Origin of the sequence: Paenibacillus sp. FSL P4-0113, from assembly GCF_038009305.1 — a bacterium.
In the GTDB taxonomy this organism is placed as follows: domain Bacteria; phylum Bacillota; class Bacilli; order Paenibacillales; family Paenibacillaceae; genus Paenibacillus; species Paenibacillus polymyxa_D.
This window is the reverse complement of the sequence record NZ_JBBPAZ010000001.1, coordinates 1,961,957-2,170,000: the sequence shown is the minus strand read 5'-3', so window position 1 is coordinate 2,170,000 and position 208,044 is coordinate 1,961,957. Positions and strand designations below refer to the sequence as shown.

Genomic DNA, 208,044 nt, shown 5'->3' with positions numbered 1-208,044 from the left:
AGCTCAGTCAAACTCCGAATGCCATAGATTTAGTTCCGGGAGTCAGACAGTGAGTGCTAAGATCCATTGTCGAAAGGGAAACAGCCCAGACCATCAGCTAAGGTCCCCAAGTGTGTGTTAAGTGGGAAAGGATGTGGAGTTGCACAGACAACCAGGATGTTGGCTTAGAAGCAGCCACCATTGAAAGAGTGCGTAATAGCTCACTGGTCGAGTGACTCTGCGCCGAAAATGTAACGGGGCTAAACACACCACCGAAGCTATGGCTTGATGCTTGCATCAGGGGTAGGGGAGCGTTGAATGCGGGTTGAAGGTGTACCGTAAGGAGCGCTGGACTGCATTCAAGTGAGAATGCCGGTATGAGTAACGAAAAGATCTGTGAGAATCAGATCCGCCGAAAGCCTAAGGGTTCCTGAGGAAGGTTCGTCCGCTCAGGGTAAGTCGGGACCTAAGGCGAGGCCGATAGGCGTAGTCGAAGGACAACAGGTCGAAATTCCTGTACCACCGTAATCCGTTATGAGCGATGGGGTGACGCAGTAGGGTAGTGACGCGGACTGATGGATGTCCGTCTAAGCAGTGAGGCTGGTGTGTAGGCAAATCCGCACATCGTTAAGGCTGGGCTGTGATGGGGAGCGAAAATTGTAGTAGCGAAGGTCATGATCTCAGACTGCCAAGAAAAGCCTCTAGCCAGGAGAAGGTGCCCGTACCGCAAACCGACACAGGTAGGCGAGAAGAGAATTCTAAGGCGCGCGGAAGAACTCTCGTTAAGGAACTCGGCAAAATGACCCCGTAACTTCGGGAGAAGGGGTGCCTCGGTAGGGTGAATAGCCCGAGGGGGCCGCAGTGAAAAGGCCCAAGCGACTGTTTAGCAAAAACACAGGTCTGTGCGAAGCCGCAAGGCGAAGTATACGGGCTGACGCCTGCCCGGTGCTGGAAGGTTAAGGGGAGTGGTAAGCTCGCAAGAGCGAAGCTATGAACCGAAGCCCCAGTAAACGGCGGCCGTAACTATAACGGTCCTAAGGTAGCGAAATTCCTTGTCAGGTAAATTCTGACCCGCACGAATGGCGTAACGACTTGGGCGCTGTCTCAACGAGAGATCCGGTGAAATTTTAATACCTGTGAAGATGCAGGTTACCCGCGACAAGACGGAAAGACCCCATGGAGCTTTACTGCAGCTTGATATTGAATTTGGGTACGATCTGTACAGGATAGGTGGGAGCCGTAGAACTTTGAGCGCCAGCTTGAAGGGAGGCATCCTTGGGATACCACCCTGATCGTATCTAGGTTCTAACTTGGTACCGTGAACCGGTGCGAGGACAGTGTCAGGTGGGCAGTTTGACTGGGGCGGTCGCCTCCTAAAGAGTAACGGAGGCGCCCCAAGGTTCCCTCAGAATGGTTGGAAATCATTCGAAGAGTGCAAAGGCAGAAGGGAGCTTGACTGCGAGACCTACAAGTCGAGCAGGGACGAAAGTCGGGCTTAGTGATCCGGTGGTACCGCATGGAAGGGCCATCGCTCAACGGATAAAAGCTACCCTGGGGATAACAGGCTTATCTCCCCCAAGAGTCCACATCGACGGGGAGGTTTGGCACCTCGATGTCGGCTCATCGCATCCTGGGGCTGAAGTAGGTCCCAAGGGTTGGGCTGTTCGCCCATTAAAGCGGTACGCGAGCTGGGTTCAGAACGTCGTGAGACAGTTCGGTCCCTATCTGTCGTGGGCGTAGGAAATTTGAGAGGAGCTGTCCTTAGTACGAGAGGACCGGGATGGACGTACCGCTGGTGTACCAGTTGTTCCGCCAGGAGCACCGCTGGGTAGCTATGTACGGAAGGGATAAGCGCTGAAAGCATCTAAGCGTGAAGCCCCCCTCAAGATGAGATTTCCCAATTAGTAAGACCCCTTGAAGACGACGAGGTAGATAGGTTGGGGGTGGAAGTGCAGTAATGCATGGAGCTGACCAATACTAATCGGTCGAGGGCTTATCCTAAGATAAGACGCAATGAGTTTCGGATCCAGTTTTCAGGGTGTAACCTTGAAGGTATGTACAAGTGACATACAACAAGCGCATGGCTATTCATTCACACGATAAGTGATGAACTGAATAGCCGTACGGAAGAATTTGCGTAGCAAATTCATGTTTGGTGGCGATAGCGGAGGGGTTCCACACGTACCCATCCCGAACACGACCGTTAAGCCCTCCAGCGCCGATGGTACTTGGACCGCAGGGTCCTGGGAGAGTAGGACGTCGCCAAGCAGAGCTTTATGATTATTATTCCCTGATAGCTCAGTTGGTAGAGCACTCGACTGTTAATCGAGTTGTCACAGGTTCGAGTCCTGTTCGGGGAGCCATATGGAGAGGTGTCCGAGTTGGCCGAAGGAGCACGATTGGAAATCGTGTAGGCGCCAAAAGCGTCTCGAGGGTTCGAATCCCTCTCTCTCCGCCATAATTATTTTATTGTATGGCCCGTTGGTCAAGGGGTTAAGACACCTCCCTTTCACGGAGGTAACAGGGGTTCGAATCCCCTACGGGTCATAAGTAGTATGGAGGCTTAGCTCAGCTGGGAGAGCATCTGCCTTACAAGCAGAGGGTCGGGGGTTCGAGCCCCTCAGCCTCCACCATTTATTTAAATAGCAGTCCCTAATATTATCGCGGGGTGGAGCAGTTCGGTAGCTCGTCGGGCTCATAACCCGAAGGTCGCAGGTTCAAATCCTGCCCCCGCAACCAATTAACTTTTGAATGTAAACTGCTATGGAACTGTGGTGTAGAGGCCTAACATGCCTGCCTGTCACGCAGGAGATCGCGGGTTCGAATCCCGTCAGTTCCGCCATTTTCACAAAGTTATGTTACCCTGTTGGGAGCCATTAGCTCAGTTGGTAGAGCACCTGACTTTTAATCAGGGTGTCGAAGGTTCGAGTCCTTCATGGCTCACCATTCATGCACTTATATGTCATGGATATAATGATATTGCGGACGTGGCTCAGCGGTAGAGCATCGCCTTGCCAAGGCGAGGGTCGCGGGTTCGATTCCCGTCGTCCGCTCCATATTTGCGCCCTTAGCTCAGCTGGATAGAGCGTTTGACTACGAATCAAAAGGCCGGGAGTTCGAATCTCTCAGGGCGCGCCATTAACTTCATAAGCCGGTGTGGCGGAATTGGCAGACGCGCGCGACTCAAAATCGTGAGGGAAACCGTGGAGGTTCGAGTCCTCTCACCGGCATGTATTTCGGGATGTAGCTCAGCTTGGTAGAGCACCTGGTTTGGGACCAGGGGGTCGCATGTTCAAATCGTGTCATCCCGATTCAAAAGGAAAGTCGCTGGAAGCAGCGGCTTTTTTGTTATATTAATTATCTTTTTGTATAAATCAGTAATCGCCAGGTCACACTAACACAAAAAGTGGGACGGAAGGGATTACTGTGAAGCGATTAAGTTGGAAAAAGCAGATGAAACGGCGCTGGAAACAGTGGAGAAGAACAGTGTGGGCCTGTAGCATTTTGGGTGCGGCTTGTTTGCTGGCAGGGTTGGGTATTCTGTTATCGAATTATATGCAGGCTATGTTGTCACAGCCACTCGCTACTACCGTCATGGCAGAGGAGGGCATGGAGGAGGCTTCACATCTCGGTCCAACTGAAGATCACTCCTCACATATGCAACTATTACAAAGTATTCGTGCTTCCGGTATAAGCAGGAAGACCCGTCTGTTAACCACCTACGTATGTGGTACGGAAACACTTTCCTTGGGAACGCTAAGTTCACAGCAGCTAGAGACCTTACTGAAGCAACATCCCGATTGGAAGGGACGACTTAATACCAAAGGAGAGGTGTGGCTGGAACGCAGGGTGGAAGACTTGTCAGAGTCATGCAAAGAGCGTGGATACATGGGTTTGAGCACTGACGGCCAGCTTACATTGTATGAAGGACTGCCTAAAAGAGAAAAAGTTATCCGCACTTTTTTTCAATTGGATGTGGGTTCCATGGAGACGGCCTTGCCAGAAGGGGTGTATAAACAACTTCAGCAGGGAATCCGTGTACAGGATATAAATGAGTATAACAGTGTAATTTCCACTTTTAGTGACTTTGCCGTGGAGCGAACACAAAGGGTATTAAAACAGCACTATTGATTACAACTGCGAGACGTTAGGCTTTGCCCATGAGGTGAGGCTTGAAGCGTCTCTTTTTATGTTTTTACTCATGTTTAAATTTTTTCCTCTATTAGATACAAAGTTTTGTTATAATGAAAAGAACGACACATATGTTCGCTTTATATGGTATTTGGCTTTTGAGTATATTCAGGATAACGTTGACTATTGGTTAGTTACGCCATGATTGAGCGATAGAGGAGAGATTTTTTTGCGTTTTCTAGGAATTGATCCGGGTATTGCTATTGTGGGCTTCGGGTTTGTAGACAAGATTGGCAGTAAAGTGGTGCCTGTACAGTATGGCTGCATCCAGACGGAGGCTCATACACCGGAAGAAGAAAGGCTGCTTCATGTGTATGAAGGCATGTTGCAATTAATAGATAAATATAAGCCTGATGCAGTAGCACTGGAGAAGCTCTTTTTTAATCGCAACGTTACAACCGCTATGTCTGTAAGTCAGGCACGTGGGGTGCTGGTGCTGGCTGCAAAACAACGTAATTTGCCTATAGGTGAATACACGCCGATGCAGGTAAAGCAGGCTATTGTAGGGTATGGTAAGGCTGAGAAGAAACAGGTACAAGAAATGGTTAGAATGTTTCTAAAGCTTCAAACTGTGCCGAAACCGGACGATGTAGCGGATGCTTTGGCGGTGGCTATTTGTCATGCGCACTCCTATGGACTAAATTCAAAATTAAATGAGGTATTGCGAAAATGATAGATTTCTTGCGTGGTTCTGTGGCCCATTTGGAAAATGAATATGTCGTTTTAGATGTACAGGGTGTAGGGTACCGGGTATTTTGTCCGAATCCTTACGCGTTCGCCAAAACTGAAGGTCCAGTGGTTGTTTATATTCACCATCATGTAAGGGAAGATGCTATTTTACTGTTCGGTTTTGCGACCCGTGAGGAGCAGCAGCTATTCCGTAAACTGATTGATGTATCTGGTATTGGACCGCGTGTTGCGCTTGGTATTTTAGGAGGCGGTACGCCTGCTCATGTGGTAACGGCGATTTATCAGGAGAATATCACATTTCTCACCAAGTTACCGGGGATCGGTAAAAAGACGGCACAACGTATGATTCTGGATTTGAAAGACAAGCTGGACGGTATTGGCTCGTTGGGGATGGCAACCGGATTGTTTGCTGAGCCTGTCGTAGAAGAAGGCGAAGGTTCATATTGGGACGAGGCCCGTGAGGCGCTCAAGGCGCTCGGTTATACTGATACTGAGTTGGATAAGGTATGGAGCAGAATGAAGAAAGATGCGAAACCTGATGAATCTGCCGATATTTTGATGAAGCGGGCTTTGCAACTGTTGTTTGCCGGATAGGACGCGGATGTCCGTTAACAAGTGTCTGGTGAAAAGAGGAGCGATGGAATATGGATGACCGGATTATTTCCGCCAATTTGATGATGGAAGACCAGACGGCGGAGCTAAGCCTTCGCCCCCGTTATCTAAATGAATATATCGGGCAAAATCAGGTTAAGGAAAATCTGAAAGTATATATTGAAGCGGCCAAAATGCGTAAAGAAGCGTTGGACCATGTACTGTTGTACGGACCACCTGGGTTGGGTAAAACAACTCTTGCTAACATTATTGCCAATGAGTTGGGGGTTAATCTGCGTACGACTTCAGGTCCTGCAATTGAAAGACCGGGAGATTTGGCAGCATTGCTGACCAATCTTCAAGAGGGTGATGTTTTGTTCATTGATGAGATTCATCGCCTTCATCGTACGGTGGAAGAAGTCATGTATCCGGCGATGGAGGATTTTGCGCTGGATATTATGATTGGTAAAGGCCCGAGTGCACGCTCGGTCCGTCTGGATTTGCCGCCCTTTACTCTTATAGGGGCCACTACGCGCGCTGGGCTGCTCTCTGCGCCATTGCGTGATCGGTTTGGTGTTATTAGTCGATTAGAGTTTTATACGACAGACGAGCTGGCTTACATTGTGTCTAGGAACGCGGATATTATGGAGATTGAAATTGTCGGGGATGCGGCGGAGGAAATCGCATTGCGTTCACGGGGGACACCGCGTATTGCCAACCGACTATTAAAAAGGGTGCGTGATTTTGCCCAAGTTGCCGGAGACGGAATTATTCATTCTGAGTTGGCTGCAGAGGCGCTAAAGAGACTTCAAATAGATCCTCTCGGGCTGGATGAAATTGATCATAAAATGCTTAAGGCCATGATTCATTCATTCCGGGGCGGACCTGTAGGATTGGACACAATTGCTGCAACCATTGGTGAAGAGAGTCAGACTATTGAGGACGTGTATGAACCCTATTTGTTACAAATTGGTCTTTTACAAAGAACACCTCGGGGACGAACAGTGACTCCGGCGGCATATGCCCACCTTGGAATCCCCATGCCAACGGATCCACGGTGATTAGGAAACATGATGCAGTTTTTAAAAAAATTATTGCATGGTTACATGCAGTATGGTGAATACGGTATCGGCTGACGGATGACTGAGGGAATGAGAGTATAAGTAAGATTTTGGCGGGTTTATATTTTGGTTTATTCCGCCGATGTATTTAAAGGGACAGACAAGGATCGAGAGCCCGATAAATTACGCAAATATAAGTGCTAGGCAGCTAGATTGGGGGAGCCAGAAATGAGTGGAAAAGCATTTAACCGAGAAAGTATTTTCGGTGCATGGATGGGCCGGGCCAAACGAGCAGCAGCGATTATGGTATTAGCTACAGTGTGCATACCTTGGTCTTCGGGCGTTCACGCTGCCGCCGCCCAAGAGGATATTCGTGTAGTGATTTTTGCGGATCTAGGCAGCAAATATAAAGCGACAGTCCCCGCTGTAACCTTGAAATCATCAGGAGGTCTGAGTGTTGGACAGAACAGTGGAGGCAGCTTTCAAACTTGGATGGGACTGCCAGACAGTACAGCTCGTTTTAGTGTAGACAGCTATCGGGTGAAGGTACTTGAAGGAAATGAAGCAGCGGCGATAAAAGCGGCGCAAGCCCTGCAAAAGACTAATGATAAACCTACGGTTTTTATCGGTTCAAAAAATGGTAGCTCTGTGTATCAAGTGTACGCGGGAATATATGCTAGTGAACAGTCTGCGCAGGCTGCTGTACAGCGGATTTCCTCGGCAACCGGAGCGCAGGCCGAGGTGAAGGGAAACAAGCATTGGTCCACTGGAAGCTACGGAAGCGAGCAGGAAGCTAATCTCGTTCGAACGACAATTGCTGCGGCGGGCTTTGATGCTTTTACTGTGATTCAATCAAGAGGTCAGTATGCCGTGTGGGTTGGAGAAGAAAGTAATGACAGCAAGCTGTTGGCTTTGAAAACTGAGTTGGAGAGCAAGCAACCGAGACTCACGCTGTCTAAAGTTAATGGTACTCAAACTGGCCTCATTATAAGACAGGAAGCAGGAGTCACGACTGGCTCGCAGGTGATGTCTCATTACATGCTAAGTGGTTCTGATAATAGCAAGGTAATTGTCAGCGGTGGTAATGATGGAATACAAGTGATGGAAAGATCACAGCGTATATATCGCGGCGAGATGGAGATTGGCATGACGTCAGGTCAGCTGGCGCTTGTGAACGAAGTTCCTTTGGAGCAGTATTTGTATTCCGTGGTAGGAGCAGAGGTCTATTCCTCATGGCCAGATGAAGCGCTCAAGGCTCAAGCGGTAGCGGCTCGTAGCTACGCGCTTGCCCAAGGCAATCGGTTTCAGATCGGCAATGTGGTAGACGGCACGTTAAGCCAGGCTTACAACGGTAAGAGCTCGGAACATGCCAATGTCAATGAGGCTGTAGATGCAACAGCTGGTGAAGTCATTAAAAGTGGCGGCAAAGTGGTCGAAGCTGTATTTTCATCTAATGCGGGCGGTGTGACAGCAGATGCTTCTGAGGTGTGGAACAGTGGTGGCGAAGCCTTTGCCAGCGTAGACAGCTCGGGGGATACTTCGGCGCAAAAAGGAGCACAGGAATGGTATCATGTACTTCTCTCCAGTGGCAAGACAGGGTATATTCGTGAGGATAATGCTAAGGAACTGGAGGGTGTCACAGAAGCGGGGTTAGACAAAATCACCGTCACTGCGGAAAATACAAATGTGCGTCCTATTCCCCAAATTCAATCGACGGTTACACCAATAGCCAAGGCGCAGCCGGGTGAAGAGATCATTGTATTAGAAAAGGTGCCTCAGTCCGGAGACTATGCATGGGTGAGGGGGCCCTTTACGTCAGCTCAGCTTGCTAAATCCCTGCAAGGAAAAGTAACGGGTACAGTGCCTTCCTCTATTAATCACCTCGATGTCACCAAACGTGGTCCATCAGGGCGAGTGTTGGAGGTTGAAGCGAACGGATCCCCTTTGAAAGTGAAGTATCCGGATATGTTTCGCTCAGCAATGGGCGGACTCCCGAGCACACTGTTTGATATTGCGAGTACCGGAAGTTATACTGTATTAGGCGCTGATGGGGCTACTTCTCATGTAAGTGGTACACAAGGCACTCAAATCCTGTCCGCATCTGGCAGCAGTACTTCAAGTGGTAACGGGGTGATCGTCATGAATGAAGATCGTCATGCACGAGTCATTGACAAAACACAAAGCTTTATTTTTACAGGTAAAGGAAATGGTCATGGTTTGGGCTTATCCCAATGGGGTGCCAATGGTTTGGCCGAGCAGGGGTATGATTACAAGAAAATTTTGCAACACTATTATAAAAATGTGGATATAGTTAAGGACTGACCAATATATGAACGTAAACGACTACGATTTTGAACTGCCTGAAACATTAATTGCACAGACGCCTTTGCTTGATCGGAGCGCTTCCAGATTACTGACATTAAACAAAAATAACGGTGAAGTGGGCCATCATACGTTTTCGGATATTGTGCAGTATCTCCAACCAGGGGATACGTTGGTATTAAACGATACGAGAGTGATTCCTGCACGCTTGTTTGGCATCAAGGAAGACACGGGAGCTAAGGCTGAGGTTTTGTTGCTTAAGCAACTGCAAGGGGACCGATGGGAAGCATTGGTGAAACCTGGTAAAAAGCTGAAAAAGGGTGCTGTTATCGTTTTCGGTGATGAGCTGAAAGCAGTAATTGAGGAAGAAGGAGATATGGGCGGCAGGGTACTGTCATTTTCATATGACGGTATTTTCCAGGAGATATTGGACCGCTTGGGCCAAATGCCGCTTCCGCCGTATATCAAGGAACAACTGGATGACCGCGAGCGCTATCAGACCGTTTATGCTCGGCATGAAGGTTCGGCTGCGGCTCCAACGGCAGGGCTGCACTTTACAGAAGAATTGCTGGACCAGATTAAAAAGAAGGGCGTTACCGTTGCCTTTATCACACTTCATGTTGGCTTAGGGACGTTCAGACCGATGTCTGTGGATACGATTGAAGAGCATGTAATGCATGAAGAATACTATTCATTGTCACAGGAAACAGCCGATGTGCTCAATGAAACCAAGGCGCGCGGTGGAAGAGTCGTGGCGGTGGGGACGACCAGTTGCCGGACGCTGGAGACGGTGGGTAATAAATTTGGTGATGGAGTATTAGAGGCCAGTAGTGGCTGGACACAGATTTTTATTTATCCAGGCTATGAATTCCGTGTGGTGGATGCGATGATTACGAATTTTCATTTGCCCAAATCCACCTTGGTTATGCTGGTCAGCGCACTGGCGGGCAGGGAGAATATTATGCATGCTTACCAGGAGGCGATTGACCGACAATATCGGTTTTTCAGCTTCGGGGATGCAATGTTCATTTATTAATTAAGGATGGTAGAGAAAATATGGCACCAGCAATAAGATACGAACATATCAAAACCTGCAAGCAATCGGGAGCCCGTCTCGGGCGTGTACACACTCCTCACGGAGTTATTGAGACACCAACCTTTATGCCTGTGGGAACTCAAGCGACTGTTAAAACGATGAGTCCTGAGGAACTGAAAGCGATGGATGCTCAAATTATTTTGAGTAACACGTACCATTTGTTTCTTCGTCCTGGCCACGATATTATTCGTGAAGCGGGTGGACTGCACAAGTTTATGAATTGGGATCGCCCTATTTTAACGGACAGCGGCGGATTCCAGGTGTTTTCTTTAAGTGAAATGCGCAAGATTTCAGAGGAGGGTGTTCATTTTCGCTCTCATTTAAATGGAGATAAAAAGTTTCTTTCGCCTGAAGTGGCGATGGAAATTCAAAACTCACTTGGCTCAGATATTATGATGGCCTTCGATGAATGTCCGCCGTTTCCGGCTGAATATGAGTATGTGAAAAAGTCACTGGAACGCACCAGCCGTTGGGCTGAGCGTTGTCTAGAGGCACACGCGCGTCCTCATGATCAAGGTCTGTTTGCCATTGTTCAGGGAGGCATGCATGAAGATCTGCGCAGGCAAAGCGCTGCGGATTTGACTTCCATGGATTTCCCGGGGTATGCTATTGGTGGACTGAGCGTAGGTGAACCGAAACATTTGATGTATGAAGTGCTCGATTATACGGTTCCTCTGCTTCCCACCAACAAGCCACGTTATTTGATGGGCGTGGGTTCGCCTGATGCTTTGATTGAAGGCTCTATCCGTGGTGTGGATATGTTCGATTGTGTACTTCCAACCCGAATTGCTCGCAACGGGACAACGATGACCAGCCAAGGTCGTCTTGTCGTTCGCAATGCCCAATATGCAAGTGATTTTGGCCCGCTCGATCCTGCTTGTGATTGTTATACCTGTCGCAATTATTCACGTGCTTACTTGCGACATTTGATTAAAGCGGATGAAACCTTCGGGCTCCGACTGACAACGTATCATAACTTGCATTTCTTAATACAATTGATGCGTAATGTCAGACAAGCGATTATGGATGACAGGCTGCTTGATTTCCGAGATGAATTTTTTGAGCAGTACGGTCTTCATGATAATGATAAAGGATTTTAAGTTTTAGGGAGAGTATACGAAAGGGGGATTTAACATGTTTCATTTTGCTACAGCCGCTGCTACACCCGGTGGAACTGGCGGACTTTTTCAAATGATCTGGCCACTGGCTCTGATGTTTGTAATCTTCTATTTCTTGCTGATTCGCCCGAATCAGAAAAAACAAAAGCAACGTCAAACGATGCTTCAAGCTTTGAAAAAGGGAGATAAAGTCATTACAATCGGAGGTCTTCACGGTACAATTATGGAGATTACGGATGATGTAGTAGTTTTGCGTGTGAATGATGTCACGAAGCTGACCTTTGACCGCAGTGCAATCAGCAACGCGATTGCAAAAGACACGGCATCTGAGGAAGTTGTTTCCAAATCGTAAAATGCTGGTGACCGTTATACAAAAACCGAGCCTTTGAGGAGGCTCGGTTTTTTGTGTTGTTTTATTACATGGGTACAAACATTTTGATTACTTGTTGAGATTAATGCCAAACATCCCACCACCTGCGCCTATGACAAACGCGAAACCTAAGTGTAACAGGTCCTTGCCGACCATGCCCGCATCCAATGCCAGAAAACCGACCAGCAGAACGATTAGTCCATACAGGATACCTGTAATACCGCCTTGATACCAGCCTTTGTTTGCTGATCTTTTACCGGCGACGAAGCCACCAGATAGCATGGCGAATGCATGGACGATGTACGTATACAATGATAAGTCCTGTTCCTGCATCTGTGTCAGCCACAAGAGTAGTGAAAGAATCAATGCGCCAAGCAGCATCCATGCAAAAGCATAGAATAAGCCGGATAAAATAGGATGGGCCAGACGAAACGAACACCAGCGGCGAATGAGCTCCATTGATAATTCCTCCTGTACCAAGGTTTGAACTATTATCATTCTATGGCCAAGCCTCACGGCTTAGTACCAAGTCGCAAGCAGTCTTTCTCTTTATTTCAATAATTTAGCCTTTTGTTTTTTGTATGAGCCAAGTGAGGAACGGTCAGAATACGTGTACAATGAACGACTCATGTCTTATTGCAAGTACAGGGGAGGAGGCGAACATATTGAGTCACGATATTTTTGCTCATATTTTTCGGACGCTGCTCATGTATTTTATTGTATATCTGGTGATGCGCTTGATGGGTAAAAGGGAGATCGGTAAATTGTCTGTTTTCGATCTCGTCATATCCATTATGATTGCAGAAATTGCTGTATTCAGTCTGGAGGACATAAAACGTCCACTTTACGAAGGATTGATTCCTTTAGGAGTGCTGTTAATTTTGCAAATTGGGATTTCCTATTTCAGTCTGAAAAGTCGGCGACTGCGCTTACTATTTGATGGTAGGCCCAGTGTATTGTACTCTAATGGACAATTAAACAAGGACGAAATGGTGAAACAACGTTACAATTTGGATGACTTGCTGTTACAACTTCGTGAACAAAATATAGAAAGTCTGGACGAAGTTGAATATGTTATTTTGGAAACGACAGGTAAGCTAACGGTTATAGGTAAGGATGATAACGTCGGAGTGGAACACGAAAAAATGAAGCAGGAATTAAACGGAACAGATTTGGCAAACAAAGAGCTACAGGTGGATAAAGTCCATCCTTCTCCACAAATCGGTGGAAAGTTTAGATATGAGGGACTGCCTATTCCATTAATCATGGATGGTAAGGTGCTGGATCGAAATTTGGAACGAATGGATATGAACCGGTTTTGGCTTAAAAATCAAATTCAAGCGAAGGGACACAAAGATTTTAAGGATGTTTTTTTATGCTCGGTTAACCATAGAGGTGATGTGTACATTACACCACCGGCCTATGGAAAATCTTCGGATTAGATTTCTTATGCTTTAAACCATCTTCTCAGGATTGGAATGCGTGTAAGGTTGTCCCAATCAATCATTTTGATCAAGGTCATCAGGAAAAGGTACAGAATAATTCCCAAGCCTGCGGCAAAAATAAATTGGAGCCACATTTGGTCGAACATCGTTAAATGTCTGTAGGTATATAACACTGCTGCTGCCATGATGATCATGCCTATCCCGGTCTTCCAGAAATCGAGCAAACGTACGCGGAAGCGAAGTAGCCTGCTGACACTGAAGCCATGAAGGAGAGTAACAATGGCACTGTTAATACAAATGGCGATGACAGCTCCGTAGATACCGTACTGAGGTTGGGATGCAAGCCAGACGATCAGCACAATTTTGATAACGGCTCCGATAAAGGTATTTAATAAGGCACTTCCAGGACGGTCTAACGCCTGAAGTGCTGCCTGAAGCGGGGCCTGAATGTACATAAAAAGAGCAAAAGGTGCCATGAGCTTAAGCATTCCTGCAATATCGCCATTATTGTAGAGTAGCAGACACAGAGGTTCCGCCAATACATACATGATCACGGCAAATGGGGCTCCTGCAACCAAAGCGAGCCGAAGCGATTGATGTAGACGTTTGTGAATGGCTATAATATGCCCCTTAGCCGCTGCTTCGGATAACGAAGGAACGAGTGAAACAGCTAATGAACTGGTCAGAACCCCAGGTAGTAATAACACAGGAATGACCATGCCCTGCATGGCTCCATATTGTGCGGTTGCCACGCCAGTTGCAATGCCTGCTACGGCAAGGCTGCGCATGCACAAGATAGATTCGAGCAAATAGGATAAGGAACCGACAAGCCTTCCAGCAGTCACGGGAACGGATATAGACATAAGACGTGACAAAACAGATGATTGCTCGGGATAAACCTCAGAGGAGGGGCCAGGCGAATTCGGCTGAAGGATGCGATCTTTTCGCTGGTTACACACGTATTGCCATAGAAGCACAATCATGCCAATGAATTCGCCCGCCAGAGCACCGAGCATGGCACCTGCAGCAGCGTAGGCTACCCCATGGGGAAGTAACAAGTAAGCAAACCAAATGACACAAAAAATGCGCATAACGGTCTCGGCAATCGAGGAACTAGCGGAAGGAATCATATTTTGCTTTCCCTGAAAATAGCCCCTATAAGCTGAAGAAACAGCTACAATGACAATCATTGGGCTCATGCTCACGAATGTATAATACACGCGGCTGTCGGTCAGAAGATGGCTTGTGATCCAAGGCGCGAACACAAGACAGAGAACCATGGCGATCAGACTGAGTGTAATGGTTAAGCGCAGGCTGGTGTGCAAAATACGCCGCGACATTTCGGGCTGTCCCGCCGTTTCGGCTTCGGCTACTAGCTTGGCTACCGCAAGAGGGATTCCCCCTGTAATAAGCGTCACCAGAACGATAAAAAAGGGATACCCCTGTTGGTACAAGCCAACTCCTTCGGGGCCGATGATACGCGGGAGTGCGATTCGGGGAATAAAACCTAGTATCCGGTTGATAATTCCTGCTGCCAATAAAATAATTGCTCCATGGATGAATGTCTGCTTTTTCAATCGCAACTCCCTCTTCCCCAAAATGTAATTCTGCGTCTATACATTACTTTAGAAGATATGCTGGACCTGTCCATCTTCATGACAAGCTTTTCCGTTCAGAAACAAAGTGATTTAGACAACAAGAGGGAGAGTGGTGAATTCTGCTATTGACGAGCGAAATGATTGCATATATTGTTGATTTAAGGCTATTTTCAACGAGAAGAAGGGTTTTCCAGGATCAGGACAGAAATGTTCTACAAAGCAGTCAATAACCCCGCTAATTGCTGATCTGCGGAACCGGTAGTCGCTGGGAGGAGGAACGGCCATCGTGGGTATGGAAGAGCTGGATGAGCAGGATTGGGATGACGCAATTGAGATGCTTTGTCAAAGTAAGGCGGACGAGTTGATTCTCGTAGGCTATGAGCATGTCACAAGTAAGGACGTGTGGAATTGCGTCAGCCATAAATATGAAAAGGAGGGTATTCCTCCGCTGCACAAGCTCGTTAACGATATACTTTCCCTTAAAGCGACGAGCTTTATGAACTATTTGACTATGTCCGCATTACGGGGCTCCACTTTCGAATAGAAGGGGGTCTTTTTTTGCGTTCAAATTGACTGCTTTTTGAGGGGTAGCTATAATAGGAATATTGAGAATGAAAGGGGAACATGGGACGGAATGAAGAGAATTCTAAGTTTCATCGTGGTCGTGCTCATAACTACTGGTGTTATGATCGGGACAAGCCCGGGCCTACTGAACAGTTTAAAATTAGGCCTCGATTTAAAGGGAGGCTTTGAAATTTTATATGAAGCCCAGCCTTTGGAAGCCGGGCAGAGTGTAACCAGACAGTCTCTTATACAAACAGCTCAAAGTCTGGAGAGACGGATTAATGCGCTCGGTACGACTGAGCCGGAAGTAACAACAGAGGGGAGCAACCGTATTCGCGTGCGGCTTGCTGGTGTCACTAATGAGGCAGAAGTTCGCTCCATGCTGAAAAAGCCTGCAGAATTAACGTTTCGCAGTGCAACGGCAGCAGATGCTAAGAAGCCAGGTCAATACAGCAAAATTGAGCTCCGCGGTAATGATTTTGTGGAGAATGGCGCTGTTGTAGGCTATGATCAGCTGAATCAACCTGAGATTAGTATCAAAGTCAAGGACAAAGCTAAATTTGCAGAAATCACAAAGCGGCTTCTGAATAAAGAATTAGCTATTTTCCTTGATCAGGAATTGCTGTCTGCACCCACAGTGCGTGGGGAATTAACGGACGGTAGCGCGTCAATCACAGGTAGCTACACTCGTGATGAAGCGAATAAACTGGCGGATACGATTAATCTGGGTGCCCTTCCGCTCAAACTGACGGAAAAATATTCTCAGAGTGTAGGTGCTACGCTGGGTCAATTGTCACTGGATCAGACGATTCGTGCTGGATTGATCGGCTCGATCATTATTCTGGTATTTATGATTGCAATGTTCCGTGTACCGGGATTAGTGGCCAGTTTCTGTCTCATCGTTCATACCTGGGTAGTGCTTGCGATTTTCTACTTGGGTGGATTTGTACTCACACTCCCAGGTATCGCCGCCTTTGTGCTCGGGATCGGGATGGCGGTCGATGCCAACATCATTACGTATGAACGGATTAAAGAAGAAATCAAGTCAGGCAAAACGATTCGTTCTTCTGTCATTGCAGGTAGTAAGGCTTCGTTCCGTACCGTTATGGATGCCAATGTTACGACAATTATAGCGGCAGCGGTTATGTTTGGTCTGGGAACAGGCTCCGTTCGAGGATTCGCTTTGGTGCTCATCGTTGATATTGTCACCAGTATTTTGACGAATATCTTCTTCTCCCGCTTCTTACTCAATCTGCTGGTTAAAGCGGATGCTGTGAAGAAGGCCAAGTATTTTGGTGTGAAGGAGAGTGATATCAGTGCGCTTTAATTGGAACTTGAAATATATTAAGATGAGCAAGTGGTTTTACACGTTCTCGATTATTATCACACTGCTTGGTATTCTAAGCTTGTCAATATTCGGCTTGAATTACGGGGTAGACTTTCGTTCCGGTTCCAATGTGGATGTCAATTTGACTAAGGTTGTTACACAGGAACAGATCCAAACTTTGCTGGACAAGCAGAAAATCGGTAAAGAGGTAGATTATACACCGGGGAAAGAGCGTTTCGGCATTCGCTTCTCACAGGTGTTGACGGATCAGCAAGTGAATGATTTTAAGATTTCTTTTAATAAACAGCTGGATCCGAAGGCTTCGTTTGAGGTCAATACAGTGGATACGGAAATGGCACAAGAACTGGAGCAGAATGCAATATGGGCGATTTTGCTAGCATGTGTAGCCATAGCGGTCTATATTTCGATCCGGTTTGAATGGCGGTTTGCCATTGCAGCCATCGTTTCGTTGTTGCATGATGCCTTCCTCGTTATCAGTATTTTCTCGCTTTTCCGGCTTGAGGTGGATTTGACCTTTATTACGGCAATTCTGACGATTGTTGGTTTCTCCATTAATGACACCGTCGTTATTTTTGACCGTATTCGGGAAAATCTACGATTTGCGAAGAAGAAGTCCAGGGACGACTTAGAGCAGGTAGTTGATCACAGTATTGCGCAGACAATGACTCGGTCACTTGCAACCGTGTTTACGGTGTTTATTGCCTCCGTATGTTTGTTCATATTTGGCGGCGAATCGATCCGTATGTTCTCACTTGCAATGGTCATTGGTTTGTTGTTTGGTGCTTATTCCTCCATTTTCATTGCCAGCCCGCTGTGGGTGGCATTGAAAGGAAAACAAAAATCTCCGACAGCTGGCGGGGGCGCGGCCAAAACTGCAAAGTCTTAAGTTACGCAAATACCAGTAGTATAAATTAAAGAGAAAGCCGCGTCTGCTTGGGCGCGGTTTTCTAAGGTTTTAAGATTTACCTTAAGTAAGGCTCAGTAGTGGCACTTAAATGTGAATGGTTTTTGATTTTGAGAAATTCGGTTATTTTAGATTGAGCTTTATTGGGAAAGGGTTAGTTCAGGATTGAGGGGGAAACGTTGTGAATAGCGAACGCAGCCGATCATTGGAAACTGCGGCGTTGAGCGGGATTGTAGGTAATCTCGCGCTGGCTGTTCTAAAGGGAGCCGTCGGTTATGCGGCAAACAGCAAGGCGTTGTTGGGAGATGCACTGCACACGGCTGCAGATAGTGCTTCCCGTTTGCAGGAGCTTCTGTGTTCCAAGGGTGCTACAGGGCACGGAATGCTGGCACGGTTGCGAAACGGTGAAAAGGTTCGAACGGTCATATCTGTGGTACTGGCTATTTTAGTGCTGATGAGCGGTCTTCAGCTAGCTATCTCGGCTGTTCGTTCATTAAGCAGTTCGGAACCGCAGGCACCCGGTCTGTATGCATTAATTACCGTATTTATTGCGTTGGTATTGAGAGAAGCGCTATTTCAGTTTCAATATCGCTACTCGATTAAACATGGTCATAAAGAGGAAGCAGATCGGTACGCAAACCATGAACGTTACTCGCTGTATGCATCGTTGATTGCATTGATTGGCATGATCGGCGCAATGACTGGCGAAGCAATGGAATGGCCTGCATTATTATATCTTGATCCAACCGCAGCTTTGCTCGTAGCCTGTCTGGTGCTGCGTAAAGGATATTTGATGGTAATGAATACCGCTTACCAGGTTCCTGCGCAGCCCTTGCAGGAGGAAGACTCCCGACGCTTTATGGAGACGATTCAACGGGTGTATGGTATTGTAACGGTTGAACACTTACATGCCCAGGAAACAGGGCATTTCATAACAGTGGATGTAACGATAAGTGTGAACCCGCGGATTACGGTACAGGAAGCGCAGGAAATCGCCGATCGAGCCAAAAATTTACTGTTAGCCCGTTTTCCACAGGTGACCCATGTACAAATGCAGTTCATTTCTTATCAAGCCGGATATCCATACAAATCCAATCATGAACTGCCAGATAATGATGTGTCGTCGTTGCTTCAATAGGGCAGGACGACTATGAAAGAAAGGTGAATAGGATTGCTTCATTCGCAGTACAGATGGAAGACCCCAGAGGCTAACCTGGAAGCGGCTCAGCTGTTGACAGGGGAACTGGGGATTTCACCATTGTTGTCCCGGCTTTTAGTGAACCGGGGCGTCACTACCGCCGGGGAAGCAAACCGCTTTTTGTACGGAAGTGTGGACGATGTACACGACCCTTTTTTGCTTCTTGGTATGGAAGAGGCTGTGCCGAGAATTCGTCAGGCTCTGGAACGTGGCGAGCATATATTAATCTATGGAGATTATGATGCGGACGGCGTATCCAGTACATCATTGATGATTCAGCTCATGCGTTTTCTAAAGGCTTCCTATGATATTTATATTCCTCATCGTTCTAACGAGGGATATGGTCTGCATAACCATGCCCTTGATTGGGCACATCAGCAGGGAGTTACACTGGTCATTACGGTAGATACGGGAATTAGTGCAGTAGAGCAAATTGCTTATGCAACTTCCTTGGGGATAGACGTTATTGTGACGGACCATCATGAGCCGCCTGCAGTACTTCCCGAGGCATATACTTTGATTAATCCGAAGCTCCCCGGTTGCCCATACCCATTTAAAGGTCTTGCTGGTGTTGGTGTTGCCCTGAAGCTCGCTCAGGCGCTGTTGGGTGAAGTGCCGGAGGAATGGTTTGAAATCGTCGCTATCGGCACGGTAGCCGATCTGATGCCACTACATGGTGAAAATCGGACGATGGTACGCAGAGGGATTCAATCCATGAGAAACTCTGCTTTTCCGGGGATTCGTGCGTTGCTCCATGTAGCGGGCGTAGATATATCTACAGTGACTTCAGTCAACATCGCATTTGCCTTGGCTCCGCGGATTAATGCCAGCGGGCGCCTGGATCATGCGGGACGAGCCGTTTCTCTGCTGACGACAGAAAAAGAGGAAGAAGCAGACCAACTTGCGCATGCGCTGGACCTGCTCAATCGTGAGCGTCAACAGGTGGTCGAACGTATTGTGGAGCAAGCCGAGCAACAATTGGCATCCAAACTGAACGGAGGCAAGCTACCGTCAGTTATTGTATTGGCTGGTGAAGGCTGGAATGTCGGCGTTGTCGGAATTGTGGCATCCAAGCTGTTGGATCGCTATTATCGACCGACCATTATTCTGGGTATAGATGCTGAGACAGGTATGTGCAAAGGTTCCGCCCGTTCTATTCCTGCATTGGATATTTACAGTGCTCTTACGGACAGCCATGAGCTTATGGAGCATTTTGGTGGTCATCCTTCGGCAGCGGGTATGACGCTGTCCTGTGATAATCTGGAATTGTTTGAAGAGCAGCTGAACCGCTATGCGGGTTCCATTTTGACACCAGACGATCTCATTCCTGTAGCTGAGGCTGATATGGTCTGTCGTTTGGACGAGGTATCTTTGCAAGTGGTTGAAGAACTGGAGTTGCTTCAGCCTTTTGGTATGGGGAATCCATCTCCACGATTCGTATTACAGGGTCTGCAATTGCGTGAGGCTCGTAAAATGGGACGTGAGAAAAATCATGTGAAGCTCCTGCTGGAGCAGAACGGTTTATCGCTGGACGCGATTGCCTTCCGTCGTGGCGATTTGGCTGATTTTTTACAGCAAGAAACGGAGATAGATCTGCTGGGTGAATTGTCAATTAACGAATGGAACGGTAAAAGGTCTCTCCAGCTCATGATGCAGGACATTCGAGTGCAGGCGCCGCAAATTTTTGATTATCGTGGAGTGTCGGACCCTTTTGCCGAATTAGAGCGGGGACTCAAGATCTTTCATCCACGCATAGAGGAAAGAAAGAAAGACGTTGCGGTGTTGGTCCACCCGTCATCTAGGCTTCGTACATCTAGCTCCGTGGACACTGAATCCTTATGGTTATACGATAAAGATGGCAGCGTTATTCCCAGTGATGGTCAAAGAGATGCACAGCACTCTGTGAAGTCGCTGTTCGTACTGGAGCCGCCGGATACACCGGATCAGTTCCAGGCATTATGGTCTACCTTTGAAAATGTAGAAAACGTATTTCTCCTTCATTCAGTCAGTGAACGTGGCGGTCGACTCGTAAGCCCAGACAGAGAGCTGTTCAAGCGCATTTACGTTGTGCTTTCCCGATTGGGAACACAGCCTATTGATGAAAAGGCAATGCTGCCTGCTCTTAGTCGACAGTGTTCCTGTTCAGTACGCATGTTATCCAAAGTATTGGACATCTTCGAAGAGCTTGAGTTTATGACGCGTACAGATGGTCAATTCCGTTTTGTATCCAATCCGCCCAAGCGGGATTTAACTGCTTCTCCGCGCTATCAGGAATTATATAATATGGCTGAAATGGAGCGGTATTTGCTGGATGCGGACACCACCCAGATGACGAGCTGGATTATGTCTCTTATGAAGGGTGCGTCTTGAGATACTATTTCGTAATTTATGTTGTAAAATGTATATACTAATTTGAAGTTTACAGTAGGAGGAACTAAGTTGGACTACAAAGAATATATTCGGGTGATTTCCGATTTTCCACAACCAGGGATTAGTTTTAAAGACATTACAACCCTAATGAAAAATGGTGAACTGTACCGCAAGGCTATCAACGATATGAAGGAATTGGTATCGGATTTAAAAATTGATTTGATTGCAGGTCCAGAAGCACGTGGATTCGTTATCGGTGCGCCTCTGGCTTATGCGCTTGGCGTTGGTTTTATTCCCATCCGTAAAAGTGGCAAGCTCCCTGGAGAAACCATTGAGGAAGCATACGGTTTGGAGTATGGTAAAGATACGCTGGCGATGCATAAGGATGCTATAGAGCCAGGCCAAAATGTTTTGATTGCTGATGACCTGCTTGCTACAGGTGGAACTATTGCTACATCCGTAAACTTGGTACGCCAGCTTGGTGGCAATGTGGCAGGGGCTGCTTTTCTTATCGAGCTGTCTGATCTAAACGGTCGGGCGAAGCTGCCTGACGTAGATGTATTCACCCTGATTACGTATTAAGTATTTCGAAACCTGGGTTTCCCGGGAAATAATTATGTATGGATTGCCTAAATAGTCCGATGGAACATCTCTTTATCTAAAGAGTTGCTCCATCGGGCTATTTTGTTTAGAAGCGTTTTAGGTGTGACTTTGTTTGACTGGTGCAAATTACCACTGTTTTTATTGGGAATAGTTATAAAAAATTTAAAATAAATGTCGATAAATAATTAAAAAGGAGCAGAGGTGGTCATATTGGGTTTATTTCGATTTAAGAGTTTACAGGCACGGACATTTTCTACCTTGATTCCGCTTGTACTTATAACGCTGATTTTAATCAGCTTTTTGTCTTATTTTTTTGCCAAGCAGAAGCTAGATACGGAAATAAGCCAAAATGCTGCTCATTCCTTATCGAGGGTTAAAGCAGATATTGCAGCTAACGTAGATCGTCATGCTTTACTTGTTTCGATGCTGACTAAGAGTGCGGAACAACTGGGAACAGGAATGAACATTGAGGGTTATGGACGATTCTTTGAACAAGAGCTGGCATTAAATGATATGACCTATGGGTTAGGGATTTATTTTGCTAAAGGTGCGTATGATCCGGGAGTGACTTACCGTTCCATATATGTGCATAGAGATGGCCAGCTAGTGAAGCAAACGATTGAATATGATGATCCACAGTATGACTACTTAACACAGCCATGGTATACAGAAGCCGTGGAACGTGGTAAGGAAATAAATTTTACGGAGCCTTTTTACGATAGCAGACTGAAAGTCAATATGATTACTGCAGGGAAAGCATTTTATGACAGGGAAGGGAAGCTGTTAGGTGTCATTACTGGCGACCTGAATATGACAAACATTCAAACGTTTATTGAAAAAATGAAGTTTGGTGCTAACGGTAGTGCGATCTTGATGGATAAGAATGGAGCCATTTTGTCATCCGGTCTTCCGTCCTTAAAAGCAGGCGAGCCGTTAACAAAAACGATGAATGCGGAAGCAGCACAATCTATTCAAAGTGGTACGTCCGGACAACTATCCGTACCCATTGATAGTGAGGACTACCGGATAATGTACGAAACACTCCCACAAACCGGATGGAAAATCGGCGTATTACTGCCAGAATCCGATTTGAACCGCTCTGCGAACGAAATGCTTAAACTTCTTCTTATTGTTAGTGTTATAGGCATCTTGCTAATTATGGGAGCGTTATTAATTAACAATTCAGGTATGATCAAAGAGATTAAAAAAATTATGCAGATAACCAATCGTATGGCTCATGGGGATTACAGCGTTGAACTAACACAACAACGTAAGGATGAATTTGGCCAAATGGCTGACGGGATCAATAAGGTGATTGCGGCAACCAGAGGAATGGCATCACGTTTGAGCGAAGAGTCAGATGTTATCTCAGGCGTATCTATAAAAATTTCCCAAGAGATTTCTGGGGCTACTAAAGATGCGCAGCATAATGCAGGAGAACTGGCACAGGTGAAGGAAGGAGCCGAGCTTCAATTGGTCGCAGCAGCAGAGAGTGCGACTGCGATGGAAGAAATGGCTGTTGGCATACAGCGTATTGCTGAATCTATCCAGCATGTATCCGAGGCTACCACTGAGATTGAACATAAGGCACAACAAGGAAATGAACGGTTGACCGTGGTCAACCAAGGAATGCATAAAGCGAAAATATCTATGGATGAGGCAGGCAGGGTAGTAAGCTCATTGAATGAGCGGTCCGCCCAAATTGGCAGCATAATTGGAATGATTCAGGAAATTAGTGGGCAGACCAAGTTGCTATCACTGAATGCTTCCATTGAAGCCGCACGTGCAGGGGAGCATGGCCGAGGGTTCGCTGTGGTGGCTTCAGAAATCGGCAAGCTGGCTGTAAACGTGAGCGAGTCTGCGGAACAAATTACGAGTCGAATCCGATCCATGCAGGAAGAAACCAAATTAGCTTTGGAAGGAATGCAGCAGGGTGCTCTGGAGATGGATGAAGGAGTATCTATTTTACTTGAGGTGGAAGAACGTTTTATTGCGATGAATCAAGATATTCAGCAGGTGGCGATAGAAGTGCAGGAGGTTTCATCTGCCTCAGAAGAAATGTCGGCAGGTTCAGAGGAAGTTGCAGCCTCTATTGGATATCTTGCAGACATTGCGAAAGCTTCAGCTAAACGTACAGAGCAAGCCTCGGAACGATCCGAACGGCAGCTTAAGGATCTGGAAGGTATGGACAGCTCTGTCAAGACACTTACAGGTGTCTCTGATACGCTTAATCAGGTCGTATCTCGCTTTCGTGTGTGATATCTTTAGAAAAAAAGGCCGTGCATAAAAAAACGCCGCTCCATTGAGATATGGATCTTTACACGCTTGTCTATACAGCCTGAGCGTGTTGATCCATAACTAACATGGAGCGGCCTTTTAAAGTTGAAAAAAAGATATCAATCTGGTGTTTTCTCGGTTAAAGGTTCCTGTGATTTATCGTTGGACCAGCCGAGCACGTCAATCAGCTTGAAGAACAAGCTGAGGATGATGCCGATGATTGTAGCCAATGCCATACCTTTCAAGGTTACAGCGCCCCAAGTGAGCGTAGTACCACTGATTCCGACAACAAGCACGATGGTCGCAAGCAGCATGTTAGTTGGCTTGGCGAAATCAACCTTTTGCTCAACGAAGATTCTTAGACCGGAGGCAGCAATGACACCGAATAATAGTAAGGATACGCCACCCATAACTGGAGCTGGAATATTAGAAACAATCGCTGAGAACGTGCCTGAAAAGGACAGCAGGATGGCAATGATAGCCGCTCCGCCAATAACCCATACAGAGTACACTTTAGTTAATGCCATGACACCAATATTTTCACCATAAGTCGTATTAGGCGTAGAACCGACAAAACCCGAAATGACGGTGGAAATACCGTTACCCAGCAGAGAGCGGTGGAGACCAGGATCTTTGGACAACTCACGCCCGACAATGTTGCTAGTCACAAGTAAGTGACCAATATGCTCTACGATGACGACCAGAGCAACAGGAAGAATCGTCAGCATAGCAGAGGTATTAAAAACTGGAGTGGTAATTGCAGGATGTCCGAAAAAAGGAGCGTCTGCGATGGCCTGTGTATTGACCATGCCCATAAAATAAGCAAGCACATAGCCCACTACGATACCGATCAGAATATGGATGATTTTGGCAAACCCGCGAAACAACACCGCACCCAGAACAGTAACCCCGAGTGTAACGAGCGAAAGAGTAATCGTTTTGGGATCTGGAGTCCATGCTTTAGTAGGATCGGCATTGATAATGCCTGCCATGCCTGCTGCAACCGGAACCAGCTCCAGACCGATTAAGGCTACGATGGAGCCCATAACAGCTGGAGGAAAAACGACGTCCAGCCAACGGGTTCCGGCATATTTGATCACCAGTGCGACGAGGCAGAAAATAATACCTGTAATGATGAAAGCACCGAGGGCCATAGCATAGCCGTTGCCGCCGGGATTGTTTTTAAGCACAAGACTGACGGGAGCGATAAAAGCGAAGCTGGAGCCGAGATAGGCGGGGATTTTGCCACGGCAGATCCAGATGTACAACAATGTGCCAATACCGTTCATTAGCAAAATCATGCCGGGATCGACGCCGAAAATATTCGGCACCAGCACGGTACTGCCAAACATGGCAAACAAATGCTGTACGCTGAGCAGGAACCCAGGTCCTGCCGGTAGCTTTTCATTAACTTGAATTTCGCGTTGCAACGCAGTTCACTCCTTAGTTCTTTCAATTATTCTTATATACATTAATTACTTTTCGTAATTTTTTCAATATAATTCGTTTCAATTCGTCAACATTCCTCATTTTACTTATCCATGTGTGACAGAATAATGCTACAATGCCAAACCTGTAATAGTTGACGTGTGACGTGCTAACCGTCATAATTGTAGGAAATCACTTTTAAAAGGGAACCTTTGCGCGACATTGATCGGCGGGTTCCATTTTGCATAGAAAGGACACGGAATAGAGCAGAATGGGGATAGAGCAATTACTTAAAAAGGCCGGGGCCTATACCAGAGAAGCAGATCTTATCCGCATCAGGGACGCCTATGATTTTGCCGAACAGGCCCATTCCGGCCAGACTCGTAAGTCCGGTGAACCTTATATTCTGCATCCGCTTGCGGTTGCTGATATCGTCGTTAATATGCAGATGGATACCATCTCCATTATCGCCGCTCTTTTACATGACGTTGTGGAGGATACGACGGTGTCTTTGGCGCAGATTCGCGAGCATTTTGGCGATACATGTGCGATGCTTGTCGATGGTCTGACGAAACTGGAGCGTATCCAGTTCCGTTCCAAGGAAGAACAACAGAACGAAAATTATCGAAAAATGTTTATTGCTATGGCGCAGGACATTCGTGTCATTGTCATTAAGTTAGCAGATCGTCTGCACAACATGCGTACCTTGAAATATCAGTCAGAGGAAAGCCAGCGTCGGATTGCTTATGAAACGTTAGAGATTTTCTGTCCGGTTGCAAACCGACTGGGTATTTCAGCCATTAAGTGGGAAATGGAAGATATTGCTCTGCGCTATCTGAATCCTCAGCAGTATTATCGCATTGCTAATTTGATGCATAAGAAGCGGGCAGAGCGGGAGCAGTTTATTGATAATGTCATACAGCGTATCAGAGAAAAGCTGGAAGAGATGGGCATTCAGGCTGATCTGTCCGGACGCCCTAAACATATTTACAGTGTGTTTAAAAAAATGACGACGAAGAACAAGCAGTTCAATGAAATATATGATTTGCTGGCGATTCGAATTATTGTGGATAACATTAAAGACTGTTACGCCACACTGGGGATTATCCATACGTTGTGGAAGCCGATGCCGGGGCGGTTTAAGGATTATATCGCTATGCCTAAGGCCAATATGTATCAGTCCCTTCATACGACAGTAGTAGGTCCTAACGGGGAGCCTACCGAGGTGCAAATTCGCACAGTGGATATGCATCGTACCGCTGAATTCGGGATTGCGGCCCATTGGGCCTATAAAGAAGGCAACGGAGCAAACAACACTAACTTTGAGGATAAAATCACCTTTTTTCGAGAAATCCTGGAGCTGCAAAATGAAGCGAAGGATGCGTCGGAATTTGTGGAATCGCTCAAAATGGACTTTTTCTCAGACCTTGTGTTTGTGTTTACTCCTAAGGGAGAGGTCATTGAGTTGCCAGCCGGATCCGTTCCGCTGGACTTTGCTTTCCGTATTCATACCGAAGTTGGCAATCGAACGATTGGCTCTAAGGTAAATGGAAGAATCGTACCTTTGGATTATCGGCTTAAAACTGGGGATATTGTCGAAATTATGACGTCCAAACATTCTTATGGACCTAGTCAGGACTGGCTCAAAATTGCTCAGTCCTCTCACGCGCGCAGTAAAATCAAACAATGGTTCAAGAAAGAAAAGCGTGAGGAGAATGTTGAAAAAGGCCGTGAAAATCTGGAACGTGAGCTAAGAAAACGCGATATCGAGCCATCGGTGTGGATGAGCGACGACAAGCTTCAGGAAGTGGCACAGAAGTTCTCTTTTAACGATTCCGAAGATATGCTGTCTGCGATTGGTTTTGGTGGTATAACCGCAGCGCAGGTCTGTACACGTTTGACAGAGAAGCTGCGTAAGGAACAAGAAGAGGCACGGTTGATCGAATTGACGACCGAGGTCAAGGAGTACAAGCCGCAGGGCGAACGGAAAAAAACACCTACCAACGGTGTCAGCGTCAGAGGCGTCGATAATTTACTCGTTCGTTTTGCACGATGTTGTAATCCCGTACCGGGAGATGACATCATTGGCTATGTAACACGTGGACGCGGCGTATCCGTTCACCGGACGGATTGCCCGAATATTCCTTCGGGTACGGGCGAAGACCAGGCGCGTGTGATTGAAGTAGAGTGGGAAGAAGCAGCGGAAGTCAATTACAGTGTCGATATTGAGATTACGGGCCATGATCGCAACGGTTTGCTGAATGAAGTGCTTCAGGCCATTTCTGAGAACAAAACCAGCTTCTCGGCCGTTACAGGTCGTACAGATAAAAATAAAATGGCGATGATTCACATCACGATTCTCATTCGCAACACGGATCATTTGCATTCTGTTGTCGAACGGATTAAACGGGTGAAGGATGTATACACCGTGCATCGGATTATGCAATAACCTTATGAAGCGTACAGATAGGTTTATAGCCTTTGTAACATATCTTGGGTAGAAAGACCCATAGGCTGCTAAAAGAGCCGTAGTACGGCTGTGAGCACCTTTTAAAAGGGAAGGTTAAAGGAGATATCGGATAGTCGATGAAGATCATTATTCAGCGCTGTAAAGACGCTCAGGTAACGGTGAATCAAAAGGTGGTTGGCAAGATTGGAACCGGATTAATGCTGCTGGTTGGTATTGGTCAGGGAGATACAGCAGCCGATGCCGTTTATTTGGCGGATAAAACGGCGGGATTACGTATATTTGATGATGCTGAAGGCAAAATGAATGACAGCGTTCTGGATGTCGGTGGAGCCATTTTGTCTGTCTCTCAATTTACGTTGTATGGTGACTGCCGTAAAGGAAGAAGGCCTAACTTTATGGGGGCGGCCAAACCTGAGGAAGCGGAGAAGCTGTATGATTTCTTCAACAGTCAGCTTCGAGCCAAGGGCCTGAAGGTAGAAACGGGAATTTTTGGGGCTATGATGGATGTTTCATTGACGAACTGGGGCCCAGTCACACTGATTTTGGATACCGAACGTTCGTAACTATACATTCACGGCGAGGTCTGAGTAGAATAAAATAGCTGTTCAGAGGGACCATAATGTCATCCCAATTGGTGATTAGCCAGGCGGATAGCCTAAGGGTGACAGGAGAGACGAAGCTATGCGTCAAACCCCAAAAATGGACGGGCATCGAAGCACTATGCTGCTTTTTCCCGGTAGTATGCAGGAGGCAATCAGCCTTACTCGTAATGCTGATACGTTATTACAGCATGTTGCAACAGCCATAGACAAGCCAGGACGCGGCGCTTTGCCGCGCAGGTAACATTGGGTTAAATGGAGCGTTAATAAGGTGCCACCCGAAAGTAGCATAAAGTGGCCAAAAATAAAATATGTAGCATTGAATTAGTGGAGGAGCCGAAAGGCTCCTTTTTCTTTTCCGCCGCTGCGAATTGTTATAAAAACAGATCAAGCGGGTAATAACAAATCGTGGTAGAAAAATAAGCTTAATTTTAAACTTGTATCAGGGATAACCGGAAAGGAGATCTGAACATTCATGAGTAAAATTGCATTTTTATTGGCTGACCAATTTGAAGATTCCGAAATGAAGGTACCTTATGATGAATTAAAAAAGGCTGGACATGAGGCGGATATTGTTGGGCTGAAGCAAGGTGAGAAAGTGAGCGGTAAGCAAGGTAAAGTAAGCTATACTATTGAAAAAGCCATTGCAGATGTGAAATCAAGTGATTATGATGCAGTTGTTATTCCTGGTGGATCATCTCCGGAAAATCTCCGTTTGGATGCAAATGTTCTGAAATTTGTAACTGAAATTAATGAGTCCAAAAAAACGATTGGCGCTATCTGTCACGGGCCACAAATTTTGGCGAGTGCCGATTTGTTACAAGGCCGGACGATTACAGCTTATCCTCCATTGAAAGATGACTTGATTAATGCGGGTGCTCATTTTGAGGATCAAGAGGCGGTTGTGGACGGTAACTTTATTACGTCTCGGACCCCTAAGGATGAGCCCGCTTTTGTGCGTGAGTTGTTAAAGGCATTGTAATTTCCGTGAATGCTTCCTAGATTTATGCCAGTACAATTCCCTAACGAGGAGGATTTGATATGGCTAAACAGATTCAGGCTTATTTTCGCACAGAAGATGAAGCTGAGGGCGCTAGAGCTTCGCTTCAGGCTTATAGAACTGAACATTTGGAAGTAGGTGCTCTGGATGAGACGCTCGGTCGGGAGACGAGGGTTTTAATTCCGTTGGTCCCTTATAACAATACTGGCTCTGTGAGCACAGGAGGCTCAGCGGGTGCGGCAATCCCTGCGGCGGGTGCTTATGGCGAGAATATTTTACCAGATGTGAAGGATGGCCAGATTAACTCTGGCTCAGCCCAAAGGGATCTGGATGAAGATCGGAGCGGAACAACGAATCATGACGGAGGGTTGCTCCGTGCAACAGATGTGTATATTAACGGTGATCAAGATGAATTACGGTATGTATTATCTGCAAAGGTGAATGATGCCGATTATGATGAGGTCATTTATAAGCTGCGTTCCAATCGTGGATATGTATCGCAGTTGGATTAAAGTTGAGAGCACGGCACAAGATTGTCGATACTTGAGAATTTAGCTACAAAAGAGTGACTGTAATACAATTGTAATATTCGAAACATCATTCCTTAATATTAGCAGTTTATAATAACAGCATGACCCCCTTTTGATATATCTTTTTGAGCCTGCGGACCGTTTCCGCAGGCTATTTTCTTTTTTAGGACTTATTTGTACAGTAAGTTGCTATGAGGCTAACGATACAGGATACAAAAAAAGTGAAAGATTATTTAATTTGACACTGACTGTCTTTTTGTATAAAGTGTAAAAAGATACTAAGTCCCGAAATAATAAAAATATAAACAATAAATATACCCATTTCCAATTACGGGACCGAAATATTACAACTGAAAAAGTTAGGAAGTGTCAAAATGGGTAATGAAATAGAATGGTTTGCAGAGATAACTCCTGAGCTGCGGAAATGGACCGGAGGCAAAGGAGGGATGCTTGCTAGGATGCTTCAAGCTGGTTATCCGATTCCTAATGGTTTTATTGTTTTTCCACAGGCCTTTCAAGGGGAAAAACTTAAGGAAAAGACATGGAAAGAAATGATCAGGTATTTGGAAAAGCTTCGTAAGGATTACCCTAATGTCTCATTTGCAGTAAGGTCTTCAGCCTTGAGCGAGGATTCAGCCTTAGCTTCTTTTGCAGGAGAGTTTGAAAGTGTCTTAGAAGTACAAACAAACGAGGACGTTCTGAAAGCCTTGTATGTGGTTCACCATTCTCAATACAGTGAGAGGGTGCGGGCATACAGTGCAGTTAAGGGTTTTGAAGAAGCACACCAAATGGCGATTGTAGTCCAAATCATGGTTCCTTCTGAAATCTCGGGTGTTCTTTTTACAGCAGACCCTATTACGGGCAATCGTTCAGTAATGTCTGGAAATTTTGTGTTCGGGTTAGGGGAGCAACTGGTATCTGGTAAAGGAAATGCTCGTGTTTTCTCCTTATTTAAACCCTCAGGTCGATATAAAGGGCCAAAAGAATTACTTCCTTATATCAAAAAGCTATATTGGTATGCTTCCCGTCTGGAAAAAGCGATGGGAGAACCACAGGATATTGAATGGGCCATTGCCAATGGCCAACTCTTTTTTTTACAAGCACGACCTGTTACTACTTTAAGCCCTGGAAATATGGATACATTTGAATGGAATGATTCTTTATCAGGTGATTTTCTTTGGACGAATACTAATGTAGGTGAATCCATTTCAGATGTTGTTACTCCCTTAAGCTGGTCTATTATTCGTGCTTTGGACGAAGAACATAATGTGATTCCTGGTCATTATTTAATGTCTGGTAATATCTGTGGAAGAGTATACTCCAATGTGAGTGTACCATTGTCCGTTTTTTTTGCATTTGGGTGGAATAAAAAGTCAATATTAAAAAAAATGAGCAATGTTTTTGGGGAAATTCCAGATGAAATCCAAATTCCTATATATCCGTTTTCTAGGAAAGAGCTCATTAAAATAATGCTCCCCAAGATGCTGTATGCTTTTAAACAGACCCGAAAAGCGATGAAATTATTACCACAGCACATAAAAGAAACAGCGGCCTGGTGCACTCAAACGGAAGAGTTAATTGGCAATGTCCAGTCCAAGGAAGAATTGATTACATTATGGCGTGAGCAGCTTTGGCCTAAAAATATTGAAGCGATGTGGATTGCACTGGAAGGACCTAGTAGCAAGATGCAAAATTTTGTTCGATTGAAGGAAAAGTTGGAGAAATGGCTTGGACGTGATGATGCTAGTGTACTTCTATCTAATCTGAGCGGAAGTACAGGTTTGGCCAGCTTGGGACCTGTTGTTGGTATATCTTCAGTCGTGAAAGGTGAAATGAGTCAGGAGGATTATCTATTGGAATATGGGCATCGAGGCCCACATGAGTTTGAGCTATCGATACCTGATCCAAGAGAAGAACCGAGTTGGCTGGAAAAGCAAATCCAAGAAACAAAGAAATCTGGAATAAATGTTGACGATTTATTGTATAAACAACGTGAACAAAATGAAGTGGTTTGGAGAAGATTGGAGCAGCGTTTTCCATACAAGATAAATAAGTTGAAACGTGTCATAGCAAAAATTTCTGAAGGACCGCATTTAAGGGAAGCTGTTCGTTCGGAATGGACGCGTGTCTTCAGATTAAATCGCTCTTTCGCGCTGAAAGCAGGCGAGTTGATTGGCATAGGAGAAGATGTATTTTTTTTATATGTAGATGAGATATTGGGCTGGCTTGCAGGAGGAAGTGTTATTGAGGAGAGAATCTCGACCAGAAAAGTGAACTATTTAAAATATAAGCAACTGCCTGCGTTCCCCTCGATTATACGTGGGCGATTTGAACCTTTACAATGGATGGAGGATCCCAATCGCAGAGTAGATTATTATGATCCATATATACCATTAGATAGCTCTATCCATTCCGAAATCATTGAAGGAGTTGCTGGAGCGGCAGGTAGAATTGAGGGGACTGTACGTGTACTGAGGAATCCTGAGGATGGACACCAGCTCCTTCCTGGTGAAATACTGGTGACCTCGACAACGAATGTAGGCTGGACTCCACTTTTTCCAAAAGCAGCTGCGATTGTAACAGATATAGGAGCACCACTCTCTCATGCTGCTATTGTAGCCAGAGAGCTAGGCATACCAGCTGTTGTAGGATGTGGAAATGCTACTACAAGAATGAAAACCGGCGACAGGGTTATTGTTGATGGTGGGCAGGGAATTGTACTAACGAGGTGAGGAGATAAATTTTTTGAATTTCTCAATAGAACCAACCTGATTCAACCTATCAGCTTCTGTACGCCGCATATTCGCCTATAAAAGCTGATATTGGAGTGGTTTCAAGTTTTGATGTATTGCTTTACAGTCAGGAATAATACAATCCTGGGTATCGTGAAGTACAAAGGATCATGATAAACTGAGTGTAAACGCAAAATCGGGCAATAGTGTGCATGTGGTCAAAAATATATGCTGAAGCAAATTGCTCGATGAGGAGTGAAACTTGAATGAGCAATCTATTGAGGAGTGAAACAAATGTCACTTGAACACCAGCAAAATCTTGGGCTGAGGGAGCGAAAAAAAGCAAAAACCATTGCATCGATTCAAATGCATGCGTTACGCCTATTCAGCGAACTGGGATATAACGAAACTACTGTGGAACAGATTGCAGAAGCAGCGGAGATTTCACCAAGCACCTTTTTTCGCTATTTTTCGAGCAAGGAGGATGTGATTGTTACAGATAACTATGATCCCCTGCTTATATCTGCATTTGAAGAACAGCCAGCTCATTTAACTCCACTTCAAGCTGTGCGTAATGCTATGTTAGCAACCATGTCTGACATGTCCGGCGACGAAATGTCTACTACACGTGAGCGTAACCAACTCGTGATGTCAGTACCGGAACTCCGGGCTGCAACCTTGAATAATTTGACTGATACAATGCATATGATTGCTGAGATGGTTTCCAAACGGGTGGGACGAGATCCTGGAGACTTGCAGATTCGAACTTTTGCAGGCGCCGTCATAGGTGTTAACATATCTGTTATGTTGCATTATGCGGAAAATCCAACTGAAAATTTTTCTGAATTATTATCTGAAGCATTAAATCTCTTGGAGACTGGCCTTCCACTATAAACAATTGAGCCTATGTTTAAGAAGAGGCTTCTGTTTGCCTCCTTAAATCTCATTTCATAATATTAAATAAACAAGCGGTAAGCTGTCTTCGGTATCTGGTCGGAGGCAGCTTGTTTGGGTTCACAATACATAAAATATACTGATTATATCAATTTATGATTTTTTCATGGTAGTGATGGACCATCCTGTTCGTATAATTTTTATGTATAGTAAAATTAAATGCATAAATTCAACAAATGATATTAGTGTAAAGCTGTTATATATTCATGATACCGTATGATATCAGGAAATGATTTAATTGGATAAAAAATAGATAGGTGTCGAAATTTGTATGAAATTAGTTGTTGATTAATGTTTTTCCTTTTGATAATATCTACTTCATAATATAACTATAAAAGGGAATAAATATAATATTTAAAATTGAAATATTTCTGCGTCTCTACTGAGAAGGGATTGACAGCGATTATGAGCTGGTATGTGCTGCATGTCGAAACCGGACAAGAAAATGTGGTTCGAGCGATGATACGTAAATTCTACAATCCGTCGTCAATGTATGCGATAGTTCCCAAACGTAGGCTGTTAGAGAAAAGACAGGGTCACATCTATGAAGTTTGTCGAACGATTTTTCCAGGTTATGTATTTGTAAATACGGAGATGAATGCAAAAACTTATAATGATCTTAGGCGGCTTCCTAAATGCTATCGACTTCTAAATAATTTTAACCATCGTTATCATCAAATAGAGTCTAAAGAAATAAGAGTGAATCCGGAAGATAGAATTGAGTCCTATTCGTTCTCAAAAATTGACGACGAAGAAATGAGACCTATTCTCCAACTTATTGATAAAGATGAAATTATAGGATATTCGTCTTTATATCTAAGAAATACAAGGGCCGTTGTATGTGACGGTCCGCTAACGGGTGAGGAAGAAAGAATAAAAAAGATTGATGCGCGGAAAAAAAGAGCGAGGATTATCTTGAGGCTGAATGGCGCAGAAAAATATATTGATGTGGGAATTAAGATTGTTTCAGTATCGGAAAATGCCCAAATGAACATTACCCCAAAAAATCAGAGTGAAGCCAACTGATGCTTCGGTACATTGGTGTAGCGATGAGGTCATATTGCAGTTGTGTGTGTAGTCTATTGAAAAATAGATGAGTGGGCGAAGCTATGTTCATTTCGAAATTAATACAGTTGATGTAGAGGGCTTCTCTAATTAGTTCTAAATATATAGGGTCATATTCAGAGGATGCTAAGCATCCTTTTTATTATGTTTATAGGTTGATCAGGAAGCGTATATTTTGAGTAAAAGGAGATGTTGAGGTGCATGTCGAGTTCTGAAAATCCTCATAGAAAACAAAATGATATCGCTATTATAGGGATATCTGGGATATTTGCCTCTGATGCTACAATTGATCAGCTCTGGGATCATCAAAAAGAGGGGAAAGCGTTTATCAATAATTTATCAGAAAAACGACAGCAGGATATGAATTCCTATTTAAACTGGATCATGGGGAAAGAGGAAAACAGAGCTATTTCATTTGCACGCCAAGCCTTTTTGTATAACGTTGATTATTTTGATTATCCTTTCTTTTCCATCTCTTTCGAAGAAGCATGTGTGATAGACCCTTCTCTTCGTTTGTTGTTGCAAGTAGTATGGCATACGCTGGAAGATGCGGGGTACGGTGGCGATTCATTGTATGGAACCAGAACAGGTGTGTTTTACGGAGAAAGTGATCTGCCGGAATATTCATATGCTCAGATGGTCGCCGATGTTAATCCTGTCCTAGGTGATCTATGTGTTACGGAGAATTTATCTTCGTTAATTCCTAGTCGGATCGCTTATATCATGGATTGGCATGGTCCCACTGTAGTAACCAACGCTTCAGATGCTTCATCATTAGTTGCAGTACATCAGGCTTGCCAATCGATACGGGCGGGAGAGTGTGAACAAGCACTAATAGGGACGTCCCGCATTAATTTGTTTCCAATACAATCAGGCGATACTCAAGTAGATTATGGAGAAGGAGTTATGGCAATCCTGATCAAGCCCTTAAACAAGGCGATGCTGGACGGAGATCACATTCATGCTGTTATAAAGGGCTCGTCGACGAATCATCATGGACGAGTACGAGATAGCAGTACATATAAGGATTTGCTTGTACAAGCATGGAATAATGCAAGTATCGATCCTTCAACTATTTCATTTATAGAAACACATAACATTGAAAATAACTTGGAATATGTCAGGGAAAGAGAGGGGATACAGTCTGCATTTTCACATTTGAGGGGAACACAGAGTCAGCTTTTCTTGGGATCTGTAAAATCCTCTATAGGACAGTTGTATCATGCTTCTGGTCTGGCAGGGCTATTGCAAGCTGTTATGGCCTTAAAATATAAGGAACTGCCGTCAGGAGCATACAAGCAATGGGGAGATGCTAATATCACTCCGGATGACTCTGCTGAATGTTATAGCGATGTTATCCAATTCTCGACAAAAAAAGAAGTTTTGCGGTGCGGGATCAGTTCCTTTTCTAGAGGAGGGGCCAACTGTCATGTCATTTTAGAAAATTTCTTGAAGACACCCTCAGAGGAAAAAGGCCAAGATTGGGAGATGTTGGCTCTTTCGGCTCAGAGCGAATCGAGTTTGCTAGAGTTAATAAACAGTTACAAAGAGTGGATGACTCAATCTGAAGGATATCGGTTAGGTGATTTATGCTATACCGCAAATGCTGGTCGCAAACACTTTGGATATCGATTGGCTATTATAGCTTCGAATAAAGAGGAAATGCTAGATAAACTGACAGCATTATGTACAACAAGTTTAGAACTGATGGATGTACCAGCGGTATATTATAGTGAGTTGGACAATCATCAACCTGTTATTGAGAAAGTAAGGGAAACATATTTGAAAAAAAATGAAGAGCGTGAAAAAGCGATGAACGAGCTTGGTCAGTTGTATGCACAAGGGGCAGAGTTCGTTTGGGATGAAATATACAAAAATAGTGATTATCAAAAGATCAGCCTGCCTGTATATCCATTTTCAAAGCTGCGTTGTTGGATAGATTCGTCGGCGCCAGTCATAAAAAGTATTGGCACTGAAAGGGAGAAAAGAGAGGTAATCATATTAGAATTATTTAAAAAATACCTTGGCTTCTCTCACATTAAATTGGCGGACAATTTTTATGAATTAGGTGGAGATTCTATTACAGCTATCAAGATTGTGAATGAATTGAATGCTATATTGCATACCGATCTAAAAGATGTGGATGTGCTTAAAAACCCGTCTGTTGCACAACTGACTGAATTGTTGAGGAATACAGAAGGGATGGTACCTGGTCCATTCAGCACTATAAAAAGGCACCCTGTTAAACCATATTATCCATTATCGTCAGACCAAAGCAGGATATTTGTAATGATGCAGTATAATCCTGATTTTACGATGTATAACAAGCCTTTGGCCCTTATTGTGGACGGAAATATGGACTTTAACAGACTACAAATAGCTATTGATCGAATTGTGAGAAGACATGAGGCGTTGCGGACGTCATTTGATGTTATGGATGGAGAGCCGATCCAAATTATTCATGATGATGCGAGAATAGAAATGGAAATGTATCCTTCAATATTAGAGGAAGACGAATTGAAAGTGATGATGAAAAAATTCACGAACCCGTTTAATTGGAGAACGGCGCCTTTGGCACGAGGAGCTCTAGTTCAATTAACAAATGGCAAACAAGCGCTGGTATTTGATTTCCATCATCTAATCTCTGATGGCACTTCGCTATTGATTTTTTTCAAAGAGCTAATCCACTTCTATAAATCAAATCAGGAGCTGGAGCCGCCTACAGTTCAATTTAGAGATTATGTGGTATGGCAAAATGAACGAAAACATTCTCCAGAGAAGGAACAGATGCGGCAATTTTGGATATCCAAATGCGCTGCACCAATCCCTCAATTGAATTTGCCTGTAGATTTTGAAAGACCAGCCCATAAAACCTATCAAGGTTCACAAATCTGTTTGCAAATGAATTCAGAGTTAGTAGAGAGCATATATCGTTTTTCTAAGGAAACAGACTCAACGATATATATTGTGCTGCTCGCCGCCTATCATTTACTGTTAGAGAAACAAACTGGACAAAACGACATTATCATCGGCTCTGTATCACAGGGAAGACCTCATAGAGATGTTGATCCTGTAATTGGCATGTTTGTTCATACCATAATCATGCGTAACTGTTCCAGCAAAGAGATTACGTTCCATGAATTTATCAATCAGGTTAGGACAAATACGTTGCAAAGTTTTGAGCATCAAGACTACCCATTTGAAGATTTGGTGGCAATGCTACAGCTGAACAGAGATAGAAGCCGTAACCCTTTATTTGATGTAGCATTTATTCTGCATAACATGTACACCTCTCTGAAAAGTCCAGAGTTTTATGATATATACAATTATCCGTATCACAACGGAGTTTCTCTGGTTGATCTTGCTTTGGAAGTACATGAGACTGTAGAGGGAATTTCATGTAACTGGGAGTATAGCACTTCGTTGTTCCAGCAAGAAACCGTGCAAACACTAGGGAAGGAATTCATGAAAATCTTGGCACAGCTTATCTGCCAACCGAATATTCCAATCGGTAAGCACCCTTGTCTTCACAAAAATGTGAATATAGTGGAAGATGTTGAATTCTTGTTTTAGATGGCTGATCTGGGATCGGCAAGTAGGAGGGTAAACAATGGAGACTATATCTAAAGAAGGAATAAACCAACCTGCAGATCGAGTTGGCTTGGAATTTTGGAGTCGTACTTTGGATAAAAAATTGGACATGACTGGCTTCCCTCATGACTATACTGGACAAGAGTTGAAGACGAATAAAGTTTTGAATACTCGTCTATTTTCTGGCGAAGTACAGACTGGATTATTTGAGATGACCCGGCACTCTCATTTGGGTGTTTTTATGATTTTGGTATCTGGCGTAAAATATCTGTTATCCCGCTATACTGGCCTGCGGGATATAGTTGTGGGGACACCTGCTTTAAAAATGAAAGAAAGTGAACCGGCAGGTAGCTCATGGGTTTTGCTTCGTAGCAAACTTATCCCAGATATGACGATCCGCGATTGGATCAACGGAATGAAGGAAACTATGACAGAAGCATTCCGGCATCAGGATGTATCGTTCCACGCTATAGCGCAGCGAGCTGGAATTGTATACTCGGATGACACCAGACCGCAGATAAAAACACTTGTGTTATTTAACCCCATTCAGTCAAGGGAAAGCATAGATGAAATTCATTCGGAGATCATTTTTGACTTTGATATGATTGAGGGAGTATTATCTTTGACAATTAAGTACTCTCCCCAATTGTTTTCTGCCGCTACGATAGAGCATCTAACAGATGCATTGTTTCTGTACTATGCCTGCATATTGAAAGATACGCAAACAATTCTGGAAGATATTAAACTTCTTTCTGAGAGCAATCGTCATCAGTTACTGTATCAATTTAACAAGCCGCAAGAATTGCAATCCGGTACTGCTTGCACATTTCAACAATTATTCAATGAGCAGGTTCGAGCACAGCCTGAGAAAACCGCTTTAATTTTTGAACATCAAGAATGGACGTATCAAAAGCTCAACGATCAGGCTGATCGTTTGGCTTTTGATCTCGTAAAAAACCATCAACTGCTCCCAGAAGAAGCAGTTGCCGTATACATGAATAGATCACCTTATGTATATATAGCCATGTTAGCGATTTGGAAGGCAAGTGGCGTGTTTGTTCCTATTGACCCGGCTGTTCCATTGGAACGTGTGACAGATATTCTTCGGGAAGGGAATGTACGCATTGCACTAACAACAGCTGCTAACAAGCAAGCTTTACGGGGAATTAAGCCAAAATGTGAATTGCTGGAAAGAGTTTTCTGCGTAGATACAGATGATCTTAGTGTCATGGCAGTAGAGCCCTTATTAATGATCAGCTCAGGTGGATCGCTGGCCTATATCATTTTTACATCTGGATCAACCGGGAAACCCAAGGGAGTTGAAATTGAGCATAATTCTGTCGTCCGATTCCTACATGCTATCGATGAAGTAATCGCTCCTGTTTCCCCTCAAGTTATTCTTAATGCTGCCAGTATAGCCTTTGATTTATTTATATCTGAGGCCTTGTATGGTCTTTTCAAGGGAATTCAAGTCGTTATTGCCAATGAACGAGAACATATAGATTCTGCTGAGTTGGGGCGTTTGGTAGAAGAACATCATATCGATGTCATGATGATTACACCTTCGCGACTGCAACTGATGATGCTTCACAAGGAGTCTGCGAAAGCACTGCAGCGTATCAAAATGTTTCTTATTGGCGGTCAAGAATTGAAGATAGGTTTTTTACGTGAGATTCAACAAATGACCAAAGCTTATATTGTGAATGTCTATGGACCAACGGAAGCGACGTGTTTGGCGACATCAGCTGTATTGAATCAGGCTTCCCAAGTCACGATTGGTCGCCCATTGGATCATTATAGATGCTACATTGTAGATGAAAAGAATCGGTTGCAACTGATCGGTGCAATTGGCGAATTGGTAATAGCCGGAACCGGGGTGGCGCGGGGCTATGTGAACAATCCAAGGTTGACCGAGGAGAAATTCATTGAAGACTTGTTGTATGAGGGACAAAGAATGTACAAGACAGGCGATCTGGCACGTTGGTTGCCCACTGGGGAGATTCAGTATCTGGGACGGATTGATAGTCAGGTCAAAATAAGAGGATACCGCATTGAAACCAGTGATGTTGAAACCGCTTTAATCTCTCACCCAGATATTCGTGAGGCGGTTGTGCTTGTCAATCCAGGACCCAATGGTGTTGGGGAACTGGTCGCTTATTTGATTAGCGATCATAAATTGAGCTTCAACGTCCTATACGACTTTTTGAAGCTGAAGGTACCTGAATATATGGTTCCGGTGCGCTATGCTCAGGTGTCTGCTCTACCTCTGACGGTAAATGGAAAAATTGATAAATCTGCTTTGGCAAGCATGGATCAACTGAAGTTGTCTGGAGCTACACTTTACCGGGCACCCATGAATAATATCCAGAGAGCTTTAGTTGAAGTATGGCAGCAATTGCTTGAAGTTGAACGGATAGGAATTGATGATAATTTTTTTCAAATTGGAGGAACTTCCTTGTCCGGGGTCAAAATGGTTGCACTGCTGAGTGACAGATACACTATCTCCATTAACGACTTATTTGATTATCCGACTATCGCTCAACTGTCTCTTCACGTGGTTGAACATGCAGGGTATTTTCATCATTTGCTTGAGGTGATGAAGCCTTCAGCTGTTCATACGGATGTGGATATGGTTGCGTCACTCGGATCAAGAGAGGAGGCACTACGGACATACCTAGCAAAAGTGGAGGCTTGGCGGGATCGAGATCTCACGCTGCAAAAGTCCTACAAGCATATTCTATTGACAGGTGGTACAGGTTTTTTGGGTACACATCTTCTACAGGAGCTTCTCAACAGATCGAATGCCCGAATTACCCTTCTAGTAAGAGGTGAGTCTCGAATAATATCAGAGGACTATCTCCAAGAGAGATTTCAATACTATTTTTTAGAAGGACATCATGAAGTAGGATGGGCAAGAGTATCTGTAGTTTGCGGTGATGTAACACTATCGAATCTGGGATTGGAATCTACAGAATATGAGAAATTGGCTGAGGACGTGGATTGTATCATTCATACGGCATCACTGACAAGACATTACGGCACAGCAGCGGAATTTGAAAAAGTGAACATCGATGGTACTCGACACATACTTCATTTTGCTGCTTTCAAGAATATCAAGGACATCCACTTTACGTCCAATATGAGCATCGGTACGGGAAGTAATATTCAGTTGTTTGACGAGTATATTGAAGAGGTAGGGCCTATTCGAGCGGATATTAATAATCACTTTCTAAGAAGTAAAATGGAAGCTGAAGCACTGTTGAGGACCGCTAGAGATAGGGGACTGAGTTGTACAATTTATCGCTTAAATTCTCTTAATAATAACACTCAAACAGGAAAGTTTATGGTTAACAAGGAGAGTAACGCATTTTATTCTTTTGTAAATGCAATGAATAACATCGGTCTGTTTCCAGATTTGCATGAACCAATATTGGATATGACAGGTGTGGATCAAGCTGCCAAAGCTATTGTTACTCTATTCGACCGGCCTGCTCTGCATAATCAAAACCATCATGTATTTAATCCTCATCGAATCAGTTGGGGACAGTTGGGGAGAGAACTACAATCTATCAATGAAAAAATAGAACTGGTCGACTATGAATTATTTATACGTATCATAACTCAAAAGTTTAATGACCCTTCTACTCGCAAAGAAGTCATAAATGTCATTCTCAATCTTTTTTTACTCCGCAATACTGAATGGTTGAATTATTTACGTGTATGTGACCGAACAGAACTCATACTTGACCGTCTTGGATTTAAGTGGGGAACTATCGGGAAGCAACAGACCGAATGCTACCTTAGCTGATAATTATCGACTCTTATATACATATGACACGAGGGTAGGGAGGTGCAGTGGTTGAAGCTGATAGACCATTGAAGGAGGAAACAGAAGATGAGAACAATTGGGTTAGTCGGTGGATTAAGCTATGAATCGACGTTATTTTACTATAAGTATATTAATGAGCGTGTTAATCAGCAGCTTGGAAAAACTCATTCGGCCAAGTTGATTCTAAACAGCTTGAATAATGAGGAAGTTTTGTCTCTTGTAAATGCTAATCGAATGCAGGATGTTACGGAAATATTAGTCAATGCTGCAATCGTAGTTGAGAGAGCCGGGGCTGATTGTCTGCTGATATGTTGCAATTCGGTTCATCAAGTAGCGGAAGAAGTACAACGTCATATTCGTATACCTCTTCTTCATATAACAGATGCAGTTACAAATAAAGTTTCCGAAACAGGCGTTAAGCGGGTTGGACTTATCGGAACCAACTTTACAATGAAAGAAACATTTTATAAACGCAAGTTGGAAGAAAGAGGGATTGATGTTATCCTTCCAGATCAGCCTGATCGCAATTATATACATCAAGTGATTTTCAGCGAATTGGTGCTGGGCCTGTTTACCACGGAAGCTAAGAGAAAGTTCCAACGCATTATCCTTAAATTAATCTCTGAAGGTGCTCAGGGAGTCATACTGGGCTGCACAGAGATTCCGTTGCTTATTAATCAAAAGGATGTCAGCGTTCCTGTTTTTGATACTACTGCATTGCATGCAGACAGTGGAATTGACTTTATGTTTGGAAGTGCGAATACTAGAGAGGAGTTATCGCTATGGAAACAACAAATGTGAACAAAGTTGAGGTTAAGCCGCAATCTATACCGCCACAGGCTAGTGTTATGGGGTATATTGGTAGTTACTTTTTCTCGTTTGTGATTAAGACTGCAACAGAGTTGGGTGTGTTTAAAGGTTTACAGCAAGGGAAAAAAACGAACGACGAGTTAGCGACTCATTTGGAGCTAGACTCAGTTTCTTTACGAAGATTGTTAAGAGCATTAGTCGCCATGGATCTTCTTAAGGTTGATGCATCTGGAAATTACGAGGTAACTGCGTATGGAGCTACATTGCAACCAGGGGAAACCCCTCAATCGATTGAGCCCATTGCAAATTATTTGCTAGGGGATTTTATTATTGAACCTATGATGAATTTGGGATACAGCATCCGGACCGGACGGCCTGCATTCGACAATTCCGCATGGTTTGAAGCTGGGAAAATAAATATTGAGCAGCAGCAAGTGGTCAACCGTGCGATGGAAGTATATTCAAAAGTAAGTTTACCAACAATACTGAATTCATATTCATTTGACGAGTTTGATGTCATTGTGGATGTTGCGGGTGGTCTAGGACAAATATTGGCTGGTATTCTAGAGGAAAATGTAAATAGTCGCGGGGTTTTATATGATTTGCCATCAACGATCGAGCGAGCAAAGGAATATATAGATTCTGTAGATATGACAGGACGTTGTGAGTTAATTGGTGGAGATATGTTTGAAACGATTCCGGCTGGTGGAAATCTCTATATTATCAGCAAAGCGTTAAACGATTGGGATGATGAGCACGTTCTGTCCGCACTCAGTAATATACGTTCAGCGATGTTAAATGACTCTAAATTAATTATTATAGAGATGCTTGTTGATGATAAGCATCCGACAAAAGAAGAGGTAATTCGGGATTTACTGTTTCTGGCCGTCACTCCGGGTGGAGGCGTTAGAACTCAGTCGGAATTCGAGGTGTTGATACATCGATCCGGTTTACAAATTACACGTGTTATTCCCACTTCAGATCAATTCTGCATTATTGAATGTGAGCGAAAACAATAATTATAGTTTTTATGATAATCTAAAGTCCGTTTTGTAAAGTTATGTTCATCAAAAGGTGAACATAACTTTTTTCATATGCATTGCAAGTGGAGGTGGTGTTGTGTATGAATCAGTCAGTTGTATTTATGTATCCGGGTCAGGGATCGCAGTATTATCACATGGGAATTCAGCTGTACAAACATAATGATGTGTTTCGAGTGTGTATGGACACATTAAATGACCAGGTATACGGACTTATCGGGGAGTCAGTACTGGATATCATTTATGACCCGGGCCGTAGGGTGGGAGAACGTTTTGACCGTACGTTATACACTCATATTGCGATTTTTATGGTCGAATGCTCACTCACCAAGATATTTCTGAGTCATGGAATTGAGCCGAATGCTGTCATTGGAACAAGCTTGGGAGAATACGCAGCAACGGTAACCGCAGGAGTATGGAGCATGGAAACGGCTATTCAAGCGGTCGTTCGACAAGCAGAGCTGCTTGAATCTACCTGTGCTGAAGGAGGAATGTTAGCCATTCTGCACAATTTGAATATATATTCGTCTGATCCGTTGTTGCGTGAGCTTTGTGAACTTGCAGCTGTAAATCATCAATCACATTTTATTGTATCAGGTAGTGCCCGAAATATTGATCGTGTAGAGCAATTGCTTAAGAGCAAGGAAGTTGTCTGCTTACGGCTCGCGGTTTCGCATGGGTTTCACTCGTCCTGTATTGATCCCGCGGAGAAGCCATACCTGAGCTATGTGCAGGAGCAGATCCTACATAAACCTGTGATTCCTTATGGATCAAGCGTATACGGTAAAATTATTGGACGACTGGAGCCAGATTACTTTTGGAAGGTTGCCCGTAAACCGATCCGATTCGCTGAGGCAGTAAGTTCTATAACACACGAACAAAAGAAAGGCATCTATATTGATATGGGGCCTTCGGGTACCTTGGTAAATATTGTGAAAAATCTGCCTATATATAATCAAAAACAAACGGCTTTGTCTATAATGACACCCTTTCATAAAGACTGTAATCAATTGGATGACATTATACGGCGTTATGCTGATTCAAAGGAGAATGGCGTATGTTAGCATTTGTTTTCCCTGGACAGGGCTCGCAGCGTAAAGGAATGGGTGAAGGATTATTTGAGGAATTTCCTGAGCTTACACGGCAGGCTAATGCCATTCTTGGTTATTCCATAGAGGAATTGTGTTTAGTGGATGCGTACAATCAGTTGCAACAAACGCAATTTACACAGCCTGCTTTATACACAGTTAATGCACTTATGTATCTAAAAACGTTGCAAGTAAGTGGTGTTTCTCCCGAAATTGTAGCAGGGCACAGTCTGGGGGAGTATAATGCATTATTTGCTGGAGGTGCCTTCGATTTTGCCACAGGTTTGAAGTTGGTGAAAAAAAGAGGAGAATTAATGAGTCTCGCCGCTGGTGGCAAAATGGCAGCCATTATAGGAATGGATATGAACAATATCCAACAAACTTTAACACAGAATAGACTGGACGGCATAGATATAGCTAATCTGAATTCTCCACAACAAGTAGTGATTTCTGGATTAGAAGAAGATATGGGGCGGGCAAAGTTGATTTTTGAGGCGACTTCTACCATTACTTATATCCCACTTACTGTGAGCGGAGCCTTTCATTCCAGATATATGGAGGAAGCAGGGAATAAATTTGCTGCTTATTTAGATGGGTTTGCATTTTCTAATTTAAAAATACCAGTTATATCGAATTTTAGTGCCAGACCCTACACTAAGTCAGAATTAAAATCAAATCTAGTTCGACAAATGACAAGTTCCGTAAAATGGTGTGAGACCGTGCAGATTCTCTTGGGGTTGGATCATGTGGAAATCAGAGAAATTGGCCCAGGTCATGTTTTGACAAGTTTGACGCAAAAAATCAAACAGGGAGCTGCTCCCATTACGTTATCTCGGGAAGAATGGAATTATAAAGAGTCTGAACAAATTCAACTAACCAATGACACTAGGACACCTACTAGTCCGCTAGTGTCTGGGATTACACCAGAGTTTCTCGGCTCTGAGGAGTTTAGAAAGGATTATGGCATCAGATATGCCTATCTGACCGGAGCTATGTTCAAAGGGATTTCATCCAAAGAGATGGTAGTTAAGATGGGCAAAGCAGGTATGATGGGCTTTTTGGGAACTGGAGGGTTGTCTATTCCTCAGATTGAATCTGATATTCAATATATTCAGCAGGAGTTGGATGAAGGACAAGCTTACGGAATGAATTTTTTACATACACCCGGCAAGCTTGATAGAGAAAGAGATCTTACGGAACTTTATCTCAAATATGAAATACGTAAAATAGAAGTTTCAGCATTTATTAATATAACAGAGTCACTAATCCGCTATCGTGCTAATGGTTTATACGATAAACCGGACGGAACGGTAGAGATTCGCAACCGCGTTCTCGCTAAGGTATCGAGACCGGAGGTTGCGGAAAACTTTCTGAGTCCGGCCCCTGTTTTATTAGTGGAGAAAATGGTCCAGGCTGGTCAAATTACGCAAGAACAAGCGAAAAGGCTGGCTCAGGTTGCAATGGCGGATGATCTATGTCTGGAAGCTGATTCGGGAGGACATACAGATGGCGGAGTAGCCTACGTATTAATGCCTGCTATCACGAGGTTACGTGACGACATGATGAAGAAGTATGAATACAAGAAAAAGGTGAGGGTCGGCGCAGCAGGTGGTATTGGTACTCCTGAAGCCGCAGCAGCTGCATTTATGTTGGGTGCCGATTTTATAGTTACCGGTTCTATTAATCAATGTACTGTGGAGGCAGGTACTAGCAATAATGCCAAAGATATGCTTGAACAAATCAATATTCAGGACACGACCTATGCTCCGGCAGGAGATATGTTTGAATTAGGGGCCAAAGTACAAGTTCTAAAAAAAGGTGTGTTCTTTCCAGCACGGGCTAACAAGCTCTATGATCTATATCGTCAATATAATTCATTGGAAGAGATTAGTGATAAGGATCAGAAGCAAATTCAGGAAAAATATTTCAAGCGAAGTTTTGATGAAGTATACGAGGAAGTTAGACGACATTATCCACAACAGGAGATTGAAAAAGCGGAACTAAACCCCAAGCGTAAAATGGCTTTAATTTTCAAGTGGTATTTTGCTTATTCGTCGTATTTAGCTTGCAGTGGGGAAGCAGACAATCGACTCGATTATCAGATCCAATGCGGCCCAGCACTGGGCTCATTTAATCAGTGGGTTAAAGGTACAAAATGGGAACGCTGGCAGCATCGTCATGTAGATGACATTGGCATCAAGATCATGACAGAAACAGCCCAAATACTGAATCGTAGATTTATTGCGTTTCATGGAGCAGTTTATGAGTAAAGTTCAATCGGGAAGAGTGAGGCGGATGAGATCCAAAAAGGCAGATATCGCGGTGGTAGGTATGTCATGCCGTTTTCCAGATGCTTATGATTATAACCAATTTTGGAATAACCTCGAAGAAGGTGTAGACTCTGTTCGGGAACTTCCTCCTGATCGCTGGGATGTGAAGACTTATTATGCAATGGATATGGACAAGTCTGGCCAAAGCATAAGTAAGTGGTGCGGTATATTGAACCATGTTTATGACTTTGATCATCAATTTTTCAAGATATCTCCTCGTGAAGCTATTCATATGGATCCTCAGCAAAGATTAATGCTAGAGGAAACTTGGCATTGTATTGAAGATTCGGGTATCTCTTTAGCCACACTTCAACATAAACAAACTGCCGTCTATGCAGGTGTTATGACAACGGATTATCGTCAAGAGATGATAGATACAGAGCATGGAATGGACAGTTATGCATGTTTAGGCAACTTTGAAAGCCTATTATCCAACCGCATTTCCTATACGTTTGACTTTCAGGGAGCCAGTCAAACTATCAATGCTGCTTGTGCTTCTTCACTTGTTGCAGTACATGAAGCGAAGCAAGCTCTAAGGCTTAGGAAATGCGACTATGCGTTGGTTGCTTGTGTGAATCTAAATCTTCATCCATGGAAATATGTCTCTTTTTCAAAATCTCGTATGCTAAGCCCTGATGGTATGTGCAGGGCTTTTGATCTCCATGCTAATGGTTATGTACCTGGGGACGGGGTAGCTGTTCTTTTGCTACAGCGTTTGGATGAAGCGGTTAAAGACCAAAATCATATCTATGGCATTATCAAAGGTTCGGACGTCAATCATTCCGGAAAAAGTCAGTCGATTACAGCTCCACGTATACAGGCACAGCAAGATGTCATCAAAGGTGCATATCAAGATGCAGATTTGCGTCCCGAAATGGTCAATTATGTGGAAGCTCATGGAACAGGCACTTCATTGGGAGACCCGATAGAACTGGAGGGTTTGACACGGGCGTTCCGAGAATTTACAGATAAGAAGCAATTTTGCAAGATTGGATCTGTCAAAACCAATATCGGCCATTTGGAGAGTGCTGCAGGGCTAGCAGGTATAATCAAAGTGTTAATGATGATGAAGCACAGAAAAATCCCCAAAACCCTCCATCTTAAGACTCTAAATCCGATCGTGAATTGGGCTAACTCTCCGTTTATCCCTGCAAATGGTTTATCATCTTGGGAATCCGTTGAGGAAGGCGGTCCATTGCGTGCCAGTGTCAGTTCTTTTGGTTTTGGTGGTGTTAATAGCCATGTATTGCTTGAGGAGTATCAGGGCGCCGAGACGGACGAGGTATTCAATACAAATAGAAGTGAATTTTTTGTTTTATCTGCAAAGACTCCTCAGGCATTGGAAAATTTACAAGAGGCATGGAGGACATTCGTTACCACTGAAGATTTTAAAGCTCACATTTTAAGCGATATAAGCAGTGTATTGCTAATGGGCAGAGAGGCATTCCAGTATCGTTGTGGCATACTGGTACACCATAAAGAAGAATTGAAAGAGAAACTGTTGGCTGACTATTTGCCTCAAATGAAAGCGACGAAATGCTCATGGGAACTGAACATTAGTAATCTCTCTTGGGAAAGTTATGCAGATATTGAGCCATTATATGTAGAATGTAGTTTATTCAAGCAGGTTATCGATGACGCCATGAAGACATTAAGAAGCTTGCATGTAGGCAGGAAAATAAGCAGTGGTTTCTTTCAGGAGTCCTGGATTGGGCTAGAAAAATCACTATACCAGTTAATTACAGGGTATGCATACGCCTTTTCATTTATATCTCTTGGGCTGACTCCGTCCGTCGTAACTGGACATAAAGATGGCTGGTGGGTTGCGATGGCTATAAGTGGCATTCTGACACTGGAGGATATACTAGCTGTAAAAACGGGGAAATGCGAGCTAAAAGACGTAATGTTTTCTTGTCCTGTTATTCCTATTCGGGAGCCAGTTATAGGTGAAATTTATGCTTCATTACAATGTAATGAAGCATATATCCATGATCTAATCAGTTTGACAGAACACGGAGTAAAAGAACAGTCAGGTTCTTCAGTATCCAAGTCACCAAATGATAATGGACTTCAAACATATATCCAAAAATCCAAGCTGCTATACCCTGTACAGTACACCTTTAAAGGGTACATTGACGATTGGGAATCGGTCATCCAAAAAGAGACAAGCTGCAGTATTGTCGGTATATTGTGTGATGAGCAGCTTTTAAATACAGGGAATGTAAACCACGATTTACTCTTGATTGTGCTTGCGAGTTCTCTGAGAAAGCTGTATCGAAAGTGGAATTTAGAGGAACAACAATTCATTATTGGATCACGATTGGAAGAGATAATGGACTTACTAGATGAGGGGATTTTGCCCAAGGAAACGCTTGTGCAAATAATGATACAAACCAATACAGTAGAACGAGCAGTTGAAATTATAAACAATAATTTGATGAAAATTCATCCTGAACGTAAATATCCATTAATGAAAAAATACTATCAGAATGAAATGAAAGTAGCTATGAATCCCGAATGGATCAGCAGGATAGAAAATGTAGATCATGATTTGTCACAACAAGCGGATGTGGAGGTTGTATATATAGACAGCTGCCATACGGTCGCTGACCCTGGCATACATTTTGGAGCAACAATCGATACAGTTACGCAGTTTTACCAAGGTGTTTTTCAGCTGTGGTTGAAAGGTGTACCTATTCGTTGGTACCGATTATTTCAAGACAAGCCATATCATAAAATTGGCTTGCCAGTGTACCCATTTGATCGGAATACGTTTCGGATCAATGGACGAAAAGAGCAGGTATTGGTAAACAATGCTTCCGAATTGGAGGACTTGAAGCTTAAGCAACTGCTGCAAAGTCTTGAAAAAGGTGAACTGGAAATTGATGACATCAAAAGGGAGATGGGGGATGCGTGGTGTCAGACGATCAATTCACAATAGATGAGATTTTACATTTGATCAAAGAAGGGAAGATGACTTCAGACAAAGGATTTGAGCAGATTCGTAAAATCAGAGATAGTTTGAAATCGACGGAACGAGCAACCACATACTATCAGCCATTGTGGAGAGAATGTCTTCCCAATTCCGACGGAGGAGTTCCCGAACAGGTCATCGTTTTCGGTACAGATACCGGCCTTTGGAATAGCTTGAAAAAACGCGGCATCAAGGCTGTACTTGTACAGCCAGGGGATGCCTATCGCTCTGTGCAAGGTGATATCTATGAAATAGACCCTTTGAATCCGAAGCACTATGAGATGTTGTTCAGCACCATAAAACAAAACCAGCAGACCGCCGAAGCCCTTATTTACGCTTGGTCGGACCAACGGTTTGTATCGGAAAAAGAAGAATTGCAAACCGAACTTGAGCGTGGAATCTATTCTTTGTTCTACCTCAGTAAAGCATTAATGAGGGAGTCTTTGCCCAAGAGATGTAAGTTGCTTTACGTTTATCAAGGAAGTGGTCAGCCGCAGAACGCGGCAGTATCAGGATTTGCTAGAACACTTCGAAAAGAAAATCCTGCATTGATATATGCTACTGTAGAACTTAGTGAGTCGGCTGAAACATCTCTTGATCAATTGTTAAGTGAATTTTCTGTGGATGATGAAGAGGTTGAAATTCGTTATCAGCAGCAAAAGCGGTTTGTACGTTATATGTCACTAATCAATGAATTAGGTACATCTAGCATTTCATTGAGGGAGAAAGGTACTTACATGATTACCGGAGGATTGGGAGGATTAGGCTCCATTTTCGCTGGATATTTGGCCAGTAAGTACAAAGCTCGTCTGGTTATCGCAGGACGTTCGCCTCTCACATCCGAACATGAGCAAAAGATCAAGCAATGGGAACGGTGTGGGGCAAGTGTTCTGTATGTGCAGGCAGATATTTCGTTGCGTGAACAATGCATTGCAATGATTGCCAAGGCGAAAGAGAGATTTGGTCATATTCATGGGGTGATACACGCGGCAGGCGTGCTGCGGGATGCGTATATTTTGAGGAAGTCTATTGATCAAATAGAGGAAGTACTGGCTGCTAAGCTGTATGGAACAGTGTGGCTGGATGAGGCGACCCGTCATGAAGAGCTGGACTTTTTCCTAATGTTCTCTTCCATTATGTCGGTCATAGGGAATGCAGGCCAGTGTGATTATGCATATGCAAACGCCTTTATGGATTATTATGCTCATCACCGTACAAGCATATTGCAGATGGAGGGACGCAGTGGAAAGTCTTTATTGATAAATTGGCCACTCTGGAAAGAAGGTGGAATGACAGTAGACGCCCCTACCCTTGCTTTCATGGAGAATACCATGGGAATTCTCCCCATCTCCACTGAAGAAGGGATAAGAGCATTTGAAGATGCGTTACATATGTCGGGAGATCAGATGATTGTTTTAAAAGAGAATCCGTCGAAAAAAATAAAATTGTTTAACTCCACTTCTAGTATTAAGGAGAAATTCTCGGCGAAGGGGCAACTTTCTGAATCGGATGAACAGATGATTTACCGTGGCTTGTGCGAGGATATCCGAATGATTACTTCGGACATTCTATTCGTTGATAAAGATACGATTGAAATGGATACCGACTACAGCGAATATGGATTTGATTCCATTTCTACCACTGATTTTATTAATCGGGTCAATCAAAAATTTCACTTGGAGTTGACTCCGCCTGTATTCTATGAATTTGTGAATATGGGCTCTTTTGTTTCTTATTTAAAAGATAACTATACAGAACGAGTGGCTTCTTTATATACTGTCAATTCTTCAACTTCTTCATTCCACTCGGATGAATCCGCGAAAGAAGCAGTAGTAGAACCAGCGGATATTCCATCGAATATTCCTGCTCAAGCCTTTGAGAACGCAAATGAACCGATTGCTATTATTGGTGTTGCTTGCAAGATGCCTCAGTCAGATAATCTTAACGAATTTTGGTTGAATCTGGAGGCAGAAAAAGATCTGATTACCGAAATTCCGCCAGATCGATGGAATTGGGAGGAATATGATGGCGATCCGACCAAGGAAATGGGGAAAACGAATATTAGATGGGGCGGTTTTATGAAAGACATAGATGCTTTTGATGCCTTTTTCTTTGGTATTTCCCCCCGCGAAGCAGAATTAATGGACCCGCGTCAGAGAATATTTTTAGAGACCGTTTGGAAAGTAATTGAAGATGCAGGTTACAAAGCTTCTGTATTGTCCGGCAGCAGAACGGGGATTTTTGTTGGTGCTGGAAGCTCTGATTATGACGATTTGTTAAAAGAGCACAAGATAGAAATGCAGGCGTACACACCGACAGGACTGTTTAACTCCATTCTAACCAATCGTATTTCATATTTACTGAATTTTCATGGCCCAAGCGAACCCATTGATACGGCTTGTTCAAGCTCTTTGGTTGCTATACACCGCGCTGTGGAAAGCTTGCGTAGTGGTGAATGTGAAGTTGCTATTGCTGGTGGCGTGAACGTATTGGCGAGTCCCAATCTATATATTGCTTTGGCCAAAGCCGGAATGTTGTCTGAAGATGGAAGATGCAAGACATTTGACAAGAAAGCGAATGGATATGTTCGGGGGGAAGGGAGTGCAGCGGTGATGCTAAAGCCCCTCTCACAAGCCAGACGGGATGGTGATCATATTTATGCGGTGATTAGAGGAACAGCGGTCAATCATGGAGGCCGTGCCAATTCACTTACTGCACCCAATCCAAATGCACAGGCAGATTTAATCGTAGATGCATGGACGAAATCAAGAGTGGACCCTTCCACTGTGAGCTATATAGAAGTACATGGTTCGGGAACATCTTTGGGCGATCCAATTGAAATTAACGGACTGAAAAAAGCTTTTGATGAATTATATACCGCTTGGGGACGGCAACCAACGGATAAAACCCATTGCGGGATAGGTACAGTAAAAACAAATATAGGTCATTTGGAATCAGCAGCGGGTATCGCAGGTCTAATCAAAATTGTACTTTGCTTGAAGCACAAAAAGCTACTTAAAACATTACATTATAAGGAACAAAACCCATATATCAAACTGGAAAATAGTCCGTTCTACATTGTAGAAAACACGAAAAAATGGGAAAAGACAGGATATGATATTCCTCGACGTGCAGGTGTAAGTTCCTTTGGTTTTGGTGGGGTAAATGCCCATATGGTTGTAGAAGAATATAAACAGAGCTATGGTCGTAAACCAAATGAACCACAAATTTTCTTGTTTTCAGCCAAGAACAAAGACACACTTTGTCACTATATTGAGGAAATTCGTACATTTTTATTAAAACCTGAAGCCAATATGGGTGACATCGCTTTTACGCTCCAGATCGGCAGAGAAGCTATGGAGGAAAGACTAGCTGTGGTTGCGTCAAGTATCGGGGAGTTGGTGGGGAAACTAGATCTGTATCTTCAAGCGAAAAGCAATATAGAAAATGTTCACACGGGAAATGTAAAGTTAAGTAATTCCTCTTTGCAGGTTTTGATAGAGGGAGAAGAGGGAGCTGCGTTTATGAACCTGCTCCTGAGCAAAAAGAAGTTGGAAAAGCTTGCCCAGTTATGGGTGAAAGGTCTGGATATTGAGTGGACATTGTTGCATTCTCATACCAGACCGCAGCGAGTATCGCTTCCTACGTACCCTTTTGAAAAACAACGATATTGGGTGCCAGTCACAAAAATAGAAGAAATCACAAAAGAAGAGCGTGTATCCCGTCTACATCCATTACTGCATGAAAATACTTCTATCTTATCGGAGCAGCGGTTTTGCACAGCTTTTACCGGGCAGGAATTTTTTGTGAAGGAAGAACAGGGGGCCGACTATAAGATTGTTCCTGCAGAGGTCTTGGTAGAAATGGCAAGAGCGGCAGTAAAGTGGTCAACCGAAACCCAAGCGGAAGAGCATAAATATATTCGATTGGAAAATATTGTTTGGGGAAGCCCCGTTTTAATTCAAACAGCAACTATTCAAGTAACCATCGCACTCTATGCCGAGGATCACGATGAAATCAGCTTTGAGATTTATCAGGCCGGAAAGCAAGAGCAAGAAATGGAAATATTTAGTCAAGGTTATGCCAGTCTGAAAGATAGCATGGACCTTAATTATGTTGATTTACAGGCCGCGCGTATGGATTGCAATCAACAGCTGTTATTGTCTGTTGATCACCTGCCGGAAATTGGGGATATTTACGCAGGTGCGGATATGATCCTAGTAAGGCTGTCATTACCACACAATATGTCTGAATCCATACAGTCATATGCGGTTCATCCTAATTTGATTCATGCAATTACCCAATTGTCTGCGATATGGCAGACTCACATGGAAAATAAACGTTCCCATGCTGACATATCCTATCATCCTGTGTCCATAAAAGAACTTGACATCTATCATTCCTGCACATCCAATATGTGGGCTAAGCTTCAATATGCTCCCAATAGGGGGAATGAGGATTGTATACCGTCACTGGATGTAGAAATGTGTGACGAGCAGGGGAAGGTATGCATACGTATCAGGGGGCTGGTAACGGTGTCAAATGAATATCCTGCTATTCAGATCGGATTCTGATTATGTTCTTGGAAGAATTCAATTATAGAAAGGGTTTTGGCCATGACAAGTACAATGATGCTTGAGCCGAGATGGAAAGAACAGGCTATCACAGAGAAGAGAACGCTGTCAGTACATTTTCGGCATGTTGTCATGCTTTGTGAGATGGATCCATCTATGTGTGAACTCATAGATGTTCAGCTTAACGGAACAACTTGTATTTCTCTACAGTCCGAACACACTTCCGTAGAAGAGCGGTATCAGGCTTACACCGTTCAGGTATTTGAAACTATCCAGCAGTTAATTCAAGACCGAACTTATCAGGATATCCTTGTTCAAATTATAGTTAGCCGTGAAGGTGAAGGCAGGCTTTTTACAGGGCTTGCCGGGATATTGAAAACGGCGCAGCTTGAATATCCAAAACTATCTGGGCAGCTGATTGAAGTGGATACGAATGAAGACGAGGGCCTTTTGATTCAAAAACTTGCAGAAAATAAGAATAGTCCGTCAGATAGTCATATTCGTTATATCAATGGGAAAAGGCAGGTTATGCATTGGGAATTTATATTAGAGGACGAAGGTATCCAAGATTGGTTGGAACAGGCTACACCATGGCGAGATGGTGGTCTGTATTTAGTGACAGGAGGTACTGGAGGGTTAGGAAAGATTTTTGCCAGAGAGATTGCGGAGAATACACAATCTTCCACTATCATTCTTATGGGTCGTTCTCCTCTGGATGAGCATAAGGAGAAGTGGATATGTGAGCTTCAGAAGTTAGGGGCACATGTTATTTATAAAAACCAGGATTTGAATGACAAAGAGGGAGTAGTTGAATTCATAAATACCATAGAGAGAGAGTATGGTCATGTTAACGGTATTATTCATAGTGCCGGGATCATTCAAGATCATTACATTGTCAATAAAAATTCAGAAGAGTTTAGAGCTGTCCTTGCGCCCAAAGTGTCAGGATTATTGTGTTTGGACGAGGCAACCAAAGGCATGCAATTGGACTTTATTATATTGTTTTCATCAGTGGCTGGTGCGCTTGGAAACCCCGGTCAGGTCGATTATGCTGCAGCAAATGCATTTCTGGACGCCTATGCAGGCTACCGGAATGATTTGCGGGAGCTTGGATCTCGGCATGGTCGGACGCAATCCATAAACTGGCCACTGTGGAGAGAAGGCGGCATGCAGATTGATGAATCCATTGCCAAAATATTGGAAGAGCGTACGGGGATGTCCCCCATTTCAACAGAGACAGGCATTCGAGCTTTCTATAAAGCATTCAGTCTGGGTCAGGAACAAATAATGTTGGTCAAAGGGAATCGGTTAAAAATAGGTGATTATTTGAAAAGGGGTATTGATGGGCAGTCTGCAGCTGCAATTATAAAACAGCCAGTGGAAGTAGACCATGAACGGCTAATGGAAGAAACAGTGTCTAAGCTCAAGTCGTTGCTTGCAGAGGAAATAAAATGGGATGAAGAACGTATTGATATCTTTGAACCATTAGAAAGTTACGGAATTGATTCTATACTCATCTTGCAGCTAAATCAGAAGCTGGAGCGTATTTTCGGGGAATGTTCAAAAACTATCTTTTATGAATGTAGGACTTTACAAGAATTAGCCCTTTATTTCATTTCTAATTTTCGGGAAGCTTGTATACTGTGGACAGGATTGACTTCCTCATATGCAGCTCCAGAGGAATCTTTGAAAACAGCAAAAGATGTCCGGCAGAGAGGACCGGTTCTGGTGCCGCGTCATGGAGCTAAGCGAAAATCCCGAATTGGAATTCCGTCGTCAACTGAAAAAGAGGTGGATCCAATTGCCATTATCGGTATAAGTGGTCATTATCCTCAAGCAGACCATCTACAAGAATTCTGGTCCAATTTAGTAAGTGGAAAAGATTGTATAACAGAACTGGATGAGGAACGATGGGAGCTGGACTCTTTTTATCATCCGGATCGTGAAGAAGCAATTCTTCAAAATAAAAGCTATAGCAAATGGGGGGGATTTGTCCGAGGATTTGCTGATTTTGATCCTTTGTTTTTTAATATCTCTCCTCGGGAAGCTATGAGCATGGACCCACAGGAGCGCTTGTTTATACAAGCTTGTTGGGAAGCACTGGAGGATGCAGCTTATACACGCGAGCAACTGAAGACACGTCACCAAGGAAGAGTGGGTGTATTTGCGGGAATTACCAAAACAGGATTTAATCTGTATGGGCCAGATATGTGGAGGCAGGGAGAGACTTTGTTTCCGCATACATCATTCAGTTCGTTAGCGAATCGGGTGTCTTATTTGTTGAATTTGAATGGACCTAGCATGCCGATTGATACAATGTGTTCATCATCTTTGACAGCTATACATGAAGCTTGTGAGCACCTTCGTCATGGTCAATGTGAAGTAGCCATTGCAGGAGCCGTTAATCTATACCTGCATCCTTCCAGCTATGTACAGCTATGCGGACAGCACATGCTGTCGGTGGATGGAAAATGTAAAAGCTTCGGGCAGGATGCCAACGGATTTGTCCCCGGAGAGGGAGTGGGCGTATTTATATTAAAGCCGTTGTCCAGAGCGACAGCAGATAAAGATCATATTTATGGCTGTATCCGTGGAACAAGTATAAATCACGGCGGTAAAACGAATGGATATACGGTCCCTAATCCATCTGCTCAAGCAGAGCTTATTCGGACTGCTATGGATAGAGCGGGTATAGATGCTCGAGCCATCAGTTATATCGAAGCTCATGGAACTGGAACTCTCCTGGGAGATCCTATTGAAGTTACCGGACTTACGCAAGCGTTTAGGGCATCTACGAAGCAATCACAATTTTGTGCAATTGGCTCAGTTAAAAGTAATATTGGACATTTGGAAGCGGCTGCTGGTATGGCAGGCATGACTAAAATAATTTTACAAATGAAATATCGAAAAATTGTACCCACTTTACATGTGAAACAATTGAATCCCAACATTCCTTTTTCAGACACTCCATTTGTGGTTCAAAGGCAATTATCGGATTGGAACCGTCCTGTGGTGGAGATGGATGGAGAGCGAAAGGAATATCCTAGAATCGCTGGCATCTCCTCTTTTGGAGCGGGTGGGGCCAATGCACATGTAATTATGGAGGAATTTACGGAACCTGTTGAATCCATAGCTTCATTTGATGTGAACTCAGGTGAAAAAGCCATCGTTGTATTATCCGCAAAAAATGAAGACAGGCTGTTTGCAAAGGTACATCAGCTGCTGGCTTTTATAGAAGAAGGGCAAATTCAAGATGATCATTTACGGAACGTGGCTTATACCCTTCAAGTAGGTAGAGAGGCTATGGAGGAACGTTTGGGTTTGATGGTGGGTTCTGTCAAGGAACTGGAAGAAAAACTCAAGTTGTTTTATGAGAAAAAAGGAGATTTTAAGGATATTTATAGGGGGAGAAGCAAGCGTAATAAAGAGTCGGTGATGTTGCTATTAGCAGATGAGGATATGAAGAAAGCCGTATCGGCATGGATTCAGAAGAAAAAGTACACAAAACTTCTGGATCTTTGGGTAAAGGGAGTAGATATCGATTGGACTCAAATATACGAAGCGGACATTCCTAAAAGAATGAGTCTTCCAGTATATCCGTTTGCCAAGGAACGGTACTGGATATCCGAACGGTCCCCAACTGACATAAAGGACAGCGTATATTCTTCAGCAGCAGGATCGGCCTATATTCATCCGTTGCTTCACCGCAATACATCAGATTTAACTGAGCAAAGATACAGCTCCACATTTACGGGTGAGGAATTCTTTTTGACTGATCACCAGATCAGAGGACATAAAGTCCTGCCAGGTGTGGCACATTTGGAAATGGCAAGAAAAGCCGCAGAGTTGGCGACAAACATGTCTTCAGCAGATCAACTTACCATCAAATTAAAAAATGTGGTATGGGCCAGTCCGGTGATGGTTGATACGCTGCCTGTTGAAGTACATATCGGATTATACATGGAGGATGGAGGAGAGATTGGTTATACCATCTACAGAAAGTCTGAGGATGGTTCGGATAATTTTGTAAACAGCCAGGGCCGAATCGAAATATGCACGAACATCAAAACACAAACACTGGATATCTCAAGTCTACAAGCAGCCTGTAATCAAACTAGCATGACGGGGGCAGCTTGTTATGAAGCTTTTGAAAAAATGGGTTATTCTTACGGTGAAGGACATCGAGGAATTGAAGTGCTCTATGCTGGGACAGATCAGGTTCTAGCGAAACTGCGTCTGCCACTGGTGACGAGTGGTTCAGGGAAGGCATATGTTCTGCATCCGGGTGTGGTCGATTCAGCATTGCAGGCAACCATCGGATTGCTTAGTCAGCGACAGACAGGGAACAATCCACTTTTGCCGTTTGCCTTACAAGAAATTCTTATCTTACAGTCCTGCACTTCTACCATGTGGGCGTGTATTCGTTACAGTGAAGGATATGATGCAGGAAGCTCATTGTTAAGAGTGGATGTCGATATCTGCGATGATGCGGGGAATATCTGTATTCGAATGAATGGACTTACTTCAAGAATTTTAAAGGAAGAAGTAACGGATAAGCCCGATATTTCTACATTAATGCTGTCACCTGTATGGAAACAGCAAACCATTGAACAGGCAGTCCTAACTACGGAATGCATCAAGCACGTAGTCTTGCTTTGTGAACCTGATGAAAGATGGATAGGACCAATACGAAAAGGACTTCGTGATGTGGTGTGTGTCTCCCTGCTTTCCAAGGCCATACATGCGGTAGATAGATATCAGGATTATGCATTACAGGCATTGGGAGAAGTACAAAAAATTATTCGAGATCAGGCCAATGGACAGGTGCTAGTGCAGATTGTAGCTTTCAATCCGCTAGAACGTTATATGTTCACTGGCCTATTAGGCTTGCTCAAAACCGCGCAAATTGAAAGCAGCAAAATTATAGGACAAATGCTGGAGATTAGTACAGTTGAAACGGCGGATCAACTTATTAGAATGATTACAGAAAACGCTCAATGCTCACCGGGTCTGCATGTTCGTTACCATGAGGAAAGACGTTGGGTCTCGGAGTGGGAGGAAATTAGTAGACAGTCCGAGGCCATGAAGCCTTGGAAGGATAATGGAATATATCTGATTACCGGTGGTGCAGGGGGATTGGGACTTATTTTTTGCGAAGAAATGGTAAGAAACTCTCGCTGTCCGACTGTGATTCTCGCTGGGAGATCTCCACTGAATGAACTTGTGAAGTCCAAACTAACTGATTTTGAAGCATCCGGGGCTAGAGTTTTATACAAAAGGACAGATATTACAGATCGTCAATCAGTCCGTGTGTTGATGGAAAGCATTAAAGAGGAGTTTGGGGCTTTAAATGGTATTATCCACAGTGCAGGTGCGATCTACGACAGTTTCATTTTGAACAAGCAGGCGGAAGAAGTAAAGAAGGTAATGGCTCCCAAGGTTGCTGGCACATTGTATTTGGATGAAGAAAGCCAAGAGTTTGATTTAGACTTTTTTGTTCTATTTTCATCTGCTGCCGGGATTTTGGGGAATGCTGGACAATCTGATTATGCGATGGCCAATTTGTTTATGGACAGCTACGCTGAATATCGGTCCGGATTGGAGACTTCTTGTCAGCGAAAAGGACAAACTCTGGTAATGGATTGGCCCCTTTGGAGGGACGGAGGTATGCGTATGGATACGGATACCGAGAAGTTCATGCTACAAAATACTGGCATGCAGTCAATTAGCATTCAAACCGGATTGGATATTTTTTATCAGGCCATGTCTTCAGGGAGAAAACAGGTTATGGGCATATATGGTCAGGTTTCGCGAATGAGGGATAAACTGCTTACCTTAAAAAAAGCGAAGACCAAGCCGATTCAACCACGTTCGACAGCTGCTGATAGTACGGAAAAACTGCTGCATAAGGTGCTTATGATTTTGGCGGAAGCAATATCCAATGTTTTGGATGTGAATGCTAAGGATATTGATGATGATGCTGAATGGGGAGAATATGGATTTGACTCTATTTCATTAACTCAACTGGCTAATCGTCTTAATCAGGCTTACGAATTGGATATAACGCCAGCTCTATTTTTTGAATATTCAGGAATTCGGGAATTTGCGAAGTATCTGTTACTAGAACACCGTGACTTTTTCAATTGGCAGGCGCCAGAGCAACTAGGGTATGGAGAAGCATTGCCAGAACCATCGGAAACGAAAAATGACTTAGGAGCTTGGAAATGGGAAGAAACAGCAAGCCTTCATTCCAGACGTATGAACCCCAGATTTGTTGCTCCTGTCCTACAAGAACATGCAGTTCTGGAACCAGTGGCTATCATCGGAATAAGTGGAATTTTCCCTATGGCCGAAAATGTAGATGAGTTATGGCAAAATCTTGTCCAAGGTAAAGACTGTATTACTAAGATTCCTCGTGAACGCCAGGAATGGGGCACCTGTGATCCAGGTGTGAATTCGGAGGTGCCGTGGGGAGGTTTTATAAGTGGAGTGGATGAATTTGATGCCCTGTTCTTTGGGATTACTCCTCGAGAAGCCGAACTGATGGATCCTCAGCAGCGTTTGCTAATGACCTATGTTTGGAAGGTTTTAGAAGATGCTGGGTATTCGGCTAAAGCAGTATCAGGAACCGGAATGGGATTGTTTGTAGGCACAGGAAGAACTGGCTACAGTGAGCTGCTTACCAAGTCTGGTACAGTCGTCGAGGGATATTCATCCACAGGGAAGGTGCCCTCCGTGGGACCGAACAGGATGAGCTACTTTCTTGATATTCACGGTCCTAGTGAGCCTATTGAAACTGCTTGTTCCAGTTCTTTGATTGCAGTTCACAGAGCAGTTCAGGCGATCAGAAATGGTGATTGCGAAACGGCTGTGGCAGGCGGCGTTAATACGCTGCTTAGTCCGGAAGATTATAAGAGCTTCCATAAAGCGGGGATGCTCAGCAAGGATGGAAGATGTAAGACCTTTTCGGACCAAGCGAATGGTTACGTCAGAAGTGAAGGAGTTGGTATGATACTCCTCAAAAAATTGAAGGATGCTGAACTGGACGGTGACCATATCTATGCAGTTATTAGAGCAACGGGAGAAAATCATGGAGGAAGAGCCAACTCTTTGACCGCGCCTAATCCGAAGTCACAGGCAGAATTATTAAAATCTGTGTACCAAAGGGCTGGGATCAGACCTGATACAGTAGGTTATATCGAAGCTCACGGTAGCGGTACGCCTCTAGGAGATCCTATTGAAATCAATGCACTGAAGCAGGCCTTCCAGGAATTAAAGAATCGGGATCATAACGGTAGTGACAAATCCGGCTATTGCGGATTGGGAACTGTGAAAACTAATATCGGACATTTGGAGATGGCGGCTGGCATCGTTGGTTTAATTAAAGTTGTGTTGCAAATGAAGAATCAAACGCTTGTGAAGAATCTGCACTTAGAGACAGTGAATCCGTATATTGAGCTGGAGGAAAGCCCCTTCTATATCGTTCAGGAGACCTGTAAGTGGGAGCCTCAGTTGGATAATGAGGGTAAGGAGCTGCCAAGACGAGCAGGAATAAGTTCCTTTGGTTTTGGAGGAGCGAATGCACATGTGCTGGTGGAGGAATATATTCCGCAGGAGAACCGTAAGGAGCATTTCGGAGCAACACCGCGCACACCCGTAATGGTTGTTCTGTCAGGTAAGGATGAGCAGCGGTTGCAAGAGCAAGTGCTTCAATTGCTTGAAGCGATGGAGCAGGGGGATTACGGCGACGACAGGTTGGAGTCCATCGCCTATACCCTACAGGTTGGACGGGAAGCCATGGAAGAACGATTGGGACTGATCGTGGAATCCGTCTCGGATTTAGCAGCACAGCTGAGGGAATATGCGGAGCATCAGAAAGCTGGCAGATGGTTTCGCGGAAATGTCAAACGCTATAAGGAAACGATATCCGCCCTGGAGACGGATGAGGATATGCAGGAGACGATCCGTCAGTGGATTTATAAAGGGAAATATGCCAAGCTGTTGGATTTATGGGTTAAGGGGTTGAGCATGAACTGGCAGGCGCTGTACGGAGAGAACCGGCCGTGCCGTATCAGCCTACCCACATATCCATTTGCGCGGGATCGGTACTGGGTTCCGCAGGCGGAAGGGAAGGAAGCGGCCGGGCGAAGCCGGGAGGATACGGATTCTCGATTGCATCCGTTGCTGCACCGGAATATTTCGGTATTGTCGGAGCAGCGGTATAGTTCCACTTTTAGCGGTGAGGAATTTTTCCTGACGGATCACAGAGTGCAGGGACGTAAGATGCTGCCAGGGGTAGCCTATCTGGAAATGGCACGAACAGCGGTGGAGCAGGCGCTGGAGGGGAAGCCGGGAGAGTGGATTACGTTGCAATTACAGCAAGTGACCTGGATGCAACCGATCACAGTCGAAGAGCAGCCGGTAGAGGTAAGGCTCCGTCTGATGGCGGGCGAGGAAGGTGACATTGGTTATGAAATCTACAAGGGATCAACGGGAGCCATGGAAGATGTGGTGTACAGCCAAGGAACTGCTCGTGTGGTGACAAACGTGGAAAGCGTGCGGGAGGATATAGCGAAGCGGATTGCGGAGCACCGGGCTGCGGGTGCACAAGAGGTGCCGATTACCGCCTGTTACGAAGCGTTTGCGGCGATGGGGATTGAATATGGAGCAGGCCAGCGCTCGCTGGAAAGCGTGCAGGCTGGAGCGGACCAGGTATGGGCAAGAGTGTCGTTACCTTCTGGTGTGTCGGTAACAGCCCACGATTACGTGCTTCATCCCAGCTTGATGGATGGGGCGTTGCAGGCAGCCATTGGGCTGACCCTACTGGGGCCGCAAGAAAACACAGCGGGCGCTCCAGCCCTGCCATTTAGCCTGCGGGAGCTGACCGTGTACGGTCCGTGTACGAGCCAGATGTGGGTACACATGAGCGAAGAAGGGGAGCGAGTACAGGAAGAGCGGGTGCAAAAACGGAGTGTGGATGTCTACGATGACACAGGCAGGCTATGCGTAAGTCTACGCGGATTTACCTCACGGTTGCAGGGAGGGGGTTCGCGTTCTTTAACGCAGCCTTTGACGTATCCTTTGGCACCGTCTGAAGTAGAAGTGGCAGCAGAGAACGTGATTGTAGCGCCCGTATGGGAGCCGTGTAGGATCACGGAAGAAGCGGACCCTTCCGGGTCTGCTCAGAGCGACATAGTTCTGATTGGCGGGAGCCGGGAGCGACGGGAAGCTGTGATGGCATACTACCCGCAGGCGCAGGTTGTGGCTCTCCATGCCGGAGAGCCGGTGGAGGACATTCAGGGGAAACTGGAGGATTGCGGAAGCATCCGCCATGTGATCTGGATCGGTCCGGAAGCGGAAATCCCGGCCCTAGAAGAGAAGCGGATTATTGAGGGCCAAGAAGATGGGGTAATCCAGTTATTCCGACTCGTCAAAAGTATGTTGCAGCTGGGGTATGGACATCGGACGTTGGAATGGACGGTGATTACGGTTCAGGCCCAACCGGTAAATAAGTACGACGAGGTCGATCCGACCCACGCGAGTGTACACGGTTTTATCGGTTCGATGGCAAAGGAATATAGCCATTGGAAGGTTCGGTTAGCGGATATGGAAGCGGGAGTGGAGTGGCCATGGTCTGAGCTGCTGTTCCTGCCGCCCAATGCAGAAGGAGACGGGCTTGTGAACCGGGAAGGAGAATGGTACCGCCAGGAACTTGTCCCTGTGACGATGGAAACGGGTTATCCAACGCGCTACCGCCATGGGGGCGTGTATGTAGTCATAGGTGGAGCGGGGGGATTGGGAACCGTCTGGAGTGAATATATGATCCGTACGTACCAGGCACAGATCGTTTGGATCGGGCGGCGGACAGAGGATGAAGCCATTCGAGGCAAGCGGGAACGGTTAGCGGAGATAGGACCCGAGCCGATGTATATCGCAGCGGATGCATCGGACGAGACCGCCTTGGGAGAAGCGTGTCGATTAGTACGTCAGGCGTATGGAGATATCCATGGTGTGGTACACTCGGCGATCGTGCTGTCAGACCGGAGTTTGGGACAGATGGAGGAGGAGGAATTCTGTAAATCGCTGCAGGCTAAGGTAGATGTGAGCGTACACCTGGCGAGAGCATTTCAAGGAGAAACATTGGATTTTGTATTGTTCTTCTCTTCCTTTAACGCATTCACCAAGGCAGCGGGACAAAGCAACTATGTGTCAGGCTGTACCTTTAAGGATGCATTCGCGCACCAGCTATCCGTAGAGTGGTCGTGTGAGGTGAAGGTGGTGAACTGGGGGTATTGGGGCCAGGTTGGTGTGGTATCAGGAGAACGATACCGCAAGCAGATGGAGCGGCTAGGGATCCAATCCATACGGACGGAAGAGGGGATGCGAATATTGGAGCAACTGGTATCGGGACAGCTGCACCAGTTGGGGGTCATGCGAACGACAGATCCGTTGGGAATCAAGGAAGTGAACTGGGGTGAGTTCATTACAATGTAGGTATGGTGCGCACAGATTTTTAAATTTCATGGATAATGCAACGCGGCGAAAGGGCGGTATATGTGAAGTCCGCTATGCCCCTAATGGTCTGGCGGAAATAAGCAGATGGAGAGATGGTCATGAAAATAACGAAGCGTCTGGATTTATTTAGCGAGTCGATGAACTTGATGAACACATTCCTTCTGAAATGGTTAGGTAGCCAGCTAAAACAATTAGGAGTGTACCCGGATTGTAATTTGGAAATCAACGAGATACGTGTGAACGGGAAAATTAACAGCATGTACATGAAGTGGCTAAACGAAAGTTTAGCCATACTGGCTAGAAACGAGGAGTCTAGTTTTATGCCATTAGATGAACTTGTGGAAGAATGGGACAAAAAAAAGAAGGAATGGATTTTGTACAATCCAGACTTACAATCCAGAATTCATCTGTTAGAGCCGATGTTGTTTCATTTGTCTGATATTCTGAGCGGGGCTTATCCTGCTACCGATATTATGTTTCCGAATGGATCTATGAAGCTGGTGGAGAATGTTTACCAGAACAATCCTGTTGCCGACTATTTTAACGATATTTTGTCCGATCAAGTTGTTGCATATGTTACGGGGTGTATCGATCGAAACTTGTCTGCACGTATTCGCATATTGGAAATCGGGGCGGGCACCGGGGGGACCAGCGAGGCGGTGTTAAGCAGACTGGAACCTTTTCAAGAATATATTGAAGAATATTGCTACACTGACGTATCTAGAGCTTTCCTCATCCATGCGCAGGAGAAATACAACTCACGAAAAATACCGATGACGTATAAGCTTTTGAATATTGAAGAGCCTGTTGCCGCACAGAACATTGATGAAGGTGGTTTTGATTTGATTATCGCCACTAATGTGCTGCACGCCACTCACAATATAAGACACACATTAAGGAATGTAAAAGCTTGTACGTCTCGGAATGGATGGCTTCTTTTAAATGAGGTTACCGCTAATACCCTATTTACGCATTTGACTTTTGGTTTGTTGGAAGGGTGGTGGATGTATGAGGATACGGCAGTACGTATCCCGGGGTGCCCGGGGCTTTATCCTGAAATGTGGGAGAAAGTGCTGCATCATGAAGGATTTCATTCAGTAACTTTTCCTGCGGCAGGGGAACATCGATTGGGACAACAAATTATTCAGGCTGAAAGTGATGGCGTCATTCGTCAAAAAAAGCAGCTAAATATATCGCTTAGGAGCGGGCAACACGAAGAGACAGAGACTTACACATGTCAGCGATGGAACCAGGTGCCAGTAGCGACACATATGTCTCAAATGAACGGAGGCCTGTTTCGTCAAAAAAGTGAACACTTCTTTAAAACGCTAATTGGCAAGGTGTTTAAAATTCCTCCAGAGCAGCTGGATAGTGAGAAGCCTTTAGCCGATTACGGTCTGGATTCTATTCTTGTGGTTCAAGTGACAAGTGAATTCAAAAAAATAATGAAGAATGTAAGTAGTACTTTATTTTTTGAGCACTCCACGATCCGTGAATTGGTGGATCATTTTATCCGTACTAGAGAAGCTGATTTAATAGCACTTGTCGGTATTGAAGAGGAACCGAAGGAGAATCAGGCTATACAGAATTATACAGCCCTAAAATTCCCCAATGTACGAATACGGGCTAACGCTTTTGAAAATCATCTATATCTGCCTGACGAGCCTGATTTTAAGCTAGAGGTGAGTTCTAATTTTGACCATGAAGTGGCTGTAATTGGTTTGTCCGGACGTTATGCGCAAGCCAAAAATATTAATGACTTTTGGAATAATATCCAGAAAGGGAAAAATTGTATTCAGGAGATTCCACAGGACAGGTGGAATTGGGCGGATTATTTCAAGGGAGCGAAAGGCACGAAAGGATCAATTTATACAAAATGGGGTGGATTTATTGACGATGCTGATAAATTCGACCCTTTATTTTTTCGTATATCCCCCCGTGAAGCAGAACTAATGGATCCGCAGGAACGCATTTTTTTGGAAACCGTTTATACCACAATTGAAGATGCAGGGTATACTCCTACTTCTCTCGGTGAACATCAAAGAGTGGGAGTGTTTGTGGGGATTATGAATGCGCATTATCCGACAGGTGCTTCATACTGGTCTGTCGCTAATCGAATCTCGTACACTCTTGATTTCCGAGGACCCAGTCTAGCGGTAGATACGGCCTGCTCCTCTTCGCTGACAGCTCTTCATTTGGCGATGGAAAGTTTGCGAAGTGGGACTAGTGACTGTGCTATTGCAGGTGGAGTCAATTTGATTGTGGATCCCGCCCACTACTTGAAACTAACAGACATGAATATGTTAAGTACAGGCAAACAATGCAAGTCTTTTGGTGATGAGGCAGATGGTTTTGTTGATGGTGAAGGTGTAGGAGCCGTCATTCTAAAGCCTCTCCGTAGAGCCGTAGCAGACGGTGATCATATTTATGGAATTATCCGTGGAAGCATGTTGAACTCTGGAGGAAAAACTAACGGCTATACGGTGCCTAGTCCCGCGGCACAGTCGCAAGTTGTTTCCGATGCACTGGAGCGTGCTGGAATTCATCCAAGGTCCGTTAGTTATGTGGAAGCGCATGGTACAGGAACAGCCCTAGGTGATCCCATTGAAATAGAAGGCTTGAAGCAGGCCTATGAAAAATCTACCCTTGACAAGCAATTTTGTTCTCTTGGCTCTGTTAAGTCCAATATCGGACATTGTGAAAGCGCGGCAGGCATTGCGGCTTTAACCAAAGTATTGATGCAAATGAAGCATGGTCAATTGGCTCCAACGCTGCATTCAAAGACGCAGAATCCGGAGATCCCATTTGAGGATACTCCTTTCGTACTCCAGCAGGAACTGGCAGAATGGAAACGACCTCAGATTGAAATGAACGGTACGGTAAAGGATTTTCCGCGTATTGCAGGCATTTCATCCTTTGGAGCCGGAGGAGCGAATGCACATGTGCTGGTGGAGGAATACATTCCGCAGGAGAACCGTATGGACCATTTCGGCGCTGCACCACGCACACCCGTGATGATTGTTCTGTCAGGCAAGGATGAGCAGCGGCTGCAAGAGCAAGTGCTTCAATTGCTTGAGGCGATGGAGCAGGGGGATTACGGCGACGACAGGCTGGAGTCCATCGCCTATACCCTACAGGTTGGACGGGAAGCCATGGAAGAACGATTGGGACTGATCGTGGAATCCGTCTCGGATTTAGCAGCACAGCTGAGGGAATATGCGGAGCATCAGAAAGCTGGCAGATGGTTTCGCGGAAATGTCAAACGCTATAAGGAAACGATATCCGCCCTGGAGACGGATGAGGATATGCAGGAGACGATCCGTCAGTGGATTTATAAAGGGAAATATGCCAAGCTGTTGGATTTATGGGTTAAGGGGTTGAGCATGAACTGGCAGGCGCTGTACGGAGAGAACCGGCCGTGCCGTATCAGCCTACCCACATATCCATTTGCGCGGGATCGGTACTGGGTTCCGCAGGCGGAAGGGAAGGAAGCGGCCGGGCGAAGCCGGGAGGATACGGATTCTCGATTGCATCCGTTGCTGCACCGGAATATTTCGGTATTGTCGGAGCAGCGGTATAGTTCCACTTTTAGCGGTGAGGAATTTTTCCTGACGGATCACAGAGTGCAGGGACGTAAGATGCTGCCAGGGGTAGCCTATCTGGAAATGGCACGAACAGCGGTGGAGCAGGCGCTGGAGGGGAAGCCGGGAGAGTGGATTACGTTGCAATTACAGCAAGTGACCTGGATGCAACCGATCACAGTCGAAGAGCAGCCGGTAGAGGTAAGGCTCCGTCTGATGGCGGGCGAGGAAGGTGACATTGGTTATGAAATCTACAAGGGATCAACGGGAGCCATGGAAGATGTGGTGTACAGCCAAGGAACTGCTCGTGTGGTGACAAACGTGGAAAGCGTGCGGGAGGATATAGCGAAGCGGATTGCGGAGCACCGGGCTGCGGGTGCACAAGAGGTGCCGATTACCGCCTGTTACGAAGCGTTTGCGGCGATGGGGATTGAATATGGAGCAGGCCAGCGCTCGCTGGAAAGCGTGCAGGCTGGAGCGGACCAGGTATGGGCAAGAGTGTCGTTACCTTCTGGTGTGTCGGTAACAGCCCACGATTACGTGCTTCATCCCAGCTTGATGGATGGGGCGTTGCAGGCAGCCATTGGGCTGACCCTACTGGGGCCGCAAGAAAACACAGCGGGCGCTCCAGCCCTGCCATTTAGCCTGCGGGAGCTGACCGTGTACGGTCCGTGTACGAGCCAGATGTGGGTACACATGAGCGAAGAAGGGGAGCGAGTACAGGAAGAGCGGGTGCAAAAACGGAGTGTGGATGTCTACGATGACACAGGCAGGCTATGCGTAAGTCTACGCGGATTTACCTCACGGTTGCAGGGAGGGGGTTCGCGTTCTTTAACGCAGCCTTTGACGTATCCTTTGGCACCGTCTGAAGTAGAAGTGGCAGCAGAGAACGTGATTGTAGCGCCCGTATGGGAGCCGTGTAGGATCACGGAAGAAGCGGACCCTTCCGGGTCTGCTCAGAGCGACATAGTTCTGATTGGCGGGAGCCGGGAGCGACGGGAAGCTGTGATGGCATACTACCCGCAGGCGCAGGTTGTGGCTCTCCATGCCGGAGAGCCGGTGGAGGACATTCAGGGGAAACTGGAGGATTGCGGAAGCATCCGCCATGTGATCTGGATCGGTCCGGAAGCGGAAATCCCGGCCCTAGAAGAGAAGCGGATTATTGAGGGCCAAGAAGATGGGGTAATCCAGTTATTCCGACTCGTCAAAAGTATGTTGCAGCTGGGGTATGGACATCGGACGTTGGAATGGACGGTGATTACGGTTCAGGCCCAACCGGTAAATAAGTACGACGAGGTCGATCCGACCCACGCGAGTGTACACGGTTTTATCGGTTCGATGGCAAAGGAATATAGCCATTGGAAGGTTCGGTTAGCGGATATGGAAGCGGGAGTGGAGTGGCCATGGTCTGAGCTGCTGTTCCTGCCGCCCAATGCAGAAGGAGACGGGCTTGTGAACCGGGAAGGAGAATGGTACCGCCAGGAACTTGTCCCTGTGACGATGGAAACGGGTTATCCAACGCGCTACCGCCATGGGGGCGTGTATGTAGTCATAGGTGGAGCGGGGGGATTGGGAACCGTCTGGAGTGAATATATGATCCGTACGTACCAGGCACAGATCGTTTGGATCGGGCGGCGGACAGAGGATGAAGCCATTCGAGGCAAGCGGGAACGGTTAGCGGAGATAGGACCCGAGCCGATGTATATCGCAGCGGATGCATCGGACGAGACCGCCTTGGGAGAAGCGTGTCGATTAGTACGTCAGGCGTATGGAGATATCCATGGTGTGGTACACTCGGCGATCGTGCTGTCAGACCGGAGTTTGGGACAGATGGAGGAGGAGGAATTCTGTAAATCGCTGCAGGCTAAGGTAGATGTGAGCGTACACCTGGCGAGAGCATTTCAAGGAGAAGCATTGGATTTTGTATTGTTCTTCTCTTCCTTTAACGCATTCACCAAGGCAGCGGGGCAAAGCAACTATGTGTCAGGCTGTACCTTTAAGGATGCATTCGCGCACCAGCTATCCGTAGAGTGGTCGTGTGAGGTGAAGGTGGTGAACTGGGGGTATTGGGGCCAGGTTGGGGTAGTATCAGGAGAACGATACCGCAAGCAGATGGAGCGGCTAGGGATCCAATCCATACGGACGGAAGAGGGGATGCGAATATTGGAGCAACTGGTATCGGGGCAGCTGCACCAGTTGGGGGTCATGCGAACGACAGATCCGTTGGGAATCAAGGAAGTGAACTGGGAGAAGCAAATTGTATGCACTCATTAAAACAAGGAGGACAACCATGAAGAATGGTGAGCAATTCGACATTTACAGAGAACAAATAAAAGCCGTAGATAGACTTTTAATTCAGATATTACAAGCTCAGTTGCGTACTATGGGGCTGCTGAACGCAAATCCAGAAGATGATCGTTTGTGGGCAAGCTATGGATTAAAGGAGATATATAGATTATGGATGAAAGAAAGTTTGGATATCTTTACACGTAATCCGGCCGTTGTCTCTACCGTATCCGATATTCATGAAGTTTGGGGGAAATGGGAACAAAGCAAACAGCATTGGACTAAAGATGCTAATTTGAGAGCCCAGGTTCTACTGGTTGAAGCTACGTTAAAAGCACTACCAGAAATCTTAACCGGAAAAGTTCCCGCAACTGATATTATGTTTCCCAAAGGTTCCATGCACCTTGTCGAAGGTATTTACAAGCATAACAAGGTTGCTGATTATTTTAATGAAATGCTCTCGGATCAGGTAACTGCTTTCTTGGAACATAGGCTAAAGCAACATAGAGAAACAAAAATACGTATTCTGGAAATTGGTGCGGGAACAGGAGGAACAACATCAATAGTTCTCGATAAACTAAAGCCATTCCAACAATATGTTGAGGAATATTGTTACACAGACATTTCCAAAGCTTTTCTAAAGCATGGGGAACGAGTTTATGGAGAACAGAATCCTTTTCTGAAATTCGAGGTTTTAAATATTGAAGAAGCCGTAACCGAGCAAGGGATTGAGGTAGGGAAATATGACATTGTCATTGCGGCTAACGTATTGCATGCTACCCGGAATATCCGGCGAACCCTACGCAACGCTAAGAGCTTGATCTCTAATAACGGTCTGATTCTCTTAAATGAAATTTCAGACAAATCCATCTTTACTCATCTGACCTTCGGTTTGTTGGAGGGATGGTGGATGTATGAAGATCCTGCCGTACGTATTCAGGGATGTCCAGGCTTATATCCAACTCAGTGGAAAAAACTATTGGAAATCGAAGGGTATCACCATGTTGGCTTTTTGGCAGCGGAAGAAACCCAGCTTGGGCAGCAGATTATTAGTGCGCAAAGTGATGGTATAGTTCAGGTCACTCGAGGTACGAAGCGGGACAGGGGAAGAACGTCGGTTTCAAGTCAACCATCATCTGGTGCCCCAACACAGACCAATCTTAAATCGAATGGAATGGACATCGAAACATATGTGAAAGAATGCATTGTCCATACATTATCAGAATCTTTAAAGGTAATGGCTCACCTAATTGACCATGATGATTCGTTCTCCGATTTCGGTGTCGATTCTATTACGGGAACACAATTGGTGCAGAGCATTAATCGCATATTGCACATCGAACTTGAAAGCACTGATCTGTTTGATTACAGCTCGGTTAATTTGCTTACAGCATACATCTTGTCACAGTATAAGGAAGTGTTTTCACCAGCAGTCCCTTCTCGGATATCGCCTTCTTCAAAACAGAATGTGCAGTATTTTGTAAAAGAAACTTTGCTTCAACATTTGTCCATTACTCTTAAAGTCGAAGTTAATATGATAGATTCTGAGGAGTCCTTTTCTGATTACGGTATTGACTCTATTACGGGAGTCCAATTTATTCAAGCGATTAACCATACGCTTGGCATTGAATTGGAAACTACTGATTTATTTGATTATAGTTCCATTCGTCAATTGTCCTCCTATATTTTGTCGCAGCATCAGGATGTAGTTGCACGGACATGGACCAACCGGTTTCAAACTGACGGCTTGTCTCGAAAAGGAATATCTGCCAACGAAAAAACAACAAAAGCAACCGACAATGCCCGTCCACTTGCCAGAAATGACTCTATTTTAAATAAAAAGACTTCTGAAGGAATTCCAATACAAGATAAAAAAGATGATATCGCCATTATTGGTATAAGCGGGCGCTTTGCCCAGTCGGCATCGGTTGAGGAATTGTGGGATCACTTGGTTCATGGAAATGACTTAATCCAGGAGGTATCCCGGTGGGATTTATCCCAGTATTACGATCAAGGGAAAGAGTATTGTAACTATGGTAGTTTTATAGAAGATATTGACCGATTTGATCCCAGATTTTTTAATATTACAGGACTGGAAGCTGCATACATGGACCCGCAGCAACGTATTTTTCTGGAAGAGTCTTGGAAAGCCTTGGAGGATGCTGGATATGCGGGTTCGGGGATACAAGGTAAGGACTGTGGCGTTTATGTAGGTTGTGGTCCTTCCGATTATGCAGAATGGCTCGACGATAACCCTCCAGCCCAAGCTTTTTGGGGAAACGCTAGTTCTATTCTCCCTGCCAGAATCTCCTACTACCTAGATTTGCATGGACCAGCGATTGCAGTAGATACGGCTTGTTCCAGTTCACTGGTAGCGATTCATATGGCCTGTCAGGGGCTCTGGACGAGAGAAATAGACATGGCCTTGGCGGGCGGCATATTTATTCAGACAACTCCCAATTTTTATGTGTATTCTAATCGTGCCAATATGTTGTCCCCAACTGGACGGTGCCATGCTTTTGATGATAGAGCAGATGGATTTGTGCCAGGCGAAGGAGCAGGTGTAGTTGTTCTGAAGCGTTTAGAGGAGGCCATTGCCGATGGTGACCACATATACGGTGTCATTAAAGGTACTGCGGTCAATCAGGATGGTTTTACTAATGGGATTACGGCACCAAGCGCGAAATCTCAGGAACGTTTGGAACAAACTGTATTCGATCGTTTTGGGATTCATCCAGAAAATATACAAATGGTTGAAGCGCATGGGACAGGCACACAGTTAGGTGATCCTATAGAATATAAGGCCTTGAATCGGGCATTTACTAGATACACCAATAAGAAGAGCTATTGTGCGTTAGGTACCATTAAATCGAATCTTGGTCATACCCAATATGCTTCTGGTATAGCTGGAGTGCTGAAAATATTACTTTCTTTACAGCATCGGCAAATGGTTCCTTCCCTCCATTATCAACATGGAAACATGAATATTAAAATGGACGATAGCCCCTTCTATGTAAATACAAGTTTCAAGGAATGGTCTGTTCCTTGGAATACAAAACGTTGCGCGGCCATAAGCTCTTTTGGATTCAGCGGTACCAATGCTCATATGGTGATTGAAGAAGCTCCTGAAATGAATCGGCATTATGCACCTGTCTCCAGTTATTTAATCGTTCTGTCTGCACGAACAGAAGAACAGTTGCAGCAGCAGGCCCATCAGTTGAGCGCTTATTGCAAGAAGGTGGAAGAGCCGGATTTAGGTAATATGAGTTACACCTTGTTACTGGGCCGTAAACACCTTGATTATCGGCTGGCATGCATTGTAAGTCATACGAGCGAGCTTGCTAATATACTGGATAACTGGCTGGAAACGGGAAGAACTGCGAATATGTATGTTTCCGCTCTGAATGGATCTGAGAATAGGGATGATCTGGAATTAAAACAGCATGGAAATGAATGTATTACGAAATGTATAAATGAAAATGATAAAACTCTTTTCGCTAGAAATTTGTCTACTATAGCTGAATTGTATGTGCAAGGATACGGGCTTAATTACCATCAATTATTTGCAAATGGGGGATATTCTAGAGTTTCATTGCCCACCTATCCTTTTGGCAAGGAAAAATTTTGGGTACCCCAAAAACAAACTATCTCAGATGCGGCCACCATTGCTCCAGACTCGCGAAAAGCTAGTATAGACGATCATCACAGATCAGAAACTCGAAAATTGTCTTATACAACGAAGCAATGGGCAGCAAGTCCGCTTGTCGGAAAAAGTGATATCGTTGGTACAGTTGCAATCTTGTCCACTCATGATACAGGAGAGCTTGCAGCCTGTCTGGCTTCTTATTTTTCAGATGTGCGAATATTAGGTAGAGATGAAATTAAAGATGATCTGTTGATGCAGGATCACATGTGGAATAAGTATACGGGCTGTATTGACCTGATTGGGTGCGGTTATGCTCAGGAGCCGGAAGTTGAATACATTTCCTGGCTGCAAAAGCTTATTGAGTATGGGAATAGAAACAATTTGATGTTGCTTTGTGTTACAAAAGACTTGGAATCTTATAAGAATGAAAAAATCAATTTATCAGGAGCTTTGAACGTTGGTTTGTATCGTATGCTGCAAAGCGAGTACAGCTATATCCGCTCACGTCATATGGATGGACAATCTGGAATGGCTGATAGATTGTTTGCAGAGCAAATTGCCTGCGAATACATGGACAACAATGAGGATACTGAAGTGTCTTACCGCGATGGACAGAGATATTGCGCGTTTTTGAATGAAGTCAATGTACAGCACAATCCAGTTCATGAACGGAAATTCCCCGAAAATCATGTTTTATGGGTGACAGGGGGAACGAAAGGACTAGGCCTACTCTGTGCGCGTCACTTTGTACAGCATTATGGTGTAAAGAAGCTGATGCTATCGGGTAGGGAACCACTGCCGCCGAAGGAGCAATGGAATTCACTTGAGGCTGTGGATAGCGCAACTGCTGCAAAGATACGGGCAATTCAAAGTATCGAACGCCTTGGAGTAGAGGTATTTGTCCTATCGGTTGAATTATCAGACGTGGAGGCCATGCGAATTACGGTGGAAACCGTCAAGCGTTTTATGGGTCCTATTGGTGGCGTCATTCATTGTGCGGGTCTGGCTGATTTGGAAAATCTGGCGTTTATAAGAAAATCTCCACAGGTGATTGGACAAGTATTGAATCCCAAAGTGCTGGGTCTAAATGTCATGTATCAAAGTTTCAGAAATGAGCCTCTGCGCTTCTTAGTGCTATTTTCTTCAGTGTCTGCCATTATTCCAGCACTTGGCGCAGGGATCAGCGACTACGCAATGGCCAATGCATATATGGATTATTTTGCTGAGTCGGTTACAGGACCTTGTTCGATAATGAGTATCCAGTGGCCTAGCTGGAGGGAAGTGGGGATGGGGGAGGTCACCAGTAAACCATACAAACAAGCAGGTTTGCTCAGTATGTCCAACGAAGAAGGATTGAATATGTTGGACAGCCTTCTGGCAGATTCCCGCTATCGAGTCATTCTTCCTGCATGGGTAAATCCGGTTATATGGGACCCTACTCAGTTAATGAAGCGGAGACTCTCGGTAACAGAGTTCGTGAAAGAGGAGAGAGGGCCAGTACAGGCTCCCATGCAAAATCTAGGAAGTGGATATCTGGATAAAATTGATCTTACGGAAAAGACACAATCATGGTTGGTTTCACTTTTTGCCAAAGAATTGAGAATTGACAAAGCCGAATTCAAACCGGATACTCCATTTCAACAATATGGAATGGATTCGATTTTGCTGGCTCAGGTCATCACCAGAATGGACTATGAATTAAAGGAAGTCTCACTTGATCCGTCCGTAATTTTGGAGTATCCAACCATGAAAAGTTTGACAGCCTATCTAACTGAGAACCACACGGATATACTTGAGACTTTTTTTAACATAGAAAGTCAAGCACAGGGAGTAACAAATACAGAATGTGAACAGAAGCCCGTTTCTCCCTTATTAGAAGAGAATATAGCGTTCCTAGACAGGGAAGAAAACGATTTATATAAAAATGATAAAATAGCTGTAATAGGAATTGATTGTCAATTTCCGGATGCTCATAATAAATATGAATTTTGGCTTAATCTAAAGAATGGTATGGATAGTATACGTGAAGCCCCCATCTCACGGGTGGGGCATATTAGACAAACGTTTGCCGGAAAAGCAATTGAGAGTGTGGGTGGGTTTATGGATCAAATTGAGGATTTTGATCCTGATTATTTTAACATCCCTCCATCCCTTGCCATACAAATTGATCCGTTACAGCGTAAAATTCTGGAGTGTGGCGCGGGTGCGATTGCAGATGCCGGATATACGAAAGAAGCTTTATGGAATAAGCAAGTGGGTGTATTTGTGGGCGCGAGAACCAATAAATATTATCAAAAGCTGAAAGAAAACGATAAAGATACCATTATCGGTGTTGGTCAAAATTTTATTGCTGCCCATTTGGCTCATGTCTATAATCTGAAAGGCCCTAATATGATAGTAGATACGGCTTGTTCCAGCTCATTAACCGCAATACATGTGGCGGCCAAAAGCGTATTGAACGGTGAGAGTGAGATTGCACTGGCTGGAGGGGTGGACATTATATTGGATGGGACCATATACCAACTTCTGGGAGCCGCTAATATCATATCTCCTGAAGGGCGCTCCAAGGCATTCAGTGCCGATGCTAATGGTATTGGTGTGGGCGAAGGATGTGGCGTAGTCGTTCTAAAGCGCCTGCAACAAGCCATCAAGGATAACAATAAAATCTATGGTGTCATTGACGGATCAGCGCTCAATAATGATGGAAATACCATGGGTATCACTACTCCAAACCCGGAGGCCCAGAAGGAACTTATTGAAAAAGCGATTGCAGATGCCCATATTCATCCTGAGACTATTAGCTATGTGGAAGCCCATGGAACGGGTACCCTTATCGGTGATCCTATTGAACTAAAAGCATTGACAACTGTGTTCTCAAAGTTTACAGGTAACAAACAGTTTTGCGGAATTGGTAGTGTTAAAAGTAATATTGGACACCTGATTAGTGCAGCAGGGATAGCAAGTTTCATCAAGGTTTTACTGTCCATGAGTAGTGGAGAGCTGCCAGCAACACTGCATTGCAGCAATCCCAACCCACGGTTTAATTTTGATGACTCTCCGTTTTATATTGTAAAGCGCCATTCGAAGTGGACAGGTATAGCGGGAATTTTACGTGCAGGTATCAGTTCATTTGGGCTTGGAGGGAATAATGCTCATATCATCGTAAGTAATGAAGGTGTTCCACATGCACTTCAGGCTGTATTGAGTTCAGATGATGAAGGGATTCGCTTTAACCGCCGACGCTATTGGCCAGAGCCAATGGATATTCCGGAGTCCATAAAACCGGTCACGCGGAAAGCGGAAGAATGGAAGCAGGGATTTTTTGAACCCATTGAGATTTATAGGGAGGGGAAACTGCAATGAGTAAAGGAACAACTCCCAAAACCTATGCACAGCGGCTAACTCATAACAATTTAATTGTACGGGATCATCAAGTGCATGAAATACGCACGTTGCCCGGGGTGGCTTTACTGGATATGATCTATAGACTGGCAGATTGCTATTTAGGAACCCAGGCCATCGAATTACGTCATGTCCTGTTCATGCAGCCTATCATCACATCCGAGTATTTTGACCAGCAGATTCTAGTTGCTTTCATTCCAAAGGAACGATATTGGGAGGTGAAAGTGACCAGTATAAAAGTAAAGAATGAGGAAGCTGTGGATACATCTGAGGTTATTAATATGAATTGTTTGATGTATAGAATAGAGCATATTTTCATAGAACCATGCCCCGATATTGCCGCCTTCGCGGATGATGCCACAGAGCAGTGGGACATGGAGGAGATGTATGAATTGGCCCGCAGATGTAAAATTCGGCATTTCACGTTTATGAAAACACTGGGAAACGTCTATCAACGGGGCAATCAGGAAGTAATGAAGCTCCAGCTAAGTGAGCTAGCGAAAAATGATGCCGATTATTTTTATGCGCATGCTGCATTGTTGGATGGGGCATCGATGGCAGGAATGTCTTTTTCCAAAAATGGAACGCAACATTGGGTGAACCAGGACGGTTCGCCCTATATGCCTATTTCAATAGAACGATTTTGTATTTATCAAAGGCTTCCGAGCACCATCTATACGTATACAGAGGAACGAGAAGTTGTAGACGGTCTACTGATCAATCCAGATCTCATATCCCGAGATATCACTGTATATAGTGAGACAGGTGAGGTGGCTGTTGAATTTCGCAATTTTTCAGTTAAACGTATCCGAGACGCCCAACTGATTCAAAAACTGATGGAACCTGTAGTTTCTCTGCCTGAGGAGAAGGATAAAGCGCAATCTGTTCAACAAATAAAACCTGTTTCGAAAGATAAATATGTGGGAATAGAAGAAAGTGAATACTCTTCTTTAACTACTAAAATCGCTATTGAGAATTTCCTGCGGCAAGAGATTGCCAAGGTACTCAAGGTAGATGCAGATACGATAGAAGTGTGTGCAGGATTTTACGAATTAGGATTGGATTCTATCGAACTGCTCCGATTGGTTAAAGTATTGGAGGAAAGAGTAGACACGATAATGTATCCCACTTTGCTATTTGAGTTTTCCACAATCGACAGCCTGACTGGATATTTACTTGAAAATCATGCTCAAGCGTTCAATGAAAATGTGGGGAGCGAGGACAATTATGATACGCCCACAGTACAGAACGAACGTACTCTTAAAACTGCTATTGAACGTTATTTGCAAGAGGAAATTTCAAGGGTTCTTCATGTATCTGCCAGTGAGATTGGAATACAACAAGGGTTTTATGAGCTTGGATTGGATTCCATTGAATTGTTGAAGCTGGTAAAGGTTTTAGAGGAGAAAGTGAGCGGAGCATTATACCCTACACTTTTGTTTGAGTACCCTAACATTACAGCATTAACTGAATTTTTATTTGAACATAGCGGAACTGCGTTCATAGAGGAAAAGGAGGAGCATACAGACCAGGGACCGCAAGTTGCTGTCGATCCACAGTCTAGTTTGCCTCAAGCATTACTCTTTGAACGTTTCTGGAGCCATGAATCGATACCGGCAACCCAAGTGCAGTATCCTGAATATCTCCATATCACGCTCATGTATAACGGAAGCAAAAAGCTGTTATCCTGGTTCGAACGGCAAAGTAACGATGCATGGAAAATATTAGACCTTAATTCTGTTAGTACACAGTCCATCCAGCAATTTGAGGATTGTTTTGAACAAGTTTTTCATCTTATTCAGACGCACATTAAGAAATCAGGAAGTTCCGAAATCCTGATTCAGCTTGTTGCTGATGTGGATAAAGACCATAAAGCTGTATATGCATTGGAGGGTTTACTGAAAACAGCTTCTTTAGAAAATCACAAAGTTCATGGTCAAATTATTATGATTAGACATATGGCTACAAGGCAGGCAGCGGAAATTAGGGATATTTTAATACAGGAAGCCCATCATCTCGAAGATGGTGCCCGGACAGTTTTGTATCCAACCGATTCTACTGAACGTTTTGTTAATAAACTGTATGAAAAAAAGTTTCAGGAAATGGCTTCTCCCTTTAAAGAGCAAGGTGTATATGTAATTACTGGTGGTTTTGGTGGATTAGGATTTCATGTTGCCAATCATTTAGCTAGATGTAAGGCTAAGATAGCATTGATTGGAAGATCCGGATTAACTGAGCCACAGAATAGGCAAATGCGCTCATTAGTTCAAATGGGAGCAGAAGTCCGGTATTATCAGGCTGATGTTGGTGATCTGGCTGCTATAGAAAAGATAATGACAAATATTCGTGATCATTGGGGTTTTGTAACGGGAGTGGTTCATGCTGCCGGTGTCGTAAAAGATCAGTTTATTATCAATAAACAAATGCATGATGCACATGAGGTGTTTCGACCCAAAGTCAGTGGTATCTGGAATCTGGATCAGGCAACAAAACATGATGCGCTGGAATACTTCGTCATTTTTTCATCTGCTTCAGCTATTACTGGAAATTTAGGACAGGCCGATTATGCAAGTGCAAATGGATGGATGGATGCATTTGCATGGGAACGACAGGGTCGAGTAGAACGGGGAGAGCGCTGTGGACAAACGATAACGGTGAATTGGCCATTGTGGTCTGAAGGCGGCATGCGGATCAGTGAAGATATGCAGGATTTGCTGTATAAAGCGGGAGGAAGCGAAGCACTGCCTACGTCCAATGGGCTTCATATACTGGATGCTGTATTGGCAAATGGGAGCACTCATACAGTGGTTCTCTATGGCAATGTTCAAGCAATCAAGGAGCAGATGAAATCTAATATAACGATAAATCCAGGTATCTCTATTAGGTTAACGGAAATGAACGCGGATCAGGAAGAGGAAGCTGAATCAAGTGTTAAGAAAAAGCGAAGTCAACATGACGACATTGCTATTGTGGGGCTATCTGGGAAATATCCTATGGCAGATAACATAGAGCAATTATATCTTAATTTAAAAGAGGGAAAGGATTGTATTTCCAATGTTCCTACCGAGCGTTGGCGGGACAATAAACTGTCTTATGATGTTAGAGAGATCTATAATCACGGCGGCTTCCTGGGCAGAATCGATGAGTTTGATCCGTTATTTTTTAATATATCAGCTGCGCAAGCGGAAATGATGGACCCCCAGGCAAGAATGTTTTTGCAGACAGCTTGGGAAGCTTGTGAAGACGCGGGGTTCTCGCTTGATAAAAGTCATCATCAATATCCCTCCACCAGTGATCAGAGTGTGGGGGTATTTGCAGGGGTATTTTGGAATAACTATGAACTGTTTAGTGCGGAGATGACGCAGCGTGGAACGCCATTAGCATTTGGGATTGCAGCTTCATCAATAGCTAATATGGTTTCGTATTGTCTGAATTTTCATGGGCCATCCATGGCTGTAGACTCAATGTGTTCTTCTTCTCTTACTGCTATTCACTTGGCATGTGAGAGCATTAGACAGGGAGAATGTGACTATGCTGTTGCAGGTGGTGTTAACCTAGTTACTCATCCCCACAAATACCTTTTTTTGAAGCAAGCTCAGTTTCTCTCGACTGACGGCAGATGCCGAAGCTTCGGCAAGGATGGAGACGGATACGTTCCCGGTGAAGGGGTTGGAGCAATTCTTTTAACCAGTCTAGCCGAGGCAAAAAAGCAAGGTTATTCCATCTACGGAATCATTAAAGGTTCTGCAGTAAATCATGCTGGGAAAACTTCGGGAGCTACGGTACCAGATCCTGTAGCCCAATCGGAAGTCATTTCAAACGCTATTAAGAAATCAGGGGTTGATCCTCAAACTATTGGTTATGTGGAAGCCCATGGCACAGGGACCTCATTAGGGGATCCGATAGAAATGCGTGGCCTTGAATTGGCTTTTAGTGAGTGCGGGCTTAACAAACAACAGTGTGTGATAGGGTCTATTAAATCGAATATCGGGCATTTAGAAGCTGCTTCGGGCATTGCAGGACTAACTAAGATTCTGCTTCAATTTAAATATAAGGAGCTATTTCCTTCATTGCATGCCAAGGAAATCAACCCCTATATTGATTTTAAAAATTCATTTTTTCAAATTCAGCAACAATATGAAGCATGGGTAGCACCAGAAATCGAAATGAACGGAGCATGCTCTTCTTTACCTAGACGGGCTGGTATAAGCTCATTCGGGGCAAGTGGAAGTAATACTCATCTTATTCTGGAAGAATATGTACCATCGGAAACGAAGGGAACAAGCTCACTTTCAGGCACGGAAACATTGGTTATTATTCCACTTTCAGCCAAGAAAGAGGAAAACCTTAAGCAGATCGTGCATAATCTGCTCCAATTTCTTAAGATTCATAGCTCATCAGAGCGGGGAGCAAGCTATGAAAGACTTAGGGAACTGGCCTACACGCTACAAGTTGGGCGGGAGTCTATGTCTGTGCGAGTTTCTTTTGTTGCTTCTTCTGTGGATGAGCTGCTTCATAAGATGGAGCAATTTATTCAGGGAGAAGAGACAGTGTCAGAGAGAGCATGGACTCATGATTCAGACGATTTGGATTTTTTATTGGAGACATACATCGGTTCAGCTGATATGGAAGGTATAGCTCGATTGTGGGTAGGAGGCTTACATGTTGATTGGAGCAGGTTATATGGTGAGGATAAGCCGCATCGCCTTCATCTACCGACATATCCTTTTACCAAAGAACGTTACTGGGTTCCACATGAGACGGCCCACCCAGCAACTGAAGGATCTATGTTCAATGTTGCTACAACCGCAGCAACATCATCGCACCCTCTACTTAGAACGCGTCCCATGGTTGCAAAACGTGAAAATAGACTTGAGAATTGCTGGAATTTCACTGAGCAAACAGAAGTATAGTTAGATAATAAAATAATAAACAAAAAAAGCAGACCTGGGCTTTAAAGCCTAGGACTGCTTTTTTTTGTATTTGTTGAAATTCTTCGTGTCCATTTGTGACAATGATAGAAAGTTGCAGAGAAGCTATAGAATGTCTTGACTTTGTCGAAGCGGTTCATTAAAATCATAAAATAATGAAAAATGATTTGATGACGGGACCAAGTACTCCGAACCCACAAGCGCAGAGAGGAATTTCCAGGCTGTAAAAATTCCCTTGATGAACGGATGAATGACCTCCCCGAGAACAGGCGGCGAACAATTGAGGAAACCCTACTGAAAGTACATTGTAATTGTGCCGACAGTGGATGGTCCTGCATAATAGCCGTACTGCGCGTTACGGGCGTTATACGTATGAGCGGAGTCAGTATATTGCTGACGGGCAATGAGTGATTTTATGCTGGTTGTCTGGACAAACTCCGGAATGTGGGTGGTACCACGGGTGATTTGTAAACGACAATCCCTCGTCCCTGTTAATGTTAACAGGACGAGGGATTTTTTGTTTTATATTGAAAGTGGAGCAAGAAGAAAGAGCACAATATGAAATACAACGATGGGGGGATACGTTAATGGCCTTTCAAAAACCGACGGGAACACAGGATTTGCTGCCGGGCAGTGTAGAAAAATGGCAAGTGGTCGAGGAAAAAGCCCGTGAGATTAGCCGCCGCTTTAATTATCGAGAGATTCGTACACCAATGTTCGAACAAACGAATTTGTTCGTTCGAGGTGTGGGTGAAACGACGGATGTAGTGGAAAAGGAAATGTATACTTTTGAGGATAAAGGGAAGCGCAGCATGACTTTGCGTCCGGAAGGAACAGCAGGGGTTGTCCGCTCCTATGTGGAGAACAAACTATACGGGGAGCCGGATGTAACTAAGCTGTATTATATCGGTCCGATGTTCCGTTATGAGCGTCCACAGGCTGGGCGTCAGCGCCAGTTTCACCAATTTGGAATTGAGGCATTTGGGGCGGTCGATCCGGCACTGGATGCAGAAGTTATTGCTTTCGGGTATCAATTCTGCCGTGAACTGGGTCTGAAAGGAGTACAGGTGGAGATTAACTCCGTCGGTAATGCAGCCAGTCGCGCAGCTTATCGGCAGCATCTGGTGGACTTCTTGATGCCAATTAAGGATACGTTGACCAAGGAGAGCCAAGCACGCATTGAGCGTAATCCGCTGCGAGTGCTGGATAGCAAAGATGACCAGGACAAATTTGGAGGTGCACCTTCGATTTTGGATAGCTTGGACGAGGAATCTCGCATACATTTTGAGAAAGTGAAGCAAAATTTGGATGCCATGGGTGTGGAATATACAGTTAACCCGCGTTTGGTACGGGGGTTGGATTATTATACGTTGACAGCGTTCGAATTCAAAGCTGAAGGAATTGGTGCCATAGACACGATCGGTGGAGGCGGCCGCTACAACGGATTGGTTGGAGATCTGGGCGGACCGGATCAGCCAGGGATTGGTTTTGGCATTGGACTAGAGCGAATCCAGCTGATTTTGGAGCATCAAGGTGTCAAACTGAACGAATCCAAGCCGTTAGATATCTATATGGTGGCGTTGGGTGAGGCGGCAGAAACGGAAGTAACCAAACAACTATTCAAATTGCGTCAAGCTGGATTTTCCGCAGAACGAGATTATCTGGGTCGTAAAATGAAGGCGCAGATGAAATCAGCCGATCGCTTTAAAGCAAGGTATACTGCGATTCTGGGTGAAGATGAGCTGGTTCAAGGTGAAATTGCACTGAAAAACATGGAAACGGGCGTGCAGCGCACTGTTAAGCTGGATCAGCTGGTGGAAGAACTAGGATAAAGAAGATGTGTAACATCAGTCAGGGGGAGTCTCCCTCTGGCTGTCATATAGCATTAACTACTAAATATAAACAGGAGTGTGTATTATGAAAAGGAGTCATCAATGCGGCGCATTGACTCATGCGCATATCGGAGAAACAGTTACATTGAACGGTTGGGTACAAACCCGTCGTGATTTGGGGGGCGTACTTTTTATAGACCTGCGTGACCGTAGCGGAATTGTACAAATCGTATTTAATCCGGCATATTCCGGTGACGCACTGCAAATTGCGGACCGTGTTCGTAGTGAGTATGTGCTTGAGGTTACTGGTACCATTGTCAAACGGGATGCAGAAACGATTAACCCGAACCTGCCTACAGGTGAAATTGAAGTGCGTGTCACTGAAATCGAAGTATTGAATGCATCCAAAACACCTCCGTTCTTCATTGAAGATGGCGTGGAAGTAGACGAGTCACTGCGTTTGAAATACCGTTATCTGGACTTGCGTCGTCCGGAAATGCATCAGACCTTGAAGCTGCGTTCCAAAGCAGCAAAAGTATTCCGTGATTTCCTGGACGGTGAGGATTTCATTGAGGTGGAAACACCGATTTTGACAAAAAGTTCCCCAGAGGGCGCCCGTGATTATCTGGTACCTAGCCGGGTACATGAAGGTGAGTTTTTCGCCTTGCCGCAATCTCCACAACTGTACAAGCAATTGCTGATGGTTGGTGGCGTGGAGCGCTACTACCAAATTGCACGTTGTTTCCGTGATGAAGATTTGCGTGCTGACCGTCAGCCTGAATTTACGCAGGTCGACATTGAGACCTCCTTCATGCAACAGGATGATTTGCTGCCTATGATGGAGCGTCTTATGGTGAAATTGTTCAAAGAAACCGTTGGAGTAGAACTGGAAACACCGTTCCAACGAATTACACATGCAGAAGCAATGGATAAATACGGATCAGACAAGCCTGACCTGCGTTTTGGTCTGGAGTTGATTAATGTCAATGATATCGTGGCAACCAGTGGTGTGAAAGTATTTGCTTCAGTAATTGAAAAGGGCGGGGAAGTTAAAGTTCTCAATGCCAAAGGATGTGGCACGTGGAGCCGTAAGGACATTGATGACCTGGGTCCTTTTGCAGCACGTTATGGAGCAAAGGGCTTGGCTTGGATCCAAGTGAAAGAAGGCGAATTCAAGGGGCCTATCGTTAAATTCTTCACACCGGAAGAAATCGAAGCCTTGAAAGAGCGTACGGGAGCTGAAGAAGGCGATCTGTTACTCTTCTCTGCGGATAATAAAAAAGTAGTTGCTGATGTATTGGGCGCACTTCGTCTGAAAATTGGCCGTCATTTGGGCCTCATCGACGATAACAAATTCAAATTTGCCTGGGTCGTAGACTTCCCGCTTCTGGGCTATGATGAAGAACAAAAACGTTATGTAGCGGAGCACCATCCGTTCACTCGTCCGAAGGAAGAAGACCTGGCCCTCTTGGACACAGATCCAGGTCAAGTTCGTGCTCAGGCCTACGATATCGTGCTGAACGGCTACGAAGTGGGTGGTGGCTCGATGCGTATTTTCAAGCGTGAAGTTCAGGAGAAAATGTTCAAAGCGCTCAACCTGCCGCCTGAGGAAGTGAAGGATAAATTCGGTTACCTGCTGGATGCATTTGAATATGGTACGCCTCCACATGGTGGTATTGCCTTCGGTTTTGACCGTCTTGTGATGCTGCTTGCAGGTCGTACAAACCTGCGTGAAACCATTGCATTCCCGAAAACAGCTAGCGCGACAGACCTGCTTATGGATGCGCCAAGCGAAGTGGATCAAGCTCAATTGGAACAGCTTCACATCCGTCTTGCCCCGAAACCTGTTACTCCTAAAGCTTAAGATGAACGTTTGTCTTTGCAAGTGCACCGAGTGGCTTGTGGATAGATTATAGAATGCCGTGAACCCGTTACCCTTTTATGGATAATGGGTTCGTGGTTTGTATGCTGGAGTTCAAGTATAGAGTTTAAATCAGTGAGGGAGGATATACCATATTGTTGCATCAATTTTCACGAACGGAACTGGCTATCGGAACTGAAGGTCTTGAGGTTATGAAAAATAGCACGGTGGCCGTGCTGGGTATCGGCGGTGTCGGTTCGATTGCAGTGGAAGCACTGGCGCGCACAGGTGTTGGACGTATCATTTTGATTGATAAAGATGTTGTAGATATCACCAATATTAATCGCCAAATACATGCGTTGACAACGACGGTAGGTCAAAAAAAGGCGGATCTGATGGTAGAGCGTGTGAAGCTGATTAATCCTGAATGTGAAGCGATTGCACTGAACATGTTTTATACGGAAGAAACGTATGAGGAGTTATTTAAGTACGAACTGGATTATGTGCTGGATGCTTCAGATACGATTATTTACAAAATTCATTTGATTAAGGAATGCCTGAAACGGGGGATTCCGCTGATCTCCAGTATGGGCGCTGCGAATAAAATGGATCCAAGTCGTTTTCAAGTAGCGGATATTTCCCAAACCAGAATGGACCCGATTGCCCGTGTCATCCGCACCAAGTTGCGTAAGGAAGGCATTACCAAAGGCGTCAAGGTTGTATTCTCCGATGAGGAACCAAAGAAGCCACGTGAAGAAATTACAAAAAAAATTGTACCTGCCAACGCACCTGAAATCCGGAAAGCGAAGCAGCCGCCTGCAAGCAATGCATTTGTACCTCCGGTAGCAGGACTGATCATGGTTAGTGTAGCCGTGAAGGATTTATTAGAACACGCTGGTGTGTAAGTTGTAAAAATAGCATGGCAGTGCATTCGTTAGATTTACAGCAGTATGTATTCACTTTAAGACCTGTAGTTCTGTGCATCACATCCTTTGTGTCACAGTTGCTACAGCTCTTTTTTGTTTTGAAAAAGTGCAGCTTACTGTAAACAGATTGAACAACTTGCTGGAGGGTTTTGGTATGAAGGATGGACTATGGTCCAGAAGTCTCGGTTACAAGCCCGAGCATCATTGGAAAAAGGAATTAGCCGCTGGGGCCATTTCTTATTTTTCCGTGGTATACATTGTTATGGTTAATGCGACTATTTTGTCAGATGCCGGGATTCCCCTCCAAGGGGCGATGCTCGGGACACTGCTGACATCGATGATCGGCTGTCTACTGATGGCTTTTGGTGGGAAATCTCCAATGGTCGTTGTACCGGGGATGGGAATTAATGCCTTTTTCACTTATACGCTGGTACATTCCATGAAGCTGAGCTGGCAGGAAGCGTTGATGGTAGTTGCCGTCACAGGGGTGATATTCGCCATTGTGGCCTTTACATCATTGTACAAGCTGATTAGCCAAGCGATTCCCCATAATTTGCAGCACGGAATTACGGTAGGCATTGGTTTGTTTTTAACCTTTATCGGTTTGCAAAAAAGCGGCATCGTGATTGCTCATCAGACGACTTTTGTGGCTATTGGCCATTTTAATGATCCCAAGGTAATTACGGCTTGTGTAACGTTGCTGCTCGCTATTGTATTGTTTGTGCGTAACGTTCAGGGAGGTTTACTAATTAGTATTTTGGCGGGAACTGGGCTTGCTTATATACTGGGAGCTGTAGAGCCTACAAGCACGGTACGAACCTCTGAAACGGTGCGACAGTATGGGCAATTGTTTGGAGAGCTTTCCTTTTCAGGCATTGTCTCGGTAGCTTTCTGGATCGCTGTCTTTTTGCTCCTACTCATTGTGCTATTCGAGAATATTGGTATGATTACTGCACAAACCAACATGATTGGTAGACCGGATTTATTTAAAAACAGCTTGCGTGTGTTGGCTGTGACCAATATCTTTGCCGGTATTTTGGGCAGCAGTCCGGCGGTAGCCGCTGCGGAATCGACGGCTGGTATTGCAGCAGGGGGACGCTCGGGAATGACACCGCTGGTAACTGCTATTTTATTCGGGGCGACGTTTTTCTTTATTCCACTGTTGGCTTATATTCCTGATAGTGCCATTGCACCCGTGTTGATCATCATTGGGGGGCTAATGGTGCAAAATGTGCGAGAGATGGATTTCAGTGATTTTACTGAAGCGTTTCCTGCATTTCTGATCATGGTGATGATGCCCTTTACTTATAGTATCGTAGACGGAATGGCATTTGGTTTTATTGCATACCCCGTAGCCAAGCTGGCAGCAGGACGGGGCAAGGAAGTACCTATCGCATTATATATCATATCTGTACTGTTTGTGGCAAATTTTGTGCTTCATTCTCTGGTGTAGTAAACTCGAAGATAGATTGTACTGTTCATACCCGCGCAGAGCGCGGGTGTTGTTGTTTGAACAAGAATGGTCAGACAGGAAGCGAGGTTGATGGTATATGGAAAAAGAACATCATATACACCAAGAAGAGCAGGAGGACCGGATGAAGGAAAAGCCGGGTAAAAGACCGGATAAGGCTGGCATGGGGCGGTTTATCAAATTGATTGCGAGTGCGCATCCGCCCAAAGCCATTCTGATCATCGCCCTGATTCTGACCCTGATTCAGACCATGGCTGGTTTAATCGTACCCATGATGACTAAAGGGTTGATTGATGGCTTGACCTTTTCTTCACTAAACCGTATGGTCATTGTTGGTCTGCTTGGCGCTTTTGTGATTCAAGCGGTGGCTTCGGCAGTTTCTATCTATATGTTGAACTATGCTGGGCATAAGATTGTGGCTAATTTGCGCAAACGCTTATGGCATAAAATCTTATCTCTACCTATACCTTACTTTGATAGAAATCGGTCAGGAGATACGATGAGTCGCGTCACTAATGATACAAGCCTGATTATGAACTTAATTACGGAGTATCTAGTCAATTTGATTTCTAATGTGATTGCAATTATTGGTGGTATTGCATTGTTATTTTATCTGGATTGGGTGATGACGCTCATTATTATGGCTATTGTTCCGCTAACAGCTCTAATTTTATTTCCGGTAGGCAGAAAAATGTACCGCATCTCCAAAAAACAGCAGGATGAGATGGCAGATCTGACCTCAGTGTTAAGTCAGGTTATCGGCGAAATCAGACTGGTGAAGGCCTACGGAACCGAAAGCAGAGAGGCTCAGGCTGGTGAGGATCGTATTTACCGGATGTTCCGCTTCGGTTTGCAAGAGTCACGTATCCTGGCCCTTGTAGGTCCAATTTCTACCTTCTTGTTGACTGCAGTACTGGTCATTATATTGGGGGTTGGTGGTGTTCGCGTTGCATCGGGTGTGCTGACCGCGGGGGATTTGGTGGCATTTATTTTGCTGCTATTTCAGGTGATCACACCGATGGCACAATTCACGACTCTGTATTCACGTCTGCAAAAGGTGGTTGGGGCTACTGAACGGATTCAGACGATTTTAGATCATGAAGAGGAACCGCTCGAGTTGAAGCAGGAAGCGGCAAAAGAGAGCAGAGATATTATACTTCGTGATGTTGTCTTTTCCTATACCGAAGGTGAAGAGGTTCTTCATAATGCAAACTTGGTCATTCCGGCTAACCGGACGACAGCATTCGTGGGTCCGAGCGGGAGTGGGAAATCCACCTTATTTTCATTGCTAGAGCGCTTTTATGTGCCAGATACAGGGGAAATTCGTTATGGAGACGAACCGATATCGTCATATACACTTTCCTCTTGGCGCTCCAAAATTGGTTATGTATCGCAGGAAAGCTCAATGATGACCGGAACGGTCAGAGATAACATTACATATGGCTTGGGGCGCGAAGCTGACTTGGAAGAAGTGAGACGAGCAGCTACGATGGCGTATGCGGATACATTTATTATGGATCTACCTCAAGGCTACAACACTGAGGTGGGAGAACGGGGAATGAAGCTGTCCGGAGGCCAGCGTCAACGGATCGCTATTGCGCGTGCGCTTCTTCGTAGCCCTGACATCCTCATGCTGGATGAGGCTACATCTAGTCTGGATAGCTCATCTGAGCATGAGGTACAGAAGGCCCTAGCGAACTTGATGGAAGGACGCACGACGATTGTCATTGCTCATCGTTTGTCTACGGTGGTTCACTCCGACCAGATTATCGTGTTGGACAAGGGCAAGGTGACCGGTGCAGGAACTCATACAGAGTTATTAGAGTCCCATCAGGTGTACCGTGAGCTGGCTCAAAAGCAGTTTGTGGAGATGGGGGAGAGAAGTATGGAGTATTAGAGGCCGCTTCGCGTGTGACTTGATCCTCCGATCGCTCCGCTTCTTCGGATTCAAATCACCCGCTTCGCTGGTGCCGAAAAGCTCCATACTTTTGTGAAAGAGTAGGGAAATAGGGGGATTAGAAATAAGGTTGGATTTTTATGGTTAAATGTGTTACGCTTACTTTCCTTTTTTTGTGTCGGAGCAAGTGGATGATGCAGAAATCGAGACTTGATATTCTTAGGAGGTAACTGAAATGGAGAATGAGTTTCAAAGTGCCTATCAAGAAGAACAGCACAGGCTGTCGCTTGCTATGGAGGAAATTGATCGGAGATTGGAACGGCTTCGCAATACGCCAGTATACACTGGGCATGATTTTACAGAGCAAGTGCTGGAATCTGCACGGGAGGAAAAACGTCAGGCTTTGGCTAAAAGCTCGCAGGAGCCTTATTTTGGGCGTATGGATTTTGACGAGCGTGGCAGAGGGCAGCGGAAGCCGCTTTATATCGGTAAAATTGGAGTAGAGCGTGAAGAAACGTCAGCGTATCCGCTGGTGATTGATTGGCGTGCACCGATTGCCAGCTTATTTTATTCATTTACAGGTGGTGAAGAAACCGCGTCCTATGAAGCTCCTGAGGGAACTATTGAGGGTTTGGTCTATCTGAAGCGCAACGTTGTCATTCGGAAAAGAATTCTGGAACGGGTAGCCGATACGTATAATCGTGAAAGCGACGAGCCGGCCGTTTCCGATGAGTTTCTCGTTTATCGTTTGGGTGAAAACAAGGATAACCGTTTACGGGATATCGTATCTACCATTCAGGCGGAGCAGGATCAGATCATCCGCGCGGCTAAAAATACTGCCCTCGTTATTCAGGGGGTAGCGGGTAGTGGCAAGACGACGGTAGCGCTGCATCGTCTCGCATTTTTACTGTATCAATACAAGGATCAGGTATCAGCGGACAAAATGGTCATTTTCGCACCGAACCATATGTTTCTCGACTATATTTCAGATGTACTTCCTGAGCTGGGGGTCGGAGATATTCAGCAAAGTACATTTGCAGACTGGGCGCTGGACTTGTTGGGTTTGGATTTACCTTTGGCTGATCCTGCCGAAACATTATCTTATTGGTTTGAGAGTGGCAGTCTGAGAGAGGAATCCATGGATGAGGCGCCGGGAAGATTCAAGGGTTCAGTTCACTTTATGGAGTTACTTCAAGCTTTTGTTGAACGACTGGAGCCCATTTCCGTTCCCGAGGAGGATTTTTCACCATGGGATGGAGCGATGCTGCCGCGAGCTGAGATTTTGAATTGGTTTAATGAGGAGTATAAGCCTTATCCGCTCGCGAAGCGGAAGGAGCGTGTGCTGGCAAGAGTGCACCGCTGGATTGAAATGGAGCTGAAAAAGTCGCCTTCGGCGGCAGCACTCAAGGAACGCAAAAAAAAGGCAGGGGCACGGGAAAAGGCATATGCTAAAAAATGGCCACAATACGACGCACTGACGCTCTACAAGCAGCTTTTTCAAGCAGCTAAAGGGTTACCCGCAGATACGGCTGCGGAGATGAAGGCTTCTCTGCCGACTGCTATTTTTAAGGCTACACAGTCGGATCTGCGAAAACAGATTATCCGTGAAGAAGATCTGACTGCGTTAGTGTATCTCCACGTGCTGATTCATGAGGTAGAATCATCTCAACGTTTTGACCATGTGGTCATTGATGAAGCGCAGGATTTTTCACCTTTTCATATCGCATTGCTGGATTTGTTCGTCAAAGGACATTCCTTTACTATACTGGGCGATTTATCGCAGGGCATTCATGAATACCGTGGCGTACATGCGTGGGAGGAAATGAGTTCTCTTTTTGCACCGGAACATACCGGGTATTTTGCGCTTACGCGAAGCTATAGATCAACCTTGGAAATTATAGAATTTGCAAACACGATTTTGGAGCAGGGAGTTCGCGGCGGTATTACGGCAGTTCCAGTATTTCGTAGTGGCGATCCGGTGCGCACTATATCTTACGACTCATCGGTGCGTGAGCAGAGTTTGCTCACCGCTCTAAAAGAGCTGTCCTCCAGGGAGTATCGTACTGTATCTGTGCTGACACGTACCTTAAAAGAGGCTGTGGAACTGCATGAGGTTTTCACAAGTGCGGGGATGGATGTGAATTTGATTGACGGTGGTAAAAAGCAATATGAAGGCGGTTTGTCAGTACTGCCTGTATACCTATCCAAAGGTCTGGAGTTCGATGCAGTTATTGTGGCGGATGCCGACCATGAGCATTATGGAGAACGGGCATGGGATGCCAAGCTGCTGTATGTAGGATGTACCCGTGCGCTGCATGAGTTGTGGCTATTGCATGATGGCTCACTTCCTAGTTACGTACAGGCACAGACGAAGTAAACAGAAAAAGCGTTGTAAAGTACCGCCTGAGTTGTTGTATTCCTTTTTGTTTACTGTTTATCTTAGTGATGAAATTATGAAATCATGCCAGTCGAAGAACAGCCACGAAATCATCTTTCGTCTAAGGCTGTTCTTTCTTTTTTATGGGCGACTGACTTGAAGACCTACAGCTGTGCCATGACCATGCTATCTGCAACTTGTTAACGGATATGGTAGAATAAGAGTCGGTTTACACCGTATCAGAATTATAGATGACTTGAATTTTCATGTTTTTCAACCGTATGAGCGAACCTAAATATAGTATGTTTTCAAAGATAAAAGAAAGTGTTCGTTCATAAATCATAAGGAAGTGAAAGAAATGGACTTATTTTCATATTCCCAAGAGTCAACGCCAAGCAATCGGTTGCTTGCGGATCGCTTGCGTCCGACTTCACTGGATGAATATATTGGACAGGAGCATGTTGTGGGTCCAGGTAAGCTGCTGCGAAGAGCCATAGAGGCAGATCAGGTTTCTTCAATTTTGTTGTACGGACCACCGGGATGCGGCAAAACAACGCTGGCACATATCATCTCGCAACACACGCAAGGCGATTTTGTACGTCTGAATGCTGTAGAAGCATCTGTGAAAGACGTAAGAGAAGTCATTGATCTTGCACAGACGAATAAATCGATGTATGGCAAAAAAACCATTCTGTTTCTCGATGAGGTACATCGTTTTAACAGTTCACGTCAGGATGCACTGCTGCCTGCGGTGGAAAAGGGCACGATCGTGTTTATTGGCGCCACGACTGAAAATCCCTTTCACTACGTCAACGGCGCTTTAATGAGCCGTTCTACGTTGTTCCAGCTTGAAGCGCTAACGCAGGAACATTCGCTGGCTGCTATGCGCCGCGCCTTAAGCGATGCGGACAAAGGGCTTGGCTACATGCAGCTCCAGGTCGATGAAGCTGCACTGGCTCACATCGCTTCCATGGCGAACGGCGATATCCGCCGCGCTTTAAACGCGCTGGAACTGGCGGCGCTCACAACGCCTCCGCTGGCAGACGGCACGATTCACGTGACACTGGAAGTCGCTGAGGAATCCATTCGCCGCCCGATTGTCAAAGCAGATGAATCCACGCAGTATGATGTGTTGTCGGCCTTCCACAAAAGCATTCGCGGCTCCAGCGATGCCGCGCTGTTCTGGTTCCTGTACGCCGTAGAAAAACTCGGTATGGACCCGATGACCTTTATCCGCCGCCTCATCGCGGCAAGCAGCGAGGACATTGGTCTGGCGAACCCGCAGGCAATGGTGCAAGCGGTGAGTGCGCTTGAAGCCTATCGCAATAACGGCTGGCCCGAGGCCAAGCTGAACATTGCACAGGCTATTTTGTTCGCTGTGGAAAGCCCCAAATCGAATGCTGTATATACGGCGATTTCACGGGCCATGTTGGCTATGGACGATATCAAATCGGCTGAGGTGCCACTCCATTTGCGTGACGCACACTACAAAGGCTCGGAAAAGCTCGGTCATGTAGGCTACCAATATCCACATAATTATCCGAATCATTATGTGAAGCAGCAATATTTGCCCGATGCGATAGCAGACCAAACCTTCTATCAGGCTACTGAGCAGGGGAATGAGTCAAAAATCAGGCAAAACCAGCGCTGGCGGGATTCACAGTCTTAATATATGTGCGACTTAATATACAGAGTGTGTACGATATCGTCACGTTACGCCATGATCGTGCAAGTGCGAAGAAGGGGATAAAAAAATGAAAGACATGTTATTCGTTGCCGCGGGCGGAGCGCTTGGAACCTCTACCCGTTATGGCCTGCAATCGCTGCTGCCTGCGGCGGGTGCGGATTTTCCACTTGGTGTGCTGCTAATTAATTGGATCGGCTGCCTGTTTCTTGGTTGGTTCTTTACGGTAACCTTGCGATCATGGCGGATCAAGCCGCGATTGCGACTTGCCATCGGAACAGGCTTTACAGGGGGCTTTACCACCTTTTCCACTTTTGCAGTGGATGCTGTACGCCTCACAGTTCACGATCGTATGCTGACGGCTGTGTTGTACCTCCTGCTAAGCGTAGGCGGAGGGCTATTTTTGACATGGACAGGTATCCGTCTAGGTACAAAAATGACGCAGGCTGCTCCGAAGGAGGAACGCTTATGATCTGGTGGGCGGCGGCAGGCGGGATTATGGGTACACTGGCGAGATACGGGCTTGGTATGTGGGCCGGCAAGAGGTTGGGTACCGTATTCCCGTGGGGGACGTGGATCATTAACGTCAGCGGTTCATTGCTGCTAGGCTGGCTCTATGGTGAGTTTACGCAACACCAGTTGTCTCCTGCACTCTGGATGCTGTTAGGAACAGGTTTTTGTGGCAGCTACACCACCTTTTCCACATTCGGCTATGAATCTCTTCAACTGATGGAGCGCAAAGAATACCGACGCATGGCTACGTATGTACTTTCCTCTGTCGTGGTAGGAGTTGTAGCTGCGGCTATCGGGTACAGAGTCAGTTAAGCTTTATACATTTTCGAAATAACACGTAAAAATGCAATAAAAAGCTTCCAATCCCGACTCAAGGCATTCTCAGCCGTGATACGGTTTTGGAAGCTTAGTGCTGTACCTATACAGCTATTTTTTATCTCGTTCTTTGTACAATTCAGGTAAAAGGGATTCGAGTTCAGGTCTTGGATCAGGATCAGACAACTTCATTTCCTCCAGCGTTTGGACGGCAATCCGCAGCACAGTATAATCCCTATACCAACGGTTGTCTGAAGGAACGACATACCAAGGAGCTTGTTTGGTTGCGCTTAGCTCTAATACATCCTCATAATACTGGGTATATTGCTTCCAAAATTTCCGTTCCTGCAAATCACTTGGATCGAGTTTCCAGTTTTTGTGAGGCTTTTCAATTCGGTCGATCAGCTTTTCTAACTGAAATTGCTTTGAAATATGTAAAAAGATTTTAACCACCTTTACACCATTATCCAGCAACAACTGTTCAAAATGCTTGATATGCTTAATATTCCGTTTGGCCTGCTTATCGGATATCTGTCCGTGAACACGTGTAATTAGCACATCCTCATAATAAGAACGGTTAAATGCTGCAATATATCCACGTCCTGGGGTAACGCTATGAGCACGCCACAAGAAATCATGACTTAATTCCTCAGCCGTAGGCGATTTGAAGCTGTGGACCGTCACCCCCGCCGGATTCAGATTAGAAAATACCTGTTTGATGACGCCATCTTTGCCGCTGCAATCCATGCCCTGAAATATAAATAAAACGGATTGTTTTTTCTCTGTAAATAATTTGCTTTGTAATTCCGTGAAGCGTTCCTTCAATTGATCTGTTTCCTGTCGGATTTCTTCTTTATTTTTGATATTATTTGTATCCTTAGGGTCCCATTCTTTCAAAGAAACTTTTTTACCTGGTGTCAGCATTCCTAATGAATCAGACATAAAGGCACGCTCCTTTTCAATTGAAGTATGATCTTGTTTACATCATATACCCAAATGAGGATGTTATCAAAAGTTACTTACCTTAAAGGAGGAATTCAATTGGCGACGATAGCTGAGATTTCTGAAGATTTAGAAAAATGAGCTACTTCGTAAACCCATAGTGGGTACATGGTCAATACAAGATATGATCAGTCATATTATGGGGTGGGACAAAAGCTTCACTAAGACACTCATACAGATTATCAATGAGGAACAAATTACGCTCCAAGAACATCCTGATGTACAAGCGTTTAACGATTCGTCCGTTGCATTCGGCAGAAATATGAAACCACATGATTTGTTAAATGAAGCTATTGCAGAGCGTAGGCGAATGATTGTGAAGCTCAAGATGGTTTCAGAATCAATGTTTATCCGTCAATTTCCTAATAGCTCATACACCATGGGAAATTTTTTGCGAGAAATGTTTGTCCAGCATGACAGACATCATAAAGAGCAGATTATGAATTCTTTACAAGCCATGAACTAAAATAAACTTTCATAAAAAAAAGTCGCCCCTTCCAAATCTGGAGAGACGACTTTTTTAATTCCTGCTATATCAATGCAAAATGGCTTTCATTTAAACCGTTTCAGGCTGAAGTTTTTCAACCTTATCAATGGTTCCTCCACCCAGACAGCGTTCCCCGTCGTAAAATACAACAGCTTGTCCAGGCGTAATGGCCTTTTGATGTACATCGAATATGACATGCACGGTCCCATCCGCAAGCCATTGTAAAGTTACTTGCTGATCAGGTTGGCGATAACGGAATTTGGCTGTGCAACGGAATTCGCCGGTCGGACGAGTATCTGCGCCTTCAATCCAGTTCACATCTGTTGCAATCAGGCTGGTAGAATACAGGCTGTGGTGACGATCACCCTGTACCACATACAGAATATTCTTCTCCAGATCCTTATCCGCTACGAACCACGGTTCGCCTGAACCTGAGCCGCCAATGCCCAAGCCTTGACGTTGACCCAGTGTATAGTACATCAGACCATCGTGGCGTCCTTTGACTTCACCAGTAGCGATATCCACCATGTCTCCACCTTTTGCAGGTAGATATCCACTCAGAAACTCCTTGAAATTACGCTCGCCGATAAAACATACGCCTGTGCTGTCTTTCTTCTTGGCCGTATACAGTCCCGCAGCTTCCGCAATTTTACGCACTTCTGGTTTCGGCAGATGACCGATAGGGAACATGGTTCGGGATAGCTGCTTTTGGCTTAACGCATTCAGGAAATAAGTTTGATCCTTGTTGCTGTCCACGCCTCGCAGCAAAGTAAAGTGGCCGTCTTCTTCCACAACCCGTGCATAATGTCCAGTAGCAACATAATCTGCTCCCAAATCCAGCGCTTTATTTAGAAACTCGCCGAATTTAATTTCACGGTTACACATGACATCCGGGTTGGGTGTGCGTCCAGCTTTATATTCATCAAGAAAATAAGAGAATACTTTATCGAAGTATTCTTTTTCAAAATTGACGGTATAGTAAGGAATGTCGATCTGTTCGCAGACACGGCGCACATCCTCCGCATCCTCCTCAGCCGTACAACGGCCAAATTCATCCGTGTCATCCCAGTTTTTCATGAAGATGCCGATTACGTCATAGCCCTGCTCCTTCAGCAGCAGCGCAGTAACGGATGAGTCGACGCCACCGGACATCCCGACGACGACACGGGTTTCATGATTGGCTTTAGCCATGGTCATCACCCAATTCTTTCAATATAGTTGTAGAACCCACCTATTGTAACATAAACGATAATAAGATACGATGTTTGGACGATCAAACGACACGGCGAACGATGGAAGAAAGCTACATAAAACGGGCTAAAGCTGTTCCAAATCGCCCGAAAGCAACTTTTTTTAAGATTGTTACCGTAATGTTTCCCTTTACCTGCCCTAATATGTTAACATAAGCTGAGGGTTAGGATCGGAATAGAGAGGTTTACAGCACCAGTTATTCCGCGTGTTTAACGGAATTGTTACTATAAGTGAGGTGGCACAATTGAAAATATCAACGAAAGGCCGTTACGGCCTGACCATTATGATGGAACTTGCAGCCAGGTTTGGCGAAGGTCCAACTTCTTTGAAAAGTATTGCCGAAAAAAATCAGCTGTCAGAGCATTATCTGGAACAGCTCATTGCGCCTTTGCGTAATGCAGGTTTGGTAAAAAGTATCCGTGGTGCTTACGGCGGTTATATTTTGGCGAATGAACCGGCAGGAGTAACAGCGGGAGACATCATTCGTGTACTGGAAGGTCCGATTTCTCCGGTCGATTTCACGGAAGAAGACGATCCGGCAAAACGTCAGCTGTGGCTGCGAATTCGTGACAGCATCGCTGAAGTGTTGGATTCTACTACACTTAAGGACTTGATCACATACCAAGAACATGATGAATTGGATAATTACATGTTCTACATTTGAGGTGGATAACATGAACAGAATTTATCTGGATCATGCCGCATCGACTCCTATGCATCCTGAGGTTGCGCAGACTATGATGGACATCATGACTGGCCAATTCGGCAACGCTTCGAGCGTTCATGCCTTTGGCCGCGATGCCAAGCGCACCGTCAGCGCTGCTCGGGATGCCGTTGCGGCCTCTTTGGGCTGCAAGCCTGAAGAAATTATTTTTACGAGCGGAGGAACAGAAAGTGATAATCTGGCCCTGTTTGGGACGGCTACGGCAGACGGCCGTACTTCAGGGCATATGATTACAACTGCGGTTGAACATCATGCAGTGCTTCATGCTTGTGATGAGCTGGAAAAAGCGGGGTATGAGGTAACTTATGTCCCGGTCAACGGGTTTGGACGCGTGAACCCTGCGGATATCGAGGCTGCCATTCGACCAGATACTTTTTTGATCAGCATGATGTATGCCAACAATGAGGTGGGCGTCATTCAGCCGATCTCAGAAGTAGGGCAGATTGCGAGAGAACATGGAGTTGTATTCCATGTAGATGCGGTTCAAGCTTTCGGTCATATATCCATCGACTGCCGGAACCTCCCGATTGACTTACTGAGTGTGTCTGGTCATAAGATTAACGGACCGCAAGGGGTTGGGGCATTGTATATCCGCCAAGGTACACGCCTTCAGCCGCTAATGCATGGGGGACTTCAGGAAAAGAAACGCCGTGCCGGAACAGAAAATATCGCCGGTATTACGGGGCTGGCTAAAGCCGCAACTCTTGCTAATGCTTCCATTGAGGAGCGTGGGGCGCACGATACGGTTCTTCGCCAGACGTTGCTTAAAGGGTTGGAAGACACTCTGGGTAGCCAAAATTTTGTGATTAACGGTGACCCTGATCATTCTTTACCTAATGTTCTCAATGTTAGCTTTCCGGCCATTGGTACAGAGACCATGCTGATGAACCTTGATATGGAAGGAATCGCAGCAGCAAGCGGATCAGCCTGCACTTCCGGATCTTTAGAGCTATCGCATGTATTGCAGGCGATGGATCTTCCTGAAGATGTTTTACATTCAGCGATTCGGTTTAGCTTCGGTTTGGGTAATACTACGGAAGAAATGGAATACACGGCCAAGAAAATTGAAACCATATGGAAGCGGCTGCGTACTAGGTACTAGGGATTTCTCCGCATTTTAATAAGAAGGGAGGGGCGGTTTTTCCATTTCATTGCATGAACGGAAGCAAGGTCTGACAGGCATGTAGGAAAAGGACCGCACCTTCGTTCAGATTGCAGAATGAGGAGGTACCCTATATATGAAGCTTCAAGATATGATCGGACTTGCCGTTTTCGATGTGGAGGACGGGAAGCAGATTGGTAAAATACATGACTTTATGGTGACAGCGGATTGGCGAATCTCAGGGATCGAGTTGGAAGGAAAGGGACTTTTTTCTTCTCACGTGAAAATGGTTGCTTGGGATGACATCGTTGCTTACGGTGAGGATGCGATCATGATTCGCAATCAGCAGGCTGTGCGTAAAATGGAGGCCCATGATATACAACATACGTACTTGCTTGGGCCTTGTAAACTGAAGGATCTATCCGTGCTAACAGAGGAAGGGCTTATGCTCGGGCACATCTCGGATGTTTATTTTGACCAGGAAATGGGCAATAACATAATAGGCTTGGAAATCAGCGATGGTTTTGTATCGGATATTATAGAGGGGCGGAAATGGCTGCCCTGCACCGAAGAGATGTCCATCGGGGAAAATGCTGTTATGGTTCCCCCATTAAGCGAGCAGCGTCTGGAAAAAGCCATATATTCTGTTAATGGATAGGGTGAGTTTATTGAGATGTCCGAATTGTAATTCCAAAGATATCGGAAAAATTGGCTCCCATCAATTTTATTGCTGGGGATGCTTTATCGAACTTCAGGTGAATGGTGAAAAAATGTCTGTCTACCAAGTGGAAGAGGATGGAACGCTCAGTTCGCTGGACGACCTATTCTTTGGAGATGAGATGGCACAACAGGACTTGCCGCAAATTCACGCTTCTTCCTAAGCTGGACACCAAAAGTGGACAGGCTGCTTACTAAGAAGTGTGATCTACATACGGCTTAGTAGGTTGTATAACGCTTGATAAAAAACAACGAAGAGGGTGCCCCGTACGGCCATAATGGCTGAGGGCACCCTCTTTTGTATACCGTTATTGTGAAGATTGTAAGTTCTACAATTTAAAGCGTTTGACCTCTTCCAATAGAAGATCTGCATGAGAATCGAGTTTGGCAGAAAGGTCAGCAATATTATTCATGGCATGACCTTGTTCTTGCACAGAGGAGGCCACTTCCTCTGTAGATGCTGCACTTTGCTCAGAAACAGCGACAACGCTGGAAATGACGTCGGAAATATGCCCGGCATTCACACGGAGATCATCTGCGGCGGCTGTAACGTCCTCAATTTGGGCAAGCATATGCTGAGAAGCGCCACGAATGGACTCAAACGCCTGTCTCGTTGCAATGGCAGCGTGCTCCTGTTCTACAGTTACAGCAAGAGCCCTCTTCATTTCCTCCGCGCTTTGTACTCCTGCAATCTTAATTTCTTCCAGCTTACTCATGATACTGTCACTGGAACTGCCCGCTTGCTCAGCCAGCTTTCTCACTTCTCCCGCGACGACGGCAAAACCTCGTCCGTGTTCCCCGGCCCGTGCTGCTTCGATAGATGCATTGAGGGCCAGTAGGTTTGTTTGTGCGGCGATATCATGGATGGCTCCGGCCAGCCGCTCAATATCCTGAGTTTTTAGCGTGAGTGAATCTACGGCTTCCCCTGCCGCAGTCGTCGTTTGTCTGGACTCGGCGGCCAGTTTCGCTTGACGTTCAGCTGTTTCATACCCTGCAAGCACGGCAGAATCTGTTTCGAATACGGCAGTTTGGGTCCGTTTGACACTTTCGCCAATCTGGTCGATGGAGCCTGTCATGTGAGTCAGCTTCTCAGAGCCGGAATATACAGCCTCAGCTTGGTCGCTCGCTCCTTGGGCAAGTTCCTGAACTGCGCTGGAGATTTGTGACGCGATGGTTCCAGTATCCTTAGCGTGCTGATGCATATCATGGGAAGCTGAGCTGACATCGCCTGCAGTATCTGATACCTTGCGCAACAGGTGAGATAGATTATCAGACATGATATTAAAATCTGTACCCAGGCTGGCAATTTCATCTTTACCCTTAATGTCCACACGAGCTGTCATATCGCCTTCAGCTATACGTTTGACGTTCACTTGAAGCTTCCGAATTGGCTTGATAAAGTTGTTTGCCGCCCAGATTGCCAGCAGCATAGCAACGACCAAGATGATAGCAACGGTAATAATCAACTGATTACGAGTGGAGTAATACTCCTGAAAAGCAATATCTTTTGAAATGGACAATCCTACAATCCAGCCCGTGCTAGGCATCTTTTTAAAATAAAGCTGACGGTCACTGCCATTATAGGTATAGTCTGTTTTTCCCGAAGCTGTGCTCAGCAGGGCCGCAGTTGATGAACCCAACTCGGGCGTATCCTTAAGGTTTTTACCGGCCAGCTTGCTGTCTGGGTGTGCGACCACAACTCCATTCTGGTCAATCAGAAATGCGTAGCCTAATCCGTTCAGGTTTATGTCTTTAATGATTTTTGTCATATCATTTAACATAATATCCTCGCTGACTACCCCGGTGATAGAGCCGTTGGAATCTTTGAGAGGTTTAGCAATAGAAATGGTGAAGTCATTGCTGCCTGCATCGGTGTAAGGTGAGGAATAATACATTTCTCCCTTGGTTTTGGCATCCTTGTACCACGGACGAGCGCGAGGATCATAACCAGCTTCAAACCAGCCAGATCCATCCCAGTAGGATCCATCTTCAAAGCCTGCGTAGATGTTGGAAATATTTTGATCTTTATAGTTTTCAAAAGCTGCTTTCAGAGATACGGTTTTGGCATCTGATGAAATATCACTCGATTCCAGGCCTGCAGCCAGTGTCTCGATAATTTTGGCATTGCCGCTGGTCCATCCGTCGAGCTGATTGACGGTTTCGGTGGCTTTACTAGTCATAAGCTCTTGTATGTCACGGTTAGCCTGATTTTTGATACTTGTCATGCTAATAACGGATAAAGGCCCGGCTGCAACGATAACAATGCAAGTGAAAAGGAGAATAAGCTTGATTTTTAAGTTCATGTAATGACCCCCGATGTTTCAGAAATATGAAATCCTAAAATAGTGCTTTGTACTTATATCGTCAGATGGAATGACTTTGTTAATTATTTTCATCCGTTTTCATCATTTTTTTACAATGGTAATCGATGGAGCATTCCAGACTCGCGGGAAGGATTAAAGTAGAGGTACAGGCATATACTTAAAGAAGGCTAGTCCGGTAAGGGGGCACGAAATGGAGCAATTAACGAAAAGTAGACTGTTCCGGTACGGAATATGGACGCTGCTGGGACTTGTCATTCTATATTTTATCTGGCTGCTGCGACCTTTGTTTTTTCATTTGTATGAATTTCTGAAAACAATCATTGCTCCGTTTGCGGTAGCGATGATCATCTCCTATGTACTTAATCCTGTTGTCAATATGCTGGGCGGTCGCAAGGTGCCTCGAAGCGTAGCTGTGCTGCTCATCTATGCTGTATTTTTGGCCAGTCTCGTTGTGATTCTGATGAACCTGATTCCGATGTTTATTGAACAACTGGATGAGCTGAATGAGCATCTGCCTGAGCTGACCATGCATGCACAGGGATTAATGACGAATATGGATAGCGGCATTTTGCCCCAAGGGGTGCGAACGGGTATGAATCAATGGTTTTTCCAACTAGAGAATCGGATGGCAACCGGAATTTCTACCTTTATGGATAACATCGGCGGGATGATCAACATGCTGTTCAATGTATTCATTGTACCGTTCCTCATTTTTTATATTTTGAAAGATTTTGATGTGTTCGAGCGGACGATTGTGTCTTACCTCCCGCGTTCTCGTCGTAAGGCGATTGTAACGGTACTTAAGGAAATTGATCAGGCGCTTGGCAACTATGTCAGGGGACAATTACTGGTATGCGTCATTATTGGCGTGCTGGCTTATCTCGGATATATGCTGATTGGCATGCCTTATGCGCTGTTGCTGGCAGGAGTGGTTGCGGTTTTTAACATCGTTCCATATTTGGGCCCCTTTTTGGGAGCCGCTCCGGCAGTAATCATGGCTTCTACAATCTCCTTCAAAATGGTGCTTTTGGTCGTGGTCGTTAACACTTGTATTCAAGTGTTGGAAAGCAATGTCATTTCTCCCCAGGTGGTAGGACGAACGCTGCATCTGCATCCGATAGCCATTATTTTCGCTCTGCTAGTGGGTGGTGAAATTGCGGGAATTACCGGCTTGATTTTAGCGGTTCCCGTGATGGCGGTATTAAAGGTAGGACTTCAACATTTTTTTGCTTATTACGTGAAGCGGAAAACGATCTGATTTTGTCCTTACACCGTATGTATCTTGTCTGATATCGCGTTGACACGGCTAAATGACACGGATATACTGAATTGAGTATGTTTAAATGTGTTTATCCAGTAGGGAAAGCTCATTTCGAAGTGCGGGCTGAACCCGCCGGGATGCTCCCGTTACCAGTGAAAACAAGGCGATCGATCGTCCGTTAAGCAAATGTTGGTGTGCAGCTTGCGCATGGGCATTTCGTACAGAGGGGACGGCGTTAACCAGGGTGGTACCGCGATACAATCGTCCCTGATCCGTTCAGGGGCGTTTTTCTGTTTTTTTATGGCCTGTGCCAGGAACCAGTGACACCATAATTAGGAGGCTACTTATATGAAAGCTAGTGAAATCCGCTCCAAATGGCTGGAGTTTTTTGAAAGCAAGGGACATGTGATTGAACCAAGCGCGCCGCTTGTTCCACATAAAGATCCTTCCCTGCTGTGGATTAATGCGGGTATGGCACCGCTTAAGCCTTATTTTGACGGACGTGTGAAGCCAGAAAATCCACGTATCGCCAATTCGCAAAAATGTATTCGGACGAACGATATTGAGAATGTCGGTAAAACGCGCCGCCATCACACCTTTTTCGAAATGCTCGGCAACTTTTCTATTGGCGACTATTTTAAGGAAGAAGTCATTACATGGGCATGGGAGTTTCTGACGGATCCAAAATGGATTGGTTTTGATCCGGAACGTCTGGCTGTAACTGTGTATCCTGAGGATGAGGAAGCGTACAAGCTGTGGAACGAAAAAGTTGGACTTCCTGCCGAACGTATCATCAAACTGGAAGATAACTTTTGGGATATCGGTGAAGGTCCTTGCGGACCTTGTACGGAAATCTTTTATGATCGTGGCGAAGCCTACGGTAGCGACATGACGGACCCTGAAATGTATCCGGGGGGAGAAAATGAGCGTTATCTGGAAGTGTGGAACCTCGTTTTCTCACAATTCAACCATAACAAAGACGGTAGCTATACGCCGCTTCCAAACAAAAATATTGATACAGGGGCTGGATTGGAGCGTTTTGCATCCATTCTGCAAAATGTGGATTCCAACTTTGATACGGATATCTTCCAGCCACTAATTCAAAAAACAGCGGCGATGGCAGGAGTGAAATATAACGAAAATGTGGACAGTGATGTGGCTCTTAAGGTTATTGCTGACCATGTTCGTACCGTAGCTTTTGCAATTGGTGACGGTGTGCTGCCTTCTAATGAAGGACGCGGTTACGTGATCCGCCGTTTGCTGCGCCGGGCTGTGCGCTATGGCAAAATGCTGGGCATGAACCGTCCATTTATGTTTGAGCTGGTGGAAACCGTTGGGGATGTCATGGGTGTGTATTACCCTGAGGTAGTGGACAAGCGTGATTTCATCATCAAAGTGATCAAAACGGAAGAGGAACGCTTCCATGAAACACTGACAGATGGATTGGCAATTTTGTCCGATATCAGTGCTCAGGCGAAGGCAGAAGGTCGCAATGTCATTAGTGGAGCAGATGCCTTCAAACTGTATGATACGTACGGGTTCCCATTCGATCTCACAGAGGATTATGCAGACGAGCAGGGCTTGAAAGTAGACCGTGAAGGCTTTGATGAAGCGATGCAGGAACAACGCAAACGCGCCCGTGATGCACATCAGGACAGCGCCAGCATGAAGATTCAGGGCGGAGCTTTGTCCGATCTGGCGGTTAAAAGTGAATTTGTTGGATATAATGACCTCGTAACTGAGTCTAAAATTGTGGCGATTGTATATGAAGATGTACTGGTGGACACTGTTAGTGAAGGGCAGTCTTGCCAGGTCGTGCTGGATGTGACTCCTTTCTATGCCGAAAGCGGAGGACAAGTCAGTGACCAAGGCTTGCTGCGTGGAGGTACGGTAACCGCGAAGGTCGAAGGATTGTTTAAGGCGCCACAAGGTCAGCATGTGCATCAGGTTGTTGTAGAAGCTGGTGAGCTGAACGTTGGCGATACGGTGAAAGCTGAAGTTGATCAAGCTTCACGTGGAGAAATTGAGAAAAACCATACGGCTACGCATTTGCTTCACAAAGCGCTTAAAGAAGTGCTGGGTGACCATGTCAATCAGGCGGGTTCTTTGGTAGAGCCTGGGCGTCTGCGTTTTGATTTCTCCCATTTTGGAAGCATTACACCAGAAGAACTGGCGGATATTGAACTGCGTGTAAACCGTGCCATCTGGAGCCAACTGGACGTTAATATTGAACTGAAACCGATTGATGAAGCCAAGGCTCTCGGAGCAATGGCGCTGTTCGGTGAAAAATATGGAGATATCGTGCGGGTCGTTAAAGTAGGCGATTACAGCATTGAACTATGCGGTGGCTGTCATGTCAGCAATACTTCGCAAATTGGCTTGTTCAAGCTTGTCAGCGAGAGCGGCATTGGATCAGGTGTACGTCGTATTGAAGCGGTGACCGGACGTTTTGGTTTTGAATATATGGAAGGTCAATTAGAGCTGTTGAAGGTATCGGCTGGACTTGTAAAATCCAAGCTGTCTGAGGTACCAAAGCGTATCGAATCATTGCAGCAACAAATTAAAGACCTTAGCCGTGAAAATGAATCGCTGCAGAGCAAGCTGAGCGTTATTGAGGCAGGCCAGCTGACCGATCAGGTCGTGCAAGCAGGCGGGGTGCAGCTGCTGGCTGCGCGCGTGCAGGCTTCCAGCATGGACGCGTTGCGTGCGATTGCTGATGAACTGAAAGGGAAACTTCCGGCTGCTGTGCTGGTGCTCGGCGCTGCAATGGACGATAAAGTTAATTTTGTCGTAGCAGTTCCGGCAGAGCATACCAAGGCCGGACTTCATGCAGGCAAGCTCGTGAAAGAAATTGCTGCCGTATGCGGTGGCGGCGGTGGCGGACGACCTGACATGGCGCAAGCCGGTGGTAAGGATGCCAGCAAGCTGGATGAAGCACTTCAACGTGCGCATGAACTGGTGGCGGCAGCCTCACAAGGATAAAGTTCGATATTTTTTGCAGATTTTTGGGAAAAAACGGGCTTAGATATTTCCTTGTAGGGCTTTGCTTATGGTATGATGTAAAAGAATAAGCTGGCATAAACATGTACACATGTTTTGTGGAAGCGAGGTGTCAACAATGGATTCCATGGACAAAACGGTCAAATTTAATGTCAAGGCAGATGAAAAGGAAGCTTCTGCTCAGGAGATTTTGTTGACCGTATATGATGCGTTGGTAGAAAAAGAATACAATCCGATCAATCAAATTGTCGGCTATTTGCTATCCGGTGATCCGGCTTATGTGCCACGGCATAATAATGCTAGAAGCCTGGTACGTAAAAAAGAACGCGATGAGTTGATTGAAGAGTTGGTTCGTTTCTATCTTGCTAAGCATCGTTAGGAGACAGGCATGAAAGTAATGGGATTGGATTACGGGGATCGCCGAATTGGGGTCGCCGTAAGTGATGCCTTCGGCTGGACCGCCCAAGGATTGGAAGTCATAGAACGACGCGGTGACGACAGCGAGTTCGGTAAAATTGCAAATTTGGTTCGTGAAAATGAGGTCGGCGAGGTTGTTGTTGGCTTGCCGAAAAACATGAACGGAACCGTGGGTCCACGCGGTGAGATTTGCATCGAGTTTGCGAACCGACTCAAGGAGTTACTGGGTTTACCCGTTCACCTTTGGGATGAACGGCTGACGACGCGTTCGGCGGAGCGTACGCTTCTGGAGGCCGACGTCAGCCGAAAAAAACGCAAGCAGGTGGTAGATAAACTGGCCGCAAGCCTGATCTTGCAAAACTATTTGGACGCACACAGTACAAGGTGAGGGGGATTTCGTAATGGCTGAAAATCAAGTGGGTATGGAAGAAGAGCCGGAAATTATTTATATTGCCGATGACGAGGGCAACGAGGAAGAGTTCGAGGTCATTATGAAGTTTGAGGTAGATGGTTCCGAAGCGAAGTACATGATGGTTGCGCCAGTGGACCCTGAAGCTGATGAGTCCGATGTGTACGCCTTCCGTTACGAGGAAGAAGGCGATGATATTAAATTGTTTGTGATCCAAGACGATGCCGAATGGGAAATCGTCGAAGAGACCTTTAATACATTCGTAGAAGAAGAGGAAGAGGAAGAGGAAGACGGGAAATGACGAGCTATTCACGTGAAGACCTGAGTTGGACCTCTGATTTGAAGGAAACGTTCGACGGCGATGTAGAGTTGCAGGATGAACAGGGCCATGCGATTCGCATGGAATTGGAAGCAGAGTTCAAGGTAGGGGAGCAACGGTACGCCGTATTGCGTAGACCCGGGGCTGCTGTTGGCGAACATGAACTTTACCATGTAAGCTCATCCACAGACGGCGAAATCTCTATCACCACCATTGAAGATGATGATGAGTGGGAAGATATTTCCGAACTGTACGATGAATGTACGTTGCCGGAAGAACTGTAAGTCTGGATAGCGATGAGATCAAACCTGAAAGGGCGGACCAGTCCGCCCTTTTTGGCTGTGAAGGAGTTGGGTGGATGTGAAGCGAAGGACGAGGATGTTTACGTTGTTGCTACTGCTTATCATTATAGCAGGAGGGGTAGCCCTCTATATTTGGAATGCCATGCAGCCTGTTCAGCCCCAAACACAACCCGTTGCTTTTACGGTGGTGCAGGGAACAGGAACATCGGCAATCGCAGATACGCTGGAGCAAAAGGGACTTATACGTAATGCGCTCGTGTTTAAGGCTTATGTAAAATTCAAACAGCAAGGAAGCGCATTTCAGGCCGGAAAATATGAGGCGCAGCCTGGCGCAACCTTTGATCAGTTGATTACTAAGTTATCGGCTGGAGATGTTGTCAAAGAGGAAATGATTCGTTTTACAATCCCGGAAGGTTTTACGATTAGACAGATGGCTGATAAGCTGCAAAAGGAAGGACTGGCAGACCGGCAGCAATTTTTGCAGCTGGCCAACGATCCGTCCGCTTTTGACGTCGCGCTGGTGCGGGACATTCCAAAGCAGGCGGGGCTTCGCTATGCGCTGGAGGGCTACCTTTTCCCGGAAACCTATGAGCTGAAAAAGGGCAGCACGGCCAAAGATATGATACAGGTGATGCTAGAACAGACACAAAAGCGGTTGGAGACTGTTTCCGATCTGGATGCCAAGCTGAAACAGCGGGGTGAAACGCTGCATCAACTGCTGACGGTTGCTTCTTTGGTAGAGCGCGAGGTGGTTGTGGAAGATGAGCGGTCTGTAGTAGCTGGCGTCATTTATAACCGGCTCAAACAGGGTAAGAAGCTGGAAATTGATGCTACGGTTCAATATATGCTGGACAAGCAAAAAGAACGGCTGTATTACAAGGATTTGGCTGTGGAAAGCCCTTATAATACGTATTTGCATCTGGGACTTCCACCAGGGCCGATTGCAAGTCCCAGTCTGAACTCAGTGATAGCGGCTTTACAGCCGAAAGCTACAGATTATTTATTTTATGTGACCAAAAAAGACGGGACACATGAACATTTGTTTGCCAAAACGTATAAAGAACATTTGCATAACATTCAGGTAAGTAACCGTAAGACAAATTAGGAGGTGAGCCTATGGCTTACAAACCCGAACTACTGGCAACTGCCAGCTCTCCGGAGGATGCCCGCCATATGCTGGGGGCTGGAGCTACTGCATTACTTATTGGAGATGACCGCTTTGGAATGCGACTGCCGGGACATTTTACACCGGACCAAATCCGTGAAGTGGTAGAAGAAGCACGCAAGCATGCGGCGCAGGTATATGTATCTATGACGAATTTGATGACGAACGAGCTATTGCCGCTCATTCCCGAATATGTGCAGACCCTAGCTGGATGCGGCATAGACGCCATTGAGTTTAATGATCCCGCAGTGCTTATGGCCGTGAAGGAGTATGCCCCGCATCTGAAGCTGTTCTGGAACGGTGAGATGATCTCTACCAACTTCGCAACCGCCAACTATTGGGGTGAAAAGGGGGCCTCCCGGGTCATTTTGGCTCGTGAGCTGAGTATGGATGAAATTACCGAAATGATACCAAAGTTGAACATAGAAGCACAGGTTCAGGTACATGGCATGACTAATATTTATCACTCCAAGCGTAAGCTTGTTCAAAGTTATATGCTGCACCAGGGACGTAATGTAGAAGGGGATTTGGGTAGAGGACGCGGCTTGTTTCTGATTGAAGCAGAGCGGAAAGAAGAGAAGTTCCCTATTTACGAGGATATAAATGGGACACATATTATGAGTTCAGATGATTTTTGCATCATGGAGGACCTGCATATTCTAATGGAGGCGGGCGTGCATAGCTTTAAGATCGAGGGCTTATTGAAGCCTACGGCTTACAATGAGGCGGTTGTTCGTGCTTATCGTAAAGCAATAGATAGTTATACAGCCGACCCAGATGCTTACGCTTATGATGAAAGCTGGCTGGATGAAGTTCGCCGTCTTCAAGATCCTGAACGGGAACTTTCCTTCGGATTTTTCTATAAAGAGCAGGTTTATTAATTTTAAAATGAATTTACAGAGGGGGGAACGTCATGGGGACGATAACCAAAGCGAGAAAATATATAGGTAAACGGAATCGTTTGGACAAGCCGGAGCTGTTGGCTCCTGCCGGAAATCTGGAAAAACTGAAGTTTGCCGTTCACTATGGCGCGGATGCTGTATATATTGGTGGACAAAAATATGGTCTGCGTTCTAACGCCGATAATTTCAGTTTTGAGGAAATGCGCGAAGGTGTAGAATTTGCGAACAAGTATGGTGCTAAAGTGCTTGTGGCCACCAATATCTATGCCCACAATGAAGATATTGCCGGAATTGAGGAGTACTTGCGCAATCTGTACGAGGCGGGAATTCATGCCGTTATCGTCGCTGATCCGGCTATTGTATCCGTGGCATTGCGCGCTGTTCCTGGATTGGAAGTGCATTTGAGCACACAGCAGTCCACGCTGAACTGGCAAGCGGTAAAGTTTTGGAAAAACGAGGGGTTACCGCGTGTGGTACTTGGACGTGAGACCAGTCTGGAGGAAATCGAAGAAATTAAAAAGCATGTGGACATCGAAATCGAGGCTTTTGTCCATGGTGCGATGTGCTCTTCATTTTCCGGCCGCTGCGTGTTGTCCAATCACTTTACAGACCGTGATTCCAATCGTGGGGGATGTTGTCAGTCTTGCCGCTGGAAATACGATCTGTTTGAGGATGCCCGCCCAGGTGAGGTTTGGATATCTGAAGAAGAGGCACAGGTTAGCAATGCACTGAAACAGTTCCAGCTCGGTGTTAACCAGCTTCCATTGTTTGAAGAGAGTGATAATGCTTTTTCTATGGGTTCCAAGGATCTATGTATGATTGAAAATGTCCCTGATCTGATTGATGTAGGTGTAGACAGTTTTAAAGTAGAGGGACGGATGAAGTCTATCCACTATGTGGCAACGGTTGTGAATGTCTATCGTCAAGCGATTGATTCCTATATGGCTGATCCTGAAAATTATGTGCTCAAACCAGAATGGATTGAAGAAATTAACAAGGCAGCTAATCGTCCGCTGAATACAGGGTTTTTCTACGATACACCGGATCATGAGGATCATATTTATGAGCCGGAAGAAAAAGCAGTCCCTTATGATTTTGCTGGACTAGTCATGGACTACGATGCCGCGAGTGGCATCGCAACTATTCAACAACGGAACCATTTTAAACCCGGTCATGAAATTGAATTTTTCGGTCCGAACGGAACATTCTTCAAACAAACGGTCGGAACGATCTGGGATGAGGAAGGCAACGAATTGGATGCTGCTCGTCACCCGCTTCAACGAATTAGAATGAAGGTAGATCAGCCCGTATCGTATTTTGATATGATGCGTAAAAAGAAATAAATAAGCCTTAAGTCACAGATGAAAGAATCAAAAGCCTCTCCTATCGGTTGGAGAGGCCTTTTTTTGAATAGTTTTCTAGGAAAAAAGTTTCACAAAATTTAGTCGATGCTCAAAGGAAAGCTACATTCCTTGTCGAATAGTTCCGATAGAAGTTATATAGATAATAGATACATAATGGATGACGTGGAATTAGAAACTAATTATATGGTGGTAGGTGAGAGAAATGGGTTTACGGAAAAAAGAGGGGAATACAGCAAAAAAGCAACCCAAAAAAACGGATCAAATGCAGGGTTTGAAAGGCAGTAAAGCAACGAATAAAGGGGAACAAATGGTTGCGGTGTCTTCGAAGGTTGCGCCCTGGTTAGCTAAGGCGATTCGTAAGGGTACACACAATTTAAAGCGTTTACTTAAGCCAGAAAGGTACAGTAAAGATTTCATGCATTTGGTCAAAAACTATAATCCGATACGTTCGGTTGGAATGAAGTTGTTTCTGATCTTTTTTGCGGCAATTATGTTATTTGTGGTCAGCTTGGGAATGCTCTCATACTACAAGGCTAAAAGTACGATTGAGCAAAATGCAGCTACGGCTTATCAGCAGACCGTTCAGCAAACTTCAGAAAAGCTTGACATTATTCTAGAGCGCTTTCAAGACACATCGACACAGGTATTTTTCGATACTGAATTAAGTGATCAGTTGCAAAAGGCTGTAAAGCAAGATAAAAATCCCTTTGCATCTTTTGTTGCTATGGGCGAAGTAAACAAGAAATTAACGAATATTGCTTTTACGAATAAAGCGATTGATTCATTGTACTTGTACCCGGAAGAAACCAAGTTTGCTGCTATGGGCACCGGAACACAAAAAGATGTACGGCAGGAAGCATGGTTTAAGGATATTTTGAAAAACAAGGGAATGGTTTGGTTACCTACGCAGGTGAATGACAATGGCAGCAAGACCTTTCGCCTAGCACGCTCCATGAACAGTATGTCTGGATTGGGAGGGACTTACGTTCTGGTTATGGATTTAAAGTCCAGTGCGGTGGAGGACGAGTTGAAAGGTGTTAATTTGGGCTCAGGCAGTATGATTAGCCTTGTGACAGACAAGGGTGAGTTTGTAGGTTCTAACAATGAGAGCTTGGCAGGAGGAAAGACAAAGCTGGATTACGTTTCCAAGCTTGAAGGAATTGAAGGAAATCAAATTATGGAGCAGGTTGCAGATGGCAAAGAGCAGAATGTGCTTACGGTTCATAATACGCTGGGAACTTCCAAATGGATTCTCGTGGGTGTAGTACCTGTATCTGAGCTGGTGAGAGACGCTAAGGGGATTCTAACCACGACCTGGATATTTGCTGCAGTGGCTGCACTCATTGCATTGTTCATTGGCCTGTGGATCGTGCGCCTCGTGGCTCGTCCGTTGACACACCTGAAGGATTTAATGGTCGAAGGCGCCAAAGGTAACTTGCAAATTCGAACGAACTATAAGGCTCAGGATGAAATTGGGCAGTTGTCAGAAAGCTTTGATATCATGATGGAGCAAATTACATTGCTGGTAGAGCAGACGAATGCCTCAGCTCAGGAGGTTCTGAAAACAGCGACGGAACTAGGCGATGCCTCGAAGAAGACGGCCATTTCAGCCAAAGAAATAGCAGCAGCAACGGAAGAAATTGCTCATGGCGCCGCCAGTTTGGCAACAGAGGCCGAACGTGGCAGCGGACTAACCGGGAATATATCTCAGCAAATGGATACGGTTATGGCTTCCAATCATGAAATGAGTCTGGTCGCACAAGAAGTTGAACAATCCAGTGAACAAGGGACAGTTCAACTGAAAACTCTATTGAGCAAGACTAAGGTTACGGAAGAAACTACGCATGCTCTGGTAGGCAAAGTAGATGAACTGAAGAAGACAACTTCCGATGTCTTTAAGGTGCTGGACGTATTACAGGATATTGCTAAACAAACGAATATTCTATCACTGAATGCGACGATTGAAGCAGCACGAGCGGGGACGGCTGGGCGTGGTTTTATGGTGGTAGCTAATGAGGTTCGGCAGTTGGCTGAACAATCACGTCAAGCTATTCGCACAGCTACGGGTATTACTAATAACATCGTCAATGAGATGAATGAAACGGTACAGGCATTATCTGAGGTGTACCCGCTGTTCCGGGAGCAGATGGGAGCCGTGCAGGAAACAACGGACATTTTCCAATCGGTGCAGCAGCAAATGGGAGAGTTCGCGCTTCGGTTGGGAACGGTCACCGCCTCCATTCATCATCTGAGTGAATCACAGACCACATTGTCCGAGGCAATGACCAATGTAAGCGCGGTAGCTGAGCAATCCTCGGCCACTTCACAGGAAGTCGCTTCACTCAGCACTGAACAGGCCAATATTGGTAATCAACTGGTAGGTTTGTCGGATAAGCTGGAAGGAGTATCAGTAAACTTGAAGGAACAGCTTTCGCGGTTTACGGTGTAGATATAACTAAACCATGGGAATCAGGATTGTCACTGATCTCCGTGGTTAACCCATTCAACGTTAAAAGTTGAGTGGGTTTTCTTTTTCAACTACAGGACATACTACTGGAAAAAAGATGAAAGAAGGATGGGTGTGCCGAGGCGTGGTAGCAGTTTCATACGAAAACGTCGAATTGCATATATGGCCTTGGGGGTGATGGCGCTACTGCTGATTTTATTATTCCGACTGGCTTGGCTTCAGGGGACAGCGGGCATTCATATGTCCGTTTATGGGGGGCATTCGCTTAAGGAAATGTCAGCACGTCAGCGACAGGAGGGCATTTCTATCGACTCTGGACGTGGACAGTTTACGGACCGGCATGGGCGACCCTTGACTGGCGGAGTAGTATGGACGCCAGTACTTTTTCCCGATGTAGATGGCAAAGCGGCTTTACATGGCGAAGAACTGGCCGAGCTACTGCGTACGAATAAGAAGCAACTACTGACACGATGGAAAGGGCTGCAATCCCCGCTCATATGGCGAGATGGGCGCGGAGAGCCCGTACAAATCAATCCGCACGAAGCAGGCAAGCTGCTGAAGTTAGCCCCTTCGCTTATCGAGCTTGTACCTTATGCGAAACGTTACAGGGATTTGCCCAATGGCAGGCAATGGCTTGGCTTTTTGTATGAACGTGCCGACCGAGCGAGTGAACTGCCTATGGGGGCCGCCGGGCTGGAAAGAACGCTGGAGCCGTTGCTGAGCGGCATCGGTGAAACGTTCGTCTCCCGATTTGTAGATGCACAGCGTCGTCCATTGACTCATGTACCGCTGCGTGTCAGTGCTCCATCCAATGGTCACTATCCTTTACAAGTGCAGACTACAATTGATCTACCTATACAGGAACAGATTGAAAAGCTGACGGAATCTAGTCATTTGGCAGAAGGGGCGGTGGTAGTGCTCGATGCAGGCAACGCGGACGTACTGGCGATGGTGTCTCGTCCTTTTTATAATCCCGGACATGTTGATCCGCAGCAAAAAACAGACTGGTCTAATCGTGCCCTCAAGGCGATAACGCCCGGTTCCATTTTTAAGCTGGTTACGGCTGCTGCTGCACTTGAATCAGGTGTTGTCCAATCACAGGAACAATTCCATTGTCATGGAACTTATGGCAAGTACGGTTTGGCTTGCTGGAAAAAAGAAGGACACGGTACCCTTAACCTGGAGGAAGGGCTTGCCGTGTCCTGTAATAGTGTGTTCGCTCATCTCGGCGAACGGCTTACTCCTGGGCAAATTCAGGCCACAGCCTCTGCACTGGGATTGAGCCGAACTGTGGGCTGGCAGGAGCAAAATCTTGCAGGGCTGCCTCAATTCAGACCGCTAGATCACGAAGAAAAGGGAGCCGTATTCGGCTCCCTTACGAATGCATCTGATCCGGGCGTACGTGTACAGACAGCTATCGGCCAACGTGATGTGCTGGTGACGCCTCTCCAAGCTGCCAATCTCATCGTCACCTTGCTGCATGATGGTCAAGTACATGCACCACGCCTCGTCAAACGCATCAGTTATGCAGATGGTAGCACCTTACTGGAACTACCTACTCACGCTGCACCTTCACCTGAGGGTAGCCGCTTGATTCATACATCGACGGCTCGCACGCTTCGTGAAGCAATGGAAAAGGTTGTGACACAGGGGACTGGTGCCTCGTTGCGTAATAAATCATGGAATCTGGCCGGCAAATCAGGTACGGCCCAAGCTTTGAAGAACGGTCAACCTATAAATCACCAGTGGTTTATAGGTTATGGTCCGATAGAGCGCCCTCGTTATGCGGTCGCCGTCCTTGTGCAAAATGCTTCAACAGATTCTACAAATCAAGCTACAGCACTGTTTGGTCAAGTGATGGATCTGTTAGCTCAATCCTCTTGAGTACCACGAGTAGCTTCACGATCCTCCTCCTGGATTTTTACGATAAACGGAGGCTCGTCAAATTCCTCTGTCGGAAACCGAATCCATTTCTGTAGATAGCCTTGCTGCCACAATTCCTTGAGCAAAATGATCAGAATGGGTGACAGGATTAAGCCGGCTAGTCCAAAGATGGACAACGATATAATGGCAAAGGAAAGCATCAGATAGGCAGATGAAACACCGATGGAATTACCAGTGATTTTAGGCTCTGCCAGCTGGCGGACGATCACCGTGACAGCCATGACAATAAGCAGGCCTACTGCCAGGCCGGTATTGCCTGTGATGAACAGATACACTGCCCACGGAATAAAAATAACAGGTACACCCAACAAGGGCAGGATATCAAACAAAGCTGCCACGAGCGCCAATGAGAGGGCATTATCCAGTTGCAAAATGAGTAAACCTATAAATACGAGAACAAAGGTAATCCCTACCAGTAAAGCTTGAGCCTTGAGGAATGCGGAGATGGCTTTAAGTACGTGATTTTTTAGAAAAAGGTAAGCCGTTTTTAGTGTCTTGGGTGTTTTACTACGGGCAATGCCCTTCCAAAGATTAATTTCCATACTTAAAAAGAACGCTAAAATGATTGCAATGGCAAAGTTGCCCATAAAAACAGTGAAAGAACTGAGGAACTGTATGAAAAAGGATAAGCCTAGCTGTGCCCATTTCGTAGCAATGGTGGTGGCAGTCGCAAAATATTCATTCACACGTTCGGTAACACCCGGAGGTAAAGCAGCGATTTTATCTTGAGAAAGATGAAGATACCGCGTGAATTCCGCTTGGATAATCTGAGTATACTGTGGGAGGTTTTGCGCGACTTTCGTAAATTGCGTAACCAGAATCAGACCCAATCCGAAAAAAATAGCAAGTAAAAGGATGATAAACAGCAATACGGAGAGTGCGGAGGCAAAAGGCTTTTTCATTCCTTTCCGATGAAAATAACGGGCAGCAGGTTCAATACACCAGAACACGACGAACGAAAGAAACACAGGTGCGGCTAGTTGATACAGTTTGCTGGATACGAACATAATTAAATACACGGTTAATACGATCAAACCGATATCAAAAACGGTACGCCAATATTTTTTGTACAATGGAAGCATATGTATACAACGACTCCTTTTAGATTTTTATTTATTGTACACTAAATTGGACCTCAATGCTGACCATATGCAATAGCGAAATCTCGGCATGTTTACGTCATTGTGATAACATATAAGTAAGTGAGTTTTTCTCAGGAAGCCTGCTTGGGGAGTTCAGAATAGAAAAGTGGGGATAAAACGTGCAGACTTTGCTGTTATGGATGTTTTACATTTCAACTTTTTATGCTTTTATTCCGGCGCTGGTTAGTCGTATATTTGGTTTCCGGGTGTTCAGGCGCGGCAAAAGTGAGCAAGAATATGCGCTCACCTTTGATGATGGCCCTGATCCAGTGTATACATCACAGCTGCTTGATTTACTGAAGCGTTTTGATGCCAAAGCTACTTTTTTTGTTGTTGGGATAAATGCAGAAAAACACCCTGAGCTTCTGAAACGCATGCATGATGAAGGTCATCTAATCGGTATTCATAATTATGTGCACAAATCGAATTGGCTTATGCGGCCTGTTACGGTCAGAAGACAAATTGCCCAGACAGAGTCAGTCATTCGTCGAGTAACTGGTGAGGGAACGACCTTTTATCGCCCACCTTGGGGGATAGTGAACTTTTTTGATATTTCCAACACCCATGGTCGTCGAATCGTATTATGGTCCTCCATGTTCGGGGACTGGAAGGCAAGCATTGGAGCGAAACAATTAGCGGAGAGAATGCTTAAAAAGCTGAGGGGTGGCGAGGTGATGCTGCTCCATGACTGTGGCACGACATTGGGGGCAGACGTGGAAGCGCCCCAGAATATGCTAATCGCACTGGAGAAGCTGCTGAGGGTCGCCCAAGAACGACAATTACGCAGCGTACGGGTAGATACATTGTTTTGCCGTCAGTCTGTCAATCAACCTACTGCCTCTGAGATGTCCAGTACGAGCTGGTCAAAAAGAACGCTGGTATGTGGATGGCTCCAGTATGAGCGGCTATTCCATGTTTTGTTTCGTCTTCGTCCCGTAAGCAAGGAGGATACGATCTTTTATTATCGTCGCCGTATCTATCATGGGCCAAATGTAAATATGGAGAACAGCAGGTGGCTAGAAAAAGGGGACCCGGTAATCGAGCTTCATTTTGATAATAAAAAGTTGTTTCAATTGGGTTCGACGGCAAAGTCGATGGTACATCTAGCTATTCAATTAATTCGGATTGTAAAAAAACAACTTCCTGATCTGGCCCAACGCATTGTACATGATTCTGAAATGAAGGGTGTAAAGGCGATCTATGCAGTTAGTATGATTCATCGGGGACCAGAGAAGTTAGGATTTCAAGTTCGGGAGCTTCCCAAAGGACTGTTCAAGCATGTATCCACTGTATATCTAAAGCTGTTATTTCGTATTATCCATCCTTCGGGTTCGGAGCAATTGAGTGAAAAAAAAGATGTAATGGTACCGAAACTGATTGTGATGCCAATGGATACCTTGTTTGACCGTTATCATCAGGCAGACTCACACTGCTCAGACGAAGCTCTTGAGCAAACAGCTCAGAGAGATGATGTCCATATACTCAACAGCGAAATGACTGAATAGGCTAACCTAATGACCTAATAAAAAAGGCCTCTCGATCCCTTGTTAGGGATCGAGAGGCCTTTTTAGCCGCTCATAAAGTACTATCTTGGCAAAGCATTTAGATTTTCATAATTCCGCCGTTACTTGCGTTCGTCACCAGCTTGGAATAACGCGCCAGGTAACCCGTTTTCACCTTCGGCTCAAAGCCTTTCCAGTTGGCGCGACGACGTTCGAATTCTTCGTCCGTAATCTGGAGCTCAATCTTACGATTGTTCAAGTCCAGCTCGATGATATCGCCGTCCTCAACAAAAGCGATAGGTCCGCCTTCTGCAGCTTCGGGGGAAATATGACCGATGGAGATACCACGGGAAGCACCTGAGAAGCGTCCGTCTGTAATCAGACCCACCTTGGCACCAAGCCCCATGCCCACGATTTGTGAAGTTGGAGCGAGCATTTCAGGCATACCGGGTCCGCCCTTTGGACCTTCATAACGAATAACAACCACGTGTCCTTCATTAATTTTACCGTTGGCGATACCTGCCAGTGCATCTTCCTGTGAATCAAAGCAGATAGCAGGACCTTTGTGATAACCACCAACCGAAGGATCAACTGCACCGACTTTAATGATGGAGCCTTGCGGTGCCAGATTACCGAATAATACAGCCAGACCGCCACGTTCGGAATAAGGGTTGTCCAGTTTGTGGATGACGTTAGTATCCAGAATTTCCTGACCCTCTACGTTTTCACGAATGGTTTTTCCGGTTACAGTAATACAGTCTCCATGTAGTGCGCCCGGTTTCTTCAACAATTCATTCAGTACTGCGCTTACGCCGCCTGCATTATGAACGTCCTCAATATGATAGTCGGAAGCAGGTGCCAATTTGGACAAATGAGGTACGCGGTTTGCGACTTCATTAATACGTTCGATAGGGTAGTCAACTTCTGCTTCATGAGCAAGTGCCAATGTATGCAATACTGTATTTGTGGAACCGCCCATTGCCATATCCAATGCAAATGCATTATCAATAGCTTCTTTAGTCACGATATCACGTGGTTTAAGATCCAGCTTAATCAGTTCCATCAATTGGCGTGCAGATTGTTTAACGAATTCTTTACGTTCTTCTGCTACTGCGAGAATGGTGCCGTTACCCGGCATAGCCAGACCCATTGCTTCTGCGAGACAGTTCATGGAATTCGCTGTGAACATCCCTGAACAGGAGCCACATGTCGGACAGCCATATTGTTCTAATTCAAGCAAGCTTTGATCGTCGATTTTACCAGCCTGATATGCACCTACGCCTTCGAAGACGGAGGTCAGGGAAATAGAGCGTCCGTTCTTGTCTTTACCAGCTTTCATAGGACCGCCGCTGACGAAAATAGTTGGAATGTTAACGCGCAATGCGCCCATCATCATGCCAGGGGTAATTTTATCACAGTTAGGAATACAAACCATGCCGTCAAACCAGTGAGCGGACACGACAGTTTCCAGAGAGTCAGCTATAATTTCGCGACTGGGCAGAGAATAACGCATACCGATGTGGCCCATGGCAATGCCGTCGTCTACACCGATGGTGTTAAACTCGAAAGGTACACCGCCTGCGTCACGAATGGCTTGCTTGACAATTTTGCCAAACTCCTGCAAATGGACGTGGCCCGGTACGATATCAATATACGAGTTACATACCGCAATAAACGGTTTGTCAAAATCTTCTTCCTTGACACCCGCTGCGCGCAGCAAGCTGCGGTGAGGAGCGCGATCAAAGCCTTTTTTAATCATATCGGAACGCATTTTCGTCTTAGCTGTCATGATGCTGGTTTCCCCCCAAAGTATAAAAATAGTATGGCGTTCAATGGACGCCGTGATAGCGCAGATGTTTTCTAAAGAGTCTATCATAGATGTGAGCTTTTTTCTACATATATGAAGATATTGAAAAAATACAAGAAGTGTTCTGTAATCAACAATATATAGACATGAGCAGTTTTATTTCTCTATATATTGCATTTAGAAGAGGTTTTAATTTGAATCTATTAGAAATATCTATACTGATAGGTTTGTGTACCAGGGAAAATATGAAAGAGCCCATACCGCAATAAAGCAGATGGGCTCAGCTTGTTAATATGTTAAAGGAGGGCGGAAGAGGACATTACACCTTAATTTCTGCCACCTTTACGACCGATGTCTCTGTAGAAATTTTTGTCGTGCGACTCAGCTGTAGCATCGCCGCCCTTTTTGCCGATTTCCTGATAAAATTCTTTATCGTGAGAGTTTGCGGTTGCTTCCCCGCCTTTTTTACCAATCTCCTGATAAAATTCCTTATTGTGCTTCTTGGAAGTAGCTTCTCCACCCATACGACCTGCCTCTTCGCGACTCATTTTCCCCTGATTTTGATTACGTGCCATTACAAATCACTCCTTAATAAAAAAGTTGTTTTTTGTTGCGCGCATCCTTTACTTACCACGTCACGCCTGTATGAAACAGGCTCCAAGTGGAGTAAAGAGGGGGTAGACTCGCTTACATGTTGGTCTGTAAGTGGGTTGTGGCGTGTTCAATGTTAAATAAAAAATGGATAAAAAAATTACGCGGACCGTCTAAAGGGATAAGGAGCTGGCTTTAGCATCCACTCTACCTGTGGCTCAATCAGAGGTCGTGTTGCAGTTCGAACCCAAGGCATGGTCAACATACAGCACAGACCAGCAGCACACACTACAATCAACATGACTTCCACTGGAGTGTCTATATATTCGTAGACTCCCTTCGCAACGACGGTACGGACGATCAAGCCATGCAGTAAAAAGACATATAGTGTCCGTCTTCCCATCTCGGTTATACGTCCTGTGACAGCTGGAACAAAGCTTAGGAACGCCATGGATGCTATCCATTGAACTCCATAAATGCCGATGCGGTAAATTCCTGCGTACCATTCGGTATGGCCCAATTCACCGTAAGTCATATTGCCATACAGCCAGCCTGCCGGGATGTCGAAATACGACGTTCCCGCCAGTACCATAAGCAGAAGAGATATAAAGCCAGCGATTATGCGGACTGGAGCTGTGAAAAACCGCCGAACGTCCGCATAATTCAAATGATAACCTGCTATAAAGTAAGGCAAATAAACAAAGGTTCTGCATACGCTCAGCCATATACCATCCACAGGGAGATACCCGACGAGGATACCGAGCAGCACGGATATACCCAATTGGAGGACAGGTGGTATTTTTTGAAAAGACAGCATTAGCAGTCTCCAACAGATATGGCTGGCAAGGAACCAGAGTAGCAAATAAGGAGCAAAGAACGAATGATGGATATGGGGAACGTGGAAGAGCGCAACATCCAAGATCGAATAGAGCGATTGAAAAATAAGATATTGCATACCAATCTGAAGCAGAACTTTTCGGCCTGCAGATCCGGTCAAAGATGTTTGGGCAAAGTAGCCTGTAACGAGTACAAACAACGGCATATGAAACATGAATATCCAGCTGAACCATTGTTGAGCAATATGAAATGAACCGACTAGAGGCTCCAGAGCATTTCCTGCAAATACGCATATGATCAACAGAAATCGCAAATTGAGAAAGAAGCTTTCCCCTTGTACATCATGGCTTGTCGTCATGTGTTTCCCTCCGAGCGGCTTCTGCCGAATAAACTATTTAAAAAATAATTCTTTACAAGGAACAAGGTACGATACTCTGGACTTTACCATTGTGATTTTATTCACAATGGTAAGCGTTATCATAACCTTATTGTGTGGCGAAAGCTTGAACACCGGACAAAGACGGGCTAATATCTGGAAATGTATGCTGATTTGACCCTGTGTGTGCAACGATGTTACCCTAACAAGGCTATAGTTACGCTGAGAATACAGCGGCACATTTTATATTCAAATTACGAATTACGAGGTACGAAAGACGAAAGGAACTTTTACAATGAGAAGAAGAACAAGAAGATCATACAATTCATATGGGACACGTGGTCCTCGGAGAATATGGAAAGTTCTCTTAGGCATCCTGATTATTATTGCACTGATAGCAGGGTGGGGAGCATGGAAGGTATTTACGCCTTATCAGCCTGACGAGACGGCGGCGGCTGCATTAGCCGAAGTAGCGGATGCTGTGAAAGTAAATGAACAAGAACATTGGGTTGGTTTTGAGCCTGTAAAAAGAAGCGGAGCTGGAGTCATTTTGTATCCAGGGGCGTTGGTGAAGCCCGAAAGCTATGCGCCTTTGGCACGCCGTCTGGCGGAAAAGGGTCATCATGTGATTATTGCAAAAATGCCACTCAACCTTGCATTGATCTCCCCGGATCTAGCGAATGAAGTGCTAAAGGCATATCCGAAAGAAGCGTTTGTTATTGGAGGTCATTCGTTAGGTGGAGTAATGGCGGCCCGATATGCAGCTGCGCATCCTGATCAGGTCAAAGGTGTATTTTTCCTTGCCTCCTACCCGGATAACAAAGGAAATTTAAAGGATAAAAATCTGCCTGTTATTTCTCTACTGGGAAGTGATGATGGAGTCGTCCAGATGGAAAATGTCCAAAGTGGTAGAACTTATTTACCAGCCAACACGCTGTATTTTACAGTCGAAGGGGGTAATCATGCTCAATTCGGCAGTTATGGTGCCCAAAAAGGGGATAATCCTGCAAAAATTAGCGCTGTCGAGCAATGGAATCAGACGGTAACGGCTTTACAGGACTGGATGAAAGAAAGTGTGGATGTGGCTCCTAAGAATCAGTAAAGGAGGTATGCTGCATGTCTGAGCTGATCGTGCAGGGGGAGCGGTACCCATGCCGTGGTATTCTATTGGATAAAGATGGAACGTTGCTGGATTTTATTCAGTTGTGGGGCCCCTGGGCTCGTTCTATACTGGATATGATGGAGCAGCATCTTGCCGTGGCGGGTGCCGGTTTTACGGTGGAAAAAGGTACCGTTCTAGGTACTGTTCACGATCAGGAGGGGCGTGTGATCGGTTACGATCCTTCTGGCCCGCTGGCCATGGGGACGGTGGACGAAAGTACAGGGGTACTGGCTTGGCAGCTTTATACTGCTGGTGTACCGTGGAATGAGGCTGTGCGGCTTGTCCGCGACTTTAATAAAACGGCGATGGCTGATATTCGGCGACATCGGGCAGCGAAGGTGTTTCCAGGATTGCGGACGTTGCTTGAGCAAAGCCGCCATGCCGGGTTGAAGCTGGCAGTTGTGACCTCTGACAGTACCGAGGCTGCACAGGAGCATTTGGAGTGGATGGGGCTGACATCTTATTTTGACGAGATTATCGGACATGATAGGGTTACATACGGTAAGCCTGACCCGGAAATGGCTGAAAAAGCCTGCGCGTTACTAGGACTGTCGCCGGCGGACGTGGTAGTCATCGGAGACAGCAATGGGGATATGCAGATGGGCAAACGTGCCGGAGTGCGGCTCGCTATTGGATTTGCGCCAGAAGCAGAACGTTCTGGTCATTTACTGGATGCGGATAAGGTTGTTCGTGGATATGAAGAACTGGAGGTGCGTAGAGTATGAAAGTGAATACGTTGGCGGAATGGATACAGCAATCGCAGAATGTTGTTTTTTTCGGCGGAGCAGGCACATCGACGGAAAGCGGTATTCCGGATTTTCGTTCGGCAGCAGGCCTGTATCAAAGTGAGGAGAAATTGCCTTATTCCCCTGAGGTTATGCTGAGCCGTTCATTTTTTGTGAAGCATCCTGAGGTGTTCTTCGACTTCTATCGCAGCAAAATGCTGCATCCCGATGCTGAGCCGAACGGTTGTCATCATTTCCTCGCGTCATTGGAAAAACAAGGCCGTCTAAAAGCGGTTGTGACCCAAAATATTGACGGTTTACATCAGGCTGCAGGTAGTGTGAATGTACTAGAACTTCATGGCTCGGTACATCGCAACCACTGTATGGAATGTGGACGCTTTTACAGTCTAGATGAAGTGATGAACAGCTCTGAGGTTGTACCCAAATGTCCGATAGATGGAGGAATTATCAAACCGGATGTCGTTTTATATGAGGAGGAGCTGAATCAGGATACCATTATTCAATCCGTTCAGGCTATTTCGCAGGCTGATCTGCTGTTAATTGGAGGAACGTCGCTGACAGTACATCCCGCTGCGGGCTTGATTACTTATTTTCGTGGTAAACATACGGCGCTGTTGAATACAGATCCGACCTCGTATGATCATAAGGCGGATCTTTTAATCACTGATCCAATCGGTAAAGTTATGGAAAAACTTGCTCATCAATTAGGTTTGTAATCGTTTTCTTGTCAACGCCTGGATAAAAGCGCTATGATGATGTTGTGATGGACATTACAATGTTTCGAGAGAGGCTGGGATAGCATGGTTTATTTAGCTGGCGAAGATCGTTATGAAAGTATGAAATATAACCGTACAGGGAGATCAGGTCTAAAACTGCCCGCTATTTCGCTGGGCTTGTGGCACAATTTTGGCGGGATTAACAACGCGGAGAATGGCCGTAGCATGATTACCCGCTCCTTTGATCTGGGAATTACGCATTTTGATTTAGCTAATAACTATGGCCCTCCTGCGGGATCAGCTGAGGAATTTTTTGGACAAGTTTTAGCCAGTGATATGAAACCGTACCGGGATGAGTTGGTCATCTCCACCAAAGCGGGCTACAATATGTGGGCAGGGCCTTATGGAGACTGGGGATCTCGCAAGTATATGATATCTAGTCTGGATCAGAGCCTGAAGCGGATGGGGCTGGACTATGTCGATATATTCTACTCTCACCGATTTGATCCTGATACGCCGCTGGAAGAAACGATGGGAGCACTGGATCATATCGTACGTTCTGGCAAAGCGCTGTATGTGGGTGTGTCCAATTATAGTGCGGAGCAAACAGCGGAAGCAGCTCGCATTCTGAAGGAACTGGGAACACCGCTTCTGATTCATCAGCCGAAATACTCCTTGCTTGACCGCTGGATTGAAAATGGATTACAAGATGTACTGGACGAAAACGGGGTAGGCAGCATTGCCTTTTGCCCGCTGGCGCAGGGATTGCTGACCAATAAATATTTGAACGGAATTCCTGAGGATTCACGTGCAGCGAGTACATCGGTTTTCCTGAATGAGAACCATGTGACGCCAGAGACACTTCGCAAGGTACGCGCCCTGAATCAGATGGCTGCTGCACGCGGACAAAGTTTGGCTCAATTCTCGCTGGCCTGGGCTCTGCGCGGCGAACGTCTGACCTCTGTCTTGATTGGGGCAAGCCGTGTAAGCCAAATTGAAGAAAATGTTGCTACCTTATCCAATCTGGACTTTTCTCAGGAGGAACTGGATCGGATTGATTCGATTCTGAATGCCGGGAACTGACAGGACGGCGGCACAGCCTAATGGCGAAAGTTAATTTGTAGTCATCGGCCTAATTTCGTGTTCTCTTATACAATATAAATTAACAGCCCGTATCCGTTTGAAGGATGCGGGCTGTTTAAGTCTGTTTTACGACTGTGGATACTGCTTAACCTTGCTTCGGTACTCGGTTGGAGACTGACCACAGAAGCGCTTGAATTGACGTGAGAAATATAAGGCATCAGTTAGTCCGACCGAAGCGGCCACTTGCTCTACCGATAGTTCAGGACGCTCACGCAGCAGTTGACGTGATTTGTCAATTCTTAGCTTAAGCAGATAGGTGACGGGGGAGATGCCCGTTTCCTTTTTGAATATCCGTGACAAATACGCACGATTATAGCCAAGTCCTTCAGACATTTGCTCAATGGAAACGGGATGTGCGTACTGAGTGGACATATATTGCACCATCTGCTTGACTGTACGTTGAATTTGCGAATCCGCCCCGGACGGATCAGTCCAGTCGCTCAGGTAATTGCCTGCTTCCCCCATAATCAGATACAAATAGCCCAAGGCTGATAAATGAGAACTAGATTTTCTGCTATAAAAGGCCAATTGCATTTGTTTCAAATAACCGGGGATGGGACTTTGACCGGAAGCATGGAAGACAGGCTGGTGAACACGCAACCCTGCCCCTTGCACCACCTGCTCAGTATGGTGTCCGGTAAACGCAGACCAACGATAACGCCACGGTTCCTCTTCATCAGAGATATAGCTCACCAGCTGACCAGGATGGATAAGGAAAAAATCGTTTTCTTCAAGCTGATATGTGTGCTGTTCCGTTCGGAAGATGCCTTTGCCCGATTCTACAAAGTGGAGCAGATAGTAATCATAGATTTTCGGCCCTACGGCATGACCGGATTTGGTTTGGCTCTCTCCTGCAAAAAGCACATGCAGTGGGCTATTTTCATAAAACACTGGATTAGAGGCGACAGCATAACTATATGAATGCGCTTGCAAAATAGGGTCATCCTTCCTGCATTTGTGAATAGTTTAGCGTATGCGGTATACTTACATTGTACATATCCAAGTCACATTTATCCATAGCTTAAACACATGGATGCATTACATTGTGTGACGCTTTCATTTATACTGAAATCATAAGAGATGTCAACCTGATTAAGATGTTACAGGGAAATCAGGTGGCCTTTACTAACGGTATACGAGGTGGATGCGGATATGAACTCTACTGAATTAAAGAAACATTTTATTAAAAAATATGGCGAAAGCAGCAATGAACTGCGGATATTTCATGCACCTGGACGTGTCAATCTGATTGGAGAGCATATCGACTATAATGGTGGTTATGTACTCCCGGCTGCGCTGGAATTTGGAACGACGCTGATCCTTCGTGCGCGTAATGATGATAAGATTCATTTTGCTTCGACAAACCTGTCGTATGAAGTATCTATCTCCCGCGGAGAAATAGGTAAAAACAAAACGGATGAGTGGGTGGACTATCCGGTGGGCGTGTTGGTAGAGCTAGCTGATAAGGGAGTTTATCCGTCTAAGGGATATGACCTGCTCTATCACGGAGAAATACCGAACGGTGCTGGATTATCCTCTTCAGCCTCCATTGAGGTTGTTACAGGATACGCGTTCCTCACTATTGAAAAACAGAAAACAGATACGGTCGAAATCGCTTTGTTGTCCCAGCGAGCAGAAAACAATTACGTTGGTGTCAATTGCGGCATTATGGACCAGTTCGCTGTAGCGAACGGAGCAGCTGATCATGCAATTCTACTGATGTGCGATACGTTGGATTACCGCAAAGTTCCATTCCGTACGGGAGATTATAAGTTGGTGATCGGCAATACAAATAAGCGTCGCGGTTTGGTGGACTCGGCCTATAACGAGCGTCGTAGCCAATGTGCCGAAGCACTGTCCATTTTGCAGCAGCAGGAGCCGTCACTGGAATACCTCGCTCAGCTGGATGAGACGCGTTTCGGAGAGCTTCAGCACCACATCACGGACGAAACAGTGCGTCGGCGGGCACAGCATGTGGTGGAGGAAAACGCTCGTGTATTGGCCTCTGTCGATGCTCTCGCGGCGAATGAACTTGCAGCTTTTGGTCAGTTAATGAATGCTTCTCATGATTCATTACGCGATTTGTATGAGGTCAGCTGCACGGAGCTGGACGTCATGGTTGAAGAAGCCCGACGCATTCCTGGCACGTTGGGTGCTCGTATGACGGGAGCTGGATTTGGAGGGTGTACGGTTTCGTTGGTTCATGAGGACGATGTTGAACGTTTTGTGAAGGAAGTCGGCGAAGCTTATCAGACCCGCACAGGGCTGGAAGCCAGCTTTTATGTATGCAAGGCAGGAGACGGAGTTAAAGAACTGAAGGAGGACGAATAACATGGCCATTTTAGTAACAGGTGGAGCTGGATATATCGGTTCACATACCGTAGCAGAATTGTTGAATCTGGGAGAAGAAGTTGTGGTGCTGGATAATTTGCAAACAGGGCACAAAGCAGCGTTGCTTGGGGGCAAGTTGTATGAAGGGGATTTGAGGGATAAAGAATTACTGTCCAAACTGTTCTCTGAAAATAGTATCGATGCAGTTATCCATTTTGCAGCCAACTCGCTGGTTGGAGAAAGTATGCAAAATCCTGGTAAATATTACGACAACAATGTATTTGGCACGCTGAGCTTGTTGGAGGCGATGAAAGATGCCGGAGTGCGCCGAATTGTATTTTCCTCTACTGCGGCTACCTACGGCGAACCGGAAAAGGTGCCGATTGAAGAGGGTGACCGTACAGAGCCAACCAACGTGTATGGTGAAACAAAGCTGATGATGGAGCGCATGATGTCGTGGTTTGATAAAGTTTTAGGCATCAAATATGTGTCTTTACGGTATTTTAATGCGGCTGGTGCGCATGAGAGCGGCAAGATCGGCGAAGATCACCGACCAGAAAGTCATCTGATCCCATTGGTGCTCCAGACAGCCTTGAAACAGCGTCCACACATCGCTGTGTTTGGTGAGGACTATGCGACACCTGACGGCACATGTGTTCGGGATTACATTCACGTAAGTGATCTGGCGGATGCTCATGTGCGTGCAGTAAATTATTTGCGCGAAGGCAATGACAGCAACGTGTTCAATCTGGGCAACGGACAGGGCTTCTCTGTGAAAGAAGTAATTGAGACAGCACGCAAGGTCACCGGGCTCGAGATTCCAGTTGTGACAGAACCTCGCCGCGCAGGCGATCCAGCGATATTGGTTGCATCTTCTGACAAGGCTCGTTCGGTGTTGGGCTGGAGTCCAGCGCGTACCCAACTGGAGGATATTATTAGCGGAGCATGGGGATGGCATCAGTCGCACCCTCACGGCTACGGCGACGAATAGACGGGAGACGATGACATATGAGCGAGCGCCAATCTGCAGATAAAGGCCAAGGCCGGGAACATTCCCGGCATCTGGCCCATGACATCGACGAAACTGTACAGCAGTCGGCTCTATATGCGGTGGAGCAACTGGTTGCATTCGCACAAAATAAGGGCTTGGTCGGTCCGCAAGACACAGATTACAGCCGTAATTTGTTATTGGATCAGTTTGGTTTTTCCGAGCCTTATTCAGGTAGGGATGTAGGGGGCATTATGGCCCCTGAAGCCCTCCAGCCTGTGCTTAATGTATTGATAGATTATGGTTTTGCCATAGGCCTTATCCCCGAAAACACAGATACGTATCGTGATTTGCTGGATTCCAAAATTATGGGACTACTGATGGCGAGACCATCTGAAGTCATCCGTGACTTTCATCAAACGGAGGCTGAACGTGGCATAGAGGCGGCGACTGATGCTTTTTATCAATTATCTATCGATTCGAACTACATCCGAATGGATCGGGTTGCCAGCAATGTGTACTGGAATCAGTCGACATCTTACGGAGATATGGAAATTACGATTAATTTGTCCAAGCCAGAAAAAAGTCCCAAGGAAATTGCGATGGCGAAGCTTTTGCCGCCGCCTGTTTATCCCAAGTGTCAATTATGCCGTGAAAACGTTGGATATGCAGGAAGAGTAAATCATCCGTCCCGTCAAAATTTGCGTATCATTCCGGTGGAATTGAATGGGGAACCGTGGTTTTTTCAATATTCACCCTATGTGTATTACAACGAGCATTGCATCGTGTTCCATCATAATCATGTACCGATGAAGCTCACGAAGGATACACTGCGCCGATTACTGGCCTTTACGAAAGCGTTTCCGCATTATTTTATTGGCTCCAATGCGGATCTGCCGATTGTCGGCGGATCGATTCTGACCCATGATCATTTTCAGGGTGGTCGTCATACATTCCCAATTGAAAAAGCGGGTGTGGACGGCGTATACCATAATGAAGCGTTCCCGCAGGTTACAGCAGGGATTGTAAATTGGCCGATGTCGGTCATCCGTTTTACGTCAACAGATGCCGAGGCGCTGTTGGAAGCGGGAAATGCTGCTTTTGAAGCCTGGAAAGCTTATAGTGATCCTGTAGCTGATGTCCTCTCTCATACAGAGCAAGAGGGGGAAACGATTCCGCATAATACTGTGACGCCGATTGTGCGCCGTGATTCCGAAGGCAGGTATCAGATGGATCTCGTACTGCGCAACAACCGAACGAGTGAAGAGTACCCGGAAGGTATTTTTCATCCTCACCGCGAGATGCATCACATCAAGAAGGAAAATATCGGTCTGATCGAAGTTATGGGACTTGCCATATTACCGGGGCGGCTCAAGGATGAACTGGATGGAATTGCAGATATTTTGTGTGGGGATGACAAACTGGCTGTGGCTGTACAGCAAGAAGGACATCCGCTGTTTAAGCATGCAGACTGGATTTACCAGTTAAACACTCGGTTCGGTCGTTTGCCTGACAAGGAGACGGCTGTTCGTACCATACAAAATGAGGTTGGACTGAAATTCAGTGAAATTTTAGAGCATGCAGGAGTATATAAACGGAATCCGTCCGGACAGCAGGCCTTTGGTCGTTTTATGAAACAATTGGGATATACTTTGGGAGAATAAAATTGCTTGCGAAGCACATACTATACTACGAGAACCCTCCCAAGATATGACATGGAACCATGCTCCTCAAGGAGTGTGGTTTTTTTCTGAAAACAAAGCAGATTTGTTTCCTGTAACCGAAAAGGTTATAATAGAGTAGTTTCTTAATATTAAACTTTAGAACTATTGGAGGCGAGCGTTTGCGATGAAAGCATTCGAATTTTATAATCCTACACAATTGATCTTCGGTAAAGGACAATTGGAGGCTCTCAAGCGTGAAGTTCCTAAATATGGTAAACGTGTATTGCTTGTATATGGCGGCGGCAGCATTAAGCGCAGCGGCTTGTATGATAATGTAATAGGTTTGCTTGGTGAAATCGGTGCAGAGGTAACGGAACTGGCTGGTGTGGAACCGAATCCTCGCTTATCTACAGTACATAAAGGCGTGGAATTGTGTAAAACACATCAAATCGACCTCGTTCTGGCTGTAGGAGGCGGTAGTGTGCTGGATTGTTCCAAAGCCATTGCTGTTGGTGCAAAATATGATGGCGACATGTGGGATTTTGCAGAGCGTAAAGCGGCACCACAGGCAGCATTGCCATTAGGTACGGTTTTAACTATGGCAGCCACTGGTTCTGAAATGAATGCGGGTTCTGTTATTACAAATGAAAAAACACAGGAAAAATTGGGCTGGGGCAGCGTATTTGCGTTCCCTGCGTTTTCTATTCTTGATCCAGTGAACACATACTCACTGCCGCAAAATCAAACGGTTTACGGAATCGTAGATATGATGTCACACACGCTGGAGCATTATTTCCATCTGGAATCCAATACTCCGGTCCAACTTGGCTGGTGCGAAACGATTTTGCGTACGGTAATGGACGCGGCTCCAGGTCTGGTCAACGATCTGGAAAACTACGAGCTGCGTGAAACAATTATGTATTGTGGTACGATGGCGCTGAACGGCTTCCTGAACATGGGGCTGACAGGTGACTGGGCTACTCACAATATCGAGCATGCGGTGTCTGCTGTTTATGATATTCCACATGGTGGAGGACTGGCTATTCTGTTCCCGAACTGGATGAAACACAATCTGCATGTGAAGCCTGAACGCTTCAAACAACTGGCTGTCAATGTGTTCCATGTAAACCCAGAAGGCAAGAGTGATGAGGAAGTGGCGCTGGAAGGTATTCAGGCGTTGCGTGATTTCTGGAACTCGATTGGTGCACCAAGCCGTCTGGCTGATTACGAGATTGATGCGTCCAAAATCGATGTTATGGCTGATAAAGCTGTGAAATTCGGATCTTTTGGTGGCTTTAACAAGCTCAATCGCGAAGATGTAGTCGAAATTTACAAAGCATCCCTGTAAAACGACATTTGTATCATTTAAAGCACGTTTGTGCGTCATTAGACGTACGAACGTGCTTTTTTGGGTTTGATTTGGGATATTGGAGGAAAATTTTGAAACTTTTTTAGGTTGAATACGTAAACATAGTTATAGACTGGAAACCAGACTGAAAAGGTACATGGAAGGAGGAGTCGCATGGAAACCATATTTTGGTGGCTATTGGCAGGGGGCGCTATCTTTACCGTGGTCAGTGTGCTGATCGGGGATGTACTCGGTAGTTGGCTGGATGGTGCATTGGAGCTGCCGGGCCTTGACTGGTTCAGACCTGTCGTTTTACTTGGAGCCATGACCGCTTTTGGCGGAGCTGGAGTACTGCTGACAAAGTATACCGGGCTGAGCACGGGATGGGTCGTCGTGCTTGCTTTAGGAATTTCGTTTGTCATCGGAATACTCGTGTTCTTTGCGTTTATCAAACCCATGGCGAATTCGGAGGTATCCAGCGGCTTCTCCATGCGTGAGCTGACTGGCCGGATTGGTGAGGTCACCATTCCTGTTCCTGAGGTTGGTTACGGGGAGGTTATGATCCGCTTGGGTGCAGGCAACACCATACATACAGCATCGAGCTTTGATCACAAACCGCTTGCTGCGGGAACCCGTATCGTCGTGGTTGAGGTCGCAGAGGGCGTCGTCCGCGTAGCGTACCTGGACACCTAGACGGCGCAATCGCTTAACTTGAAGGGAGCGTGATCGGGAGTGTCAAATTTGCAAGATATTGTGCTGGTCCCTGGGATTGTTGTTATCGTTATCGTCATATTAGGGATCGCTTTTTGGGCCCGCTACAAAACGGTAGGGCCGGATGAAGGGATGATCGTGACGGGTTCTTTTCTGGGAAATAAAAATATTTCCGAGGATGACTCTGGACGTAAAATTAAAATTGTACGCGGCGGGGGGGCCTTCATTTGGCCTATTTTCCAGCAGTCCGAATTCATCTCTCTGTTGTCCCATAAACTGGACGTAACCACACCGGAAGTGTATACGGAGCAAGGAGTTCCCGTGATTGCGGATGGTGTGGCGATCATCAAGGTCGGCAGTTCTATTGAAGATGTGGCTACAGCAGCCGAGCAGTTCATCGGGAAGCCACTGGAGGCTCTTAGGGGAGAGGCTCAGGAAGTGCTGGAAGGGCATTTACGCGCAATCCTCGGCTCGATGACAGTGGAGGAAGTATATCGTAATCGGGATCGGTTTGCGCAGGAAGTACAGGGCGTGGCTGCTCGTGATCTAAAAAAAATGGGCTTGCAAATTGTTTCATTCACCATCAAAGATGTGCGTGATAAGCACGGATATCTGGATGCGCTTGGTAAGCCGAGAATTGCCGCTGTGAAACGGGATGCTGAGATTGCGGAAGCAGAAGCTGTGCGGGATGCCCGGATTCAGAAGGCGCGTGCGGAACAGGAAGGCCAGAAGGCCGAACTGCTGCGAGATACCAACATTGCCGAGGCAGCCAAAGAGAAAGAACTGAAAGTGGCTTCGTTTAAAAAAGAACAGGATACAGCGAAGGCAGAAGCCGATCAGGCTTATCACATCCAGGAGGCCCGTGCCAAGCAGACTGCCGTCGAGGAGCAGATGAAGGTCGAGCTGGTGCGCAAAGAACGGGAAATTGACCTTCAATCCAAGGAAATACAGGTACGTGAAAAGCAATATGATGCGGAAGTGAAAAAGAAGGCAGAAGCCGATCGGTATGCGGTCGAACAAGCGGCGGAAGCAGATAAATCGCGTAAAATGCGTGAGGCTGAATCACTGCAATACTCGATTGAGACACAGGCTAAAGCGTCAGCTGAACAAAAACGTCTAAACGGGCAAGCAGAAGCGGATGCCGAACGCGCCAAAGGTACGGCAGACGCAGATGTCATCCGTTTGCGTGGACTTGCAGAAGCGGAGGCCAAGGAAAAACTGGCGGAGGCGTTCCAGAAGTTTGGAGAGGCTGCCGTGCTCGATATTATCGTAAAAATGCTGCCTGAGCTGGCTGGACGTATTGCCGAACCGATTGCGTCCATCGATAAACTCACCGTAGTTGATACAGGAAAAGGAGAAGGGGCAGCGCGTGTCAGCAATTATGTCACCGAACTGATGGCTACGGCGCCCGAGATGCTGAAAAGTGTATCTGGTATTGATGTGGAGCAGTTAATCAAGGGGCTGACCACTGGGAAAAAAGGCCTTCATTCCGTGCCGTCCTCCGGTGAAGCGAACAAGCAGCCTCTTCCAGCCTCGGTGGAGGCAGCACTAACAGATAAAGAATAACGATAAGTCTTTGGGAGCTTCTATCCCTAACCAAAAGACCGCTTTTCATCACAGCATTTTCCGGCAATGTGATGAAAAGCGTTTTCTTTTTATTGACCTTTAGCCGAATATTTGGTACTTTAACGTGGATTCCTCTGAGCTTCATGCTATAATTCTTAGGATCAAGGTTCTGATAAAAGAGGTGCGGATGTGAGCAGCCTAAAAGTGGCCAAAGCGCTGAATAACAATGTGATTATAGGAATGCACCCCGAGCATGATGAGGTTGTCGTGATTGGAAAAGGAATCGGTTTCAATCGCAGACCCGGCGATCTTATGCCGTTGGATTCAGTTGAAAAATTATTTATATTAAAAAGCCATGAAGAACAGGAGCAATACAAACGGTTGCTTCCTGAGCTGGATGAAAAGCTCATCGAGGTCATCGGTGAGGTGCTTCATCTTGTTCAGCTTCAAGCAAAGAAGCCTCTAAATGAGCACATTCTGATTGCTTTAACTGACCATATCGCTTTTTCCATAAACCGTCATAAACAGGGAATTACGATTCATAATCCGTTTTTGTATGAGACTAGGGAAATATATCCTCAGGAATACAAGATGGCTGAGCAGGCTGTTGCTTTAATCAGGGATAAGATGAATGTAGATCTGGGAGAAGATGAAATCGGATTCGTGGCCCTGCATATTTATAGCGCCATGACAAACCAGCATATTTCCGAGGTTAGGAAGGATTCTCGTCTGATTGCTGATATGGTTCAGGTTGTCGAGACGACACTGGATTATCGAATTCCTCTCCAATCCCTTGATTATTCTCGACTGCTGACTCATCTGAGGTTTGCGATTGAACGTGTGCGCCGGGGAGAGATTGTGCAGGAGATTTATCGATTGGACAAGCTTTTGAATGAAGAATATCCAGAAATGTATATGCTGTCCTGGAAACTGACGAAGATTATGGAGAAAAGGCTACGTAAACCTGTTTATCCGGCTGAGGTTAGTTATTTGACAATGCATCTGCAGCGGTTGTCCCAACGCAAAGAGCAGGGGGAGCAACAAAAAGTGATAAAACCGGAATAAAAAAGTATTGCCTCGCATTTAGTGGGGTGCTATAATCAATTTTGCAATGAGGAAGACAACAACTGAACATTTAACGTGTTACTGATTCGATCAGGCATGAGTTGTTTTAAGTTATGATTGTTTACAGCCTACTGGGGTAAGCTATATCCCAAGGTTGTTTTCAAACATACTTAAATCGGCTCATGCCTTTTTTGTTGTTTTGCCTCTGTTCTAAATTTCAGAGAAGGATGTGGAAGGTATGTTTAAAAAGCTTTTCGGCGTTTTACAGCGTGTCGGTAAAGCATTAATGCTTCCTGTAGCGATTTTGCCAGCTGCGGGGCTTTTATTGGGTATCGGTAACATGCTGGTCAATCCTGATTTTCTCCAGTACATTCCGGCATTAAATGCGGGCTGGGTTCAATCGGTTGCGACGATCATGATGAATGCCGGACAAATCGTTTTTGATAATCTGGCACTGTTGTTCGCAGTCGGCGTAGCCGTCGGTCTGGCGGGCGGTGAAGGTGTAGCAGGTTTGGCTGCCATCATCGGTTACCTCGTTATGAACATTACTCTGGGTACAGCCGTGGGTGTCACACCTGGTCTGATTGCTCAAAAAATACCGGGTTATGCGAACGTGTTGGGAATTCCAACGCTTCAAACCGGGGTGTTCGGCGGGATAATCATCGGTATACTGGCCGCAGCCATGTACAACCGCTTTTTCAAAATTGAGCTTCCTTCGTATCTGGGCTTTTTCGCGGGTAAGCGTTTCGTTCCAATTGCAACGGCGGTATCCTCACTTATTGTCGGACTAGCACTGGTTCTGATCTGGCCTCCAGTTCAACAAGGACTTAACGCAGTATCTCACTTTATGGTGTATTCCAACCCGACTTTGTCGGCGTTCCTGTTCGGGGTTATCGAACGCGCGCTGATTCCATTTGGTTTGCATCACATTTGGTATTCACCGTTCTGGTTTGAGTTTGGTGAATATGTTAACAAAGCAGGTCAAACTGTTCACGGTGACCAGCAGATCTTCTTCAGCCAGCTTCGCGACGGAGTGGCTTTGACAGCAAGTACGTTCCAAGTGGGTAAATTCCCATTCATGATGTTCGGTTTGCCAGCAGCAGCGCTTGCGATGTACCATGAAGCAAGACCAGAACACAAAAAATATGTAGCAGGTATTATGGGTTCAGCAGCATTGACTTCGTTTTTGACAGGTATTACGGAGCCACTGGAATTTTCCTTCCTGTTCGTAGCTCCACTGCTGTTTGCAGTACACTGTATATTCGCAGGTCTGTCATTTATGACCATGCAAATTTTACATGTCAAAATCGGTATGACCTTCTCAGGCGGATTTATTGACTTCCTGATTTTCGGGATTATTCCAACCCGTACGCCTTGGTGGTATGTAATCATCGTCGGTCTGATTTTGGCAGTTATTTACTACTTCGGATTCCGATTCATCATACGGAAATTCAACTTGAAAACACCAGGGCGTGAAGAAGCCACAGAAAATGTGAATGGCGCAGCAACTGGTAGTAGTGACGAGCTCCCACACAACATTTTGGCAGCTTTCGGCGGTTCATCGAATATCAAGCATCTGGATGCTTGTATCACACGTCTTCGGATCGAGGTTAATGAGAAATCGAACGTTGACAAAGCTCGTCTGAAACAACTTGGCGCATCGGGTGTCCTTGAAGTCGGTAACAATGTACAGGCAATTTTCGGTACACGTTCCGACACCATTAAAACTCAAATGGCTGATATCATGGCTGGACGTACACCTGCACCAGCTCCGGCGCAACCTGCTCCACAAGAGGAGAAGGAAGCTGGAGAAGAACAACAAACCATTATTGTAGAAGATATTGTAATGCCTGTTAACGGCGAATTGGTTGATATCTCGACGGTTCCCGATCCGGTATTTGCAGAACGTATGACAGGTGACGGCTTTGCGGTCGTGCCGAATGATGGAACGATTGTGTCCCCTGTTTACGGCAAAGTATTCAATGTATTCCCGAGCAAGCATGCGGTTGGTATCCAATCCGATGGCGGTAAAGAAGTGCTTGTTCATATCGGGGTGAATACAGTGAAGCTTAAAGGTCAAGGATTTGACGTTTTGGTGAACGAAGGCGATCTTGTGTCAGCTGGCCAGCCTATTATGAAAGTAGACCTGGAATACGTGAAGGCAAACGCTAAATCCATCATCTCACCTGTCATTTTTACTAACCTTCCTGAAGGTTCTTCGGTAACTTTAAACAAAACTGGAGTATTGAAGGCTGGCGAAGATGGTATAATTACGATAAAATAAACTCTATGTGTTTCGGATTAGTTGGTTAGGCGGCTTAGGCCGTCTGATCAATTATTCGGTATACTGCGTGTAAACAAATATTATCTTTAGGAAAGTGGGAGGAACAAATTATGCAAACAACTTTTAGAATTACGGATGAAGACGGTATCCATGCACGTCCTGCAACTGCGCTGGTAAATACAGCTAACAAATTCAGCGGTGCTGAATCTTTTGCCGAAGCTAACGGTAAAAAAGTAACTTTGAAATCCATTCTGGGTGTATTGTCTCTGGGTCTGGAACAAGGCGATACTATTAACATTATCTGCGAAGGCGCTGAAGCTGCCGAAGCACTGAAAGCTCTTGAAAATGTAATCGTCAACGAAGGGCTGGGCGAAGTTCATGCTTAAGATTTCTGGGATTGCCGCTTCGGCAGGCATAGCCATTGCCCGGGCGTTTATCTTGGAGCATCCGAATTACGCTGTAGAGAGACGCGCGGTTGGTGATGTTGAAGCTGAAATCGCAAGATTGGATGCGGCTTTGGCACAATCTCAAACCGAATTGGAATCGATTAAGGAGAAAACGCTTAAGGAACTGGGAGAGAAAAAAGCAGAAATTTTTGCATCTCACCTGCTCATTTTGAATGACCCTGAATTGATCGATCCGGTTAAAGCTAAAATCAGAGACGAGCAGCTTAATGCTGACTATGCTTTGAATGAAGTAGCTACACAGTTCATTTCCATGTTTGAAAACATGAAAAGTGCCTATTTGCAAGAACGCGCATCGGACATGCGTGATGTAACCAAGCGGATCCTGAATCACCTGCTTGGTGTTCATTTTGTTAGTCCTGCAGAAATTGCCGAAGAAACGATTGTGCTTGCAGAAGATTTGACACCTTCCGACACAGCTCAGCTGAACCGTGAATTTGTTAAAGGTTTTGCAACGAATATCGGCGGACGTACTTCGCATTCGGCTATTATGGCTCGCTCACTTGAAATTCCTGCAGTTGTGGGAACGAAAAATATATTGTCTCAAGCTAAAAGCGGCGATTTGATTATCGTTGATGGTTTGGATGGTCACGTATTCGTGAACCCTACCGAAGAGATTGTTGCAGAATACCGTGCTAAACAAGTGGCATACGACAAGCAACGCGAAGAGTGGCGCAAGCTGCGCGGCGAAGCTACGGTTTCTGTCGATGGTGTCCATGTCGAACTGGCAGCCAATATTGGTACGCCTAATGATGTAGCTGGTGTCCTGGACAACGGTGGTGAAGGCGTTGGCTTGTACCGTACGGAGTTCTTGTACATGGGACGCGATAAGCTTCCATCCGAAGAAGTACAGTATACAGCGTACAAAACTGTTCTGGAAAGAATGGAAGGTAAACCGGTTGTAGTCCGTACTTTGGATATCGGTGGTGACAAAGAACTTCCTTATCTGGACCTGCCGAAAGAAATGAATCCGTTCCTCGGATTCCGTGCTATTCGCCTGTGTCTGGATCGCCAGGATATTTTCCGCACTCAATTGCGTGCTTTGTTGCGTGCGAGTGTGCATGGTAACTTGCGCATCATGTTCCCAATGATTGCTACGCTGAACGAATTCCGTGAAGCTAAAGCTGTTTTGTTGGAAGAAAAGGAAAAATTGGTAGCTGAGGGTGTATCCGTATCCGAAGAAATTCAACTGGGCATCATGGTAGAAATTCCTTCTACAGCGGTATTGGCTGACCAATTCGCAAAAGAAGTAGATTTCTTCAGTATCGGTACAAACGATCTGATTCAATACACAATGGCAGCGGATCGCATGAACGAGCGGGTTTCTTACCTGTATCAACCATACAATCCATCCATTCTGCGTCTGGTGAAAATGGTTATTGATGCCGCTCACCGTGAAGGACGTTGGGTTGGTATGTGTGGCGAAATGGCAGGAGATACAACAGCAATTCCGTTGCTGCTGGGTCTCGGACTTGATGAGTTCAGTATGAGCGCCACTTCCATTCTGCCAGCACGTAGTCAAATTTCCAAGTTGTCCCGTGCGGACATGGAAAAACTGGCTACAAAAGCTCTGGACATGCAAACAGCAGAACAGGTTGTTGAATTGGTTCAAAGCATCGAAGGCTAAGGAAGGGTATTACATTTCAAAGGTTATATCTTTTTCCAACAAAAAATTGCTGTGTACATACAGCAGCCGGTATCTAATTAGATACCGGCTTTTTTGCATGCTTTAAGTAGAATTTGTTTTAACTGCATGAGCAATTCAGTACAGGTTTGCGGGCTGCGGTAGTTTCGTCCAATCGTGTGACTGGAGTAGTATATGGTGCATTGAGCACCAGCTCAGGGTTCTCTTCTGCTTCCCGCGCAATATGAATCATAGTGTCGACAAAAGCATCAAGTGTTTCCTTACTTTCCGTTTCCGTGGGCTCGATCATGATGCACTCCTCTACATTCAGCGGAAAGTAAATTGTAGGTGGATGGTAGCCGAAATCAAGCAGCCGTTTGGCTACATCAAGCGTGCGCACTCCAAATTTTTTCAAGCCTCGCCCCGACATCACGAATTCGTGTTTGCAATGTCCAGGGTAGGGCAGATCAAAATGTGGAGCGAGCCGATGCATCATATAATTGGCATTGAGTACAGCGCATTCCGATACACGCTTTAAGCCATCAGGACCGTAGCTACGGATATAAGTATAGGCACGGACGAGAATACCGAAGTTCCCGTAAAAGGCTTTAACCCGTCCAATAGAATCTCCCTGTTCCCGGTCCCAGTGGTACACCCCCTGTGGATCCCGTGCGACAAGCGGCTTGGGCAAATAAGGGATGAGCCGTTGCTTTACGCCGACAGGTCCAGCGCCGGGGCCACCGCCACCGTGCGGGGTACTCATCGTTTTGTGCAAATTGAGATGCACTACATCGAAGCCCATATCTCCGGGACGGGTAATCCCCATGATGGCGTTGGAGTTCGCCCCGTCATAGTAGAGCAGACCACCCGCGTCATGCACGATGGCAGCAATGTCAGTGATTTGCTTCTCGAACAGCCCAAGCGTGTTCGGGTTGGTCAGCATGAGCGCAGCAGTGTCGTTGCCTACGGCTTGACGCAGCGCATCCAGATCCACTAGCCCCTCAGGGGTGGAAGGAAGGGTGACTGTTTCGAAGCCTGCGACGGTTGCACTGGCGGGGTTCGTTCCGTGCGACGAATCCGGCACGAGCACCTTGGTACGTCGCTCACTACGTGCTTCGTGGTATGAGCGAATCATCATCAGCCCGGTCCATTCGCCATGGGCGCCCGCGGCGGGCTGAAGCGTGACGGCATCCATGCCAGTTAACGCAGCCAAATCATTTTGGAGCGTATGCAGCAACTCCATGGCACCCTGGATGCTCTCCTCGGGCTGATATGGATGGATTTTGGCGAAGCCTGTATATCGGGCGACATCCTCATTCACCTTCGGATTGTATTTCATCGTACAGGAGCCGAGCGGATAAAATCCATTGTCCACGCCAAAATTGCGCCGGGACAAGGCGGTATAATGCCGAATAACGTCTACTTCGGATACCTCGGGTAATGCTGCAGGTTCGCTGCGCAGCGCATAGTCTGGCAAAAGCTCTGCCACCGGGCGACGGGGAACGTCGCACTCGGGAAGGGAATAGGCGATGCGACCCGGACGGCTCAATTCAAAAATGAGCGCTTGATCGTGTTCCTTTAACAGCTCTTGTTTCTGATCCTGTCCGGTATGTGTCATAGCAATCCCCCCAAGGTGTGCACAAATTGGTCAATCTCTTCTTTGGTTCTTTGCTCCGTCACGGCAATCAACATGTGACCAGCAAGTTCCTCATAGTCCCGGCCCAAATCGTAGCCAGCGATAAATCCAGCAGCTAGCAGCTCGGCCTGGAGTCTGCTCATATCTGTACCCTCAGGCAGTCTCAGGGCAAACTCGTTAAAGGTCGGTGCGTTAAACGAGGCAGTTACGCCCTTCAAGCTCAGCAATTGCTCTAAAGCATATCGGCTTTTATGCAAATTTAGCTCGGCTACTTCCTTGATCCCCTGTCTACCCATAACAGACAAGTATACAGATGCAGATAAAGCTAGCAACGCTTGATTGGAACAAATGTTAGAGGTGGCCTTTTCGCGGCGGATATGCTGTTCGCGCGCTTGCAAGGTCAGCACGAAGCCGCGTTTACCATTGCGATCAGTGGTCTGACCCACAATACGGCCGGGGATACGGCGCATATGTGCCTGAGAAACGGCAAAGTATCCACAGGTCGGACCGCCGAGAGAAGAGGAGATGCCAAGTGGCTGCGCGTCTCCTACCACAATATCCGCGCCCTGTTTGCCGGGTGTCTCCAGCAAGCCAAGTGCCAGTGGGTTGGCACTGACGACCAAAAGACCTTTGTGTGCATGGATGAGGTCAGCCATCGGCTGTAGATTTTCCACGGCTCCGAAAAAGTTGGGGCTTTGGACCAAAACAGCCGCGGTCTGTTCCGATACGGCCGCCGCTAACGCATCAGCATCCGTTACACCGTCCGAACAGCCGATCTCCACGATGTCCAAATTCAATCCGCGTGCATAGGTTGCCAATACCTGACGTGCCTCTGGATGGACGGACCTCGATACGATAAGCTGTTTACGGCGGGTAGCTGCGGCGGACAGTGAGCCCGCTTCCGCCAGTGCAGTCGCTCCGTCGTACATGCTGGCATTAGCTACAGCCATGCCCGTCAATTCGCAAATATACGATTGAAACTCGAAAATGGCTTGTAGCTCGCCTTGGCTTACTTCCGGCTGATAGGGGGTGTAGGCAGTGTAGAATTCTGAGCGTGAAGTGATGTGCTGGATGACGGACGGAATATGATGATCATAAATTCCTGCGCCAAGAAAGCTGGCATGTGTGTCTGTATTGGCATTGTGTCCGGCCAGCTCGGTCAAGTGACGGGTTAAGGCTTTCTCATCGAGTCGAGAAGAAAGAGGGAGTTCCCCTTGATATCGAATGGCCTCTGGAATGTCACTGAATAAATCATCAATGGATGATACACCGACCACACGCAGCATTTCGGTTTGATCCTGTTCAGTCATAGGGAGATAACGATGCTGCTTCATAGGTTCTGGCTCCTTTCGAAAAGCAAAATTTTAAATCCGTAAATGAGCTAATAAAAAAGTGTGAGATGAAAACCCAGAAATACATATCTGACATGTTTGCTTTATAGAAATAAGGAGAGTTTAAGATCAGCGTGGGCGCTTATAAAAGGGGGCTGCCACCACCTCGGCACGCAGGCGTTTGCCACGAATCTCAACCTCCAGTGGTGTGGAGAGGGCGCTAAAACGACTGTCCACCAAGGCGAGGCCCAGATTACGCTTCAAGGAGGGCGACTGAGTCCCCGTTGTGACCTCACCGATGTGTTGTCCTTCTGCGAATACCGGATAATGGGCGCGTGGGATACCGCGGTCCATCATTTCTAGCCCGATCAATTTACGAGGAACCCCTTGTTCTTTTTGACGCTGAAGTGCTTCTCTACCGATAAAATCTCCTTTATTCAGCTTGACGAAGAAACCCAGACCGGCTTCGAGTGGTGAAATTGTGGCAGATAACTCCTGTCCGTATAGCGGCAACCGAGCCTCAAAGCGTAGTGTATCCCGAGCACCAAGTCCAGCGGGAATCAGCCCATACGACTCACCGGAACGAAGCAAACCCTCCCATACGGCGGGTGCTTCCGCGGCAGGTACGTAAAATTCAAAACCGTCTTCGCCCGTATATCCGGTTCGTGAGACGAGTGCTTTTGCTCCGAACAATGGCACGTTCTCATGAAAGTGGAAAGATGCCAGATTCGTAATATCCGTATCTGCCACGGCTGCGGCAATACGTGCTGCTTCCGGTCCCTGCAATGCCAGCAATGCTATTGCATCAGACACATTCTCCATGTGAACGGATGCAGGCACATGACGAAGTAACCAATCCCAATCCTTATCAATGTTGGAGGCGTTCACAACGAGCATGTAGCGTTCCGGTCCTTTGCAGTAAACAAGCAGGTCGTCTACTACACCTCCATCGGGGTAACACAGGAGTGAATATTGTGCCTGACCTGGTTCCAACTGGCTGACATCATTCGTGGTCACCCTTTGTAGAAAAGCTTCGGCCTCTTTGCCTTCAACCAAAAACTCACCCATATGCGATACATCGAATAAACCCGCACGTTGCCGGACGGCCTCATGCTCCTTTTGAATGCCGCTAAACTGAACGGGGAGCTCCCAGCCTCCAAAGTCAATACAACGAACCCCAGACTGCGTCCCGTAGGATGAATATAGCGGTGTTTTTCGCAAATTAGTCATGTTTCCACTCCTATCCGGTGTAATCGGCTAAACAAAAAAGACAGGCCGAAAAAAACGTATAGACAGCAGTCTATACTCTTTTTTCAGCTCTGTCCTTGATACCAGAAAGTTACCCCGGTATGTACCGGGTTTCCTCTTGGGTGATCCGCTCCAATAGCGAATGCTCTCCAGAGATGCGTCCGGCAGAGGTCCTTTTGCCTGAGAGATTCACCTGCAATGCAGGCTTACTCCTTCGGCGCTACCTTCGGGATCAGCAGTATATTACCTGGCTTTGCAGATAACAACTTGATCCGATTCGCGTGCACAACTGTCTCACAAGCGGCAACAGCTATGCGAATCTTTTTGGCAGTCTCTCCCTCTGCGTTCATCCGCGTTTGCAGTTGTCGGGTGTTTCCCAAAGTATTTGCTATAACCCATTAATACGCAAATTCATTCAAAATGTCAATAAAAATGTCATCAAAAACAATAGAAAAAACATTTAATATATAAATAAGGATATGTAAGCGTTTGTTATAAATTATTATATTTTTATATAGAGCGCTATAGGAGGTGATATGAAGTATTTTTGTTAGTATTATTGACATGAGTGTTCTTATTGTCATAATCTTAACCTGTCTAATACAGGTGAGCAAATGCGATTTTATTCATATGGAAGTGAGGGGAACAGAATGGGTGAAGTGAAGCAGCAACTTTGGTATACAGACGAACATGAGTGGGTTCAGCGGACAGAGAATGGAACGGTGCGGATTGGTATTACAGACTTTGCACAGCACCAACTGGGTGATATTGTTTTTGTAGAATTACCTGAGGCGGGAGTAACGATTGAGCAGGGAGCGGAGATCGGTACGATTGAATCGGTGAAGACGGTATCCGACCTTTTTGCTCCGGTGACGGGAACCATATTAAAAGTGAATGAAGCGCTGGAAGGTACACCTGAGCTAGTGAATGAATCTCCATATGACAAAGGTTGGATGGTAGAAGTAGAGATGGATAAAGATGTGGAGGAATCATTGGGCAAACTACTGTCGGCGGATCAGTATGAGCAGTTGATTTCGGAGTAATAAATAGAGCAATGCAGCATGAAATAATAGCGTGTTATTCGGAATTTTATATTGATTTTTAATTGAATAAGAGCATCGTTAGTTTGCTCGATTTTTGTATAAAATAGTCGCTATGATTTGACGTAGCGGCTATTTTTTTGTCTTTTTTATGAAAACGTAATTACGTGTGTTGTTCTGATATAGTGGGTTGTCCCCATATAGGAATCATACATAATCCAGCGCGGTTTTTCGACTAATTTCTATAGCTACAGGTCATATTAAGAAGAATTATGCAGGTATAATATCTTCCTGGATAATTTAAATTTAAATGTTGTCATCAACGTTCATGACGAAAGTACGTTTTCATTTCGTTGATGAAGATAGCGCTGTCATTTAGTATGAATTTTAAGAAAAGGTAGTGATGCTTACCTACAAGGAGGATTTGAATATGAGTACATTGGACGCAAAGCCAAGTTCAAAAGGAGGCACTCGTGTCGCCGTACAGCGTTTTGGCCGTTTTCTTAGCGGTATGGTTATGCCCAATATGGGAGCCTTTATTGCGTGGGGGTTGATTACGGCACTCTTTATTCCGACCGGATGGTTCCCGAACGAAGGTTTTGCACAGTTGGTTGATCCGATGAAAAATTATTTGTTGCCGCTGCTGATTGGTTATACAGGGGGCACGATGATTCACGGACAGCGTGGAGGTGTGATCGGTGCCATCATGACGATGGGTGTCATAGTAGGAGCCGATATCCCGATGTTCCTGGGCGCGATGGTAGCTGGTCCGCTGGCTGCGTGGATATTGAAGAAGTTCGACAAGGCCATTGAAGGCAAAGTCAGATCAGGCTTTGAAATGCTGGTCAATAATTTTTCGGCCGGGATTATCGGTGCCATTCTAGCACTGCTTGCCCATGTGGCGATCGGCCCGGTTGTACAAATGATCAGTCAAGTGTTGTCGGCAGGGGTACAGTTCCTCGTGAACGCGGGGCTATTGCCGCTTGTCAACCTCATTATTGAGCCCGGAAAAGTATTATTTTTAAACAACGCGCTGAATCACGGAGTATTGAGTCCGATTGCGTTGGAGGAAGCTGCAAGAACAGGCAAATCCGTACTGTTCATGCTGGAATCCAACCCTGGGCCGGGGCTTGGTATTTTGCTGGCCTACTGTCTGTTCGGCAAAGGCTCTGCGAAGTCGTCAGCTCCTGGCGCAGTCATCATTCATTTTTTCGGCGGGATTCATGAAATTTATTTCCCTTATATTTTGATGAAGCCGATTCTGATTCTTGCAGCTATAGCTGGCGGTGTTGTGGGAACCTTCTGTTTCATGTTGACAGGTGCCGGACTGGTTGCTGCTCCTTCACCGGGTAGTATCATCGCCTATTTTCTAATGACGCCAAAAGGTGGATATTTGCCAATGCTGAGCGGGGTGATCGCTGCTGCGGTCGTATCCTTTGCTGTTGCAGCAGTGTTACTCAAGACAGGTAAGCAACAAGAAGAGGGGCTGGAGGAAGCTGCATCTCGCCTGAAAGATATGAAAAATCAAAGCAAGAGTGCCAGTGCTAACGCCACTGTAATGGAAGATAACCACGAATCTGATCGTGCTGCCGAGATTGTCGCAGATCGAACGCTCAAGGATAAATCCGAAGTGAACAAGATTGTCTTTTCCTGTGATGCAGGTATGGGTTCAAGCGCGATGGGTGCCTCGATTTTACGCAAAAAAATGAAGCAGGCGGGCGTAGGCGTAACAGTTACGAATACGGCAATCAGTGAAATTCCACAGGATGCGGATATTGTCATTACGCAAAAAACGTTGACAGACCGGGCTAAAACAGTAGTCCCGAATGCTGAACACATTTCCATTGACAATTTTCTGAAGAGTCCTGAATACGAAGCGCTGGTTGAACGTCTGAAATCCGATTCTTAATCCCCGTCATAGTCAGGCGGACTGTATGCAGTGTACGTCTCCTGCTGGAGGGATGAGCTTGGGAAGGAACGGTATGCGCTTATGAATATTACGAAACGACAACGTGACATCGTGGAATATCTTCTGGAGCAGTCCAAAGAGGTTACTGCCGGGGAAATTGCCACGAAGATCAATGTCAGCACAAGGACGGTTCATCGGGAACTGGGCGCAGTCGAGCATTGGCTGGCAACTCATGAGGTGAAGCTGGAGAAAAAGTCAGGGATTGGTATCTGTATAGATGCAGACCCAGCTCAGCTTGTATGCCTGCGAAAGCAATTGCTGTATACGAATCCAGACGAATATTCGGCTGAGGAGAGAAAGATCGTGGTTCTCTGCATGCTGCTGGATACACGGGAGCCGATCAAGCTGCTGGCGCTGGCTTCAGATCTGAAAGTCACGGTAACTACGGTCAGTCATGATCTGGACGAATTACAAGACTGGATCGGAGATCGAGGGCTCGTGCTTGTCCGCAGACGGGGATATGGTGTCGAGATTACCGGACGGGAGATAGACAAAAGACGGGCGATTTCCGAGCTGGCCCTCGAACATTTGGATGAATCTGATCTGTTTTCCAGCCAGGGAGAGGTTCGTTCTGTGACTCGTGTCTCCGACAAATTGCTGGAGATGATTGGCAGAGGGAACTTGCTGATCGTGGAAAAGGCCCTCTGGCAGCCCCATGAAAAGTGGCTGGAAAACATGGTGGAAAGCAAATATATGGAGTTGCTGATTCAGATTTGCGTTTCGCTGGCACGTCTACGACTCGGGTATGTTATGGATCCTCTTCTCTCCTATTTAAAAACAGATTCGGATGAGAATATCATGCTGCGTACAGCTATGGTAGAACGCATATGCACAGAATTGTCAGCGGCGCTGGATATTAACTTTCCGGACCCGGAACGATCTTATTTCAGGCTGCTGTTCCGTGATGCCGAGGATCATTCTACCCGGCTGCTGCCGCTCGATGATCTTGTACTGCTGGAGTCGGTTCATGAGTTGATTCGTCGTGTGGAGGAAGAAACAGGCACGCCATTGGAAGAGGACCGTGTTCTGCGTGAAGGACTGATTGCCCATATGGCTCCGGTATTCAAACGTTTGAAGGAAGGCAAGTCGATTCGTAATCCCCTCCTTCAGCAAATCCGCAAGGATTACAGCAGCTTATTCGACTCAGTGAAAAAGGCTGCGGCGGACATGACAGAAATGAAAGTCCCTGATGAAGAGATCGGATTTCTCGTCATGCATTTCGGCGCTTCGCTGGAGCGGCTGCGACAATTGCGGCGGGAGGTGCGGGCCATCGTAGTCTGCACGAGCGGCATTGGTTCATCCAGACTTCTGGCAACAAGGCTCGCCAAAGAGCTGCCACAGATCAAAATTGTGGATAGGGCCTCATGGTACGAGGCGGCGCGGATCCCCAAGGAGGATTATGATCTGATCATTTCGACAGTAGAGCTACCGCTTGAACCAGATCGCTATCTTAAGATCAGCCCGCTGCTGACGCAGGAGGAGAGTGATCGCCTGCGTCAATTTATCCAGCATATTACACTCAATCATCCTGATGACCATCAGCAGGAACACGTCGTTCAGCCCGGTCAGGACATGGAGTGGCTTACCGGTCTGCGGAAAAGTCTCGATGAAATTGTACACATTGTACAGCAATTTCAAGTGTACCCGCTGGAAAATCAGGAGATGGATATGGCGGCGACCGTAGAGGCTATATGCATGTTGGAGGCGGGGCGGGGGAATGTTACAGAGCCTTCTGCGGTTGCTGCACAACTCATGGAAAGAGAGCGCCAAGGTAGTCAGGTGATCTCTGATACCTCCATTGCTTTAGTTCATACGCGTAGCCACTATATTCGCAAACCTTCGCTTACCTTGTATAAGCTGGCAGAGCCGCTGTTGGCGGATACAGGCGAACAGGTAGAATGCGTGCTGCTCATGTTGGGACCTCGTGAGCTGCCGAGAGAAAGCTTGGAGGTATTGAGCGAGATTAGTGCATTACTCTTGCAGGAAGACATGGTTACGCTACTGGAACACGGTAGCAGGGATCATATTGTCAATTATATATCGAGTGAGCTAGCTGGATTTTTACACAGTAAATTAGGGACAGGGAGGAACCTACCGTGAGTATTATGACGATAGACAAAGTAAAAATGAATGCAACCGCCAAAGACAAATATGAGGCGATTCGTATGGCTGGACAAATCCTGCTGGATGCAGGACATATTTCAAGTGAGTACATTGACAAGATGCTGGAACGCGAGGAGATCGTGTCCACCTATATCGGGAACGGGCTGGCTATTCCACATGGCACCAAGGAATCCAAGACGCTTATTCAATCCACAGGCATCTCCATCGTTCAGTTTCCGCAAGGCGTAGATTTTGGGGAAGAAAAAGCATACATGGTAATCGGCATTGCAGCACAAGGCGGCGATCATATGGAGATTTTGACGAGTATTGCTGTGGTGTGTGCAGAGGAAGAAAACATGGAGAAACTTCGCAACGCGGTGACCCCACAGGAAATTATAGATCTGTTCGAAAGTGAGCTGGAGCTATGAGAGCCGTCCACTTTGGAGCAGGAAATATCGGTCGCGGCTTTATCGGATTGATTCTGTCGCGTGCAGGCTATGAGGTTGTCTTTTCAGATGTCAATGACACCCTTGTATCCGAGTTACGCCGTCGTAAACAATACACCGTAGAGTTAGCCAATGATACAAAGGATACGGAGCTGGTCATGAATGTGACGGCGATTGACGGCAAGGATGCAGCGGCTGTAGCCGATGCGGTAGACCACGCTGATCTGGTAACGACCGCAGTAGGTGTCAGCATCCTCAAGCACATTGCAGCAGGCATTGCGGAGGGCATCAAGCGGCGGGTAGAGCGAGGAGCGAGGCCGCTGCATGTGATTGCCTGTGAAAATGCAATCGGAGGCAGTGCGCAACTGAAAGAGCATGTTTTTGCGCTATTGGATGAGGCGACCCGTGCCAAGGCTGAGGCTTCGGTGTATTTTCCAAATGCTGCCGTAGACCGGATTGTGCCGATCCAGCAACACGAGGACCCGTTACATGTGCAGGTAGAGCCTTTTTATGAGTGGGTGGTGGATCGTTCGCAAATGGCATCTGAGCATGAAGAAATCGAAGGTATCCTGTACGTGCAGGATCTAGAGCCTTACATTGAACGAAAGCTGTTCACGGTAAATACGGGACATTGCGTGGCAGCTTATCTTGGTTATACCGCAGGTTATGCTACCATTCAGGAGGCCATGAAGGATAGCAAGGTGGTGGATTCGATACAAGGGTCACTGGAGGAAACGGGAGCGGTGCTTGTGAAGCGCTTCGGTTTGGATCAAGGGGAGCATAAGAAATACATCTCTAAAATTTTGGATCGCTTCCGCAATCCTAATCTGACAGACGATGTTACTCGGGTCGGACGTTCACCGTTGCGCAAGCTGTCCCCCAATGATCGTCTTGTACGTCCCGCGCTCCAAGCGCAGGAGTATGGCATCCCTACGGATCATCTGGCGTTAGGAATGGCTGCTGCCTGTAAATTTGATATTACGGAAGACCCCGAGGCAGTCGAGCTTCAGCAGGCGATTCGTAGCGAAGGACTGGGTGCGGCGCTGACGCGTTATACTTCCATAACCGCAGACCACCCGTTACATCGGCAGATATTAGAGCAATATGATATTATAAATTCATAAAACAACGAATTATCAATATTATCTTTCGATAATCCTCTTGAAGGCAAAGCATCCACATCAACACTAACGTGTTCTGTAGGGATGTGCTTCAAGAGGATTTTTATATGCGTGATTTACATCACATAACAACCTGCTTAAATTATTTATATTGATAATGATTATCATTATCTATAAAATGAAATCATTACTATTATAACTATTAGGGAGGATTATAGTGAAACCGATCTATATTACCTTAGGGTTTTTATTTTTGGCGCTTGGAGTTATTGGTGTAGTGCTACCGTTGCTACCGACTACACCGTTTCTGCTGCTAGCGACCTTTTTCTTTATGCGGGGGTCCGAAAGGATTCACCAGTGGTTTTCGAACACCTCTCTGTACCAAAAGCATCTAGAGAGTTTTGTCCAAACAAGGTCATTGAAGCTGTCTACGAAAATCACGTCATTGGGCTTAGCGTCAACGATGCTGATTACAGGCTTTATTTTCACCCCTAATGTGTGGGGCAAAACGCTCATCGTCTTGGTCATCCTTTTTAAATATTATTACTTTATATTCCGCATCGGAACAGTGAGAAACGCTGCAGTAGAAATAACGCCTTCATCTTCACCTGAACCTATACCTACACCTACTCCCAAAAAAAGGTCTAAAATGGTCGACAGCCGTCTGCTTGGTCTAGTGGAACATTCTCGGAAATATATCGTATTGGGTGTGCTTGTGCAGTGGATCGGTCTTTTGGGGAGTATAGCCGCTGTGTTGTCTATGGCTTTTGTTATGCAGCAAGCATGGGAAGGACAAGTGACTCGCAAGCTGATTCTATCTATGACGGTCATTGTTATTGCTGCTATTGCAGTTCGCTGCCTGAGCAATTATGCAGCCAGTATGTTATCCTATCGTGCTTCGGTGAATGCTAAAAAAACGCTGCGCTCGCAAATCTACGGCAAGTTGCTGAAGCTGGGACCCGCATATACAGATCATACCTCCACCTCGGGGGTTATTCAGGTTGCTGTAGAAGGAGTAGAGCAGCTTGAAACCTATTTCGGTAGATATATGCCTCAACTATTTTACAGTCTGCTTGCCCCCGTAACGTTATTCATCACCCTCTCTTTTGTCAGCTTCAAAGCAGCCATTATACTATTGATCTGCGTTCCCTTAATTCCAGTGTCGATCATTGTCATTATGAGGATGGCTAAAAAGCTTTTTCGGAAATATTGGGGTAGTTACGTCAATTTGGGCCACAGCTTTTTGGAAAATGTACAAGGTCTGACTACGCTCAAAATGTACGGAACAGACCAGGATAAACATCAGGAAATGAACACAGCAGCTGAGGATTTTCGCAAAATGACGATGAAAGTGCTGACTATGCAGCTTAACTCCGTGGCCATCATGGATCTTATCGCATTTGGTGGTGCCGCTGCGGGTGTACTGGTCGCGGTAAGCGAATATTCTTCGGGACATATTGGCTTGGCAGGAGCAATCATCATTGTTTTGCTGTCGGCAGAATTTTTCATTCCTCTGCGTCTGCTGGGTTCTTACTTTCATATCGCCATGAACGGAATGGCAGCAAGCGACAAAATATTTCAAATGTTGAGTACAGAGGATCTTATACAAGGACAAAAAAGCATAGAAAACACAGATATACGACTGGAACAGGTGAGTTTCGCCTACGACGAAAGAGATACCTTACGAAATATATCCATGGATATTCCTCAGGGCAGCTTGGTTTCAATTGTTGGGGAATCAGGCTCTGGTAAAAGTACGGTAGCCGGATTGATCGTTGGGCATCACGAGGGGTATCGAGGAAGTCTGACGATTGGAGGAACTGAGCTTACCGATATTTCGGAAGAAAGCCGTATGCGTCACATGACCTGGATCGGTTTTAACAGCTATATTTTTAAAGGCACCGTGGAAGCAAATTTAAAAATGGGCAATGAGCACGCGGATGAGCAACAAATGCTGGAAGCTTTGCGACAAGTGAAGCTGTATGATTTTATCCTCTCAGAAGGAGGACTGGAAGCAGAACTGGAAGAGCAGGGAGCGAATCTGTCAGGAGGACAGCGCCAACGGCTAGCACTAGCCAGAGCATTGCTGCATGATAGTCGTGTGTACATTTTTGACGAGGCCACCTCTAACATTGACAGTGAAAGTGAGGAAGGCATCATGGAGGTAATACATGCGCTGGCAGGTCAAAAAACAGTGATTCTTATCTCTCACAGACTGGAAAATGTAGTTCAATCCGACTGTATTTATGTGCTGCAAAACGGTTTGGTGGCAGAATCGGGAACGCATCATGAGCTGTTGAGCCAGCAGGAACATTATGCGGAGATGTATCTCAGTCAACACCAGGTAGAGCAGTTTGTAAAAGGAGGGGCTGTATATGCGTAGACACGGATTACGGATCATGCGCCAATTATTGGTATTGGCGGGTCCTCTTTTACCTGTACTGCTCATCACGATTGTTACAGGAGTGCTTGGTTTTGTTTGTGCTATTGGCATTATAGTGTTCGGAGCCCTCGCTCTGCTTACAGCAACGAGCATCACGACAGGCTACACCCTATCGTTTTTGCTGACGGCGATCGTGGTTTGTGCCGTACTGCGCGGGGTATTCCGTTATGGCGAGCAAATGAGTGGTCATTATCTCGCTTTCAAGCTACTGGCTGTACTGCGTGATAAGGTGCTTCAAGCCCTGCGAAGACTCGCTCCAGCCAAATTGGAAGGCAAGGACAAGGGGAATCTGATATCACTCATTACGAGTGATATTGAACTGCTGGAAGTATTTTATGCGCATACGATAGCTCCTGTTATGATTGGCATCATCACCTCACTGCTCATGGTATTTTTTATCGGTTCTTATGAGCCTCTATTAGGCTGGCTCGCTGCGCTCGCTTACCTAACTGTCGGTTTATTTATTCCCTTACTCACGTCACGTATGGGCAAACGTCAGGGGATGGAATACCGAAGCAGCTTTGGCAAGCTGAGCAGTTATTTTTTGGACAGCTTACGGGGGATGAAGGAAATTGTGCAATATGGGCAAGGAGAACAACGTTTGAATGAGATTAACCGTCGTACAGATCAATTGGATGCCAAGCAGAAGGACTTAAAGCATCATGAAGGCATCACAAGAGCCATCACAGATGCGGCTGTAGTTGGATTCTCATTCTTGATGCTGCTGGCTGGATTGTACGGAATGTCTAATGGTCAGGTTGACTTTACAGGTATGCTGATTTCTGTCATTGCCCTGTTTAGTTCATTTGGTCCGGTCGTCGCACTGAGCAATCTGTCCAACAATTTGCTTCAAACGCTGGCGAGCGGGGAACGAGTGTTGAGTCTATTGGAGGAAACCCCTGAGGTAGAGGAAAATATCGAAGGGACGAGCGTTGCCTTTACGGGAGCACGAGTAGACAAGGTGACTTTTGCATACGATGGTCAAACGGTGCTGAATGATGTAAGTTTCACGATACCGCATCAGCGGATTTTAGGCATTCAGGGTAAAAGCGGCTCAGGCAAGTCTACGCTGCTGAAGTTGCTGATGCGATTTAGGGACCCGCAGCAAGGTGCAATTTTGCTATCCGAACACGATCTGAAGGAAATTGGGACCCGACATTTGAGAGGCTTACAGAGCTATGTCGACCAGCATACGTTCCTGTTTGATGATTCCATTGCAGCTAATATCAAAATCGGAAAGCCTAATGCTACACATGAGCAGGTTGTGGAAGCAGCGCGTAAGGCATCCGTGCACGATTTTATTATGACCTTGCCTCAAGGGTATGACAGCCGAGTTGGAGAATTAGGGGACAGGCTGTCTGGTGGAGAACGTCAACGCTTGGGGCTGGCCAGAGCCTTTGTCCATGATGCGCCTCTCTTACTGCTTGACGAGCCTACCAGCAATTTGGATAGTCTGAACGAGGCGATTATTTTAAAATCGTTAAAGGAACAGCAGCAAGATAAAACGATTGTCCTTGTTTCGCATCGAAGTTCTACCTTGCGGATTGCTGATGATATTTTTCAAATGGATAATCGAAGACTGTCCTAACTTTTCTAACGTTTTTTAACGTACTTTTTTAGCGATAAGTGATGAAATCTAGGAAATTATTGTTATACCTTGAGGGCAAAAGCTGTAGCCTGTTCATGGTATTGTCATAAAATGGAGTGTGCGTTGAAATGGAAGCGTCATCCTTATTTAAATCATCCAGCTTTTCAAGCTTGTCTTATTTTGATAGCCTATTAGGTGAAGATTTTATAAAATCCTGAGGTATATTGACAAGTCATAAACATCATAAATGATGGATGAACAGAGGCTGTAAGCCGATGTACAGAAATGGGTGGTGAACAGAAATGTCAGATTTCAATCAGCTTAAGGAGCTTGAGCACACAACATATCCCATATATGAAGGCTATGATTTGGGTCTTACTTATACGCCTGCGGGCAGCAAGTTCAAGGTATGGGCACCGACTGCGAAGCAGGTCCATATAGCGTTGTATAGCGATGCGGGAGTGTACGATCAGGAGGGGAACGTTCAGGAGCACGGCGGGGGTCAGGAATTTCTCATGATCCGTGATGATCAAGGGGTATGGTCTATAGAGCTGGAAGGTGACTGGAACAAATATTATTACATGTACAGGCTGGAGTGGGCGGACAACACCGTTCATTATGCTGCCGATCCATATGCCACAGCGGTATCAGCCAACGGGCAGCGTACAGCGATCATTGATTTGGCTCAAACCAACCCGGATGGATGGGAATTGGATGCGGGGCCTACCCTTAAGCGGCCGACGGATGCCATTCTTTATGAGGTTCATGTGCGTGATTTTTCGATGGATACCCATTTTAATACGGGGAAAAAAGACTTATCTACTGCTCAGGGACGGTTTGAGGCCTTTACGTATACGGGATTGAAGGATCCTGAGGGGAACAGCATCGGGCTGGATCATCTGCTGGAACTGGGCATTACACATGTTCATTTGCTTCCAGTAGCTGATTTTCATACGGTGAACGACTTTGCGGAATTAGATACTGAATATAACTGGGGCTATGATCCGCAGCATTATAATGTGCCGGAGGGGTCTTATTCCTCCAATCCGGCTGATCCGGAGGCACGTATACGAGAGTTGAAACTGCTGGTACAGTCTTTGCATTCTGCCGGCATCGGTGTCATTATGGACGTCGTGTACAACCATACGTATTCGGTGGAACAGGGGCCATTTGAGCCTGTTGTACCTGGATATTATTACCGTACGGATGAACAAGGACAGCTCACCAATGGATCAGGTGTAGGCAATGAGGTGGCAACCGAACGTCCGATGGTGCGCAAGTATATCAAGGATTCACTACGCTATTGGGCAGAGGAATATCATATAGACGGCTTTCGATTTGATCTGATGGGTCTGATTGATACACCAACCATGGTGCAACTTACGCAAGAACTTCGCTCTGAAGTGCGTCCGGATCTGCTGATCTATGGTGAGCCTTGGACGGGAGGAGAATCTCCACAACCCTTGCTTACGCTAAAAGGAACACAACGGGACAAAGGCTTTGCTGTTTTTAACGACAACTACCGTTCTGCTATTAAGGGGGATAGCGACGGTACTGGAAGCGGGTTTGCCACGGGGGCAGAACATCAGGAGGAGCAGGTGCTCAAAGGTGCTTTTGGGGCTATTCATGATTTCACAGCTCAGCCATCGGAGACCGTCAATTATGTAACTGCCCACGATAATCTCAATCTGTGGGATAAAATTTTGACGGTAAGACATTTGCGGGAGCACTGTCGTTTTCCACAATGGGAGCAGGGGAAGCCACAGGATGGGAGGACACCTGAACATGCTGTTGCCGAAGCAGATCCGTATGGGGAACTGGATGAAAATAACCTGCTAGAGGACGAAACCGTGCGCAAGTCCCTGTTGGCCAACGGCATGGTACTCACATCTCAAGGTATTCCTTTTATTCATGCAGGGGATGAACTGTTGCGCTCCAAATATGGAGACCACAATAGTTACCGGAGCTCAGATGTGGTCAATGCCATTCATTGGGATAACAAGGCGAGGTTTCGCCCCGTGTTTGATTACTACCAAGGCTTAATTGCTTTGCGACGCAGCCACCCAGCATTCCGAATGGACCAACGTGAGCTGGTGGAGCAGCACATGGAAGTGCTGCAAAGCAGTGGGCATGTGGTGGCCTTTGCTTTGAGGCACCATGCTAACGGCGATGCCTGGAATCATATTGTGGTGATTTATAACGGCTCGGATACGGAGCAGACGATAGTATTGCCTGCGGAATCGGATCGTTGGCATGTGGTCGTGGACGCACACGGGGCTGGTAATGAGACACGGTATGAAGTCGTAGGCCATCGTGTAACTGTATCGCGCTGGTCAATGATGGTGTTATATGATCAGGAAGAACCTGCACGAGTCTCCTTTTTGACTGAACAAGATCAGGCTAATCGTCAGGCGGAGAACGAATTGGAAGACTCGGATGAGGGAACAGATCAAGAAATTGCAGGTACAGCCATGGCTTTGACAGATGTGCAGCTTGGAAACGATAATGAAGTCGCTCCATTTCGTACGATTGAACTGATCTACGAGCGTACGGATCGGCAATACACTGGCTGGAACGTATGGGTATGGGGAACTGGGCATCGCGACGGACATGTCGAATTTCGGGATTTGGATGACGGTCGTGCAATAGCGCGTATTCAGGTGGCTCCTGATATACAGCGAATTGGCTACATTGTCCGGCTTAATCACTGGGATGCCAAGGATGTTGAGGCAGATCGATATATTGATATAGACCAGAACCAGTCTGTGATGCAGGTACTGATTCATAGTGGCAGAGAAGAATATTTGTTACTGGTAAATGATAATCGGGCCGGTTAGACTTGCGTGCTTGGTTGCGTATATACACAAAAATAGCATTTTTCGATCATTTCGAGAAATGCTATTTTTTTATGCAAACGTGTGTCAGTTTCAGAAAAAAGGGGTAAAATAGAATTATGGACTTGTTTAGTTTTGCCAGCTAGCTGGCTTACATCCTGTAGTACGACTGGTAAACAGGCAAGATTCTTGGAGGAAAATCATTTGTAAGGTAACCTGAAGGAGGTTGTATATCATGAGTTCTAATGGAGGAAGTATTCAACTGACCGCCCAGCCGAGAACAGAGAAGAAGGGTTCGGCCATTCGTGGATTGAGGTTAAAAGGACGGATTCCAGCTGTGGTTTACGGCTCTGAGCTTGAAGGAACCCCTGTACATGTCGATGCCAAGGAATTTAATAAAGTAGTCAAAACCGGACGTTCAGAGGTGTTTAACCTCACAGTAGAGGGTGGAGAAACCATTCCAGTTATTATTAAAGATTATCAACAGCGTGACAACCAATGGTTGCATGCCGACTTTCTGAAAATCTCCAAAAACAAACCGCTTCGCGTGCGTGTTTCTATTGATTATCAGGGTACACCTGCAGGTACAAAAACAGGTGGTATTCTGCAAGTTCAGGAAACGGAAGTTGAGGTCGAAGGTCTTCCGGCTGATTTGCCATCTACCATTGAGGTGGATGTATCCGCGCTGGATGTTGGCGACAAGCTGAGCGCTAGCGACTTGAAACTCCCTAAAGGAGTAACACTGCACGTCCCTGAAGAAGAACTGCTTGCTTCTATTATCGTTCCACGTGCAGTTGAAGTAGAAAATGCTGCTGTGGAAGGTGATGCAGCGGCAACCGAAGGCGCTGAAGAGGCTTCTGAAAACAAGGAATCCTAATATTATCAGTGGTACATGAACCTTTTCCAATTGCAAAGATCATCAAAAATGAATTCAAAATCGCTCCCTGTCAGGGGGGCGATTCTTTGCATTCATTTATTTACAATTACATACTCTTTCCCTTTAAGAGTTGTCCTGTTGTAATTTGACGATTAAAGGGAATGTGGAGTGTTTGCATGATTTTCATTCACTACGTGTTCTGATATGACGATATATAAAGTATGGTATTTACATTTTTATTTTATAAATACCTAATATATATTCTAAGGAGCGCGTACACAATCATGGACAGAACGAGTGAATTGTTGTGGCAAAGAAACAAATTGGTGATCATTATTTTTTGGATTATGGCCTTGAGCGGCATCGTCCCGGCATTATCTAATCCCTCGATGTGGGTATCTAATGGTGTAGGATTTGTAGTCGCGGCAGTTTTAACGATCCTGAATGTGAAAAAGAAAGGAATCCGCCTTATTCCGTGGATTACTACGTTTTTTAGCGTATTAATGTGTATATTTTTGAACTTATCTAACGTCGAGGTAGGGACCACCATATTAATTTGCTCTTTGTTTTTGCTGTATCCGTCTTACCGGTATTTTCTGGTAGCTATGACCTTAAATCTCTGTAATATATTTGTGCAAATAACAATCGGTACGCCCCCAATTCCCCCGGCTACCGGTTCTTTGCGCTATGTGCATGAGTTTATTATTGTTTTACTCATTGGTTTGCTACTGTTAGTGGTATCGGTGTTAAATCAAAAGCAGTTTAAGAAAAGTGAAGAGCAAAATAAAGATATCGATGCTACAAGGCAACGAATTGAATTTCTGTTTGAGCAAGTTAGACAAGCAGTGGCTGGATTGCATAGCTTTACAGAACGATTCAGGAATCAAGTAGATGCGACGGGCAGCGTGACAAATGAAGTCGCTATCGGATTTCAGGAGGTTGCCAAAGGGGTAGAAATGCAAGCTTCGAATATCACCGAGGTTACGGATAACTTGGCTCAATCTGACCAGCACGTGCGAGAGGTAGCTGATCATTCCCGAGAACTGAAGCAGCTTTCCGAAGATACGAAAAATGCCGGGGACAGAGGGAGCAGTCAACTGCTTGCATTGACGTCTCAAATTAAGGATTTGGGTCAAGTCATGAGTCGTACCAAAGAAGAACTGGACGAGTTTAGAGTACAAAGTGATAACATGTCTGCCATGCTTAAAGATATTACTCAAATCTCGAAACAAACTAATTTGCTGTCCTTGAATGCATCCATTGAGGCCGCCAGAGCGGGAGAGCATGGAAAAGGATTTGCCATCGTAGCTGGCGAAGTGCGTAATTTGGCTGAAATGGTAGGGAACACCTCGGTGGCGATGGAAGCTATTTTGACTCAACTGAGAACTCAGATGGATTCTGTCGTAAGCCAATTTGACATGGGACAGCACAGGCTACAGCAAAGTATGGAATCGGCACATTCGACCGAAATTGTACTGGAAGACATCCTGCAAAACGCCAATAAAGTGCTGATGCAGGCCGTGGATGTGGAAAACAGTACGAATAGCATGCAGCAGTATTCATCTCAGGTTGTTCAAGAGATGACGGAATTTTCAAGTGTAACGGAACAGGCGAGTGCAGCATCAGAACAAATTTTGGCTGGAGTAGAGGAACAACGAAATATAACCTCCAATATGGTGACCGGGTTTAGTGAGCTAGAGGCGTTGATTATCCAATTAAAAGAACTGGTACATGATCAGAAGGAGTACAACAGTCCTACCGAAATCAGCAAAAGCAAATAACCGACAAGCTTCTTCATCGGACTAGAGAGCCGGGGAGTATCGCTATCAAGCGGTACTCTCCGGTTTTTTTCTGCGTTTGAAGAAGGGAAATGAAGAAGAGGCGATTTCTAGAAGCTATAATTAGATGGAAGTTGATGGTATAATTTGTGGCAGTTTAAATGCTTTGTAACTAAGGGGGGATAAATTCTTATGGAGCTTAAATATTTGTTATTCGGCGTGTTGAGCCTATTGGGTAGCGGAGTGATATATACGATGGAGCGCTTTATAGCGGTCATTCAATGGGCTGCGAATTCCGTACCTGTTAAATTGAATAGTTCGGGCATTTCTATGTCAGAACCTGATATGCCGAGTTTTGTTGACAATATATTTGTTATTATTTTATTCGTATGTGGCTTGATGATACTTGGGTATGGTGTGTATGAACGACGTACACGATAACATAAGCATATTCGTTTTTATTTGGGAGGAACGCAGGTGAACGCCTTGTTGGAAATGCTGATGCAGCTATTTGAGCGCGCAGCGTTGTTACTGATTTGTTTATTTTTTATTACACGTATCCCCCGATTTAAGGAAACCTTGCAAAAGAACAGTCATTCTCCGGCAGAGCTGGCCATACTAACATTGATTTTTTGCATGTTTGCACTGTTCGGCACCTACACCGGGATTGAAGTTGAAGGTTCGCTTGTTAACGTTCGAATCATAGCAATTATGGCAGGCGGTATTTTGTTTGGACCCTGGGTTGGGATCGTTACAGGTATTATATCGGGTATCCATCGTTATCTGATTGATATCGGGGGAGTGACCTCGATTCCGTGTCTGATTACGAGTATTCTGGCAGGTGTGGTGTCAGGATACATCGGCCGCCGGGTCAATCGTTCCAAGAGATGGCTGGTCGGTATCGCCGCAGGTATGGTCTGCGAAGCGTTGACGATGCTGCTCATTATGGTGATGGCACAACCCCATAGCCTTGGAGTGGACATCGTTTCCAAGATTGGTCTACCGATGATTATCGGAGAAGTCAGTATCGGTTTAATCGTTCTGTTGATCCAGAGTGTGGAGGGGGAAAAGGAGAATATCGCGGCCAGACAGGCCAAGCTGGCACTGGATATTGCCAATAAGACGTTACCTTATTTTCGCTCCATTAATGCCGAATCCTTGCATACGATTTGCTCGATCATAAAAGAAGACATCAAGGCAGACGCGGTGGCGATTACGGATACCAGAGATGTGCTGGCCTATGTCGGTTTTGGCGAAGAGCGTTATCACATCGGAGATGAGATCATTAGCGATGTGACTAAATCGACGATCCGCAGCGGTAAAATCACGATCCGCAATCATATTGCAGACGATAAAACACCCCAAATCCAGTCCCTGCTCATTATCCCGTTAGAGGAGCGCGGAGAAGTAACCGGAACGTTGAAGATTTATTATCGCAAAGCTTATAAAATCACGTATCCGTTGCAGACGATGGCGATTGGCTTGTCTCAAATCATTTCCACGTTAATGGAAGTATCGCGTGTGGAGCAAATTAAGGAAGCGGCGAATAAGGCCGAGTTAAAGGCACTCCAGACTAAGATCAATCCTCATTTTCTGTTCAACGCGCTGAACGCCATTGCCTCGACGACACGCACCAAGCCGGATAAGGCACGAGAGCTGATCATTAATTTATCGGGTTATCTGCGCTATAATTTGGAGCTGAATGATGATTTGATTGAAATTCATAAGGAGCTTCAGCAGGTGTCTGATTACGTAGAAATTGAAAAAGCACGCTTCGGCAACCGGCTTCAGGTAGAGTATGTAATGGATGAGGTGTCTGTGCGTATTCCAAGCCTTATTATCCAGCCCCTGGTTGAGAATGCGATTAATCATGGAATCCTCAAGAAAAAGGGGGCAGGTACAGTAACCATTTCTGTAAAGGATCGTGGAGAAAAGGTGCGTATTTCTGTGGCAGATACCGGGGTGGGTATACGCGATGATGTTGTGGATAACCTGTATCATGATCGGGTTCCGGCTAAACAGATCGGCTTGTACAATGTGCACAGACGACTCAAGCTTATGTACGGCGAAGGAGTTATTATTCTCAAGCATGAGCCGGGCACCGAAGTTTATTTTGACATACCAAAGGAGAAGTCATGAAGGCCATAATTGTAGAAGATGAACTTCCGGCGCGTGAAGAGCTGGAGTATCTTATTCAGACTCATAGCAACATTGAGGTGACCGATAGTTTCGAGGATGGGCTAGATGTGTTTCGGTTTCTGCAAGATCAGGAGACGGATGCGATCTTTCTGGACATTAATATTCCTTCATTGGACGGGATGCTGCTGGCACAGAACATTAGCAAATTTGCCAAAAAGCCCTATATTATTTTTACGACCGCCTATAAAGAACATGCGGCGCAGGCTTTTGAACTGGAGGCGTTCGACTACATCCTCAAACCCTATGATGAAAAACGGATCGCATCTATGCTGCGTAAGCTGGAAAATGCTTATGAGCAGCAGAACGTTCCAATACAGGAGCCTGTCCAGACGGCGCAACCCCGAGCTGCTGAAGCCAGCACCGTTGCTGCGCCAGGTCGTATTAATCTGCTGAAAAATGACAAAATCATCGTAACGGATGCGAACGATATTTACTATGCGTGTGCGCAGGAAAAGGTGACCCGTGTCTTTACTAGGCACGAAGAATATACGATGCCGATGAGCATTTCAGAATTTCATAGCCGGTTGCCGCAGCAGGACTTTTTCCGCTGTCACCGATCGTACACAGTTAATCTGTCGCAGATCCGTGAAATTGTACCTTGGTTTAATCATACGTATCTCCTGCGTTTGCGTGGACTAGAGGCTGAAATTCCAGTAAGCCGTAGCAAGGCCAAGGAATTTCGGCAAATTATGCGACTTTAAAGGCATTTCATTCCGCTATATGTGCATTTCATTCCTCAAACGATTTCTGGCTGACATGCAGGGTTATAATAACCCGTGTAGAGAGAATCCTTACAGACTTGCTCCTCCTCAGGCGCAAAGTATACTGGATTCCCGGTTATCATAATCACAAATTGACGCTGTAGAGCCGGAATGAAAAGAGGAGATTGAAATGAAAACAAACAGCGGAAATCGTTGGCTTGTCGTACTTGGAACAATAATTGTACAAATGGGATTAGGAACCATTTACACATGGAGTTTATTTAATCAACCGTTGGTGGACCGCTTTGGCTGGAACCTCAGTTCGGTTGCCATTACATTTTCAATTACCAGTTTTGCACTGGCGTTTGCTACCTTATTCGCAGGCAAACTACAGGATAAATGGGGACTACGTCGTTTGATTTTGTGTGCAGGTGTCGTGTTAGGAGCAGGGCTCATGCTCAGTTCACAGGTAACTTCGTTATCCCTGCTATATATTTTGGCGGGTATTGTCGTAGGTTTTGCGGATGGAACGGCATATATTACATCACTTTCTAATCTGATTAAATGGTTTCCTGAGAAAAAAGGACTTATTTCCGGTATTTCGGTTGGGGCATATGGAACAGGCAGTCTTATATTCAAGTATATTAATGGTTCGTTGATTCAGTCCGTTGGTGTATCGCAAGCGTTCTTATATTGGGGAATGATCGTGCTGATCATGATTGTGGGTGGTTCTTTCCTGGTAAAAGAAGCTGTAGTCGTGAACAAGCCTTCGGTACAAAATGGGGTTGTACAGCGGGACTACACCGTTAAAGAAATGCTGCGCACCAAGCAGGCATACCTGCTGTTCGTCATGTTCTTTACCGCTTGTATGAGTGGTCTATACCTGATTGGAGTCGTCAAAGATATCGGCGTACGGATGGCCGGCCTAGATGTAGCAACAGCCGCGAATGCGGTCGCTATGGTCGCTATTTTCAATACGGCAGGTCGGATCATTTTAGGTGCGCTATCGGATAAAGTAGGTCGTCTGAAAGTAGTAGCGGGTGCTCTATTAACAACGGCGGTTGCAGTTACAGTGTTAAGTTTGGTACCGCTGAATTATGGTTTGTTCTTTGCCTGTGTAGCAGGAATTGCTTTTTGCTTCGGCGGCAACATTACAGTCTTTCCTGCCATCGTAGCTGATTTCTTTGGACTGAAAAATCAAAGTAAAAACTATGGTATTGTGTATCAAGGCTTTGGCCTTGGTGCGCTGGCGGGGTCATTTATCGCAGCCTTGCTCGGCGGATTCATCCCGACCTTTACCACAATTGCTGTGCTGTGCGTCGTATCGTTCCTGATTGCCCTTACCATTCGCACTCCAGAACAAGGTAAAGGCAAACTGCGCAGTGAACGGAAGAAAAATACGAACAGTGTGCGTAGCATGAAGCCCGGAACAAAACTGGGTTAAAGGATTTGAGAAAAAAGGACCAGATGAATGCCAAAAGACCTGTCATCATTTCTCTGTGGGAGATTATGGCAGGTTATTTGTTTTTCCAATAATCTATTTTACGGTATAATAAAAAGATGTGTAATAAGCCGATATATACAAAAGACATAAGCTAAGAACCTGACAGGAGGACGAGTCATGATCGTGGATACAAGCGGGAATCTGCTTGCCCGCAATACGAAGCTGCGAAATACATATCAAATTCGAAGCGCCTTGTCCCGCAGTGAGCTGGCCATCGTGTATACGGCAAGGCTGTTGGATAACCGAGAAAAGGTCATTGTGAAGGAATTTTTTCCGAATGCACTGGCTTTGCGGGGGATGGATCGAAAAACGGTCACTTGCGGTGCTTCTATGCAATCCAAATACGTGGAGTTTATGCATTATTTTTTGCGTGAAGGGCAAATGTTGAAGGAGTTAAGTCACCCGGGAATTGTCGGTTATATAGATCACTTTGAGGAAAATGGAACTGCCTATCTGGTCATGGAATACTGTGCAGGCAAGACACTGGATCGAATGATGAAAGAAGAGGCTGCGCCAACGTATGACCCCACTTTTTTGTACCATACGCTGCTACCTTTAATTGATGCCATGGAGTACATTCATGACAAAGGAATTATTCATCGGGATATTAAGCCGGGCAACATTATGATTGGGGAAAATGGCAACGTCAAGCTGATTGATTTTGGTTCGGCTGTGCATTTTGAAGGCAAAGAGCATCCGATTTTCACCACGGCGGGCTATTCTCCGCTGGAATTTTACTCTAATCGTTCGCAGCAGGGACCTGTGTCGGATATCTATAGTTTGGCCGCTACGCTGTATTATTGCCGAAAAGGAACACCTCCGCCAGATGTGCCAGGCCGATTATTTGCAGATCATGCTGAGCGGATTCAGATTGAAAATGCGGGACTTTCTCTGCTGCCGTATGTCATTCGGCGTGGTCTGGAGGTACAGGCTAACAAGCGCTGCCGCTCACTTCGATGGTTTAAAGCCGCACTACGTGCGGAATATTGGATAAAAAAAGGGAAGCGCCCTACTCTTACGGTTCGTTAATCGTAAGAGACGGCGCTTCTCTTTTTTTACGTTGTGACCGACATTATCCTGTCGGAGCTTGGATATGGTCGGTGTACACTGAAGTATTTGGTTTAATCGCTTTGTATCGCAGCTCGATTTCAGTGACACCATCCTCGAATGTAATGTACAGTTTGTCACTGTACTCCATGACCGCTTTTTTGTTGCGAGCTAATCTGATCTTTCCATGCTGTAAGGCACAGCGTGTATCATGTTTCACGATCAGGCTCCCTTTTTTACCTGCGGAAAATAGGATCCGTTCCGCTTCTGGCAACGGTTCGTGAACGTCAAGCGTACGGAACAACTCCTGCAAGCTGACCTTACGACCCGGAAAGGAGGTGAGCGGCCAGGATTTTACGGGAATCTCCTGCCCACTTGCTGTAGCGAGAAAATATCCTTCGATTCTTCCGGCAAACTGCGGCTTCGGCCGCAAGAACCAATACAGAAGAGCGGCTACCACGATACTGATGGCTACTGTCCATTTAATGGCTGTATACCGAGATTGTACGGTAACGGTTAGTGTAGCGCTGCTGGATGCTCCTTCCGGATCGGTGGCAGTAATCTTTAGCTGAGAGTCACCTGTGCGGAGCTCGGATAGCAGCAGATCATTACCGTTAATCTCAGCATGGATCGCATCCCCAGAGGATTCTGAATCCAACTTATAGTTCAGCTTGTCATGATTCGGGTCAACAATAAAATCCGAAACACTTCGACGGGAATCACCGTCTTCTTTCACCAGGTGAATCGTCAGGTCTTTTAAGACCTGTGGCGCTGCATTGGCCGCGTGAACTTTATGTACAGTTCCCTTACGGTACCATTGCGGGCTATCCAGAGATAGCTGCCATGTATAATCCCCGGTTTGAGGGAACGCATATTCGGTATGGAAGGTTCCTGACTTATAGGTCATAGGCACCTTTTTGGCTGTGCCCCCTTTTGGAGTAACAATAATATGGGCTTGGAGAGACGTATATACGGCTTCATCCGTAAGCTTTTGACTGTCGGGTAACAGGAGCTGAGCTTGAAACGGTGTGGCTTGACCTTTCAGCAACTGCACAGGCTTGTCGCCATGAGTGGCCGATGCTTGCTTTCCTCCCATGGTTGCTTCGGCTTCCAGTCGGTAGCTGCCAAGTAAATTGATTTTCACCAAATCTCCGCGTATGCCCCGTAGTTTCAACTTCACTTTACCTGCCTGTGGATGCTCGGTTTTTAAAATCGCATATCGGCTCGACTTGTACCTGCGGACATTTTCTGAATTGGAATATAGCTGTGTTTCCAGAAGGGGATGCTCCGACAAAAGCACCAGATTGGCTTCCTCCATACTGGAATCAGGTAGAGTTACAGTTAATTCCTGCATCTCGCCAGTGGTCGTAATTGCAGCAATTGGAACGAGCTTGGAGCGAATTTGACTGGCGAAAATACGGTTCAGAATTTCCGGCAGATCCTCGGCACTACTCGTAATAAAAGAAGCTCCACCCGTTTGAGAAGCGATCCGTTCGAGTTCTTGTCGGTTCACTGTGCCATCATGGTTCAGACCAATCGTGTACACCGGATATCCTTTGGTCTGTGCAGATTTGATGACAGAGGATACATCGTTATTGGAGTCACCTTTGGATCGGGAACCAGAGGAGGCACCAAAATCAGTCTCTCCATCTGACAATAGAATCATAAAAGGCTGACGCCCTTGGGATGCTCCTGCCGCTAGAAGCTCCGAGCCTTTGCGCAACCCAAGTCCCAAATCCGTATAACCGGAACGGTTAAGTGTTCTGATTTCCTGCTGGATCTGGGATTTTTGCGCTGCCACGGCAATCGAAGTGAGTGGTTTCGAGGCGACCACGTGATGATTGTAGGCAACGAATCCGACGCGTGTGCGGTCTGCATCACTCAAATCCATAAACATATTGATGACTTCCGCGGCAATGCCCTCAGGATCGGTATCCCTCATGGAATAACTGGTATCCAATACAAAAACGGCATCATAACCCTCGATCGGGACAGCGCCTAAAGATACTGCATTAGCCTGATTTACAGTGCAAATGACCCCGTTTAAGCCCATTTGTAAAAATAGTACAAAAGTCATGAAAATGATAATCCCTAGTTTCCTTATTCTGAACATAAGCTCCTCCATCGCCGAGGCCAACATGGGGGGATCAACTCTCCTAATCCTTGGGATATAAGGGATAAAGGATCAAAACAGCTGATAACCCTCACATTAGCCATGAATTTGATTCTTTTACGCTTATCAGAAATATCCAATGGACTTCTATCGGTAATTAAGTTCCATTTGTGAATATTTCCCTGAAGAAACAGGTCTAACATATCATGAAAATTACGTATTCACGCATAAAATGAGTCAAAATGCCCTATTTCAATCTGAGACTACAGAAATTGACAAAACTGAAGGGTTCTTTGTATGATAGCTCTCGTATCAACGGCAAAAATTGGGATTGAAGTTAGGAATACGAAATCATAAATTTGAAATTTCTGTGTTATCTGACTTTTGATTTTGAAAAAACATCTCATGTGCATGCTTTGCCGTTAAAAGCCGAATAACGCTTCGGACCGATTTTCGAGGTTACATGCCTGTACCGTAAATGTGGTATAAGCTCAATCCTTTGACGAATTTAAATGTTAAGTAGGGGGGAGGAGGCAAAAGAACTAAAAATGAGTATTCGTCCGTTTCAAATTGGACATCCCGTGTCCGTATATGGAGCAATGGACCTATAACTCATACTTTATTCATTTGCCGACAGCGATGGAAATCATTTATCAAACCAACCGGACAATGCTTTTTGAAGAGATTAACCCGGAAAAGCTGGACCTGATCACCATAGTAGGTGATGTGAAGGGTATTGACAGCTTGAGCGATGAGAAGATCAAGGAAATTAATCAGCACCTTCTGGTGCGCAGCTTTGACGAATTTTTGGATAAGTTTTCGCCGACCGTGTATTCGTTTTTTAACGCGGCCAATCAAAAAGTCGTCTACACCCTTAAAAAGCCAGAAGGAATTGATGAGGATAGCATTTCTGAAATTCGTGTAAATCAAAGTAATGACTTTCTGAAAATGTTGTTTACGCTCATCGATACCAAGCGGAGTCAAGGAATCACTAATGTAGATTTCAAATTTGAAAATCTGCTGGATATGATTTCACCGAAAAAGGTCATGGATGATATTCGCCAAGTCCGCAAAGAAATTCACTATATGTACGGTGAATACGACAAGCTGGATGATGGTGACCCGAAGAAACTCGACATGGGGGACAAGCTGAATGGCATGTTCGAGGAAGCGAGTCAAAACTACAACAACGTTATGGCTATGCTTCCACTGGCAATTGAGGACATCAAAACCCGCCTTCTGCTCGGTGGCGCGCAAGAGGAAAACTCCGGTGAACTGATCCAGGTGGGCATGCTCTCCATTGGGGAAAGCGGCGAACTGAAAATTATTGAAGCGCCGAAGAGCGACAGCACTGAGCTGATGTTGTTGGATGAGAACAGCACTGGCGATCTCTCTCAAGTATTCGAAGAAGATTATAACTCTATCACAGATACGCCTTCTGATTATGTGAAGGATTTGGTAGTTCGCACGTTTGTGCCACTGCCAGCTGTTCAGACCAAGGTGGATACAGCAGTTGAGGTTCAGAACTACAACACGTATCTGGAGTTCTATAAAAATGCCAAGGATGATTTCGTAAAGGCGGTTAAGCCGCTTGTGGAAAAAATTCTCGGTGTCAAAATGTTCTTCGATCAATATGCAACGAAGAGCAAAGGCATGCTGCCGACAATGCTGGTGGCGAACAACAAGCTGGACATGCTGGTAAAAAGCAGCAATATCCCGCGCCTGGAAACGTACCTGAACACGGTGAATGCTAAGAATGAATTCAGCGACACGATCTGGTTCGGTATCGTTCCATCCGTCGAGCTGGAAGCAGCCGGTAAGGTAAAAGTTTCACGTGAACGCTTCAAGGGCAACGAGAAGGTCGTTAAGCAGGGCGGCAATTCAATGGAATCGCTCTCGATGCTGCTGCAAGTCGTGAAGGATTACAAAATTCAAATGTTCTTTAATTTTGAATCCGGTGAAGAAACGACTTTCAACAGTATGGCAACAGCAGGCATTGATAAATATGTCGATAAATGCGCTAGTCTCGTTCGCAGAGAATATAGCGAATTTGCAATTCCTTGTGTACCGAACTTTACGATTATTCCGAAGGACAAATCGGGTGTCATTATCGACAGCAAAATGCTACAGACCGAAGATGGTGTACAGCTCTCTAAGGAGAAAGAGGATATTCTCAAGCTGTGGATCGAGGGCGTTTATGTAGGTGCAGCCTACGTTGCCGCCGGCTTGGTCGCTTCCTATCAGTGTCCTGAATACCTGCGTGAGACGTTCAAAACGGTCAATAAGAACTTCCCTGGCGTACGCTTCGATATCGAGGCAGGAGACAACAGTCTGCGCACGGTGACGACGATGGCCAAGGAAATCACCGGTTTCACCAACACGATCAAGGATGCCATCAACCGTAAAAACTTCGGCTTTGTATTCTCGTCCGAGAATGCACAGATCCAGGATAAGGATATCCGCCGGATTACCGTCTACAAGGCGAGAAGCATGGCGATGTCTGAGGACGGTTTTGACTCCATCTACAAGACGCTGGTCAGCACGTACATTGAACGTATTTTGCGCTACCAGACAGGGGACTTCAAACACGAAAATATCGTCCGCTTCTTCAGTAACAATCCGAGCAGTCAGAAGAGCAAGTGGCTGAGCAGCAGAGGATCTGTTAACTCGATCATTCAGGACGGAGACGATATGAGCTTCATTATTGATGAGAAAAGCAATATGTGCCATATCGACCTGGTCTTCAACGGTAATGTGAAGAACCTGGAAGTCATGATCACTAAAGGAACCAGCTCGGTCAAATCATGATCCGAGCCCTACGAAAGATGTTAGAGGCGTTTCTTTCTAGAACCGCCTTTATACATAAATCGCGAAGAAGCTCTGCTTCTTCCGCCATCATATTACCTAATTTCAAGGAGGCAACACACATGGGATTCAGATTGAAAGTAGAAGGACAAGAAACAATTGAGCTGGGCTTGGATAACATCCAAACGGTTATTTATGACACCGATACACCGGACGATTCCAATGCACGCTCCACTGACGTAGGCTCCACGCTGCGCATCAGCGGCAAAATCATCACAGCAGTAGACGGTGACAGCGCGGATGACACGCTGAAACTGGCTTTGTGGTCTCTGGTTCCTGCTGAAAAAGCAGACAGCTACCGTAAAGTAACACTGGAAGTTATCGCAGCTGATCAAGTTGTGCGTAAAATCCACTTCCCGAATGCTTTCGTTGTAGACTACAACGAGCACTTCGGCGACACAGAAGGTGTAGGTGCATTTACACTCTACATCAAACAAAAGAAAGACAAAACCGAGCTGGCTACAATCGACGGCGGATATCCGGTTTAAGCTTAACGTCTTCACGTTAAGTGCAGCTTAAACACACACTCACCCGGCACACAAGTGCAGGGTGGATAAATATTAAGAGGCCTACGGGTCTCTTAATATTTATTTTTTTCGGAGAGGGGAACATCACACAATGACTAACTACTATGAGCTGCTCGGTGTCAGCCGGGATGCTTCGGAGGCAGAGATTAAGCAGGCTTACCGTAAACTGGCCAAAAAGTATCATCCTGATACCAACCAGGGAAGCGAGGAAGCAACGCGCAAGTTTAAGCTGATTCACGAGGCTTACAATACATTGCGTGACGAAGCATTGCGGCAGGCATACGATGCCGAGCTCATCCGAAAAACCGAGGGAGCTGGCGGGAAACAGCAAGAGAGAGGGAGAGGGGCTTCATCTTCCGGCGGTGCGCGTACGGCAGCCAAAGGATTCAATCCGGCTGATATAGGAACTGATTTTGAGCAATTTTTTGGTTTTCATCCGAAAACGAAGGAAGGCTCACCAGGGAAAAAAACGAAAAAATCCGGTGATCCGACGGATACCTCAGCGATGTTTAACCAATTTTTTGGTATTCGTAAAAAATGATGATTTCAGGATAGAAATGGGGGAAGCAAGCAGTGAAAACGGCGCAGAACAGATGGGTTTTCATCATAGATGTTGCCATGTTCGGGCTGATGCTGGCGATCGCCTTTTATGTGTTTAATCGTACAGGCTACAGCGGTTTGAAAACCGTGGTCGCGACAGGTATTGGAATCGGCGTGCTTGTATACATACTGCGCAATCTGGTGTCCGTTGTACCTGTGGCCAAGTCAAGGGCACAACGTCAGCGGATTGCCAAGCTGGTGTTGATTGATGAAGAGGGCGAGTCCATTAAAGAATGGTATATCGAAGGCGAAACGTCGCTCTTAATCGGCAAAACGACGTCACGTTCGGAGGCGGATATTGATTTGGCAGGTACAGATTATGCCTCCCTGGTAAGTGTGGAACATGCGGTACTCAACCGGGTGAACAGCGACTGGTTTGTGGAAGATGTGGATTCCGGTAATGGTACAGGCTTGCGGTCTGCCAACGAAAGTGTAACCAAGAAATTGGAAAGCGGTGAGCCATACCGGATTTACTCAGGTGACTTGTTATATATTGCCAATACAAGGGTGCTCGTTAAATAGATGAGGATGCTGCAAAATCCTCAGATCGCTGAAAAGACAATCATGACAATGGGGGAAGGAACCGACTATGAGTTTGACAAGATGCCCGAACGGACACATGTTCAGTACACGAAAGCACGGAAATACGTGTCCTTATTGCAACACGGTAGTAAATATAGCTGCACCCAAGAGCGCGGAGCCAGCAGCGAAAACAAACGTCGCGGGAGATAATGACAAAACAATGCCGTATTTGGGTGAGACGGTGGGGATTCATCCGGTAACTGGATGGCTGGTATGCATCGAAGGAGCACAGGTGGGTCAGGACTATCGCATTATGGCGGAGAAGAACTTTATCGGGCGCGCAGAGGAAATGCATGTCCGCATTATCGGGGACAACACGATTTCTCGCAGAAATCATGCGGTTATTGTGTATGATCCGAAGAAACGCAACTTTTACTTGCTGCCAGGCGATTCATCGGGTTTGGCGTACCACAATAACGAGGCGGTATATTCACCAGCAGAGCTGGCTGCCTATGACGTGATTCAGCTGGGACACAGCAAATTTATCTTTATCCCGCTGTGTGGCGCCCATTTTGAGTGGGATAACGAAAACTAGGATGGAATTGGGCAATGGTGCAGGGAGGTAACGATATGCAGCCTTATTTTGTTGTAAGTGGAGCTGCGGTACTATTCGCTGTTCTTCTCATGATCCGTATACGACTGACGCGAAGTTCCGGCAGCCGTACCGTAAGTGGAATTGAAATCGGAAATGGTCAAACGATCGGGAGCCGGAGCGAGCAGGATGATTATTTCTCCAGTATGACGACAACTGTCGGTACGCTGGCTGTTGTCGCAGACGGTATTAGTGGACTGGCCAATGGACGTATGTCCAGTACCTTGGCTGTGACGACTTTTACAAAGGCATTTGCCAAGCTGGAAGATGCAACGAATTTGAACGGCTATTTTGCAGAAGCGGCAACTCAAAGCAATCGCGGCATTTTGCAAAATTTGAATGGACAGGGTGGAGGAACGACGCTGGCTGCGGTCATTGTGTGCGGATATCAGCTGCATTACGGAGCGGTGGGTGACAGCCTGATTACGATTTACCGTAATGGTCATTTCCAAACAGTCAATTCCAAGCATACAGCAGAAACACTGCTGGAGGAACGAGTGCTTGCTGGACAAATGACCTCGGAGGAAGCCAAAACGAGTCCAGTGCGCAATCAACTGGTCAACTACTTGGGCTATGAGGGCTTTGAGAGCATGGAACTGGGGAGTGCACCGATTCGTCTGTATTCGGGCGATCATGTGCTGTTGTGCAGCGATGGCATTCAGGAGGCGCTGACGGAGATTGAATTGGAAGAGATTATGCGCAAGGGTGGAACACCGCAGGAAACAGCGGATGCCATGATCGACGCCATTAATGATAAAGGCTTTAAAAGTCAGGATAATGCAACAGTACTTATTTTGGCGATAGGATGAAACAAGAAAGACGGGGGTAGCGATGCGCAAGGACAACAGCGATTTTAGTACCGCCTTTGTGTCGGAAGCGGGCTCTTACATAGACAACCGGGACTATTTTGCATTCATGGAGACGGACGACATGGCCTGTTATGTCCTCGCAGACGGTCTGGATTCGGATCAGGAGCTGCGCAGCGCAGAAATGGTTGTCAAAACGGTGCTTGAAAACTTCATGGAGAAGCCTTCCATGTCCAAGCGGCGCTTGATGAGAGATCTGCGTGAAGCGCAGGAATGGCTGCAATTTGAAAGCCGTCGTGTTCGGCTCAAAGCCAGTCTGCTGATGGTAGTGACCAACTACAACAAAATGGTGTACGTTTCGTGCGGTAATGTGCGGCTATATCATTTTCGCAATGGAAGGCTTAATTTTCGCAGCAAGGATCATAGTCTGGCTCAGTCATTGGCAGATGATGGACGCATTCCAGACGAAGCGACCAGCACACATGAGGAACGAGGTAATCTGCTGGAATACTTGGGAAATCCGAATGGAGTTCATGCCCATTACGCCAAAAAGACCCAGCTTGCAGATGGAGATGTAATCCTGCTCGCCACATCCGGGATGTGGGAGGACGTTGAGCTGGCGGAAATGCTGGGGGCGCTAGAGGAAGCGAAGGATCCGGTCATGCTGACGGACACATTGGAAGAGGTTCTGCTAAGCAAACAGCACCGGACGGTGAACAATTACACGGCTGCGGCCATTTATGTAAATAAAGTTTTTCAGGAAAAGCCTAAAAACCGCCGTAAGCTGATCAAACGGATTTTGATTGCGTTGCTCGCCTTTGTAATCGTGGGCGGGGGAGCATGGATTACACTGGCGCGTATGGCAGCGAACAAGGCGGCTGCGCTGGAAACGATGGTCGAATCGGCACAGGCCGCGGATGATTATGCCAGGGCAGGAGATTATGCGAAGGCACTCAAGTCCTACAGTGAAGCGAAAAACGCGGCGGTTAAAATTAACGATAAGATTCATAAGCGACTATATACAGCCGAGCAGAAACTATCTCAATTACTGGTGGACGGAGACGGCTACGTGGAAAAGGCGGACTTTACCAAAGCTGAAGCCAGCTACGAGAAAGCACGGAAAAGCGCTGGTCTGTACCCGCCTTTCAATGTGAAGGATATTGAGCATAAAATCGACCAACTGGACAGCTATGCTGAGACGGCGAGCTGGATGAAGGACGGAGATTTGAAATTTCAGGGCGGCGATTACACGAATGCACTCAAGCTGTACAAAAAAGCAAATAAGGCTGCGATGGAATCCGGTTATACGTCTGCGCAAAAAGAACTGGAGAAGAAAATTACCGAGGCCAACGATAAATTGACTGCTATTCAGCAGCAGCTCAAGGAGATTCAAGCTGGCAAGCTTCAGGCTAAAGGGGATCGAATGATGAAGGATCTCGATTATGAAGGAGCCATTGATGCCTATAGCGGGGCACAGGAAATTTATCAGGAGATCGATAAGCTCGAAAGTGTTCTGGCATTGGAGCGGAGCATAGCCAAGGCGGAGGAAAAGCAGAGCGCTGAGCAGCAGAAAAACGGTCAGCTTCCTGCTGGATTGGGATTGTCTGACGGAGCGTTGAACGACACGGACGCAGGGGACGCAGCGAGTAATGCTTCAGCTTCCGTCGCTGCAACCCCTGCTGCAGAATCGCAAACGAAGGCTACGCCAACGGCTTCAGCGGGAACTACACCCGCGAAGAAGGAAGTCTCTTCAGCGGCAAAAAATAGCGGTACGGGCGATGGAAATGCCTCTTCGGCCAAGGCGGGCACCAGCAAAGAACAAGGAACTGCTGATTCCGCTTCTAAAGCAGAAGGAGCGTCTGATTCAGAGAACCAAGATCGGGCTGCTGCGAATGGAAGTTAAGTTTTCATGTTCAATGAAGCTGGAGCCGAAAGGAGTGAGACGTCGTGAAAGAGCTGGTACAGGACCGTTTGAGCAAGATGGACGATTTGGAGCAGAGACGTTTACTGAAAAATATGATGGCGGGGGTATTTATGAACCTTGTCGAATATCAGGAAGAAATGACCCGCCAGCTAGAACGGCGGGTATTTGAGGAAATTGAGAATACGGAAGAAAAGATTGATGTGTACGTGTCATTGACATCGCGTGAGGACTATGACCCGATTCATGAATTTTTATACCCTGTGTTACCGTCGGATACGGAGGAAAAGCAGATTGACATCAGCCATGTGGCAGAGGTGGTACGCGAAGGCGGATCGATGCCGCTGTTTACGCTTTTCCTTGAGATGGAGACCGAACGAATCTCAGCACTGGTGCGCAGCAAGCGAATTTTCTCAGGAATGTTGGTCACGGAAACCGGCAATTATCCGATTCGTTTTCGTCTGGAGCATAACCGTTCTTATATTTTAGAGATTGAGCAGTTATATCACACGTTTATGCAAAATGGCATGCCGTGGAAAACAATTAATCACCCGTACGCTTATAAGTTTGTGGACTGTGTATTGATTGGTGGAAACGGCGAGCCGGCCGCCCATGAAGAAATTCATGAAATTACAATTTCATTGGAGGAATTCGACGGTTTTAAGAAGGGTGACGTTTTTCCGCTTTGGAACATTGAAAGGCTATCTCTAAAGAACAGCGGCTTTCCTATACCCGCTATGGATCGTGTGAATTATGAGCATGTGCTGCCTTTGCGAAAAACAGGTCCTGAGCATGGTTACTTGATTGACGGGACTGAAGGCGATATCCGGTATATCAAGCGTACAGAAGAGGAACTGACGATTGTCACACCACGTGATAAGTCTGGCGAATGGAATGTGTTGAAGGTTACGAAGCCTGTTACAACGAGACTTAGTCGTCAGACTTATCCGTTATTGTCCAATCGGCGACAGGACAGCTTTTTGGGCCGCTATGCAGGAAAACAGGCCGTGATTGTCCGTGCCAAAGCGGAAATCATGCGCATCGTAAACTCGTTTGAAGCAGCGCAGGGGCTTGAGCTGGAACGTGTAGACATCTGGGGAGGTGCAGGGAGAAATGATGTAAGCAACCTTTTAACCAAAACCCAGACGTATCCGTTAAATCCGTTTGTCAGCGATAACGTACGGACAGAGGAAGGCAAGCAGATCATGCGTTTGGGGTTCAGACGTGGTTCTGACGATGTTTTGCCCACCGCGCCCGCTTATATTTTATCCGATTTAATGAGCTTTCTGGTATCGGAAGTGCAGATGTATTTTCCGGAGTACAAGTGTGAAGGAGAATGGGTGTGAATTACGTCTGGGATTTGCTCATGCGCGCGAGGGAACAGGGGCTGGATGTAGATAAATTCCGCTTCGTACCCGCTGTCAGTTACTCTCCGTATATGGAGCTTAGTCTGGCAGAGTTGAATACTTCCCATTTGGAGCAGGTAGTGGAAATCAATCCGTACTACCGCTTTTATTCTATTTTTCGGGATCTGTTTCCACCGGATGCTGAAGAGTATCTGGAGCTGAGAGAATCGCTATTTGATATTATGATGCATTTTCTGGCGGAAATGGACTTGTATCAAGGGATGAATCGGCGGGAGTACCATATCCGGTTTGTTCAGCGTGATATTGCAGAGGGCATTTTTGGCCCGAAGGTAAAGGAAGGCTTTGGACAATTAAACCGTGAGGATCAGGACGCGATTGCTGAAGGATTGCTGCGCCTGTATGAAACAGGAGAAGCCGTACATCTGCTAAAAGAAACGATGCGGCGCGTCTTTCATCGCTCAATCATCTACACCAATTGTGAGGAAAAAGACGAACTACTCATCTATATCGGCCAAGAGGAGACGCCATTGTCACGGATTAAAGTGGATTTGATTCTGGATTTGTTTCTTCCGGCACGTTTTACGACGGAATTGTATTGGACAAGTCATTTCGGCATTTTGGAGGAAGATCCTACGATGAAAATAGACGCTATCGCCCTCTATTAAGGCTAAATGGCTAAGAAAGGACATGTGAACGATGAACGGACCCTATACATACAGGTTGCTAGACCCGCTCACCGATCGAAAAAGCATACGCTTCACGGCGAAATACACGCGGGCGGAATTGGAGCAAATGACGACCTTTCAGTTACGCGGAATATGCGATAAGGAACGACTGGTCGAGGGCTTTGCCAATCGCCTAGCACGTGAAGAGTTGATTCGCGTGATTTTGCGATTTCGGAGCGCGGAAGAGCATTTACTCATCACAAGGCCGAATCCTGGCGGCTTTGAACGCATGGAATCGGCACTACAGCGAAACTGGAACGACCGTCGGCAGGAGAGCAGCGGTATCCGGGTTCCCGCCAAAATCACGCTGTATCAGGGTGTACGCACAGGTCGCATGGACAACTACCGGATTGAATCCGATTTGCCTTGGCTGAGCTCATCTAATGTGCTGCTGGTGAATGCAACAGGAGAACTGTGCGGTGTTTTGAATTTGGTGAAGGATGAGGCACGAACAGGCGTATATTATCTTTCTCGTCATCGTGATGCTGAACTGCGAGAGACGTCCAATCATAGTTATAGCCTGCTGTTTCTGCGAAGACAGGAATCAGAATATTTTTATAACCTCTACTATGGAGATAAGCCCATGCTGCCGCTGAAGCTTCAAGGCCACCGGGTTCCTGTGGCAGAGCTGATCATTCGGGGCACGGAAACAACAGATGCGGTGCTTGCGATTGATTTTGGCACCTCGAACACCACAGCAGGTGCTTATTTAGATAGTTCCTACGTTACGGCTCCTGATACAGGTATGAGCAGCACGGTAAGGCTGAACGCCATCAACTATGTGTCATTCCCCGGCCCACAAGGGGCAGAGGGTGACTGGATCGAAGTATTGCCGACTGCTATTCGCGTCGCAGACTGCTCCAATCCGGAACATATCCTTTATGTATTTGGGGAGGATGCACTACGTGGATCTGACGTGGCAGGCAGCCGTGCAACAGTATTGCGGGGGATCAAGCGGTGGGTCAACGATTATAAGCGAATCGAGGAATTAATGGATTCCGAGGGGAATACAGCAACTGCTTCCCGCAATGATATTTTAGCTGCTTTTATCCGTTATGTGATTGCTACAGCCGAGCAGCAATTTAAGTGTCGGTTCCGCAACCTGCACTTTTCTGCTCCGGTCAAGCTACAGCCCCAGTTTATAGAGATGTTTAGCGATATTTTGCCTGATTACCGGATTGAAGCGGAGGATGCGCTGGACGAAGGGTTGGCTGTGTTGTACAACACGCTGGCAGACCAGATGGAACGAGGGACCTTTGCGGATGGTGAAGAATATCAGGCACTTGTCATTGATTGTGGTGGAGGCACGACAGATTTGTCTTCCTGCCGATTCCGAATTGAGAACGGGCGTATTGCTTATAAGCTGGACATTCACACAACATATGAAAACGGGGATACCAATTTTGGCGGCAACAATCTGACGTATCGGATTATGCAGTTTATGAAAATTGTATTTGCAGGTTATTATGCTGCCGAGACTCGTTTGCCTGACACCGATATTGATGCCCTGATCGGCATTCCTTCGGGAGATTTGTACCGTCATGTGGATGAGTTTGGTGTAGATGCTGTGTATGCAGGACTGGAAGAACGCTACCGTGAGGCAGAGGCCATCTTGCCTACCGCGTTCAAACAGTATGAGCATGCTACACGGGATGAATATCAGCGGGTACTGAGTAATTTTCATCTGTTGTGGAGTGCGGCAGAAAATATGAAAAAGGAGTTTTTTCTACGTACGGGAATCTTGCGTAGCCGCTTTGAATCCGAGCAGGTATTATCTGCTGAAAGCGACCTGAATATTGCAGTGATGGACCGTTGGCTGGTTTCAGTCATCGAGAACGGACGGTTTCGTGATGAATATGGTTTGCCTGATGTGGTGTTTAACATTCGGGAGATACAGCAGCTTCTTAAGGCAGACATCTACAATATTGTGCGCAAGTTTCTGGATGATTTTTATCAGGAGGGGCGCTTGCAGGATTATTCGATTATCAAGCTAACCGGGCAGTCCTGCCGGATTGACGTATTTCGCGAAGCACTCAAGGAATTTGTACCGGGGCGCAGTATTGAGTTCCGTCAAAAGGCAGAGGACCTCAGCCGGGTACCTGAGTTGAAAATGGCCTGTCTGCGCGGGGCTATCCGCTACCTGAACGCTAAAAAAATGGGCACGATTGAGCCTGTCATTACCAATCATATTCCGGCTATTCCGTACACGGTCAGCGCATGGACGCATACGGGGCGCGAAAAGGAGCTGATTGCGAGTTTGGAAAGCAACCGGGTACGCGGTTCTATTTCCCGCCCGTCTCATGCGGCTGAGGTGGAGTTCTTCCTGACGGCCGACGGCGGCAAGCTGCGTCAGCGCCATGTTTACCGCAGTCGGCCGGAAGCTTTTGAACCCATGCCGTATGAGGAAATTGCCGTGTTGTACGGGCGGGATATCCCACAGGATGATACGGACTCCATCCGTAATGAGGAAACGAAATATTTTGTTTTTGTCGGGGATAGCCGTTGGGGATTTTATGTAGTCCCGATTACCCGTCGAGATGAATTGCTACATCTGGGACCCAAACGCTTTTTTGCCTTCGAAAATGATCTCTCCGAGCTGGATTTCTTTGACGGCACGAAATAGTAAATTAAGGGTTTTGCAAAATGCTGAAATTAGAAAAGTACACAACACTTGGAGGGGATAACGTGCTGTATGCAGGTTTTTGGAAACGAACTTTGGCTTATATCATCGATGGCCTTATTCTATGGTTTGTATTTTTAATATTTGGATTGATCTGGATGGTAATTCGGACCTTAGGGGATTGGGTACCGTCTCCGGCAGAAAGCTCTTTGCTCTCAGACGGATCGTCTTCTATTGTTACCATGAAAGTAATAGGACAGACCTTGCTGAATTGGGGAGCTATATGGCTATATTATGCGCTTATGGAATCATCGAAATGCAAAGCCACGGTGGGCAAGCTGGCTCTCGGCATCGTTGTAGTAGATGAGTTTAATCACAAGCTCAGCTTTGGACGTGCTAGTGCCCGCTACTGGAGTAAGCTTCTATCAGTCATCATTTTGTTCGCCGGCTTTATTATGGCAGCCTTTACGGCGAGAAAACAGGCTCTCCACGATCTGATTGCCCGTACCTACGTTGTGGACAAACGCGAGCTGAATTATATCCTTCGTGAGCAGGCTGGGCGCGGAGCTGGAATGTAACATTTAGGTTGGCACACAGATTCAAAGATTCTGATGAACAGCAGGCTTTAAACAGGAGGAGCAGTAGGATGTACGCTGGTTTTTGGAAAAGATTTTTAGCCCATTTGCTAGATTATACTATTTTATTTGTGACTATTCGTTTGATTGATACGTTGCCGTTTGTGACGATAGGGTTTGTCTCTGCGTTCGTAAAAATGCCGAATTTTTCGGAGTTTGTTTCACACTTAGACGATGTGTCGGTGAGAATTTTGGGAGCTATTATTATTTTTGGCCCTCTTTTATTGGATTGGCTTTACCACACCATCATGGAATCATCAAAATGCAGAGGAACGGTCGGCAAGCTGGCTGCGGGGATTGTCGTTGCGGATGAAAATAATGAAAAAATATCTTTCGGACGGGCCAACGCCCGCTACTGGGGTAAAATCATTAGCTTAGTCACTATATTTGTAGGCTATATCATGGCAGCTTTCACTGAAAAAAAGCAGGCGCTGCATGACAAAATCGCTCGTACCTATGTGGTGAACAAAAATTGGCTGGACTACTCTGAGTATATTAAGCAAAATCCATCGCTGACAGAGATGCCTGTCCCGGCTCCTGCACCCGGTGTGAATCGGTTGTCCGTTCCCTTGAATAAAGAAGAGCAGTAATGACGTCGCAGAGCGACCCGGCTGGCGCATAACGTTGCTACGCAATGTCATTACTGAGGTGCCGGGCGACACTTGTGCCGAAATCGGCACGGAGAGGAGGAAACCACATGTTAACCCATATCGTGCCGAAGTTCGAGAAAGGCCGTATTCTCAAAACCGAGATGCTAGAGAACCTGCGGGACTACCCCCGCAGCTTTCTCGATATCCGGTATGAGGATTATTCGGATGGCATCATTACAGGAATGAACGTAACTGTCGGGGAGTACACGCTAACCATTGGTAGAGGCATCGTGAAGCACAAGGGTAGATTGTATCTGCTGGAGCAGGAGCAGGAAGTGCCGTATGCGGCCACAGGGCGGCTGTCGGTGTTGAAGCTGCTCTTTTTGGAACAAACAGATCGCCCGGATTTCACAGCCCATCATGCAGATATCGTGCTGGAGGATGAGGCAGAAATCGGTCTGGATGAGATGGAGCTGGGCCGATTCAAGCTCAAAGAGGGAGCCGTGCTTCGCTCGGATTATCAGGATTTTGCCGACATGGCAACGGAATTCAATACATGGAGTGATATCCATGCTCCTTTTGCGGGTTTGAAGCAGAGTACATTGCGCCCGGAGACGATGCGCTACTTCGCATCCGAGCTGCTTAAAAGTGGTGCATCAGATCCGATGGATTGTATGTTTGCGTTGATGTGCCTGAACTCGGAAGTTGTAGACAGGGAATCCATTCAGCATTACATCGCAAACCGAAATGGTGCGGAATACAGAGATTATTCACCTGCTCAGCTCCATAGGCAGCTGGTGCTGATCCTGGAGGGAGTCGGGCGGGGTAAGCGCACAGCAGGTCGCTGGCAAGGCGGCGGAGCCGGGCGGATGATTGTGGATTAGAAAATCAGGTAGAGGAGTGTGCATTATGAAATATGAGGATGAAAAGATTTTGGATCAGCTCCGTGAGATGGAGAAGCTGAAGAGGCCTAACAATATTTTAGCAGGACCCATAATCATTGACGGTCAATCCTATGTGTTTGAAGAGCGGTCTTTCTTTAAGGATCGGCTGAAAATGCATGTCCCCTCTATCTTTAGTCCAATGCCCAAGCATTTGCAAAAGATTAAATATCCTCATGAGCAACGTCCAGAAATGATTTTGACGAATGATTTGGGCAGTGTGGATGTTACCCTGAATCGGGTGGACCAGACGCTACAAGATGAATGGGTGGAACAGCTCACTTCTGGCATGAAGGCAATGATGAAAAATATGAATCCTGCCCATGTATTTTATGAAGAAAAAATAGAAGAGGTACATGGTAAGCAGATTGGCTATTTTGACTTTAAAAGTCCTGCGCTGGACCAGCCCATCTACCACAATATGTTCTACTTTGAGCTGGAAGGAAAGACGGTCATGGGAACATTTTGTTGTCCGTATAAGCAGTATGCTGAATGGCGGGATGTCGCCCTACAGATGATACGCACCATTCAAACGGTTGACGAGGCAGAAAAGGAGGGATATGAATGAGTAACCCCATTTACACCACGGCAGATGTACAAGTGGCCCCTTATCAGTTTCAGCGTGTATTAAGTATCCATCTCATTAAACAGTTAAACGAACATGTGAGCTTCTGCATACGTGGAATTGTTTCGGAGGACAAGCTGGATCAATACGTAGAAAAAGCAGATGAAGATGAGCACATCGAAGTCTTCTTAAAAAGTGAAGGCAAGGAGATCCGGTTTTTTCAGGGAATCGTCACGAATATTGCTGTAAAAGCTGTAAACGGAGTACGCGAGCTTACGATTGAGGCTAGCAGTGAAACCTTAATGATGGACATTCGCCCTAAACGTCGTTCATTCCAAAAAACAGGAGAGTCGTATAACAAACTGTTTTCGCATGTTACAAGTTCATATACTGATGCAGAAGTGATTGATGAGGCTTCTCATAGCGCAGCTATCGGTGAATTATTAGTGCAATATAATGAAACGGACTGGGCCTTTGTCAAAAGAATTGCTTCTCGGCTACATGCTGCTTTAATTCCAATTACGATGCAACAAGGACTGAAATATGTGATTGGTGTCCCCCATTCTAGTGCCCCTCAACCGCTGAACGAACATAACTATTCCATAAAAAAAGACTTGAAGGAGCACAAGCTCATGTCCCGTAACGGACTGCCGGAATATGGTGAGTCTAACAGCTTGAGTTATGAAGTGACCAGCAACAAAGTGCTAGAGCTGGGCAGTTCCGTCATTTTTCATAAAAGAACGCTTTACATAGCCAAGGCGGAAACGACCACAGAAGGAAATCTGATCGTGAATCGTTACATTTTACGTGATGAACATGGGTTAAAATGCCCAACTGTCTATGCCTATGATCTGTCAGGAGCCTCTCTGTTTGGCAAGGTGATTGATATTTCCAAAGAGAAAGTAAAAATCAAGCTGGAAATTGATCAAGGCTCGAGTGCATCCGGGGCTATGTGGTTTCCCTATTCTACGGTTTATTCTTCTCCTGATGGCAGCGGCTGGTATGTTATGCCGGAAGCAGGGGATCAAATCCGTCTGTACTTTCCGGATGAACGGGAGCAGCATGCTTTTGCCGCCAGTTCTGTCGATCTTGCCTCCTCTGATCCTGTTAAAAGAAGTGATCCTGCGGTTAAAAGTATCAGCACCAAATACGGCAAACAAGTCGTTTTCAAGCCTGGTGCAGTAGAAATTATCAACAGTGGGCAAATGCTCATGCGTCTCACGGATGAAGGCGGGATCGAAATTAATAGTAACAAAAAAATAACCCTGTCTGCTCAGGAAGATATCCAAATTACAGGGGGAGCGAAAATTATTATGGAGGGGAAAGAAGGCGTAAGTTTTATTCAATCCGGAGCCAAACTCGACATCATGGACGATGTGAGATTAACCGGGGGTAAGGTGAACATTGAATGAAGCTCATGGATCGGGATGCTGCGTTGCAGGATTTGCTGGAAAAGCACGTATTTACGGAATGGATACATGATTTGGCTCTTATTGAAAACAACTTTCTGACGCGCCAGCAAGCCATTGAAGACGAGCTTATAGCAGCTCTAGAGTCGCTATGCCAGCTCGCTACCCTTCAGCACGAGCAAGGTCGTAAGGGGGATATTCGATATATTTATATCTCCTTGCTCAGAACTCGTGTTGCGAAAAATAAAGCGGTTTATCGTCTAGATGCCTATGATGAAAATTGGTTTCTGGATGAGACTGAATGCGCTGTGGAATGGTCGGCAGACTTTGTTTTCGAGCCTCTGTTCAATCGTATGACTAAGCTGGAAAAGCTTAAATCAGATTATGCCCGTAAGATCTCGACGATGGATATTGAACAAATTCAACAAATTGAGGCGGTCAAATACCATCTGCTCACTGTAGAGTTCTTGAAAAGCCAGATGCCAGTTTTTATCGCTTCCCCTTCGTTAGAAAGGATGCCAAAAGCAAATGTATGCACGATATTTGCTGGAGAGTATCGAGATGATAGCGAAATATTGTGCCGTTTTACGCGTAGTGAGGGAGCTGAGACACGAAAGGGGGAATCTTCATGGATTATTTCCTCTTAAAACAGGATGTGCGGTATACCCATGTTCCTGTGCTACAAAAGGTGATGGAAACGATTGATCCGTGGAAGCTGTATGATTTGCAGCCGGAGGATATTGTCAAGCCATTGATGTTTCACGTGAAGGCAGATGCAGAAAGTATTTTTATTGATTATCTAGAAGGTCCCATTCCTCTTATTTCAGATGCTTTAAAGCGTCTTGTCCAGGCCTATGTGCCAGAGCTACCTATGAAATTAACGATACTTACTCAGATCGAACAGAGGATACAGAAGAATTACTATATTCCTTTTGTGGAGCGGCTTGCAGCAGTACATCCAGAAAGCGAATGGAATTTGGATCAAAGTGTGCTTAGAAAGCTGGTATTACGTGCAGATGCTATTCGGAGCCACAAGATATTTACAATCCAGGAGAGTTCTACCCCGATGATCATCGTCCGTTTGGATGTGGCGGAAAGTATATTGCGGCGTGATTATACCGGGATCGCTTTGGAGCAAGTCCAGGTGAAATAGGGAGGGAAAGGGCACATGTCAGACAATGAGTATTATGTCGTACGGGGGGCCTGTATGCGTTGCACTTGCGGGACCCATCCTCGAAAGATCAATTTGCCGAACAGCCACGGGGCTTATGTTAACGGTAAACCCATGATGAATGAAGGAGATTATTCTCCTGAGAATGTCCCTCATTTTGGAATCTGTAACAGTCCGGAACAGCCGAGTGCCGAGACTATATATCTAATCGCCGAAGATGGCTCCACAATCTCAGGGAAGCCATGCCTGCCGATGCTGACGGATAAGTGGAAAAATACAAAAGAACAGACAAAGGTGGAAGGTCAGCCAGCCTTGACGACCTCTTCATTTCAGACTTGTTTATATCATGGATTTATCGAATTTCATACGAATGGCCAGCAGGAGGAGTAGCTGGAAGGGAGGTTTGAAGACATGATAGGATATGATCAGATTCGAATAGATTCCCCTTACCCCATTCAGGTCTTAAAGGATGTTCAGATCGAGTGGAAGCCGGGTGAGCATGGGCGTATTACACTCACAGGCATTTGTAAGGAGTCGAGTCATGCCACGGCTGCGCTAGATGCGACCTCAGAGGATCAGCTACATGTGTATGCGCAGAATGGACATGAGGAAATCAGCTTATTTAAGGGTGTCGTCCATACGGTGGAAGTTGAGAACCATAATGGAGTATATACACTTACCCTAGAAGGAATCAGTGGCTCATTTGAGCTGGATATTGTCAAAAGAAAGCGGTCTTTTCCTGAGGAAAAACAAACATATAAACAGTTAGTGAATAAGCTTGCTCAAGGCTATGAGCGAAGTGATGTCTTGTACCAGACCGGAGAGCAGTCGGTAGGCGAAGCCATTTTACAGTATGATGAAACCGACTGGGAGTTTATGAAACGGATGGCGAGCCGTTTACATACAGTGGTGGTCAGCGACATATGGGAGTCCGCATCGCCGAAGCTGTATTTCGGCATGCCTGCTGGCACCCAGCGAACAATTCGGAAGGATACGCCATATACGGCAAGTAAGGATTTAAAGGGCTATCAGCGGGCAGGCGGAACGTCAGCCGGGCTACATGATACCGACTTTTTCAAATACGAGATTGAAAGCGGAGAACGGTATGCTCTTGGAGACGAGGTGCAATTTCGCCAGAAAATAATGATTGTATCTGAATTGCGAAGCCGCATGGAAAAGGGGCATTTGCTATTCAGTTATGTGTTGGCCCGCGCAGAGGGCATTCGCAGTGATTTCATCCCCAATCCCAAAACAATCGGAATTTCTCTGGAAGGAGAGGTCATTGCGGTACGGGGAGAGGAAGTGAAGCTGCGGCTGGCGATTGATAAGGATGATGGGGTATCCGAGCCGCATTGGTATCCGTTCGCTCCCCCAACGGGAAGTGCAATGTACAGTATGCCCAAGGTGGGAACACAGGCAAGCCTGTATTTTCCAGATGCGTCTGGTTCCAGAGCAATGATTTTGGGTGCGGTTCGTACAAATGGAGACGGTTGCGCGAAAACGAGTAATCCTAATGATCGATATTTTGGAACGGAGCATGGAAGTGAGCTGAAAATGGCACCGGGTCGCATCCATATCATGGGTGATCCGGGTGGGACATTGCAGATGAGTCTGGACGATGCTACTGGGATTGAATTAACTAGTCCCAAGAAGTTATCGTTAGAAGCAGAGCAGGAAATCATTCTGAATACGCCGAAGAAAATCATTATTGACGGAACCAGTCAGGTCATGGCGTATCAGACGGGAGGAAGCACAGGGCTTTCAGTAGAAAACGAATACCACGTGTTGGGAGGAAACGTCTGGGCGGACGGTAGCGACCGAACTGCATACCCGCCGTTTGATGATGAACCGAAGGAAGGCGAGCCACCTCCACCGCCGCCACCCCCTGAACCGTTTAACTGGGGCAAGCTGGGGATGAATATTTTGGGCGGTTTGGCGGTTGTGGCGGCTGTAGCCGTGGTGGCGGCCATTACGGTAGCGACGCTTGGAGCGGGTACGGTGGTCATTGCGGCGGTAGCCGGAGGAGCGCTGCTGGCGGGTGGCTTGGGTGTAGCAAGCTTGGCCGCATCAGATATCGCCCGAGGGGAAGTGAGCGACTTCAGTGACTATGCCCTGACCGGCTTGAAAGAAGCGGGAATCGGGGCGGTATCTGGAGCAATCTTTGGCCCTCTCGGTGTAGGGGGAACCTTACTGAGGAAAGCAGCGATCGGCGGTGTCACAAATGCCGCGGAAAATCTGGCGAGTCAGGTGCTGAGTGGTGAAAAGATCAATTGGGGCTCTGTAGCAAAAGACGCAGGACTGGGCTTTGTTACCGTGGGCGTACTGGATTCCAAAGTAGGCAAGGCCATCGGCGGATTCGCGGAAAAGGTAGGTAGCAAGGTTACACCGCAATGGATTAGCAAAGGTGTAGATGCAGTCGGGGCCGGCTTTGGCAAAGCTGTAACCAAGCTGGAGCAGACCGGCAGTAAACTGGGGCAGAAGTTCAATGAGCAGCTGAGTAAAATGGCAGACGGCCTCAGCCCCGGGAAGTTGGCCACAGCCAACGGAGCGCCAGTTCCGCACGTTAATAAGATGGACAGCGGACCACTTCCACAGACAGATGTGCAGAAGAATTACAACAAGGTCATGAAGGAAATGGAAGAGAGCGCGGCGAAAAAGGTTGATGGGACGGGGAAAGTATCCCAAGCTAAACAACAAGAAGCTTATGAGAAGGCTATGGAAGATGCAGCTAAAAAGCAACCTCCATATACTAGGAAACCTAACACTCCAAGAAACTATAAAAAGAAAGTTCGCAATGAGGATGGTACAACCTCTTATACTTTCACTTCTGTGAAGAATGGAAAGGATTATCAAGTTACGTATGATAAAGAAGGTTTCCCTATGTTTGATTCAAAATATGAAATTTCTATACCTGAAAAATATTATTTAGAGCCGGATAGTGTACAATTTGAATATCTTTCAAAAAAGCTATATGATGATATAGCTAAAAATCCAAAACTTGCCGAAAAGTTCAGTGCAGATGAATTAGCCTTATTAAAAGAAGGTAAAGTTCCAAAAACTTTAACTTGGCATCATCATCAAGATCCAGGAAAAATGCAAGTAGTTGATTATTTTGAACATCAAGCTGCAGGACATACCGGTGGAAGGGCGGTTTGGGGTGGCGGAAAACCAGGTAGAACGGGGAAATTGAAAAATAAAATACTGGAGATGTTAATATGGGATTGAAAAAATGGCTTTTTGCAGAGGGGCCAGTCGATGACGCTACTATAACTGCAACTGAACAACTTTTTCAAGTGACATTCCCTCAAGATTATAAGGATTGCGTTAAAAAGTTTAATGGTGGTTATCCCGAACCCAATAACTTTGATTATGATAACGGCGCACAAGGAGTATTTAATGATTTGATTAGCTTTACCAATAGCGAGCTAAATATTACAATGTTTCGTGAGTTTGCACAGGATTCGTTGACCAAAGGAATTATTCCTTTTGGGAGAGACCCATTTGGCAACTTACTTGGTTTTGACTATCGCTTTAATAAAGAAATTCCGTTAATTATATTCTTTGATCATGAAGAAATAGAGGAAGAAGCTATAACACCTGTCTGTGATACTTTTACGGAGTTACTTGATAAATTGTATTCTATAGAATAGTGGGTGGAGTTTTGTGAATATAGAATTTGAATTTTCATTTAAACCAATTAACAATCAAGAATTAGAAACTTTTGAAGAAACGTTTAATCTTATCTTGCCAAATGATTATAAGAATTTTTTACTGTATCATAATGGAGGTAAGGCTGTTCGAAGAAGATTTGAAACAAAAGATAAGACAATAACATCGTCAATTATGTTATTTCTGCCACTAAGTAAAGAAATAGAGGAAAATTTAGAATATTACTATAAAAAATATAATATTGAAAAAATAATTCCTTCTAACTTTATTCCGTTTGGAGTAGATCCTGCAGATAGTCTTATATGTCTTTCTATAAATGGGGAGGACCAAGGAACAGTCTATTTCTGCGATTTGGATTATTTTGAAGAGGACAACGGGTTAAAGCAAGAATATATTAAATTAGTATCTCCAAGTTTTAGCGAGTTTTTAAATTCACTCTTCCAGCCAGATTAATTCTAAAATATAGTAGGCCCCTAATATGGAAATAGGACTCTTTAAAGCCTAAAATCCCCTTTAGGGCTTTTTTTTTACTCTGGCTGCTACCTTGGGTGTGGCGAGGAAGATGGTGCAATGTCAACGGTAGCTCCGATAACAGTCACAACACGACCACAAATGGTGTCACTACAGTGAAGGAAATAGTGATATCGCTAAAGCCAGACAAGGTGATCTGTCCCAGTCTGGGAGCGAGCTTTGGCAAAGCTGTAAACAAACTGGAGCAGACCGACAGCTAACTGGGTCAGAAATTTAAATGGACAACGGAGCCTCTGTTCCATCGGTTCCACACGTTAATAAGATGGACAGCGTACGACTTCCACAGACAGATGTGCAGAAGAATTACAATAAGGTCATGAGTTATAAGTTTACGCAAGAAGAAGCGGATTAGCTTGCTAAAAAGGTCTTGTCAAAGTTCATAGAGATTCAAAGTAGTGCTCTAAAGAAAGCAATGGAAATAAAATCGATTGTTCAGCTGTTGCCGTCGATAGAAAAATAGACAGAATTGATATTGGATTTAGTGGGAAATCGGGACAGAAAGGGTTGGGAAAGCAAACAATTAAAGAACACAGTGAAATTCCTGTATCTAACCTATTGCGTAAGATAGATAAGAACTGAACTGAGTTTAATGCAACTAATCGTCTGTTGATAAAAGGATCAAATCTAGAGGATTTGGCACTATGGATGATAGCGATACCGCTTTCTTAATAAAAAACGAAACGGAATCACAAATTAAAACATTAAAAGTAAGAAAATCAACCAAAAGAACTCTTTTCTCATATCTATCTGATTCCTCTTTGCGATAACTAAAACAATTAAGCAGTGAAGATAATATTGATAAGAATATATGATTGTTAATTAGAAAACAGATAAAATGCGGTAAGAAAAAAATCAAGAATGTAATAATTAAGTTTTTAGAAAACAGTTTATGGATGGAGATATTTGGGGAATAATGATTTGTCAACACTAAATTAACAACAAAGTTGAATAATGCAACGATAGTAGCACTCATTATATTAAGTCTCTTAACTTCATCAAAATTTGTTTTCTGGCACTATCTATAAATTTACGACTTATTGGTATTTCAACAATTTGTTTATCGTTTAAATTAGCGATAATTGTATTATTGCTAATTTTTTTTACATATTTAACATTAACAATAAACGAGGTGTGGACCTGCACAAAATTATCATTAACTTTGGATAAAAGGGCTCTTGTTTGGAGAAGCGTTATATATATATCAGTGGGTGTGTGAATAAGTACTCTCCTTTTATTTTTTTCAAAGTAAATAATTTCATTAAAAGAAAGACTGTAAAAAACTTTGTTAAATGTGAACATAAATTTTGAAATATCAAAATCTAAATATTTAATAGCGCGATTCAAGGCAGGATAGAGTTTGTTTTTTGTTACTGGTTTTAAAATGTAATCAAAAGGGTTAACCTTAAAAACCTGTTCCATATATTCTTTGAAACTTGAAATAAAGATAATTGGACAAGTATAATTATTCTTTCTAATCGTCTTGGCAATCTCAATTCCCGATAGATTAGGAAACTCAATATTTAAAATAAACAAATCATATGTGTTACTTTTAAGTAATTCAATTAAACGAAATGGATTGTAGAATATATCAATTTCAAATAACGAGGAATCATATTCTAACAATAGATTCTCGATATCTTTTATAATAACAGGAACATCATCACAAATAGCAACTTTTATTACCATTGTTTCACTCCCATTATAAATTAATATTTTCTCTTATCTGCTACAGGGTCGTTGCCATGGATTACTTTTTTCAATGGATTTTACTTCGTGTCGTCAATTATGGCGCAGCGCCTTAAACTCAACGTTCTTCGCCATCATGAGCATAACCCCCAGAACAACAGTACCCTTAGCCTCGAGTATCCACATTTGTAAATGCTGACCTTCCTTTTTCTTTCCCGAACTGCTCTATTTGAGAATCAGTTTGGCCAGCCGTATATTATGCTGTCCAAGCTCGTAACCGCTAGATCCCTGCTGCTGCAAGGAACGCTACCAAGATGACCACCACATTTCATTATCAGTATAAAAATGTCGGTTCTCTATATCCAATTATCGTACTAGAATAGAGAAGATGTCAATAATTGCATTTATATTGCATTTTGTTACATGATATAAAAGAATTTCGAAAAATAGATTATTATCTAGTTAAATAGAATATTGATTTCTATTTGGAATCTTATGTATTTCTGTAAGTATATATTGAAGGAGGTGAAATTCAATGACAAACGTTATTTACTCTAAACCAACAATTGAGAAAGTTGCTGGTTTTAAAGAATCTACCAAAGGGCTTTGGTTTGGTGAATATGTTGATGTTTGGGGTGGCAAGGCTCCCTGGCATTGGTAATTGAGAGAGAAAAGTGGTCATTGGACAATTTTGAGATGTCCAGTGATCACTTTTTGTGAAAATCGATTATTTTAGAGACTCGCATGATATTAAATATATTGAAAATTAAGCGAGAGGGGAGACTATTATTAACATTCAGTTAAAAGAAGATTTAACAAAATCAAGTTCTGATAAAGTACCATTTCAATTACATATAAAGACTGCTTCGGTAAGTATTTTGCTTATTTCTCAACATAAGTATGTTAAGCATTCTAAGGGCGACTTAGAGATATATTGTATACCATGTGAATACCCAAAAGTTGCAGACCAGATACAGGGAACTAAGGAATTTGAAATGTCAAGATTAGCGGTAACTTTTCAGAAGATTGTTTCTAAAGGGATCTTTGTTCTAGTTGATAATAACGAAGTTATTGTAGGGGGAGCATTATTTGATGTTTCTCTATCATGGAAAATGTTAGATGATATTTTAATTATTAGTGATTCGGCTAGTGATATTGCAAGATATTGTGATTTAAATATATCAAAATCAGCAGTTGCATTGAACTTGATAAGCAGCCTACCATATTATCCTTTCCAAAATATACCTTTATGGGAAGGTGTAAATAAAATCCACCCATTTTGTGTTTTGAAATACGGAAAAAAACAACAATTTGAAGAGTTCAAAATTTGGATGCTGCCAGCACTAAGTAATGATGTAGAATTGACGCTGCAAAATATAAGAGAGCGTTTCTTTGAATTACCAAGGAATTATGCTAGCAGCTATGCTAATATATCTGCTGATCTCTCTGGAGGTGTTGATTCAGCCGCAATTGCATATGCTTTAAAAGCACATTATGCAGACATTAAGCTATATCATGCAAAAACAGATGGTAAATGGAATAGTGATTCTAAGTGGGCTGCTATGATTGCAAATGATATGAAGGAATCGCTAAATTCATTGCCATCAATCGGTATGTCTGGTCGGAGATTTGAAACAGATTTGTCATACTCAGGATTTACTCTTCCGGATTCCCCAGTATTTTGGGCAGATACAGAGGGCTATGTTGAAAATATCATTAATTTAAATGAGAACTATGGAGACTCAGTTCATTTCATAGGTATTGGTGGTGATGAATTGTTTACACCTATGCCAGCATATGCGTGGTCCATTGTAAGGCAGAACAGAATGCGTAGTTTATCGTTTGGATTCCAATATTGTTTACTTACGAGAACATCATTCCTAAAAGGTGCGTCAAATCTTATGAACAATACATCATTTAAAGAAGCACTAAAAACGGAAATTGATATTGGATTTGGCTATGCTAAATCACGGAAGAAAGAGTCTGCTTTGGATTGGTTTGGAAAAATTACGATTCCAGCATGGCTTGCAAGAGATTATCATGTTCCATGTTATCAGATTGCTATGAAAACTTTAAAAGAAATTTCTGGAGGTCTTGATTCTGACCGTTCTAGACATCAAGCACTAGAGTCATTGCTTTTTCAAAGGCGTGTACTAAGCCAAGTTAATGTTATTTATGGAAGTAGATTCACTTGGCTAGCTCCATTTTTAGATTCAAAGATTATTGAGTCTGCATTATCTATACCCATCCGGTATCACTTAGAATCAGGAATTACTAAACCCATGCTGTATCAAGCTACAAAAGGAATTGTTCCCCGCGAAGTATTTACTCGAGGGTTTAAAGGAGATTATTCAACATTTTTATACAACGGATATAAGGAATCTGTAAAGAAAAATGTTCATGTAGTTAGAGATTTCAAAGTTGTTGAGTTGGGAATTGTTGACCCAGACCTACTAGTTTCTGAATTATCTATGCCAACTGCTTTACGCGATCGAATTATAGCCTTTGAAAGACTATCTGCTGTTGAGCGATGGCTTCATAATGCAATGAGTTAACCTTCATATATATGAAAAATATTAAATTTTAGAAAAGGGGCAATTTTATGAAAAAAATAAAAAGAGAACTTAAAATAATTGAACAAGATAATGGGGCTATGATTTTTGACAAAAGTAGAGGAATTTATTTTCAAGTAAACCACGTTGGAAAACTTTTAATTAAGAAGTTAGATGAAGGGAAATCTAGGAATGAATTAGTGGCTGAATTAGAAAAGACTTTCGGTTTAGAGAGTGCTAATGCAGAGAATGATGTTAATGAATTTCTTTCCATGCTTAGAGAGGTGGGACTAGCATAATGGACATACCACTATTTCCAGAACAGCCAGAAATAGTATCAAATCGGGCAAAATGGAATGCTAGACTAGCTTTACTTCTATCAGCACCTCTGAATTGGCTCCCTCCAAGTATGATAGAAAAGATATTTTCTCGTTTAACGAGAAGATATCCAGCGGCTTCAAATGAACAAGTTCAGGTTATTCGTGATGCAGTATGTACAGTAAGTATGAGATGTCGAAGTCAAGGAGGTTGTCTTAGACGTTCACTTGCGGTTGTAGTAGCAACGTGGTTAAAACGAAGATCTGTTAGTTGGTGTACTGGATACGCCCTAGAACCTTTTAGGGCACATGCATGGGTTGAATTAAACAGTATTCCAGTTGGAGAGCCGGATGAAATAAGTTTATATACTAAAGTTATAAGTGTATCTATTTATGATGAGGAAAAATTACAGAAGTAAAATGGAAAACAATAATCCCAAACCTAAAGAACTTGAACAAGATGTGCGATATGAACCGATCCCAGTCAATATTACTTTAGTGCTTCTTATTTTGGTTCTATTAGTTTCTATGATTTTAACTGCTATACAATAATATTTATTACAGAAAATAGGCGAAGTTGTTGTTTTTGAAGCACTTTCTCCGAATGACAGCCCGAATTCCAAGTTCGCCCATCAGCCTCTGTACACGCTTATGGTTCACGTGTATGCCATAGGTTCGGTCTAGCCAAACCTGCACCCTCCGATAGCCGAAAATGCCTTTCATCTTCTCGTTGTTTTGGAGAAATAAACGTCTGCCGTTTCATCTACTTATAAAAACCGCTTCTGGACACTTGGGCCAGTCTACATAACAGTGCGATGTTGTCCCCTTTGCTTATCAATTCCTGGATCACCGCAAACTTTTCCCCCTGCGGTACGGCGTTCATCCCTTCTTTCACATCTGTAAGAGCTTTTTTAGCATTTCGTTCTCGGCTTCCAGACGCTTCAGCTTGACTTCTGGATCTTCTGGCCGTGTTCGGGGTCTTCCCATTCCAGGACCCTTAGCTTTGCCTCGTTTCTCCTCAAGTCCCTTCATTCCCTCAGCCTGAAAAGATTTCACCCAACGTCGGACCAATGAATGATCAATCTCCAGATTTCGCCCTACATTCTTGTAGCTCATCTCCTTTTTGAGGTAAATTTTACTTTTTTTCCTTGAATGCAGCATCGTAAGTTTTTCTTATTTTTCCCACAAAAAATCCCCTCCATAGTAGACAGATTAATGGGCTTGCTTTTTTCTGTCTACTATAAGGGGAGCATATCACATTACTCATTGCTTTATTTAAGGGCGCGGGAATTAAGATTATCATACTTATTGGTGCTGCTTGTGCAGGTATGTTTGGTGTAATAGGCAAGTTTTTCGCCAAATTATTTCGCAAGAAAAAATCGGAATCCATGCACAATGAAACGAACGCTCAGGATCAGTCAGAAACACTACAGTAACGATAAAGAAACATCCCATAATAAAATTGCTGATATAAAGGGGAATATGTATTTCCGTTAATGATGATGTGAAAAAGTAAATTTATAAATTGGATAATAAACGTCTTGCATTCTTCATTGTCATGCTATTCTTACTGATTTGGCTTAGGCAGCCTGACAAGCACACAAAGATTATGTAGCTTGGGCAAGAACAATATGAACAGATGATCATGGAGACGTTAGATCCGTGAATCATCTGTTTTTCGTTTTTTATCCCTTGTAATACTTTCGGTACACCGCGGGCGTTGTGCCTTCATACTTTTTGAATATTTTAATGAAATACCCCGGCTCATTAAAGCCGAGCTCGCTACTGATCTGAGATACAGGAATATCCGTAGCTTCGAGCAACTGCTTCGCCCATTTCATCTTCAAGCGGGAAAGATAGCTGGAAAAGTTCTTACCCGTTTCCTTGGCAAACAGCCGACTAAAATAGCTTGGGCTAATGTGGCACAAGTCAGCCATGGCTTTCAAAGAAAAAGCTTCACCCTTGTGCTCAAAGATATATTCGAAGGCGGGTTTGAGTACGGGATTTCCGCACGAAATATCCACATCTCCTGAGGAATTCAGATAGGCATCTGCTAAGAAATTATTCATTTCTTTCTTAAGGTTTTCGATATGCTCCAGCGAGTAGCCAGGAAGGATCTCGGACAACTGCGGAGTGGAATGTGTGGCCGACGCCTTCTCGAACATTTCCGCGAGAAGATTTTTGTTCATCGCTTCTTCAACAATATAATTACACAATAAGGATAACATGTTGGAGATCGTCTGAATTTCCTGATAGGTCATGGAGGGCAGATCGGCGTAATCGTTCTTAAGTTCCTCCCATTTGGAACTGTACAGTTTTTCATTTTTTGACGTGAGGATTTGCTCCAGCTGTAGGGCACTCGAAGGATCGGCTAAGCGGACCTGACCTGCCATGACGGCGCCAATGTACTTATCGTCAATAATGATCGGTACCGCGATGTCGACGATGTCATAATGACAGAGATAAATATAAGGTTTGTTGGAACGTACCGCTTCAAGTCCACCGCGAGAGTCACATTTTTGGCAGTAGGGAAGAAGATTCTCATTCTGACGAACCTTCTTGCAGAACGATTGGCATTGGCTGTGGCTAGTTACGGGATTCCCTTTATAATCGACGGTAAGAATAGCTAATTGGGTAACGGATGCTAATGAATCCTGCAACTGCTCCCACTTTTTCAAATCAAAGATTTTCTGGATGCTCAAATGTTCACGTATCAAGATCTCATCCCTTAATAGTAAATTATCTTGTAAGCGATAACAAAAAAGTGCAATTCGTGATCTTTAGTGCAAAAAAATACGATTGTAGATTATAATATATTCCTTGATTCCTCCAATGTAAAGTTTACATCGTTCGGTTATAGTTTTAATCAGAACGAAGCCAACACAATCATAAGGAGGAATTATAGATGAGAAAAGCTTTTATCAGCCCAAGCAAATATGTACAAGGTGAAAATGAATTGTTGAATTTGGGTTACTATGTGAGCACCTTCGGCAAATCCGCTTTACTGATTGCGCATCCTGCCGACGTGGCGCGGGTAAAAGATAAACTTGATTCCACTTTGGGTAAATATAACGTGACCTTTATTGAAAGCGGTTTTATGGGTGAGTGTTCCAGACAGGAAGTGTCCAGACTTCAGGAAATTGCTACTGCGAACGGATGCGATTGTATCGTAGGTCTTGGGGGCGGGAAAGCGATCGACGCGGCGAAATGCGTAGCTCAAGGGGAAGCGCTTATCATCTGTCCGACGATTGCTGCGACGGATGCACCGACAAGTCACTCGGCCGTTCTGTACACTCCGGAAGGTGCTTTCGACGATTACGCCTATTTTAAGCAAAGTCCGAGTGTCGTATTAGTCGACACCACCGTAATCGCTAATGCACCAACCCGATTCCTTGTATCAGGTATGGGTGATGCACTGTCGACTTACTTTGAAGCCCGTGCGACCTCCCGTTCTTACTCCAGGGTCAATGCCGGACTGCCTAACGGAGTACGCGAAGGACAGTGTGCGCCAGCAGTAGGTACAAATGCGGCGATTGCACTTGCAACGCTATGCTATGAAATGCTGTTGAAAGACGGTGCCAAAGCAAAAGCGGCATGTGATGAAAACCAGGTTACGCAAGCACTCGAGAATATCATTGAAACTAATATTTTACTCTCAGGCCTCGGCTTCGAGAGCGGCGGACTTGCGGCGGCCCATGCGATTCATGATGGACTCACGATTTTGGAAGGCACGCATCATTATTATCATGGAGAGAAAGTTGCGTTCGGCACGATCGCACAGCTGGTGCTCGAAAACGCACCGACGGAAGAATTACATCAGGTACTTGATTTCTGTTTAGCCGTCGGTTTACCGGTCTGCTTGGCTGATATCGGCGTCGATCATATCAGTCAGGAAGAACTCATGGAAGTAGCTGCAAAGGCCTGCATTCTGGAGGAATCGATTCATTCCATGCCGTTTCCGGTCACAGTGGAGCAGGTTGCAGCGGCAATCGCTGCGGCCAACCGTATCGGGAGCCAGTACAAAGCGGAGGTAAAGTAGCATGAAAAAGGTCATCAACCGTGCGGAAAATTTGGTTCTTGAGATGTGCAGTGGTATTGCGCTCGCGCATCCTGAGTTGGAATTTCTGCCAAAATACAAAGTGCTCAAGAAAAAGGAATTGAACGCGGAGAAAGTAACGCTCGTCAGCGGCGGTGGTAGCGGGCATGAACCCGCCCACGCCGGCTTCGTTGGCCAAGGGATGCTCGATGCCGCGGTCTGCGGTGATGTCTTCGCCTCTCCCTCACAAATTCAAGTATATCAGGCCATCCGAGCGACGACCGGGAAAAAAGGTGCGCTGCTGATTATCAAAAATTACAGCGGCGATATTATGAACTTTAGAAACGGCGCCCATTTGGCCACTGAAGACGGTCTGGAAGTGGACTATGTAAAGGTTGAGGACGACATCGCGGTAGAAGACAGCCTATATACAGTCGGACGGCGCGGAGTGGCGGGAACGGTACTCGTCCACAAGATCGCGGGTGCAGCGGCGGAAGAGGGCCGGAGTCTGGCGGAAGTTAAAGCAGTAGCCGAGAAAGCCGCTGCGAATGTACGCAGTATCGGATTCGCATTGACTTCGTGTACCGTGCCGGCGAAGGGCACGCCAACATTAGAGCTCGGGCATGATGAAATCGAGTACGGTGTTGGCATTCACGGCGAGCCTGGGACCAGCCGCGAGAAGCTGACGGATGCAGATACGCTGGCAGCCAGAATGGTAACCGATCTCCTTCGAGACATGCAGATTGAAACTGGCTTCAGCGGAGAAATCGCCCTGTTGATCAATGGTTTCGGCGGTACGCCTCTGCAAGAACTGTACCTCTTCAACCATTCGGTCACTCGCGAACTAGCAGCGAAGGGGATCAAGATTGATCGCACTTTTGTCAACAATTATATGACGAGTATCGATATGGCAGGTATCTCGGTTTCCATCATGAAGCTGGACAACGAACTGAAAACGCTCCTTTCCCATGAAAGCAACGCACCTGCATTCAAGGTGGCTGGACCTGTTGATCATGTCGTATTCACGGATATTTCAACTGTAGCAGACGAAAAGCGGCAAGTATCCTTTGAGGTGGAAACGGACCCTGCCTTCGCAGTTATTGAGAACAACAAAGTTACGTTGAACAATCTTACCTACCTAGTCGATAAGATGAGTGAGGTTATCATCAAGAATGAGGTACCTTTCTGCGATCTTGACGCTCATGCAGGCGACGGTGACTTTGGCATGAGCGTTGCTAAGGGATTTCGTCAGCTGAAACGGGAATGGAGAGACATCCTGAATCAAGACTCTTTGACGATGGGAGCCTTTCTTCATTCATGCTCGCTCGTCATCATGGAATACTGCGGTGGCGCCTCGGGTCCGATCTGGGGCTCAGCATTTCGCGCAGCGGCACGATCTGCTGGCGAACGAATCGAACTCACCGTTTCCGAATTCGCAGATATGATGCAGGCTGCGGTGCAAGGCATACAATCAACAGGCGAACGTTCTTTCGGCAGAGGAGCCGTTGTTGGCGATAAAACGCTTATTGACGCATTAGTGCCATGTGCAGATAGCTGGTTGGAGAGCGCAAAATTAGATTTTGACGTGAAGACAGCCTTTGTAAGTGGTGCTCAAGCCGCTGTATTAGGGGCCAAAAAGACGGAAGACATCGTGGCGCGTATGGGCCGTGCCGGAACGGCAGGAGAGAGAAGCCTTGGTTATCCAGACGCGGGGGCTTATGCGCTTGGCGTGATTTTTACGGAGCTTGCTGATTGTTTGAACTGATTTTCTATAAATCCAAAATTACTGGCACGAACACTTCGTTTAGATTTCCATTCCTGCCCGTACCACTCGCTAATTCTTAAAAATTCAAGGTTTGTTCATTGCAATTGATGTGCATTAGGTTTATAATTTCAGACGGATTCAACGGGCTTATCCCGGAATCCATGGGAGTTCATCCCATCTGAGCTAGCTTACTGCATGCTCAAATATGAATTAAGCGAGGGATTTACAATGAAAACCTGCTGCACCATCCAAGTTGACGAAGACAGTTTAGTTATTGATTTGCCAGAAGAAGGAACCACGCTAGAGTCCCTGCTCGGTGATATTGAGAGCTGTGGAGGTAGTGAAGAACCTTGGCTGCAACTTATTGACAAGGTAATAGGTAACTCATCTGAGACTGTACTGACAGAGCAAGCGACGGATGGCGGCGATATGAAGAAAGATCAGACGACCAAAGAACCTCAAGCAACTGCTCAGGGGTAATAGGGAGATCATACGTTAAGACGATATTTGTAACATTATTCGATCACATATAAGATCATCTATAAGACTGCTACCGAGCCAAGGCACGGGAAGCGGTCTTTTTTTATTAAAATAACTAAAATTCTCCGAATTTTGCAATTGGTAAATGAGTCTTTTGTCCCTTTAGTACTCCATAGTAGCCAACCAAGTAGAACACATCCCAAAACCGTGACTTCCTGTTCATTTTCTATCATAAAGTCGAAATGTAACATGGAACTAACTATAATAGTAGTATCATCCATATACAGGTAAGTGATATCGATGTTTGGACCTGATCCTCTTGTTGTATAAAGGAGGGGGTAAAAGAGCAGAGAACAACGTACTGATAAGTCTCATCTACTTTATAAAAAGGAAGGAATGTGTAAATGATGAATGGGCAATGGATCCTGTCAAGGATCGCAAAAAGAGTAGCGGTGATGCTAACAGCAGTATTACTATTAACGTTAACGAACGGATTCAACTGGAATACGCAAACAGCAGAGGCTGCTGGGACGACACCTGTGGAACGTTACGGACAACTTTCAGTAAAGAATGGTAAATTGGTGGATAAAAACGGTAAACCTGTGCAACTCAAAGGTATTAGCTCTCACGGCGTCCAATGGTTTGGGGATCTGGTAAATCAGGACTCTATGAAATGGCTACGGGACGATTGGGGCATTTCCGTATTTCGGGTTGCACTGTACACTGAAGAAGGTGGTTATATCGCCAATCCTTCTTTGAAAAATAAAGTGAAAGAAGTGATTGAGGTAGCACAGAAACTGGGCTTGTACGTCATTATCGACTGGCACATTCTTTCAGATGGCGATCCGAACATTCATAAAAATGAAGCCAAAGCTTTCTTTAATGAATTTTCAACTCAGTACGGCCATTTACCTAACGTAATCTATGAACTTGCCAATGAGCCGAATGGAAATGTGAACTGGAACAATCAAATCCGACCTTATGCGTCTGAGGTATCTCAGGTTATTCGCGCTAAGGACCCGGACAATATTATTATTGTAGGAACAGGCACATGGAGTCAGGATGTACATGATGCAGCAGACCATCCACTTCCAGACAAGAATACAATGTATACCGTACATTTCTATGCGGGTACGCATGGACAATTCTTGCGCGATCGGGTCGATTATGCACTGAACAAAGGCGTGGGCATATTTGCTACCGAGTGGGGTACAAGCGATGCTTCGGGTAACGGTGGTCCGTTCCTGAATGAATCCAAAGTATGGACTGATTTTCTGGCTAGCCGTGGAATCAGTTGGACTAACTGGTCGCTGTCAGATAAAAATGAGACCTCTGCTGCGCTGATGTCTGGTGCTGACCGTAAGGGCGGATGGCCTGATTCACAATTGTCCGCTTCTGGCAAATTCGTAAAACAGGCGATTCTGGAAGGCTCCAGCAACATTGGTGGAGGCGGAAACAACGGTGGGGATAACGGCGGAGATGGCAACACTGGCGGTAATAACGGTGGTGGCAACAACGGCGGCGATAACGACAACGGAGGAAGTACACCAGGCAGTAACGATCAAGGAATTGTGCTACAGTATCGCACCGGTGACACAAATGCCAAGGATAACGCAATCCGTCCTGAATTTAATATCAAAAATACAGGGAAAACAGCTGTGAAGTTGAGCGATCTAAAAATTCGCTACTATTACACAGATGAAAGCAAACAAGCTCAGCAGTTTTTTGTAGACTGGGCCAGGATTGGCAATGAGAAGGTAAAAGCAACTTTTGTAACATTGCCGAATCCAAAGGCCAAGGCTGATAAATATGTGGAGATTTCTTTCACAGATGGAGCAGGAACGATTCAGCCCGGTGGGGAAAGCGGAGAAATTCAACCCCGTATTCATGCTGCAAATTGGAGCAATTTTGATGAGACCAACGATTACTCCTATGGTGCTACCCAAAAAGCATTTGCAGACTGGGACCATGGCACTGTATATCAGCAGGGTAAGCTGGTTTGGGGTATAGAACCTTAGGAACCTTAGAATTTAACCGTTATTAACTTTATCGGAATGAGTAAAGAATGGGACTTTTGGGTGTGATTTTTCCAAGGTTTGGAGTATAGAATATGCGCCTTTGGTATATACGAACTGGAACATTAGGAGGTAACAACTGGAACTTTAGTTTCGATGTGTATACTACCAAAGTACCATATGGTGTTAGGCTTTTGTAGTGCTTGAATTACTTCCATAGTGTAGATGGGGTGGTTCCAATGAACCCTTCTCTACGACAAACCCCCGCTGTTGCCATCATAGGCAGGCGGGGGTTTTTTATGTTTCTGAAGCTCAGCCTCCGTTCAACTGCTGTCTATACCAAATCAAAAGCTTTGGCCAGCAGACGGTAGGACTGAACACGTTTATCAAAGTCATGAATGGATGAAACGACCAATAACTCATCGGTACGATACTGCTCAGCCAGTCTTAGTAGCTGTTCCTTACACTGTTCAGGGGTACCAACAACACGCCATGCTGCGGACTGACGCAGCCGCTCATGATCCAACTCTGTGTATGGATAGGACATTGCTGTTTTCACCGACGGAAGAGAACTCATTTCTTTACCTTGCATGAGCAAAAGGAAATACAGACTAGCACTGGACGCCAGCTGCTCAGCTTCTTCTTCGGTTTCAGCGCAGGCCACCGTAACTGCCGCCATGGAATGGGGCTTATCTCCCAGGATCGAAGGCTGAAATTGCTCGTGGTAACGTGCAGTAGCTTCTACACCGCCTGGAGTCCCGAAAAATTGGGCAAAGGCATAGGAGGCCCCCATCATCGCGGCCAATCGGGCGCTCTCTCCGCTGGAGCCGAGCAACCATAATTCAGGAACGGTCGATATCATCGGGGAGGCATGAAGACCGGCAAACCGATGATTGTCAGGCACCGAATCATGGAAGTAGTCGATTAAATCGAGAATCTGCTGTGGATATTGTTCGACAGATTGGTACTTGCCTTCCTGCAGGGCGCGAGTAGCAAGCGGTAAACCACCGGGAGCCCGCCCTATTCCCAGGTCGATACGTCCTGGATGGAGTGCCTCCAGCAAACGGAAGTTTTCGGCGACTTTATACGCGCTATAGTGTGGCAGCATAATACCGCCTGAACCCACACGAATGCGTGATGTGTGAGCAGCCAAATGCGCAATCAGCACCTCAGGGCTGGAATGCGCTAGTGTTTTGGAAGCATGATGTTCGGATACCCAATAACGGCTGTACCCCAGTTGGTCAGCTTCGCGGGCTAAATCTGTTGTATTGGATAATGCATCCTGAGCAGTACCGCCTTCAGGAATATGAGACTGGTCCAGTATACCCAGTTTAAGCATTTATAATCACCTCTTACACAACTCTATCAGACACAACTCATTAGGTCAAAATTCAAAATGGATAGGTTGGAGTTTGGGGACCTTTTCGTTATAATAAAGGATGTGTAAAGGATGAGAGTACATCCTTGCTAATGGAGAGGGGATTGAAATTGTGTTAAGAACACCTTTAGGGCGTGTCCGACTCATGCTCTGGATTCAAGCTATAGCTTATTTGGCGATACTATTCACCCACCAGCCGCTGCAAGCAGCGGGCATGGCCCAGGCGGTTATGGTGATTGGTAACATATACCGGGTGAGCTTTTTGTTGCTCCTCGTTGCTTTGATCTATGGGAAAACAGCACTGCATTGGTCTATACGGCGGCCTCTTTTTATTATGTTTGCCTCCTTCATTCCGTTTGGTCTGATGATTATGGATTTTGTTTGGGTGCGAAAATGGACAGGGGATTCGGCTGCAGAACAGCGAGCTGCATCGTAATCTTAGAAGATTTGTTTCGTGTGTTGTCGAGGATGTTTGTCTGGCGTAAGCGGGACTGGCCCCGATGCAGCAGAAAAGAACATTACGCAGGTTGATGCGTGGTGTTCTTTTTTTGTGCACCGGAGGAATTATGAAAAATGCTGCACTAAAAATTCAACCGTTTTGCGTCTTTGAAAGCCTTCAACCCAATGTCCGGTAAACGGATAAATTTCAATCGTTTTCGGTGATTCAATACGGTTATAAGCGGCGAAAATCGTCTCTGGCATACACACAGTATCCTTGAACCCTACCGATACCATGATCGGGATACGAATACGATGAGCAAGATTCATCACGTCAAAATAACTTAATGTATGTAGTACCTGCTCCAAATGCTCCGGAAATCGGTTAGCAAATTCAGCTGCTTCCGTCAGCGAACTGGTAGAATTCATCATACCAAAATCCATATGACACATATTGGGAATATCCGCTACTGTAATAGCAGCTTTATCGCTGAGCGCAGCCACCATTAATGAAAGTCCGCCGCCTTGACTGGCGCCACTGATTGCGATTTTAGCCGAATCGACATCCGACTGTTCCGCTACCCAATCTACGGCTCTAAGGGCATCAGTTGTAATCGTTTTGTAGTAGCAGGTATCTTTGTCCAATATTCCTTTCGTTACCCAGCCTTTAACCGTACCATGAGGATCACCCAGACGGTCTCCCGTTTCTCCCCCCTGACCACGGACATCTACCGCCAATACTGCAAAACCAAGCATGAGCCAGGAGGAATAATCTTCAGGATAGCCTTTTCCGCCTGTATAGCCATGAAACAGAACGATACACGGCAGCTTTTGATCTCCGGCAAATCGGGGACGTACATACCAGGCATGCAGAGGCGTATCATCGATACCCTCAAAAGTAACCCGGTAAGCAAGAATATGAGGATATGGCGTTTCTACGAGAGTTTTGAACGCATGTACAGGTTTGGCGTGGACTTCTTCCAGTGTTTTGGCCCAAAATAAATCTATATCCTTTGGGGCGGTAAGATCGGGTCGATATTGCTTCAATTCGGCAATTCTTTTTTCAATAACATTCATAATCAAAATTCTCCTTCATATAGAATGAACTTCTCCTTAAGTTTTACCCGGTAAAGTTGACTCCTCCAGCTCTCTCAGTAGCTCATATGCTCTTTCATTAGTGCTTCCGCACGTATCCTCATCAGCATGGAACCCACTGCATACAACCGGGCGCTCAGGTTTGCCAAACAATCGGCAACGGTAATCGGAAGTTAGCTGAGGGCAAGGAACACCAGCTGGTTTTCCATCTGGCATCCCGGGAATAGGGGAAGAAATCGTAATGGCAATACAGCACGCGGCACATCCTACTCGACACTCCAGTTGGGGTCACTCCTTAATAATCTGTTATTTTTGTAACTTATGCATGAAGTGACATTGATGAAGCCATAATGTGAGGATGGCACAAAAAAAGCAGGAATACAAGGATAACGCATATTAGACACACTTTTCACACAAGGGGTATAAATAGTCGTAGAGGCACGTAGGATGATATCAAACCCCTAAATCAGTGTTTCATTCTGTGGTAATATTAACCAATTGAATTCTGTGTGTTCAAAAGGAGTTCGAGTGGTTAATAATAGAACACAACGATAAAAACTTAAACGAGGTGACGCAAAATGAGTTGGTTATGGGCATTGATTGTTGGTGGTATTATTGGTTGGTTGGCAGGAATTATTGCAGGTCGTGATGTTCCGGGTGGCGTGATAGGTAATATCATCGCTGGTTTTATCGGTGCATGGTTGGGTAGCTTGATTCTAGGAGACTGGGGTCCTGAAATCGGATCGTTCTACATCGTTCCTGCATTAATTGGTGCGATTGTGCTGGTCGTGATTGTAAGCTTGATCTTCCGTTCCGTTGGACGGAGCAGAGGCTAACTTTACGAATCATTGAATAGACTGGCCCTTTGGGGCACAAGGCTAAAATGGAAAGAAGCTGCTTCCGCAAGGTTCGCAAATGAACCTGTGGGAGCAGCTTTTTTTGAGGAAAAGTGACGAATTTGTCCTATTGAAAACGCCTGATATGAGGA

144 protein-coding genes, 11 tRNA genes, 2 rRNA genes, 3 pseudogenes and 1 riboswitch (2 of these 161 only partly in view) are annotated in these 208,044 nt (G+C 45.5%); of the genes and pseudogenes, 137 read left to right on the top strand and 23 right to left on the bottom strand.

Translation table 11 applies throughout. The features are described 5' to 3' along the window. The 21 genes from MKX46_RS08995 to yajC all read left to right on the top strand — a co-directional run. A 23S ribosomal RNA gene (locus MKX46_RS08995) occupies positions 1–1,980 on the top strand; it begins 948 nt to the left of the window's first position. A gap of 150 nt (positions 1,981–2,130) precedes the next feature. Beyond that, positions 2,131–2,247: ribosomal RNA gene (gene rrf / locus MKX46_RS08990) — 5S ribosomal RNA — on the top strand. A gap of 19 nt (positions 2,248–2,266) precedes the next feature. Then, positions 2,267–2,342, top strand: a tRNA-Asn gene (locus MKX46_RS08985). A gap of 3 nt (positions 2,343–2,345) precedes the next feature. Next, positions 2,346–2,437 (top strand) — tRNA-Ser (locus tag MKX46_RS08980). A gap of 17 nt (positions 2,438–2,454) precedes the next feature. After that, positions 2,455–2,526 (top strand) — tRNA-Glu (locus tag MKX46_RS08975). 10 nt (positions 2,527–2,536) lie between these two features. Next, positions 2,537–2,612: transfer RNA gene (locus MKX46_RS08970), tRNA-Val, on the top strand. 29 nt (positions 2,613–2,641) lie between these two features. Next, positions 2,642–2,718, top strand: a tRNA-Met gene (locus MKX46_RS08965). 26 nt (positions 2,719–2,744) lie between these two features. Beyond that, positions 2,745–2,821 (top strand) — tRNA-Asp (locus MKX46_RS08960). A gap of 28 nt (positions 2,822–2,849) precedes the next feature. Then, positions 2,850–2,925, top strand: a tRNA-Lys gene (locus MKX46_RS08955). Between the two features lie 35 nt (positions 2,926–2,960). After that, positions 2,961–3,035 (top strand) — tRNA-Gly (locus MKX46_RS08950). A gap of 5 nt (positions 3,036–3,040) precedes the next feature. Further along, positions 3,041–3,117 (top strand) — tRNA-Arg (locus tag MKX46_RS08945). Positions 3,118–3,129: 12 nt separating this feature from the next. Continuing rightward, a tRNA-Leu gene (locus MKX46_RS08940) sits at positions 3,130–3,209 on the top strand. Positions 3,210–3,216: 7 nt separating this feature from the next. Next, positions 3,217–3,290 (top strand) — tRNA-Pro (locus MKX46_RS08935). A 115-nt stretch (positions 3,291–3,405) separates the two neighbouring features. Then, positions 3,406–4,110, top strand: coding sequence for a BofC C-terminal domain-containing protein (locus tag MKX46_RS08930; RefSeq protein ID WP_029514796.1), 705 nt, complete (start codon positions 3,406–3,408; stop codon positions 4,108–4,110). Between the two features lie 229 nt (positions 4,111–4,339). Then, a complete protein-coding gene (ruvC, locus tag MKX46_RS08925; RefSeq protein WP_029514797.1) occupies positions 4,340–4,843 on the top strand; it encodes a crossover junction endodeoxyribonuclease RuvC in 504 nt (167 codons plus the stop codon). Next, positions 4,840–5,454 (top strand): Holliday junction branch migration protein RuvA, encoded by a 615-nt coding sequence (gene ruvA, locus MKX46_RS08920; RefSeq protein ID WP_341071167.1) that lies wholly within the window; start codon positions 4,840–4,842, stop codon positions 5,452–5,454. Before ruvC ends, ruvA begins: the two co-directional genes overlap by 4 nt. 50 nt (positions 5,455–5,504) lie before the next feature. Continuing rightward, positions 5,505–6,512, top strand: coding sequence for a Holliday junction branch migration DNA helicase RuvB (gene ruvB / locus MKX46_RS08915; protein ID WP_013372650.1), 1,008 nt, complete (start codon positions 5,505–5,507; stop codon positions 6,510–6,512). A gap of 228 nt (positions 6,513–6,740) precedes the next feature. Beyond that, positions 6,741–8,834: a SpoIID/LytB domain-containing protein gene (locus MKX46_RS08910; RefSeq protein ID WP_069012456.1), complete on the top strand. Its 2,094-nt coding sequence runs from the start codon at positions 6,741–6,743 to the stop codon at positions 8,832–8,834. Between the two features lie 7 nt (positions 8,835–8,841). Beyond that, positions 8,842–9,870: a tRNA preQ1(34) S-adenosylmethionine ribosyltransferase-isomerase QueA gene (gene queA / locus MKX46_RS08905; protein ID WP_029514801.1), complete on the top strand. Its 1,029-nt coding sequence runs from the start codon at positions 8,842–8,844 to the stop codon at positions 9,868–9,870. 20 nt (positions 9,871–9,890) lie between these two features. Continuing rightward, positions 9,891–11,030: a tRNA guanosine(34) transglycosylase Tgt gene (gene tgt, locus MKX46_RS08900; protein WP_029514803.1), complete on the top strand. Its 1,140-nt coding sequence runs from the start codon at positions 9,891–9,893 to the stop codon at positions 11,028–11,030. A gap of 34 nt (positions 11,031–11,064) precedes the next feature. Next, the gene (yajC, locus tag MKX46_RS08895; protein WP_029514804.1) at positions 11,065–11,400 is read left to right on the top strand and encodes a preprotein translocase subunit YajC; all 336 of its coding nucleotides are present in this window, start codon (positions 11,065–11,067) and stop codon (positions 11,398–11,400) included. Positions 11,401–11,487: 87 nt separating this feature from the next. Here yajC and MKX46_RS08890 read toward each other — a convergent pair whose 3' ends face one another. Beyond that, a complete protein-coding gene (locus tag MKX46_RS08890; protein WP_029514806.1) occupies positions 11,488–11,877 on the bottom strand; it encodes a TIGR04086 family membrane protein in 390 nt (129 codons plus the stop codon). A gap of 206 nt (positions 11,878–12,083) precedes the next feature. On the opposite strand from MKX46_RS08890, the gene MKX46_RS08885 reads away from it, so the two are divergent. Further along, the gene (locus MKX46_RS08885; RefSeq protein WP_029514807.1) at positions 12,084–12,860 is read left to right on the top strand and encodes a DUF421 domain-containing protein; all 777 of its coding nucleotides are present in this window, start codon (positions 12,084–12,086) and stop codon (positions 12,858–12,860) included. Positions 12,861–12,865: 5 nt separating this feature from the next. On the opposite strand, the gene spoVB is transcribed toward MKX46_RS08885, so the two are convergent. Beyond that, the gene (gene spoVB / locus MKX46_RS08880; RefSeq protein ID WP_029514809.1) at positions 12,866–14,440 is read right to left on the bottom strand and encodes a stage V sporulation protein B; all 1,575 of its coding nucleotides are present in this window, start codon (positions 14,438–14,440) and stop codon (positions 12,866–12,868) included. 307 nt (positions 14,441–14,747) lie between these two features. Here spoVB and MKX46_RS08875 point away from each other — a divergent pair, with 307 nt between their 5' ends. From MKX46_RS08875 to MKX46_RS08845, 7 genes are all read left to right on the top strand, one after another. Continuing rightward, complete coding sequence (locus MKX46_RS08875; protein ID WP_013311570.1) at positions 14,748–15,005, top strand: post-transcriptional regulator; 258 nt, start codon at positions 14,748–14,750, stop codon at positions 15,003–15,005. A 90-nt stretch (positions 15,006–15,095) separates the two neighbouring features. Continuing rightward, positions 15,096–16,352, top strand: coding sequence for a protein translocase subunit SecD (gene secD / locus MKX46_RS08870; RefSeq protein ID WP_039275022.1), 1,257 nt, complete (start codon positions 15,096–15,098; stop codon positions 16,350–16,352). Continuing rightward, complete coding sequence (secF, locus tag MKX46_RS08865) at positions 16,342–17,259, top strand: protein translocase subunit SecF (RefSeq protein ID WP_049816863.1); 918 nt, start codon at positions 16,342–16,344, stop codon at positions 17,257–17,259. The genes secD and secF overlap by 11 nt, the downstream gene beginning before the upstream one ends. Before the next feature lie 199 nt (positions 17,260–17,458). Next, positions 17,459–18,415, top strand: a complete 957-nt coding sequence (locus MKX46_RS08860; protein ID WP_029514810.1) for a cation diffusion facilitator family transporter — start codon at positions 17,459–17,461, stop codon at positions 18,413–18,415. A 33-nt stretch (positions 18,416–18,448) separates the two neighbouring features. Then, positions 18,449–20,845 (top strand): single-stranded-DNA-specific exonuclease RecJ, encoded by a 2,397-nt coding sequence (recJ, locus tag MKX46_RS08855; RefSeq protein ID WP_209949770.1) that lies wholly within the window; start codon positions 18,449–18,451, stop codon positions 20,843–20,845. Between the two features lie 69 nt (positions 20,846–20,914). After that, complete coding sequence (locus MKX46_RS08850; RefSeq protein WP_029514814.1) at positions 20,915–21,427, top strand: adenine phosphoribosyltransferase; 513 nt, start codon at positions 20,915–20,917, stop codon at positions 21,425–21,427. Between the two features lie 222 nt (positions 21,428–21,649). After that, positions 21,650–23,707, top strand: a complete 2,058-nt coding sequence (locus tag MKX46_RS08845; protein ID WP_318627549.1) for a methyl-accepting chemotaxis protein — start codon at positions 21,650–21,652, stop codon at positions 23,705–23,707. A gap of 137 nt (positions 23,708–23,844) precedes the next feature. On the opposite strand, the gene uraA is transcribed toward MKX46_RS08845, so the two are convergent. After that, on the bottom strand, positions 23,845–25,155 hold the full coding sequence (gene uraA / locus MKX46_RS08840; protein ID WP_318627548.1) for a uracil permease: 1,311 nt from the start codon (positions 25,153–25,155) through the stop codon (positions 23,845–23,847). Between the two features lie 269 nt (positions 25,156–25,424). On the opposite strand from uraA, the gene MKX46_RS08835 reads away from it, so the two are divergent. The 31 genes and pseudogenes from MKX46_RS08835 to crcB (MKX46_RS08695) all read left to right on the top strand — a co-directional run bounded on the left by MKX46_RS08835 (position 25,425) and on the right by crcB (MKX46_RS08695) (position 95,973). Then, positions 25,425–27,602, top strand: coding sequence for a RelA/SpoT family protein (locus tag MKX46_RS08835; protein ID WP_025720225.1), 2,178 nt, complete (start codon positions 25,425–25,427; stop codon positions 27,600–27,602). Between the two features lie 137 nt (positions 27,603–27,739). Then, positions 27,740–28,186 carry a D-aminoacyl-tRNA deacylase gene (gene dtd / locus MKX46_RS08830; protein WP_069012461.1) on the top strand — a complete coding sequence of 149 codons (447 nt, stop codon included), beginning with the start codon at positions 27,740–27,742 and terminating at the stop codon, positions 28,184–28,186. Positions 28,187–28,304: 118 nt separating this feature from the next. Then, a complete protein-coding gene (locus tag MKX46_RS08825) occupies positions 28,305–28,466 on the top strand; it encodes a hypothetical protein (RefSeq protein ID WP_165150826.1) in 162 nt (53 codons plus the stop codon). A gap of 231 nt (positions 28,467–28,697) precedes the next feature. Further along, positions 28,698–29,204 carry a type 1 glutamine amidotransferase domain-containing protein gene (locus MKX46_RS08820; protein ID WP_341071166.1) on the top strand — a complete coding sequence of 169 codons (507 nt, stop codon included), beginning with the start codon at positions 28,698–28,700 and terminating at the stop codon, positions 29,202–29,204. Positions 29,205–29,263: 59 nt separating this feature from the next. After that, positions 29,264–29,734: a hypothetical protein gene (locus MKX46_RS08815; RefSeq protein WP_069012463.1), complete on the top strand. Its 471-nt coding sequence runs from the start codon at positions 29,264–29,266 to the stop codon at positions 29,732–29,734. Between the two features lie 392 nt (positions 29,735–30,126). Next, positions 30,127–32,484 carry a PEP/pyruvate-binding domain-containing protein gene (locus MKX46_RS08810; protein WP_029514825.1) on the top strand — a complete coding sequence of 786 codons (2,358 nt, stop codon included), beginning with the start codon at positions 30,127–30,129 and terminating at the stop codon, positions 32,482–32,484. Between the two features lie 294 nt (positions 32,485–32,778). Next, positions 32,779–33,378 (top strand): acyl-CoA-like ligand-binding transcription factor, encoded by a 600-nt coding sequence (locus MKX46_RS08805; RefSeq protein ID WP_029514826.1) that lies wholly within the window; start codon positions 32,779–32,781, stop codon positions 33,376–33,378. Positions 33,379–33,843: 465 nt separating this feature from the next. Continuing rightward, a complete protein-coding gene (gene loaP, locus MKX46_RS08800; RefSeq protein WP_029514827.1) occupies positions 33,844–34,464 on the top strand; it encodes an antiterminator LoaP in 621 nt (206 codons plus the stop codon). A 240-nt stretch (positions 34,465–34,704) separates the two neighbouring features. Continuing rightward, positions 34,705–38,076 carry a condensation domain-containing protein gene (locus tag MKX46_RS08795; protein WP_340932963.1) on the top strand — a complete coding sequence of 1,124 codons (3,372 nt, stop codon included), beginning with the start codon at positions 34,705–34,707 and terminating at the stop codon, positions 38,074–38,076. Positions 38,077–38,113: 37 nt separating this feature from the next. After that, a complete protein-coding gene (locus tag MKX46_RS08790) occupies positions 38,114–41,902 on the top strand; it encodes a non-ribosomal peptide synthetase family protein (protein WP_029514831.1) in 3,789 nt (1,262 codons plus the stop codon). Between the two features lie 87 nt (positions 41,903–41,989). After that, positions 41,990–42,724, top strand: a complete 735-nt coding sequence (locus tag MKX46_RS08785; RefSeq protein WP_029514833.1) for an aspartate/glutamate racemase family protein — start codon at positions 41,990–41,992, stop codon at positions 42,722–42,724. Continuing rightward, entirely contained in the window at positions 42,706–43,752 is a 1,047-nt protein-coding gene (locus MKX46_RS08780; RefSeq protein WP_029514834.1) for a methyltransferase, read from the top strand. The genes MKX46_RS08785 and MKX46_RS08780 overlap by 19 nt, the downstream gene beginning before the upstream one ends. 104 nt (positions 43,753–43,856) lie before the next feature. Continuing rightward, positions 43,857–44,837: an acyltransferase domain-containing protein gene (locus MKX46_RS08775; protein ID WP_341071165.1), complete on the top strand. Its 981-nt coding sequence runs from the start codon at positions 43,857–43,859 to the stop codon at positions 44,835–44,837. Further along, entirely contained in the window at positions 44,831–47,131 is a 2,301-nt protein-coding gene (gene fabD, locus MKX46_RS08770) for an ACP S-malonyltransferase (RefSeq protein ID WP_029514837.1), read from the top strand. Before MKX46_RS08775 ends, fabD begins: the two co-directional genes overlap by 7 nt. Beyond that, on the top strand, positions 47,124–50,132 hold the full coding sequence (locus MKX46_RS08765) for a type I polyketide synthase (RefSeq protein WP_341071163.1): 3,009 nt from the start codon (positions 47,124–47,126) through the stop codon (positions 50,130–50,132). The genes fabD and MKX46_RS08765 overlap by 8 nt, the downstream gene beginning before the upstream one ends. Beyond that, positions 50,108–54,739 carry a type I polyketide synthase gene (locus tag MKX46_RS08760; RefSeq protein WP_049816864.1) on the top strand — a complete coding sequence of 1,544 codons (4,632 nt, stop codon included), beginning with the start codon at positions 50,108–50,110 and terminating at the stop codon, positions 54,737–54,739. Before MKX46_RS08765 ends, MKX46_RS08760 begins: the two co-directional genes overlap by 25 nt. Before the next feature lie 42 nt (positions 54,740–54,781). Next, positions 54,782–60,844, top strand: a pseudogene (locus MKX46_RS25570) (SDR family NAD(P)-dependent oxidoreductase); the annotation flags it as partial. Between the two features lie 108 nt (positions 60,845–60,952). After that, positions 60,953–62,686: pseudogene (locus MKX46_RS25565) on the top strand (type I polyketide synthase); the annotation flags it as partial. A 3-nt stretch (positions 62,687–62,689) separates the two neighbouring features. Next, complete coding sequence (locus MKX46_RS25560; protein ID WP_445671744.1) at positions 62,690–65,233, top strand: SDR family oxidoreductase; 2,544 nt, start codon at positions 62,690–62,692, stop codon at positions 65,231–65,233. Positions 65,234–65,352: 119 nt separating this feature from the next. Beyond that, positions 65,353–71,109 carry a type I polyketide synthase gene (locus MKX46_RS08750; protein ID WP_340932950.1) on the top strand — a complete coding sequence of 1,919 codons (5,757 nt, stop codon included), beginning with the start codon at positions 65,353–65,355 and terminating at the stop codon, positions 71,107–71,109. Between the two features lie 16 nt (positions 71,110–71,125). After that, positions 71,126–78,130, top strand: coding sequence for a beta-ketoacyl synthase N-terminal-like domain-containing protein (locus tag MKX46_RS08745; protein WP_029515742.1), 7,005 nt, complete (start codon positions 71,126–71,128; stop codon positions 78,128–78,130). Continuing rightward, a complete protein-coding gene (locus MKX46_RS08740; RefSeq protein ID WP_341071161.1) occupies positions 78,127–83,082 on the top strand; it encodes a type I polyketide synthase in 4,956 nt (1,651 codons plus the stop codon). The genes MKX46_RS08745 and MKX46_RS08740 overlap by 4 nt, the downstream gene beginning before the upstream one ends. A gap of 605 nt (positions 83,083–83,687) precedes the next feature. Next, positions 83,688–84,932, top strand: coding sequence for a histidine--tRNA ligase (gene hisS, locus MKX46_RS08735; protein WP_029515740.1), 1,245 nt, complete (start codon positions 83,688–83,690; stop codon positions 84,930–84,932). Positions 84,933–85,017: 85 nt separating this feature from the next. Then, complete coding sequence (aspS, locus tag MKX46_RS08730) at positions 85,018–86,796, top strand: aspartate--tRNA ligase (RefSeq protein ID WP_029515739.1); 1,779 nt, start codon at positions 85,018–85,020, stop codon at positions 86,794–86,796. Positions 86,797–86,948: 152 nt separating this feature from the next. Continuing rightward, complete coding sequence (locus MKX46_RS08725) at positions 86,949–87,698, top strand: tRNA threonylcarbamoyladenosine dehydratase (protein ID WP_029515738.1); 750 nt, start codon at positions 86,949–86,951, stop codon at positions 87,696–87,698. A 175-nt stretch (positions 87,699–87,873) separates the two neighbouring features. After that, on the top strand, positions 87,874–89,172 hold the full coding sequence (locus MKX46_RS08720; RefSeq protein ID WP_029515737.1) for an NCS2 family permease: 1,299 nt from the start codon (positions 87,874–87,876) through the stop codon (positions 89,170–89,172). Between the two features lie 97 nt (positions 89,173–89,269). Beyond that, positions 89,270–91,087, top strand: a complete 1,818-nt coding sequence (locus MKX46_RS08715; protein ID WP_029515736.1) for an ABC transporter ATP-binding protein — start codon at positions 89,270–89,272, stop codon at positions 91,085–91,087. Positions 91,088–91,322: 235 nt separating this feature from the next. Then, positions 91,323–93,464 carry a HelD family protein gene (locus MKX46_RS08710; RefSeq protein ID WP_318627539.1) on the top strand — a complete coding sequence of 714 codons (2,142 nt, stop codon included), beginning with the start codon at positions 91,323–91,325 and terminating at the stop codon, positions 93,462–93,464. 358 nt (positions 93,465–93,822) lie between these two features. Then, on the top strand, positions 93,823–95,133 hold the full coding sequence (locus tag MKX46_RS08705) for a replication-associated recombination protein A (RefSeq protein ID WP_029515734.1): 1,311 nt from the start codon (positions 93,823–93,825) through the stop codon (positions 95,131–95,133). A gap of 85 nt (positions 95,134–95,218) precedes the next feature. Then, positions 95,219–95,620: a fluoride efflux transporter CrcB gene (gene crcB / locus MKX46_RS08700; RefSeq protein ID WP_029515733.1), complete on the top strand. Its 402-nt coding sequence runs from the start codon at positions 95,219–95,221 to the stop codon at positions 95,618–95,620. Further along, complete coding sequence (gene crcB, locus MKX46_RS08695; protein WP_029515732.1) at positions 95,617–95,973, top strand: fluoride efflux transporter CrcB; 357 nt, start codon at positions 95,617–95,619, stop codon at positions 95,971–95,973. The genes crcB (MKX46_RS08700) and crcB (MKX46_RS08695) overlap by 4 nt, the downstream gene beginning before the upstream one ends. Positions 95,974–96,087: 114 nt before the next feature. On the opposite strand, the gene MKX46_RS08690 is transcribed toward crcB (MKX46_RS08695), so the two are convergent. Beyond that, a complete protein-coding gene (locus MKX46_RS08690) occupies positions 96,088–96,918 on the bottom strand; it encodes a PPK2 family polyphosphate kinase (protein ID WP_165149671.1) in 831 nt (276 codons plus the stop codon). A 184-nt stretch (positions 96,919–97,102) separates the two neighbouring features. Between MKX46_RS08690 and MKX46_RS08685 the strand changes: the two genes are divergently transcribed. Beyond that, positions 97,103–97,444 (top strand): ClbS/DfsB family four-helix bundle protein, encoded by a 342-nt coding sequence (locus MKX46_RS08685; protein WP_341071160.1) that lies wholly within the window; start codon positions 97,103–97,105, stop codon positions 97,442–97,444. A 90-nt stretch (positions 97,445–97,534) separates the two neighbouring features. On the opposite strand, the gene mnmA is transcribed toward MKX46_RS08685, so the two are convergent. Next, positions 97,535–98,656, bottom strand: a complete 1,122-nt coding sequence (gene mnmA / locus MKX46_RS08680) for a tRNA 2-thiouridine(34) synthase MnmA (protein WP_029515730.1) — start codon at positions 98,654–98,656, stop codon at positions 97,535–97,537. Between the two features lie 304 nt (positions 98,657–98,960). Here mnmA and cymR point away from each other — a divergent pair, with 304 nt between their 5' ends. The 4 genes from cymR to MKX46_RS08660 all read left to right on the top strand — a co-directional run bounded on the left by cymR (position 98,961) and on the right by MKX46_RS08660 (position 101,423). Beyond that, a complete protein-coding gene (gene cymR, locus MKX46_RS08675; protein WP_013311532.1) occupies positions 98,961–99,380 on the top strand; it encodes a cysteine metabolism transcriptional regulator CymR in 420 nt (139 codons plus the stop codon). 10 nt (positions 99,381–99,390) lie between these two features. Then, the gene (locus tag MKX46_RS08670) at positions 99,391–100,542 is read left to right on the top strand and encodes a cysteine desulfurase family protein (RefSeq protein WP_029515729.1); all 1,152 of its coding nucleotides are present in this window, start codon (positions 99,391–99,393) and stop codon (positions 100,540–100,542) included. 136 nt (positions 100,543–100,678) lie between these two features. Next, complete coding sequence (locus MKX46_RS08665) at positions 100,679–101,200, top strand: PRC-barrel domain-containing protein (protein ID WP_029515728.1); 522 nt, start codon at positions 100,679–100,681, stop codon at positions 101,198–101,200. Between the two features lie 10 nt (positions 101,201–101,210). Then, on the top strand, positions 101,211–101,423 hold the full coding sequence (locus MKX46_RS08660; RefSeq protein WP_013311529.1) for a hypothetical protein: 213 nt from the start codon (positions 101,211–101,213) through the stop codon (positions 101,421–101,423). Between the two features lie 165 nt (positions 101,424–101,588). Here the strand turns inward: MKX46_RS08660 and MKX46_RS08655 are convergent, their stop codons facing one another. Then, positions 101,589–103,562 (bottom strand): methyl-accepting chemotaxis protein, encoded by a 1,974-nt coding sequence (locus MKX46_RS08655; protein ID WP_029515727.1) that lies wholly within the window; start codon positions 103,560–103,562, stop codon positions 101,589–101,591. Between the two features lie 211 nt (positions 103,563–103,773). On the opposite strand from MKX46_RS08655, the gene MKX46_RS08650 reads away from it, so the two are divergent. The 11 genes from MKX46_RS08650 (at position 103,774) to MKX46_RS08600 (ending at position 117,073) form a co-directional block, all read left to right on the top strand. Then, entirely contained in the window at positions 103,774–104,841 is a 1,068-nt protein-coding gene (locus MKX46_RS08650) for an AI-2E family transporter (protein ID WP_029515726.1), read from the top strand. Between the two features lie 351 nt (positions 104,842–105,192). After that, a complete protein-coding gene (alaS, locus tag MKX46_RS08645) occupies positions 105,193–107,826 on the top strand; it encodes an alanine--tRNA ligase (protein ID WP_029515725.1) in 2,634 nt (877 codons plus the stop codon). Positions 107,827–107,962: 136 nt separating this feature from the next. Beyond that, positions 107,963–108,223 (top strand): IreB family regulatory phosphoprotein, encoded by a 261-nt coding sequence (locus MKX46_RS08640; RefSeq protein ID WP_007431624.1) that lies wholly within the window; start codon positions 107,963–107,965, stop codon positions 108,221–108,223. Between the two features lie 9 nt (positions 108,224–108,232). Further along, positions 108,233–108,649: a Holliday junction resolvase RuvX gene (gene ruvX, locus MKX46_RS08635; RefSeq protein ID WP_029515724.1), complete on the top strand. Its 417-nt coding sequence runs from the start codon at positions 108,233–108,235 to the stop codon at positions 108,647–108,649. Between the two features lie 13 nt (positions 108,650–108,662). After that, complete coding sequence (locus MKX46_RS08630; protein WP_241113411.1) at positions 108,663–108,971, top strand: DUF1292 domain-containing protein; 309 nt, start codon at positions 108,663–108,665, stop codon at positions 108,969–108,971. After that, complete coding sequence (locus MKX46_RS08625) at positions 108,968–109,273, top strand: DUF1292 domain-containing protein (protein WP_013311522.1); 306 nt, start codon at positions 108,968–108,970, stop codon at positions 109,271–109,273. Before MKX46_RS08630 ends, MKX46_RS08625 begins: the two co-directional genes overlap by 4 nt. 94 nt (positions 109,274–109,367) lie before the next feature. After that, the gene (gene mltG, locus MKX46_RS08620) at positions 109,368–110,396 is read left to right on the top strand and encodes an endolytic transglycosylase MltG (RefSeq protein WP_069012469.1); all 1,029 of its coding nucleotides are present in this window, start codon (positions 109,368–109,370) and stop codon (positions 110,394–110,396) included. 11 nt (positions 110,397–110,407) lie between these two features. Then, positions 110,408–111,337 carry a peptidase U32 family protein gene (locus MKX46_RS08615; protein ID WP_318627537.1) on the top strand — a complete coding sequence of 310 codons (930 nt, stop codon included), beginning with the start codon at positions 110,408–110,410 and terminating at the stop codon, positions 111,335–111,337. 32 nt (positions 111,338–111,369) lie between these two features. Then, positions 111,370–112,701, top strand: coding sequence for a peptidase U32 family protein (locus MKX46_RS08610; protein WP_069012471.1), 1,332 nt, complete (start codon positions 111,370–111,372; stop codon positions 112,699–112,701). Between the two features lie 223 nt (positions 112,702–112,924). Further along, positions 112,925–115,171 (top strand): methyl-accepting chemotaxis protein, encoded by a 2,247-nt coding sequence (locus tag MKX46_RS08605; protein ID WP_341071159.1) that lies wholly within the window; start codon positions 112,925–112,927, stop codon positions 115,169–115,171. Between the two features lie 126 nt (positions 115,172–115,297). Then, a complete protein-coding gene (locus MKX46_RS08600) occupies positions 115,298–117,073 on the top strand; it encodes a peptidoglycan D,D-transpeptidase FtsI family protein (RefSeq protein WP_341071158.1) in 1,776 nt (591 codons plus the stop codon). Here the strand turns inward: MKX46_RS08600 and MKX46_RS08595 are convergent. Then, positions 117,061–118,215 carry an AI-2E family transporter gene (locus MKX46_RS08595; RefSeq protein ID WP_341071157.1) on the bottom strand — a complete coding sequence of 385 codons (1,155 nt, stop codon included), beginning with the start codon at positions 118,213–118,215 and terminating at the stop codon, positions 117,061–117,063. The two genes, MKX46_RS08600 and MKX46_RS08595, sit on opposite strands and share 13 nt — an antisense overlap. Before the next feature lie 179 nt (positions 118,216–118,394). Here MKX46_RS08595 and MKX46_RS08590 point away from each other — a divergent pair, with 179 nt between their 5' ends. Next, positions 118,395–119,780, top strand: coding sequence for a polysaccharide deacetylase family protein (locus tag MKX46_RS08590; RefSeq protein ID WP_341071156.1), 1,386 nt, complete (start codon positions 118,395–118,397; stop codon positions 119,778–119,780). A 97-nt stretch (positions 119,781–119,877) separates the two neighbouring features. Here the strand turns inward: MKX46_RS08590 and ilvD are convergent, their stop codons facing one another. The 3 genes from ilvD to MKX46_RS08575 form a co-directional block, all read right to left on the bottom strand. Then, positions 119,878–121,566 (bottom strand): dihydroxy-acid dehydratase, encoded by a 1,689-nt coding sequence (gene ilvD / locus MKX46_RS08585; protein ID WP_039272868.1) that lies wholly within the window; start codon positions 121,564–121,566, stop codon positions 119,878–119,880. Positions 121,567–121,910: 344 nt separating this feature from the next. After that, positions 121,911–122,159 carry a KGG domain-containing protein gene (locus tag MKX46_RS08580; RefSeq protein WP_023989894.1) on the bottom strand — a complete coding sequence of 83 codons (249 nt, stop codon included), beginning with the start codon at positions 122,157–122,159 and terminating at the stop codon, positions 121,911–121,913. Between the two features lie 176 nt (positions 122,160–122,335). Beyond that, on the bottom strand, positions 122,336–123,370 hold the full coding sequence (locus MKX46_RS08575) for an acyltransferase family protein (protein WP_341071155.1): 1,035 nt from the start codon (positions 123,368–123,370) through the stop codon (positions 122,336–122,338). Between the two features lie 313 nt (positions 123,371–123,683). Here MKX46_RS08575 and MKX46_RS08570 point away from each other — a divergent pair, with 313 nt between their 5' ends. The 4 genes from MKX46_RS08570 (at position 123,684) to mgrA (ending at position 127,095) form a co-directional block, all read left to right on the top strand. Next, positions 123,684–124,490, top strand: coding sequence for an alpha/beta fold hydrolase (locus MKX46_RS08570; RefSeq protein WP_039272872.1), 807 nt, complete (start codon positions 123,684–123,686; stop codon positions 124,488–124,490). A 14-nt stretch (positions 124,491–124,504) separates the two neighbouring features. Continuing rightward, a complete protein-coding gene (locus tag MKX46_RS08565; protein ID WP_039272874.1) occupies positions 124,505–125,275 on the top strand; it encodes an HAD family hydrolase in 771 nt (256 codons plus the stop codon). Next, on the top strand, positions 125,272–126,012 hold the full coding sequence (locus tag MKX46_RS08560) for an NAD-dependent protein deacylase (protein WP_341071154.1): 741 nt from the start codon (positions 125,272–125,274) through the stop codon (positions 126,010–126,012). Before MKX46_RS08565 ends, MKX46_RS08560 begins: the two co-directional genes overlap by 4 nt. A gap of 84 nt (positions 126,013–126,096) precedes the next feature. Further along, positions 126,097–127,095 carry an L-glyceraldehyde 3-phosphate reductase gene (mgrA, locus tag MKX46_RS08555; protein WP_039272878.1) on the top strand — a complete coding sequence of 333 codons (999 nt, stop codon included), beginning with the start codon at positions 126,097–126,099 and terminating at the stop codon, positions 127,093–127,095. Positions 127,096–127,221: 126 nt separating this feature from the next. On the opposite strand, the gene MKX46_RS08550 is transcribed toward mgrA, so the two are convergent. Further along, entirely contained in the window at positions 127,222–128,088 is an 867-nt protein-coding gene (locus tag MKX46_RS08550) for an AraC family transcriptional regulator (RefSeq protein WP_340956531.1), read from the bottom strand. 219 nt (positions 128,089–128,307) lie between these two features. On the opposite strand from MKX46_RS08550, the gene MKX46_RS08545 reads away from it, so the two are divergent. From MKX46_RS08545 to ptsP, 10 genes are all read left to right on the top strand, one after another. Beyond that, a complete protein-coding gene (locus MKX46_RS08545) occupies positions 128,308–129,486 on the top strand; it encodes a galactokinase (protein WP_341071153.1) in 1,179 nt (392 codons plus the stop codon). A 1-nt stretch (position 129,487) separates the two neighbouring features. Continuing rightward, positions 129,488–130,477 carry a UDP-glucose 4-epimerase GalE gene (galE, locus tag MKX46_RS08540; RefSeq protein WP_029515709.1) on the top strand — a complete coding sequence of 330 codons (990 nt, stop codon included), beginning with the start codon at positions 129,488–129,490 and terminating at the stop codon, positions 130,475–130,477. Between the two features lie 17 nt (positions 130,478–130,494). Continuing rightward, positions 130,495–132,138, top strand: coding sequence for a UDP-glucose--hexose-1-phosphate uridylyltransferase (locus MKX46_RS08535; protein ID WP_029515708.1), 1,644 nt, complete (start codon positions 130,495–130,497; stop codon positions 132,136–132,138). 184 nt (positions 132,139–132,322) lie between these two features. Then, positions 132,323–133,486, top strand: a complete 1,164-nt coding sequence (locus tag MKX46_RS08530) for an iron-containing alcohol dehydrogenase (protein ID WP_069012479.1) — start codon at positions 132,323–132,325, stop codon at positions 133,484–133,486. A 174-nt stretch (positions 133,487–133,660) separates the two neighbouring features. Beyond that, positions 133,661–134,179, top strand: coding sequence for a membrane protease regulatory membrane protein (locus tag MKX46_RS08525; protein WP_029515706.1), 519 nt, complete (start codon positions 133,661–133,663; stop codon positions 134,177–134,179). A gap of 48 nt (positions 134,180–134,227) precedes the next feature. After that, positions 134,228–135,763, top strand: coding sequence for a flotillin family protein (locus MKX46_RS08520; protein WP_039272892.1), 1,536 nt, complete (start codon positions 134,228–134,230; stop codon positions 135,761–135,763). 189 nt (positions 135,764–135,952) lie between these two features. Then, positions 135,953–136,828, top strand: a complete 876-nt coding sequence (gene glcT, locus MKX46_RS08515; RefSeq protein WP_029515704.1) for a glucose PTS transporter transcription antiterminator GlcT — start codon at positions 135,953–135,955, stop codon at positions 136,826–136,828. 238 nt (positions 136,829–137,066) lie between these two features. Continuing rightward, positions 137,067–139,112: a glucose-specific PTS transporter subunit IIBC gene (gene ptsG / locus MKX46_RS08510; protein ID WP_341071152.1), complete on the top strand. Its 2,046-nt coding sequence runs from the start codon at positions 137,067–137,069 to the stop codon at positions 139,110–139,112. Between the two features lie 110 nt (positions 139,113–139,222). Beyond that, positions 139,223–139,498 (top strand): HPr family phosphocarrier protein, encoded by a 276-nt coding sequence (locus MKX46_RS08505; RefSeq protein ID WP_013372579.1) that lies wholly within the window; start codon positions 139,223–139,225, stop codon positions 139,496–139,498. Next, positions 139,491–141,203 carry a phosphoenolpyruvate--protein phosphotransferase gene (gene ptsP, locus MKX46_RS08500; RefSeq protein WP_029515702.1) on the top strand — a complete coding sequence of 571 codons (1,713 nt, stop codon included), beginning with the start codon at positions 139,491–139,493 and terminating at the stop codon, positions 141,201–141,203. Before MKX46_RS08505 ends, ptsP begins: the two co-directional genes overlap by 8 nt. A gap of 118 nt (positions 141,204–141,321) precedes the next feature. Here the strand turns inward: ptsP and gcvPB are convergent, their stop codons facing one another. The 3 genes from gcvPB to gcvT form a co-directional block, all read right to left on the bottom strand. Further along, positions 141,322–142,818 (bottom strand): aminomethyl-transferring glycine dehydrogenase subunit GcvPB, encoded by a 1,497-nt coding sequence (gene gcvPB / locus MKX46_RS08495; protein WP_165149655.1) that lies wholly within the window; start codon positions 142,816–142,818, stop codon positions 141,322–141,324. After that, on the bottom strand, positions 142,815–144,170 hold the full coding sequence (gcvPA, locus tag MKX46_RS08490; RefSeq protein WP_341071151.1) for an aminomethyl-transferring glycine dehydrogenase subunit GcvPA: 1,356 nt from the start codon (positions 144,168–144,170) through the stop codon (positions 142,815–142,817). The genes gcvPB and gcvPA overlap by 4 nt, the downstream gene beginning before the upstream one ends. A gap of 126 nt (positions 144,171–144,296) precedes the next feature. Beyond that, positions 144,297–145,397: a glycine cleavage system aminomethyltransferase GcvT gene (gcvT, locus tag MKX46_RS08485; RefSeq protein ID WP_340886200.1), complete on the bottom strand. Its 1,101-nt coding sequence runs from the start codon at positions 145,395–145,397 to the stop codon at positions 144,297–144,299. A gap of 176 nt (positions 145,398–145,573) precedes the next feature. Further along, positions 145,574–145,673, bottom strand: a riboswitch (glycine riboswitch). Positions 145,674–146,065: 392 nt separating this feature from the next. Here gcvT and gcvH point away from each other — a divergent pair. From gcvH to MKX46_RS08410, 15 genes are all read left to right on the top strand, one after another. Beyond that, on the top strand, positions 146,066–146,458 hold the full coding sequence (gcvH, locus tag MKX46_RS08480; RefSeq protein ID WP_069012484.1) for a glycine cleavage system protein GcvH: 393 nt from the start codon (positions 146,066–146,068) through the stop codon (positions 146,456–146,458). Positions 146,459–146,885: 427 nt separating this feature from the next. Then, positions 146,886–148,364 (top strand): PTS mannitol transporter subunit IICB, encoded by a 1,479-nt coding sequence (locus tag MKX46_RS08475; protein ID WP_340956525.1) that lies wholly within the window; start codon positions 146,886–146,888, stop codon positions 148,362–148,364. Positions 148,365–148,445: 81 nt separating this feature from the next. Further along, positions 148,446–150,524: a BglG family transcription antiterminator gene (locus tag MKX46_RS08470; protein ID WP_341071150.1), complete on the top strand. Its 2,079-nt coding sequence runs from the start codon at positions 148,446–148,448 to the stop codon at positions 150,522–150,524. Beyond that, the gene (locus MKX46_RS08465) at positions 150,521–150,955 is read left to right on the top strand and encodes a PTS sugar transporter subunit IIA (protein WP_165149651.1); all 435 of its coding nucleotides are present in this window, start codon (positions 150,521–150,523) and stop codon (positions 150,953–150,955) included. The genes MKX46_RS08470 and MKX46_RS08465 overlap by 4 nt, the downstream gene beginning before the upstream one ends. Next, a complete protein-coding gene (locus MKX46_RS08460; protein WP_341071149.1) occupies positions 150,952–152,097 on the top strand; it encodes a mannitol-1-phosphate 5-dehydrogenase in 1,146 nt (381 codons plus the stop codon). The genes MKX46_RS08465 and MKX46_RS08460 overlap by 4 nt, the downstream gene beginning before the upstream one ends. Positions 152,098–152,311: 214 nt before the next feature. Then, positions 152,312–154,477 (top strand): DUF454 family protein, encoded by a 2,166-nt coding sequence (locus tag MKX46_RS08455; protein WP_341071148.1) that lies wholly within the window; start codon positions 152,312–152,314, stop codon positions 154,475–154,477. Further along, positions 154,470–156,125 (top strand): amino acid ABC transporter ATP-binding/permease protein, encoded by a 1,656-nt coding sequence (locus MKX46_RS08450; RefSeq protein WP_341071147.1) that lies wholly within the window; start codon positions 154,470–154,472, stop codon positions 156,123–156,125. The genes MKX46_RS08455 and MKX46_RS08450 overlap by 8 nt, the downstream gene beginning before the upstream one ends. Positions 156,126–156,427: 302 nt before the next feature. Further along, positions 156,428–158,962, top strand: a complete 2,535-nt coding sequence (pulA, locus tag MKX46_RS08445; protein ID WP_341071146.1) for a type I pullulanase — start codon at positions 156,428–156,430, stop codon at positions 158,960–158,962. 232 nt (positions 158,963–159,194) lie between these two features. Beyond that, on the top strand, positions 159,195–159,836 hold the full coding sequence (locus MKX46_RS08440) for a 50S ribosomal protein L25 (protein WP_029515690.1): 642 nt from the start codon (positions 159,195–159,197) through the stop codon (positions 159,834–159,836). 284 nt (positions 159,837–160,120) lie between these two features. Continuing rightward, positions 160,121–161,617 carry a methyl-accepting chemotaxis protein gene (locus tag MKX46_RS08435; RefSeq protein ID WP_029515689.1) on the top strand — a complete coding sequence of 499 codons (1,497 nt, stop codon included), beginning with the start codon at positions 160,121–160,123 and terminating at the stop codon, positions 161,615–161,617. A 189-nt stretch (positions 161,618–161,806) separates the two neighbouring features. Continuing rightward, complete coding sequence (locus MKX46_RS08430) at positions 161,807–162,055, top strand: hypothetical protein (RefSeq protein WP_029515688.1); 249 nt, start codon at positions 161,807–161,809, stop codon at positions 162,053–162,055. Positions 162,056–162,091: 36 nt separating this feature from the next. After that, the gene (locus tag MKX46_RS08425; protein WP_176715758.1) at positions 162,092–163,753 is read left to right on the top strand and encodes a sensor histidine kinase; all 1,662 of its coding nucleotides are present in this window, start codon (positions 162,092–162,094) and stop codon (positions 163,751–163,753) included. Then, positions 163,750–164,514: a LytR/AlgR family response regulator transcription factor gene (locus MKX46_RS08420; protein ID WP_029515686.1), complete on the top strand. Its 765-nt coding sequence runs from the start codon at positions 163,750–163,752 to the stop codon at positions 164,512–164,514. Before MKX46_RS08425 ends, MKX46_RS08420 begins: the two co-directional genes overlap by 4 nt. Positions 164,515–164,704: 190 nt before the next feature. Next, positions 164,705–165,958 carry an L-lactate MFS transporter gene (locus tag MKX46_RS08415; RefSeq protein ID WP_341071145.1) on the top strand — a complete coding sequence of 418 codons (1,254 nt, stop codon included), beginning with the start codon at positions 164,705–164,707 and terminating at the stop codon, positions 165,956–165,958. 177 nt (positions 165,959–166,135) lie between these two features. Then, the gene (locus MKX46_RS08410; RefSeq protein ID WP_029515684.1) at positions 166,136–167,047 is read left to right on the top strand and encodes a serine/threonine protein kinase; all 912 of its coding nucleotides are present in this window, start codon (positions 166,136–166,138) and stop codon (positions 167,045–167,047) included. A 43-nt stretch (positions 167,048–167,090) separates the two neighbouring features. Here the strand turns inward: MKX46_RS08410 and MKX46_RS08405 are convergent, their stop codons facing one another. After that, complete coding sequence (locus tag MKX46_RS08405) at positions 167,091–169,178, bottom strand: vWA domain-containing protein (protein WP_341071144.1); 2,088 nt, start codon at positions 169,176–169,178, stop codon at positions 167,091–167,093. Positions 169,179–169,817: 639 nt separating this feature from the next. On the opposite strand from MKX46_RS08405, the gene MKX46_RS08400 reads away from it, so the two are divergent. From MKX46_RS08400 to MKX46_RS08300, 21 genes are all read left to right on the top strand, one after another. After that, positions 169,818–171,986, top strand: coding sequence for a hypothetical protein (locus tag MKX46_RS08400; protein ID WP_023989860.1), 2,169 nt, complete (start codon positions 169,818–169,820; stop codon positions 171,984–171,986). Positions 171,987–172,105: 119 nt separating this feature from the next. Next, positions 172,106–172,531, top strand: coding sequence for a hypothetical protein (locus tag MKX46_RS08395; protein ID WP_013311475.1), 426 nt, complete (start codon positions 172,106–172,108; stop codon positions 172,529–172,531). A 130-nt stretch (positions 172,532–172,661) separates the two neighbouring features. Then, positions 172,662–173,111 carry a J domain-containing protein gene (locus MKX46_RS08390; protein WP_029515682.1) on the top strand — a complete coding sequence of 150 codons (450 nt, stop codon included), beginning with the start codon at positions 172,662–172,664 and terminating at the stop codon, positions 173,109–173,111. A 32-nt stretch (positions 173,112–173,143) separates the two neighbouring features. Continuing rightward, positions 173,144–173,692, top strand: a complete 549-nt coding sequence (locus tag MKX46_RS08385) for an FHA domain-containing protein (RefSeq protein WP_029515681.1) — start codon at positions 173,144–173,146, stop codon at positions 173,690–173,692. Positions 173,693–173,759: 67 nt separating this feature from the next. After that, positions 173,760–174,287, top strand: coding sequence for an FHA domain-containing protein (locus MKX46_RS08380; RefSeq protein WP_028542470.1), 528 nt, complete (start codon positions 173,760–173,762; stop codon positions 174,285–174,287). Between the two features lie 35 nt (positions 174,288–174,322). Further along, a complete protein-coding gene (locus tag MKX46_RS08375; protein ID WP_340886184.1) occupies positions 174,323–175,153 on the top strand; it encodes a PP2C family protein-serine/threonine phosphatase in 831 nt (276 codons plus the stop codon). Between the two features lie 22 nt (positions 175,154–175,175). Next, positions 175,176–177,053, top strand: coding sequence for a serine/threonine protein phosphatase (locus MKX46_RS08370; RefSeq protein WP_340886183.1), 1,878 nt, complete (start codon positions 175,176–175,178; stop codon positions 177,051–177,053). A gap of 44 nt (positions 177,054–177,097) precedes the next feature. After that, entirely contained in the window at positions 177,098–178,417 is a 1,320-nt protein-coding gene (locus tag MKX46_RS08365; protein WP_165149637.1) for a normocyte-binding protein, read from the top strand. After that, complete coding sequence (locus MKX46_RS08360; protein ID WP_134902813.1) at positions 178,414–179,103, top strand: iron-dependent peroxidase; 690 nt, start codon at positions 178,414–178,416, stop codon at positions 179,101–179,103. Before MKX46_RS08365 ends, MKX46_RS08360 begins: the two co-directional genes overlap by 4 nt. Positions 179,104–179,134: 31 nt before the next feature. Beyond that, entirely contained in the window at positions 179,135–181,786 is a 2,652-nt protein-coding gene (locus tag MKX46_RS08355; protein WP_341071143.1) for a molecular chaperone, read from the top strand. A 62-nt stretch (positions 181,787–181,848) separates the two neighbouring features. Further along, on the top strand, positions 181,849–182,361 hold the full coding sequence (locus tag MKX46_RS08350; RefSeq protein ID WP_029515675.1) for an RDD family protein: 513 nt from the start codon (positions 181,849–181,851) through the stop codon (positions 182,359–182,361). A gap of 68 nt (positions 182,362–182,429) precedes the next feature. Further along, on the top strand, positions 182,430–183,008 hold the full coding sequence (locus tag MKX46_RS08345) for an RDD family protein (protein WP_029515674.1): 579 nt from the start codon (positions 182,430–182,432) through the stop codon (positions 183,006–183,008). Between the two features lie 107 nt (positions 183,009–183,115). Next, entirely contained in the window at positions 183,116–183,892 is a 777-nt protein-coding gene (locus MKX46_RS08340; protein WP_341071142.1) for a DNA and RNA helicase, read from the top strand. Between the two features lie 25 nt (positions 183,893–183,917). Next, complete coding sequence (locus MKX46_RS08335; protein WP_039272935.1) at positions 183,918–184,517, top strand: hypothetical protein; 600 nt, start codon at positions 183,918–183,920, stop codon at positions 184,515–184,517. After that, positions 184,514–185,926 (top strand): contractile injection system protein, VgrG/Pvc8 family, encoded by a 1,413-nt coding sequence (locus tag MKX46_RS08330; protein WP_341071141.1) that lies wholly within the window; start codon positions 184,514–184,516, stop codon positions 185,924–185,926. The genes MKX46_RS08335 and MKX46_RS08330 overlap by 4 nt, the downstream gene beginning before the upstream one ends. Continuing rightward, on the top strand, positions 185,923–186,570 hold the full coding sequence (locus tag MKX46_RS08325) for a hypothetical protein (protein ID WP_341071140.1): 648 nt from the start codon (positions 185,923–185,925) through the stop codon (positions 186,568–186,570). Before MKX46_RS08330 ends, MKX46_RS08325 begins: the two co-directional genes overlap by 4 nt. Further along, complete coding sequence (locus MKX46_RS08320) at positions 186,552–187,076, top strand: hypothetical protein (protein ID WP_341071139.1); 525 nt, start codon at positions 186,552–186,554, stop codon at positions 187,074–187,076. The genes MKX46_RS08325 and MKX46_RS08320 overlap by 19 nt, the downstream gene beginning before the upstream one ends. A gap of 15 nt (positions 187,077–187,091) precedes the next feature. Next, positions 187,092–187,484 carry a DUF4280 domain-containing protein gene (locus MKX46_RS08315; RefSeq protein ID WP_341071138.1) on the top strand — a complete coding sequence of 131 codons (393 nt, stop codon included), beginning with the start codon at positions 187,092–187,094 and terminating at the stop codon, positions 187,482–187,484. A 21-nt stretch (positions 187,485–187,505) separates the two neighbouring features. Further along, positions 187,506–190,319: an HNH endonuclease gene (locus MKX46_RS08310; protein ID WP_341071137.1), complete on the top strand. Its 2,814-nt coding sequence runs from the start codon at positions 187,506–187,508 to the stop codon at positions 190,317–190,319. Further along, positions 190,310–190,744 (top strand): SMI1/KNR4 family protein, encoded by a 435-nt coding sequence (locus tag MKX46_RS08305; protein ID WP_341071136.1) that lies wholly within the window; start codon positions 190,310–190,312, stop codon positions 190,742–190,744. The genes MKX46_RS08310 and MKX46_RS08305 overlap by 10 nt, the downstream gene beginning before the upstream one ends. A 13-nt stretch (positions 190,745–190,757) precedes the next feature. Next, positions 190,758–191,216, top strand: coding sequence for an SMI1/KNR4 family protein (locus MKX46_RS08300; protein WP_341071135.1), 459 nt, complete (start codon positions 190,758–190,760; stop codon positions 191,214–191,216). 1,050 nt (positions 191,217–192,266) lie between these two features. Here MKX46_RS08300 and MKX46_RS08295 read toward each other — a convergent pair. Beyond that, on the bottom strand, positions 192,267–192,980 hold the full coding sequence (locus MKX46_RS08295) for a LytR/AlgR family response regulator transcription factor (RefSeq protein WP_341071134.1): 714 nt from the start codon (positions 192,978–192,980) through the stop codon (positions 192,267–192,269). A gap of 535 nt (positions 192,981–193,515) precedes the next feature. Here MKX46_RS08295 and MKX46_RS08290 point away from each other — a divergent pair. The 4 genes from MKX46_RS08290 (at position 193,516) to MKX46_RS08275 (ending at position 196,268) form a co-directional block, all read left to right on the top strand. After that, the gene (locus tag MKX46_RS08290; protein WP_341071133.1) at positions 193,516–193,641 is read left to right on the top strand and encodes a lasso RiPP family leader peptide-containing protein; all 126 of its coding nucleotides are present in this window, start codon (positions 193,516–193,518) and stop codon (positions 193,639–193,641) included. Between the two features lie 334 nt (positions 193,642–193,975). Next, positions 193,976–195,535 carry an asparagine synthase-related protein gene (locus MKX46_RS08285; RefSeq protein ID WP_341071132.1) on the top strand — a complete coding sequence of 520 codons (1,560 nt, stop codon included), beginning with the start codon at positions 193,976–193,978 and terminating at the stop codon, positions 195,533–195,535. A gap of 47 nt (positions 195,536–195,582) precedes the next feature. Beyond that, positions 195,583–195,831: a PqqD family protein gene (locus MKX46_RS08280; RefSeq protein WP_341071131.1), complete on the top strand. Its 249-nt coding sequence runs from the start codon at positions 195,583–195,585 to the stop codon at positions 195,829–195,831. Next, positions 195,831–196,268 (top strand): lasso peptide biosynthesis B2 protein, encoded by a 438-nt coding sequence (locus MKX46_RS08275; RefSeq protein WP_341071130.1) that lies wholly within the window; start codon positions 195,831–195,833, stop codon positions 196,266–196,268. Before MKX46_RS08280 ends, MKX46_RS08275 begins: the two co-directional genes overlap by 1 nt. Positions 196,269–196,443: 175 nt before the next feature. On the opposite strand, the pseudogene MKX46_RS08270 reads toward MKX46_RS08275, so the two are convergent. The 3 genes and pseudogenes from MKX46_RS08270 to MKX46_RS08260 all read right to left on the bottom strand — a co-directional run. Next, positions 196,444–196,569 (bottom strand): annotated as a pseudogene (locus MKX46_RS08270) (IS3 family transposase); the annotation flags it as partial. Between the two features lie 171 nt (positions 196,570–196,740). Continuing rightward, positions 196,741–197,010: a transposase gene (locus MKX46_RS08265; protein WP_341071129.1), complete on the bottom strand. Its 270-nt coding sequence runs from the start codon at positions 197,008–197,010 to the stop codon at positions 196,741–196,743. Positions 197,011–197,534: 524 nt separating this feature from the next. Beyond that, positions 197,535–198,566 (bottom strand): PocR ligand-binding domain-containing protein, encoded by a 1,032-nt coding sequence (locus MKX46_RS08260; RefSeq protein ID WP_341071128.1) that lies wholly within the window; start codon positions 198,564–198,566, stop codon positions 197,535–197,537. Positions 198,567–198,754: 188 nt separating this feature from the next. On the opposite strand from MKX46_RS08260, the gene MKX46_RS08255 reads away from it, so the two are divergent. The 4 genes from MKX46_RS08255 to MKX46_RS08240 all read left to right on the top strand — a co-directional run bounded on the left by MKX46_RS08255 (position 198,755) and on the right by MKX46_RS08240 (position 204,148). Beyond that, the gene (locus MKX46_RS08255) at positions 198,755–199,888 is read left to right on the top strand and encodes a glycerol dehydrogenase (RefSeq protein WP_069012504.1); all 1,134 of its coding nucleotides are present in this window, start codon (positions 198,755–198,757) and stop codon (positions 199,886–199,888) included. Position 199,889: 1 nt separating this feature from the next. After that, positions 199,890–201,650 (top strand): dihydroxyacetone kinase subunit DhaK, encoded by a 1,761-nt coding sequence (gene dhaK / locus MKX46_RS08250; protein ID WP_341071127.1) that lies wholly within the window; start codon positions 199,890–199,892, stop codon positions 201,648–201,650. A 228-nt stretch (positions 201,651–201,878) separates the two neighbouring features. Then, positions 201,879–202,130: a hypothetical protein gene (locus MKX46_RS08245; protein WP_039273050.1), complete on the top strand. Its 252-nt coding sequence runs from the start codon at positions 201,879–201,881 to the stop codon at positions 202,128–202,130. A gap of 404 nt (positions 202,131–202,534) precedes the next feature. After that, positions 202,535–204,148 carry a cellulase family glycosylhydrolase gene (locus MKX46_RS08240; protein ID WP_341071126.1) on the top strand — a complete coding sequence of 538 codons (1,614 nt, stop codon included), beginning with the start codon at positions 202,535–202,537 and terminating at the stop codon, positions 204,146–204,148. Positions 204,149–204,479: 331 nt separating this feature from the next. Here the strand turns inward: MKX46_RS08240 and MKX46_RS08235 are convergent, their stop codons facing one another. Further along, the gene (locus MKX46_RS08235) at positions 204,480–205,484 is read right to left on the bottom strand and encodes an LLM class flavin-dependent oxidoreductase (protein ID WP_341071125.1); all 1,005 of its coding nucleotides are present in this window, start codon (positions 205,482–205,484) and stop codon (positions 204,480–204,482) included. A 151-nt stretch (positions 205,485–205,635) separates the two neighbouring features. On the opposite strand from MKX46_RS08235, the gene MKX46_RS08230 reads away from it, so the two are divergent. Continuing rightward, on the top strand, positions 205,636–205,959 hold the full coding sequence (locus MKX46_RS08230; RefSeq protein ID WP_029515655.1) for a DUF3817 domain-containing protein: 324 nt from the start codon (positions 205,636–205,638) through the stop codon (positions 205,957–205,959). A gap of 128 nt (positions 205,960–206,087) precedes the next feature. On the opposite strand, the gene MKX46_RS08225 is transcribed toward MKX46_RS08230, so the two are convergent. After that, a complete protein-coding gene (locus MKX46_RS08225; RefSeq protein WP_341071124.1) occupies positions 206,088–207,038 on the bottom strand; it encodes an acetylxylan esterase in 951 nt (316 codons plus the stop codon). A 36-nt stretch (positions 207,039–207,074) separates the two neighbouring features. Beyond that, the gene (locus MKX46_RS08220; protein ID WP_322252265.1) at positions 207,075–207,338 is read right to left on the bottom strand and encodes a YkgJ family cysteine cluster protein; all 264 of its coding nucleotides are present in this window, start codon (positions 207,336–207,338) and stop codon (positions 207,075–207,077) included. Positions 207,339–207,634: 296 nt separating this feature from the next. On the opposite strand from MKX46_RS08220, the gene MKX46_RS08215 reads away from it, so the two are divergent. After that, on the top strand, positions 207,635–207,892 hold the full coding sequence (locus tag MKX46_RS08215) for a GlsB/YeaQ/YmgE family stress response membrane protein (protein ID WP_025686368.1): 258 nt from the start codon (positions 207,635–207,637) through the stop codon (positions 207,890–207,892). Between the two features lie 127 nt (positions 207,893–208,019). Here MKX46_RS08215 and MKX46_RS08210 read toward each other — a convergent pair whose 3' ends face one another. After that, positions 208,020–208,044 carry the final stretch of an MFS transporter gene (locus MKX46_RS08210; protein ID WP_341071123.1) on the bottom strand. Its footprint extends 1,277 nt past the window's final position, so 25 of the gene's 1,302 nt are visible here — the last part of the coding sequence; its start codon lies off the right edge, out of view; it ends in the stop codon at positions 208,020–208,022.

What these genes read in the sequence shown, in the direction of transcription:
- ruvA (WP_341071167.1), top strand. Translation starts at nt 4,840, where the DNA reads ATGATAGATTTCTTGCGTGGTTCTGTGGCCCATTTGGAAAATGAATAT.
- ruvB (WP_013372650.1), top strand. Translation starts at nt 5,505, where the DNA reads ATGGATGACCGGATTATTTCCGCCAATTTGATGATGGAAGACCAGACG.
- MKX46_RS08910 (WP_069012456.1), top strand. Translation starts at nt 6,741, where the DNA reads ATGAGTGGAAAAGCATTTAACCGAGAAAGTATTTTCGGTGCATGGATG.
- queA (WP_029514801.1), top strand. Translation starts at nt 8,842, where the DNA reads ATGAACGTAAACGACTACGATTTTGAACTGCCTGAAACATTAATTGCA.
- tgt (WP_029514803.1), top strand. Translation starts at nt 9,891, where the DNA reads ATGGCACCAGCAATAAGATACGAACATATCAAAACCTGCAAGCAATCG.
- yajC (WP_029514804.1), top strand. Translation starts at nt 11,065, where the DNA reads ATGTTTCATTTTGCTACAGCCGCTGCTACACCCGGTGGAACTGGCGGA.
- MKX46_RS08890 (WP_029514806.1), bottom strand. Translation starts at nt 11,877, where the DNA reads ATGGAGCTCATTCGCCGCTGGTGTTCGTTTCGTCTGGCCCATCCTATT.
- secD (WP_039275022.1), top strand. Translation starts at nt 15,096, where the DNA reads ATGAAGAGAATTCTAAGTTTCATCGTGGTCGTGCTCATAACTACTGGT.
- MKX46_RS08835 (WP_025720225.1), top strand. Translation starts at nt 25,425, where the DNA reads ATGGGGATAGAGCAATTACTTAAAAAGGCCGGGGCCTATACCAGAGAA.
- dtd (WP_069012461.1), top strand. Translation starts at nt 27,740, where the DNA reads ATGAAGATCATTATTCAGCGCTGTAAAGACGCTCAGGTAACGGTGAAT.
- MKX46_RS08825 (WP_165150826.1), top strand. Translation starts at nt 28,305, where the DNA reads ATGCGTCAAACCCCAAAAATGGACGGGCATCGAAGCACTATGCTGCTT.
- MKX46_RS08820 (WP_341071166.1), top strand. Translation starts at nt 28,698, where the DNA reads ATGAGTAAAATTGCATTTTTATTGGCTGACCAATTTGAAGATTCCGAA.
- MKX46_RS08815 (WP_069012463.1), top strand. Translation starts at nt 29,264, where the DNA reads ATGGCTAAACAGATTCAGGCTTATTTTCGCACAGAAGATGAAGCTGAG.
- MKX46_RS08810 (WP_029514825.1), top strand. Translation starts at nt 30,127, where the DNA reads ATGGGTAATGAAATAGAATGGTTTGCAGAGATAACTCCTGAGCTGCGG.
- MKX46_RS08805 (WP_029514826.1), top strand. Translation starts at nt 32,779, where the DNA reads ATGTCACTTGAACACCAGCAAAATCTTGGGCTGAGGGAGCGAAAAAAA.
- loaP (WP_029514827.1), top strand. Translation starts at nt 33,844, where the DNA reads ATGAGCTGGTATGTGCTGCATGTCGAAACCGGACAAGAAAATGTGGTT.
- MKX46_RS08795 (WP_340932963.1), top strand. Translation starts at nt 34,705, where the DNA reads ATGTCGAGTTCTGAAAATCCTCATAGAAAACAAAATGATATCGCTATT.
- MKX46_RS08790 (WP_029514831.1), top strand. Translation starts at nt 38,114, where the DNA reads ATGGAGACTATATCTAAAGAAGGAATAAACCAACCTGCAGATCGAGTT.
- MKX46_RS08785 (WP_029514833.1), top strand. Translation starts at nt 41,990, where the DNA reads ATGAGAACAATTGGGTTAGTCGGTGGATTAAGCTATGAATCGACGTTA.
- MKX46_RS08780 (WP_029514834.1), top strand. Translation starts at nt 42,706, where the DNA reads ATGGAAACAACAAATGTGAACAAAGTTGAGGTTAAGCCGCAATCTATA.
- MKX46_RS08775 (WP_341071165.1), top strand. Translation starts at nt 43,857, where the DNA reads ATGAATCAGTCAGTTGTATTTATGTATCCGGGTCAGGGATCGCAGTAT.
- fabD (WP_029514837.1), top strand. Translation starts at nt 44,831, where the DNA reads ATGTTAGCATTTGTTTTCCCTGGACAGGGCTCGCAGCGTAAAGGAATG.
- MKX46_RS08765 (WP_341071163.1), top strand. Translation starts at nt 47,124, where the DNA reads ATGAGTAAAGTTCAATCGGGAAGAGTGAGGCGGATGAGATCCAAAAAG.
- MKX46_RS25560 (WP_445671744.1), top strand. Translation starts at nt 62,690, where the DNA reads ATGCAGGAGACGATCCGTCAGTGGATTTATAAAGGGAAATATGCCAAG.
- MKX46_RS08750 (WP_340932950.1), top strand. Translation starts at nt 65,353, where the DNA reads ATGAAAATAACGAAGCGTCTGGATTTATTTAGCGAGTCGATGAACTTG.
- MKX46_RS08745 (WP_029515742.1), top strand. Translation starts at nt 71,126, where the DNA reads ATGAAGAATGGTGAGCAATTCGACATTTACAGAGAACAAATAAAAGCC.
- MKX46_RS08740 (WP_341071161.1), top strand. Translation starts at nt 78,127, where the DNA reads ATGAGTAAAGGAACAACTCCCAAAACCTATGCACAGCGGCTAACTCAT.
- hisS (WP_029515740.1), top strand. Translation starts at nt 83,688, where the DNA reads ATGGCCTTTCAAAAACCGACGGGAACACAGGATTTGCTGCCGGGCAGT.
- aspS (WP_029515739.1), top strand. Translation starts at nt 85,018, where the DNA reads ATGAAAAGGAGTCATCAATGCGGCGCATTGACTCATGCGCATATCGGA.
- MKX46_RS08720 (WP_029515737.1), top strand. Translation starts at nt 87,874, where the DNA reads ATGAAGGATGGACTATGGTCCAGAAGTCTCGGTTACAAGCCCGAGCAT.
- MKX46_RS08715 (WP_029515736.1), top strand. Translation starts at nt 89,270, where the DNA reads ATGGAAAAAGAACATCATATACACCAAGAAGAGCAGGAGGACCGGATG.
- MKX46_RS08710 (WP_318627539.1), top strand. Translation starts at nt 91,323, where the DNA reads ATGGAGAATGAGTTTCAAAGTGCCTATCAAGAAGAACAGCACAGGCTG.
- MKX46_RS08705 (WP_029515734.1), top strand. Translation starts at nt 93,823, where the DNA reads ATGGACTTATTTTCATATTCCCAAGAGTCAACGCCAAGCAATCGGTTG.
- crcB (WP_029515733.1), top strand. Translation starts at nt 95,219, where the DNA reads ATGAAAGACATGTTATTCGTTGCCGCGGGCGGAGCGCTTGGAACCTCT.
- crcB (WP_029515732.1), top strand. Translation starts at nt 95,617, where the DNA reads ATGATCTGGTGGGCGGCGGCAGGCGGGATTATGGGTACACTGGCGAGA.
- MKX46_RS08690 (WP_165149671.1), bottom strand. Translation starts at nt 96,918, where the DNA reads ATGTCTGATTCATTAGGAATGCTGACACCAGGTAAAAAAGTTTCTTTG.
- MKX46_RS08685 (WP_341071160.1), top strand. Translation starts at nt 97,103, where the DNA reads ATGATCAGTCATATTATGGGGTGGGACAAAAGCTTCACTAAGACACTC.
- mnmA (WP_029515730.1), bottom strand. Translation starts at nt 98,656, where the DNA reads ATGGCTAAAGCCAATCATGAAACCCGTGTCGTCGTCGGGATGTCCGGT.
- MKX46_RS08670 (WP_029515729.1), top strand. Translation starts at nt 99,391, where the DNA reads ATGAACAGAATTTATCTGGATCATGCCGCATCGACTCCTATGCATCCT.
- MKX46_RS08665 (WP_029515728.1), top strand. Translation starts at nt 100,679, where the DNA reads ATGAAGCTTCAAGATATGATCGGACTTGCCGTTTTCGATGTGGAGGAC.
- MKX46_RS08655 (WP_029515727.1), bottom strand. Translation starts at nt 103,562, where the DNA reads ATGAACTTAAAAATCAAGCTTATTCTCCTTTTCACTTGCATTGTTATC.
- MKX46_RS08650 (WP_029515726.1), top strand. Translation starts at nt 103,774, where the DNA reads ATGGAGCAATTAACGAAAAGTAGACTGTTCCGGTACGGAATATGGACG.
- alaS (WP_029515725.1), top strand. Translation starts at nt 105,193, where the DNA reads ATGAAAGCTAGTGAAATCCGCTCCAAATGGCTGGAGTTTTTTGAAAGC.
- MKX46_RS08640 (WP_007431624.1), top strand. Translation starts at nt 107,963, where the DNA reads ATGGATTCCATGGACAAAACGGTCAAATTTAATGTCAAGGCAGATGAA.
- ruvX (WP_029515724.1), top strand. Translation starts at nt 108,233, where the DNA reads ATGAAAGTAATGGGATTGGATTACGGGGATCGCCGAATTGGGGTCGCC.
- MKX46_RS08630 (WP_241113411.1), top strand. Translation starts at nt 108,663, where the DNA reads ATGGCTGAAAATCAAGTGGGTATGGAAGAAGAGCCGGAAATTATTTAT.
- MKX46_RS08625 (WP_013311522.1), top strand. Translation starts at nt 108,968, where the DNA reads ATGACGAGCTATTCACGTGAAGACCTGAGTTGGACCTCTGATTTGAAG.
- mltG (WP_069012469.1), top strand. Translation starts at nt 109,368, where the DNA reads ATGTTTACGTTGTTGCTACTGCTTATCATTATAGCAGGAGGGGTAGCC.
- MKX46_RS08615 (WP_318627537.1), top strand. Translation starts at nt 110,408, where the DNA reads ATGGCTTACAAACCCGAACTACTGGCAACTGCCAGCTCTCCGGAGGAT.
- MKX46_RS08610 (WP_069012471.1), top strand. Translation starts at nt 111,370, where the DNA reads ATGGGGACGATAACCAAAGCGAGAAAATATATAGGTAAACGGAATCGT.
- MKX46_RS08605 (WP_341071159.1), top strand. Translation starts at nt 112,925, where the DNA reads ATGGGTTTACGGAAAAAAGAGGGGAATACAGCAAAAAAGCAACCCAAA.
- MKX46_RS08600 (WP_341071158.1), top strand. Translation starts at nt 115,298, where the DNA reads ATGGGTGTGCCGAGGCGTGGTAGCAGTTTCATACGAAAACGTCGAATT.
- MKX46_RS08595 (WP_341071157.1), bottom strand. Translation starts at nt 118,215, where the DNA reads ATGCTTCCATTGTACAAAAAATATTGGCGTACCGTTTTTGATATCGGT.
- ilvD (WP_039272868.1), bottom strand. Translation starts at nt 121,566, where the DNA reads ATGACAGCTAAGACGAAAATGCGTTCCGATATGATTAAAAAAGGCTTT.
- MKX46_RS08580 (WP_023989894.1), bottom strand. Translation starts at nt 122,159, where the DNA reads ATGGCACGTAATCAAAATCAGGGGAAAATGAGTCGCGAAGAGGCAGGT.
- MKX46_RS08575 (WP_341071155.1), bottom strand. Translation starts at nt 123,370, where the DNA reads ATGACGACAAGCCATGATGTACAAGGGGAAAGCTTCTTTCTCAATTTG.
- MKX46_RS08570 (WP_039272872.1), top strand. Translation starts at nt 123,684, where the DNA reads ATGAGAAGAAGAACAAGAAGATCATACAATTCATATGGGACACGTGGT.
- MKX46_RS08565 (WP_039272874.1), top strand. Translation starts at nt 124,505, where the DNA reads ATGTCTGAGCTGATCGTGCAGGGGGAGCGGTACCCATGCCGTGGTATT.
- MKX46_RS08560 (WP_341071154.1), top strand. Translation starts at nt 125,272, where the DNA reads ATGAAAGTGAATACGTTGGCGGAATGGATACAGCAATCGCAGAATGTT.
- mgrA (WP_039272878.1), top strand. Translation starts at nt 126,097, where the DNA reads ATGGTTTATTTAGCTGGCGAAGATCGTTATGAAAGTATGAAATATAAC.
- MKX46_RS08545 (WP_341071153.1), top strand. Translation starts at nt 128,308, where the DNA reads ATGAACTCTACTGAATTAAAGAAACATTTTATTAAAAAATATGGCGAA.
- galE (WP_029515709.1), top strand. Translation starts at nt 129,488, where the DNA reads ATGGCCATTTTAGTAACAGGTGGAGCTGGATATATCGGTTCACATACC.
- MKX46_RS08535 (WP_029515708.1), top strand. Translation starts at nt 130,495, where the DNA reads ATGAGCGAGCGCCAATCTGCAGATAAAGGCCAAGGCCGGGAACATTCC.
- MKX46_RS08530 (WP_069012479.1), top strand. Translation starts at nt 132,323, where the DNA reads ATGAAAGCATTCGAATTTTATAATCCTACACAATTGATCTTCGGTAAA.
- MKX46_RS08525 (WP_029515706.1), top strand. Translation starts at nt 133,661, where the DNA reads ATGGAAACCATATTTTGGTGGCTATTGGCAGGGGGCGCTATCTTTACC.
- ptsG (WP_341071152.1), top strand. Translation starts at nt 137,067, where the DNA reads ATGTTTAAAAAGCTTTTCGGCGTTTTACAGCGTGTCGGTAAAGCATTA.
- MKX46_RS08505 (WP_013372579.1), top strand. Translation starts at nt 139,223, where the DNA reads ATGCAAACAACTTTTAGAATTACGGATGAAGACGGTATCCATGCACGT.
- ptsP (WP_029515702.1), top strand. Translation starts at nt 139,491, where the DNA reads ATGCTTAAGATTTCTGGGATTGCCGCTTCGGCAGGCATAGCCATTGCC.
- gcvPB (WP_165149655.1), bottom strand. Translation starts at nt 142,818, where the DNA reads ATGACACATACCGGACAGGATCAGAAACAAGAGCTGTTAAAGGAACAC.
- gcvPA (WP_341071151.1), bottom strand. Translation starts at nt 144,170, where the DNA reads ATGAAGCAGCATCGTTATCTCCCTATGACTGAACAGGATCAAACCGAA.
- gcvT (WP_340886200.1), bottom strand. Translation starts at nt 145,397, where the DNA reads ATGACTAATTTGCGAAAAACACCGCTATATTCATCCTACGGGACGCAG.
- gcvH (WP_069012484.1), top strand. Translation starts at nt 146,066, where the DNA reads ATGGGTGAAGTGAAGCAGCAACTTTGGTATACAGACGAACATGAGTGG.
- MKX46_RS08475 (WP_340956525.1), top strand. Translation starts at nt 146,886, where the DNA reads ATGAGTACATTGGACGCAAAGCCAAGTTCAAAAGGAGGCACTCGTGTC.
- MKX46_RS08470 (WP_341071150.1), top strand. Translation starts at nt 148,446, where the DNA reads ATGAATATTACGAAACGACAACGTGACATCGTGGAATATCTTCTGGAG.
- MKX46_RS08460 (WP_341071149.1), top strand. Translation starts at nt 150,952, where the DNA reads ATGAGAGCCGTCCACTTTGGAGCAGGAAATATCGGTCGCGGCTTTATC.
- MKX46_RS08450 (WP_341071147.1), top strand. Translation starts at nt 154,470, where the DNA reads ATGCGTAGACACGGATTACGGATCATGCGCCAATTATTGGTATTGGCG.
- pulA (WP_341071146.1), top strand. Translation starts at nt 156,428, where the DNA reads ATGTCAGATTTCAATCAGCTTAAGGAGCTTGAGCACACAACATATCCC.
- MKX46_RS08440 (WP_029515690.1), top strand. Translation starts at nt 159,195, where the DNA reads ATGAGTTCTAATGGAGGAAGTATTCAACTGACCGCCCAGCCGAGAACA.
- MKX46_RS08435 (WP_029515689.1), top strand. Translation starts at nt 160,121, where the DNA reads ATGGACAGAACGAGTGAATTGTTGTGGCAAAGAAACAAATTGGTGATC.
- MKX46_RS08430 (WP_029515688.1), top strand. Translation starts at nt 161,807, where the DNA reads ATGGAGCTTAAATATTTGTTATTCGGCGTGTTGAGCCTATTGGGTAGC.
- MKX46_RS08420 (WP_029515686.1), top strand. Translation starts at nt 163,750, where the DNA reads ATGAAGGCCATAATTGTAGAAGATGAACTTCCGGCGCGTGAAGAGCTG.
- MKX46_RS08415 (WP_341071145.1), top strand. Translation starts at nt 164,705, where the DNA reads ATGAAAACAAACAGCGGAAATCGTTGGCTTGTCGTACTTGGAACAATA.
- MKX46_RS08410 (WP_029515684.1), top strand. Translation starts at nt 166,136, where the DNA reads ATGATCGTGGATACAAGCGGGAATCTGCTTGCCCGCAATACGAAGCTG.
- MKX46_RS08405 (WP_341071144.1), bottom strand. Translation starts at nt 169,178, where the DNA reads ATGTTCAGAATAAGGAAACTAGGGATTATCATTTTCATGACTTTTGTA.
- MKX46_RS08400 (WP_023989860.1), top strand. Translation starts at nt 169,818, where the DNA reads ATGGAAATCATTTATCAAACCAACCGGACAATGCTTTTTGAAGAGATT.
- MKX46_RS08395 (WP_013311475.1), top strand. Translation starts at nt 172,106, where the DNA reads ATGGGATTCAGATTGAAAGTAGAAGGACAAGAAACAATTGAGCTGGGC.
- MKX46_RS08390 (WP_029515682.1), top strand. Translation starts at nt 172,662, where the DNA reads ATGACTAACTACTATGAGCTGCTCGGTGTCAGCCGGGATGCTTCGGAG.
- MKX46_RS08380 (WP_028542470.1), top strand. Translation starts at nt 173,760, where the DNA reads ATGAGTTTGACAAGATGCCCGAACGGACACATGTTCAGTACACGAAAG.
- MKX46_RS08375 (WP_340886184.1), top strand. Translation starts at nt 174,323, where the DNA reads ATGCAGCCTTATTTTGTTGTAAGTGGAGCTGCGGTACTATTCGCTGTT.
- MKX46_RS08370 (WP_340886183.1), top strand. Translation starts at nt 175,176, where the DNA reads ATGCGCAAGGACAACAGCGATTTTAGTACCGCCTTTGTGTCGGAAGCG.
- MKX46_RS08355 (WP_341071143.1), top strand. Translation starts at nt 179,135, where the DNA reads ATGAACGGACCCTATACATACAGGTTGCTAGACCCGCTCACCGATCGA.
- MKX46_RS08345 (WP_029515674.1), top strand. Translation starts at nt 182,430, where the DNA reads ATGTACGCTGGTTTTTGGAAAAGATTTTTAGCCCATTTGCTAGATTAT.
- MKX46_RS08340 (WP_341071142.1), top strand. Translation starts at nt 183,116, where the DNA reads ATGTTAACCCATATCGTGCCGAAGTTCGAGAAAGGCCGTATTCTCAAA.
- MKX46_RS08335 (WP_039272935.1), top strand. Translation starts at nt 183,918, where the DNA reads ATGAAATATGAGGATGAAAAGATTTTGGATCAGCTCCGTGAGATGGAG.
- MKX46_RS08330 (WP_341071141.1), top strand. Translation starts at nt 184,514, where the DNA reads ATGAGTAACCCCATTTACACCACGGCAGATGTACAAGTGGCCCCTTAT.
- MKX46_RS08325 (WP_341071140.1), top strand. Translation starts at nt 185,923, where the DNA reads ATGAAGCTCATGGATCGGGATGCTGCGTTGCAGGATTTGCTGGAAAAG.
- MKX46_RS08320 (WP_341071139.1), top strand. Translation starts at nt 186,552, where the DNA reads ATGGATTATTTCCTCTTAAAACAGGATGTGCGGTATACCCATGTTCCT.
- MKX46_RS08315 (WP_341071138.1), top strand. Translation starts at nt 187,092, where the DNA reads ATGTCAGACAATGAGTATTATGTCGTACGGGGGGCCTGTATGCGTTGC.
- MKX46_RS08310 (WP_341071137.1), top strand. Translation starts at nt 187,506, where the DNA reads ATGATAGGATATGATCAGATTCGAATAGATTCCCCTTACCCCATTCAG.
- MKX46_RS08305 (WP_341071136.1), top strand. Translation starts at nt 190,310, where the DNA reads ATGGGATTGAAAAAATGGCTTTTTGCAGAGGGGCCAGTCGATGACGCT.
- MKX46_RS08295 (WP_341071134.1), bottom strand. Translation starts at nt 192,980, where the DNA reads ATGGTAATAAAAGTTGCTATTTGTGATGATGTTCCTGTTATTATAAAA.
- MKX46_RS08290 (WP_341071133.1), top strand. Translation starts at nt 193,516, where the DNA reads ATGACAAACGTTATTTACTCTAAACCAACAATTGAGAAAGTTGCTGGT.
- MKX46_RS08285 (WP_341071132.1), top strand. Translation starts at nt 193,976, where the DNA reads ATGTCAAGATTAGCGGTAACTTTTCAGAAGATTGTTTCTAAAGGGATC.
- MKX46_RS08280 (WP_341071131.1), top strand. Translation starts at nt 195,583, where the DNA reads ATGAAAAAAATAAAAAGAGAACTTAAAATAATTGAACAAGATAATGGG.
- MKX46_RS08275 (WP_341071130.1), top strand. Translation starts at nt 195,831, where the DNA reads ATGGACATACCACTATTTCCAGAACAGCCAGAAATAGTATCAAATCGG.
- MKX46_RS08265 (WP_341071129.1), bottom strand. Translation starts at nt 197,010, where the DNA reads ATGCTGCATTCAAGGAAAAAAAGTAAAATTTACCTCAAAAAGGAGATG.
- MKX46_RS08255 (WP_069012504.1), top strand. Translation starts at nt 198,755, where the DNA reads ATGAGAAAAGCTTTTATCAGCCCAAGCAAATATGTACAAGGTGAAAAT.
- dhaK (WP_341071127.1), top strand. Translation starts at nt 199,890, where the DNA reads ATGAAAAAGGTCATCAACCGTGCGGAAAATTTGGTTCTTGAGATGTGC.
- MKX46_RS08245 (WP_039273050.1), top strand. Translation starts at nt 201,879, where the DNA reads ATGAAAACCTGCTGCACCATCCAAGTTGACGAAGACAGTTTAGTTATT.
- MKX46_RS08240 (WP_341071126.1), top strand. Translation starts at nt 202,535, where the DNA reads ATGATGAATGGGCAATGGATCCTGTCAAGGATCGCAAAAAGAGTAGCG.
- MKX46_RS08235 (WP_341071125.1), bottom strand. Translation starts at nt 205,484, where the DNA reads ATGCTTAAACTGGGTATACTGGACCAGTCTCATATTCCTGAAGGCGGT.
- MKX46_RS08225 (WP_341071124.1), bottom strand. Translation starts at nt 207,038, where the DNA reads ATGAATGTTATTGAAAAAAGAATTGCCGAATTGAAGCAATATCGACCC.
- MKX46_RS08215 (WP_025686368.1), top strand. Translation starts at nt 207,635, where the DNA reads ATGAGTTGGTTATGGGCATTGATTGTTGGTGGTATTATTGGTTGGTTG.